The organism is Actinomadura verrucosospora (genome assembly GCF_039540335.1).
Lineage (GTDB): Bacteria > Actinomycetota > Actinomycetes > Streptosporangiales > Streptosporangiaceae > Spirillospora > Spirillospora verrucosospora.
In genome coordinates, this window is sequence record NZ_BAABEV010000010.1 from 1 (window position 1) to 216926 (window position 216926).

Genomic DNA, 216926 nt, shown 5'->3' on the forward strand with positions numbered 1-216926 from the left:
CCCTGTCGGAGAAGATCCTCTACAACGAGCTCAAGCCCGGCCAGATCGTCATCGTCGGCACCGAGGGCTTCGACCCCGACAACACCGACACCGCCGAGAACGCCAAGTTCACCTTCAAGGGCGTGCCCAAGTCCACGTCAGTGCCCGACGCGCCGTCCCCGGGCACGGTCGCGCGTTAGCCGCACGGTGCAGGCACGGGAAGCAGACCCGCGGCGCGCGCTCGTGATCGGAGGGCTGGGCGCGATCGGCGGCGCCGTGGCCCGGCGGTTGGGGGGCGCCGGGTGGGAGTGCCTGGTGGCGTCGCGGTCGCCGCGGGCCGACATCGGCCTCGACATCGAAGACGAGGCCTCGGTCGTCGCGGCGGCGGCGGCGTGCCCGCCGCTGGACGCGCTCGTCGTCGCCACGAACCTGGAGCCGAGCGCCTCGCTCGCCGAGCTGACCGGGCGGCACGCGACGGCGATGTTCGCCACGCATGTCACCGGTCCGCTCCTGTTCATCAGGAGCGCGCGTCATCTGCTGGCGAAGGGGTCGAGCATCGTCTTCCTCTCGTCCCCGGCCGCCTACCGCGGAAGCTACGACCCGTGTTACGCGGCGGCGAAAGGGGCCACGATCGCCCTGGTCCGGACGCTGGCGAAGGAACTCGCGCCGGACGTCCGGGTCAACGCCCTGTCCCCCAGCATCGTCGAGGACTCCCCCGTGGCCCGACGCATGACACCCGACTTCCGGGCCCGCCATCGCGAGGCCTCCCTGCTGGAGCGGACCCTGTCGATGGACGAGTGCGCGGACGCCGTCGTCTTCCTGGTCTCCCATCCGCACGTGACGGGGGCGACCCTGCATCTGAACGGCGGCGAGTTCCTCGGGGCCTGACGGGCTACTTGTCCTCGAACTCGGCTTCCAGCGCGTCCAGATGCTGGGTCCAGAACCCGCGGAAGCGCTCCAGCCACGTGTCGATCTCCCGCAGGGTCGCGGAGTCGACGGCGTAGAGGCGGTGGGCGCCCCGCGCCCGGACCGTCGCGAGCCCGCTCTCCCGCAGCACGCGCAGGTGCTGGGACACCCCCGGCTGCGAGATCCCGAACTCGGCCTGGATGACCGCGGCGATGGCGCCGGAGGTCTGCTCGCCGTCGGCGAGCAGCTCCAGGATCCGGCGCCTCACCGGGTCTCCCAGGACATCGAACACGTGCATCACGCTATTATTTCGACGCGACTTATATAAGTCAATGGCTAAACAATGCGGCGGGTCCCGGCACCGGGCCGGAGCCGAGGCCGGTTGCGGCCAGGGCCGCCGGCGCGGGACGCCGCGGCCGGGGCACCGGTCCACTACCACGGCACGCCCGTCGCAGCTATATTTTTTTGTAGCGCACCCGCTGACCGCGCTCATTCCAGCGCGACGCCTCCGGCGCACCGGCCGGGGCGTTCGCCCGCCGTGGATGGAGAGGTGGCCCGATGGAGCTCAGCGCCTCCGCGCACGTCGACACGTTCTGCCGCGACAACCTGCCTCCCCGCGACGAATGGCCCGACCTCGACTTCACGATCCCGGAGGTCGCCTACCCCGACCGGCTCAACTGCGCGCACGTCCTGCTGGACGAGACGGTGAGGGCGGTGGGCGCCGACCGGCCCTGCCTGCGCACCCCCGGCGGCCTCCTGTGGACCTACGGCGACGTGCTGCGGCGGGCGAACCAGGTGGCCCGCGTGCTGGTCGACGACCTCGGGCTGGTGCCCGGCAACCGCGTGCTGCTGCGCGGGCCGAACAACCCGTGGCTCGCCGCGGCCTGGCTCGGCGTGCTCAAGGCGGGCGGCGTGGTGATCACGACCATGCCGATGCTGCGCGCGCGGGAGCTGACGACCATCGCCGAGCTGGCCGGGCCGAGCCTGGCGCTGTGCGACCACCGCTTCCTGGACGACCTGGCCGCGGCGCGGACTCCCGGGATGCGGACCGTGCCCTACGGCTCGGACGACGCCGGCGACCTGGTGTCCCGGGCGGCGACCAAGGACGGCGTCTTCGAGGACGTCGACACCGCGGCCGACGACGTCGCGCTGCTGGCGTTCACCTCGGGCACCACCGGACGCCCCAAGGCCACGATGCACTTCCACCGCGACGTGCTGGCGATCGCCGACACCTTCTCCCGGCACCTCCTCAAGCCCGTTCCGGACGACGTCTTCGCCGCGTCGCCGCCGCTGGGGTTCACCTACGGGCTGGGCGGGCTGCTGGTGTTCCCGCTCCGGGCGGGCGCCTCGGCCCTGCTGGTCGAGAAGGCGGCCCCGGCCGAGCTCGCCGAGATCACGGCCGGGCACGGCGTGACGGTGCTGTTCACCGCGCCGACGACCTACCGCGCCATCCTGGCCGCCGGGCTGGCCGGGCGGCTGGCCGGGGTGCGGCGCTGCGTCTCGGCGGGCGAGCACCTCCCGGCGGCGGTGTGGAGGGCGTTCCACGAGGAGACGGGCGTGCGGATCATCGACGGGATCGGCTCGACGGAGATGCTGCACATCTTCGTCGCGGCCGCCGACGACGACATCAGGCCCGGCGCGACGGGCGTCCCGGTCCCCGGCTACCGGGCGGCCGTGGTCGACGCCGCCGGCCGGCCGGTGCCGGACGGGACCCCCGGGCAGCTCGCGGTGCGCGGCCCGACCGGCTGCCGCTACCTCGCCGACACCCGGCAGAAGGCCTACGTCCAGGACGGGTGGAACATCACCGGCGACACCTACGTCCGCGACGCCGACGGCTACTTCTGGTACCAGGCCCGCAGCGACGACATGATCATCTCGTCCGGCTACAACATCGCCGGACCCGAGGTCGAGCAGGCGCTGATCGAGCATCCGGACGTGCTCGAATGCGGAGTGGTCGGCGCCCCCGATCCCGACCGCGGCGCCGTGGTGACGGCGTTCGTGGTGCTGCGCGACGGGGTCGAGGGGGACGCGGACAAGGCCGCCGAGCTGCAGGACTTCACCAAGCGGACGATCGCCCCGTACAAGTACCCGAGGTCGGTCCGGTTCGTCGGCGAACTCCCCCGCACCACCACCGGCAAGCTCCAGCGCTTCCCCCTGCGGGAGATCGTCGGAGGCGCCCGATAGGGCCGGAGCGGCGGCGCCGGTGCCCGCATCCGGCGGGCGCGGTCGCGGCGGCGGGTCACGCCTCCGGGCCGGGCTCGGCGCGCCCGGCCCGGAGGGCGTCTACAGGCCCCGGCCGCGCCGGTAGTCGGCGACGACCAGGTCGGTCAGCTCCTGCAGGGACGTCTCGGACGTCGGCCTGTCGAAGGAGATCCGGCCGTGCTGCAGCAGGTTGACCCGGTCGCACACGTCGAGGACCTGCGCGTAGTTGTGCGCGATGATGATGATCGACACCTCGCCGCGCTCCTTGAGGTCGCGGACGAGGTCGAGGATCATCGTGCCCTCCTTGGCGCCCATCGCGGCCAGCGGCTCGTCGAGCAGCAGGATGCGGGCGTCGGAGTAGACCGAGCGGGCGACCGCGATCGCCTGCCGCTGGCCGCCGGACAGCTTGGCGACCTCGACGTCCACCGACGGGATCCGCACCCCCATGTCGGCCAGCTGGCGGGCGGCCCGCCGGCGCATCGCGCGGTTGCTGAGCAGCGGCCAGCGCACCAGCTCCCGGTTGAGGAACATGTTGTGGTAGACGCTGAGCTCGTTGACCAGAGCGAGGTCCTGGTAGACGGTGTCGACGCCGAGAGAGCGGGCGTGGTCCACCGAGCGCGGGCTCACCTCCGTCCCGTCGATGAGGATGCGTCCGGAGTCCGGCCGCTGGAAACCGCTGATGATCTTGATGAGGGTGGACTTCCCGGCGCCGTTGTCGCCGATGAGGCCGAGCACCTCGCCCTTGCCGAGGCGCAGCGTGACGTCGGCGAGGGCCTCCACGCCGCCGAAGCGCTTGCTGATGCCCTCCACCCGCAGAGCGTCGCTCATGAGCGCCCCGCCCTTCGCAACCGGGCCAGGTGGACGTTCAGCACCATCGAGATGATGATCGCCGACCCGAGGATGATGTTGAACGGGTTGGCGCTGATCCCGATGAGGTTGAAGCCGTTCTGCATCTCGGCCAGCACCAGCGCGCCGAGCAGCGCGCCGACCACGGTCCCCGAGCCGCCGGCCAGGGCGGTGCCGCCGATGACCGCCGCCGAGACCGCGATGAACATCGCGTTCGACCCGCCCGAGCTCGGATCGATGGAGCCGACCCGGAAGGCCTCCAGGATGCCGGCGAACGCGCCGAGCGCCCCGGTGAGCATGAAGTTGCCGATCTTGATACGGCCGGTGCGGATGCCCGCCTCCGCGGCGCCGAGCGGGTTGCCGCCGGTCGCGACCGTGTGCAGTCCCCACCGGGTGCGGGTGAGCACCAGGTGGAAGAAGACCACGATCACCAGGCACCAGGTCAGCTCCGCCCAGGGGGCGCGCCCGAACCAGCCCGCCAGGCCGTCGGCCGCTTCGGGGATCTGCGCCGGGTAGGCGTGGGAGGTGGTGAGCATGATGCCCTGCACCAGGAACATCGAGCCGAGGGTGGCGACGAACGACGGCACCCTCAGCACAACTGTCACCAGCCCGTTGCCGAGCCCGATGAGCGCCCCGGCGAGGACCGCGAGCACGATCGCGATGATCGGGTAGACGCCGGAGAAGTCGACCATGTAGTGCATGAGGAAGGGCGCCAGCGCGAAGACCATGCCGACCGACAGATCGATCTCGCCGCTGACGAGCAGGAACACCTCGCCGACCGCGATGATGGCGTAGGGCGCGGTGCCCTGGGAGACGTTGACCAGGTTGTCGTGGCTCAGGAAGACCGACTTGGCGGTCTGGAAGTAGATCAGCAGTCCGAGCGCCACCAGGAGGATGGTCGCCTCCCGGCGGCGCAGGAACGCGTCGGTGGCGAGGCCGGGCAGCCCCCGGGCACGCCGCCGCGGTGGCGTGCCCGGGGCCGCTGCCTGGTCCCGTACGGTGCTCTCGCTCACTCCGTCCTCCTCGTGTCAGACGTGAGCGATGGCGCCGGACCGCGGCACCAGCTGCTGGGCCGGGCTGGACCCCTCGTACCGTGTCTTGGTCGACAGGTACGGGCCGACGGTCTGCTTGTTGACGAAGGTCAGGCCGGTGTTGGTCATCGGGGGGAAGACCAGCCCGCCGGACAGCTTGTAGAACCAGAGGGCCATCACCGGCAGGAATCCCTGCAGGTACGGCTGCTGGTCGATGGTGAAGTCCAGGTCCCCGGACTTGACGGCGGCCAGCGTGCCCGGGGTGAGGTCGAACCCGCCCGCGACCACGCCCTTGCCCTTGAGGCCGTACTTCTGCATGACCTTGCCGATGGCCTCGGTCGAGCCGGCGTCCACCGCGAACATGCCCTTGATGTCCTTGTGGCCCTGGGCGTAGGCGTCGACGGTCGACAGTTCCTTGGGCACCTCGGCGCCGGTGGCCACCGAGGTGAACTTGATCGGCTTGCCGGACGCCTTGATGGCGTCCTGGGCGCCGTCGATGCGCGGCTGGATGTTGAGCGAGCCCGGGGTGGCGATGAAGCCGACCGCGTCTCCCCCGGACATCAGCCCCGCGATCTTGGCGCCGAGCTGGTAGCCGGAGGTGTACAGGTCCTGGCCGATGTAGGAGAGCCGGCTGCTGCCGGGGTCGTCCTTGGCGCCGTCGGCGTTGTAGGACACCACCGGGATCCCGGCCTTCAGCGCGTTGTCCACCGGCTGCCGGAAGGCGGCCTTGTCCACCACGGCGACCGCGAGCCCGTCGGCCTTGCCGGAGATGGCCGCGTTGGTGGCGCTGACCATCTCCGGCACCGCCGAGTTCTGCGAGCCCGTCCATTGGAACGAGCAGCCCAGCAGGGCGCAGGCGTCCTGCGCGCCGTACTGCGTCGGCGTGAAGAACGGGTTCGTGGTGACGTGGTTGACGAACACGAACTTCCAGTTCGGCGTCTTCGGGAAGTGCCCGGGCCCGCCCGCTGCCGAGGACGAGCTCTTGTTGTCCGAGGAGCAGGCGGCCAGCAGCGCCGAAGCGGCCGCCGTCGCGCTGACCAGGCCGGCGCCGCTGAGCAGCCGGCGCCGGGTGGGCTCGCTCAGGCCGAGAGTGTCGACGGCCTCCTCGACCGCCGGATCGATGCGCTCCATGTCAGGCTCCGAACTGGTAGACGGTCGTGGAGTGGTAGGTCTGGCCGGGGTCGAGCTCCGTCGAGGGGAAGCCCGCCTGGTTCGGCGAGTCGGGGAAGTGCTGGGTCTCCAGCGCGAACCCGTCGCCCTGCCGGTAGACGCGGCCGCCGGTGCCGACCAGCGTGCCGTCGAGGAAGTTGCCCGAGTAGAACTGGAGCCCGGGCTGGTCGGTGGAGATGGCCAGGGTGCGGCCGCTGGCGGGATCCTGGACGCGCGCCGCGACCTTCCAGCCGGAGCCGTCGAGGGCGAAGTTGTGGTCGTAGCCCTGGCCGTGGAGGAGCTGGTCGAAGCCGGTCCGGATGCGGGCGCCGATCGCGGTGGGCCGGGTGAAGTCCAGCGGGGTGCCGTGCACCGGGGCGATCCGGCCGGTCGGGATGAGCTCCGCCGAGCCGACGGGGGTGTACCGGGAACCGTTGATCTGGAGCCGGTGGTCGTAGACCGTGCCGCTGCCCTCTCCCGACAGGTTGAAGTAGGAGTGGTTGGTGAGGTTGACGACGGTCGGCTTGTCGGTGGTGGCGCGGTAGTCGAACCGGATGGCGTTGTGCCGCGTGACGGAGATGGTGACGTCGGTCTTGAGGGTGCCGGGGAATCCCTGGTCGCCGTCAGGGCTGGTGTGGGACAGCCGGAGCGCGACGCCGCCGCCGGTCGTGACCGGGATCGCGGACCAGACGCGCTGGTCGAAGCCGGTCGTGCCGCCGTGCAGCGTGTTCCCGTTGTTGTTGGTGGTCAGCTGGTACGCGTGCCCGTCGAGCGTGAACCGGCCCTTGGCGATGCGGTTGCCGTACCGGCCGATGAGCGCCCCGAAGTAGGTGCTGTTCTTGGTGAGGTAGTCGGAGAGGGTCGGGAAGCCCAGGGTGACGTTGGCGAGCCTGCCGTGCCGGTCGGGCGTCTCGATGGTCTGGATGATGCCGCCGTAGGTGATCACCCGGATGCGCATCGAGCCGTTGGTCAGGGTGTAGCGCCAGACCTTGGTGCCGTCGGGCATCGTGCCGAACAGGTCCTTGCCGATCCCGGGCTTGAGGTGGCGGCCGGACGCCGTGGACGAGGGGGCGAATCCGCCGATCGCGGCGCCGGCGAGCACGGCCAGCGCGACCAGCCTTACCGCGAAGCGTGATCTGGTCATGGGACGGGTTTCCTCACAGATCTCGGGGGTGGGGGGTCCTGGCGGCTAGAAGCCTTGCGCCAGGCGGTGGTACGCCTGGTTCCAGCGCATCTCGCGGCGGAACCGGGCGACGTCGGTCTCGCCGTCGATGACGAGCAGTTCCACGCCCGTCATCTCGGCGAGGTCGGTCAGGATCTCGATGGTGACCGCCTGGGACAGCACCGTGTGGTGCGGTCCCCCGGCCGACAGCCACGCCTCGGTCGAGGTGCGGAAGTCCGGGCGGGGCGCCCACACGGCCCGGGCCACCGGCAGCCGGGGCAGCGGCTCGGGGGGGGTCACCAGGTCGATCTCGTTGGCGACCAGCCGGAACCGGTCGCCGAGGTCGGCCAGCCCGACGACGAGGCCCGGTCCCGGCGCCGCGTCGAACACGAGCCGGACCGGGTCCTGCCGTCCCCCGATGGACAGCGGGTGCACCTCGCAGGCGGGCACGCCGGCGGCGATGGAGGGGCAGACCTCCAGCATGTGGGCGCCCAGGACGAGCTCCCTGCCCGGCACGAGGTGGTAGGTGTAGTCCTCCATGAAGGAGGTGCCGCCGGGCAGTCCCGCGGCGGCGCTCTTGAGGGCCCGCAGCAGCAGGGCCGTCTTCCAGTCCCCCTCGGCGCCGAAGCCGTGGCCGTCGGCCATCAGGCGCTGCACGGCGATGCCCGGCAGCTGCGTCAGCCCGCCGAGGTCCTCGAAGTTGGTGGTGAACGCCTGGTAGGACCCGGCGGTGAGGAAGTCGCGCAGCCCGAGCTCGATGCGCGCGGCGTCGCGCAGCGCCGGGTGCCGTTCGCCGCCGGACCGCAGTTCCGGGACGACGGCGTACGCCTGCTCGTACTCCTCGGCGAGCTCGCCGACCCGGTGGTCCGGCACCGCGTCGACGGCCGCGACGAGGTCGTTCACGCCGAAGGCGCTGACCGAGGCGCCGAACCGGATCTGCGCCTCGACCTTGTCGCCCTCGGTGACGGCGACGTCCCGCATGTTGTCGCCGAAGCGGGCGAGCCGCAGCGTCCGCAGGTCGGCGCAGCCCCGGGCGGCCCGGACCCACGAGGCGATCCGCGCGCGCACCGCGGGGTCGGTGGTGTGCCCGGCCACCGTGGTGCGCGCCGTGCCGAGCCGGGTCTGGACGTGGGCGTGCTCCCGGTCGCCGTGCGCGGCCTGGTTGAGGTTCATGAAGTCCATGTCGATGCTCGCCCACGGCAGCGCCACGTTCGCCTGGGTGTGCAGGTGCAGCAGCGGCTTGAGCAGGGCGTTCAACCCGGCGATCCACATCTTGGCGGGCGAGAACGTGTGCATCCAGGTGATGACCCCGACGCAGTCGTCGTCCGCGCTCGCCTGGAGCATCGTCCGCCGGATGGCCTCCGCGCCGGTGAGCACCGGGCGCCACCGCACCGCCGCCGGGATGCCCGGATCCTCGTCCAGGGCCCGGGCGATCCGCTGCGACTGCTCGGCGACCTGGCGGAGCGTGTCCTCGCCGTACAAGGACTGGCTTCCGGTGAGGAACCAGATGGTCGGTGCCATCGCTGGGCTGCTCCCTTCGCGGGTCAAGGACGCTGTCCGTAGACGTTCTGGTAGCGGTGGTGCAGGCGGTCGATGTCCTCGGGCCGCAGCGGGACGGGGTCGCCGAGCTGGCGGGCGAGGTGCACCGCGCGCGCCGCGTCCTCGCACATCACCGCGGCCTTGACCGCGGCCCGCGCGTCCGCGCCGATGGTGAAGACGCCGTGGTTGCGCATGATCACCGCTGGGGAGCGGTGGCCCCGGAGCGTGCCGACGACGCCGCGCCCGATCGAGTCGTCGCCGATGGGCGCGAAGGGGCCGAGGGGGATCTCCGCGCCGAACTCGTCGGCCATGGCCGTGAGGACGCAGGGCACCGGCTCCCCGCGCGCGGCCCAGGCGCAGGCGTACGCGGAGTGCGTGTGCACCACCCCGCCGACCTCGGGCATGTGCCGGTAGACGTAGGCGTGCGCGGCGGTGTCGCTCGAAGGCCGCAGGTCGCCCTCGACGACCCCGCCTTCGAGGTCGCAGACCACCATCGCCTCCGGGGACAGGTCGTCGTACGAGACGCCGCTGGGTTTGATCACCATCAGGTCGCGGCCGGGCACCCGGGCGGAGACGTTGCCGGCCGTCCACACGACCAGTCCGTACCTGACGAGTTCGGCGTGCAGGTCGCTGACGGTCCGCCGCAGCGCGCGGACCGCCTCGTCGTGCGTGCCGGGCATCACAGGTCCCCTTCCGAGCCGAGCGCGTCGTTGCGCAGCCGGCGCAGCCGGTGCAGGATCTCGCTGCTCCCGCCGCCCCGGGCCGCGAAGTGGTCGTGCAGTTCGCGGTACTCCGCGTAGAGGAGGTCGTAGGCGCGGGACCGGACCGGATCCGGCGCGTAGGCCGCGGTGACCACCCGGCCCATCGCCGCCGAGGCCTCGGGCACGTCCCGGTAGGCGCCCGCCGCGACCGCGGCGTGGATGGCGGCGCCGAGCGCCGGCGCCTGGTCGGAGGCCGCGATGGAGACCGGCCGGCGCAGGACGTCGGCGTAGGTCTGCATCAGCGCCGCGTTGCGTTTCAGCCCGCCGGCGACGACGAACTCCTCGACCGGGACCCCGGCCGCCTCGAAGGCCTCGACGATGACCCGGGTGCCGTAGGCCGTCGCCTCCATGAGCGCGCGGTAGACCTCCTCCGGCCGGGTGGCCAGGGTCATTCCCGCGATCACGCCCGACAGGTGGTGGTCGACCAGGACCGAGCGGTTGCCGCCCATCCAGTCCAGGGCCACCAGCCCGTGCGAGCCGACGGGCGCGTCCGCGGACGCCGCCGCCAGTTCGGCGTGGTCCCGCCCGGTCATGCGGGTCCACCAGGCGAAGACGTCGCCGACCGCGCTCTGCCCGGCCTCGTAGCCGTAGGCCCCGGCGGTGATGCCGCCGTCCACGACGCCGCAGATCCCCGGCACCTCGGCGAGGACCGCGCTGTTGACCACGTGGCAGGTCGACGTCCCCATGATCGCCAGCAGCCTGCCGTCGCCGACCGCGCGGGCGGCCGGCGCGGTCACATGGGCGTCGACGTTCCCGGCGGCCACCGCGACGCCCTCCGGCAGGCCGGTCAGGCGGGCCGCCTCGGCGGTCAGCGTCCCCACCCGCGACCCCAGCGGGGAGAGCGGATGGGCCAGCCGCGTGGCCGCGAAGTCGGCGAAGCCGGGGTGCAGCGCGGCCAGGTAGCCGGCGGAAGGGTAGCCGCCGTCCTGGTAGAGGCCCTTGTAGCCGGCAGTGCAGGCGTTGCGCGTCTCGCGGCCGGCCAGCTGCCAGACGATCCAGTCCGCAGCCTCGATCCAGCGCTCCGTACGCTGGTAGGTGTCCGGGTCCTCCTCCAGGACCTGCAGCGCCTTGGCGAACTGCCACTCCGAGGAAACCCGCCCTCCGTACCGCGCGATCCACTTCTCCCCGCGCTCGTGCGCCAGCGCGGTGATGCGGTCGGCCTGCGGCTGCGCCGCATGGTGCTTCCACAGCTTCGGCCAGGCGTGCGGCCGGGCGGACGTCTCCGGGAGCTCGCACAGCGGGGTGCCGTCCGACCGGACGGGAAGCACCGTGCAGGACGTGAAGTCGGTGCCGATCCCGATGATGCGCGCCGGGTCCACCCCGGCCTCGGCGACGGCCGCGGGGACGGCGGTGCTCAGCACCGCCCGCCAGTCCGCGGGATTCTGCAGCGCCCAGTCGGGCGGGAGCGGCTCCCCCGTGCCGGGCAGGGCACTCTCGATCACCGCGTCGGCGTAGTCGTGGACGGCGCCGCCGAGCTCGGCGCCGTCGGCGACCCGGACGACGACCGCCCGGCCGGACAGCGTGCCGAAGTCGACGCCGACGACGCAGGCGGCCTGCTCGTTGTTAGCGCTCACAATTTCCTCATCGCTGGAGTACGGGGGCATCGGTCGGGTCAGGGGCGCGGGGCCGGCCGGGCGCTGGACCTCACCACCAGCTCCGGCGGGATCAGCACATTCCCCGGCGGCCCCGGGGAGCCGCCCAGGCGCTGCACCAGCAGCTCCAGCGAACGGCGGCCGAGCTCGCCGAAGTCCTGGCGCACCGTGGACAGCGGCGGGATGAAGTAGGCGGCCTCCGGGATGTCGTCGAAGCCGACCACGCCGACGTCCTCGGGAACCCGGCGGCCGGCCTCGTGCAAGGCGCGCAGGACGCCCAGGGCCATGTGGTCGTTGGCGCAGAACACGGCCGTGACCGCGGGGTCCTCCGCGAGCCGCCGGCCGGCCTCGTAGCCCGACCGGGCGCTCCAGTCACCGGTCAGCGTCTCCGGCACCGCCGCTCCGGCCTCGGTCAGGGTCGCGCGCCAGCCGTCGGCCCGGCCTACCGCGTCGAGCCAGGTCGCGGGGCCCGCGACGTGGTGGACGGTGCGGTGCCCGAGATCGAGCAGGTGGCGGGTGGCCGCCACGGCGCCGGCGCGCTGGTCGATGGCCGCCATCGGAACCCCCGCGGTCGGCCCGCACCCGGCCCCCACCAGCGGCACGAGCCGGCCGGCCTGCGCCAGCACATCGTTGGTCGAGATGTGCGGGGCGATCACCACGACGCCTTCGACGGCCTGCTCCGCCAGCCGTCCGACCGCGTCCAGCAGGGCGCGCTGCGTGATCGCCCGCAGGCTGACGATGCTGACGAAGAAGTCGGCGTTCCGGGCGGCCTGCTCGATGCCGTGCAGCATCGAGGCCGGGCCGTAGAGCGTGGACTCGAAGCTGACCACGCCGAGCGTCCTGGAGCGCCGGGTCACCAGGGTCCGGGCCGCCGAGTTCGGCCGGTAGCCGAGCTCGGCGATGGCCGCCAGCACCCGGGCGCGGGTCCGCGCCGAGACGTTCGGGTGGTCGTTGACCACCCGCGACACCGTCTGGTGCGACACCCCCGCCAGCTGGGCGACGTCGGCCATGATCGGTGGATTCGACGAGCCGTGGTCCGCCACCGTCTCCTCCTCCGCCCTCGCGCCGGCGCCCGGCATCTGATGCGTAGGGCCGATTGTGAGCGTGAACATTTCGTCCGTCAAGACCCAGAACGCAAGCTTTCACCGCCAGGCCCGCGAGGTCCGGGCCCTGGCGTCCGCGCCAGAAAAACGGACTAAAAGCACGAAACCGGGTACATCTCGGACGTACCCATTGTGGACACCCGTGACGTCCGAGGACGGGGGCGACGAGCACGGGCCGCCGTTCCGGGCGCCTGCGAGCCGACCCTCCACCTGGAAGGAGAGGACGTGGCTGACACCAATCGAGGCGTCGTGTACCAGGGGCCGGGCGAGGTCACGGTCGAGGACCTGGACTTCCCCAAGCTCGAACTGGCCGAACAGGGCGGGCGCAAGCTGCAGCACGGCGTCATCCTGAAGGTCCTGGCGACCAATATCTGCGGCTCCGACCAGCACATGGTGCGCGGCCGGACGACCGCGCCCGCCGGGCTGACGCTCGGCCACGAGATCACCGGCGAGGTGATCGAGACGGGCCGGGACGTCGAGTTCATCAAGGAGGGCGACCTCGTCAGCGTCCCGTTCAACATCGCGTGCGGCCGCTGCCGCAACTGCAAGGAACGCAACACCGGCGTGTGCGAGAACGTCAACCGGGAGCGCCCGGGCGCCGCCTACGGCTACGTCGACATGGGCGGCTGGCACGGCGGCCAGGCCGCGTACGCGGTCGTCCCGTACGCGGACTTCAACCTGCTCAAGTTCCCGGCCGACCGCGACACCGTGATGGAGAAGCTGCCCGACCTGGCGATGCTGTCGGACATCTTCCCCACCGGATACCACGGCGCCTACACCGCCGGCGTCACGACCGGTTCGACCGTGTACGTGGCGGGCGCGGGACCGGTCGGCCTCGCGAGCGCCACCGCCTGCCTGCTGCTCGGCGCCGCCGTCGTCATCGTCGGCGACATGAACGCGCAGCGGCTGGAGCAGGCCCGCGGCTTCGGCTGCGAGACGATCGACCTGTCGGAGCACGGCGACGTCGGCGCGCAGATCGAGCAGATCCTCGGCGTCCCCGAGGTGGACGCCTCCGTCGACTGCGTCGGGTTCGAGGCGCGCGGCCAGGGGCACGAGGGAGCGAGGACGGAGCAGCCGGCGACCGTCCTCAACACGCTCATGGAGGTCACCCGCACCGCCGGCGGGCTCGGCATCCCCGGCCTGTACGTCACCGGGGACCCGGGCGCGTCGGACGAGAACGCGAGGGTGGGCCAGCTCGGGCTGCGGATCGGCCTCGGCTGGGCCAAGTCGCAGTACATCGTCACGGGCCAGTGCCCGGTGATGAAGTACAACCGGCAGCTGATGATGGCGATCCTTCACGACCGGGTGCAGATCGCCCAGAACGTCAACGCGTCGGTCATCCCGCTCGAGCAGGCGCCGCAGGGCTACGCCGAGTTCGACCGGGGCGCGGCGCGCAAGTACATCCTCGACCCGCACGGCCTGGTGGGGGCCGCGGCCTAGCTCCGACGGCGATGCGCGGCACCGCCGCCATGGCGGCGGTGCCGCGGATTCACCGCAGAGCGACCCGGCGCCGGGCGACGACCGACCGACGGCCGTCGCCCGGCTCCCGGAGCCTGCCGTCCGCGGCGCGCGTCGGCTGGCAGGACTTTCACCTGCCCGGCCTCCAGGAGGTGCGGGTCAGTCCTGGCGCTCCCCAGCTAGGGCGGGAAGCGGCGGGACGGTTTCAGCGAGCCAACCGCCGGCGTCGGCGGTGAAGTGCGGGGCGGCGTCGGTCTCCCACCACGACCGGATCGCCGTGGTCGTCACCTGGTCCCCGGTCCGGCGGTCGGTGTAGGTCACCGGCCGCTCCCCCGTCCGCCGCACCGTGACCCGCCCGCGCTTGCAGCCTGCCGGATAGTCGTTCCAGTTCACCCCGGCCTCGCTCCACAGCAGCTCCTGCATCTCGCCGGTGCCGATCTTGTGGAGCCGCTTGTGGGAGAAGTGCGCCTGCGCCGCCATCGAGATGCTGTTCCGGACGGCGTCGCGCTGCCGCCACAGGAAGTAGTTCGCGACGTCCACCTGGCCCGGGATCGTGAACACCCGCGCGTCGAACGTCGCCCGGGACGCCGGCGACGCACCACTCGCGGGCGCGTACGCGTCGTTGAACGCGACCGTCGCCGTCGACGCCGCGACCGAGGCCATCTTCTGGATCACCCCGCCGAACCACGGCTCCGTGCCCGTCCCGGCGAAGTCGCTCAGCAGCACCGAGCACTCGTCGGACTGGGTGAAGGCGAACACCGCACCCGACATGTCCGCGCAGAGGGCCTCGGCGGCGGTGTTCATCGCGGCCATGACGGCGTCGTCGAACGGCCGGTCCGCGTGCCGGAGGAACGAGTGGAACGACCGGCCGTCGACCCGCACGACCGTGTAGGTGCGGCGCGGCAGGATCGTGCGGGTGGCCTGCTCGTACGCCTTCATCCGGTCACCGAGCGCCGTGGTGTCACTCACCGGCCACTCCAGCGGTGAGGCGGCGGGCCGCCGGGGTCGGTGTTGGACGGCGTGGCGGTGGAGGCGCCGGAATCTTCGGCCATTCTTTGTCCTTTGGCGGCGGCAGGGTCTCATGGGGGTTACGGCTTTTTATCAGCGTTTGCGCCCAGCCCCCAGTCATTCCTCCGGGCTCGATGGCTCGTCCACCGTGCGGGTGGTCGTCGTTTCGGGGCTCGGTTTCCGTTCCGGGGCGGTCGGCGGGGCGGTAACCGTTACTCGGCGGCTCTGCCCGGCCCGCCGCAGCGGCCTGGGAAGCGGTGCGAGTCCTCGTCTGGTTCGCCGACGGCGCAGGCCTGGTCGGCTCGCCGCGCGGGGCGTTCGAGGCGTTCTGGGACCCGGCAGACCGGACGCTTCCGGAGCGGGTGGATCAGGGGTAGTTCTTGGGGCCGTACATGCGCAGGACGAGCGCATGCAGGTTGGTGCGGAACTCTTCCAGCGTCTCGGGCGAGATGGCGGACTCGTCCGGGGCGGCCCGGGCCGGTGAGTGGTCGCTGTGCAGCATCCCGCCGGTGATGAAGCCCGCGACCGACCAGATGATCGTCCAGGTGACGAAGTCGGTCTGGACGTCCTCGGGCGCCATGGGGCCGACCGCGTCGGTGACCATGGTGATGATCGGTCCGCGGTATCGGACGTCGAGTTCGGCGGTGGCCGACGCGTCGCCCATCCAGCGGTGCATCCACAGCATCGAGGTGTGCGGGTTGCTGACGTGGAAGTCCAGGTAGGCGTCCGCCAGCTCGGTCAGCCCCGCCGGCGTGCGAGGAGTCGAGGCCAGCGCGGCCTGCACCATTTGCACCTCGGCCTCATGCACTCGCAGCATCACGGTCTTGTACAGCTCGGTCTTGCCGCCCGTGAGCGCGGTGAGCGTGGCGGTGTCCACCCCGGCGGCTTCGGCCACCAGCTCGACCGGGGTCCCGTCGAAGCCAAGCTCGGCGAAGAGCCTGGTGGCGACGTCGACGATCCGCTCCACGGCGAGGTTCTCCTCCACACACCCAACGTAACCGATGAGGTGCGGGGCTGTGGAGCCGGGAAGACGGCCGGGGCGCCTGGGCGTCTTCAAGCAGGGCGGCCCGGCCGTCTGTGCAGGTCGGCTGCTACCTGACGGGGAGGCCCGTGACGGTGCGGCCGATCACCAGGCGCTGGATCTCCGAGGTGCCCTCGAAGATGGTGAAGATCTTGGAGTCGCGGTGCATGCGCTCGACCGGGTACTCGCGGGTGTAGCCGTTGCCGCCGAGGATCTGGATGGCCTCCTCGGTGACGTGGACCGACATCTCGCTGGCCATCAGCTTGGCCATCGAACCCTCGGCGTTCTCGAAGTCCTTGCCGGTGCGGGCCATCCAGGCGGCCCGCCACACCATGAGGCGGGCGGCGTCCAGGCGGCACTTCATGTCGGCCAGCTTGAAGGCGACGGCCTGGAAGTCTCCGATCTTCCTGCCGAACTGCTCGCGCTCCCGCGCGTACTCGAGGGCGTAGTCGTAGGCGGCGCGGCCGACGCCGAGGGCCATGGCCCCGACGGCCGGGCGGGTCGTCTCGAAGGTCTTCATCGCGGCCTGGCCCTTGGAGCTCTTGCCCTCGCGGCTGCGCGCGATGCGCTCGTCGAACCGGTCCTTGCCGCCGACGATCAGGTGGGAGGGGATCCGGACGTCGTCCAGGATCACCTCGGCGGTGTGGGAGGCGCGGATGCCGTGCTTCTTGAACTTCTGGCCCTGCCGCAGGCCCGGGGTGTTCGGCGGGACGATGAAGCTGGCCTGGCCGCGGCTGCCGAGGTCGGGGTGCACCGAGGCGACGATCACGTGGACGTCGGCGATGCCGCCGTTGGTCGCCCAGGTCTTGGTGCCGTTCAGCACCCACTCGTCCTTGGCCTCGTCGAACACGGCGCGGGTGCGGATCGAACCGACGTCGCTGCCCGCGTCGGGCTCGGAGGCGCAGAACGCGCCGAGCTTGATGTCGTCGGCGCTGCCGAACATCTGCGGCACCCACTCGCTGACCTGCTCCGGGGTGCCCACGGCGGCGACGGACGCGGCGGCGAGGCCGGTTCCCACGATCGACAGGGCGATGCCCGCGTCGCCCCAGAACAGCTCCTCGAACGCCACCGGGATGCCGAGCCCGGTCGGCTCCAGCCACTGGGTGGCGAAGAAGTCGAGCGAGTAGATGCCGACCTTGGACGCCTCCTGGATCAGCGGCCAGGGGGTCTCCTCGCGCTCGTCCCACTCCTCCGCGGCGGGGCGGATGACGTCCTTGGCGAACTCGTGCACCCAGTCCCTGACCTCGCGAACGTCCTCGCTGGGCTCCAGCGAGAACGGCGTCTGCTCCGCGCTCGTCATGATTAATTGACCCTCTCTCCAATATCGCGTGTTACCAACGGTAGCACCATTCGGAGTTACCACGGGTAACACGCGGGCGGACGCCGCCGTCCGCGCCGGGCCACGGGTCAGGACACGCCCGTCACTCGGCGGCGTGCCGGTCCAGGAACTCGTAGACGTCGGCCTCGTCGACACCGGGGAACGCCCCCGGCGGGAGGACCGACAGGACGTGCGAGTGGGCGCGCGCCGACGGCCAGGCCATCCCCTCCCACCGGTCCGACAGCGCCTTCGGGGGACGCTGGCAGCAGTCGCCGTCCGGGCAGGCCGACCTGACCCGCCGGGTCGTCTCCCGGCCGCGGAACCAGCGGGAGTCCTCGAACCGGACGCCCAGCGTGATCGCGAAGTCGCGCTCGTGGCTGGGGTCGATGTGCGACAGGCACCAGTACGTCCCGTTCGGAGTGTCGGTGTACTGGTAGTAGACGGAGAAGCGGTCCGCGGCGCCGAACACGTGCCGCCCGGCCCACTCCCGGCACATCCGCTGGCCCTCGATCGCGCCGTCCTCGTCCTGGGGGAAGGCCAGGCCGTCGTTGGCGTACGCCTTGTAGATCGTGCCGTTCTCGTCGTTCTTGGTGAAGTGCAGCTGGAGGTCGAGGTGGTGGGTCGCGACGTTGGTGAAGCGGTGCGCGGCCATCTCGTAGGAGACGGAGAAGACGTCCGCCAGGTCCTCCACCGACAGCTCCCGGGCGGCCTTGGCCTCCTGCAGGAACGGGACGACGCTGCGCTCGGGCATCAGGATCGCGGCGCCGAAGTAGTTGGCCTCGACGCGCTGGCGCAGGAAGTCGGCGAAGTCGCGCGGCTGGTCGTGGTCGAGGGCGATGTGCCCGAGGGTCTGCAGCAGGATCGTCCGCGGCGTGTGCATGCCGAGCTGCTCGCGCTCCAGGTAGATCCGCCGGTTGCGCAGGTCGGTGATCGACCGGACCGAGCGCGGCAGGTCCTGGACGTACTGGAGGCTGAAGCCGAAGTGCCCGACCAGCGTCATCAGCAGCCCCTGCGAGACCGCGCCGCGCCGGTACCCGACCGCGTCGAGGGTCTGGGACGCGACGTGCTCGATGTCGGCGAAGTGGTTGCCGCGCTCGTGCATCTGGCGGCGCAGCTCGGCGTTGGCCTTGCGGGCCTCCTCGGGGCTCGCGGTGGGCTTGGTGCGGCTGCGCCGGAGCTCGCCGTACAGCGCGAGGATGTGCTCGATGACCTCGTTCGGCATGCGCTTGCCGACCTTCAGGTGCGACAGGCCGAGCGTCCGGTACAGCGGGTCCCGCTGCGCCTCCTCGAGCTGGATCTCCAGCTGGGCGCGCCGGCTGGGGGGCTGGCGGCGCAGGAGCTCCTCCACCGGGCATTCCAGCGCGGCGGCGAGGGCCTGCAGCAGCGACAGCTTGGGCTCGCGCCGCCCGTTCTCCAGCAGGGAGAGCTGGGACGGGGCGCGGCCCACGCGCTCGCCGAGCTCCGACAGCGTCAGGCCGCGGGCGCGCCGCAGATGGCGGAGCCGCTGCCCGAACGTGACGAGATCAACGTCGCTCGTCAAGTTGAGAGGTTCTTCTGTCCGCAAGGTCGTCACAGCTTCATCATAGCGGAAATATCGCACTTCTTTCGTTACTCGCGAGTTCATAACGGGCTTGCACCGGGGGCATAGTCGTGAGCAAGCACCCAGGGGACGACACGGAAGGGCGAGAAGATGAGCGACAGTCGCCTCAAGGGCGCAGCCGAGGAGCTGCAGCGGCAGTGGGAGTCCGACCCGCGTTGGAAGGGCGTCGAGCGGACCTACACGGCCGAGGACGTCGTCCGGATCCGCGGATCGGTCCAGGAGGAGCACACTCTCGCGCGTCTCGGCGCCGAGCGGCTCTGGACCCTCCTGCATGAGGAGGACTACGTCCACTCCCTCGGCGCGCTGACCGGGCTGCAGGCCGTCCAGCAGGTCAAGGCCGGCCTGAAGGCCATCTACCTGTCCGGCTGGCAGGTCGCGGCGGACGCCAACCTGGCGGGCCAGACCTACCCGGACCAGAGCATCTACCCGGCGAACTCGGTTCCGGCCGTCGTGCGCCGCATCAACAACGCGCTGCTGCGCGCCGACCAGGTGCAGTGGGCCGAGGGTGAGGGCGACACGCACTTCCTCGCCCCGATCGTGGCCGACGCCGAGGCCGGCTTCGGCGGCGTGCTGAACGCCTTCGAGCTGATGAAGGGCATGATCGCCGCGGGCGCCGCGGGCGTGCACTGGGAGGACCAGCTGGCCTCCGAGAAGAAGTGCGGCCACCTCGGCGGCAAGGTCCTCATCCCGACCTCGCAGCACGTCAAGACCCTCAACACGGCCCGCCTCGCGGCGGACATCTCCAACGTGCCGTCTCTGATCATCGCGCGGACCGACGCCGAGGCCGCGACCCTGATCACGACGGACGTGGACGAGCGCGACCGCGAGTTCACCACCGGAGAGCGCACCGCCGAGGGCTTCTACCGCGTCCGCAACGGCATCGAGCCCTGCATCGCCCGCGCCAAGGCCTACGCGCCGTACTCCGACCTCATCTGGATGGAGACCGGCACCCCGGACCTGGAGCAGGCGCGCCGGTTCGCCGAGGCCGTGAAGGCCGAGTACCCGGACCAGATGCTGGCCTACAACTGCTCGCCCTCCTTCAACTGGAAGGCGCACCTGGACGACGCGACCATCGCCAAGTTCCAGCGCGAGCTCGGCCACATGGGCTTCAAGTTCCAGTTCATCACCCTGGCCGGGTTCCACGCGCTCAACTACGGCATGTTCGACCTGGCGCACGGCTACGCCCGCGAGGGCATGACCGCCTACGTCGACCTCCAGGAGCGCGAGTTCGCGGCGGCCGAGAAGGGCTTCACCGCGGTCAAGCACCAGCGCGAGGCCGGCACCGGCTACTTCGACATGGTCAGCACCGCGATCAACCCGGACTCCTCCACCACCGCGCTGAAGGGCTCGACGGAAGAGGGCCAGTTCCACTGACCCACGCCGGCCGGCGCCGCCGGCCCCGCTCTCCGGCCTGATCCCCAGGACCCCTAAGGCCCCCGCGTTCCTACACCCGCGGGGGCCTTACGGCGTCCCGGCACACCCCCGCGCCGTCCCTCTCACCACCCTCGTGCGCCCCTCACGTTCCGGCCACATTCGGCAACGGATCTCGACAAAGGCCGCCGGGCGGGCGCATCGTGAGCCCCGCTAGTCGATCTCCCTGAGAGAGGACCCCTGATGGCGCGTGACCCCCGGTTCATCCGGTCCCGGGCGATCCCCGGCCGGATGCTTCCGCTCGCCGTCGCCGCGGTGAGCGTCGTCGCGCTCGCGCCCGCCGCCTCCGCGGACGGGCAGGGCCAGTACGGGCGCTTCACCCCCGGCGCCCCCGGCGTCGGCGACTCCTACTTCCCGCTGGAGGGCAACGGCGGCTACGACGTCCGCCACTACTCGCTGGACCTGCGCTACGACCCCGACTACGACCAGCTCGACGGCACCGTGACCGTGACCGCGCGCGCCACCCAGAACCTGTCGCGGTTCGACCTCGACCTGTCCGGGATGGACGTCGACAAGGTCTGGGTCGACCACGGCCAGGCCCGCTACCAGCGGCGCGGCCAGGAGCTGGTCATCACGCCCCGGCACGGGCTGCGCAAGGGCCGGACCTTCACCGCGGTCATCAGGTACGGCGGCGTGCCGCAGACCATCGTGGGCTCGCCGATCGTCTTCGGGTCCCCCTACGGCTTCCTGCACACCCCCGACGGCGCGTTCGTCGGCGGCGAGCCGAACGGCGCCAGCACCTGGTTCCCCGTCAACGACCACCCGAGCGACAAGGCCACCTACGACTACACGATCACGGTGCCGAAGGGCCTGACGGCCGTCGCCAACGGCCGCCCGGCGGGGCACCGCTCCGCCGTCGCGGGCTTCAGCCGCCGCGCGTCCAAGACCCCCGCCGAGGTCTTCAAGTGGCGCGAGGACAGCCCGATGGCCAGCTACCTCACCACGATCGACATCGGCAGGTGGGACGTGAGGCAGGGCCGGACGCCGCGCGGCGTCCCCAACTACACGGCCGTCGACCCCGAGCTGCTCGCCGCCCAGCCGGACGCGGTGAGCTTCTTCTACGACACCACCAGCGAGGTCACCGACCTCTGGTCCAAGACGTTCGGGGAGTACGCGTTCGGCAGCACCGGCGCGATCGCCGACGACGCCCGCTTCAACGGCCAGCCGCTCGGGTTCTCCCTGGAGACGCAGAGCAAGCCCGTGTACTCGGCCGTGCGGAGCACCGGCACGATCGCGCACGAGCTGGCGCACCAGTGGTACGGCGACGCGGTCTCGCCCGCGCGGTGGAAGGACGTCTGGCTGAACGAGAGCTTCGCCACCTGGGCCGCGTGGTACTACACCGAGGTGCGCGGCGGCCGCTCCGTGCACGACGCGGCCCGCGCCACCTACGCCGCCCGCCCGTTCCCCGACGCGGCGGGACGCCCGTACTGGTCGGTGCTGACCGCCGACCCGCAGCGCGACACCATGTTCAACGACCGCGTGTACAGCGGCGGCGGCATGATGCTGCAGTTCCTCCGGGAGAAGATCGGTGACGACAGGTTCTTCACCCTGCTCCGGACGTGGTACGCGCAGCACAAGTACGGCAACGCCAGGACCGAGCAGTTCACGGCGCTGGCGCAGCGGGTCGCCGGGCAGGACCTGAGCGGGTTCTTCAAGGACTGGCTCTACTCCCCCGTCAAGCCCGAGATCCCGCAGGGCTGAGCACGTCCCGCACGTGGACCGGCCCCCGGCGCGACCCGCCGGGGGCCCGTCTATGTGCGAAAGTACGTGGTCGCGGGTGGGGCGCCCGTCTAGGCTTCCGGCAAGTGGGCGTCCTTCCGTGGGTGTGGTGGTACGGGTTCCGCCGTCACACCGCCTATCCGCTCGGGTCCCTGACCGAGTCGCTCACCAACATGATGTTCGGCTTCCTGCGCGCCTACGTTCTGCTGGCGCTGTGGGAGGTCCGGCCGTCGCTCGGCGGGTACACGGCCGCCGACGCCGTGACCTTCTGCTTCGTCACCCAGGCGCTGATCGGGCCGGTGCAGATCTTCGGCGGGATGGAGCTGACCGAGCGCATCCGCAACGGCGACGTCGCGATCGACCTGCACCGCCCCGCCGGGCTGCAGAGCTGGTGGCTGGCCCACGACCTCGGCCGCGCCGCGAGCTCGCTGGTGCTGCGCTCGGGACCGCCGCTGCTGGCGGGCGCCCTGGCGTTCCCGTTCCGCTGGCCGGGTCCGGCGCACCTGGCCGCGTTCGCGGTGGCGCTGGTCCTGGCGACGTTGGTGAGCTTCGGGCTGCGCTACCTGGTGGCGATGGGGATGTTCTGGCTGCACGACGACCGGGGTTTGAGCGCCGTCACGCTCGTGATGTCGCTGTTCTTCTCCGGGATGATCCTGCCGCTCGTCGTGTTCCCCGGGCGGCTCGGCCGGACCGCCGAGCTCCTGCCGTGGGCGGCGCAGATCCAGGTGCCGGCGGACGTGTTCCTCGGCCGGTACGGCGGCGCCGGCCTGGCCGGCGCGCTGGCGTTCCAGGCGGGGTGGGCGGCCGTCCTGCTCGGGGCGGGCGCGCTGGCGACGCGGGCGGCGCGGCGCAGGCTGGTGGTCCACGGTGGCTGACCCCGCGGCGCCCGGCGCGCTGCGCGTGTACGGGCTGCTCGCCTGGACGTGGATCCGGGCGGCGGCGCAGTACCCGGTGTCGATGGTGCTGCTGGGCCTGGCCACGGCGGTCGTCTCCGTCCTGGACGCGGTCGCCATCATGGTGCTGTTCTCGCGGGCGCCGCGCATCGCCGGGTTCGGCGTGTCCGAGGTCCTGTTCCTGTACGGCACGTCGGCCCTGTCCTTCGCGCTCTCCGACATCGTCCTCGGGTCGACCGAGCGGCTCGGGGCGCACGTGCGGGAGGGGACGCTGGACGCGATGCTGGTGCGCCCGGTGAGCCCGCTGGTCCAGATCGCGACGGAGGGGTTCACGCCGCGGCGGCTCGGCAAGCTCGTCCCGGCCGTGCTGGTGCTCGGGTACGCGCTCGGCCGCCTGGACGTCCACTGGACGCCGGGCCGGCTCGCGATGGTCCCGGTCATGGTGCTGTCCGGGGCGGCGATCTTCGGCGGGCTGTGGGTGCTGACGGCCGCGGTCCAGTTCGTGCTCGTCGACAGCCACGGGGCGAGCAAGTCGCTCACCTACGGCGGCGCGTTCCTCACCCAGTACCCGATGACCGTGTTCGCCCGCGACCTGGTCCGCGGGGTGACGTTCGTCGTGCCGCTGGCGTTCGTGAACTGGCAGCCCGCGCTGTACGTCCTGGACCGTCCGGACCCGCTCGGGCTGCCGGGCGCGGCGCGGTTCGCCTCCCCGGCGGTCGCCGCGGCGCTGTGCGCGGCGGCGGCGGCCGCGTGGCGGGCCGGCCTGCGCCACTACCGATCGACAGGGAGCTGATTGCCGGTGCCGATGATCGAGGCCGAGGACGTGGCCAAGGCCTTCACCGTGCGGACACGCTCGGGCGTCCTGCGGCGGGGGCGCAGGACGGTGCGCGCGGTGGACGGGGTGTCGTTCACGGTGGAGCGGGGCGAGTTCGTCGGCTACCTCGGCCCGAACGGGGCGGGGAAGTCGACGACGATCAAGATGCTGACCGGGATCCTCACCGCGTCGTCGGGCACCCTGCGGGTGTGCGGGCTGGACCCGTCGCGGCGCCGCACGACGCTCGCGCGCCGCATCGGGGTGGTGTTCGGGCAGCGGACGACGCTGTGGTGGGACCTGCCGCTGCGCGCCAGCCTGGCGCTCGTCCGCCGGCTCTACCGGGTCGAGGCGGCCGCGCACCGGGAGCGCCTGGCGGAGCTGACCGCGCTGCTGGAGCTGGAGCCGTTCCTGGACACCCCGGTCCGGCAGCTCAGCCTCGGCCAGCGGATGCGGGGCGACCTCGCGGCGGCGCTGCTGCACGACCCGGAACTGCTCGTCCTGGACGAGCCGACGATCGGCCTGGACGTGGTGAGCAAGGCGACCGTCCGCGGATTCCTGGAACGCGTCAACGCCGAGCGCGGCACCACGGTCCTGCTGACCACGCACGATCTCGGCGACATCGAGCGGCTCTGCCGCCGCGTCCTGATCATCGACCACGGCCGGCTCGCCTACGACGGCGGGCTGGAGGAGCTGCGCCGCACCGTGGACGCCGACCGGCTGCTGGTCGTGGAGCTCGCGCGGCCGGCCCCGCCGATCACGCTGGACGGGATCGAGGCGGAGCGGGTCGAGGGGCCGCGGCAGTGGCTCCGGCTGCCGAACGCGGCGAACGCGGCGGCCGTGGTCGCCGCGCTGGCCCGCGACCACGACATCCGCGACATCTCCCTGCGGGAGGCGGGCATCGAGGACGTCCTCGCCGGCCTCTACCGGGGCGACCACGCGTACTGGTGCTCCGGCCGGCCCGTGGCGCCGTAGCGCAGCGTCACCACGACCCGCCCGGCCTCGGCGAGCGCCGCGAGGTAGCGCTGGGCGGTGGCGCGGGAGATGCCGACCTCGTCGGCGATCTCGGCCGCGGACCGCGGCTCCTCCGCCCGCCGCAACGCGTCGCAGACCAGCCGCGTCGTCACCGGCGACCGGCCCTTGGGCGCGGGCGCGCGGGCGTGCAGCGGCGCGTACAGGGCGCGGACCGCGCCGTCGAGGTCCTCCTGGGACAGCTCGCTCCCGCCCGCGAGGGCGTCCCGGTACCGGGCGTAGGCGGTGAGGCGGTCGTTCAGCGCGGCGGCGGTGAACGGCTTGATCAGGTAGTGCAGGGCGCCGTGCCGGAAGGCCTCGCGCACGGCGCGGGGGTCGGCGGCGGCCGTCGCCATGATGACGTCGGCGTCCAGGTCGGGCAGCAGGGTGAGGCCCGAGGCGTCCGGCAGGTAGACGTCCAGCAGGACGAGGGCGGGCCGCAGCTCGGCGGCCATGGACCTGGCCTGGGCGGCGGAGTGCGCGAGCCCGGCGACGGCGAACCCCCGCAGCGCCGCCACGAACCCGGCGTGGACCTGCGCCACGCGGAAGTCGTCGTCCACCACGAGCACGTCGATCATCGCACCGCCTCCGCGCCCAGCACCCCGGGGAGGCGGGCGACCGCCACGGCCCCGCAGCCGCCGGGACCGCCCGTTCCCGCGTCCACGAACGTCACGTCGCCGCCGCGGGCGCGGGCGGTGCGGCGCGCCAGGCCGAGCCCGAGCCCGCGCGAGCGGCCCGCCGCGGCGTCGCGGGTGGAGACGCCGTCGTCGAACACGGCGTCGCGCAGGCCGTCCGGCAGCCCGTCGCCGGAGTCGGTGACGGTGGCGTGCAGGTCGCGGCCGTCGCCGAGCAGCTCGACCTCGACGCGGGCGGGCCGCCGCGGCCCGAGCCGCGCGGCCTCGACGGCGTTGTCGACGAGGTTGCCGACGACGGTCGTCACGTCGAGAGGGTCCGCGACCCGGCCCGGCACGTAGCTGCCGGCGCCGATGTCGAGCCGGACGCCCTTCTCGGCGGCGACGGCGGACTTGGCCGACAGGAACGCCCGCAGGTAGGGGTCCGAGACGGGGTCGGGCAGGTTGTCGGGCGCCGGGGCGCGGCGCGCGGCGTCCTCCATCAGGGTGCCGACGTAGTCGGCGGCCTCCTCGCTGTGGCCGAGCTGGAGCAGGCCCGCGAGGGTGTGCAGCCGGTTGGCGTACTCGTGGCGCTGCGCGCGGAGGGCGTCGAAGAGGGTGCTGACCGAGTCCAGCTCGCGGGCGAGGGTCTCCAGGTCGGTGCGGTCGCGCAGGGTGATGACGGCGCCGAGGTCGCGGCGGTGCCTGCGGACCTCCCGCCGGTTGACGACCAGGACGCGCTCCCCCGCGGTGACGAACAGGTTCGCGGCGTCGCGGCGTCCCGTGAGGACGTCGCGCAGCGTCCCCTCCGCGGCGAGATCCCCGGCGGGGGCGCCGCGCTTGAGGGCGACGCCGAGCAGCCGGGACGCCTCGTCGTTGCAGACCGCGATCCGGCCCGCGGTGTCGACGGCCACGACGCCCTCGCCGACGCCGTGCAGCACCGCCTCCCGCTCGTGGACGAGCTCCACCAGCTCGTAGGGTTCGAGGCCGAGCGTCTGCCGCTTCAGCCGGCGGCCGATCGCGACCGAGGCGACCACGCCGAGCAGGACGGCGCCCGCGACGAACAGCGACATCTCGCGCAGCACGTGGCCGAGCTCCCGGTCGATGGCGCGGGCGTCGAACCCGACGCTGACCTCGCCGAGGATCCGCCCGTCCGGGCCGTACAGCGGCACCTTGCCGCGCGCGGACAGTCCGAGCGTGCCGCGCTCGACGCGGACGACCTCCCGCCCGGCCAGGGCGTCGGAGGGGTCGGTGCTCACGTGCCTGCCGAGCTCCAGCGGGTTCGGGTGGGACATCCGCAGGCCGCGGTTGTCGGTCACCACGACGAACAGCGCCCCCGTCCGGGCCCGGACGCGTTCGGCGCGGTCCTGCACGAGCCCGGCGCGGTCGCCGGCGGCGACCGCCGACGCGATCCGCGGGTCGGCGGCGACGCTGCGCGCCACCGTGAGGGCCCGCTGGCCGTACTGGTCGCGGAGCCGGCCGTCGAGCATCCAGGCGACCAGCCCGTACCCGAGGACCGCCACCACCACGACCACTCCGACCTGCAGGATCAGCACCTGGCGGGCGAAGGTGATGCGGGGCCGGACGGACATGACGTGCACCGTAGACCATGCCGGCCCGGCCGCCCAGCCCCCGGGCGAGCAGAACGAGCAAAACCCTGCGTATCGCGCTTAACGAGGGGATTCGCGGCTTGCGAGCACATCGCGGGCAAGGGTTCCGGTGACGCGCGCCACATCCGTACGGTGCCGCCGTGTCCACATCAGCATCATCCAAGCGAGACGGGGCCGGGCGACCGGCCGGGCCCGTGATCGAACTGCACGGCGCCACCAAGCGCTTCCGGTCGGCGGGCGGCGTCCACACGGCGGTCAGGGACCTGCACATGGCCGTGGGGCCGGGCGAGTTCGTCGCCGTGGTCGGCCCGACCGGCTGCGGGAAGTCGACCACCCTGTCCCTGGTCTCCGGACTGGAGCCGGCGTCCGCCGGCCGGGTCCTGGTCCACGGCAGGCCCGTGGACGGGATCCCCGACGGGGTCGGCTACATGTTCCAGAACGACGCCGTCCTCCCGTGGCGGTCCGTCCTGGACAACGTCGCGGCGGGGCCCCGCTACCGGGGCGCCTCCAAGCGGGAGGCGCGCGACCGCGCCCGGGACTGGGTCGCGCGGGTCGGCCTCGCCGGCTTCGAGGGCTATTACCCCCACCAGCTGTCGGGCGGGATGCGCAAGCGCGTCGCGCTGGCGCAGACCCTCGTCAACGAGCCGTCCGTGCTGCTCATGGACGAGCCCTTCTCCGCCCTGGACGTCCAGACCCGCGGCCTCATGCAGGACGAGCTGCTGCGCCTGTGGTCGGGGTCCGGCGCCGCCGTCGTGTTCGTCACGCACGACCTGGAGGAGGCGCTCGTGCTGTCCGACCGGGTCGTGGTCATGACCGCGGGCCCCGCGACGATCAAGAGCGTGTTCGAGGTGCCGCTGGAGCGGCCGCGCGACGCCGAGGAGGTCCGGCTCACCGGCGGTTTCCTCGACATCTACCGCGAGGTGTGGGACTCGCTGCGCGAAGAGGTCCAGATCACCCGCGAGAGAGGGGCCGGCCATGCGGCGTGAGACGAGGACGCGCGAGGCGGAGACCGCCCCGGCGGCGGAGACCGCCGACCGGCCCGTGCCCGCTCCGGACGACGCCGTTCCGGAGGACCGGAGCGAGCACGGCGACGTGGCCGCGATCGCGCGGCTGCGCACGGCCGGGCTGCGCCGCACCCTCGGCATCACCGCCGTCCGGGTCGCGCTCGTGGTGGTCTGGCTCGGGTCGTGGGAGCTGGCCGCGCGCAACTGGATCGACCCGTTCTACTACTCGATGCCGTCGAAGATCTGGGAGCGGCTCGTCGACTGGTTCACCGAGGGCACCTCGCAGGGGTCGATCTGGGAGCAGATCTCGGTCACGCTCCAGGAGGCGGTCGCGGGCTTCGCGCTCGGCGCCGCGGGCGGCGTCGTGCTCGGCATCGTGCTCGGCCGGAGCCGGTTCCTGTCGGACGTGTGCGCCCCGTTCATCAAGGCCGTCAACGCGATCCCGCGCATCATCCTGGCCTCGCTGTTCATCATCTGGTTCGGCCTCGGCATGCAGTCCAAGATCGCCACGGCGTTCGTGCTGGTGTTCTTCGCGGTCTTCTTCAACGCCTTCCAGGGCGCCCGCGAGGTCGACCGGAACCTCGTCAACAACGCGCGGATCCTCGGCGCGGGGCGGACGCAGGTGCTGTGGACGATCGTGGTGCCGAGCGCCACCTCGTGGATCCTCGCCTCGCTGCACTCGGCGTTCGGATTCGCCATCATCGGCGCGGTCGTCGGCGAGTACACCGGCGCCGACCGGGGCCTCGGCCTGCTCATCAACCACTCCCAGGGCACCTTCGACGCCGCCGGGATCTACGCCGGAATGATCATCATCACGGTGCTGGCGCTGCTCGCCGAGTACCTGCTCACGCTGCTGGAGGGCCGGCTGCTGCGCTGGCGCCCCGCCGCGTCCGGGCACGACGTCCAGATCTGACCCCGCCCGGCCCCGCCCCCGGGCCTTCCCACCCCCATCGCACGACCAGGAGAACCGCCATGCCCACCACCTCCGTCCGGGCCGGCGCAGCCGCGCTCGCCGCCCTCACCGCCCTGTCGTCCCTGTCCGCCTGCCGCGACTCCCGCGCCGGTTCCGGCTCGGACGGCGGCTCCGGCGGCACGGTCAAAATCATGATCGGCGGCATCGACAAGGTCATCTACCTGCCCGCCAAGCTGACCGAGCAGCTCGGCTACTTCAAGGAGCAGGGCCTGGACGTCCAGCTGCTCACCGAGCCCGCCGGGGCGCAGGCCGAGAACGTGCTCATCTCCGGGGACGTCCAGGGCGTCGTCGGCTTCTACGACCACGCCATCCATCTCCAGACCAAGGGCAAGTGCGTGCAGAGCGTCGTGCAGATGGCGGACGTGCCCGGCGAGGCGGAGATGGTCTCGGCGTCCAAGGCGGGCTCCCTGACCTCCCCGGCCGGGTTCAAGGGCAAGAAGCTCGGCGTGACCAGCCCGGGCTCGTCCACCGACTTCATCACCCGCGCGCTGGCCGTGCGCAACGGCGTCAAGACCTCCGACTACACGACGGTGAAGGCGGGCGCGGGCCAGACCTTCATCGCCACGATGGAGAACGGCGGCATCGACGCCGGCATGACGACCGACCCGACCATCGCCAAGCTCGTCAGCACCGGCAAGGCCAAGGTCATGGTCGAGATGCGCACCGAGGAGGGCACCCGCCGGGCGCTCGGCGGCCTGTACCCGTCCAGCTCGCTCTACATGGACTGCGCGTACGTGAAGTCGCACGGCGAGACCGTGCAGAAGCTCGCCAACGCCTTCGTCAAGACGCTCGGCTGGATCAAGCAGCACAAGCCCGCGGAGATCGCGGCGAAGATGCCGAAGGACTACGCGGGCGGCGATCCGGCGCTGTACGAGAAGGCGATCGGCGACTCGATCAGCATGTTCAACGGGGACGGCGTGATGAAGCCGGACGCCGCCGAGAACGTCCTGAAGGTGCTGGCGCAGTTCTCCCCCGAGGTCGCGGAGAAGAAGGGGCAGATCGACCTGGCCGAGACCTACACCACGCGTTTCGTCAGCAACGCGAAGCAGGGCTGATCGTGCCCGTCTGACCCGAACGGACGCGGTGACGCGGGCCGGGCCTCGCGCGGAGGCCCGGCCCGTCAGCGTCCCATGGCGGAGGAGAAGTCCGCGTCGGCGGGATCCTCCCGTCGCCCCGACCCCCAGCGCCGCGGCGCCCAGGCGGGCATCAGCAGCGCGAATCCCATCATCCCGTACACGCCGGACCCGAGCAGCATGCGCAGGCCGAAGTCCATGTCGCCGGCGGGCGGCACCCTTCCGGGCAGGTCGAGGGCGTGGCCGGGGTCGACCAGGAAGTAGGCGGACGCGCCGAGCAGCGCCAGCGCCGGCACCAGCGAGACCAGCGGCGACGCCCACCGCGCGACGATGACGACGCCCGTCACCAGGCCCACGGCGGCGAGCAGGGCGAACGCGCCGTAGATGCGCGTCCGGTCGGTGATCTCCTGCCCGGTGCCGTCGAAGGACTGCCCGGCCTGGACGTACCCCCAGGCCGCCCCGTACACCAGCGCGGGGGTGAGCAGGACGCCGAGGACGAGGCCGAACGCGTGGCGCACCGCGCATCACATCCATTCGAACGCGCCCGCCGCGGGGCGCGGGGTTCCGGTAGCGCCCCAATCACAACACGCGCGCCGGTGACGCCGCAGGAAATCCGTACCGTTTTATGGTGGTTCGTTTTGAACGCCTTTGGCTGGGCATCGCCGTCTCATTCGATCCGACAGCACGTTGGAGGAAACAATGTCGACCGCGATTTGGGTCGTCGTCGCCCTGGTGGTCGTCGCCGTTCTCGCCGCGGCCGGGTACCTCGCCACGACCCGGTCACGCACGGCGCGGCTCAGGCGGCGGTTCGGTCCCGAGTACGACCGGGTCCTGGAGCGCGAGGGCGGCCGCGCGGCCGCCGAGCGGGAGCTGCGCTCCCGCGAGCAGCGCCACCAGGAGCTGGAGCTGCGCGACCTCGACCCCCGGCGCCGCGAGGAGTACCGCGAGCAGTGGGTCCGCGTCCAGGAACGCTTCGTCGACGCCCCCGAGGCGGCGGTCGAGCAGGCCGACCAGCTCGTCACGGTGGTGATGGGCGAGCGCGGCTACCCCACGCACGGCTTCGAGGAGAAGGTCGCCCACCTGTCGGTCGAGCACGGCCGCACGCTGGACCACTACCGGCGGGCCCACACCATCAGCGGGAAGGCCGCGACCAAGGAGGCCTCCACCGAGGACCTGCGCCAGGCGATGGTCCACTACCGCGCCCTGTTCGAGGAGCTGCTCGCCCCGCACGGCGAGGGCCACCACGGCAAGGGCGAGGAGCACACCCCGGGGAACCCCGCGAAGCACGCCGCTCCGCACGCCGAGCAGCACGCCGCGGAGCGCACCGACGACCACGCCGGCAAGCACGCCGCCGCCCCCGCCGGCCCTGCCGCCGGGCAGCGCGGCGACGACCGAACCATGAGGAGCTGACCCGATGGAGCACAGGCGACCCGAGACCGGAACGCCCGCGGCCGCCGGGCCGCTCACCGGCGAGCGCGCAGGCGCCGCGGGAACGGCGGAACCCGGGACGACCGACGACCGGCACGTCGCCGGACCCGCACCGACCGCCCCCGGCGGGCAGGCGCCCGAGACCGTGCCGGACACGGTCCCGGACCAGGTGCCGGCCCACCGCGGCACGGACCGCGCCAGGACCCCCGTCAGGGACGCGGGCGCGATCAAGACCCCGAGCCAGGAGGCCAACCAGGTCAAGGCGTCCAGCCGGGACACCGACCCGATCGGGACCCCCGTCCAGAACGGCGAGCCCAAGCACGCCGCTCCCCAGCGGCCGGGCGCCGTCCCCGGCGCCCCGGGCACCGCGTCCGGCGGCGTTCAGGAGAAGCTGATCGACCCGGCCGAGGCCGAGCGGTTCCGGGAGCGGTGGCACGAGGTCCAGGCCGCCTTCGTCGACGACCCGGGCGAGTCGGTGCGCAAGGCGGACGGCCTGGCCTCCGAGGCCGTCGACGCCCTCGGGCGCGCGCTGGCCGCGCACCGGCGCTCGCTCACCGCGGCGCTGGACGGCGGCGAGGCCGCCGACACCGAGCGCCTCCGGCTGGCGCTGCGCGGCTACCGCGACCTCATGGACCGCATCTTCGCCGCCTGACGCGGCGAAAAGGGCGCCCCCGCGGAATCGCGGGGGCGCCCTTTTCGCCTTTCGGGATCAGCCGTTCAGGAACCGGTAGACCGCCTCGCGGCCCTGGGTCCCGCGCTCGCGGTTCTGGATGGAGTGGGAGGCGCCCTTCACCACGACGAGCGTGCCGCGCGGGGCGTAGCGCAGTTCTTCGCGCGCCCACTCCAGCGGCGTGGACAGGTCGCGGTCGCCGTTCACCAGCAGGACCGGGACCGACAGCCCGGCGCGGCGCGGTTCGGCCGTGTGCCGCGCCCACGGCCAGTGCAGGCACTCCTGGACGAACCCGCCGCCGACCGCCGTGTCCGCGGTGAACGGCCAGGTCGCCCGGGCCGGCAGGTGCCTGCGCGCCCGCTCCAGCGCGGCCTTCCGCACGCCCGGCGGCGTCTCGGACGTCCCCCACGGGAACCGGCCGTCCCCGCAGATCGTCGCGATGTGCAGGCCCGAGCTGTACTCGGCCGGGTCCTCGCCGCCGGAGTCGAGCGCCCGGAGCAGGCGGTCCAGGTGCGCGGCGTCGCCGTGGCGGGCGTCGTGGACCGCCGAGACGACGTCCCCCAGCCCGCCGAGGGCGCCGGCGTCCCGGTAGGTGGGGTCGAGGAACTCGTAGGTCACCAGCATGTCCCAGATCCGCACGGCGTCCTGGCGGTGCCGTGCGAGCCAGGCCAGGTCGCGGGCGGGGTCGAAGCCGCAGGCGGGCGCGGCGGCGCAGGCGTCGCGCAGGACGCGCGCGGTGGCCCGCAGCCCGGTGAGGTAGAGCATGTCGTCGCCCTGCGGGTCGACGAACGGGAGCACCGAGTCGAGGACGAGCTTTCTGACGCCGGCCGGATGGGACGCGGCGTAGGCGGCGCCGGTCATGGTCCCGTAGGACACGCCGTCCACGGTCCAGCTCCGCACGCCGAGCGCGCGGCGCAGCAGGTCGAGGTCGCCGACCGTCTGCTCGGTGGTGAAGTAGTGCCGCCGGTCGCCGAGGACGCCGGCGCACTCCCTCACCGCGCCGGGCGTGGGCGGCTCGATGTCACTGCCGCCCACCTGCGCCTGGAGCCGCGGGCAGTCGACGGCGCCGAACTCCCCCGTGCCGCGCTGGTCGATCATGACGAACCGGTAGTTCCTCGCCAGCTCCGGCAGGCGCTTGGAGATGCCGGAGACGAAGGGGACGCCGGGCTGCCCTGGGCCACCGGTCAGGAACATCAGGACGCCCTTGGGCGCGCGCGCCTCGTCCGCCGCCGCGACCTGGAGCCTCAGGGTCCGGCCGCCCGCGGGGTGGCGGTGGTCGAGGGGCACGGTCAGGAACGAGCAGGTGAAGCCGGGCTGCCCGGCGCAGGGCCTGGAGTCGGTCAGCCGGGGCGCGGCCGGCCGGGCGGGGGGCGCTTGGGGTGCCGCGGACGCCGTCGCCCCGCCCGCTCCGAGGAGCGCGAGGGTGAGGGCTAACACCGCTGAGCAACGTGGTCGCATGGGGGGATCCTCCCTCCGGACTCCCGCGCTCGCCGGGATGTCGCCGGATCCGGTCATGTCGCCGCCCGCCACCCGGCGCCGCGCCCCGGCGGCTCTCGTCAGGACGGCGGCGAGGGTGAATACTGAATCCCGTTCGGTAAATCCGTGAGCGGAGGACCCAGGTGTCCGAGAACTTCTCGATGACCATCGACGGCCGGGCCGTGACGGCGCCCAGCGCCTTCGGCGTGATCGATCCGGCGACCGGCGAGGTCGCCGAGCAGGCCCCCGACGCGTCCCGGGAGCAGCTCGACGCGGCGATGGCCGCGGCGCAGGCCGCCTACGCCGGGTGGCGCCGCGACGAGGCCGCGCGCCGCAAGGCGCTGCTCGCCGCGGCCGAGGTCATGTTCGCCAGGTCCGAGGAGATCGGCCGGATCCTCACGCTGGAGCAGGGCAAGCCCCTGGCCGACGCGACCATGGAGGTCGTCGGCGCGGGCGTGTGGCTGAAGTACTTCGCCGGCCTGGAGATGCCCCGCGAGGTCATCCAGGACGACGCCGGCGCGCGGGTGGAGGTCGTGCGCCGCCCGATGGGCGTGGTCGCCGCGATCACCCCGTGGAACTACCCGCTGCTCCTGGCCGTCTGGAAGCTCGCCCCGGCGCTGCTCGCGGGCAACACGATGGTCCTCAAGCCGTCCCCCTTCACGCCGCTGTCGAGCCTGAAGCTCGGCGAGGTGCTGCGCGACGTCCTGCCGCCCGGCGTGCTGAACGTCGTCACCGGCGGCGACGAGCTCGGCGCCTGGATGACCGGCCACGAGGTGCCCCGCAAGATCAGTTTCACCGGCAGCGTCGCGACCGGCAAGCGCGTCGCGGCCGCGGCGGCGCCCGACCTGAAGCGCGTCACGCTGGAGCTCGGCGGCAACGACCCGGCGATCCTGCTCGACGACGCCGACCCGGCCGTGGTCGCCGACCGGCTGTTCGGCGCCGCGTTCCAGAACAACGGCCAGGTCTGCTCGGCGATCAAGCGCGTGTACGTCCCGGAGGCCCTCTACGGGGACGTGGTGGACGCGCTCGCCGAGCGGGCGAAGGCCGCACGGGTCGGCAACGGGATGGACGAGGGCGTCCAGTACGGGCCGATCAACAACCGGCCGCAGTACGAGCGGGTCGGCGAGCTGGTCGCCGACGCGCTCGCGGGCGGCGCCCGCGCGGCGGCGGGCGGCGGGCCGATCGACGGGCCCGGCTACTTCTTCGAGCCGACGATCCTCGCCGACGTCTCCGACGGCGCCCGGATCGTGGACGAGGAGCAGTTCGGCCCCGCACTGCCGGTCATCAAGTACACCGACCTGGAGGACGCCGTCGCGCGCGCCAACGGCACCCACTTCGGGCTGTCCGGATCGGTGTGGGGAACCGACGCCGACCGGGCCGCCGAGGTCGCCGGGCGGCTGGAGTGCGGCACCGCGTGGGTCAACACCCACCTGGCCCTCGCCCCCCACCAGCCGTTCGGCGGCTTCAAGTGGAGCGGCGTCGGCGTGGAGAACGGCCCGTGGGGCCTGTACGGGTTCACCGAGCTCCAGGTGATCCACCGCTCGAAGGGCTGAGCGCCCCGGGCGGGGCCCGGCGGCCGGGCCCCGCCCGGCGTGGCACACTTTCCGGACGGGGAGCGTGGATCACCGCACCGACCCTGGAGGACCCGGATGCACACCTGGGACGTCATGCGGCAGGACGACCTCGGCAACGTCTTCCGCGTCGCGGCGCACGACTCCCGCATCTCCGCGCTGGCCCAGGCCATGGTCCTGGAGAGCGGCGTCCGGCACCGGCAGATGTACTGGGTGGACGGCCCGCCCGGCCCCGCCGTGCGCACCAACCGCGACCTGTACCTGGTGTTCCTCCATCTCGGGCAGGAGGCGAGGGCGGCCTCGTGGTCGCTGTCGGCGTTCCTGCGCTCGCTGTGGAAGGTCGGCGCCGTGCTCGCCGACCAGGCGCGGCTGGAGCCCGACGACGTGGCGGCGATGTTCGCGGCGGCCGCCGTCACGCCGCCCGCCTCCTTCGACCCCGCCTGGAGCGGCAAGGACCTGTCGCTGCCCGGAGACGAGCCGGAGGGGTACGCCGACTGGGAGCGCGTCCTGCTCTCCCAGATCGCCGATCTGGAGGACTTCCTGGCCGCTCCTCCGGGCCCGCAGGCCCGGTTCGGCGTGGAGGCCCCCCGCCCTCCGGGTTCTGGGGCCCGCGCCACCCCGGCCCGCTGGTACAACTTCGACCCGGCGACCTACCTCGAGTGCGCCGTGGCGGGCAGCCTCGGCGGATGGGACGCGGCCGACGGCGCCCGCGTGCCGCTGCCGGCCGGCCCCGGCGAGCCGCCGGCGCGCTCCTACGTCCGCGCGCTCACCACGATGAGCTGGAGCGATCTGGCCCGCATCGCGGTCTGCGGGCAGATGTACGAGTAGCCCGCCCTGTCGCCCCCGCGTGGTAGGACTGGCCTCATGAGCGAGCGGCCGGTCGAGTTCGGCGACCGGGGCGGCTGGTGCCTGGCGAGGGGCCGCCCCCACCCGGCGCTGCGCCCGTTCCTGCGCTCCTACGACGGCTACTGGGAGACGGAGTCCGTGCCGTCCCGGACGCGGACCCTGCCCACCCGCACCACCGTGGTGATCCTCAACCTGGGCCCGCCGCTCCACCTGGAGGTCCCCGACCCGGGGGTGCGCGAGCGCGCGTACGGGTCGTTCGTCGCGGGGATGCACGACGGCCACGGCATGTACCTCAGCCCAGGCGGGCAGCGCGGCATCCAGCTCGACGTGACCCCGCTCGGCGCCTACACGCTGCTCGGCGTCCCGATGGCGCGGCTCACCAACGCCGCCGCCGAGCTGCCCGACCTGCTGGGCCGGGAGGCGCGGACGCTGGTCGAGCGGCTCGCCGACGCGCGCACCTGGGGCGCCCGGTTCGCCGTCCTGGACGCCTTCCTGCTGCGCCGCCTCGACGCCGGTCCCGTCCCCGACCGGGAGGTGGCCCGGGCGTGGCGGCTGCTGGACGGGGACCCCTCCCTGCCGGTCGCCGACCTCGCCGCCGACGTCGGCTGGAGCCGCAAGCACCTCACCCACCGGTTCCGGGAGCAGGCCGGGCTGCCGCCCAAGGTGATGGCGCGGGTGCTGCGCTTCCAGCGCGCCGTCGGGCTGCTCCGAGGCGGCGCCGGGCCCGCCGAGGCCGCGTTCGCGTGCGGCTACTACGACCAGGCCCATCTCAACCGCGACTTTCGCGCCCTGGCGGGCTGCACGCCCACCGAACTGGTCGGCGGCCCGCCGGAGCCGCGGAGCGTCTCCGCGCCGGCCGGGGCCTCCGCCTGAGCCGGCCGGGGTCAGCTCTGGTGGACGCCGCCGCCCAGGTTCATCACGATGACGCCGAGCACGATGATGACGGCGCCGGCGATGGTCAGCGGTCTGACCGGCTCGTCGAACAGCACGACGCCGCCCGCGAACGCGCCGATCGTGCCGAGCGCGGACCAGATGGCGTAGACGGGCCCGACGTTCAGCGACGTCAGCGCCCTGGCCATGAGGACGAAGGAGATCAGGTACCCGGCCACCACGATCAGCGAGGGCCCCAGCCGGGTGAAGCCTTCGGAGGCGCGCATCGCCAGCGTCGCCGTGACCTCGAAGGCGATCGCGAGGCCGAGCAGGACGAAGGGCATCAGCGGGCCTCGCCGTGCTCGGCGGCGATCGCCTCGAAGACCTTCATGTCCGCCGCGAACGGCGAGCCGGGGCGGGGCCAGTGCAGCGCGATCTCGGTGATGCCGAGTTCGGCGTAGCGGCCGGCCAGGTCGGCGAACGCGCCGGTCGACTCCAGCCAGGGCTCCTCGTTGAAGCCGGTCAGCAGGACGAGGTCGTCGAGGCGGCGGCCCTCGGCGTCGCACGCGGCGCGCAGGGCCTCCAGCCGGGAGCGGACGATGCCGTACGGCTCGTCCCCCTCGCCGTGGGCGCTGGTCACCCAGCCCGTGCCGTACCGGGCGGCGAGCCGCATCCCGCGCGGCCCGTCCCCCGCGATGACGAACGGCACGCGGGGGCGCTGGACGCAGCCGGGCTCCTGCACGACCTCGCGCGCGGTGTAGTACTCCCCGGCGAACGAGGTCTCGGGGCCGGTCAGCAGGCGGTCCAGCAGTTCCACCCACTCGGCGAAGCGGGAGGCGCGCTCGCCCGGGCTCCAGTCGTCGCCGAGGATCCCGGCGTCGGACGCGCGGCGCGTGCCGCCCGCCCCGACGCCGACGGTCAGGCGCCCGCCGCTCACGTGGTCGATCGTCTTGATCGCGTGCGCGGTCGGCACGGGATGCCGGAAGTTCGGCGAGGTCACCAGCGTGCCGATCCGGACGCGGGAGGTGACCGCCGCGGCGGCGGCGAGCGTGGTGTAGGCGTCGTACCAGGGCGTCGTGCCGCGCCAGGCGATGTGGTCGTACACCCACGCGTGCCGGAACCCGAGGTCCTCGGCACGCCGCCACGGCTCCCCGGCCTCCGGCCAGGACAGCATGGGCCACATCACGGCGCCGATCCTCGGTGCGGTCACCGGCTCCTCCGTTCTCTCCGGCGCCCCCCGCGGAACGCCAACACCAATAGATACATGCCATCGCCGCGGTTCACGCACCGGACCGCGCAAGCCACCGGTGCAGGGCCCACCACCAGTTCGCGGTCCGGGAGACCGCCGCGCCCGCACCGGGGTCGAGCAGGGGCCGCCCGGCCAGCTCCTGGAAGCGGCGGATCCGGTACTTCACGGTGTTCCCGTGGACGTGCAGCGCCGCGGCCGTCGGCTCGATCCGGCCGCCGTGGTCGAGGTAGGCCAGCGCGGTCTCGGCCAGTTCCCGGTGGAACGGCTCGGCGGGGTCGAGGCCCGGCAGCAGCGCGCCGGCGAGCAGGCCGCCGAGTTCCGGCTCGGCCTCGGTGGCGGTGAGCAGCGCGAGGTCGGCCAGCTCCCGCATCCCGGTGAGCCCGGCGGCGGCGCCCGCGCGCAGCGCCCGCCGTCCGAGCGCGTACATCGGCGCGACCTCGCCGGGACGGGCGGGCGGGGCGGCCACCAGCAGCGGGCCGGAAGGCCCGGCGACCGGGTCCCGCGGTCCGGGCAGCCGGGCGACGAGGGCCGCGAGCCGCCCGTCGACGAGCCCGCACAGGCTCGGCCCGCCGGCGGTGAGCGCCGCCTCCAGCCGTCCCGCCACGGCGGGGTCGCTGACGTCGGAGACCACGCAGTGGTAGGCGGCGCGGGCGTCGAGCGGGGCGAGCACGGGGACGGACTCGCCGTGCAGCAGCTGCCGGAGCATCTGGAGGCGCCCCTCGCGGACGGTCCGCGCCATCTCCAGCTCGGCGACCCGGTGCGCGTGGACCATCCGCTGCACCAGCGCGGTGGTGATCTCGTCGATGCGGGTCACGCCGTCCAGCAGCGCCGCGTCCGGGACGCCCCTGCGGCGGCCGTCGGCGACGAGGGCCCGGACGAGGTGGGCGCGGCCCGCCTGGAAGCCGTCCAGGAACGCCGCGACGGGCACGCCCTGCCGGGCCCGGTCCGAGCCGAGCCGCTCCGCCGCCGCGAGCGCCTCCTCGCTCGGCTCGCCGTCCTCCAGCGCGGTGAGCACGCCGTGCACCAGGGCGCGGGTGTGCCGCCTGGTCTCCTCCTCCGGCAGCGCCGCCACCAGCTCCGACCGGCCGCGGGCGGCGCGGACCGTCGCCTCCAGCAGCACCGGATCGTCGGTGTGCTCGATCAGCAACCGCAGGAACCGGTCGCCTGCGCTGGGCTCCATCCCTCCATTGTGCGGCCCGGTTGTCCGTTCCGGACAACCGGGCGTGCGGGCGTTGGGCGCCGCCGGTCTAGCCGGGAGGGCCGGCCATGGTGTTCGGTGGTCGGGAGACGAGCCAAGGAGTGCGCGATGTCCGACGAGGAAGAGTTCCTGGAGAAGCTGCCGACCGACCTGATCTTCCGGCTGCCGCCCACCTTCGACGACGTCGCGGACGAGCGCCGGCACCGCAAGGAGAGGCTCGCCGCCGCGCTGCGCGTCTTCGGCAAGTTCGGCTTCGAGGAGGGCGTGGCCGGGCACATCACCGCCCGCGACCCGGAGCGCACCGACCATTTCTGGGTGAACCCGTTCGGCATGTCGTTCAAGCACATCCGGGTCAGCGACCTGATCCTGGTGAACCACGAGGGCAAGGTCGTCGAGGGGCGCTACCCGGTCAACGAGGCGGCGTTCGCGATCCACTCGCAGGTGCACCAGGCGCGCCCGGACGTGGTGGCGGCCGCGCACAGCCACTCCACCCACGGGCGGGCGATCTCCGCTCTCGGGCAGAAGCTGGAGCCCATCACGCAGGACGTGTGCGCGTTCTACCAGGACCACGGCCTGTTCGACGACTACACCGGCGTCGTCACCGACCTGGAGGAGGGCAAGCGCATCGCCGCCGCCCTCGGCGGCCACAAGGCCGTCATCCTGCGCAACCACGGCCTGCTCACCGTCGGCGACACCGTGGACGCCGCCGCGTGGTGGTTCATCACGATGGAGCGCTCCTGCCAGGTGCAGCTGCTGGCCAAGGCGGCGGGGCAGGTCGTCCCGATCGAGCACGACAACGCCGTCCTGACCCACGAGCAGATCGGCAACGACCTGGTCGGCTGGATCAACTACCAGCCCCTCTACGACCAGATCACCCGCGAGCAGCCCGACCTGTTCGAGTAGGCGGCCCCTCCCCCGGCCCCGGCCCCGGCGCGCTCGGCGGCGCCGGGGCCTTCGCGTCCGCCGGCCGCGCCCGCGGGTCGTGGTGGGCGAGCAGGACGCGGGCGATGCGCTCCAGGGCGGCCCGGTCGTCCGGGGTGAGCGGCGCCAGCAGCTCGTCGTCCAGCCCGGCCGCGCGGCGGGTGACCTCGTCCAGCTCGGCGCGGCCCTCGGCGGTCGGCTCGACCACGTAGCGGCGGCGGTCGGCCGGGTCGCGCTCGCGGCGGACGAGCCCGGCCTCCTCCAGCCGGCCCACGACCTCGACGAGGTCGCTCGGGTCGATGCGCAGCCGGACGGCCAGGTCGCGCTGCGAGGCGGGCGCGGCGTCGTCCAGCGCGGACAGGACGGCGAAGTGCCAGAGGCCGAGGCCGTGCTCGTCCAACATGCGGCCCATCCGCGCCCGTCCGGCCCGCCCGACCTGGGCGAGCACGAACGCGGTGATCCCGAGCAGGCGGGGCGGCAGGGGCCCGGCGGTCTCGTCCATCCGCCTATTGTAGGGTTTCCCCAATCATTGGTGAGCACCCACGATTGGGGACGGCATGGACGCGCTGTATCCGCGCCTTCTGGTGGACGACTTCCGAGCCTGCGCGGCCTTCTACGAGGCGGCGCTGCGCGCGCTGCTCGGGATCGAGCCGGTCAAGCTGATCCCGGAGGCCGAGTACGCGAACTGGGACCTGCGGGGCGAGGCCGCGCTGGTCGTGATGGGGCGCGCGCGGATGGCCGAGGCCGTCGGCACCGCGGACCTGCCCGCGCCGTCCGGGCAGGACGGCTCGATGCTGGTGCTGCGCGTGGACGACGTCGGCGCGGCGGCCGGGACGCTCCGCGGGCTCGGCGCCGTCCAGGTCGCCGGGCCGCGGGACCGCCCCGAGTGGGGGCCGGGGCTGCGCACCGCCCATCTGCGCGACCCCGGCGGGAACCTGCTGGAGCTCCAGTCCTACTGAGCGGGCTCCTCGGCGGGCTCGGTGAGCGGGAGCAGGACCTGGAACCGGGTGTCGCCGGGCAGCGACTCCACCCGGATGTCGCCGCCGTGCCGGCCCGCGACGATGCGCCAGGAGATGTCGAGGCCGAGCCCCGTGCCCTGCCCCACCGGCTTGGTGGTGAAGAACGGCGTGAAGATGCGGTCGAGGTCCTCCTCGGGGATGCCGATCCCCGTGTCGGCGATCTCCACCAGCGCGTAGTCGTCCTCGCGGGCGGTGCGGATCGTCAGCGTGCCGCTGCCCTGCATCGCCTGCAGCGCGTTGACGATCAGGTTGGTCCACACCTGGTTCAGCTCGGCCGCGTAGACCGGGACGGGCGGCAAGGTCTCGTCGTAGACGGTCTTGACCGTCACGCCGTCGCCGAACTTGCGCTTGAGCATGGTGAGCGTGCTGTCCAGCAGCTCGCGCAGGTCGGTGCGCCGGTAGGGCGCGCGGTCGAGCTGGGAGTACTGCCGGGCCGAGTCCAGCAGCGCGGTGATGCGGCCCATCGCCTCGGAGATCTCCGCCTGGAGCTGGGTCACCTCCATCACCTCGGCCAGCCAGCGGATCGCGGCGGGCAGGTGGCCGCCCGCCGCCCGCTCGACCTCCTCGGCCTGCTCGATGCCGATCCCGGCGGCCACCAGGCCCGGCGCGAGGTCCCAGGCGTCCTCGACGCCGTGCTCCTCCAGCCAGTCGCCGAGCTCGTCCTCGGCGTCGCTGACCTCCAGCGGGCTGCGTCGCCCGCCGGGCGCGGCCGGCAGCGCCGGGCGCAGCGACACCAGCGCGCTCAGATGGGTGCAGTCGACGCCCTGCGCGGCGAGGTCGGCGAGGCTCTTCTGCGCGCCGATCAGCCGGTCGCCGAGCTCGGCGCTGGCCCGCGCCGCGGCGGCGGCCGGGTTGTTCAGCTCGTGGGTGAGGCCCGCGGTGATGGTGCCGAGCGCGGTGAGGCGCTCGCGCTGGTCGACGACCCGCCGCGCGTTGGTCATCCCGAAGAAGACGCCCTCCAGCAGGTGCGTGGCCATCGGGAACCACTTGCGGACCATCTTGGCGAACTTGTACGCCGGCAGCACGAAGACCCGTGTGGGGCGCGTCGCGCGCAGCGAGTGCTGGTACCTCTGCTCGATCTTGTCGCCCAGGTACGCCTGCACCGCCCCGCCGTAGGTGCCGGGCCGGTCGGTCCGGCTGACCTGCGCCACGTGGCCCCGGACGTTCTGGGTCATCACCATCTCGCCGTCGAGCAGCACGTAGAGGAACTCCGCGGCGTCGCCCTGGGCGCAGATGATCCCGTCCCGCGGGTAGTCCGCGACCGTCCCGCAGGCCGACAGCCAGCCGAGCTTCTCGTCGTCGAGGTCCTCGAAGAGGAACAGCTCCCGCAGCTGCTCCGGTGACGCGGTGTTCATGCCTGCTCCAGGTAACGGTGGACCAACGCGACGGCCATCGCGCCGTCGCCGACCGCGGACGCCACCCGCTTCATCGACTCCGCGCGGACGTCGCCCGCCGCGAACACCCCGGGGACGCTGGTCTCCAGGTGGTAGGGCTGGCGGGCGAGCGGCCACCCGGCGGGGCGGCGGCCCCCGCCGACGAGGTCGGGCCCGGTCAGGACGTATCCGCGCGCGTCGCGCTCGACGAAGCCGTCCAGCCACTGCGTGCCCGGCTCCGCGCCGATGAACACGAACAGCCAGTGCGCGTCGATGGTCTTCTTCCCGCCCGGCCACGCGAACGTGAGGCGTTCCAGCCGGTCGGCGCCCTCCGCCGCGCACACCGTCTTGCCGGTGTGCACCTCGATGTTGGGCGTCGCCGCGATCTGCTCGACCAGGTAGTGCGACATCGACTTCTCCAGGCCCTCGGCCCGGACGATGATGTGCACCTTCCTGGCGTACTTGGCCAGGTGCACGGCCGCCTGGCCCGCGGAGTTGGCGCCGCCGACGACGGCGACCTCCTCGTCCGCGCAGGACGGCGCCTCGGTGAGCGCGGCGCCGTAGTACACGCCGCGCCCGACGAAGTCGTCCACGCCCTGCGCGTTGAGGCGCCGGTAGGAGACGCCGGTGGCGAGGATGACGGCGTGCGCGGCGATCTCCGTCCCGTCCGACAGCCGCGCCACCCGGGCCGTGCCCCGCGCCTCCAGGGAGGTGACCTCGCCGGCCTGCAGCAGCTCGGCGCCGAACCGGTCGGCCTGGCGGCGGGCCCGGTCGGCGAGCTGCGCGCCGCTCACCCCGTCGGGGAAGCCGAGGTAGTTCTCGATGCGGGAGCTCTGCCCGGCCTGGCCGCCGAGGGCGCGGCGCTCCACGACCACCGTCCTCAGGCCCTCGGACGCCCCGTACACGGCCGCGCCGAGGCCGGACGGGCCGCCGCCGACGACGATCAGGTCGTAGAAGCCGGTGGACGGGGTGCTCGGCAGGCCGACCGCGGCGGCCAGCTCGGCGTCGGACGGGGCCGACAGCGTCTTTCCGTCCGCGGTGACGATCAGCGGCAGCTCCGGGCACGCCGCCGCCGTGACCAGCTGGGCGCCCTCGGGGTCGCCGTCCATCAGCCAGGTGTAGGGCACCTGGTGGCGGGCCAGGAAGTCGCGGACCTCGTAGCAGCGGGACGACCAGCGGTGCCCCACCACCCGCAGCTCGCCCGGCGGGCGCCGGTCGACGCGCGCCCAGGCGTCGAGCTGCTCGTCGATCACCGGGTAGAACTTCTCCTCCGGCGGGTTCCACGGCTTCAGCATGTAGTGGTCGAGGTCGACGTCGTTGATAGCGCGGATCGCCGCGTCGGTGTCGGCGTAGGCGGTGAGCAGGATCCGGCGCGCGAACGGGAACAGGTCCATGGCGCGTTCCAGGAACTCCACGCCGTCCATCCCGGGCATCCGGTAGTCGGCGAGCAGCACGGCCGTGTCGTCGCCGCGCAGCCGCAGTTCGCCCAGCGCCTCCAGCGCCTGCCCGCCCGACTCGGCGCGCACGATCCGGTACCCCTCGGCGTACCGGCGGCGCAGGTCCCGCGCCACGGCCCGGGACACGCCCGGGTCGTCGTCGACCGTCAGCAGCACTGGTTTGGACAACATGTCCCCCTCGTTCCGACACAACCCCGTACGAAAGCCTACGTGGATCCGGCGCCTGGCGCGCGGGCCCCGCACCGCCGATCGGGGCCCCGCCGCCCCGCCGCCGCCGCGGCATCGGTCATGATCGGCACATGGACCTGCGCGTTGCTCTGATCGGATACGGCACCGGCGGCTCGGTGTTCCACGCCCCGCTGATCTCGTCCGTCCCGGGGATGCGGCTGGCCGCGGTCGTCACCGGCGCCCCGGAGCGGCAGCGGGCCGTGCGCGAGCGGTACCCGGAGGCCGAGGTCCTCGACAGCGTGGACCGGCTGTGGGGGGCCTCGGGCGCCTGCGACCTGGTGGTGGTCACCGCCCCCAACCGGCAGCACGTGCCGCTGGCCCGGACGGCGCTGACCTCGGGCCTGCCCGTCGTCGTGGACAAGCCCGTCGCGGCCACCTCGGCCGACGCCCGCTCCCTCGCCGCGCTGAGCGCCGTCCGGGGCCTGCCGGTCTTCCCCTTCCACAACCGCCGCTGGGACGGCGACTTCCAGACGGTGCGGCGGCTGGCCTCCTCCGGCGCCCTCGGCGACGTCCGGCGCCTGGAGTCCCGCTTCGAGCGCTGGCGGCCGCAGGTCAGGGAGAGCTGGAAGGAGAGCGCCGACCCCCGCGACGCGGGCGGCATCCTGTTCGACCTCGGCTCCCACCTCGTCGACCAGGCCATCGCGCTGCTCGGCCCCCCGGACCGGGTCTACGCCGAGATCGACACCCGCCGCCCCGGAGCCACGGCCGCCGACGACGTGTTCGTGGCCCTGACCCACCCGGGCGGCGCCCGGTCGCACCTCTGGATGAGCGCCACCGCGGCCAGCCCCGGGCCGCGCTTCCGGGTCCTCGGCAGCGACGCGGCGTACGCGGTCTCGGGCATGGACGTCCAGGAGGAGCAGCTCCGCGCGGGCCTCACCCCCAAGGACCCCGGCTACGGCATCGCTCCGCCCGGGTCCAGCGGCATGCTCGGCGTCCCCGGGCACGAGGCGCCGGAGCCCACGGCCGCCGGGGCCTACCACGACTTCTACGCCGGCGTCCTGCGCACCCTGCGGGACGGCGCGCCGCCCCCGGTCACGCTCGCCGAGGCGATCACCGGGCTGGAGGTCATCGAGGCCGCCGCCCGCTCCGCCCGCGAGTCCGCCGTCGTCGAACCCGGCGACCGGTGAGAAGCCGGGGAGGGGCGCGGACCCGTCAGAGCACGGAGACGTGGACGTGGTCGAAGTGGTTCTGGGTGACGCTGCCGCGGTCCTCCATCTGGCTCCAGCCGCCGCTGCCGCGCATGTCGTAGATGCGCTGCTTCCAGATGACGTACTTGATGCCGAGGCGGGACGCGTTGTCGATCACGTACTGGGCGACCCGGTCGCCGTGCGCCTGGGCGGACGCGCTCGGCATCCTGCCGCCGGTGCTCTCCATGAAGTCGCATGCCCGGCCCGAGCCGTGGTCCTGCGGGTCGCCAGGCCGCGCGCAGCCGATGGTGGGGAAGGCGCCGAACTTCCCGTCGATCTCCAGCAGCACGGTGCGCATCCGCGCGGTCATGGAGTTGCCGACGATCGGGGACTTCGCGCCGCTCGCCCCGTCCGGGCGGCCGCCGCCGGCGGGGGCGGTGGTGCGGGTCGTCTCCGGCTTGTACTTGGCGAGGAGCTTCTTGACGCGGGCGCGCTGGCCCTCCAGGTCGTCGATCTCCTTCTTGACCGCGTCCAGCTTCTTCCTGGCCGTCGCCTGCGACTGGACCGCCTTGGCGCTCAGCGTCTCCAGGTTCTGGATGCGGCGGCCGTTGTTGCGCGTGATGTGCTCGATCACGGCGGCGTCGCGGACGGCGGCGCCCGGCTCGGCCGAGGAGATCATCGGGATCACGTCGAGGCGGCCGGTCATGTAGGTGGTGGACGCCAGGCGGGCGATGTCGACGCGGGCGGCGTCGTACTCGCGGCCGGCCCGGGTCGCGTCCGCGCCCGCGCGCTCGGCGGCCTTCTTCGCCTCTTCGAGGGAGACCAGCTCGCCCCGGTACTCCTTGGAGAGCTTCTCCGAGCGCGCCTTGAGCTTGGCGTACTCCTTCTTCAGGTCCTTCGGCTGCTGCGGGAGAGCCGCCGCGCTGCCCGAAACCGGCGGCAGCGCCGCCGAGACGCCCGCCGCGAGCGCCAGCGCCGCCAGGCGCTTCGCCGTTCCTCGCCCGCGCGGGGGGCGGGGAGTCCTGCCGGGGGGATCGAGGGCCGCCACAGATCTCTCCTAGATAACAAAGCTCAAGATTGGCGGCACATTACCACAATCGCCCTATTTACCTCACAAGCTTCACAAAACACACACCGTCACGCGCGGACTACCGGACGGCGCCGCGCCGGGAGGCCGAGGGCCGGACCACCCGGTGCGGTCCGGCCCCTCCCCCGGGCACGCCGGGCGGACCCAGCGCCCCCCGTCACGGCCCGACGAGCTCCTCCCAGCGCGGCACCCGCGGCGACGACAGCAGCCGCAGCCCGGCCTCGGCGAGCGTCCGGTCGCCCTTGCGGTTGTTGCACCTGCCGCACGCCAGGACGGTGTTCTCCCAGGTGTCCGCGCCGCCGCGGGACTGCGGGTGGACGTGGTCGATCGTGTTGCCGCGCTTCCCGCAGTAGCAGCAGCGGCCCCCGTCGCGCAGATACACGCCGCGCTTGGTCCAGGGCGGGCGCCTGCCGTGCCTCCAGCGCATCGCGACGTAGCGGACGAGCCGCAGGACCCGCGGAACCGGGAAGCGGCCGAAGGTGCGGCCCTCCTCCGCCTCCTCGACCACGGCCACCTCGCGCACCAGCATGCGGATGGCGTGCCGCAGATCGACCCTCTGCATGGGTTCGTACGACGCGTTCAGGACGAGCACGTTCACCGCGTCACCTCCCTGGCCCGTGCCGCTCCCCCGCCAGGATTCGAACCTGGATATCCGCATTAACAGTGCGGCGTTCTGCCGTTGAACTACGAGGAAATGCTTCGGCAATTCTCCGCCTTCCGGGCATTTCCCGGAAGACCTCCCTGAGAATGCCCAGCGGCGGGCCGCGGGGGCAACGTGTTTTCCGGTCAGCGACCGGAGGCGGGGAGGTCGGACACGGCCGCCTGGTACTCCAGGGACTCGCGCTCCAGCCGGAAGCCGAGCTCCTCGTTCACGGCGAGCATGTGAGCGTTGTCGCCGGAATTGTCCGTTTCGATCTCCCGCACGCCGGGGCACTCCTCCCCCAGCCAGCGCAGCATCGCCGCCTTCACCCAGATGCCGAGCCGCCTGCCGCGGTGCTCGGGCAGCACCGCCGTGTCGTACTGCGCCGCGCGCCCGGCGCACCCGGCCGGCACCACGACCTCGGTGAACCCGGCGATGACGCCTCCCGACAGCGCCGCGACCGTGTAGAGGTCGTCGCCGCGCTTGGCGACGATCTCGGCCATCTCGCGGACGCGGTGCGCGTCCCAGGGCGTCCCCTCGTACTCGGCGAAGTCGGCCATGGCGTGCTTGGCGCGGGCGAGGGCGTCGGCGTGCTCGTCCGGCACCACGCCCCGCCAGCGCGCGAGCCGGTACCCGGCGGGCGCCGCGGCCAGCAGCCGCGCCACGCGCTCGGCGGGCACGTCGTCCAGCCGCAGCAGCATGCCGCGCAGGGTCAGCACGCACTCGAAGCCGTGCGACTCCAGGAACGGGACGGCCGGGGTGCCCGCGAGGACCTGCGCGATCACGCTGGAGCGGCCGTCGGCGCGCAGACCCTCCGCGGCCGCGGCGAGGAGCCGGGCGCCGAGGCCGCGGCGCCGGTACCCGGGGCGGACCTGGATGTCGACCTCGCCGGGACGGTCGGCGCCCGGCTCGCCGGGCAGCCGGAGCGCCGCCACCGCGGCCAGGGGCGCCTCCGCCCCGGGTCCGCCGGCGACCGCCGCCCACAGCCGCTGCCGCGCGGCGGTCTCCGCGCCGAGCAGCAGCCGCGCCGTGCGCTCCGGGTCGGGCGCGGGTTCGCCGTCCGGTTCGGCGGCGTGAACGGCGGCCAGCACCGAGTGCCACCCCCGGATCTGCGCGTCCGTCGGATCATCGAGCGCGATGACGTCCATCCGACTTTTGTACCTGATCCCCGCGCGCCGTGACCGGGACCTGGGACAACCCAAGGTTTCGGACATACGGGAACCCCGTTCAGCGGTCCCGCGAGAACGCCTCCAGGATGCGCTCGGCGGCCAGCGCGGGCGTCAGCGTCCCCTCCGCGACGTCCCGCTCCAGGCCGGGTGCGGCCTCCCGGACGCCGGGGTGCCCGCGCAGGTCGGACAGCAGCCGGTCGCGGACCAGGGCCCACGTCCAGCCCACCTGCTGGCGGCGCCGCCGGGTCTCCAGCTCGCCGGACTCGCGGAGCCGGTCCTGGTGCCGGACGATGGCGTCCCACACCTCGTCCAGCCCGGTCCCCTCCTTGGCGCTGCACGTCAGGACCGGGGTGGCGCGGACGCGCTCGTCGCTGCGCAGCAGCCGCAGCGCGCCCGCCAGTTCGCGGGCGGCGCGCTCGGCCTCTGTCCTGTGCTCGCCGTCGGCCTTGTTCACCGCGATGACGTCGGCCAGCTCCAGGACGCCCTTCTTGATCCCCTGGAGCTGGTCGCCGGTGCGGGCGAGGGTGAGGAACAGGAAGGAGTCGACCATCTCGGCGACGGCCGTCTCGGACTGCCCGACGCCGACCGTCTCGACCAGGACGACGTCGTACCCGGCGGCCTCCATGACCACCATCGCCTCGCGGGTGGCCTTCGCGACGCCCCCGAGCGTCCCGGCGGTGGGCGAGGGGCGGATGAACGCGGACGGGTCGGTGGCGAGGCGGTGCATGCGGGTCTTGTCGCCGAGGATGCTGCCGCCCGTCCGGGTGGAGGACGGGTCCACGGCGAGGACCGCGACCTTCCCGCCCTCCCCCGTCAGCCGGGTGCCGAGCGCGTCGATGAACGTGGACTTGCCGACCCCGGGCACGCCGGTGATCCCGACGCGGCGGGCGCCCCCGGCGTGCGGGGTCAGCTCGACCAGCAGTTTCTGCGCCAGCTCCCGGTGGTCCGGGCGGGCCGACTCCACGAGCGTGATCGCCCGCGCGATCCACGCCCGCGACCCGTCCAGCACCCCGGCCGCGTAGTCGTCGAGGCCCGGCGCGCTCACGGCGCGCCCCCTTCTCCCGTCACTTCCGCGCCGCCCCTCAGGCGCGCTCGGGCGCGGCGTGCCCGAGCGCGGCGGTGAGCTGCTCCAGCAGGCCGATCGCCGCGTCCGCCAGGACGGTGCCGGGCCCGAAGATCGCCGAGGCGCCGGCCGCGCGCAGCTCCTCGAAGTCGCCGGGCGGGATGACGCCGCCGACGACGATCATGATGTCGTCGCGGCCCAGCGCGGCGAGCTCCTCGCGCAGCGCGGGGACCAGCGTCAGGTGGCCCGCGGCGAGCGAGTTGACCCCGACGATGTGCACGTCGGCCTCGACGGCCTGCAGCGCCACCTCGGCGGGGGTCTGGAACAGCGGGCCCACGTCGACGTCGAAGCCGAGGTCGGCGAACCCGGTCGCGATCACCTTCTGCCCGCGGTCGTGGCCGTCCTGCCCCATCTTGGCCACGAGGATGCGGGGGCGGCGGCCCTCGGCCTCCTCGAACGCGGCCGTCGCGGCCCGTGCCCGCTCGATGCCCGTCACCTGGCCCGCCTCCTCCCGGTACACACCGGAGATCGTACGGATCTGCGCCGCGTGCCGCCCGTAGGCCCGCTCCAGGGCGTCGGAGATCTCGCCGACGGTCGCCTTGGCCCGGGCGGCGTCGATGGCGAGCGCGAGCAGGTTGTGCTCCAGGCCCCGCGGGCGGGTGCCCTCCTCGGCGGCCTCGGCGGCGCGGGTGAGGGCCTCCAGCGCGGCCCGCGCCGCGGTCTCGTCGCGCTCCTCGCGCAGCCGGCGCAGCTTGTCGATCTGCTGCGCGCGCACGGAGGCGTTGTCGACCTTCAGGACCTCGATCTCCTGCTCGACGTCGGGCCGGTACTTGTTGACGCCGATGACGGGCTGCCGGCCCGAGTCGATGCGGGCCTGGGTGCGGGCGGCGGCCTCCTCGATGCGCAGCTTGGGCAGCCCCTCGTCGATCGCCTTGGCCATTCCGCCGGCCTGCTCGACCTCGGTGATGTGTCCCCAGGCGCGGCGGGCGAGGTCGTAGGTGAGGCGCTCCACGTAGGCGCTGCCGCCCCAGGGGTCGATGGTCCGGGTGGTCCCGGACTCCTGCTGCAGGACGAGCTGGGTGTTGCGGGCGATCCGGGCCGAGAAGTCGGTCGGCAGCGCGAGGGCCTCGTCCAGCGCGTTGGTGTGCAGGGACTGGGTGTGGCCCTGGGTGGCGGCCATGGCCTCGATGCAGGTGCGGGCGACGTTGTTGAACACGTCCTGCGCGGTCAGCGACCACCCGGACGTCTGCGAGTGCGTCCGGAGCGACAGCGACTTGGGGTTGCGCGGCTCGAACGTCTTCACCAGCCGCGACCACAGCAGCCGCGCGGCGCGCAGCTTGGCGACCTCCATGAAGAAGTTCATCCCGATCGCCCAGAAGAACGACAGGCGCGGCGCGAACGCGTCGATGTCGAGGCCCGCCTCGCGCCCGGCGCGGATGTACTCGACGCCGTCGGCGAGCGTGTAGGCGAGCTCCAGGTCGGCGGTCGCCCCGGCCTCCTGGATGTGGTAGCCGGAGATCGAGATGGAGTTGTACTTCGGCATCCGCCGCGAGGTGTACTCGAAGATGTCGGAGATGATCCGCATGGACGGCTGCGGCGGGTAGATGTAGGTGTTGCGGACCATGAACTCCTTGAGGATGTCGTTCTGGATGGTCCCCGCGAGCGCCTCCGGCTCCACCCCCTGCTCCTGTGCGGCGGCGATGTAGAGCGCGAGGACGGGCAGGACGGCGCCGTTCATGGTCATCGACACGCTCATCCGGTCCAGCGGGATGCCGTCGAAGAGCTGCCGCATGTCGTAGATGGAGTCGATCGCCACCCCGGCCATGCCGACGTCGCCGGCCACGCGCGGGTGGTCGGAGTCGTAGCCGCGGTGCGTGGCCAGGTCGAAGGCCACCGACAGGCCCTTCTGCCCGGCCGCGAGGTTGCGGCGGTAGAAGGCGTTGGACTCCTCGGCGGTGGAGAAGCCGGCGTACTGCCGGATCGTCCACGGCTGGGTCGCGTACATCGCCGGGTAGGGGCCGCGCAGGAACGGCGCGATGCCCGGGTAGGTGCCGAGGAAGTCGAGCCCGGCCAGGTCGTCGCCGGTGTAGAGGGGCTTGACGCCGATGCCCTCCGGCGTGTCCCAGGTCTGGGCCTCGGGGTCGGCTCCGGTGGCGTCGGCGACCGCGGCGCGCCACCGCTTGGCGGCCTCGTCGGCGGGGGGCGCCGTCCCGAGGTCGACCTCGGTGAAGTCGGGGATCATTCGTTCACTCCCAGATCGTGGAGGGTGGTCTCCAGCACCTCGACCGCGTCGCATCCCGCGTGCACGCGGGCGTCGACCCCCTCGTAGGTTCCCTTACCCGCCAGCCAGACCTTCACAGCACCCGCGTCGCGCAGGATCCGGGCCGCCTCCACGGCCCTCTCCTCGTAGAGGGCGTCGCTGGAGCAGATGCAGGCGACCGCGGCGCCGGACGCCCCGAACTCCTCGGGGGCGCCGGTGACCGTCTCGATCCCGCCCGCCTGGAAGAGGTTGGCGGCGAACGACGCGCGCGCCGTGTGGACGGCGATCGGCCCGAGCGTCGCGAGGAAGACCTTCGGACGGGCGCCGGTCGCCTCCGCGTGGGCGTCGGAGCGGTCGCGAAGGGCCTCGAAGTCCTGCGCGTACGCGACGACCGGGAGGCCGCCGCCGGGCGCCCGGGGCGCGGGGTCGCGCCGGGGCGGCGTCTCGGCGAGGTCGGGGAACTCGCTGACGCCGGTGATCGGCGCCTTGCGGCGGGCGATGTCCTCGCGGCGCCGCTCCCAGGTGGCGGCGAGGCGGCGGGCGACGAGGCCCGAGTCGAGGGCGGCGGCCAGGCCCCCGGCCTTCTCGATCTCGGTGAACCAGGCCCAGGCCGCCTGGGCGAGGCCCTCGGTGAGGCTCTCGGCGTACCAGGAGCCGCCCGCCGGGTCGACGACGCGGGCGAGGCTCGACTCCTCCAGCAGCAGCGTCTGGGTGTTGCGGGCGATGCGGCGGGCGAAGCCGTCGGGCAGGCCGAGGCGGGCGTCGAACGGCTGGACGGTGACCGCGTCCGCGCCGCCGACCCCGGCGGCGAACGTCGCGATGGTGGTGCGCAGCATGTTCACCCACGGGTCGCGGCGCGTCATCATCGCCGAGGAGGTGACCGCGTGGACGCGCGCGGCGGTGCCCTCGGCGGCGCCGCTGACCTCCGCCACCCGCGCCCACAGGCGGCGCGCGGCGCGGAGCTTGGCGATCGAGGAGAACTGGTCGGCGCTGACGGCGAGGCGGAACTCGATCTGCCCGAACGCCTCGTCCACGCTCAGCCCGGCGCCGGTCAGGGCGCGCAGGTACGCGACGCCGGCGGCGACGGCGGCGCCCAGTTCCTCGGCGTCGCCGCCGCCCGCGTCGTGGTACGGGGTCCCGTCGGCGACGACCGCGCGCAGCCGGGGGAACTCGCGGGCGCAGCGGACGGCGAGCGCGGCGGCCTCGTCCAGCGACCCAGGCGCGCCGGTGCGCGCCGCGAGGCCGAGCGGGTCGGCGCCGAGGTTGCCGGACGCCTCGGCCGCGTTCCCGCGCTCGGCGACCAGGGCCAGGAACGCCCGCGCGGCCTCGCCCGCCGACGCTCCCGCGTCCAGCACCACCGGGGCCAGGTCGAGCAGAACGCCGCGCAGCGCCTCGGGCAGCGCGGCCACCGGCAGGCCGTCCTCGCCGAGCCGCAGCCAGACGGAGGTGGCGCCGTTCTCCAGGTCGGCGAGGATCGCCTCGCGGGTGACGGCCGGGTCGGGGTGGGCGTGCCGCTGCCGGACGTCCCACCCGGCGATGCCCTCGCCGTCGGGGCGCACCTCGCGCACGTAGGGGGCCAGCCCGGGACGTCCCGGCGGCGCGTCGTCGCGCGTGTAGAGCGCGGCGATCGGCACCCCGTCGTAGGAGTCGCGGGTCAGCAGGCCCTCGATCTCGTCGAGGGGGGTGTCCTCGCTCGCCGCGCCGGACCTGCGCAGCACCCCCTTCACCATCTCCCGCCACCGGTCGCGGTCGGCCGCGGGGAAGGCGGCGGCCAGTTCGAGTTCTTCAGGCGGCACCGTCATGTCCTGGATGGTAGGTGAGCGGCCGAATCCGGCTCGGGACCGGGTCCCGCTGACCAGTACGCGGCGCGCGCCGCGGGCCCGGGTTAGCGGTGCGCCGTCCGGGAAGAGGGGTGGTCATGACCCTGGAGACACTCCCCGGCGACCTGTACCACATGCAGGAACTCCTCGACGGACGGGAGAAGGAGATCCTCGGGATGGTGCGCGGCTTCCTGGAGGCGAAGGTCGCGCCGATCGCGAACGACTGCTGGGCGCGGGCGGAGTTCCCCTTCGACCTGATCCCGCAGTACGGGGAGCTCGGCATCGCGGGCCTGGCCTACGACGAGTGCCCGGGCGACAAGCCGAGCAGCCTGCTCACCGGGTTCCTCGCGATGGACATGGCCCGGGTGGACCCGTCCATGGCGACGTTCTTCGGGGTGCACGCCGGGCTCGCGATGGGCAGCATCGGGCGGTGCGGCTCCCCGGAGCAGCGCGAGCGGTGGCTGCCCGCGATGGGGCGGATGGAGAGGATCGGCGCGTTCGCGCTCACCGAGCCGGACGGCGGCTCGGACGTCGCGCTGGGCCTGCGGACCACCGCGCGGCGCGACGGCGACCACTGGGTCCTGAACGGCGCGAAGCGCTGGATCGGCAACGCCACCTTCGCCGACCACACCGTCGTGTGGGCCAGGGACGAGGCCGACGACCAGGTGAAGGGGTTCGTCGTCGCGAAGGGCACGCCCGGGTTCACCGCGACCCGGATCGAGAACAAGATCGCTCTGCGGACCGTGCAGAACGCCGACATCCTCCTGGAGGACTGCCGGGTCCCCGAGTCCGACCGGCTGGCCGGGGCGAACGGCTTCCGGGACACCGCCGCGATCCTGCGCCAGACCCGCAGCGGCGTCGCCTGGCAGGCCGTCGGGGTGATGCTCGCCGCGTACGAGATCGCCCGCGACTACGCGGTGGGACGCGAGCAGTTCGGGCGGCCGATCGCCAAGTTCCAGCTCGTCCAGGACCTTCTGGTCGGGATGCTCGGCAACGCCACCGCCTCGCTCGGCATGGTGGTGCGGCTCGCCCAGCTCCAGGACGAGGGCCTCTACCGCGACGAGCACTCCGCGCTCGCCAAGGCGTACTGCACCAGCCGCATGCGCGAGGCGGTCGGCTGGGCGCGCGAGCTGATGGCGGGCAACGGGATCGTGCTGGACTACGGCATCGGCCGGTTCGTCGCCGACGCCGAGGCGCTCTACTCCTACGAGGGCACCCGGGAGATCAACACTCTGATCGTCGGCCGCGCGGCGACCGGTCTGGGGGCGTTCGTCTGATCCGTCCGTCCCGGCGGCGGCCCCTCCCCGGCCACGGCTGATCTTCAGGTACCCCCGAAGGCCCCGTGGCTAGGGGCGTTGCTAGAGTTCGGCGTCGTAAGCCCCAGCCCCCGAACCGTGCAAGGGAAGACGAACGCATGTCGACTGGCAGCCACGCCGGGCGTCCCAAGTCCTGGGTCGCCGTGGCCATCATCTTCACCGGTTTCGCCGTCGGCGGCGTCGGCGTCACCCTGGGCCCCGACTGGGTCGTGTTCGGGGTGGGCGCCGCGCTCGTCGCGATCGGCGGCGTCATCGCCCTGGCCGTCGACATCATGACCGACGTCGTCGTCGACGAGCCCCGGGCGTAGCAGTGTTCGGCCGGCCTCCGATCGAGGAGCGGATCGCCGCGCGGCAGCGCGAGCGCGGGCCGCTCAAGCCGGGGACCGTCTTCCCGCACGGCCCCGCCAAGATGCTGTTCTTCTTCGGCATCGGCGTGGTCGTCGTCACGCACCTCATCGCGCTGTCGATGTACTTCGTGGACCCCGGCCCCTGAGGGGCGGACAGGGTCCGCGCGCGGCACGCGCCGACGGCCCGTCTCAGCGGCCCCGATCCGAGCCGTTGGGCGGGCCGTTGCGCTTGTCGCCTAGGTAGAACAGTCCCGCCAGGACGAACACGGCGACGGCCACCAGGATGACGAGCATGCCGATCGGAGTCGAGCCAGGCACCGGATCTCACCTCTTCCCTTCCGCTGCGTCTCCCCGGACGGTGCCCGCTGAGCGGCGGGTCAAAAGAGGGTCAAGAAGATCCCTTACTACCCATTCGGGCCGTCCGGCAGGTGCGCGAGGCGCGGCGGCGACGTAGCTTCGAAGGCCCGAGCCAGAGGTGGTGGGATGGCCCTGCGATTCGGAATCGAGGAAGAGTACTTCGTCGTCGATCCCGTCTCCCGGAAGCTCGTCCCCCGTGCCGCCGCGGTGGTGCGCCGGGCGGGCGCGGCGCTGGGCGAGCGCGCCTCCACCGAACTCGTCGCCTACCTCGCCGAGGCCAAGACCTCGCCGTGCGACGACCTGGACAAGCTCGGCGAGCAGATCCGCTCGATGCGGGCGGTGATGGCCGCCGCCGCGGCGGCCGAGGGCGTCCGCCTCGCCGCGACCGGGACGCCCGTGCTGGGGGAGCTCGTGCCCGCCCCGATCACGCGCGGCGCCCGCTACGCCGAGAGCCTCGCCTTCTACCGCGGCCTGGACGACGAGCAGAGCATCTGCTCGTGCCACGTCCACGTGGAGATGCCGGACCGCGAGCGCGCCGTCCAGGTCAGCAACCATCTGCGCCCCTGGCTGCCGACGCTGCTGGCCCTCGCGGCGAACTCGCCGTACTGGGCCGGACGCGACACCGGCCACGCCTGCTGGCGGGCGCTGGCCTGGGCGCGGTGGCCGGTGGCGGGGCCGCCGCCCTACTTCGCGTCCGCGGGCCACTACGACGACCTCGTCGGGGCGCTGCTCGAATGCGGGGCCCTGATGGACTCCGGGACGATCTTCTGGGACGTCCGGCCGTCGGCCCGGCTGCCCACGATCGAGGTCCGGCTCGCGGACGTCGCCCCGACGGCCGGGGAGGCGGCGGTGTTCGCCGCGCTGGTCCGGGCGCTGGTGCAGGTGTCGTCCGACCTGGTGGACGCCGGCGAGCGGGCGCCCGACCCGCCCCCGGAGACGCTGCGCGCCGCCTACTGGCTGGCGGCGCGGCACGGTCCGGCCGGGCGGGGGCTGGACGTGCGCACGGGCCGGCCCGCGACGTTCGGCGAGCAGGCCGGGGACCTGCTCGCGCACGTGCGGCCCGCGCTGCGCGGCGCCGGCGACCTCGACGCCGTCGCCCGCGGGGTGCGGCGCCTGGTGGCCGGCGGGACGGGCGCGGAGTTGCAGCGCGGCGCCCACCGCAGGCGCGGGCGGCTGACCGACGTCGTCGACGCGGTCATGCTGCCCGGTCCATGACCCCCCGGTCATGAGGCGGCCGCGGGCCTCGGTCGTCATTGGTCCGGATATTGTCTGTTTTCGGAGGGCGCCTCGCGGGTACCGCTGGATCGGAACATCAGATCGGCTGACCTCGGGGGATGTCCGCATGGCCCTGCTCGTACGGCTTCCCTCCTGCGCGTATTCTCGATCGAATGCACGAGACAGCGGCACCGGACGGAGCGACCGAACGATGAGCCTCAGCCCCGGCGGAACGGGCGTGGCACGCGAGGACGCGTTCATCCACCCCGCGCTCTTCTACCGCGGCGACGAGGAGTACCTCGCCGGCACCGTGCCGTTCATCCGCGCCGGGCTCGATGCGGGAGAGCCGGTGGCAGTGGCGGTGCCCGCCGTCCGCATGGCGCAGCTGGGCGACGCCCTGGGCGCGGCCGCCGACCGGGTGAGCTGGATCGACATGGCGAAGGCGGGCCGCAATCCCGGCCGCATCATCCCGGGAGTGCTGCGGCACTTCGCCGACCGGCACGCCGGTGGCCGGGTGCGGATCATCGGCGAGCCGATCTGGCCCGGCCGCTCGGCGACCGAGTACCCCGCCTGCGCGCAGCACGAGGCCCTGATCAACCTTGCTTTCGCGGGGCGCGAGGCCACCATCCTGTGCCCCTACGACGAGGCCCGGCTGGACCCGGTGGCGCTCACCGACGCCCGCGCCACCCATCCGGTCGTGATCGACCGGTCCGGGACGCACCCGAGCGCCGACTACGCGCCGCACCGCGTCATCGGCGACTACAACCTGCCGCTGCCCGAGCCGGCCGAGGCCGCCGAGGCGGTCGCGATGAGCTTCGACATCGACGCGCTCCCCCTCGTCCGCGAGTTCGCCTGCCGCTGGGGGGCGAAGTTCGGCCTCGGCGCCGGCGCGGTCGGCGACCTGGAGCTCGCCGTGAACGAGCTGGCCGCCAACTCCTGCCTGCACGGCGGGGGCACGGGCACGGCGCGCCTCTGGGTCGAGGACGAGCACGTGGTCTGCGAGGTCAGCGACGCCGGGACGATCAGCGACCCGCTCGCGGGCCGCCGCCCGGCGGACATGAGCCCGAACGGCGGCCGCGGCATCCTCATGGTCAATCACCTCGCCGACCTGGTCCGCGTCCACACCGGACCGGAGGGCACCACGATCCGCGTCTACATGCGCACCGTGAGCCCCGGCCTCAGCTGAGCGCCCGGCCGATCCCCGCGAGCGTCTCGGCGAGCAGCGCGTCCCGCCCGGTGGACGCCGCGTACTCGGCCAGCGTCGCCGTGAGGTTCAGCGCCAAGGCGCGCGCGGCGGTTTCCTGCTCCGGCGGCACCGTCCCGTACTCCGCGAGGAGCGCCTCCCGCGCGGCGCCGCCGAACCCCGCGTAGGCCAGCGACAGGTCCACGGCGGGCGCGCCGAGGCAGACGTCCCCCCAGTCGATCACTCCCGCCGCACGGCCTGCGGGGGTGAGCAGGAGGTGCCGGACGTGCAGGTCCCCGTGGACGACCACCGGGTCGCCGCCCGGCGCGTCCCAGCCCTCGGCCGCGGCCAGGAACTCCTCGACGGCCGGATCCGGCCTCCACCTCCCTCGGGCGGCGATCGCGTCGAGGCGGCCGCGGGTCCGCGCCGCGCGCCCGGCGGGGTCGGCGCGTCCCATCGGGTCGACCGGCAGCCCCTCCCCCGCCTCTCGGACCAGGGCCGGGTCGTGCAGGGCCCGCAGGAAGGCGCCGGTCTCGGCGGCGAGGGCGACCCGGTCCTCGTCCGGCGGCCTCACCTCGGCGAGTTCGCGCCCGGGGATGCGCCGCGCGCCCCAGAACGGCCAGGGGAAGTCGTCCGACGGCTCCCCGAGGAAGCGCGGCACGGGCACCGGCAGCGGCAGCCGGGGCGCGAGGACGGGCAGCACGGCGGTCTCGCGCTCGACCCCCGCCAGGGCCATCCGCCGGCGCGGGAAGCGGAACACCCAGTCGCCGCCGACGAGCAGGACGGTGTTGTCCCAGCCCGTGGCGAGGCGCTCCACCGGGGCGCCGCGGAGCTCAGGGAACCTCCGCCCGATCAGCGTGCTCGCCAGTTCGGGCGTCACCTCGTGCTCGGGAGCCCACTCCGGAGTCGTCACGCGGAGGAACGCTACCCCTGCCGGCCAGCCAGAGCGCGGCGACGACGAGGCCGCAGCCGGCGAGCTGCGCGGGACCGGGCCGCTCGCCGAGGACCATCGCGCCGAGGGCGACCGCCAGCACCGGCTGGAGCAGCAGGAGGGCCCCGGCGACGTCGGCGCCCAGCCGGGGCAGCGCCGCGCCGATCAGCACCCACCCGCACACCTGCCCCGTCATCGACAGCGCGGCGAGCCAGCCGAGGGCGGGCCATCCCGGCGCGAGGTCGATCCCCTGCCAGGGGCCTCCGATAGCGGCGGAGGCCGCCCCCGCGCCCAGCGTCGACAGCAGGACCGGCTGCGCCCGGTGCTCCTGGCCGCGACCGGCGAGACGGGTGAGGAAGAGGTAGCCGCCGTAGGCGAGCCCGGCGCCCGCGCCGAACAGCGACCCGAGCACCGGGTCCGTCCCGTCCGTGCCGTGCCCCGCGATGCCGGCGGCCAGCGCGACGCCGCCCATCAGCGCCGGCACGGCCGCCGCGAAGGCCCGCGAGGGCCGCTCTCCGAACACCGCGAACGCCAGCAGCGGGACCACGACGACCTGGACGTTCACCAGCACGGTCGCGATGCCCGCGCCGACGCCGTCGATCGACGCGCCCCACAGCACGAAGTCGGCGCCGAGCACCAGCCCCGCGAGGACGTCGAGCCCGGCGCGGCGCCGCGGCCCCGCCCCGCGCCTCTCCCAGCGCGCCAGGAGCGCCAGCACCGGCAGCGCGAGCGCGCACCGGAAGAACGCCGCCGTCCCGGGCGAGACGCCGGACAGCCGGAACAGGATCGCCGACGCCGAGATGAACGCGGCGCCGGAGATCAGAAGCAGCCGCGGATCGATCCGTCGCATGCGCACCACGCTGCCGTCCAGCGACTGATTAGCACAAGCGAATATTGCTTAGCGAAAAACAGTAGTATCGCTACCGTGACGCTGAATGTGGAACGCCTGCGCGCCCTGCACGCCGTGGCCGTGCACGGTTCGATCGCGGCCGCCGCCGCGGCCATGCACGTAACGCCCTCGGGGGTGTCCCAGCAGCTCTCCAAGCTGGAGCGCGAGACGGGCCACACCCTGCTCGAACCGCGGGGCCGGGGCGTCCGGCTCACCCGGGCCGGGCACGTCCTGGCCGGGCACGCCGAGCGGGTGATGGCCCAGCTGGCCGCCGCCGCGGCCGAGCTCGACGGGCTCCGCGAGGCCGCCGTCGGGCCGCTGCGGCTCGGGGCGTTCGTGACCGCGGCGCGCTCGGTGCTGCCCGCCGCGCTCACCGCCCTGCGCGAGCGGCATCCCGACCTCGTCCCGACCCTGCTGGAGGCGAACACCGACGAGATCCTGCCCGCGCTCACCCGCGGCGACGTCGACGTCGCCGTCGTCGAGAGCTGGGACACCCTGGTCACGCCGTTCCCCGCGTCGGTGGCCCACGTCCTGCTGTCCTCCGACGTCATCGACCTCGCGCTGCCGGCCGGGCACCCGCTGGCCCGGCGCCGCGCGGTCGCCCTGAGCGAGCTGCGCGGGATGCGCTGGGCCTCGTGGACGGCGGGCGGCAGCTGCGACCAGCAGCTCGTGCAGACGCTCCGCGAGCACAATGTGGAGCCCGACATCGCCTGCAACGTCGCCGACTACCCCACCCAGCTGGCCTTCGTGGCGGCCGACCTCGCCGCCGCGCTCATCCCCCGGCTCGGCCGCGACCCGATCCCGCGCGGGGTCCGCGTCGTCGCGACCAGGCCCGCCGTGCACCGCAAGATCTACGCGGCGTGGCGGGCCGGGGCGGACCGGCCGGCGGTCCGGGCGTGCGTGGAGGCGCTGCAGGCCGTCGCCGAGCGCCTGCCGGACGGCCGGCCCGGCTCATGACCGGGCGCGCCGCCGCCCGACGCGGCCGCGGGGCTTGAACACCGAGAGGGCGGTGGCGGAGAGCAGCATCGCCAGCTGGCAGGAGACCACCGCCACCTGCTCCCACTGCCGCCCGGCGGCGGGGGCCGCCCCGCCGGCGGTCGCGTCCGCCATCGCCTCGGGCGTGAACAGCAGCATCCCGGCGAGGATCACCAGGACCAGCAGCACCAGCTTGGCGAGCACCCAGTAGTGCCGTGCCAGCCCCCACGGGCTGCCGGTGGCGAGCGCGACGCCGCTGGCCAGGGCGGTGAGGCTGAGCGGAATGCCTCCGCCGAACACCAGCACGCTCATCAGGCGGTAGGCGGAGTTCGCGAGCACGGGGTCCGCGGTCAGCGCGGCGGTGAGGTTGAGCAGCACGAGGCCCCACACCTCCCCCAGCAGCGCGACGGAGGCGACGACGTGCACGACGGTGACGGTCTTGCGGACCGACGGTCCCGGCCGCCACCACTGCCCGGCGGCCTCCGGCCGCGACTGGAAGGTCGACATCCGAGCGCTCCCGGTTCTCTCGACGACGCTCCGATCGTGCGACGGCGGCACCGGAGGCGTCGTCGGCCGTGCGGAGGCTTCCGCCCTGCCACGCCCGGGGCAGTCGCCCGCGGGGGCCTGCTCCACGCGCGGTATCCCCCTCGGCGCCCCATCCCTCTCGGAGCCCCATCCCGCGCCGGAAGGCCGAGACTTGACCCGGCGATCAGTTGCGGAGGCGAATCGGCGGGAATGATGCCCTTCGCCCGACTTCCGATCGCTTTGGGGACACGATGCGTCTTCTTGCTCGCGCTCACCAGATGCCCGTCCGGCTGGCCGTCGGCGCGTTCGTCCTGAACTCGGGCCTGTCGAAGCTCCAGGGACTGGACGCGGCGGCCGACGAGATCCACGGGACGGCGAAGACCGCCTACCCGTTCCTGGAGTCGCAGGACCCGCGGGACTTCACCCGCGCGCTCGGCAGGGCGGAGGTCGCCCTCGGCGCAGCGCTGCTCGTGCCGCTGGTGCCCTCGCTCGTCGCGGGCGCGGCGCTCACCGCGTTCTCGGCCGGGTTGACCGGCCTGTACCTGCGGCTGCCCGGCATGCGCCAGGAGGGCGGGCTGCGCCCCTCTCCGCAGGGGATCCCGCTCGCCAAGGACACCTGGCTGGTCGGGGTCGGCGCCTCGCTCGTCCTGGAGGAGCTGGTGAGGCCGCGCTCCGAGCGCCGCCGCCGCCGATGACCCTCCTTGACGCGGGGACGCGCCCGCGGTGAGGATCGGCGCGTCCCCCCGAGGAGGCCGCGCCATGACGTCCGAGCCCCGCCCGTCCCCTCTCGTCCGCGTGGCGGACGGCACCGACGCCGCACCGATCGCGGCCGTCCTCGGGCGCGCCTTCGACGACGACCCGGTCTGGCGCTGGCTCCTGCCCGACGACGCCTCCCGCGTGCGGCGGATGACCGCGCTGTTCGGCATCCTGCTGCGGCAGGTGCACCTCCCCCACGGGGCGACCGAGACCACCGGGCGCGGGGACGGGGCCGAGGCCGCCGCCCTGTGGGACCCACCCGGCCTGTGGAGCGTGCCTCTGCGTCTGCAGGCGGCCTACGCCGTGCCGCTGCTGCGCATCCTGGGCGCCAGGACGCCCGCCACCCTCCGCGCGCTCAGCGCGATCGAGAAGCACCACCCGCGCGAGCCGCACTGGTATCTGGCGGTGCTCGGCACCGACCCCCCGGCGCAGGGCAACGGCCTGGGCGCGGCCCTGCTGCGATCACGGCTCGACCGCTGCGACGCCGAGGGCCTGCCCGCCTACCTGGAGTCCTCGAAAGAGCGGAACGTGCCCTACTACGAGCGGTTCGGCTTCCAGGTGACGCGCGAGCTGCCGCTGCCGGGCAAGGGGTGCCCGCCGGTCTGGCTCATGTGGCGCGTCCCCGGGGGGTGACTCCGCAGGGTCCTCCACCGCGAATCGACATCTTCGGTTAAGTGCCTGTCATGGCCGGAAAAGGCCAGTCGCGCGACCGCGCCCGCGCCCGGACGCGCCCGCGCGCCGATCGTTCGCCGCAGCACCGGACGATGATGCGCCAAACCCCGCTGACCCGATGCGGCCACGTGCCCGGCGGGTTTCGGACGGTCCATCGGATGCGGCCGCCTCCGGACCCGCCGCGGCCGCCTACCGTCGTAAGCGAGCCATTGCACCGATCCCCTCTGGTGAAGGCGACAGGTGAAGCACCATGCCCATGGCCGGCACGAGGGCGCCGGAGAACACCCCTCTCGCCCTGCACAGGCCGGGTCCGGCGCGCGTCCAGGACTACCTCCTCGGCGGCAAGGACAACTACGCGTCCGACCGCGACCTCGCCCAGCGGATCCTGCGGGTCCTGCCGCAGGCCGCGGCGGCCGCCCGCGCCGCCCGCCGCTTCCTCGCCGGCTCCGTCGCGCAGCTCGCCGGACGCGGCGTGCGGCAGTTCGTCGACCTCGGCTGCGGCCTGCCGAGGACGGACAACCTGCACCAGATGGCCGCGGGCCGCGCCGGCGGCGCCCGCGTCGTCTACGTCGACCACGACCCGCTCGTCATCGCCCACGCCCGCGCGCTGCTCATCGACGGCGGCAACGTCGCGGCGCTGCGGGCCGACATCCGCGACCCGGCCGCCGTCATGGGCAGCCCCGAGGTGCGGCGGCTCATCGACCCGGCCGAACCGGTCGCGCTGGTGTTCTCCAGCGTCCTGCACTTCGTGGACGGCGCCGCCGACCTCGTCGCCGACCTCGCGGCGTCCACGGCCCCCGGCAGCGCGCTGGTCGTCTCGCACGCCACCGCCGACTTCGCCCCCGGCGCCGTCACGGAGGCCGCGCGGCTCTACGGCGAGGCGACGTCGGTCCCGGTGCGTCCGCGCGGCGGCGCGGAGATCGCGCGGCTGCTCGGGCCGTTCCGCCCGCTGCCCCCCGGGCTGACGCCGCTCACCCCCGAGGGACCCACCGGCCCCCGCGACGAACCGGTCCTCTACGGCGCCGTCGGCGTCCGCTGACAGCGATGTGGTGTTGATCACATTTTTCGGATAAGCCCGGCGCGGACGGCGCGCTCCGGCTGGCCGCGACCGCCCTGCTCTCGCCGCGCCTCCGGCGTCCGCGCCCCGTGACACAGCGTCAGCCGACGGATGCCCGATTAAGAGAAATCTCATTTGCCCGTTAGAAACGGTAACGGTTCGGCCCCTATCGTGGCCCGGATGCCGACGAACACCCTGACTCCGCATGACACGACGATCGGCGCTCCCCCCGCGAAGGCACCGCGCATGGGCTGGCTGGACGCGCTGCGCGGCCTCGCGGCCCTGGTGGTGGTGTTCGAGCACTCCCTGGACGTGCTCCTGCCCGAGGTCCGCCGGGCGACCGGCCCGTGGTTCGACTTCGGCCGGTACGGGGTCTTCGTGTTCTTCCTCGTCAGCGGCTACGTGGTGCCGTTCTCCCTGGAGCGGCGCGGCAGCGTCCGGCAGTTCTGGACCGGACGGCTCTTCCGCCTGTACCCGGCGTGGGGCGTGTCGGTGGTGCTGGCCCTGCTGCTCAGCGCGGCCGGCCTCTCCTACGGCCTGCCCGCGGCGATCGGCGACCGGCCCTGGGCGTCCGCGCTGGCGCACCTGACGATGCTGCAGGACCTCCTGGGCGTCCCGAACGTCGTCAACGTCTTCTGGACGCTGTCCTACGAGATGGTCTTCTACCTCCTCGTGACGGCGATGTTCGTCGCCGGCGTGCACCGCGCCAGCGCCCGGGTCGCCCTCGGCTTCGGCGTGGGCGCGGCCATCCTCGGCGTCGCGCTGCCGTCCGGGCTGCTGGCCTCCCGGTGGCCGGGCGGGACGGTCCTCGCCGCCGCGCTGATGCTCGCCGGCGGCCTGGCCGCCATGGTCAGCCGGCACCGCGGGCTGCGGCGGGCGGGCGTCGCGGTGGTGGCCGCGCTGGCCCTCGTCCTGCTCGTGCTGAACAGCCGCATCGGCGCCATCGAGAGCCTGTGCATCATCGCCACCATGTTCGCCGGGACCGCGATCCGCGGCATCCAGGACGGGCGGCTCCGGCTCGGGCCCGCCGCGGCGATGGTGGCGATCGTCCCAGCCCTGACGCTGGCGGCGGGCATGCGCACGCCGACCAGCTGGGCGCTGCACGCCAACCCGAACCCCCTCGGCCCGGACTGGTCCATCGCCGTGGGCGCCGCGTGGCTGACGTTCCTGGCCGGGCTCGCCCTGCGGAACCGCTCCATGCCGCGCGTGCTCGTGTGGCTGGGGCTGGTCAGCTACTCGGTCTACCTGCTGCACCCGCTGGTCATCCAGGCGGTCTGGCACGCCGCCGGACGCGACACCTGGGGGCTGTCGGCACCGGTCCGGGCGGTCTGGGGCGTGGTGCTGCTGGCGACCGTCCTCACCTCGGCGGCGCTGGCGCACCGCTACGTCGAGCGGCCCGCGCAGAACCTCGGCCGCCGCCTGACGGCACGGCGACGCTCCCCCGTGGCGCCCGCCGCCGCCTCCGCACCGCAGCCCGCCCACCCCTGACCGTCCCCTCCGGCGGGTGATGACAGCGTTCGCTTTCTTGCCTAGGGTGATTCGCCCGAGCCCACCCCGCCGATCGGACAACGGATGACCGAAGGGCCGATGCCCGCCGAGCTGCCCGACGTGCTGCGGCAGCATCTCCAGGCAGCCGTGGACGAGATGGAGCGGGAGATCCGCGACCAGGTCCCCGAGTACGCGGGCGCCGACGGCGGCGAGTACGCCCGGAAGGTCGAGCGGACGGTCAGCGACACCGTCGCGTTCTTCGTGGACTCCGTCGACCATCCCACCGCGGACGCACGCAAGATCACCGAGCTGTACATGCGGCTCGGCGAGGAGGAGGCGCGGCAGGGCAGGAGCCTGGCCGCGCTGCAGAACGCGATGCGGGTGAGCAGCCAGGTCGCCTGCCGCCGGTTCATCAAGGACGCCTACCGGCTCGGCTGGTCGCGCGAGACGCTCGGCCGGCTCACGGACTCGCTGTTCATGCTGCTGGCGCGGGCCGCGGACGCCGCCGCGCAGGGCTACGCCCGCGCGCAGGGCCAGCTGGCGACCGAGCGGGAGCGCCGCCGCGACCGGCTCCGCGACCTGCTGGTCGCCGAGCCCCCGCCCGGGCACGAGACGATCGCCGAGCTGGCGGTCGCGGCCCGCTGGGAGCTGCCGAAGAGCATCGCGCTGGTGGCGCTGCCGGCGGGCGCGCCCGCCGGCGCCCGGATCCTGCCGCCCGCGGTGCTGGCCGACTGGGAGGCGCCCGTCCCCTTCCTCGTGGTGCCCGACCCGGAGGGCCCCGGCCAGGACCGGCTGTGGCCGGCGCTGCGCAGGCTCGGCACCTCGGCGCTCGGCCCGACCGTCCCGATCGGGCAGGGCGCGCTCTCGCTGCGCTGGGCCCGGCACGCCCTGACCCTGGCGGAACGGGGGCTGCTGCCGGACGAGGGCCCCGTCCGGTGCGTCGACCACATCGCGTCGCTGGCCACGCTCGCGGCGGACGAACTGGTCGGCGCGACCGCCGAAGCCGCCCTCGGGCCGCTGCTGGAGCTGCCTCCGCCGCGCCGGCAGCCGCTCGCCGAGACCCTGCTGACCTACCTGCAGTGCGGCGACAACGCGGTGACCGCCGCGGAGCGGCTGCACATCCACGAGCAGACCGTCCGGTACCGGCTGCGGCGCATCACCGAGCTGACCGGCGGCCGCTTCACCGAGCCGGACGGACGGCTCGACCTCATGCTGATGCTGAGCTGGCTGGTGCGGACGGGCCGCGCCGACCGGACGGGCCGGGCCGAGCCGACGGCGTAGCCGCGGCTCACAGGAACGCGGCGACGCGGGCGGCGAGCTCCTCCGGCGTGACGATCTCGATGCCGAGCCGCTCGGCCTTGGCCCTCTTCGACCCCGCCTTCTCCCCCGCGACCACCAGGGACGTGCGGGCCGACACCGACGAGGACGCCGTGCCTCCGGCGCGCTCGACCAGCTCGTTCACCTGCTCGCGCGACAGGCCGCCGAGCGGCCCGGACATCGCGCCGGTGACGACGACCGACATCCCGGCGAGGGGCAGGTCCGGAGCGCCCGCCCCGGCCTCCCGCCCGGCCGGGCCCGCGGCGCCCGGCTCGCTCATGGTGACCCCGGCGGCGGCGAGCTTGTCGATCAGCGGGGCCAGCTCGGCGATCTCGGCCACCAGGACCGCGGCGCGCTCCGGCCCGACGCCCTCGACCTCCTGGAGGGCCTCGGCGTCCGCGGCGCGGATCGCGTCCATCGTGCCGAAGTGGCGGGCGATGCGGCGCGACATCGACCGGCCGGTGCCGCGCACGCCGAGCGCGCAGAACACCTTGCTCAGCGGCTTCGCCTTCGCGCCCTCGATCGCGGCGAGAAGGGCCGTGGTGCTGGTCTCGCCCATCCGCTCCAGGGCGATGACCTGGTCGTAGGTGAGGGTGAACAGGTCGGCGAAGTCGGTGATCAGCCCCTCGCGGATGAGCTGGTCGATGCGGCCCTCGCCGAGGCCCTCGATGTCGAACTGGTCGCGGGCCACCGCGTAGCGGACCGACACGACGGCGTGGCAGGCGCGGCCCCGCACGCACCGCCAGCGCTGCTGGGAGGCGTCGATCCCGTCGCCGCAGCGCGGGCAGGCCGCGGGGATCTCGACGGGCCGCTCCCGCCCGGTGCGCAGGTGGACGACGGGGGCCTCCACGCGCGGGATGACGTCGCCCGCCTTGTAGACGGTGACGTGATCGCCGATCATCAGTCCGCGCCGCTCGATGTCGGCGGCGTTGTGCAGGGTCGCGTAGGTGACGGTGGAGCCGTCCACCTCGACGGGCTCCAGGACGGCGCGGGGCGCGATGACCCCGGTGCGGCCGACGTTCCACTCCACGTCCAGCAGCCGGGTGATCTTCTCGACCGCGGGAAGCTTGTAGGCGATCGCCCAGCGCGGGGCGCGCGAGGACAGGCCGGCGTCGGCCTGGTCGGCCGCCGCGTCCGCCTTGACCACGATGCCGTCGATGCCGAAGTCGAGCTCGGCGCGCAGCGCGGCGATCTCCTCGATCCGCTCCAGCACCCGCTCGATCGACGTCGCGGTGATCCCCGGGGCGGACGTCGCGGCCGTGGTGTTCGCGCCGAGGCCGGCGACCAGCTCCATGACCCGGCTGTGCGGCAGGTCGCGCAGGCGCGCGGCCGTCTCGCCGTCGGTGCCGTCCGCCGGCAGCGCGCCGTAGGCGAAGAAGGTCATCTCGACCTCGTAGGGGTGGTCCCTGGTGCGCAGGGTTCCGGCGGCGGCGCTGCGCGGGTTGGCGAACGTCGTTCCCACGGCGGCGGTGCGGGCGGCGTTGGCGGCCTCGAACTGGGCCCGCGTCATCAGCACCTCGCCGCGCAGCTCGACGGTGAGCGGCCGCGCGAGGCGCCCCGGCAGGCCGAGGATCATGCCGGTGCAGTGGGAGACGTCGTCGCCCGCGGCGCCGTCGCCCCGCGTCACCAGCCGGACGAGCCGCCCGTCGCGGTACCGGGCGGAGATCGCCATGCCGTCCAGCTTCGGCTCGACGCTCCACGCCGCGACCTCGCGGCCGAGCCTGCGGGCCAGGCGCGCCGCCCACGTCCGCAGGCCCTCTTCGGAGAACACGTTGTCCAGGCTCAGCATCGGGACGGTGTGCGGGACGTCGCCGACCACCGCTCCCCCGGCGACCTTGCCCGTCGGGGACTCGGGCAGCACCTCGTCCGGATGCTCGGCCTCGTAGGCGGCGATGCCGCGCACCAGCCGGTCGAAGGCGTCGTCGTCGAGCGGCGAGTCGCCCTCGCCGTAGTAGGCGGCGGAGGCGGCGACGGCGGTCTGGACGGCGGCGGCGTAGGCCGCCCGGTCACCGATCTCGGTGCGGGCCGGGGTGTCGCTCATGACGCCATCATGCCCGGTCCCCCCGAGATCTCCAGGCGGTCAGCGGGGGCTCAGACGGTGCCCGAGAAACGCCAGTTCGCGGCGGAGCTGCCGACGCCAGAAGGCCGCGTCGTGGCATCCGCCCTCCAGCCCGCCCTCGGGGCGGACCCGGTCGCGGAAATCGCGCACCCGGTCGGCGAACGGGTCGCTGGTCCCGCAGTCGACGCGCAGCGGGACGCCCTTCAGCTCTTCGAGCGCGGCGAAGACGTCGTGGCGCTGGTAGTCCGCCGCGCCGTCGAACGAGCGGCGGTTCGTGGCGACCGCGTCCTCGTAGGAGGCGAACAGGGCCGGGGACGAGGCGACCACGGCGGCCGTGCGGCCGCGGCCGAGGCGGCGGGCCAGCACGAGGGCTCCGTAGCCGCCCATCGACCAGCCGATGGCGCCCACGCGGTCGGTGCGGGCGCCGCGGTCCCGCAGCCGCGGCAGCAGCTCGTCCACGATCATGCCGAGGGGGTCGTCGCCGGAGGCGCGCGGATGCCAGTAGGTGTCCCGGCCGCCGTCCACGCTCACGAGGGTGAACGGGGGGACGCCGCCGTTGGCGACCGCGTCGGGCAGGTAGTGGTCCAGGGCCAGGTTCCGCACGAGGGAGGAGCCGTCCTCGCCGGTGCCGTGCAGGGCGACGACCACCGGCAGGCCGCGCGGCGACCGGTTCGCGGCGGGCGGGACGACGGTCGCGGTGACGGTCGTGCGGCGGTGCGCGGAACGCCAGGTCATCGTCTCGGCCCGGACGGACGCGGGGGGCGGCGCCGGCACGTCCCCGCACCTGCCGAGCGCGCGGTCCAGCCGGACCTTGCCGGGCAGGGCCCCGCTCTCCACCAGCGCGTAGCCGGCGCCGCCCGTGGCCGCGGCGGCGCCGAGGCCGCCGAGCCCGCCGAGGACGAGGGCGCGTCGGGTGATCAAAGAGGGTCCTTTCAGGAGGCTCCGGGCACCGTATCGCCCTCGCGGGACGCGTGCGCCGACCGCGACAGCAGCGCGACTCCCCCGGTGAGCAGGAGCACGCTGAACGACAGGGCCGTGAGCGCCGCGGCCGTCCGGGGCGGCAGCGTCTGGAAGGCGAAGGCGGCCACGAGGTAGGACGCGATGGGGTTCGTCATCGTCATCGCGGTCATGGCGGCGGGCAGCGATCCGGCCGCGAACGCCCGCTGCTCGATGACCAGGCCGAGCAGCGTGCTGCCGGCCAGCGCGTAGCCGGGCCAGTCCACCGCGGTGGCCGCGACCCCGCGGTCGACCAGGTCGGCGGTGGTGAGTTTGATCAGCACGGCGGTCGCCGCGAAGCACAGGCCGGCGCAGACGCCGAGCAGCGCGGCCCGCACCGGCCCCCTGCGCAGCCATGCCGCCCGCGACAGGACGAGGATGACCGGCGCGGCGACGAGCCCGGCGAGCAGGATCCGCGGCCGGGACGGCTCGCCCTGGGGCGGGATCGCGCCCGGGACCGTGAACAGGACGGCGAGGCCCGCGGTGACGGCGATGCCTCCGAACAGGTCGAGCCGCGCGGGCCGGCGTCCCGTGCCGATCGTGCCGAGCACGATCGTGAAGACCAGCTGGGTGACCAGCAGCGGCTGGACGACGGCCGTCGAGCCGAAGTGCAGGGCGACGGCCTGCGCGCAGAACCCGCCGAGGTTGACCCCCCACCCGGTGAGCCACACGGGGTCGCGGACCAGCCGGCGGATCAGCCCGTGGGCGGCGGACGCGTCCGAGACGCCGTGCACGGCACGCCGCGCGGCCCGGTACTGCAGGGCCGCCGCCGCGGCGAACAGGAACGCCGCGAGCAGGCTGAAGCAGACCGACCAGGCCATCAGCCCGTCCCGCTCCGGCTCACAGTGCCCCTCCCGCCTCGCGCATCCCGCCACAGATCATCCTTCCCGCCGCCGGCCGGGACGACCACGGGGGCCCGTCCGCTCTTGACCTGGACGCAAAACGGATCTAAAACAAGAGAAACAAACTCAAACGGAAGGGAAGCCACATGGAGCCGGGAGCGGTCGGCGCATGATCGTGACGGTGACGCTCAACCCGAGCCTCGACCGCACGATCGAGGTGGACGTGCTGACCCGCGGCGCGGTCATCAGGGCCAGGTCCGCGCGGCTGGACCCGGGCGGCAAGGGCGTCAACGTGTCCCGGGCGCTGCTGGCCAACGACGTCGCGTCCGCCGCCGTGGTCGCGGTGGGCGGCGCCGACGGCGACCAGCTGCGCCGGCTGCTGGAGACCGAGGGCCTGCGCGTGCACGCCGTCCGCGCCCGGGGGCGGACCCGGTCCAACGTCACGATCGTCGAGCCCGGCGGCGTCGTCACCAAGCTGAACGAGCCCGGCGGCCCGCTGTCGCCCGGGGAGCTGGACGAGGTCGGCGCCGCGGTGGCCGCCGCGGCCGGCTCCGCCCGCTGGGTGGTCGGCTGCGGCAGCCTGCCGCCCGGCGTCCCTGACGGCACCTACGCGCGGATGTGCCGCCGGTTCTCGGCGGGCGGCGTCCGCGTCGCGGTCGACACCAGCGGCCCGGCGCTGCGCGCCGCCGTCGCCGCCGCGCCCGACCTCGTCAAACCGAACCGGGAGGAGCTCGCGGAGGCCGCGGGCGGCCCGGTCGACACCGTGGCCGACGCGGTCGAGGCGGCCGGGCGGCTGCGGGCGTGGGGGGCCCGCGCCGTCCTGGTCAGCCTGGGCGCGCAGGGCGCGGTGCTCGTCGACGACGACGGCGTCCTCACCGGCGAGGCGCCCGTCGCCCACCCGCGCAGCACCGTCGGGGCCGGCGACGCCCTGCTCGCCGGGTTCCTCGCCGCGGGCGCCCGCGGGCCCCGCGCGCTCGCCGAGGGCCTCGCCTGGGGCGCGGCGGCCGTGCGGCTGCCCGCCAGCCGGATGCCCGGCTCCGCCGACGTGCGGCGCGACATCGTCCGCATCCACCCGCACCCCGACCTCGCCCGCCCCCTCCTCGCCTGACCCCGCGAAACACCCACCCCCACCCCCGAACGACAGGAGGCCGAGATGGCCACCGCCTACACCCCGGAGCCCGCCGGGCGCGGGATCCGCGCGAACGTCCAGCGGCTCGGCGGCCGGATGGCCGCGATGGTGATGCCGAACATCGGCGCGTTCATCGCCTGGGGCCTGATCACCGCCCTGTTCATCCCGACCGGCTGGCTGCCGAACAAGGAGCTCGGCGAGCTGGTCGACCCGATGATCAAGTTTCTGCTGCCGCTGCTGATCGGCTACACCGGCGGCCGGATGGTGCACGGCCAGCGCGGCGCCGTCGTCGGCGCGGTCGCCACCGTGGGCATCGTCGTCGGCGCCGAGGTGCCGATGTTCCTCGGCGCGATGATCACCGGCCCGCTCGCCGCGTACCTGCTGCGGCTGTTCGACGGCCTCGTGCGGGACCGCGTCCGGACCGGGTTCGAGATGCTGGTCGACAACTTCTCCGCCGGGATCGTCGGCGCCGCGATGGCCGTCGCGGGCAACCGGCTCATCGGCCCGGTCATGAACACCTTCACCGAATGGGCCGGGGACGGCGTGGGGTGGCTGGTCGACCACGACCTGCTGCCGCTCACGTCCCTGCTCATCGAACCGGCGAAGGTGCTGTTCCTCAACAACGCCGTCAACCACGGGGTGCTCGGTCCGCTCGGCGTCCAGCAGGCCGCCGAGCACGGCAGGTCCGTGCTGTTCATGCTGGAGTCCAATCCGGGGCCGGGCCTCGGCGTCCTGCTCGCCTACTGGTTCTTCGGGCCGCGGCGGCTGCGCCCGAGCGTCCCGGCGGCCGCCGTCATCCACTTCTTCGGCGGCATCCACGAGATCTACTTCCCCTACGTCCTGATGAAGCCGCGGATGATCCTCGCCGCGATGGCGGGCGGCGTGACCGGAGTGGCGATCTTCGTGGCCACGGGCGCCGGGCTCGTGGCGACCCCCTCGCCCGGCAGCATCTTCGCCTACCTGGCGCAGACGCCCCGCGGCGCCGGCAACTGGATCGGCGTCTACTCCGGCCTGATCGCCTCCGCGGCCGTCTCCTTCGGCGTCGGCGCCGCGCTGCTCGGCTTCGGCAGGCTGGCCGAGTCCGACCCCGAGGGCGGGGACGCGGCCGGGGAGGCGGACGGCGCCACCGAAGCGGGCGCCGCCGAGGAGACCACCACCGAGCCGAGCACCGCCGGGCAGGCGCCCCCGAAGGAGCCCGCCGACGGCGCCGCCCGGGAAACGACCGCCCACTGACGGAAGGCGCACCAACGATGAACGGCAAGGACATCCGCAAACTCGTCATCGCCTGCGACGCGGGCATGGGCAGCAGCGTCATGCTCGCCGGGCAGCTCCGCAAGGCGCTGCGCAAGCAGGACGTCGCGGTCGAGCACACGCCCGTCGACGCGATCCCCGGCGACGCCGACGTGGTCGTCTGCCACACCGGGCTCGCGGCCCGCGCCCGGCGCGGCGCCGGCGGCGCACCGGTGATCCCGTTCGAGGTCTACCTCGGCGACCCGGCCGTCGACCGGCTGGTCAAGGCGATCAAGGACGGCGGTGAGGTCGGTGCCTGACGGCGCCGCCGGCCTGCTGGCCCCGGACGCGATCCGGCTGGACGCGCGGGCCCGCGACCGCGACGACGCCGTCCGGGTCTGCGGGCGGGTGCTCGTGGACGCGGGCGCCGTCGAGCCCGGCTACATCGACGCGATGCTGGAGCGGGAACGCTCCATCTCCACCTACCTCGGCGAGGGCGTGGCGATCCCGCACGGCACTTCCGGGGGCCGCGGCCTCATCCGCCGCGACGCCCTCGCCGTCGTCCGCTTCCCCGACGGGACGGACTGGAACGGCGAGACCGTCACCGTCTGCGTCGCGATCGCGGCGCGCGGCGACGGCCACATGGAGATCCTCGCCGAGCTGGCCCAGGTCCTCATGGACCCGGGCCGGGCCCGCGCGCTGCGCGAGGCCACCGCCGCCGAGCAGGTCCTCGCCCTGCTCGCCCCGCCGGCCGAGGACGAGCAACCGACACGACAGGAACACATCGCATGAAGGTCGCCCGCTTCTACGCCCCCGCCGACATCCGCCTGGAGGACGCCCCCGAACCCGAGCCCGGCCCGGGCGAGCTGAAGATCCGCGTCCGCGGCTGCTCGACCTGCGGCACCGACGTCAAGATCTCCCGGTTCGGGCACCACCACATCGTCCCGCCGCGGGTGATGGGCCACGAGATCGCCGGCGAGGTCGTGGAGGCCGGGGCCGGCGCCGGGGACTGGGCCCCGGGCGACCGCGTGCAGGTGATCGCGGCGATCCCGTGCGGGCGGTGCGCCGAGTGCCGCCGCGGCCGGATGACGGTCTGCGCCGCGCAGGAGTCGATGGGATACCACTACGACGGCGGGTTCGCCGAGTACACGATCGTCCCGGCGAAGGTGCTCGCGGTCGGCGGGGTGAACCGGATCCCCGACGGCGTCTCGTTCGCCGAGGCGTCGGTGGCCGAACCGCTCGCCTGCGTGCTGAACGGCCAGGAGCTCGCCCGGGTCGGCGAGGGCGACGACGTCGTGGTGTTCGGGTCGGGCCCGGTCGGCTGCCTGCACGTGCGGGTCGCGCGGGCCCGCGGCGCCGCCCGCGTGTTCCTCGTGGAGGTCAACGCCGAGCGGCTGCACCGGGCCGCCGCGCTCGTCAAGCCGGACGCCGCGCTCGACGCGGGCGCGGGCGACGTCGTCGAGGAGATCCTCGAACGCACCGGCGGGCGCGGCGCCGACGTGGCGATCACCGCCGCCGCGTCGGCCGCCGCGCAGGGCCTGGCGCAGCGGCTCGTCGCGCCCGGCGGCCGGGTCAGCCTGTTCGGCGGCCTGCCCAAGGACGACCCGGTCGTCCCCGTCGACGCGAACCGCGTCCACTACCGGGAGCTGTCCCTGGTCGGCGCGAACGGGTCGAGCCCCGCGCACAACGCCCGCGCGCTGCAGATGATCGGGTCCGGACGGGTCCCCGTCGAGGACCTCATCACCCACCGGCTCCCGCTGGACGCCCTGCACGACGCCCTCGACCTGGTCACCCGGGGCGCCGCGATCAAAGTCACCATCGAACCCTGAGGAGACGCCATGCCCGAACGGAGCGTCGTCGTCGCCGCGGCGCAGGGGCTGCACGCCCGCCCGGCGCAGTTGTTCGTCCAGGCGGCGGCGCGGCAGCCGGTGCCGGTGTCCATCCGGGTCGGGGACGGCGCGCCCGTCCCCGCGAGCAGCATCCTCGGCGTGCTGTCGCTCGGCGCGCGGCACGGTACGGAGGTGACGCTGTCCGCCGAGGGGGACGGGGCCGGGGGCGCGCTGGAGGAGCTCGCCGGCCTGCTCGCCCGCGACCTGGACGCCGAGCAGCCCGCCTGACCGGTCCCGCGGCCCCGGCGCGGCGGACCGGCGGGATCGGCACGGCTCGGCACGGCGGACTCGGCACAATGGGGACGCACCGCGACGCAGACGGAACGGGTGGGACGACGGTCATGTACGCCGAGGAACGGCAGCAGGCGATCCTTGCGCTGGCGCGCTCGAAGGGCCGGGTGGACGTGGTCGCGCTCGCCGAGGAGTTCTCGGTCACGACCGAGACGATCCGCCGCGACCTGACGGTGCTGGAGCGGGCCGGGACGGTCCGGCGCGTGCACGGCGGCGCGATGCCCGTCGAGCGGCTCGGTTTCGAGCCGGAGCTGGCGGCGCGGGACGCGGTGATGACGGAGGAGAAGCAGCGCATCGCCAAGGCGGCGCTGGAGGAGCTGCCCGCCGACGGGTCGGTCATCGTGGACGCCGGGACGACCACCGCGCGGTTCGTCCAGCTGCTGCCGACCGACCGCGAGCTGACCGTGATCGTGAACTCGCCGCCGCACGCGGCGGTGCTGGCGACCCGCCCGAACCTCACCGTGATCATCCTCGGCGGGCGGGTGCGCGGCCGCACGCTCGCCACGGTGGACGACTGGGTGCTGCGCCCGCTCGCCGACCTGTGGGTGGACGTGGCGTTCATGGCCACCAACGGCTGCTCGGTCGAGCGCGGGCTGACCACCTCCGACCAGGCCGAGGCCGCGGTGAAGCGGGCGATGATCGCCTCGTCCCGGCGGCGGGTGCTGCTCGCCGACCGCACCAAGATCGGGCACGACCACCTCGTGCGGTTCGGCGGCCTCTCCGACATCGACGTGCTGATCACCGACACCGGGCTGGACACCGACCTCGCCGCCGACCTCGCGGCCGCGGGCCCGGAGGTCGTCCGGGCCTGACGCCGCCCCGCGCCGCGACGCGCGGGGCGGCGGGGCCGGTCAGCCCGCGGCGGGGATGCCGTTGGCGGGCGCCTGCGGCTGCGGGGTCGTGTAGGGCTGGATCGGCCCGTCGCCGTCGTCGGTGGTCAGCGGCTGCCCCTGGGGCACGACGTTCTGCCCCTTGACCGTGCCGATGACCGCCCCGGTGTACCCGGCGTGCGAGTCCGCGCCGTAGGCGAACGGGACGACGCCCGGCCCGGTAAAGCGCGACTTCTCCAGCGCCTCCACGACGCCCTTGCGGGTCGGGTTCTTCCCGGCCGCCTGGAGCGCCTGCACGAAGGTGTAGGCGACCGACATCCCGTAGACGATGTTGCCGTTGAACGGCAGCTTCGGGATGTACCGGTCGTGGATCTTCTTGAACAGCGCCGTCCAGCTGTTGGAGGCGTCGCCCGGCGCGGCGAGGTAGCCGTCGGTCACCATGCCCTGGATGAGCGGGCTGCCCTCGACCTCGCTGCCGCCCTTCTTGGCGAAGCTCTCCAGCAGCCCCGTGAGGGTGATCGGGTCGGATCCGACGTTGCTGACGACGAACGTCGGCTTGTAGTTCAGCTTCAGCGCGGCGAGCCGGAACAGCGCCGTGTAGGTGGGGATGCTGAACAGCACGACGACGTCGGCCTTGGACTGCGCGATCGCCTGCGCCTGCGCGCCGATGTCGGTGCTGCCCGGCTGGTAGGACTGCCGGGACACGACCTGGTCCTTGGGGATGTACTTGTCGAGGCCCTTCACCCCGTCCTGCCCGAAGTCGTCGTTCTGGAAGAAGTAGGCGACCTTCTTGCCCGCGTAGGCCTTCTTGACGTGGTCGCCGAGGATCTTGCCTTCGCGGATGTAGTCGACCTGCCAGCCGAACGTCTGCGGGTGCTTGTCCGGCTGGTCCCAGCAGCCGCATCCGGACGCGACGAACAGGTCGGGGACGCGCTGGGCGTTCAGGTAGTCGACCACCTTGGAGTGCGTGGGCGTGCCGAGCCCGTTGAAGATCGCGAAGACCCTGTCCTGCAGGACGAGCTTCTGCGTCACGCTCACGGTCTGCGTCGGGTTGTAGGCGTCGTCCGCGTACTTGTAGACGATCTTGCGTCCGTGCACGCCGCCGTTCGCGTTCACGTAGTCGAAGAACGCCTTGGACGCCGCGGAGTTGGCGCTGTAGCCGGGCGCGGCCGGCCCGGTCAGCGGCTGGTGGCTGCCGATCGTGACGGTGGTGGCGGTCACTCCGGGCGCCGCCGACCCGCCGCCCCCTCCGTCACCGCCGCAGCCGCTCGCCGCGACCGCCAGCGTCGCCGCGGTCGTCAGGGCGAGCGCCCGCATCGTCCGGGGTCGCTTCATCTGCTCCTCCTGGGTGCGTTGTGGTGGGCCCCGATGTGTCGCTCGGCGCCGGACCGCGCGGCCCGGGAGCCCGGCCGCGCGTCCCGCGCACCCGGCGCCGGACGGCGCCGCCGATGCCGCGCAGCCCTCCCTGGACGCCGCGCGGGAAGGCCAGCGTCACCGCGATGAGGACGAGGCCGTACACGGCGAGGGGCAGGTTCGACGCGATGTTGTGCGAGAGGCCGGACGAGGACGACAGGTCCGCCGCCCAGGTCGGCACGTAGACCAGGATCAGCGCGCCCCACACCGCGCCCGGCAGGCTGCCGAGCCCGCCGATGACGATCGCGGCGATGAGCTGGAGGGACAGCGTGAGCGGGAACGCGCCCGGCGCGGCCAGCGTGGCGACCACGGCGAGCAGCCCGCCGGCGAGCCCGGCGCAGGCCGCCGAGACGACGGTGGCGGCGATCCGCAGCCGGGCGACCCGGACGCCGCTCAGCGCGGCGGCGATCTCGTCGTCGCGGCTGGCGCGCAGCGTCCGCCCGAACCGGCCGCGGGTCAGGTTGGCGAGCAGGAACAGGGTGACGACGGCGCCGAGGCAGCAGATCCACGCCTGCCAGCGCTCCAGCGGGAACGTCTCGCCGAGCGCGGCGGGCGGGACCGGCGGGACGATCGTCAGCCCGTTCTGGCCGCCGAGCGCTCCGGTGAGGGGCTCGTAGTTGGCGAGGCCGGGCAGCCCGACGGCGAAGGCGAGGGTGGCGCCGGCCAGGTAGGGGCCGTGCAGCCGGGCGGCGACGGCGCCGACCGCCGCCCCCGCGAGGGCGGTGGCCCCGGCCGCCGCCGGCAGGACCGCCGCGAGCGGCCAGCCCCAGTGCCCGATGACCAGCGCGGCCGTGTAGGCGCCGACCGCCATGAACGCGCCGTGCCCGAGGGAGATCTGCCCGCCGAGCCCGGTCAGCACCGTCAGGCCGGCGGCCGCGCAGGTGAGGTAGGCGGCCTGCGCGATCTGCAGGTCCCGGTAGGGGGCGGCGGCCGTGGTCAGGACGTACAGGGCGGCGAGCGCGAGGGCGGCGCCGGCCGCGTGCCGGGTCAGGGTGGAGCGGCTCAGGGCGCTTCGCACGGAGGCGGCCACGGGTCACACCCTCCGTCCGGGGCTCGTCGCGAACAGGCCGTTCGGTCTGATCATCAGGACGGTGATGAGGGCGGCGAGCGCCCCGAGGGCGACCAGCTCCGAGCCGAGGTAGCCGGACACGTAGCTGAGGGCGCAGCCGAGCAGCAGCCCGCCGATGACGGCGCCCGCCGGGCTGTCCAGCCCGCCGATCACGGCGGCGGTGAACCCGAAGACCAGCATCGCGTCGAACTGGGCGGGCCCGACGAACACCGACGGGGCGATCAGCACCCCGGCGAGGGACCCGACGAGCGCGGCGAGCGCCCAGCCGAGGGTCAGCATCCGGCCGACGCGGACGCCCTGGAGCCGGGCGATCTCGGGCGCGAACGCCGAGGCGCGCAGCCGCAGCCCGAGGTCGGTGCGGACGAACAGCAGCGTCAGCAGCACCATGACCGCGGCGACGGCGCCGATGACGAACAGGTCGAACGGCGACAGCAGCAGCCGCGTCCCGCCGGCGGACAGGCCCTTGATGGTGAAGGCGGGCGGATAGGAGTGCGGGGTGTCCCCCCAGATCATGCCCGCGGCCGCCTGCAGCAGAACCAGCAGCCCGAGGGTGACGATCACCGCGTTCAGCGGCGGCTTGTCCTCGACGGGCCGCACCACGACCCGCTCGACGACCGCGCCCAGCACCAGCCCGGACGCCAGAGCGGCGCCGAGCGCGAGCCAGTAGGAGCCGCCCGCGTCGATGACGCTCCAGGCGAGGAACGTCGTGAACATCAGCATGCCGCCCTGCGCGAAGTTCACGACGCGGGTGGAGCGCCAGATCAGCACCAGAGCGAGGGCGACCGCCGCGAACACCGCCCCGGAGGTGATCCCGGCGAGGGTGAGATTGACGAAGCGCACCATCAGAACCCCAGGTAGGCGTGGCGGAGACGGTCGTCGGCGGCGATGGCGGAGGCGGGCTCGTCCGCCACGACGGAGCCGAGGTCCAGGACGACGGCGCGGTCGGCGACCGACAGCGCGCTGCGCGCGTTCTGCTCGACGAGCAGCACGGTCCGGCCGTCCTCGTCGCACAGCCGCCGCAGCACGGCCATCAGCTGGGCGACCACCCGCGGCGCGAGGCCGAGGGACGGCTCGTCCACCAGCAGCAGCCGCGGCGCGCCGGTCAGCGCCCGGGCCAGCGCGAGCATCTGCCGCTCGCCGCCGGACAGGGTGGCGGCGGCGCGGAACCGGCGCTCGGCGAGCGCCGGGAACAGCGCGTACATGTCGGCGACGCGGCGCGCGAGGGCCGCGCGGTCGCGCCGCCACAGCCCGCCGAGCCGCAGGTTGTCCTGCACGGTCAGCTCGGTGATGACGCCGCCGCTCTGCGGGACGTGCGCGACGCCGAGCCGGACGATCTCCTCGACCGCCGTCCGGGTGATGTCCGCGCCGTCGAGCTCGACGCGTCCCGAGCGGGGGCGCAGGAGGCCGGAGACGGCGCGCAGCAGCGTGGTCTTCCCCGCGCCGTTCGCACCGAGCACGGCGGTCAGCGAGCCCTCGTCCACCCTGAGGCCGACGCCGTCGAGCGCCCGCACCGCGCCGTAGGAGACCGTGAGGTCCTTCACCTCAAGCACCGCCGACCTCCTCGCCGAGGTAGGCGTCGAGGACGGCCGGGTCGTCGCGCACGCGCTCCGGCGGGCCGCTCGCGATGACCCTGCCGAAGTCCAGCACGACGACCTGGTCGCAGACGCCCATGACGAGGTCCATGTGGTGCTCGACGAGGACGACGGCGGGCCCGCCGCGCAGCCCGCGGATCAGCCCGGCCAGCTCGTCCATCTCGGTCGCGGACAGTCCGGCGGCGGGCTCGTCCAGCAGCAGCAGGTCGGGCTCGGCAACGAGCGCGCGGGCCAGCGCGACCCGCTTCTGCACGCCGTAGGGCAGTTCCCCCGGCAGCCGTGCGGCCTCGCCGGCGACGCCCAGCTCCGCGAGCCGGGCCGTGGCCCGCTCGCGCAGCGCCGCCTCGTCGCGGTCGGCGCGCGGAAGCGCGAGGAGGCCGGACCAGAACCCGGCCCTGGCGTGCGGGTCGGCGCCGACCATCACGTTCTCCAGCACGGTCAGCCCCGGGAACAGCCCGAGGCCCTGGAGGGTGCGGGCGATGCCGAGCCGCGTCAGGTCGTGCGGCCGATGCCGGCCGAGGACCCGGCCCCGCCAGCGCACCTCGCCCGCTTCCGGCCGGACGAACCCGCACACGACGTTGAAGAGGGTCGTCTTGCCCGCGCCGTTCGGGCCGATCACCCCGGTGACCCGGCCCTGGGGCGCCGTGAGCGACACCCCGTCCAATGCGACCAGTCCGGCGAAGCGGACGGTCACCGTTCGAAGTTCCAGAGTCGCGGAGGAGCCGGACATGTCGCCTCACCTCGCCGATAATTCAGCGCGAATCCCCCGAGGCCCAAATGCACATACCGACTGGTCGGATTCACCGAAGATAGAATCAGCGGGCGCTCCGGTCAACAGCCGATTCGGGCGGTCCCGGCGCACGCCGCGGCGGATCCCCGCCGGGCGGTAGGCTGATCGGCGATCTGCGGGCGGCCGCGCCGGGGCGGCACGAGACCCCGGGGCGCTCCCGGACGGAGGTGGTGTCGATGGCGCAGGCGCCCGCGGGCCGGACCGCCGGCACCCTGCCGCTGCCCGACCGGCTGCTGGCCGTGGCGACCCGGATGTTCGCCGAGAAGGGCTTCGAGAACACCTCGGTCCAGGAGATCGTGAACGCCGCCGGGGTGACCAAGGGGGCCATGTACCACTACTTCGGCTCCAAGGACGACCTGCTCTACGAGATCTACCACCGGCTCCTCGGCCTGCAGACCTCCCGGCTGGAGCAGATCGCCAGCGGTCCCGGCACGGCCGCCGAGCGGCTCCGCGCCGCCGCCGTCGACGTCCTCAACACCTCGTTCCCCTACCTGGACGACTTCACCGTCTTCTTCCGCTCGACGCACCTGCTCTCCCGCGACCGCCGGGAGGCCGTGCGGGCCGAGCGGCGCCGCTACCACGAGCGCTTCCGCGCCCTGGTCGAGGAGGGCCAGCGCGAGGGCACGTTCCGCACCGAGACGCCCGCCGACATCGCCGTCCACTTCTTCTTCGGCACCGTCCACCAGATCGGCGCCTGGTACCGCCCGGGCGGCCGCCTCAAGACGGCCGCCATCAGCGAGCACTACGTGGACCTGTTCCTGCACGGCCTGGAGAAGTAGCGGACGGCCCGCCGGCCGTCAGCGCTCCACGTGCTCGATCTCGAGCGCCGCGTCCCGGTGCCGGGCGCGCAGGGGCTTCTTGTCGAACTTCCCGACCGTGGTCTTCGGGATCTCCTCCAGGAACGTCCAGTACTCGGGGACCTGCCAGCGGGCGACCTTGTCCGCGAGGAACGACGCCAGCTCACCGGGGGTGGCGGACGCGTCCGAGCGCAGGACGACGCAGGCGAGGGGGCGCTCGTCCCAGCGGGGGTCGGGGACGCCGATGACGGCGGCCTCCGCCACGGCGGGATGGGCCATGAGGTGGTTCTCCAGCTCCACCGAGGAGATCCACTCGCCGCCCGACTTGATGACGTCCTTCGCGCGGTCGGTGATCTGGTAGAAGCCTCGGTCGTCGATGGTGCCGATGTCGCCGGTGCGCAGCCAGCCGTCGTCGAACTTCTCCGGCGCGGGGTCGCGGTGGTAGGCGCCGGTGATCCACGGACCGCGCACCTCGATCTCGCCGACGGACTCGCCGTCCCACGGCAGCTCGGCGCCGGAGTCGTCCACGATGCGCATCTCGACGCCGGCGGCGACGCGGCCGGACTTCAGCCGCCAGTACATGTCCTCGTCGGTGCCGGGCTCGACGCCGGGCGGCGGGAACGCCATGCCGCCGAGCGGGCTCGTCTCGGTCATCCCCCAGCCCTGGATGATGCGCAGCCCGTACCTTCGCTCGAAGCGCTCCAGCAGGACGCGGGGCGCGGCGGCGCCGCCGGAGGTGCCCGCCCGCAGCGACGACAGGTCGATCTCCTCCCGCTCCCCGAGGGCCAGGATCCCGTTCCAGATCGTCGGGACGGCGGAGGCGAGCGTGCTGCGCTCGGCGGCGACGAACCTCACGAGGTGCTCCGGCTGCATGAACGGCCCCGGCATGTGCAGCGTCGCCCGGACAGGAACGCCCCGTACGGCAGGCCCCAGGCGTTGACGTGGAACATCGGCACGATCGTCAGGACGCGGTCGGCCTCGGTGATGCCCACCAGCGACGCCGACTGCACGGCCATCGCGTGCAGGAACGTGGAGCGGTGCGAGTACACCACGCCCTTCGGGTCGCCCGTGGTGCCGCTGGTGTAGCACATCGACGCGGCGGAGCGCTCGTCCACCTCCGGCCACGCGTACCCGGGCTCCTCCGCGGCGAGCAGCTCGTGGTAACGCAGGACGGGGGCCCCGTTGCCGTTGGCCTCCAGGGCCGACGCGTCGCCGTCCCCGACGACGACGAACGCCTCGACGGCGGGCAGCTCGCGCACGACGCGCGCCAGGAGCGGGACGAGGCTGTCGTCAACGATGACGACCTGGTCGTCGGCGTGGTTGATGATGTGCGAGAGCTGCTCGGGGAACAGCCGGATGTTCAGCGTGTGCAGGACCGCCCCCATGGCGGGCACCGCGAAGTACGCCTCCAGGTGCTCCTGGTTGTTCCAGCAGAACGTCGCCACCCGGTCGCCGGGACGGACGCCCAGCCTGGCCAGGGCGGACGCGAGCCGCTCGGCGTTGCCGGCGATCCGCGCGAAGGTGGCGCGCCGGGGCTCGCCGCCGCCCGTCCAGGTCACGCACTCGCTGCGCCCGTAGACGCGCGCCCCGTGCCGCAGGATCGCGGCGACCGACAGCGGAAAGTCCTGCATCGTGCTGAGGATCATGGCTTTTCTCCGAGAGGCCCGCGGCGGCGACAGGAACGGTCGACCGCACGCAATTTCGCACATACCGACCGGTCGGTTCACCATATTTTCGACAACGCCCCGCCGTCAACGATCCCTCGCGGGACGCCCCGCCCGGCGCCGCCTTCCGCGCGTGGACGGGCTCCCGCCGCCGCGGCCCGGCCCTGAACGCGGGAGGGCCGGGCGGTCCCGCGTGCGTCCGCCCCGGCGCCGCGGAACCGCCCGGCCCTCCGTCCTGCCACCGGTGAGTGCGGCTGACGCGCGGGCTCCCCTCCTCGCAGCCCGCCGGCACCGCCGTGCCCCGGTTCCCACCTCCCACAGCGCCCGCGTCCCACGGCATGTCACACATGTCAGCGCCGCGCTGGTCCACCTGGGACGACGCCGCACGACCTCCCTCGACGGACCAGTTCCAGCCGCCGCCGCGGCGTGACCCGCCCCGCGCGGGAGCTTCCGTGCGCGCCCGCCGCCAAAAAGGGCCGGACTTTTCTGCGCGCCGGTGCGTAGCCCGGCGGGGCGCGGCGGGCGTTAGATCACGCTATGAAGATCGCCGTGCGGGCGGCGATGATCGCGGCGCTCCTCGCGACGCTCATCGCCCACCCCCTGCCCGCCGGAGCGTCCGAGGACGCCCCGGGAACGTCGAAGCACACCATTCCCATGGGCGACTGGAACCGCCCCTACCTGCTGCACGTCCCGCCCGGAAGCGAGGCCCGGGGGCCGCTGCCGCTGATCGTCGCGCTGCACGGCGGTCTGAACGACGCCGAGTACGTCCGCAGGCAGAGCGGGCTCGACGGGGTCGCCGACCGCCACGGCTACGCCGTCGCCTACCCCGACGGGCTCCTCGGCACCTGGAACGCCGGGGCCTGCTGCTGGTTCGCCCGCTGGACCGGCGTCGACGACGTCGCGTTCCTCGACAAGCTGATCGACACGCTGGTGCGGCAGGGCGTCGCCGACCCCCGCCGCGTCTTCGTGACCGGTTTCTCCAACGGCGGCGGCATGGCGTACCGGTACGCGTGCGAACGGTCGGACAGGATCGCCGGGATCGCCGTGGTCTCCGGCGCGCTCGCGATCGGCTGCACGCCCGGAGAGCCGGTGTCGGTGCTGGCCTTCCACGGGACGTGGGACCCGTCCGTCCCCTATGACGGCGGCGGGAACATGGACGCGGACGTCCATTTCCCCTTCATCCCCGTCAGGTTCCTCATGGAGTTCTGGAGATGGGTGGACAAGCTGCCCGCGCTCTCGCGGCCGGTGCCGGACGGGCCGGACGACTGCGTCGGCACGGGCCCGGGCCCCGTCGTCGTCGCGCTGTGCACCAGGCAGCGCGGTGGCCACGAATGGCCGGATTACGCCAGCGAGCTCATGGCCAGGTTCTTCGCGGACAGGCCGTCCCTGCCGAAGGCGTGACCTCCGTTGAATTCCAGTCGTGCCGCTACTAAGCGCTAAACTCTCCCCACTTACGAGTAATGGGGAGCAATGCAGGAAATCGGCTTGGCAGAGGCAGTCAAAGCGATCCGCGACGACCTGGCGCGGGCTCAGCTTGAGGGCGCCGACGAGGAGATCCGCTTCAGCGTGGGGCCGGTCGAGGTCGAGTTCGAGGTCGCCGTGGTCCGGGAGGGCGGCGCGAACGGCAAGGTGAAGGTCTGGGTGGTCGAGGTCGGCGCCTCGGGCAAGCTCGCGCAGACCACCACGCACCGGGTGGCGGTCACGCTCAATCCGCACGTCGACGGCAAGCCGATCGAGGTGGGTGACCGGCTCCGCAAGCCCGGCCGGTGATCCCTGACGAACCACGCTGGCGCACCGTCGAGGTGCTCGTCGGGGAGGGCGAGGAGGGCTACGGCACCGGCTACCGGATCTCCTCCGGGCTGGTGCTCACCTGCCGGCACGTGGTGGCCGCCCCCGGGCCGGTGGCGGTCCGGCTCGCCACGCCGGACGAGTCGGTCTCCGTCGCCGCCGAGCGGATCTGGACCGCCGAGGGCGCCGAGGTCGACCTGGCGCTGCTGCGGGTGGCGGACGGCTCGCTGCCCGCGGTGGCCCCCGCGGTGCTGGCGGACGTCGACCCCTGGAGCACCGGGCGCGCCCGGTTCGTCTCGTGGGGCTTCCCCGCCTCCCACGACCGCGAGAGCGAGCTCGGCGGCGTCCGCGACGTCGACCAGGTGGACGGCGACGTCCTCCTGGGCGCCAACGTCAAGACGGGCCTGCTCGACCTGCACCGCGACGACGCCCCGCTGCGCGCCGGCCGCCGGTACCGGGGGCTGTCCGGAGGCCCCGTCCTGGTCGGCGGCAAGCTGGTCGGCGTCGTGCGCTGGGCCGAGCCCGACGGGCCGCTGACCGCCTCCCGCGTCTTCAGCGCCGCCGGACCGCACCGGCCGCGGACCGCCGGCGAGTTCGTCGAGCCCCAGCCGAGCCGGGAGAGGCTGAACGCGCTCCTCGACGGTGAGGGCGTGCGGCTGGACCCGGGGCCCGCGGGGCCGTCGGCGCCCCTGCGCCGGTCCCGGTACTGGTCGACCATCACCAAGCTCCGGGCCCGCTGCCCCGACCCCGCCGACCGGGACGCCGAGCTCGGCCGGCTCCAGGAGTTCGCCACGAGCGGCACGCCCTACCTGTGGCTGGTGGGCGAGCCCTGGGCCGGCAAGACGACGCTCGCCGCCGCCTTCGCCGGGGACCCCGCCCCCGACGTCGTCACGGTCGCGTTCTTCGTGTCCCGGTCGGCCGGCTCGCGGCTGGCCGACTACCGGGCCGCGCTCGCCGACCAGCTGGCCCCGCTGGTCGGCGAGACGCCCACACCCGGCGTCGTGCCGACCGCGTTCGACCTGGACGACCTGTGGCAGCGCGCGGTCGAGCGGGTCACCGCCGACGGCCGCCACCTCATGCTCATCGTGGACGGGCTCGACGAGGACGACCACGTGCGGCACCGCGAGAGCAGCGTCGCGGCCCAGCTCCCCGAGTACGTGCCGCCCGGCAGCCATGTGCTGGTGACCAGCAGGCACTTCCCCGAGGTGCCCGCCGACGTCCCGGACGGCCATCCGCTGCGCGGGTGCGAGCGCCGCACGCTCGCCGCCAACGAGGCCTCGCGGGCCTCGCGCAACGCCGCCGAGCGCGACCTGCAGCAGCACCTGCGCGACCGGACGAGCCGCGAGGTGCTCGGGCTGCTGGCGGCGTCCGGCGGCGGGCTGGCCGACGAGGACATCGCCCGGCTCACCGGCCTGGACCTCTACGACGTCCGGGAACTGGTCGAGCAGACCATCGCCCGCCTGGTCGAGCGCCGGGAGGACGACGGCGGGGGCCGCTACTCCTTCGCCCACGACCTGATCCGGGAGACCACCACCGAGCGCCTCGGCGCCGAGGCGATGGCGGGCTTCTGGGCGCGGGTGCTCGACTGGGCCGAGACCTACCGGGCCGGCGGCTGGCCCGCCGACACCCCTCTGTACCTCCTGGACCGGTTCCCGCAGGCGCTGGCCGACGACGGGGACCTGGAGCGCCTGCTGCGGCTCAACGAGCCCGACCGCTGGAGCCGCCTGCTGGAGCGGACGGGGACGGTGGAGCCGGCCGTGCTGACGCTGACCGACTCGATCCGGCTGCTCCTCGCGGCGGACTCGCCCGACCTCGCCGTGGTCTACGTGCTGGCCCTGTGGCGCGACCAGCTGCGCCTGCCCGTGCGCGTCCACCCCGAGGTCATCGCGGTGGCCTGGACCGAGCTCGGCGAGCTGGAGCGCGCCGAGCGGATGGCCCGCGACATCACCGTCGCCTCGATCAAGGCCAACATCCTGATCTCCATGGCGGAGGCGGCGGGACGGGCGGGCGCCGAGACCGAGGCGGCGCTGTGGCTCCAGGAGGCGGAGCTGCTGGCGGGCGGAATCCTGAGCGGGGTGCGCAGGGCCCGGACCCTGGCCCGGATCGCGCTGGCCCTCGGCCCCGGCTTCACCCGCGCCGAGACCCTCCTGGACGAGGCCACCCGGCTCTTCACCTCCGTGGTTCCGTCCCGGCACCGGCGCCGGGAGCTGATGACGGACATGGCCTGCGACGCCGCCCGCGCCGGGCTGTGCGACTCGGTGGAGCGGATCGCCCGCTCGTTCGCCGACCGCAAGTACCAGTGGCCGATCATCGCGGCCGCCGCCCGCGCCGCCGCCGAGCAGGGACTGCGGGAGGACGCCGAGCGCCTCGCGGGGCTCCTCGGGCCCGACGACCTGCGGTGGGACACGTTCGCCGAGCTCGTGCGGCTGCTGGCCGACCGGGGCGAGTTCACGGCGGCGCTGGAGCTGGTGGGGACGTCGGTCAACGGGGCGCGGGCGCTCGCCCGGGCGCTCGGCGGCATCGCGCGGGCGCGGGCGCTGCGCGGCGATCGGGCCGCCGCGCGGGCGGTGCTCGCGACCGCGATCGAGACGGTCGCGGCCAAGGGCGGCGCGTCCCGCCAGGCGGCGCCCGGCGAGCTGCCCGACTCCGCCGTGGAGGCGGGGCTGCTCGACGAGGCCGAGAGGCTCATGGCGCTGCTGGAAGGCCATCGCCGGGCACTCGGCGCGGCCCGCACCGCGATCGGCGCCCTCGACGCCGGCGACCCGGACACCGCGGTCCGGCTGATGAGGACGGCCGCCGACCTCGCCGGGCTCCAGCCGCGGCGCCAGTGGGCGCCCCTGGTCGAGGCGGCCCCCGGCGCCGCGGCGGAGGGCGACCTGGAATCGGCGCGCGGCCTGCTGACCCTCGCGCTGACCGTGGCCGAGGGGACGTCCCCCAAGGCGGCGCGGGCGGTCAACCTGCTGATCAAGTCGCATGTCGCCGAGCTCCAGGGAGCCTCCGGCGTGCTGGAGACGGGCATCGACGCGGCGCTGCGCCTCCCCTCCCAGCAGGACCTGCCGGCGGAGACGGCGAGGATCGCCGCGGAGCTCGGCCTCACGGAGGAGGCCGTCCGGGCGGCGCTCTTCGTCGTCGACGTGCACGAGCGCAACACCCTGCTCGGGACGGTCGCGGAGCGGGCCGCGCGGGACGGCCGCCTGGAGGTCGTCCACCGCGCGCTGGCGGGCATGAGCCGCACCCGCAAGCAGCTGTTCGCGAGCGTCAACGCCGCAGGGGAACTGGCCAAGGCGGGCCGGATCGGCGACGCCGAAGACCTGGTCGGACGGGTCCGGAACGGCTTCCGCCGGGCCACCGGCCTGGCCCGGCTCGCCCGGATCGTCGCGGCCCGGGGCGACCGCGACCAGGCCGTCTCCTACCTCCTGGCGGCCGAGCAGCTCGCGCCCGCGGGCTCGGTGCGGCACCTGACCCGGTTCGAGATCACGGCCGCCGCCGTGGCCGCGGCCCGGCGGGGCCGCTACGGGGAGGCGGAGCGGATCGCCGCCGTCGTCGACAGCCCCCGGCGGCAGGCCTCGGCGCTGGCCGAACTCGCCGAGACCGCCTACCGCGCGGGTGCCTACCCCCGCGTGGCGCGGTTCCTGAGCGCAGCCGAGGAGCTGCTCGGCGACATGGACGACGACTCCCGCGACGCCGTCGCGACGGAGCTGGCGGCGGCCGCGGCCCGGGTCACCGACCTCGACGCGGCGCGGCGGCTGGTCGCGCTCGTCTCGGATCCGGCCATGAGGCTGTCCGCGCTGACCGAGGTCGCGCGCGCCGCCCACGGCTTCGGGAACGCCGCCGAGGCGGGGCGGCTGCTGGCCGAGGCGGAGAAGCGGCTCGCCGGGTTCGACGCCGACTCCAGCGAGGGGGTGGCGACCGAGCTGGCGGCGGCGGCCGTGGAGATCGGCGACCTGGAGCTGGCGGAGCGGCTCGCGAGCGGCCTGGCCGACCCGCGGCTGCGGGTGGAGGTCCTGCTGGCGGTCTGCCGGGCGAGCGCCGAGCGGTTGCGGGCCCTGCGCCGCCGGGTCGTCCGCGAGGCGCGCGGGGTGCGCAACATGCGGATCCGCGGCGAGCTGATCGGCCGGCTGGCCGCCGCCGTCGCGGCGACGGGCAACGCGAACCTGGCGGGCAGGACGATGGACGACGCCGAGACGGCCGTCCGGACCATCGCGATCACCAATGCCGAGCCGCGGTGCCGCGGGCTCGTGGAGCTGGCCCTGCTCGCCGACGCGATCGGCGACGCCGAACGCGCGCGGCGCCTGCTGCGCGAGGCCGAGCAGCTCGCCGCCACCTACGTGGACGAGCAGCGCCACCAGCGGGCCCTGTCGCACATCGCCGGCGCCGCCGCGCAGCTCGGGCTGCTGGACGAGGCGGAGCGGGTGACGGAGATCATGCGGGCGTCGCGGCTGCCGTTCCCCGCGTGGCCCACCATGACGGCCGTCGCGGAGCGGGCCGCGGCCCTGGGCGACACCGCCCGCGCCGTCCGGCTCATCGAGGGGGCGCTGCGGATCGCCCGCAGCGTGCGCGACCCCAAGGTCCGCGGCGCGACCTTCGCCGGCGTCGCCGCCGCCGCGCTGCGGGCGGGACTGCCCGAGCAGGCCCGGGGCATCCTCGGCGAGGAGCCGCAGCACCACCACCGGCAGAGCCCGATCCTGCGGGACATCGCGCTGGCCACCGCGGCGGCGGGACGGCTGCCGGAGGCCGAGCTGATGGTCGCCCAGATCCGGTCGCCCGCCCGCCGCCGGGAGGCGTTCGAGGGCGTCATCGCCCACCTGGTGGAGCGCGGCGACCGCGCCGAGGCCGAGCGCCTCATCGTCCAGGGCATCCGGGAGGACGGCTGGCTGCCGCCCCCCGCCGTCATGATGGCGGCCCTGCCGGAGGTGGTCCCGCCGCTCGGCAACGTCCTGCCCCGCATGGCCGCGTTCGAGGAGGCGGCCAGGGCCGAGCGGGCGTGACCGCCGGCGGGCTCACGGCGTCTCGGCGGCCAGGCTCCGCGGGCGGATGTCCTTCCAGTTGTCCATGACGTACCCGATGCAGCCGGACCGGGACTCGGGGCCGTGGACCGTCGTCCAGCCGGCGGGGACGTCGGCGAACGCCGGCCACAGGGAGTGCTGGCCCTCGGCGTTGGCGAGGACCAGGAACGTGCCGTCGGGGTCGTCGAACGGGTTGGTCGTCATGCTCTTTCCTTCCTCTAGACGCCGGGGGTGACGCGGGCGGACCGCCGCGCCATGGACCGCACGATCTCCCCGGTGCGCACGGCGGTCATGGACAGCAGCGAGGAGGCGATCCCGTGGCTGTGCTCGGTCGCCCCCTGCAGGTAGACGCCCCATTCGGGGCCGGGCTCGGTGGCGATGCGGTAGTCGCGCTCGACGACCGGGCGCCCGTCCGGGCCGGTGCGGCAGTGCGCGCCCGCCTCGCCGAGCAGGTCGAACGGGTCGCGTTCGCGGTACCCGGTGGCGTAGACGACGGCGTCGGCCTCCAGGTCGGCGACCTCGCCGGTCGGCAGGAACGCGACCCGGACCCGCGTCCCGCCCGAGCCGCCGTCGGCGACGTCCAGGACGCGGGAGACGTTGAGGATGCGCAGCCGCTCGGCGCCCGCGACCTTCTCGGCGTAGGCGCGCCGGTACAGCTCGTCGATGAGGTCGAGGTCCACCACGGAGTAGTTGGTGTTGCGCGAGTACTCGAACAGCATGCGCTTCACGTCGCCGGGCGCGGCGTAGTAGTGGTCGACGGCCTCGGGGTCGAAGATGCGGTTGGCGAACGCGCTGTCGTCGGCGGGCGAGTACCCGTACCGCGCGAAGACCGCGCACACCTCGGCGCGGGTGAAGGTGCGGTGCAGGTACTCGACGGCCTCGGCGGCGCTCTGCCCGGCGCCGACCACGACGATGCGGCGCGGGTCCCAGTCGCCGCGCTCGGCGAGCCGGGTCAGCAGGTCCTCGGTGTGCCAGATCCGCTCCCCCGCCTGGACCCCCTGCGGCAGGACGGGTTCGAGCCCCGCGCCGATGACGACGTTGCGGGCGAGGTGCGTCTCCAGTTCGTCGCCGCGGCGCACGACGACCTCCAGGACCTCGTCGTCGTGCGGGCGGAGCGCGACGACCTCCGTCCCGTAGCGGACGCGGTCCTCGAACGCGGCGGCGGCCCATTCGAGGTAGTCGTGGAACTCCAGCCGCGTCGGGAACATCGTCTTGTGGTTGACGAAGTCGACCAGGCGGCCCCGGGCGTGCAGGTAGGCCAGGAACGAGTACGGGCTCGCGGGGTTCCGCAGCGACGCCAGGTCCTTGAGGAAGTGGACCTGCATGGTGGCGCCGTCGATCAGCATGCCGCGGTGCCAGCCGAACCCGGGCTGCTTCTCGAAGAACACCGCGTCCGCGCCGCCGTGCTCCTCCTCCAGCGCGACGGCGAGCGCCAGGTTGGACGGGCCGAACCCGATGCCGACGACGTCGCGGACGGGGGTGTGCATGCGCTCCTCCGGCATCAGGCGGGCCCGGCCGCGCTCGCGGCCTTGGCGATCTGCGGGACGACCTGGTCGATCACGTAGGGGACGGCGAGCGGGGTGGGGGTGCGCAGCGGCCAGAACGACTTCAGGTCCAGCGCCACGTAGGAGCCGCGCCTGACGGCGCCGAGCCCGGCGAACAGCTTGTTGCCCTCGATCTTCTTCTGCGTGGCGGGGTCGTCGTTGTAGTGGCTGAGCAGGACGTCCACGTCCAGGACGGAGACCTTCTCCATGCTCAGCTCGGCGGCGAACCCGTCGCCGGGCAGCTTCCCCAGCGACTCGGGGAGCGTCATGCCGAACTGCTGGAGCAGCTTCACGCTCGTGTCGTCGCCGGACTTCATCACGCCGATGTTGCCGTTGGGGAAGACGCTGGTGAACGCGAACTCCTTGCCGGCCAGCTCGGGGTGCTTCGCCTTCACTCCCGCGATCTTCGTCTCGACGTCGGCGACGAGCTTCCGGCCGTCCTCGGGGCGGCCGATCGCGGCGGCGACCTGCCGGGTGATCTGCTGCCAGGAGTCCTCGGCGGGGCCGTTCTGGTAGGCGAGCGTCGGCGCGAGCTTGGAGAGCTTGTCGTACTCCTTGTCGATGGCGAAGTCGCCGGCGGCGAGGATCAGGTCGGGCCGCAGTGCGGCGACCTCCTCCAGGTTGAAGCCCGCCTCGCCCTGCTTGAGCAGCTTCGGCCTGTCCCCGGTCAGCCTCGGCGCGCTCCAGGGGGTCAGGCCGTCGGGCTGGACGCCGGTGAGCTCGGCCATGCCGACGGGGGTGACGCCGAGGGCGAGCAGCGCGTCCTGGTCGACCTCGCCGAGCGCGACGATCCGCTTCGGGGCGGACTTCACCGTCGCGGAGCCGAGCTTGTGGGCGACGGTGACCGGGAACGCCCCGGCCGCGGCGCCGGAGCCGCCGGAGCCGCCGGCCGGCTCGTCGTCGCCGCAGGCGGCGGCCGCGGCGAGTCCCAGGACGAGCGCGGCGGCGGCGGTCAGGCGCCGCATCGTGGTGCGCATAGCGGACCTTCCATGTTCGGGGGCGGGAAGCCGGAGAGTGTTGATCAGGGATATTAGGTTAGCCTTACCTAACTAGGCAATGGCCGGACGGGTATGAGCCGCCTCACTCCCGCGGTGCCGTCCCGCCGGCGGGCGCGAGCCGGGCGAGCAGGCCCGCCACGGTGGGCGCGGCCATCAGGGTCGAGATCCTCAGGTCCGCGCAGCCGGGCTCCCGCCGCACGCGCCGCACCAGCCTCATCGCGAGCAGCGAGTGCCCGCCGAGGTCGAAGAAGTCGTCGTCCGGGCCGACCTCGGGGACCCCGAGCTCCGCGGCGAAGATCCGGCACAGGGACGCCTCCCGGTCGTCGTCCCGGCGCGCCGCCTCCGGGGGCGCCTCGGCGGTCACGGCGCGGGCGGTCAGGACCGCCGGCAGCGCGCCGACCCTGACGCCGGGATCGTCGGCGACGGCCGCGAGCAGCGCGATCAGGCCGTCCGCCAGCGCGGCGACCGTGGCGCGGTCGAACAGGTCGGCGGAGTAGTCGACGACGAGCCGGAGCCCGTCAGGGCCCTCCCGGAAGATGAAGTCCAGGTCGAACTTCGCGGCGCCCGGCCCGAACAGCGCCTCCCGCTGCTCCAGGCCGGGGAACCGCACGTCGCCGACCCCCTGGTTCTCGTAGCCGACCATCACCTGGAACAGCGGGTTGCGGCCCGGCACGCGGCGCGGGCGCAGCGCCTCCACGACCGCCTCGAACGGCAGGTCCTGGTGGGCGAGCCCGGCGAGGACGGCCTCCCGGACGCGGGCGAGCAGCTCCGCGAACGCCGGGTCGCCGGACACGTCGGCGCGCAGGACCAGCGTGTTCACGAAGAAGCCGACGAGGTCTCGCGCGGCCTCCTCGGTGCGTCCCGCGACGGGGCTGCCGAGGGGGATGTCGTCGCCCGCGCCCGTGCGGTGCAGCAGCGCCGCCACGGCGGCCTGGCAGACCATGAACATGCTGGCGTTCGCGTCCCGGGCGACACGCCCGAGCCGGCCGGTGAGGCCGGGCGGCAGGTCGGCGGTCAGGGTGCCGCCGCGCTGCCCGACGGTGCCGGGGCGCGGCCGGTCCACCGGCAGCGGGATCTCCTCGGGCAGGTCCGCCAGGGCCCGCGCCCAGTGGTCGAGCTGCCGGGCGTGGACGCTGCCGGGATCGGACGGGTCGCCGAGCAGCTCCCGCTGCCACAGGGCGTGGTCGGCGTACTGCACGGGCGGCGGCTCCCAAGACGGCTCCTTGCCCTCCAGCCGCGCCGCGTACGCCTCCGCCACGTCGCGGGCGAACGGCCCGAACGACCATTCGTCGAACGCGATGTGGTGGAAGACGGCGAGCAGCAGGTGCTCCCGCTCGCCCTCCGGGAAGACCGCGACCCGCAGGGGGATCTCCTTGGCGAGGTCGAACGGCCTGGCGATGACGTCCTCGGGGGCGCAGGTCGCCGTCTCCAGGACGGGCCGCGCCTCGTCCGGGGCGAGGATCCGCTGGTAGGGCACCCCGCCGTGCTCGGCGAAGACCGTCCGGAGGCTCTCGTGCCGGGCGGTGACGTCGCCGATCGCCGCCTCCAGGGCCGCGAGGTCGAGGTCGCCTCGCAGGCGGACCGCGAGCGGCAGATGGTAGGCGTCGCGGGGCCCGTCGTCCTCGCGGAGCATCTGGTCCAGCATCCACAGCCGCCGCTGTGCGGACGACAGCGGCACGCGCTCGGGCCGCTCCCGCGGTTCCAGGACGGGCCGGGCCCGCGCCTCGGCGCCGCGGTGAAGGCGTCCGGCCAGTTCCGCGACGGTCGGCGCCTCGAACAGGTCGCGGATGGCGAGCTCGGCGCCGAGCACCGCTCGCGCCCTGCCGACGAGCCTCGTCGCGAGCAGCGAGTGGCCGCCGAGGTCGAAGAAGTCGTCGTCGATCCCGGCGCCGGGCGCGTCCAGGACCTCGGCGAACAGCGTGCACAGCAGGCGCTCGACGGGCGTGCGCGGGGCCCGGCCCGCGCGGCGCGCGCCGTCCCGCCCGGGATCGGGCAGGGCGCGCCGGTCGAGCTTGCCGTTCACCGTGAGCGGCAGCGCGTCCAGCGTCATGATCGCGCTCGGCACCATGTATCCGGGCAGGCGCGCCTTGAGGCTCTCGCGGACCCGCGCGGCCAGCACGCCGTGGTCGCGCGCGGCGACCGGGTCGTTCGCGTACGAGGCGGGCGCGCGTCCGGGCTCGGCGGGCGGGCACGCCGCTCCCCCGCCGAACACGGCGTCATAGCGGCCGGGCCGGTCGGACGGCGTGAGCACGACGTCCGGGAACAGCGCGTGCAGCGTCTCGGGCTCGATCCCCTCCGGGGCCGAGGCCAGCGCCGCGCGCGCCTCGTCCGCCGGGGCCCCTTCGCGCAGCGCCCGCAGCGCCGCGACCTCGCCCGACGACCTCGGGTCGGGGACGCCCCGGACCCGCAGCGGCCCCGCGGGCCTGGCGCGGAGGTCGTCGAGGGTGGTCCAGTCGACGGCCGGGGTCGGCGGGGCCGGGGGCGCGTCCTTGTGCAGGACGACGTCGTAGCGGTGGCGGGTCAGTTCGTTGTGGTGGGCGCCGCGCTTGACGAGGACGTCCACGCGGGACGGGCCGTCCAGCGCGGTGAAGAAGGCGGGGTCGAGGAGGAGCTCCTTCTCCAGGCGGACGGCGCGCTCGATCGCGTCGAGGTCGCCGCCGCCGCGTCCGAGCTGGACCGCGGCGTGCAGGCAGCGGACCGTGCGCAGGTCGCGGACGTCCCCGACGAAGAGCGCGCCGCCCGGGGCGAGCAGGCGCATCGCCTTGGCGACGACGTCCTCCAGGTAGGCGGCGCCGGGGAAGTACTGCACCACCGAGTTGATCACGATGGTGTCGAAGTGGCCTTCGGGCAGGCCTCCGGTGTCGTGCGCGGGCCGGCAGCTGAGGCGGACGGGCGAACCTGGGCCGACGGCCTGCCAGTCCCGGGACGCGGGCTCCACGGGGCCGCCGAGGTCCGCGCGGAGCTTGGCGATGACCGGCTCGGAGAAGTCGGTGCCCCAGTACTCCTCGCTGCCGGGCGCGAGGCGGGTGAGGAGGAGGCCGGCGCCGACGCCGATCTCCAGGACGCGGCGCGGGCCGAGCGCGCGGATGCGCTCGACGGTGGTCGCGCGCCACTCGCGCATGTCGTCCAGCGGGATGGGGGCGCCGTCGTAGCTGCTGTCCCAGCCCGCGAACTCCTCGGCGTGCACGACCGTCCCGACCTCGGTGTACTCGGTGTCGTAGATCTGCCGCCACTCGGCGAGCTGCTCTTCGGCCGCGCCGTCGCGGGAGCCGTCCGGGACGACGTAGCCGACGAGGCGCTTCACCCCGGGGACGTCCGTCTCGACCGCGACGACGGCGGCCTGGCCGACGCCGGGCTCGGCGGCGAGGGCGGTCTCGATCTCCTCCAGCTCGACCCGGTATCCGCGGATCTTCACCTGGTCGTCGGTGCGGCCGAGGAAGTCGATGTCGCCGTCGGCGCGGACGCGCACGAGGTCGCCCGTCCGGTACATGCGGGATCCGGGCGGGCCGGAGGGGTCGGCGACGAAGCGCTCGGCGGTCAGGTCGGCGCGGCCGAGGTAGCCGCGCGCCAGCCCGGCGCCCGCGATGTACAGCTCGCCCGGCGCGCCCGGCGGGACGGGGCGCAGCCAGGCGTCCAGGACGTACCCGCGGGTGTTCCAGATCGGCTTGCCGACCGTCGGTGTCGCGCTGTCCCCCGTCCCGCCGCCGAGGGTGTTGATCGTGTACTCGGTCGGGCCGTAGAGGTTGTAGCCGAGGACGCCGTCGGCGCGCGCGAGCCGCTCCCACACCGACGTCGGGACGGCCTCGCCGCCGAGGAGGACGAGGGGCGGCCGGTGCCCGCCGTCGAGGAGCCCCTCCTCCAGGAGCTGCTGGGCGTAGGTCGGGGTCACGTTGATGACGTCGATCTCGTGCTGCCGCAGGTAGGCGGTGAGGGCCTGGGCGTCGCGGCGGAGGTCCTCGTCGCAGACGTGCACCTCGTGGCCTTCGATGAGCCAGAGCAGCTCCTCCCACGACATGTCGAAGGAGAAGGAGACGGTATGGGCGATGCGGAGGCGGCGCCCCGCCGACGCGACCACCGGGTCGAAGATGTTGGCGCGGTGGTTGAACTGCATGTTGGTGAGGCCCCGGTAGGGCGTCACCACGCCCTTGGGCCGCCCGGTGGAGCCCGACGTGTAGATGACGTAGGCGGGGTGGTCGAGCCTGCGGGGCGTGCCGGGCGCGAAGCCGGGGACCTCGTCCGGTTCCAGGTCGTGGCCGGGCTGCGCCGCGAGGGCCTGGTCGGTCGCCGGGTCGTCCAGCGCGAGGGTGGCCCCGGAGTGCGCGAGGCCGGCGGCGATGTCGCGGTGCGAGACCAGGCAGACGGGCGCCGCGTCCTTGAGCATGAAGTCGAGCCGGTCGGCCGGGTAGTCCAGTTCCAGCGGCAGGTAGGCGGCGCCCGTGCGCAGGACGGCGAACAGGGCGACGACCATCCGCGCCGAGCGCGGCAGGGCGAGCGCGACGACCTTCTCGGGACCGGCGCCGTTGGCCAGCAGGAGCCGCGCGAGCCGGTTCACCTCGGCGTTCAGCTCGCCGTAGGTGAGGCGGACGTCCGGGAGGGACACGAGCGCGGGGTCGCCGGGCCGCTCGGCCGCGCGCTCGGCGAGCAGCTCCGCGACCGTCAGCTCGGGCACGGGGTGCCGCGCCTCGTCCCAGTCGCGCCGGAGCCGGTCGTGCTCCGGCGGGAGGAGGAGGTCGAGCCGGTGGCACGAGGTCTCGGGCGCTTCGGCGAGGCGCCTCAGGACCCGCACGTAGCGGTCGGTGACGCGTTCGGCCTCGGCTTCGGTGAACGCGTCGCCCCGGTACATGACGCGCAGACCGGCGTCCGGCTCGACGACCATGGTGATCGGGTAGTGGGTGGCGTCGCGGACCTCGCGCCCGAGGACCCGCAGGTCGCCGTCCGGTCCGAAGGCGCGACCGGTCGGCATCCCCGGGAAGTTCTGGAAGACGAACAGCGTGTCGAAGAGGGTGCCGAGCCCGGTGGCGCGCTGGACGTCGGCGAGGGCGACGAAGGAGTGGTCGAACAGCTCGGACTGCGCGGCCTGGACCCGGTCGAGGACGGTGGCGAGGGCGTCCGCCGGGCCCGCCTGCACGCGGACGGGGACGGTGTTGAACAGCAGGCCGACCATCGACTCGACGCCGTCCACGTCGGGGTGGCGTCCGGAGACCGAGGCGCCGAAGACGACGTCGTCGCGCCCGGTCAGGCCCATGAGGACCAGGCCCCACGCGGTCTGGAAGAGGGTTCCGGGCGTGACGCCCCGCTCCCGTGCGACCTCGTCCAGGCGCTCGGCGAGGCCGGCGGGCAGCGCGCGGTGCACCTCTCCGGCGCCCGCGAGGTCGGCGGGCGCGTCGACCAGGCCCGGCCGGACGAGGGCGGGCTCGTCGAAGCCGTCGAGCGCGCGGCGCCAGGCGTCCGCCGCGGCGGTCCTGTCGCGGCCGTTCACCCAGTCGAGGAACGCGCGGAAGGGCGGGACGGGGCGGCGGGCCTCGGCGGCGGCGTCGGTGTAGGCGCCGAGCAGCGAGGTGACGAGCAGGCCGCCGGACCAGCCGTCCAGCAGGATCAGCTCGGAGGTGAGGACCAGCCGGTGGTCGTCCTCGGCCAGGCGGGCGATGGCGAAGCGGATCAGCGGCGGCGCGGCGGGGTCGAACGGCGCGGCGCGCTGGGCGTCGACGAACGCCTCCAGGTCCTGCGGGGCCACGTCGGCGTGCGTCCACGGGGTCTCGAAGTCGTCCGGGACGAACTGGACCGCGCGGTCGCCGTCGGTCCGGAAGCCGGCGCGGAGATTCGGGAACTTCTCCAGCGTGGCGCGCACCGCCCGCGCCATCCGCTCGGGGTCGACCGGGCCGGACAGCGTCACCACGGCCTGCTGGACGTAGATGTCGCGGTCCTCACCGGCCAGCATCAGGTGGTAGAGCAGGCCCTCCTGGAGCGGCGAGAGCGGAAGCCCACCGGCCGGGTCCCCCGTCCGGGCGGGCTTGGTCTCCTCGGAGGGCGCGGCGGTCCGGGCGAGGGCCTCGACGGTCCGCAGCCGGAAGACGTCCCGGACGGTGAACGACAGGCCGGCGCGGCGTGCGCGGGCGACGAGGAGCGCCGCGCTGATGCTGTCGCCCCCGGTGCGGAAGAAGTCGTCGTCGGCGCCCACGGAGTCGCGGCCGAGGACGGTCGCGGCGAGGCGGGCGAGGACGCGTTCGGGCCCGGTGGCCGGGGCCCGCCCGCCCGCCGGGCGTCCGGGCTCGGGCAGGGCGCGCCGGTCGACCTTCCCGTTCGGGTTGAGGGGAAGCTCGTCCAGGACGACCAGCTCGGCGGGGACGAGATAGTCGGGCAGCACCGCTCGCAGCGCGGTGTCGAGCGCCCCCAGTTCGACGTCGCCCGTGACGTAGCCGACGAGGCGGGATCCGTGCGCGGCGACGGCGGCGCGCCGCACCCCGGGCAGGGCGGCGAGCGCGGACTCCACCTCCCCCGGCTCGATCCGGAAGCCGCGGATCGTGAGCTGCTCGTCGGCGCGGCCGAGGAAGTCCAGCCCGCCGTCCGGGCGGCGCCGGACGCGGTCCCCGGTGCGGTAGAGGCGGGAGCCGGGCGGGCCGAACGGGTTCGCGACGAAGCGCTCGGCCGTGCGGGCGGGGTCGCCGAGGTATCCGCGCGCCAGGCCGTCGCCCGCGAGGTACAGCTCCCCGACGGGCACCTCGCGGAGCGCGGCGTCCAGCACGTGAGCGCGGGTGTTGGCGATGGGCCGCAGCCCGCCCGCCTCGGCGATGAGGCTGTCCCCGGCGGCCTCCGAGCATCCGTAGAGGTTGACCAGCCGTCCCGGGACCTGCTCGGCGAGCGCGCTGGGGAGCGCCTCGCCGCTGCTGATCCAGGTGGTGACCGAGGGCGGCAGGCCGTTGTCCGCGAGGACCGCCAAGAGGCTCGGGACGAGCGTGACGAGGCCGACGCCGTGGCGGTCGACGAAGTCGCCGAGCGCGACGGCGTCGGCGGCCGTCTCGGCGTCGGCGATGACGACCGTGTCGCCCGCGACCAGGCCGCCGAGCAGTTCGGTCGTCCCGTCGATGAACGCGGGCGAGCTCTTGGCGGCGCGGACGCCGGGCGCGGCGAGGCCGGCGCCCCAGGCGAGGCGGTTGGCGAGGGCGCGCTGGGTGCCGGCGACGGCCTTGGGCGTCCCGGTGGAGCCGGAGGTGAAGACGACGTAGGACGTGTGGTCGGGGCGGACGTCGGGGCGTTCGCGGCGGGGTGCGTCCCGCGGCGGCTCGTCGCGTCCGAGCACCAGCAGCGGCCGGACGGCGTCGAGCATCGCGGCGACGCGGGCGGGCGGGTACGACAGGTCGATCGGCAGGTAGGCGGCCCCCGTCTTCAGCACCGCGTACAGGGCGACGGCGAACTCGTCGGAGCGGGGCAGCGCGAGCGCGACGACCCGCTCGGGGCCCGCCCCGGCGGCGGCGAGGCGGTCGGCGAGCGCCTCGGCGCGGCGGTCGAGGTCGGCGTAGGTGAGGGCGGTGTCGCCGAAGACCACGGCGGTCCTGTGCGGGGTCCGCTCCACCTGCGCCTCGATGAGCCCGGCGGCCGTCCGGACGGGGAACTCCCGCGCGGTGTCGGGGTGCTCGACGGGCGCGCCGAGGGAGGACAGCCGCCGGCCGGGGTCCGCGGTGACCTGGGCGAGCAGTGCGCCGAGGTCGTCGGTCAACCGCTCGACGGTCGAAGCGTCGAACAGGTCGGCGGCGAACGCGGCGAACCCCTCGATCTCGTCGTCGCCCTCCGCGAAGTACAGGTCGAGGTCGAACTTCACGCCGCCGGTCTCCGGCAGGAACGGCTCGGCGCGCACGCCGGGCAGCGCGAGCCGCACGTCCTCCAGCCTCTGGTGGACGATCATCACCTGGAACAGGGGGCTGCGGGCGAGGGAGCGTTCGGGCGCGAGCCGCTCGACGACCCGCTCGAAGGGGACGTCGGCGCGGGAGAACGCGGCGAGGTCGGCGGTCCGGACGCGCCGGAGCAGCTCGGCGAAGGTCGGATCGCCGGACAGGTCGGTGCGCAGCACCAGCGGGTTGACGAAGACGCCGACCAGGTCGGCGAGGTCGTCGTCGGCGCGCCCGGCGATCGGGGAGCCGACGGCGACGTCGTCGCCCGCGCCGGACCGCTGGAGCAGCGCGGCGACGGCGGCGTGCAGCACCATGAACACGCTGGCGCCGGTGTCGCGCGCGAGGCGCCGCGCCCCCTCCGCCGGGAGCCGGAACGGCACCAGCCCGCCGCGGCGGCTCGCCTCGGCCGGGCGGGGCCGGTCGAACGGCAGGACCGTCTCCTCGGGAAGCCCGGAGAGCGCGTCCGCCCAGAAGTCGAGCTGCGGCACCGTGCCGGAGGACGTCTCGCGCTGCCAGGCCGCGTAGTCGGCGTACTGGACGGGCAGCGGCTCCCAGCCGGGGGCCCGTCCGTCCCGGCGGGCCTCGTAGGCGCGGGCCAGGTCGGCCAGCAACGGTGTGAACGACCATTCGTCGGCGGCGGCGTGGTGCAGGAGGAGGATCAGCGACCAGCCGGCGTCGCCCGTCCGGACGAGGGTGCCGCGGACGGGGAGGTCGCGCCCGATGTCGAAGACGTGCGCGGTGGCGGCCTTCTCGATGGCCGCGAGCCCTTCCGGCGTCTCGTCCCGCGCGTCGACGACGGCGAGGCCGGCGGGGACGTCCGGGTCGAGGACGCGCTGGACGGGCAGGCCGTCCGGTCCCTCGACGAGGAGCGTGCGCAGCGCCTCGTGGCGGGCCACGACATCGGCGAACGCCCGGTCGAGGGCGTCCTCGTCGACCGGGCCGTGCAGGCGGATCCCGAGCGGCAGCGAGTAGGACGCCGACGGGCCGCGGAGCCGCTCCTCCAGCCAGAGGCCGCGCTGCGCCGCCGACGCGGGGACGATCTCGGGCCGCGCGACGTCGCGGACGCGGACGGCGCCGGTCGCGACCAGGCGGGGCGCGAGCGCGGCGACGGTCGGCGCCTCGAACACGTCCGCGATCGACGGCTCGGCGCCGAGGACGGTCCGGGCCCTGGCGGCGAGGCGCGCCGCCAGCAGCGAGTGCCCGCCGAGCGCGAAGAAGTCGTCGTCGATGCCGACGCCCTCGACGCCGAGCAGCTCGGCGAAGATCGCGCACAGGGCGGCCTCGCGGGCGTCGCGCGGCGCCCGTCCCGACACCTCGGCCTCGGGCGCGGGCAGCGCGGCGCGGTCGAGCTTGCCGTTGACCGTGCGGGGCAGTTCCTCCAGGGCGATCAGGGCGGACGGCACCATGTACTCGGGCAGCGCGCCGGCGATCGCGTCGCGCAGGGCTGCTTCGTCCAGTCCCTCGGCGGGGACGTAGTAGCCGACCAGACGGGGATCGCCGGGGCGGTCCTCGCGGACGGCGACCGCGGCCTGCGCGACGCCCGGCTGCGCGGCGAGCACGGCCTGCGCCTCGGCGGGCTCGATCCGGAACCCGCGGATCTTCACCTGGTCGTCGGTGCGGCCGAGGTACTCGACGGACCCGTCGCGGGCGCGCCGCGCGAGGTCGCCCGTCCGGTACATCCGGGATCCGGGCGGGCCGGACGGGTCGGCGACGAAGCGCTCCGCGGTCAGGTCGGGGCGGCCGGCGTAGCCGCGGGCGAGCTGCGCGCCCGCCAGGTACAGCTCGCCGGGGACACCCGGCGGGACCGGGCGGAGGCCCGCGTCCAGGATGTGGGCGCGGGTGTTCCAGAAGGGCGTGCCGATGCCGTCCGCGGGAAGGTCCGCGGACGTCGCCCAGATCGTCGCCTCGGTCGGCCCGTACATGTTGGTAGCTAGCGGGGCCGACTCCGCGAGCGACGCCGCGAGGGCGGGCGGCAGCGCCTCACCGCCGACCAGGACGCGCAGCCCCTTCAACGCTTGCGGGTCGAGCGTGCCGAGCAGCGACGGGGTGCCCTGGACGATCGTCGCGTCCGCCAGGAGCCCGGCGAGGGCGGCCGGGTCGCGGACCGTGTCACGGCCCGCGAGGACGACCGTCGCGCCGCTGATCAGCGGGACGAACAGTTCCAGGGCGGCGATGTCGAAGGCGACGGTGGTGACGGCGACGAGCCGGTCGCCGGCGCCGAGGTCCAGCCGGGCACGGGTGGTGAGCAGGAAGTTCGTGAGCGCGCCGTGCGGGATCGCCACGCCCTTGGGGCGGCCGGTGGAGCCGGAGGTGTAGATGACGTAGGCGAGGTCGTCCGGACGCGGAGGTGTCGTGCGAGTGTTTCCGCCATCGCGGAGGTTGGTGCCGAGCACCAGGAGTTCGGTGGCTTCGGGGAGGAGCGGCGCGGTGTCGCGGGTGACGATCGCGCAGAGGGGCCCGGCGTCGTCCAGCATGTAGGCGAGCCGGTCGGCGGGATGGTCGAGGTCCAGCGGCAGGTAGGCGGCGCCCGCCTTCAGGACGCCGAGGAGGGCGACGACGAGATCGGGCGTGCGCGGCAGCGCGAGCGCGACGACGCTCTCCGGTCCGGCGCCCCGGGCGCGCAGCTCGGCGGCGAGCGCGGACGCCCGCTCGTCCAGCTCGGCGTAGGTGAGAGCCGCGCCGCCCGCCTCGATCGCCGTGGCCTCCGGAGTGCGGGCCGCCTGCTCCTCGAACAGGGCGACGACGTCGGTCGCGGGCAGGGCGCGGTCGGTGGCGTTCGCCGCGCCGATCAGGGCGCGCTCGTCCGCGCTCATGACCTCCAGCGCGCCGATGGGCCTGTCGGGGCCGGCCAGCGCGTCGCGGAGAAGCGTCTCCAGGTGGGCCAGCAGCGCGTCGATGCGCTCGTCCTCGAACAGCTCGCGCCGGAACGTCGCCTCGACCGTCATCCCCTGCGGCCGGACGAACGCCTCCAGCGACAGGTCGAAGTGCGTCGTGCCGTTGTGGACGTGCGTCCAGCTCGACGTGATGCCGGGCAGGTCCAGCTCGCCGATCTCCTGGGCGAGGAACAGCAGCATCGTGTCGAAGAACGCCGAGCGCCCCCGTCCGCGCGCCGGCCTCAGCTCCTGGACGAGCCTGTCGTACGGCGCCGCCTGGTGCGCGAAGGCCTCGGCGACCGTGCGGCCCACCCGGCGCAGCGCCTCCCGGAACGTCGGCGTCCCGCTCAGGTCGGCGCGCAGCACGAGCGTGTTGCCGAAGTTCCCGACGAGCCGCTCGACCTCGGCGTGCTCGCGGTTCATCACCGACGAACCGATCGCCACGTCCACCGAGCCGGTGTAGCGGTGCAGCAGGACCGCGTACGCGGCCGTCATCACCATGTACGGGGTGAGGTTCTCCTCCGCGGCGAGCTTGCGCATGCCCTCGGTCACGTCGTCCTCGAAGCGGCGCGCCCGCCGTCCACCGCGCTCGGACACGACCGCGCTCCGCGGACGGTCCGCGGGCAGGTCGAGCGGGGCCGGGGGCGGATCGAGGCGTTCCCGCCAGTACGCGAGATCGTCCTCGGCGACGGGCCGCCGCTGCTCCCACTCGGCGTAGTCGGCGTACTGGACGTCCAGCGAGGGCAGCCCGTCCGGGGCCCCGGTGACGGCCGCGCGGTAGAGCGCTGAGAGGTCGCGCGAGAGCGAACCCCAGGTCATGCCGTCCCAGGCGATGTGATGCACGACGAGCACCAGCGCGTGCTCGTGTTCACCCAGCCGAAGCAGTTCCAGCCGGATCGGCCGCTCGGCCCGCAGGTCGAAGGGCAGCGCCGCCAGCTCCGCCGCCCGCGCCCCGGCGTCCGCGCACCGGACCGGCGACAGGTCGAGCGAGTCGTCCTCCGTGACGATCTGCACCGCCCGCTGATCGGGGCCCTCCGCGTAGACGGTGCGGAGCACGGCGTGCCGCCGGACCAGCGCCCGCAGCGCCTCGCGGAGGGCCCCGGCGTCGAGCGGGCCGGACATGCGGATCAGCAGGCAGACGTTGTAGGCGGGGCTCTCCGGGAAGGCGCGGTGGTGCAGCCACATGCTCTGCTGCGCGTGGGACAGGGGGGCCGGTCCGTCCGAGCCCCGGGGGGCGAGCCGGGCGGTGTCCGTGCCCAGCCCGGCCTCGGCCATCATCCGCCGCATCAGTTCGCGCCGCCGCGCCGCCGTCGTCTGCTCCACGCTCAACTCTTCCGTCGTCGGGCTTCGCCACCGCGAGTTAGGTTAGCCTTGCCTATAAAAATCATGCAAGGTTAGCCTTACCTAAGTTTGACCTTCCGGCCGCGAAGAGGGAGCTGCCTTGTCCACTGGTCTGCGCACCGATGCGAACCCCGCCGAGCTGGTCGTCGAGCATCCCTCGGCGCCGCTCGCCCTCATGGCCCGCCTGGCCGGATCGGGCCTGTTCGGCGACTACGTCGTCTACGAGCGGCCCGGCTCCTGGACGTTCGCGGGAGGCATGCTCGCCGAGATCGTCCTCGACGCCGGCGCCGTCCACGCCCGCTGGCCGGGCCACGCTCCCCTCACCCGCCCCTGGACGGGCCGCCCCGCCGACGCCCTCCGCGACACGTTCGCCGCCGCGCCCCTGCCCGTCTGGAACGCCTACGGCTGGATCGCGTTCGAGTGCGCCGCCGCCCGCCCCTCCGGACGGCTCGCCCACCTGATCGTCCCCCGCACGGAGGTGCGGGCCGAGAACGGCCGCGTCACCGTCACCAGCACGGACGAAGCGGACATAGAGCAGGTCACCAAGCTCCTGGCCAGGCCGAACGGCCACCCGGTCGGCGAGCCTTCGCCCGTCGACGTCAGCGTCGGCGGATCCCCCTACCGCGATCGCGTCGCCGAGGCCGTGGCCGAGATCCACGCGGGCCGCTACCAGAAGGTCATCGTGTCGCGCCGCCTGGACGTCCCCCACCCGGTCGACGTCGTCTCGACCTACGTCCGCGGCCGGGAGGCCAACACCCCGGCTCGCTCCTTCCTGCTCGACCTGGGCGGATTCCAGGCCACCGGGTTCAGCCCCGAGGTGCTCGCGAGCGTCGACTCCGCAGGGCACGTCATGACCCAGCCCCTCGCAGGCACCCGCGCCTTCGGCCTCGGCGCCGACACCGACGCCCGCACCCGCCACGACCTGGAGACCGATCCCAAGGAGATCTACGAGCACGCCGTCTCCGTCAGGACGTCCCAGGAAGAGCTCTACCGGGTCTGCGACCCAGAGACCGTCCGCGTGACCGGCTTCATGACGGTGAAGGAGCGCGGCAGCGTCCAGCACCTGGGCTCCAGCGTCAGCGGCACCCTCTCCCCCGGCCGCACCGCATGGGACGCCCTGGACGCGCTCTTCCCCGGCGTCACCGCGTCCGGCATCCCGAAACCCGAGGCGATCGAGGCCATCACCCGCCTGGAGGAGCGCCGCGGCCTGTACTCGGGCGCCGTCGTCACCGTCTCCCACGACGGCGCGCTGGACTCCGCCCTCGTCCTCCGCGCCCTCTACGCCGAGAACGGCCAGGCGTGGCTGCGCGCCGGCGCGGGCATCGTCAGCGCCTCGACCCCCGACCGCGAATACGAGGAGACCTGCGAGAAGCTCTCCAGCATCGCGCCGCACGTCGTCCCGCAGACCTGACCCGCCAGCGGGTAGGGACCCGCCATGCCGGAACTTCCCGACGTCGAAGGCTTCCGCCGGGTGCTCGCCGAGCACACCGGCGAGCCGATCGCCTCAGTGTCGGTGCTCGACCCCGGCGTCCTGCGCGGAGTCACCGCCCGGCGCCTGAGCACCGCGCTGCGCGGCCACCGCTTCGAGGAACCGCACCGCCACGGCAAGTGGCTGCTGGCCCCGGCGCAGGGCCCGGTCGTCCTGCTCCACTTCGGCATGACGGGCTCGCTCACCTGGCACCACCCGGACGAGCCGCGCCATCGCCACGACCGCGTCATCTGGAGGCTTCCCGACGGCGAACTCCGCTTCCGCGACATGCGCAAACTCCAGGGCGTCCACCTGGCCGCCGACGACAGGCAGGCAGACGAGACCCTCGGAAACCTCGGCCCGGACGCCCTGGACCTCTCCCGCGACGACCTGGCCGCCACCCTCGGCGCCCACCGAGGCCGCCTCAAGACCACCCTCACGGACCAGACGGTCACCGCCGGCCTGGGCAACCTCCTGGCCGACGAGATCTGCTGGCGAGCCCGCATCAACCCCCTGCGCCCCGCCCGCGCCCTGACCGCCTCAGAAGTCACCACCCTCCACAGAGCGATGCGCCGCGTCCTCCGCGCCTCCATCAAGGCCGAACGGGTCCCACCCCGAAGAACCTGGCTGACCGGAGCCCGAGACACCCCGGCCTCCACCTGCCCCCGCTGCGGCACCCCTCTGGAGAGCCGCCGCCTCTCCGGCCGCAGAACCGTCTGGTGCCCCACCTGCCAACCCCGTGAACCGTGACAAGCCGATTGACGTCTCAACCGCGATGACGCTGGGCCTGACGCGGGATCATGTTCGAAGATGTCAAGGAGGTCGAGGATGGGCAAGTCTGAGGTGTACATCTCGGTTGACGTTGAGGCCGATGGGCCGATCCCTGGGCCTTACTCCATGCTGAGCTTTGGCATGAGCGCCTGCGGGACCTTTGACGGGCGCGCGTTCAAGCCGGCCGATCCTGCCGAGACCACGTTCTACGCGGAACTGAAACCGATCAGCGACGCCTACGTTTCTGAGGCGCTGGCCGTCAGCGGCCTGGACCGCGACCACCTCGCGATCGAGGGCCGTGATCCGGGTGAGGCGATGAACGCGGCGACCGCCTGGGTGACCGCGGTGGCGAGCGCGGCGGATGCCTCGCCGGTGTTCGTGGCCTATCCGCTCGGCTTCGACTGGATGTTCCTGTACTGGTACTGGACGCGGTTCACCGACGCGGGATCTCCGTTCGGCCACTCCCGGCACCTGGATCTCAAGAGCATGTACGCCGCCAAGGCCGGTACTCCGATCACCCGCTCGACCAAACGCCAGATGCCCGCCGAGCTGCTGTCCGACCGACCGCACACGCACAATGCGCTGGATGACGCCATCGAGCAGGCGGAGCTGTTCCACAATTTGGTCCGCTGGGCCGGGCCCCCGCGTCGGCCAAGCGAGGACCTTGCGGAGTGACGCGCGATCAGCGGGCGGCTACGCGCGGGGTGTCGGGTGCATGGCCTGGACCATGACCGCCTCACGGTCGGAACCGGGCGATATTCGGATGCGAGCCGTTTCGGAGCGGGCTACCTTTTGATCAGCGCGTCGGGTCCGGTGCGCGCACGGGTCGAAGACCGTCGGTTATCTCTTTCGAATAGACGCAATCCGGTGGTCGTTCCCACATCCGTGCGTGTACCCGGCCCTACGGGCCGAGCGACGCACAGGGGAAGGGCGGGTCGAAGCCCGTCGGTTATCGGATCCAACGGTCGCAGGTTCGAATCCTGCCCACCCGGCAATGCCGGGTGGTAGCTCAGCCAGGAAGAGCATTGGACTTAAAACCCCGGTGGACGCCACCACATCCGCCCTCCCCTGTGCGCTTGCTCCTCCCCCACATCCGCCCCTGAGGCGGGTCGAATTCCTTGGAGGCCCTTGATGGCCCGTGACCCTCTTGCTTCGGTTTCCACCGTGCAGACGCCGCAGAGCCGGCCGATTCCCGGCCGTGAGACCGAGCAGGTCCGCAACAACGCCGACGGCTACGGGTTCGCCAAGGACCTGTGGACGCGGCTGGAGGACTTCCTCATCCTCGGCACCACCGGCGGCACGTACTACGTCGGCGAAGACAGGCTCACTGCGGACAACGCGCAGGTCGTGTTCGACGCCATCGCCGCGGACGGCGTCCGGGTCGTCGGCCTCGCGACGGCGATCTCTACGGCGCGTCCGCCGCGTGCTCCGAAGAACCGTCCCGCGCTTTTCGTCATGGCCGCCGCCGCGGCGCGCGGCGACGCCGGCACCCGGCAGGCCGTGAAGGCGTCGCTGGCGCAGGTCGCGCGGACCACGGACCATCTCGCGTCGTTCTTCGGCTACTGGAAGAACCTCGGCGGCAAGGCCACCGGCAGCGGCACGGCGCCTGTGGTCGGGCGGGCGATGCGGACCGCGCTCGCGTCGTGGTTCCTCAACGGCGACGTCGACCAGGTCGCGTGGCGAGTGTGCAAGGCTCGGCAGCGCAGGACCCCGGCCGGGGAGGCGTTCGCGCTGCGGGACGCGCTCCGCATCGCGCACCCCAAGGCCGACTCGCCGGCGCGGCGTGCGCTGTTCGGATGGATCGCCGGGAACGTCTCCGACGATGACGTCCGCGCGCGGGTGCCCGCAGTGGACGCGTTCCTCGCCGCGCAGGCCGTCACCGGCCCGGTCGACGCGATGGACGTGGTGCGGTCCCGGGGCGTGCCGTGGGAGTTCCTCCCGGACGCGGTTCTCACCGAGCCGGGCGTGTGGGACGAGCTCGTCGACACGATCGGGATGACCGCGCTGCTTCGGAACCTGTCCCGGATGACTCGGATCGGGACGCTGACGCCGATGGGTGACGCGACCCGGCGCGCCGCGGACCGGCTCACCGACGCCGGCGCGCTCGCGAAGGCCCGGATCCACCCGATGGATCTGTTCCTCGCCCTGCGCGTGTACGGGAGCGGTCGCGCACAGCCGCACCCGCGCGCGGACGTGCAGCACTGGTCGCCGGTCCCGGCCATCGTCGACGCGCTCGAAGAGGCGTACGAGCTGTCGTTCGGGCACATGGAGCCGTCCGGTCGGCGCCTGCTGGTGGCGGTGGACTCCTCCGGGTCCATGAGCTTCCGCAACATCACCTCGGGTGGTGCGCCGCTCGGGTCCTGCTACGAGGTCGCGAACGCGATGGCGGTCATCCTGAACCGGATCGAGCGCGGCAACTGCCACGTCATCGACGTCGACACCCAGGTCCGCGCGTCCCAGGTGACGGCGCGCACGAACCTGCGGGAGATCTCCCGTTGGCGTCCGTCGGGCGGCGGCACGGATCTGTCGCAGCCGTTCCAGTGGGCGCAGCATCAGCGTCTTGAGGTGGACGGGATGGTGCTGTTCACCGACAACGAGACGTGGGCTGGACGGCAGCACGCGTCGCAGGCTCTGGACGCCTACCGCCAGACCGTGAACGGCGACGTTCGGGTCCTGCTCGCGGCGATGGCCGCGAACGGGCACACCATCGGCGACCCCCGCGACGAAGGCGTGCTGCACATGGCGGGCCTGGACGCGTCGCTGCCAATGGTCGTGAACGGCTACATCCGTTGAATATCCGGGGCAGACGGCGGTCTGCCCCGGATATGAATTCGAAGGCATGCGAGCACCATTCTCAATTCTCGGCTCGATATTCACCGTCTATCCGCGAATTCAGCTCTGATAGACTAACGTTGCGACCATAAAACTGAAGAGCCTTCCCGGCTCTTGAGTTGCTCCGCATAGCGGGCGCGACCAGGACCGGGAGAACGTCCCGAGATCCTCCTGGCGCGCCCCACAAACCAAAGGGGATCTCGTGAATTGCAAGAGAGAGCGCCGGCGAGGCTCGCTCGCGGCGTTCCGCAGGTGTTGGCGGTCGCTGACAAGCGATCTCCACGGCGCGGACAGAAAGGCGCTCACGATGGCGGTATTCGCCAATTCAGTGGGTGCTCTCAACGGCTGTCTCCTGGTGGCCATCGGCGTTACCAAGCATGTCGGACCGGTGACGGCGGCGCTTGTCTCCGTCATCTTCGGGACGGCGGTCTTCTGGTACTTCTTTCGGCCGTCGTTGTGGTGCCGTTGGGCCGTCTGGAAGCAGGCCCTTCTGCTGGGCGCCGCTCTGGGAGCGAACAACATGTCGTTCCAGTTCGTTCTTCGATGGGTTCGGCTGGAGGTCATGCAACCGCTGTCGTTCTTGTTCACCGTGGTCTTCACGCTCGGCGGCGATGTCTACCAGGACATCCGGCAGAAGACCTACTCGACCGCCTTGTGGCCGGTTCTCGCGGTACTGGGGACATGGGCCCTCACAAGGGATACCGTCGGCGGCTCGGGCGGGAACTTCTTTTCGGACGCCGCACCGGGGGTCCATGTCCTGGGCCAGCAGATTCCCAGCTGGATTCCGGGTATCGGCGTCCTGACCGCCACGGCGGCCACGTACGCCTACTCCCAGAAGCGGCTGGAGATGCTCGATGGGGAGATCAAGGCAAAGGCCAACACCCTTTGCGGATTTCCCGCCCTCGGCATCCTCGCGGTGGGCGCGTGGACTCTGGAAGGCGGCTGGGAGGGCATGACCGCCGGCCGTTGGCCGTACTTGCTGCTCTGTGCGGTCAGCGCGGTCTTCGGTGCGCTGTTCAGCGGCGTCGTTCTGGTGAAGGCCTATGAGCACGGTCTCCTGGCGTCCACCAACGCGATGCTCCTACCGCTGCGGAACCTTCTGGGAACCGCGGTGGGCATGCTCGTGGCACAAACCGTTCCCGGCCTCTTGGGGCTGGGGGCGATCGTCCTGATCCTCATCGCCTCCTGCGGGGCGACGAAGATCCAGATCCGGAAGTCCGGGTCTGCGTGATCTGACGGCGGGGAGGTCCACCTCCCCGCCGTTCGGCGAGACGGAGCCCTCGGCCTCCGCTGCGTTCGACGACGGCGAGACCTCCCACCACACCCGACGGGCGAGGAGGCGGCTCAGACCCCGCGGTCGGGGACGGTCATGTCGCCCGTCTCGGGCGTCCCGTCGGCCAGGCCGTAGCGCAGATACACGGTGCCGTTCGGGGCGGCTGCCGGCGGTTCGAGGAGGGTGACGTTCATGGGTACCGCCCCACCGTCGAAGACCTTCTTCCCGACGCCGAGCACGATCGGGTACACCCAGAGGTCGAGGCGGTCGAAGAGCTTCTCGCGCAGAAGGGTCTGCACCAGGTTCAGGCTCCCGACGACCTTCACGTGCTCGTGCCGGTCACGGATCTCGCGGACCGCGCCGGCCAGGTCCGAGCCGAGCTGCGTGGAGTCGGCCCAGGAGAGGTCCGGCCTGCCACGGGAGGCCACGTACTTCGGGACGCTGTTGAAGAGCGCGGCGATCTCGTTGTCCTCGCCTCTCTGGTGCGGCCAGTAGGCGGCGAAGATCTCGTACGTCCGCCGACCGAGCAGGAGGGCGTCCGTGCCCTCGTACGCGGCGACGACCTGTGCGCCGGCGGCCTCGTCCATCAAGGGCGCCTGCCACCCGCCGAACGGGAACCCCACCGGGTCCTCGTCGGGGCCGCCGGGTGACTGGGCAACGAGGTCGAGCGTTGCGAACAGCTCTATGTGGATGAGGCCCATGTTCCGCTCCCGTAGATCGGTTGGTTGTGGGGTCGGGAGGTAGACCTGCTTCAACTCCGTACCCGCACGTCCGGCTCCAGGAACAGCACATGCCGAACCGTCTTGAGGGGGACCGGCGATCAGGGGGCGGTGCAGCCACCGCCCCCTGATCATTTGGTCCTCAGTGGGGGCAGGTGGGGCGGTAGTCGAGGGTGGGGAGGGTTTGGTGCCATTCCTTTCGCGTCAAGCCGCCGCTGGTGTTCTGGCAGAGGGCCGCCCTGGTCAGGGCGGGGGCCAGGTCGTGGGTGAGGACGGTGCCGGCTTCGGCGGCGCTCGTGAGAGTCCTGCCGTCCGAGGAGAAGGCCAGGGCGCCGATCTCCGTCTGGTGGCCGGTCAGGGGCAGGGCGTAGGGGCGGCCGGATTCGATCTCCCACAAGCGGATCTGGCCCAGTTCGTCGCCGGTGGCGAGAAGGGTGCCGTCCGGGGAGATCGCGGCGGTCGTGACGTAGCTCTTGTGGCCGCGCAGGATCAGGCCGCGTGAACGGAGTGTCCTGCCGTCGGTGAGGAGGACTTTCTGGTCCGCCTCGGTTCCCTCGGCGCTCACGATCGTCCGGCCGTCGCGGCTCATGGTGAGAAGGGTGTTGAGGAAGGTGTCCTCGGTTCTGGCCAGGACGCGGCCGGACGGGTACTCGATCATGCCGGACTTGCCGTCCGTCATGAGGGCCTTGCCGTCCGGGCGGAAGACGATGCGTTTGACGAAGGTGTCGGCTGAGGACGGCAGCGCGCGGATCAGCCGGAACGTCTTCGCGTCCCAGAACTGGAGTTCTCCCGCAGTGCCGCGGCGGACCAGGAGGGCCAGGCCGCGGCCGTCCGGGGACATGGCCATGGCCTGGATCCTGTCGGCGGGCCGGGGCAGCGTCACATCGCCGAGCTTCGCGAACTTCTCGGCGTCGGTGACGGTGACCGTGCGGGCGTTCTTGTAGACGGCGAGTCGCCTCCCATCGGCGCTGAGGGCGAGGTCGTTGCCGTTCCCGGAGTACAGGTAGTCGGACGAGAGGTTGAACCCCCGGTCGACGGCACGCCTGCGCCGGACGTCCCAGAAGTGCACCGAGCCTCCGCCGCGGTACGCCATGGTCGAGGCGTCCGCGGAGATGGTCGCGTTCTGGACCAGACTGCCTCCCTGGACGACCTGGGTGCTCAGGAAGGTGCTGATGTCGAGGGACGAGACCTGGCCGGTCGCCGGTTCGATGCAGCGCAGCGCCCGCTTCTCCACGATCCGGACCAGGGCGCAGTCCGCGTTCGGCGCGTACCGGATCATGGGTGCGGACGGGGCGACGCCGCCGCCCTTGAGCCGCCACATGGTCCTGGCCTGCGCCAGGTATCCGCCGTCCTCGCTGAAGGCCAGGGAGGAGTAGGAGTTCGCGGGTCCGAGCCTCAGGTACTGCTCGTCCGCGCCCAGCTTCCAGAGCAGGATCTCTGCCTTCCTGCCCGTGGCCGGGGTGGCGGCGACGGCGAGCAGCGAGCCGTCCGGGCTCAGTCTGGCCGCGCTGGCGTATCTCCCCTTGAGCGCCTTGTTGAGGCGGGGCAGCGCGATCGTCGCCTTGGCCGCCAGCTGGTCGACGTGCACCGTGCCCTCGGGCGTGACGCCCGCGACGAGCTGGTCGCCCGCGTCGGCCGTGAGGATCTCGGCGCCGTCCTTCGGGCGCGTCCAGCTCAGCGGGACCTGCCGGAGGGTCCGCAGGTCCCAGACGGTGCGGGCGTCGCGGTTGCCGGCGAGCAGGAGGTGCCCGGACGGGCTCAGGTCGATCCCGTCGAAGATCTTCGCGTCGGCGCCGGCCCGGCCGACGGGGAGCCTGCCGCGTTCCTTGCCGGACGTGGTGTCCCAGACGCGGGCCGTCCCGTCGCCCGCCCAGGTGATCATGGTGCGCGCGTCGTCGGTGACGACGAGATCGAGGGTGTCGGCGCCGGTGATGGTGAAGGCGTGCAGTCTGGCGTGGGTGTCGATGTTCCAGACACTGGCCTTTCCGCCGTCCACGACGGCGAGGACGCGGCCGCCCGGCGACGGCTGGCGCCGGGTCGTGGCGCTCACGCCGGGCGGGATGAAGACGTCGCTCTCCCACTGGTAGCGAAGAGCGACCAGCGCCTCCCTGGTCTCCTTGGTGTTGGAGAGGGCGCCGGCGGCGATGGCCAGGCGGCGGGCGGTTCTCGGGGCGCTCTTGCGGGTGGCCATCGCCACGGCCGCGAGGCGGCGGGCCTCCGCGTCGTCGCGCTGCCGTGCGACGGTGCGGCTCTGCTGGAAGACGGCCACGCCCGCGACGAGCGTCGCCAGCAGCAGGACGGCGAGGACGCCGGAGACCGCCGTCCGCAGCGTGGAGCGGCGGCGGACGGACGCGCGCCCGGCGTCCAGGAAAGCCTGCTCCAGCGTGTTCGGGCGCAGGGCGCGGCCGCCGCCGACGGCCCAGGTCATCGCGCGTTCGAGCCGGGTCCCCTGGAGGACGTCGCCGGACTTGCGTCCGTGCGCGTCCCACAGCCGCGCTCCCTCGGCGAGTTCCCGGTGGACCTCCAGGCCCGGCCGTTCGGCGGCGGCCCAGTCGCGCAGCCGCGGCCATGCGCGCAGCAGCGCCGGGGAGGCGAGGGTGACGCGCTGCCCGTCCCAGGCGAGCAGCCCCGCCTGGGTGAACGCCGAAAGGACGGCGTCGATGACCGGCTCCGGCGTGCGGCCGTCGCTGAACTCGGCGCGGGCCGCCGGGCGGACGAGGTCGTCTTCGGCCGCCGCCATCCGCAGCAGGATCTGCGGGACGGCCTGCTGCGCCTCCGGGCCGAGGCTCCGCATCACCTCTTCGGCGCGCTCGCCCAGCGGCGGAGACGCGGCCTTGGGCATGCGGACGGCGCGGGCCTCCCGCTCGCCCTGCTCCAGGAGGTCCGCGTCGGGGCGCCCGCCGAGCAGGTCGAGCAGCAGGCCCGGGGCGTCGGGACGCCGTTCCGGGTCCTTGGCCAGCGCGGCCTCGACCATGGGCCTCAGCCGCTCGGGGACCGCCGCGGTGTCCGGTTCGGTGGTCAGCACGGAGTGCATCAGCTTGGGCAGGGACTCGCCGCTGAACGGGGTGCGGCCGGACGCCGCGAACAGGATCGTGGCGCCCCAGGCCCAGACGTCGACGGCGGGCCCGGGACTCTTCCCCTGGAACACCTCGGGCGCCATGTACCGGGGCGTCCCCTTCATTCCGGTCGCGCTCTGGGACATGTCCTCGGTGCGGGCGATGCCGAAGTCGATGACGCGGGGACCGTCCGGTCCCAGCAGCACGTTCGCGGGTTTCAGGTCGCGGTGGACGACGCCCGCCCGGTGCACGGTGGTCAGCGCGGTCGCGATCCCGACCGCCAGCCTGTAGAGGTCGTCGGGCTTGTAGGGGCCGTCCTCGTCGACCGCCTGCTGGAGGGTCGGGCCTGCGACGTACTCGCTGACGACGTAGGGGACGGCGTTGTCCAGGTCGACGGCGAGGACGCGCGCCGTACAGAACTGCGCGACGCGCCGCACTGCCTCGACCTCGCGGACGAACAGGTCGCGGTGCCGTGCGGAGTAGTCGCCGTGGAGCGTCTTGACCGCGACCCGCGCGCCGTCCGGCCCGTACGCCTCGTACACGACGCCCTGGCCGCCGGCGCCGAGACGCCCCGCGAGGAGGTAGTCGCCGAGCCTCGTCGGATCACCGGGTCCCAGCGGGTCGGGTGCCACAGACGTCTCCCAAGTCTAATAGACATAATTGTCTATTAGGATGCCGAGACCTCCGGCGGTGTTCGCGGGAAACGGTGAACGCCGGGCGGCGAACCGGTGGCGGTCTCATCGGAGGCGGGCGGCGAGCGCCTTCTTGCTGATCTTGCCGACCGGCGTCCGGGGGAACACGGCGGCCGTCTCCAGGCGGTCGGGGTGCTTGTAGGCGGCGACGCCCCGCACGCGGAGGAAGTCCTTCACCTCGCGCAGGCCGGGCGCCCTCTCCCCCTCCCTGATGATCAGGAAGGCGCAGGTGCGCTCTCCCATGACCGGGTCGGGGACGCCGACCACGGCCGCGTCGTGGACCGCCGGGTGGGCCAGGAGGTGGCTCTCCAGCTCCTCGGCGGAGACCTTGTCGCCGCCCCGGTTGATCTGGTCCTTCTCACGGCCTTCGACGATGAGGTGCCCGGAGGGCAGCTCTCTGACCAGGTCGCCCGTGCGGTAGAAGCCGTCCGGGGTGAAGGAGCGGGCGTTGTGCTCGGGGGCGCGGTAGTAGCCGCGCAGGGTGTACGGGCCCCGGGTGAGGAGTTCGCCCACTTCGCCCGGAGCCACCCGCTTGCCGTCCTCGTCCACGACGCGGATCTCGTCGGCCGGGGAGAGGGGGCGGCCCTGCGTCCGTTCGACCAGGTCGCGCGGGTCGTCCAGGCGGGTGTAGTTGAGGAGGCCCTCGGCCATGCCGAAGACCTGCTGGACCTGGCAGCCCAGGGCGTCCGGGATCTCGGCGGCGCGCTCCGCGGCGAGCTTGGCGCCGCCCACCTGGAGCAGGCGCAGGGACGAGACGTCCTCGTCCGACCAGGTCACGGCGTCCAGCCAGAGGAGGGCGATCGGGGGGACGACCGCGCAGACGGTGGCGCGCTCGCGCTCGATGAGGGGGAACGCCTCGTCCGGGGACCCGGAGGGCGACAGGACGACCGTGCCGCCCGCGGCGAAGACGCCGAGGATTCCGGGGCAGGCCAGGGCGAAGTTGTGCGCGGCCGGGAGGACGACCAGGTAGACGGTGCCGCGGTCGAAGCCGCACAGGTCGGCGCTGGCCTCCAGGTTGTAGACGTAGTCGCGGTGCGTCCGGGGGATCAGTTTCGGGAGACCGGTGGTGCCGCCCGAAAGGAGGAAGACGCCCACGTCGGACGGATCGGGGACGGGGGCCGCCACCGGATCGGCGTCGACGGAGGCCAGAGGGGTGAACTCCTCGGCGTCGCCCTCGACGACGACGTGCTCCACGGGGAGCGTTCGCGCCAGCTCGCGGTAGTCGAAGTCGCCGTCGCGGTCGGCGCAGACGTAGGCGCGGGCCTCGGAGAGCTCGCAGAGGTAGCGGATCTCGCTCTCGCGGTGCGCGGGGAGCGCCAGCACGGGCGCGGCGCCGATGCGGACGAGGGCGAGGAACGCGACGACGAAGCCCGCGGTGTTCGGGAGCTGGACGACCACGCGGTCGCCGCGGCGGAGGCCGAGGGCGAGGAGGCCGGCGGCGGTGCGGGCGGCACGGGCGTCCAGGTCGGCGTAGGTGAGGCGGTCGTCGCCTGCGACGAGGGCGGTGGCGGACGGGTCGCCGCGCAGGACGTCGCCGAGGAGGCGGTCGGTCCAGTAGCCCTCGGCCTTGTAGCGGGCTTCGAGGTCGGCGGGCCAGGGGGTGAGGCCGTCCACGGTCACCGCCCGGCGAGCTGGGCGGGGGCGCCGGGGACCGGCTCGGACGGGTCGGAGCCGAGGGCGACGACGCGGTTCGCGGCGTCGACATGGACGACGCGGGGCTCGTGCCGGGAGGGGTCCTCCACGCCGGCGTAGGTGATGATGATCACCATGTCGCCGGGCTGGACGAGGCGGGCCGCCGCGCCGTTGACGCCGATGACCCCGCTGCCGGCCTCGCCGGTGATGGCGTAGGTGACCAGGCGGGCGCCGTTGTCGATGTCGACGAGGTGGACCTGCTCGCCCTCCACGATGTCGGCCGCGGCCATCAGGTCGGCGTCGATCGTCAGCGAGCCCACGTAGTGCAGGTCCGCCTGGGTGACGGTCGCCCGGTGGATCTTCCCGTTCATCAGCGTCCGCTGCACGGCTCCTCTTTCCTCACGATCAACTAAGGCTAGGCTAACCTTAGTCACTCGATCGGCAGAGGAGAAGCCCGAGGATGCTCCGGCGACTGGTCATCGACGTCGGGCCGCTGCGCGACAGCAGGCCGTTCCGCAACGTGTTCATCGCCCGCACCGTCTCGGTCTTCGGGATCGGCATGCTGGCCGTGGCCCTCCCGGTGCAGGTGTACGACCTCACCGGGTCCACCGTGCACGTGGGCGGGGTCTCGGCCGCCGAGGGGTTCGCGCTCCTCGCCGGGTTCCTGTGGGGCGGGGTCCTGGCCGACCGGCACGACCGGCGGCGCCTGATGCTGCGGGCGCGCGCGGCGGCCGGGATCGGGTTCGTCCTGCTGGCGCTCAACGCGTTCCTGCCCTCCCCCTCGCTGGCGGCCCTGTACGCGCTGGCGGCATGGGACGGACTGATGACCGGCGTCAGCATCACCGCGCTGCTGGCCGCGACGCCCGCGCTGGTCGCGCCCGACAAGCTCGTCGCGGCGGGGGCGCTCAACGCGCTGACCGTCCGGCTCGGGTCGATGGCGTCCCCCGCGCTCGGCGGGCTCGTGGTGTCGGCGTTCGGCGTGGGCTGGAACTACGCGGCCGCGGCCGCGGGGACGCTCGGCACGCTCGCGCTGCTGACCGGGCTGCCGCGCCTCCAGCCCGCCGCGCAGGAGCAGGCGGACGCCAATCCGCTGAAGGCCGTCTGGGACGGGTTCCGCTTCGTCGCCTCGCATCGGGTCGTCGGCTCGCTGATGCTCCTCGGCCTGCTGTTCATGGTCGCGGGCGGCGTCCCCGTCCTGATGCCGGCGTTCGCGACCCGGAGCCTGGACGGAGGCGCGACCACGGTCGGGCTGCTGTTCGCGGCGCCCGCGTGCGGCGCGGTGCTGGCGTCCCTGACGAGCGGCTGGGTCGGACAGGCCAGGGCACCCGGCCTGGCGCTGCTCGTCGCGTCCGTCTCCGGCTTCGCCGCGCTCGCGTGTCTCGGTCTGGCCCGTCACCCGGCGCTCGCCGTCGCGATCCTGTTCGGGTACGGGTTCGTCCAGTCGATCGAGGAGATCCTGCGGTACGGGCTGATCCAGTCCCACACGCCCGACTCGCACCTCGGACGGGTGAACGCGCTGTGGTCGGCGCAGGAGACGGGCGGCGGCGCGATCGGCTCGCTCGGCGCCGGGGCGCTCGGCCGCTACCTCGCCCCGGGCGCCGCCATCGTCCTGTACGGGACGGTCAGCGCCGTCCTCGCCCTGGCGCTGGCGCTGACCCTCACCGGGCTCCGGACCGCGACGCTGCGGCCGGAGCCCGAGCCCGGCTGACCCGCGGCTCACCCGAGGCGCGCGGTCAGCTCCTCCTCGGTCATGGCCTCGACCTCCAGCCAGATGGCGGCGACGGACTCCAGCCGTCCCGGCGTCTCCTCCAGCTCGGTGAACCGGCGGCAGATCCGCGCGACCGTCCGCTCGGCGAACAGGACGCGGACGGGCAGCGCCGTCGTGTCGAGCGCCTCCCGCAGCCGCGCGAGCACGGTGGTGGCGAGGACGGAGTCGCCGCCGAGGGCGAAGAAGTCGGCGTCCGCGCCGACGCGCTCCCTCCCCAGCACCTCGGCGACGATCCGGGCCAGCACCTTCTCCAGTGACGTCGCGGGCTCGGCGTAGGGCGCGGCCGCCTCACCGGCCTCGGCGGCGGCCAGGGCCGCGAGCGCCTTGCGGTCGACCTTGCCGTTCGCGGTGAGCGGCAGCTCGTCCACGCGCACGAGCAGTTCCGGGACCATGTGCGGGGGCAGCAGGTCGCGGGCGCGGGCGAGCACGGCGTCCCGGTCGGTCCCGCCGGGCGCCGCCACGGCGGCGGCGAGGCGGCCGCCGGCGAGGAGCGCGACGGCGCGCTCCACGGCGGGGTGGCCGCGCAGCGCGGCCTCGACCTCGCCGAGCTCGATCCGGAATCCGCGCACCTTGACCTGGTGGTCGCGGCGGCCGAGGAACTCGATGGTCCCGTCGGGGCGGTAGCGGGCCAGGTCGCCGGTCCGGTACCAGCGCGTGCCCTCCCAGAGGACGAACCGGTCGGCGGTCCGGGCCCGGTCGCCGACGTAGCCGTCCGCGACGCCGGCGCCGCCGATCCACAGCTCTCCGGTGGCCCAGTCGGGGCGGTCGCGGCCCCGCTCGTCCACCACCCGGCACGCGACCCCGCGCAGCGGCACCCCGTAGGGGACGGCGTGCCAGTCGGCGGGGACGTCGCCCGCGACCTCCTGCACCGTCGAGTGGATCGCCGTCTCGGTCGTGCCGCCGAGCGCCACGAAGCGGCAGCCGGGGGCGCGCTCCCGGAGCAGGCCGGGAAGGTGAGTCCCCACCCAGTCGCCGCCGAGCAGGACGAGCCGCAGGCTCTCCGCCCGCCCCGCGCGCAGCAGCATCTCCAGGACGGACGGGACGCAGTTCAGCACGGTCACCGACCAGCGCCGCACCAGTCCGCTCCACCGGGCGGCGTCGCGCCGCTCGTCCTCGTCCGGGACGACGACCGCGCCGCCCGCGTGCCAGGCGGCGAACAGGTCGAACACCGACAGGTCGAAGTCGAGCGCCGACACGGCGAACGTGACGTCGTCCCGCCCGATGGCGAACCGCTCGACGAGGTCGCCGATGGTGTTCATCGCCGCGCCGTGCGAGACCTCCACGCCCTTGGGCTCGCCCGTCGAACCGGAGGTGAACAGCACGTAGGCGGCCTGGTCGGGGCGCACCGCGACCGGTCCGGGCAGCGGGTCGGCCTCGGCGACACCGTCCGGCGTGAGCGAGGCGGCGACGCCGGCGCTCGCGCGGATCCTCGCCCGCCGCGCCTCCGGCTGCTCCGGGCCGATCGGGACGTAGGCGGCGCCGGCCGCGAGCACCCCGAGCGCGGCGGCGGCCTGGCCGGGTCCCTTCGGAAGCTCGATCGAGACGCGGTCGCCGGGGCGAACGCCTCCGGCCGCCAGCGCCGACGCGATCCGCAGGGCGCGGCCGGCGAGCTCGCCATAGGTCATCGTCCCGCCGTCGCCCCAGTGCAGGGCCGGGGCGTCCGGGCGGCGCGCGGCGTGCGCGAAGAAGCCCTCGGTCAGCGTGCGCGGCGGCGGCGCGGGCGTGGCGTTCAGCCCGTGCCGGACGCGGAGCCGGTCGGGCGCGGCGGCGACGGCGAGGGGCGCGTCCCAGTCGGCGCCGGGCGCGCCGAGCCGGGTGACCGCGGCGGTGTAGGCGTCGAACATCGCCTCCGCGACGCCGTCCGGGAACGCGGGCAGGCGCACGTCCCAGTTCAGCAGCAGGCCGCCGGACACCTCGGTCACCTGCGCGTCCAGCAGCACCTGCGGCCCCTGCGAGATGATCCATCCGGGTTCGCCGAACAGCTCGCGGACGCGGTCGCCGAACAGCTCGCCGAGGTTGAGGGCGCTGGTGTAGACGATCGGGGCGAGCACCTGCTCCCCGCGCAGCCGCGACAGGTCCCGCAGCACCTCCAGCCCCGAGTAGTCGCTGTGCGCGCCGGCCGTGTGCAGGTTCGCCTGGAGCGCGCGGGCCCGCCCGGCGAACGGGAGGTCCTCGGTGAGGTCGGCCTCCAGCATGATGGATCCGGTGAAGTCGCCGACGACCTTGTCGACGTCGGGGTGGACGGGCTCGCGGTGGAACAGCGGCAGGTTGAGCAGGAACCGCGGCGTCGCCGACCAGGCGCCGATCACCTCGGCGAACACCGCCGCGAGCGCCATGGCGGGGGTGACGCCCTCGGCGTGGGCGCGGGCGATGAAGCGGTCCTTGGCGTCCGGAGGCAGCCATTGGTGCCTGCGCTCGACGCGGTCCCCCGGCTCCGCGACGACCGGCAGCTCGGGCGGGCCGGGAAGGTCGGCGAGGCGGCCGGCCCACCAGCGGCGGTCGGCGGTGCGGGCCTGCGCGCGGGGGTCCTCGGCGAGGTAGCGGGCGTAGCCGTAGCGGATCGGCGCGAGGGTCTCGCCCTCGTACAGGGCGGCGAGGTCGGCCAGCATGACGCGGTAGCTCATCGCGTCGGCGGCGACCATGTCGACGTCCAGGTGGAGGCGCGCCGCGCCGCCCGGGAGGAGGCTGAGCCGGGCGTCGAAGACGCGGCCGTCCTCGATGGGGAGCCGCTGCCGCGACATCTCGTCCCGGACGCGCTCCAGCTCGGCGTCCGGGTCGTCCGACGAGCGCAGGTCGTGGACGGTGACGAGCGGACCGGGACGTTCGGGCAGGATCTGCTGCGTCCCGTCGTCGCGGACGGCCGCGCGCAGCATCGGATGGCGCCGCACCAGGGCGCCCACGGCCGACTCGAAGCGGGACGGGTCGATCGCGCGCCCGTCCAGTTCGACGTACAGGTGGGCCGCGACGGACCCGAGCTCCTGCCCGGAGTCGCGGCCGATCCAGTACGCGTGCTGCATCAGCGCCAGCGCGAAGGGCTCGTCGGGTTCGACGGCGGCCTCGACGGCGTCCGCGCCTGCTTCGAGGGCGGGCCCTGCCGACGCCTCCACCTGGCCCTTCTCGGCGAGCAGTTCCCACCAACCGGAGAGCGTCGGGCGTTCGGCCAGCTCGGCGAAGCGGATCTCGACGCCGCGGCGCCGGAGCCGGCCGGTGAGCTGCATGAGCCGGATCGAGTCCATGCCCAGCTCGATGAGGTTGTCGTCCGCCTCCGCGCGCTCGCCCAGCACCTCGGCCAGCGCGGCGTGGAGCTCATCCCAGGTCAGCACGGAACTCCTCTCAACTTAGGTAAGGCTAACCTAATTGTGATGATCGGCTCCGTCAACGCCGCCCGGACACCGACAGCAGCCATGCCAGGTACACGCCGCCGAGGACGCCGGTGACGACGCCGACCGGCACCGCGACCGGCAGGTGCAGCGCGATGAGGTCCGCGCTCGCCAGCAGCGCCGCGCCGGTCAGCACGGCGGGCAGCAGCAGCGCGCCGCGCCGCCGGGTCAGCCGCCGCGCGAGCTGCGGGGCGGCGAGCGCCACGAACGGGACGGGCCCGGCCGCCGCGGTCGCCGCCGCGACGAGGCCCACCCCGGCGACCGTCAGCAGCGCCCGCGTGCGCTGCACGGGCACGCCGAGCGCCCGTGCGGCGTCGTCGCCGAGCTCTCCCATGCCGAGGGGCCGGGCGAGCAGCAGCGCCGCGGGGACGAGCACGGCCAGCGCGAGCGCGAGCGGGACGGCCTGGTCCCAGTCCCGCCCGTTCAGGCTGCCGGTCAGCCAGAACGCGGCCTCGTAGGCGTCGCGCAGTTCGGCGCGGGTGATGAGGTAGGAGTTGAGCGCCTCCAGCATCGCGGCCGCCGCGACGCCGATCAGCACCAGCCGGACGCCGTGCACGCCCCCGCCCCGCCGGTAGGCGACCAGGTACACCGCGAGCGCCGTCAGCACCGCGCCCGCGACCGAGCTGGCGGTGATCGCGACGGCGCCGCCGCCGAGCACCAGGATCTGCAGCAGCGCGCCGGTCGCCGAGCCGGTGGTGAAGCCGATGAGGTCGGGGCTGCCGAGCGGGTTGCGGGAGATGCTCTGGAAGACGGCCCCGGAAAGGCCGAGCGCCAGACCGGCGAGCAGGCCGGTGACGGCGCGGGGCAGGCGCAGGGTCGTGACGATGAACTCGGTGGCGGGGTCGCCCCTGCCGAGCAGGACGCGCACCACGTCCGGCGGCGCGACGGGGAACTCCCCCGAGCCGACGACGAGGACGGCGGCGCACGCCGCGACCGCCGCCAGCGCTCCGCACACCGCCGCCGAGCGCGGCTCCCACCGCAGCGACGCCCCGGCCGCCCGGATGACTCTCATAGGTCGCGCGTCCTCCCCCTCCGGACCATCACCGCGAACAGCGGCGCCCCGAGGAACGCGGTGACGATGCCGGTCTCCAGCTCTCCGGGCGCGACGACGCGGCCGAGGATGTCCGCGCCGAGCAGCAGGACGGGCGCCAGCAGCAGCGAGTAGGGCAGGACGAGCCGCTGGTCCGGGCCCACCGCCGTCCGGACGATGAAGGGGACGGCCAGCCCGAGGAAGGTGATGGGCCCGGCCGCCGCCGTGGCCGCCCCGCACAGCAGCACCACCGCGAGCGCCCCGAGCGCCCTGGTCCTGCCGGGACGGGAGCCGAGGGCGCGGCCCGCGTCCTCGCCCAGGCCGAGGGCGTTCAGCGGGCGGGCGAGCGCCAGCGCGAGCAGCGTGCCGGCGACGATGAACGGCAGGACGCGCAGGAAGACCGGCACGTCGCGGCCGCCGAGCGTGCCGACCTGCCAGAACCGGAATCCGCCGAAGGTGCGCGGGGTGAACAGCATCACGCCGGCCGTCACCGCGCTGAAGACGGCGTTGACGGCCGCCCCGGCGAGCACCAGCCGCGCCGGGGAGGCGCCGCCGCGCCCCCGGGCGCCGATCAGGTGGACCAGGGCCGCCGCGCCCGCCGCTCCCAGGAAGGCCGCCCAGACGTAGACGAGCAGGTCGTCCACGCGGAACGCGCCGATCACGAGGACGACCGCGAGGGCCGCGCCGCCGTTCACGCCGAGCAGGCCCGGCTCGGCGAGCGGGTTGCGGGTGAGCGCCTGCATCACGGCGCCCGCCAGCCCGAGCGCCATGCCGACGACGACGCCGAGGAGCGTGCGGGGCAGCCGCAGCTCGTGGACGATCAGCTGCGCCCGGGAGCCGTCGTCCGGGGAGAGCACGCCGGGAAGCACGTCCGCGAGCGGGACGTCCCCGGCGCCGATCGCGAGGCTCGCCCCGGCCGTCAGCAGCAGCACCGCCGCCAGCAGGCCGAGCCACCACGGATGCGCGATGCGCGACGGCCCCCGCCGTTCGGGGGCTTTCGGCGGGCGTTCTCGCACGGGGGGAGGCACGCAGGTAAGGCTAGCCTAAGCTAACTCGCCCCCTCAATGTCCGGTTCCGCCGCTCGCTCCCATTGACAATACAGGCGTATAGTATACGTTCGTATTGGAAGTTGAACGTTCGTATTGGAGGCGGGGATGGCGAGATCCGGCCGGGCCGCGGGCCCGGCGCCCGAGGACCTGACGGCGCGGGCCAAGATCCGGGACGCGGCGCTGCTGCAGTTCGCCGAGCACGGCACGAAGGGCGCGACGTTCCGCGGCATCGCCGAGGCCGCCGGGGTGTCGGTGGGCCTCGTCCAGCACCACTTCGGATCGAAGGAGGAACTGCGCGAGGCGTGCGACGCCTACGCGCTCGACACGGTCCGCGAGCTGAGCTCGACGGTCTCCGGCGAGGCGATGGGCGACCCCGGCTTCCTGGCCGCGACCGTCCGGACCGACCTGCCCGTCCGGCGCTACCTGGCCCGCGCGCTCGTCGACGGCTCGGCGGCGGCGGCGCGCATGTTCGACGACCTGGTCGCGGTCACCGAGCGGTACATGACCGACCCGCCGCCCGGAACCGCGCCGCCCACCACGCGCGACGCGCGGGCCTACGCCGCCGCGATCGTCGCGATGACGACGGGGATCGAGGTGCTGCACCAGCACCTCAGCCGGGTCCTCGGCACCGACACCTTCACCCCCGGGGGATCGCTGCGGCTGCGCCGCGCGGTCCTGGAGATCTTCGACGACCGGTTGCTCGACCGGGAGACCGTCGCGCGCGCCCACGCGGCGATGGACCGGTACGAGGCCGGCCTCAAGGGAGACGACGATGACTGACGTGGTCCGGGCCGCGGGCCTGGTCAAGACGTTCGGCCCGACGCGCGCGCTCGACGGCCTCGACCTGCGCGTGGCGCCCGGCGAGGTGCACGGCTTCCTCGGCCCGAACGGCGCCGGGAAGTCCACGGCCATCCGCGTCCTGCTCGGGCTGATGCGCGCCGACTCCGGCACCGCGAGCCTGCTCGGCGGCGACCCGTGGCGCGACGCCACCGCTCTGCATCGCCGCATCGCCTACGTCCCGGGCGACGTCACGCTGTGGCCGAACCTGTCCGGCGGCGAGGTCATCGACCTGCTCGGACGGCTGCGCGGCGGGCTCGACGGGAACCGGCGCGACGAGCTGCTCGGCCGCTTCGAGCTCGACCCGAAGAAGAAGGGCCGCGCCTACTCCAAGGGGAACCGGCAGAAGGTCGCCCTCGTCGCCGCGTTCGCGTCCGACGCGGAGCTGCTCATCCTGGACGAGCCCACCTCCGGCCTCGACCCGCTCATGGAGGAGGTCTTCCAGGAGTGCGTCCGCGAGGAGAGGCGCGCCGGGCGCACCGTCCTGCTGTCGAGCCACATCCTCAGCGAGGTCGAGGCGCTCTGCGACCGCGTCACCATCATCCGCAAGGGCCGGACGGTCGAGACCGGCACCCTCGACGAGCTGCGGCACCTGACCCGCACGTCGATCCACGCCGAGCTCGCCGCCGCCCCGGACGGCGTCCCGCTGCCGGGGGCGCACGACGTCCGCATCGACGGCACCACCATCGCGTTCGAGGTCGACACCCCCGAGCTGGACGCCGCGCTCAAGGAGCTCACCCGGATCGGCGTGCGCACCCTGACGAGCCGGCCGCCCACGCTCGAAGAGCTGTTCCTGCGCCACTACGAGGACGACCTCGCCGGAGGGACCGCGTCATGACCGCCACGACCCTGCACGCCCCGGCGCGGGCCGCCAGCCGCGACGGCGGCCTCGCGGGCACCGGCATGCTGATGAAGATCTGGCTGCGCCGCGACCGCGTCATGGCGCCCGCCTGGATCTACGGGCTGACCGCGCTCGTCTCCGGCACCGTCTACAGCTTCAAGCACGAGTACGACACGCCCGCGGCGCTCGCGAGCTTCGCGCGCGGCATCAACGACAACCCCTCCACGCGGGCGCTCTACGGGCCCGTCCTGAACGACGGCGGCTTCGCGGGGCTCAGCGCGTGGCGGATCGGCGCCACCGGCGCCGCGCTCACCTGCGTCATGTGCGTCCTGCTGGTCGTCCGGCACACCCGCGCCGAGGAGGAGGCCGGGCGGCTGGAGCTGGTCGGCGCGGCGGCGGTCGGGCGCCGCGCGCCGCTCACCGCGGCGCTGCTGACCGCCGTGACCGCCGCCGGCGCGCTGGCGGCGGTGGCCGCGCTCGTCATGATCCTCTTCGGGATGCCGGCGGCCGGATCGGTCGCGTTCGGCCTGTCGTGGTTCGGCGCGGGCCTCGTGTTCTCCGGCGTCGCGGCGCTCACCGCCCAGCTCGCCGAGACCTCCCGGCTGGCCAACGGCCTGGCGTTCGCCGTCCTCGGCGCGTCCTACCTGCTGCGCGGCGTGGCCGACGCGGGCTCGGCGCACTGGCTGTCGTGGCTGTCGCCGATCGGCTGGGCGCAGCGCGTCCGGCCGTGCGCGGACGAGCAGTGGGCCGTCCTGCTGCTTCCCCTCGCCGCGTTCGCGCTGCTGACCACCGCCGCCTACGTGCTGACCGAGCGGCGCGACCTCGGCGCCGGGGTCCTCGCCCCCTCCCTCGGCCCCGCGCACGCCCCGCCGTCCCTGCGCGGCCCCTTCACCCTGTGGTGGCGGCTGCAGCGCGGCACGCTGCTCGGCTGGACCGCCGGGTTCCTGGTGTACGGCCTGGCCATCGGCGGCGTCGCGGACGGCGTCGGCGACCTGGTCAACGGCAGTGACGCCGTGCTGGACGACATCCGCAAGATGGGCGGCCAGCAGGACATCGCGGACGCGTTCCTCGCCACGGCCATGGGACTCATGGCGCTGTTCACCGCGGCCTACGCGGTGCAGAGCGTCCTGCGGCTGCGCGCCGAGGAGAGCGGCGGGCGCCTGGAGCCGGTGCTCGCGACCGCCGTCGGCCGCACCCGCTGGGCCGTGGCCGGCCTGGCGAACACCGTCGCGGGGACGGTGGTCATGCTCGCCGCCACCGGCCTGTCCGTGGGACTGGTCCACGGCGCCCGCTCCGGCGACCTGACCGGTCAGATCCCGCGCCAGCTCGGCGCGGCGCTGGCCCAGCTCCCGGCGGTCTGGGTCGTCGCCGCCACCGCGATGCTGCTGTTCGGCGCCCTCCCGCGCGCGGCGTCCGCAGGATGGGGGATCCTCGCCGTCTTCCTGCTCCTCGGCCAGGTGGGACCGCTGCTGGGACTCCCGCAGGCGGTGATGGACCTGTCCCCCTTCACCCACACCCCGAAGCTGCCCGGCGGTGACGCCGACCTGCTCCCCCTCCTCGCGCTCACCGCGGCGGCGGCCGCCCTGACCGCGGCCGGACTGGCCGCCTTCCGCCGCCGCGACGTCGCCTGAGGCCCGCCCGGCCGGGGTTCCCGGGCGGGCGCCGGCAGGCCCGCCCGGGAATCGGCATGACCTCCCCTTTCACGGGTACTCCGCAACCTTGCGACTACGGGAGGTGATCGTCATGTCCATCGGAGCCGGCCAGACGCCGGAGGGGACCCCCATCGATCCGCTGCGGCTCCGCAGCGACGTCCGCGGCCCCTGCCTGCTCGTCGAGGCGGAGGGGGAGCTCACGATCCTCACGGCCGACGCGCTGCGCGAGCACGTCCTGGCCGACATGCGGGCCCTGGGCGGGCCGCCGCTGATCGTCCTGGACGTCGGCGAGGTGACCTTCTGCGACTCCTCGGGACTGAACGCGATGATCACTCTCTGGAAGGCCGCCCACGCGGCCGGGGGCGAGTTCGTCCTCGCCCGCCCGGAGCGCCGGTTCCGCACGATCATCGAACGCAGCGGCCTGGACCGGCACCTCATCGCCCACCCGACCACCGAGCAGGCCCTCGACGCGCTGTCCGCACGCTGAACCCGCGGGCGGCTCGCCCACGCCGCGACCCCACCCCCGCTGCTCTTCTCCCCCTCGCCGCCCGCGCCCTCCGCTCGGACGGGCGGAGGCGCGGCGGCTAGAGTCGGCCGCACGATGACGAGCGACGACGAACTCCTGCGGAGCCTGCTCACCGGCGGCCCCGAGAGCGAGCCGCAGACCGACCGCATCCTCGACGCCGCCCTGCGGTCCTTCGAGACCTACGGGCCGCGCCGCACCACCATGGACGACGTCGCGCGCGAGTCCGGCCTCGGCCGCGCCACGATCTACCGCCGCTTCCCCACCAAGAACGACCTCGTCACCGGCGTCCTGCTCCGGGAGGCGCGGCGCTTCTTCGCCGAGCTGGACGAGGCCGTCGCGGCGCTGCCCACCCTGGAGGAGCGCCTCGTCGAGGGCTTCGCCGTCACCCTGCGCATCAGCCGGGAGCAGCGGCTCATGACGCGCCTCATGGTCGTCGAACCCGAACTGTTCCTGCCGCACTCCACGATCAAGGCCGGGCCCCTGCTCGCCGCCGCCCGCGGCTACCTCGCCGGCCGGCTGCGCACCGCGCAGCGCCTCGGCGCCGCCCCGGCGGACGTCGACCCCGAGGTCGTCGCGGAGATCCTGGTCCGCCTCACGCACTCCCTCGTCCTCACCCCGGACGGCCACATCCCCCTCGACGACGCGGGCGCCCGCGACTTCGCCCGCCGCTACCTCCTGCCGATCGTCCGCAACACCCCCTCCTGACCGGCGCCGGGCCACGGCGGGGTCAGGCGCCCTCTCCGGACTGCAGGACGATGCGGACCGCGGTGCCCCCACCGGGCGGGCTCTCGACGGTGACGCTCCCCCGCAGCGCGCGGACGCGGTCGGTGAGGCCCGCCAGGCCGCCGCCCGGGTCCGGGGCGGCGCCGCCGACACCGTCGTCGCGGACCTCGGCGGCGATCCCGTCCGGCCCCGGGCGGACCGTCAGGTGGATCGCGTCGGCCCGGGCGTGCTTGACGGCGTTGGTGAGGGCCTCGCAGAGCGCGAAGTAGAGCGTCGACTCGATCTCGGGCGGGAACCGGCCCGCGGGCATGTCGAGATGGACGGGCACGGGCGTGCGGGTGGCGACCAGCTCCATCGCCGGGGCCAGCCCGGCGTCGGCGAGGATCGCCGGGTGCATGCCGCGGGCCAGGGCCTCCAGCTCGGCGACCGCCTCGGCCAGCTCGCCGCGGCAGGTCCGGGCCTGCTCGCGGGCCCGCGGGTCGGCCGCCGCGGCCTCCAGCCGGGCGAGCATCTCCTCCAGGGCGTGGAGCCGCTGCTGCGCGCTGTACTTCAGGTCGGCGGCGAGCCGCTCGCGCTCGGCCGCCTGGATCCGCACCAGACGCTCGCGCGCCTCGCGCGCCCGCTCCAGGTTGGCCTGCGCGGCGGCCTGGAGACGGACGGTCTCCAGCGCGCGGCCACCCGCGACCAGCGCCGCCTCGACGAGCGGCTCGTGGTCGCGGAGCGCGGCGGCGAGGTCGACGGTGGCGAGGGGCTCGCCGCCGGACGTGCGGACCCGGTGCCGCCAGCGCCCCGCCGCGCCTCCGGGCGCGTCGCGCATGCGGCGGCCGTCCACGTCGACGTAGCCGCCGTCCGCCCACATCCACAGGTCCAGGGTGCCGTCGCCCAGGACGGCGCGGAGCGCGTCGCGGACGCGCGCCACCGACACGGGGCCTGCGAGCAGGCGCTGCATCCGCTCGGCGACGGTCAGCTCGGCCAGCCGGGCGCGCAGCGCGGTGCCGAGGAACGCCAGCGGCAGCACCGTCGCGAAGACGCCCTGGAAGAGGTAGACGTCCAGCACGTCCGCGAGGTCGGCGTCGCTGCCGATGAGCGTGCTCTGGACCACCAGGGCGCCGCTGACGCCGAACGTCACGGCGACCGCGACGGGAACGGTGAGCGCGCGGTCCAGCCGCCCCGTGCGCGGCAGGCGGGCCACCAGGATCACCACGAGCGCGCCGGCCAGCACCGTCATCGCGCCCGCCATGGCCTGCTGGACGCCGTGGAACACCCCGTGCTCGGGACGCAGCGCCGGCCAGGTCGCCGAGGCCGCGAAGCCGTTCCAGGCCGGACGGGAGACGGCGCACAGCAGCGCCTGCCCGCCGATCATGATCACGACGGCGGCGGCGGTCCAGAGCCTCGCGGCGGCGCCCTCCAGCCGCCCGGCCGGGTACAGCAGCACGCCGATGCCGACGGCCAGGAAGAACACCGACTGGGCGAACACCGACACCAGCGGAGCCGCGCCCGTGTTCCAGGCCGCCGCCCAGGTGACGGCCCACGAGGCGGCCGCGACGACGAACGCCGCGCCGGTGCGCCGGGCGGTCCGCCCCGCCGCGAACAGCCCGCCCGCGACGGCGAACCCGCCGCAGCAGACCAGGGTGACGGCGGCGGCGACGGGCTGGGCCCACCAGTGCGGCCAGCCGAAGGCCAGCGCCGCGGCCGCGACCGCCGCGCCCGAGGCCAGGGCGCGGCGCACCCGCGCGCCGAGCCACGGCGGCCACCGGGAGACGCGCCTCACCGCGATCCTTCCGTGTCGTCCCGGGAAACCACCGTCCGGGACGGGGGTTTTCCCGGATGCGCGCCCAGAGCGGCGCCGGGATTATGGGAGCGTGCCGGGAACGGCCGCGTCACGCGCCCGCTTTCGGGGGCGTGGCGCCTCGCGGTGGCGTGCGGGGGCCACCACCGGGGTCACCTGACGCGACCGGACTCGCACGGACAGTTTTCCCCACCGCCGCCGTGCGGCGCGAGGGGCCGTTACCCGATCGATGCGCGGGCGCGGGTGCACGCGACGACCGTCGCCCCCGGGTGCCGGGTCGCGGTCAGCGGATCTCGGCGGCGCGCAGCCAGGTCAGGACGGCGAGCACCCGCTTGTTGCTGTCCTGGGGGCCGGGCGCCCCGCCGGGCGTGGTGATCTTGAGCTTGGCGAAGATGGCCCGCACGTGGTCCTCGACCGTCCGGGCGGACAGGTGCAGCCGCTTGCCGATGCCGGCGTTCGAGTGCCCCTCCGCCATCAGCGCCAGGACCTCCCGCTCGCGTCCCGACAGCCGGGACAGCTCCTGCTCGCGGTGCCGCGCCTCGACCAGCCGGGTCACCACGTCGGGGTCGATGACGACCTCGCCGCGGCCGACCCGCTCCAGCGCCGAACGCAGGTTCTCCACGTCCGTGACGTGGTCCTTCAGCAGGTATCCGACGCCGCGCGGCCGGCCGCGGAACAGCTCCATCGCCTGCGGGGTCTCGTTGAAGGCCGACAGGACCAGGACGCCGAGACCGGGGTGGCGCTCCAGGAGCCGGCGCGCCGCGACGACGCCCTCGTCGGTGAACGTGGGCGGCATGTGCAGGTCGAGGATGGCGACGTCGGGCGGGTCGTCCGCGACGCGGGCCAGCAGCTCCTCGCCCGACCCGGCGGACGCCACCACGTCGATCCCGACGGTGGTGAGGAGGGTGACCAGAGCCTGCCGGAAGATCCCGCTGTCCTCCGCCACGGCTACTCGCATGGGAGGTCCATCCTTACCGTCAGGCCCGCGCGGGGGCCGCCGCCGATTTCCATCTCACCGCGCAGCGCCCTGATCCGGCCGGACGTACCGGCCAGGTCGGCGACGGGATCGGCGGCGGGGCCTCCGGGGCGGGCGCCGTCGAGCCCGACCTCGGCGACCACACGTCCGCCCTCCTCGCCGACCCGCACGAGGACCCGGGTGGCACGCGCGCCCTCGACAGCGTACGACAGCGTCTCGCACAGCGCGGAGTAAAGCGTGGACTCGATCTCGCGGGAGAACCGGCGCGGGGTGACGTCGAGCGCGACCCGGGTGCCGAGCCGCTCGGCGACGACCTCCAGCGCCGGGCCGAGACCGTCCTGGACGAGCAGCGCCGGCTGCACCTCCCGGGCCAGCGCCCGCAGCTGGGCGAGGGCCTCCTTCAGCTCGGCGCGGCAGGCGCGGGCGTGCTCCTTGACGGCCGGGTCGCCGGTGACGGCCTCCAGCGTGCCGAGCATCGCGCCGAGCGCGAGCAGCCGCTGCTGCGCGCCGTCGTGCAGGTCGCGGGCGAGCCGCTCGCGCTCGGCGGCCTCGGCCCGCACGAGGCGCCGGTAGGCCGCCCTGACCTGTTCGAGGCCCGCCTGGACGCCGGCCTGCAGCCGCGCGGTCTCCAGCGCCCGGCCGCCCGCGGCGAGCGCGGCCTCGACGAGGGAGCCGTGGTCGCGCAGCGCGCCGCCGAGCTCGACGACGGCGAGCGGCTCCCCGGACGCGCCGCGCACGCGGTGCCGCCAGCGCCCTCCCTCCCCGGCGGGATCGCCCCGCGCCTCGTCGGCCGCGCCGTCCGTCTCCGGGCCCAGGTCGACGGGGCGCCCGGCGGTGTCGACGTAGCCGCCCTCGGTCGGCGCCCAGAACCACAGCTCCAGGGTCGGGTCGTGCAGGACGTCGCGCAGCGCGTCGCGGATCCTCTCCACCGACACCGGAGCGGTCAGCCGGAGCATGCGGCCCGCGACGGCCAGCTCCGCGATGCGGACCCGCAGCCCGGACGCCAGCAGCGTCAGCGGGACGAGCACGACGACCGCGCCCTGCACCACGTAGACGTGCAGCAGGTCGTCCAGCGGGATCGACGCCTCCATGATCGGCTTCTGGGTGAACGCGGCCGAGACGCCGACGAACCCGATCGCGACCGTCACGGGCAGGGCGACCAGGCGCCGCAGCCGGCCCATCCGCGGCAGCCGCAGCAGGAGGACGACGGCGAACGACAGGGCGAGCAGGAGGTACAGCGCGGCGGACACCTGGAGGACGACCTTGAAGACCTCCAGGTCGGGGTAGAGGGCGGGCCACCACACCGACTCTCCCCGGAACGCCGCCCATTCCGGCTCGGAGGTGACCCACAGCGCCGTGGGACAGCCCCACAGGACGAGGCACGCCGCGCCCGTCCAGATCCGGTCCGCCAGGTACTCCAGGCGCCCGCCCGGGTAGAGCAGGACGCCGACGGCGAGCGCGAGGTAGAAGTCGGCCTGGGCGTAGGGCGACATGATGGGCCCGATGGTCGCGTCCCAGCTCGCGGCCCAGTTGACCGCCCAGCACACCGACGCGGCCGCGAACAGCAGCCCGGTGCGGCGGGTGCGGGGCCCGGTCGCGAGCAGCACGCCCACCAGCGCGATGGCGGCGCAGCTGGCCGCCGTGATCGCGGCGGCGGCCGGATGGCCGCGCCAGTACGGCCAGCCCGCGAGGAGCGCCAGCCCCGCGACCGCCGCCCCGGCGACGAGGGCGCGCCTCGTCTCCGTCCCGAACCACGGAGGCGACCTGCGCCTGCGTGGCGCGGAAATCACCACGACCATCCTTTCCATGCTGGGTCCTCGGGCCGCGTCCCGCCACCGCGAACCCACGGGACGCGGGCCCGTGCTTCCCCGGGGCCGTGCTTGTCCAGGACCGTGCTTCTCCAGGACCGCGGGCCCCGCCGGCGGGCGCACCGGCATCCTCCCCGACGCGGGGCCCGTCCCCGGGGCGGCGTTACCCGATCGATGCGCGAGGCGTGCCGGCGATCACCGGGGCGTCCGGCGGCGCGCGTCCGGACCGCCCCCCGCCGGTCCGGACGCGGCTCACCGCCCGCGGCTCACGGGCCTTCGGGGTCCACGACGTCGCGGTCCGCCCAGAAGGGCTCCATCAGGGCCCGCAGACGCTCCGCGCCGACGCGCTCGAGCACGTCCAGCGCCGCGATGTTGTCGGTCAGCTGCCGCATGCCGCTGGCGCCGAAGAGGACGGTCGCGGTCGCGGGATGCGTGAGCGTGAAGGCGATGCACAACTGCGCCGGCGTGGCGTCCAGCTCGGCGCCGAGCGCGGCGATGCCCCCGGCGGCCTCCTGGATGCGGGAGCGGATCCCGCCCGGGTCCCGTCCGATCTGCCGGGACGGCTCGATGTTCCCGGCGAGGATGCCGCCCTCCAGGACGTCCGACGCCTGCATGGCCACGCCCTCGGCGAAGACGGCGGCGAACGGCTCGCCGTCGGGGATGGCTCGCCGGCACGGGCTGTACTTCAGCTGAGCGAGCTGCGGGCCCGGGGAGCCCGCGGCGAGGGCGTGCCCGCGGATCGTCCGGATGGCCGTGGCGGACCAGTTGTTGACGCCCCAGCAGCCGATTAGCCCCTCCTTCTCCAGCGCGGCGAGGTCCTCGGCGAGCCGCCGCAGGTCGATGTCGTCGCGGCGGATGTCGCCGAGGACGGCCACGTCCGCGTGGTCGGCGCCGACGCGGAACAGCGCCCCCGTGAGCTGGTCGCGCAGCGTCCGCCCGGGGTACCCCTCCAGCCACAGCTTGGTGGACAGCAGGTAGTCGTCACGGGCGATCCCGGCGGCGCGCACGATCGCGGAGAACAGCACGTCGGTGAACACCGGCGGGTGGCCGGGCATCCCGTAGACGGCGACGTCGAAGAGGTCGAGGCCGGAGTCGACGGCGTGGCGGACCATGGCGACGGAGTCGGCGAAGTCCATCCGGTCGTAGGTGTGCCAGGAGCCGAGGGACAGCACGGACGCCTCGGGCCCGGCGGCGCCGAGCCGGCGGCGGGGAATCTGCGTGGGCACGGGGTTTCCTATCGGTTGGGATTGATGACGGCCTTGACCTGCTCCTGCCGCGCCATCGCCGCGAGCGCGCCGGACGCGTCGCCGAGGCCGCCCGGGGCGCCGAACAGGTCGTCCCAGGCGAAGCGGTCCTGGAACCTGCGCAGGAACTCGACGGAGCGGTGCAGGTCGCCGACGTCGCCGTTCAGCGAGCCGAGCACGTCCAGCTCCTTACCCATGATCGCGCCGAGGGCGAGCGGCTCGGGCCGCGGGCCGGTGCTGCCGACGACGACGAACCGGCCGCCGAACGCGGCCATGCCGACCGCCTCGGCGCCGACGCCGGGCGCCCCGGCGAGGTCGAGGACCAGCTCGGCGCCGCGGCCCTGGGTGGCCTCCATGACGGCCGCGACGCGGGAGTCGGCGTCGCCGTCCAGCCCGACGGTCAGGTCGGCCCCGAAGCGGCGGGCCAGCTCCAGGCGCGCGTCGGGCGCGCCGATCGTGATGACCCGGCCGGCGCCGGACACGCTCGCCACGGCCGTGGCGACGATCCCGAGCGCGCCCGCGCCCTGGACGGCGACGGTCGATCCGGGCCGCACTCCCCCGGCGCGGTCGAAGGCGTGCAGGACGGTCTTGACCGCGCAGCCGGCCGAGGCCGCCCAGGTGTCCTTCACGTCGTCGGGCAGGACGAGCTTGAGCGCTCCGGGCGTCACGTAGTTGTGGCCCGCGAGCCCGCCGGTGGCGTAGGGGAACCGGTCGGCGCGCAGGAGGAAGCCGTAGCCGCGCTCGGCGCAGGCGACGGGGTTGCGCAGCACGGTGCAGCCGTAGCAGTGGCCGCAGACCGACTCCGACCAGCCGATGCGGTCGCCGACCCTGACGTCGCGGCCGAGGGCGTCGCGGGTGCCGGGCCCGACGGCGCAGACGGTGCCCGTCATCTCGTGGCCGAGGACGATCGGCAGCATCTCCGGGAACGTCATGGCGCCGGACCACAGGTGCACGTCCGTCGCGCACAGGGTGGCGCAGTCGACCCGGACGACCGCGGCGCCGGGCTCGCACTCGGCGGGCAGCGGCAGTTCCTCGAGGCTCAGTTCGGCGCCGTGCTCGCGGAGCACGGCGGCCCGGGTGGAGGCCGGTTGTGGCATCTTCGCTCGTTTCTCTATCGGCTGTGCGCGGTGTCCCAGACCTCGCGGCGGCTGCGCCACCACAGGAGCACGAGGATCACCAGGAAGGGCACGACGCCCTGGTACTTCTGGATGGAGCTGAGGGAGGACGACAGGCCCTCCAGGCAGCCCAGGACGAGACCGCCGACGAGCGTCAGCGGCAGGCTGCGGAACGCGCCGACCATCGCGACGGCCAGCGCCGTGCTGATCAGCCCGGCCAGGGTGGCGTAGTCGCCGCCGAGCCGGGGCGCGACGAGCACGATGACCAGCATCGTGATCGCCCCGACGCCGGACCAGACCCCCACGGCGAGCAGCGGGGCGGGGATGCCGACGACCTCGGCGGTGCTCGGCCGCTCGGACAGGGCCTGCAGCTTCAGCCCGAGCCGCGTGCGGGTCAGCATGAGCCCGACGGCGAGCGTGATGAGCAGCGCGAACCCCAGCGACACCAGCACCGACTGCGGGACGACCACGCCGCCGACCGTGAAGACCGGGTCGGCGAACGGGGACGGGAAGCGGTGCGCGCCGGTGCTGTTGCCGCCGAACAGGCGCAGCCCGATCGCGGTGAGCGCCACGTAGAGCGCGACGGTGACGGCGGCCTTGGTTCGCTCGCGGTGCCCGGCGAACCAGCGGACGAGCGCGGCGCCGAGCAGCCCGGACAGCAGCGCGGCGGTGACGGCGCCGGCGAGCAGGGCCGGCCAGACGTTCAGGCCCTTGTCGGTGAGCGACACCATCACGAAGGCGCCCATGGCGCCGACCGCCGTCATCGCGAAGTTGACCACCGCGACGAGCCGGTAGGTCAGCACGACGCACAGGCCGAGCAGGGCGTAACCGCCGCCGCTGGTCAGCCCGGCGATCACAGAGTTCACCATCGGATACCTCCGGGTGGGGCCGGGCGCGCGCGGGGGTGCCGCGCGCGCCCGGCGGCGGGACGGCTACTTCTTGGTCGGGACGGTGAAGCCGCCGGGCAGCACCTTCCAGCCGCCCTTGTCCGCCTTGACGAACTGGCTGCCCTTGATGGGGCTGTGCTCGCCGCCTGGCCCGAACACCCACGGGCTCCCGGCCATCGGGTAGTCGATCGGCTTCATCTCCTTGAACGCCTTGGTGACCGACTCGCGGGTGATGTCGCCCTTGATGCCCTTGAGGACCTGCACGAACACGTCCGCGGCCATGACGGCGCCCTGGCTGAACGCCGTCTTCTGGATGCCGTTCCGGTCGACGAGCCTGGACCAGCGCTCGTTGCCCGGCAGGGTCGGGTCGGTGTAGGGCTGCCACTCGGTGCCCGCGTAGGCGTTCATGTCCGCCGGGATCACCTTGGCGTTGGCGTCGGTGTAGCTGTTGGCCGCGAGGATGAAGTCGACGTTCTGCATGCCCTGGGTCCTGGCCTGCGCGAACCAGGGCCCGACGGTCGCGTTGTAGAGGACCGCCTGGCAGCCGGCGTTCTTGTCCGCCACGAGGTAGCGGGTCGGGTCGCCCTGCCCGACGGCGAGGTTCTTGTGGGCGAGGGACTTGCCGGTGAGGTCGCTCCACGCCTTGATGGCGTTCTCGATGCCGCCGCCGCTTCCGGGCAGGACGGTGTAGTCGATGCAGACCTTGTCGTGCTTGAGCGTCTCGGACGCGTAGTACAGCATCGCCGTGGTCAGCGCGTAGGGGCCGGGGTTCACGGGGGCGATGTTGGGGCTGGTGAAGCAGGACGGGTCGACGCCGACCGCGGGGATCGAGACGATCTTCTCCTTGCTGTAGGTGGCGCGGTTGAGGCCGCAGTCCACGGCGCTGGACGAGCCGGCCAGGGCGACCACGCCCTCGGACTTGATCAGCTCGCGGGCGGCCTGGCCGGCGCGCGCCGGGTCCATCGCGTCGTCCTTGGCGACCAGCCGCAGCTTGCGGCCGTTGATGCCACCCGCGGCGTTGACCTCGTCGAACACCGCCTTGACGGCCTTGGGGACCTCCGGGGTCTGGAACAGCCCGGTGATGCCGTTGATCGAACCGACCTTGATCGGGCCGTCGGACCCGCCGGAGGACCGGCATCCGGCGGCGGTGAGTGAGAGGGCGAGCGCGGCCGCGGCCGCCGTCGTGAAAGTGCGCTTCATCGCTGAGGCCCTTGCTTCGCGGGGAGGGGTGGGTGAGGGGTACGGGACGGTCAGGACGCCGGGACGTCGGCGGCGCCGAGGTAGGCGGCCCGGACGGCGGGGTCCTCCAGGACCTCGCCGGTGGGGCCGGAGGCGATGACGTGGCCGAAGTCCAGGACCGTGACCTGCTCGCAGGTGGCCTGGACGAGCTCCATGTCGTGCTCGACGAGCAGGACCGAGACCCCGAACGCCGCGGGCACGGCCGCCAGGCGCCTGGCGAGGCGCAGCGACTCGGCGGCGGACTGGCCGGCGGCGGGCTCGTCCAGCAGCGCGACCTTCGGCCGCGCCGCGACCGCGGCGGCGACGTCCAGGAGGCGCCGGGTGCCGGCGTCGACGATCGACACCGGGACCTGGCCGGGCGGGCAGCCGAAGAACTCCAGCAGCTCGTCGGCCTCGGCCCGCGGCAGCCGCCGGCCGGCGCCGATCGTCAGGTAGTCGTACAGGCTGAGCTCGGGCGCGATCGCGGTGGTCTGGAAGGTGCGGCGAAGGCCGAGCACCGCGCGGCGGCTCGGCCCGAGTCCGTCCAGCCGCCGCCCGGCCAGCTCGACCGCGCCCCCGTAGCCCGCGACGAAACCGCTGACCGCCGCGATGAACGTCGACTTTCCGGCGCCGTTCGGGCCGATGAGCCCGACGACCGCGCCCTCGGGGACGGTCAGGTCGACGGCGTCCAGCGCCACGACCTCGCCGAACTTGACGGTGAGCCCCTGAACCGCCAGCACCGGTGCGCGGTCGCCGGTGGGCGCGGGCGCGGGCGCCGGGAGGGATCCGGCCTCCTTGGCGGCGGGCGCGTCCTCGGGGGCGGGCGCGTCCTCGGCCTCCTTGAGGATCTTCCGGGCGTCGCGCTCCCGCCTGCGCATCCGGGTCAGGTCGGTCTGGCTGAGCCCGCTGCGCAGCGCGAGCAGGGCGCCGGCGCCGAACAGCACGCCGCCGAAGTCTTGCGGCAGCGAGACCTTCTCCATGATCGTCGCCATCACCGCGCCGAAGATCCCGCCGAGCACGGCGCCCTCCGGGTGGTGCGGGCCGATCATGATGGCGACGGCGAACAGCGCGAGGGACTGGCCCATCGCGAAGTTCTGCGGGACCACCAGGCTCAGCTGGCCGACCAGCAGCCCGCCGCCGATCCCGGCGACGAACGCGCTGATCGCGAACGCGGCGAGCTTGCCGCGCGCCACCGAGACGCCGTGCGCCGCGGCGGACCGCTCGGAGTGCCGCAGCTCGTACCAGGACAGCCCGAGCCGGGTCCGGCCGATGATCCCGAGGGCGACGGCCAGCACGGTGAACACGATCACCGTGAAGACGAAGTAGCCGCCGTCGGTGTCGAAGGGGGCGGGCCGCTCCAGCATCGTCAGGTCGGCCGCGCCGGGGAACGGGTTGACGTTCAGCACGATGTCGGTGCTGACCGCGAACCCGAAGGTGACGACGGCGAGGTTGACGCCGCGGATGCGCAGCGCGGGCAGTCCGATGGCGACGCCGACGGGGACGGCGGCCAGGCCGCCGAGGAGCAGCCACAGGTAGAAGCCGCCCGGCGCGTCCGCCACGTTCAGCCGCAGCACCACCCAGGCGCCGATCGCGGCGAACGACATCTGGCACAGCGACATGACGCCGGCCCGTCCGACGATCACCCCGAAGCTCTGCATGATCACCGCGCTGATCACGGCGCTGATCGCCAGGTAGATCCAGTACGGCGGCAGGACCAGCGGGAGCAGCGCGCAGGCGAGCACCGCGATGCCGAGACCGGTGCCGAGGCCGCGCTTGTCGACCAGGTTCATCGAGGCCCGCCCTCCGCCGCCCCGGCGCCCGCGCCGGCGGCGCCGACCGGCGGCCCGCCGAAGTAGAGCCGGTGCAGGCGCCGCTCGTCGCCGCGCAGCTCGCCGCACGGCCCGGAGAAGACCACGCGTCCCTTGCGCAGGACGTGGGCGTGGGTGCCGACGTCCAGCGCGAGGTTCGCGAACTGCTCGATCAGCACGACCGCGATGCCCATCCCGGCCAGCTCGCCGACCGTGGACATCAGCCGGCGCACCACCAGCGGGGCGAGGCCGAGCGACATCTCGTCGATCAGCACGACCTTGGGAGCCGAGACCAGGGCCCGGCCGAGCACGACCATCTGCTGCTCGCCGCCGGACAGGTACCCGGCCTGCAGGCTCCGCCTCTTCTCCAGCTCCGGGAAGAGCCGGTAGACGGTGCCGAGGTCGCCGTCGCCCCGCTGGGAGACGATGAGGTTCTGCTCGACGGTGAGCGTGCGGAACGTGGTGCGGGCCTGCTCGACATAGCCGAGGCCGGCGCGGGCCCGCTTGTAGGGGGCGAGTCTCTCGATGGCGGCGCCGTCCAGCCGGATGGTGCCTGACCTGACGGGGGCCAGGCCGGCGATGCCGTCCATCAGCGTCGTCTTGCCGGCGCCGTTCGCGCCGAGGATCACGGTGACCGCGCCCGGCGCGGCGTCGAGCGTGACCTCGTGCACGACCGGGACCTCGGCCCGGTCCACGCCGACGCCGTCGAGGGCGAGAGCCGGAGCGGTCATCACTCGCCGTCCGTGCCGAAGGCCGAGCGCAGGGCGGCGGCCGTCCGGGCCTGGGCGTCCTTCGCCACCGACAGCTCGGTGGCGAGCGGGCCGAAGAACGCGTGGATCATGCCGTCGTAGCGGACGAGGTCGGTCTGGACGCCCGCGTCCTTGAGCCGCACCGCGTACTCCTCGCCCTCGTCGCGGAGCACGTCGCACTCGGCTTCGAGGACGAGCGCCCGGCACAGCCCGGCGAAGCTCTTGGCCCGCAGGGGCAGCAGGTAGGGGTCCTCCAGGTCGCGCTCGTCCTTGGGATAGGTGGTGAAGAACCAGTCCATGCTGGCCTTGGAGAGGAAGTAGCCCTCGGCGTACTCGCGGTAGGAGGCGCGCCCCTCGTCGGGGTGGCCGAGGACCGGGGAGACGAGCACCTGCAGAGCCAGCTCCGGCCCGCCGAGGTCGCGCGCCTTGAGCGCGACGACGGCGGCGAGGTTGCCGCCCGCGCTCTCGCCGCCCACGGCGACGCGGGAGGGGTCGGCGCCGATGCGCTCGCCGTGCTCGGCGACCCAGCGGACGGCGGCGTAGGCGTCGTCGGCCGCGGCCGGGAACGGGTTCTCGGGGGCCAACCGGTAGTCGACGGACATCACCACGGCGCCCGCGGCGGCGCAGACGGCGCGGCAGGAGTACTCGTTCTCGTCGAGGCCGCCGATCGTCCACCCGCCCCCGTGGAACCAGACGAACGCCGGGAAGGGGCCCTCCCCCTCGGGGGTGTAGACCCGGACGGGGATGTCTCCGGCCGGGCCGGGGATCGCGGTGTCGGCCACGGAGCCCACGGGCGGGAGGTCGTCCGGCACCGCCCACATCCGGCGGAACCCCTCCCGCATGGCCGCCGCGTCCAGCGGGGCGCCGCCGCTCGGGTCCTCGGCGGGGGTGCGGTCGATGATCCGCTGCGCCTCGGGATCCAGGGGCATCGTTTACCTCCGAAGGCCCGGTGTGCCCGCGCCTCCCGGCCGGGCACTCCAAAATCGTATCTGATTCCGTGTACGTTAATTGCAGCCCATCGACGGTGTCCAGAGTTGGAGCAGGATATGCCGGATGTTTCCGCCGCCGACCTCGTCCTGACCGGTGGCCGGGTCCACACGGTCGACGCCCGCGACCGCATCGCGCAGGCGGTCGCCGTGCGCGGCGGCCGCATCGCCCGCGTGGGCACGGCGGGCGAGGTCGCGCCCCTGATCGGCCCCCGGACCCGCGTCGTCCGGCTGGACGGCCGCTCGGTGCTGCCGGGCATCAACGACTCGCACCTGCACGGAGTGTGGCTCGGCGCCATGTGGCCGAACCTGCTGATGGACCAGCTGGCCGCCTCCGGCGGGCACGCGCACGAGGCGCCGTCCCGGCTGGAGACCGCCGGGGACCGGCGCCGCGCGATCCTGCGCACCGCCGACCTGCTGGCCTCGCTCGGGATCACCAGCTACACCGAGCCCGGCCTCGGCCCGGGCGAGGACGGCGGCCCGAGCGGCTGCTTCGGCTCGGACGCCCTGCACGACTACGCCGACCTGGCCGCCGAGGGCCGGCTGAAGGCCCGCGTCACCGCGCTGATGCTGTTCGGGGAGCTGGACGGCCGCAGCACGGCGGAGGATCTGCTGGGGGGCCTGCGCGACTTCAGGCCGCCCGCCGGCGTCCCGGGCCGGTTCCGGGTCGCGGGCGTGAAGATCTTCGCCGACGGCATCCCCCCGATGCGCAGCGCCTGGACCGACCGCCCCTACACCGACGGCTCGCACGGCGCCCTGCTGGTCGACGGCGGCTCCGACGCCGAGCGGGAGGCGGCCCTGCGGACGATGATCGACGCGGCGCACGACGCCGGGCACCAGATCGGCGTGCACGCCACGGGCGACCGCGCGACGCGCGTCGTGGCGGACGCGCTCGCGGCGGCCCTGGCCCGGGACGGCCGGGACGCCCGGCACTACGTCATCCACGGCGACCTGCTCTCCCCCGCGACGCTGACCGTCCTCGCCTCGAACCGGATCGGGCTGAACACCCAGGCGGGCATCCCGGTGGCCACCGAGCCGATGCTCGCGGCGGCGCTCGGGCAGGACGCCCTGCGGGACGCCTGGCCGCTGCGGGACGCGCTCGACGCGGGCGTCCCGCTGTGCCTCAGCTCCGACGCCCCCGTCCTCACCCCGGACTGGCGCGCTGGGATGGCCGCGGCGGTCACCCGCCGCGGCCTGGACGGCTCCGTGCGGGGCGCGGCGCAGCGGCTCGCGGTGGCCGAGGCGCTGCGGGCGTACACCGCCGCGCCCGCCCGGCAGGACGGGGAGGAGGACGTCAAGGGCTCCGTCGAGCCGGGCAAGGCCGCCGACCTGTGCGTGCTCGGCGGCGACCTGTTCGGCGTGGAGCCCCGGGACCTGCCCTCGCTGCCAGTGACGATGACCGTCCTCGACGGCGAGGTCGTCTACGAGGCCTAGGGCGCGCGGCGTCAGGCGCGAACGGGAGCGTCGGCGCCCCACGACGCCGCCGGGTCGACCACGTCCTTGTCCAGCCACAGCCCGGCGAGGGCGGCGCGCAGCTCGTCGCCGCGCCGGGCGCACAGGGCCAGGGCGGCGAGGTTGTCCTCCAGCTGCGCCGCCCTCGTGACCCCGACCAGGACGTTCGCCACCGCGGGGTTGGCCAGGCAGTAGGCGATGGAGAGCTGCGCGGGCGTGGCGCCGAACCGGTCGGCGATCCTCCGGACCTCGGGCACGACGGCGCGGATCCGGTCGCGGATCCCTCCCGGGTCGGCGCCGATCTTGCGCTCGGGGTGCAGCTTCCCGGCGAGGATGCCGCCCTCCAGGACGTCCGACGCCTGCAGGGCGAGGCCCTCGCCGGTGAACAGCCCGCCGAAGGGCACCCCCTCGGGCACCGAGCGGCGGACCAGGCTGTACTTCAGCTGGGCGAACGAGGGCGGCACGAGGCCCTCGGAGGCGGCGAAACGGCAGGCGAACAGCACGTCACCGGCAGACCAGTTGTTGACGCCCCAGTGCGCGAACCTGCCCGCGCGGACCTGCTCCGCCACGTCCGTCACCACGGCGCGCAGGTCGGGGCGCTCCGCGAAGTCGCCGACCACGACCATGTCGGCGCGGTCGACGCCGATCCGGCCGAGGGAGACCTGCATCTGTTCGGCGAACGAGGACGCGGGGTACTCCCAGAGCCAGAGCTTGCCGCACAGCAGATAGTCCTCGCGCGTGAGCCCGGCGTCGCGGACGGCCTGCCCGAACAGCACGTCCGTCTGGGCGTTCTCCGCGTGCGGGCCGAAGTCGTAGTGGGCGACGTCGAACAGGTCGACGCCGCGGTCGACGGCGAGGCGCAGCAGCTCGGCCGCGTCGTCGCGGTCCATGCGGTCCCAGGTGTTCCAGGAGCCGAGCGCCAGGAGCGGGACCTCCGGGCCGCCCACGCCGAGGCGCCTGCGCGGCGCCCGTTCTGCGAACTCCATCATGACCTCCGATGAGGAAGATCGGCCGTGGGCCGGGCCCCCTGGCCGCTGACGCAACGATCGTATAGCATCTGGCATATTCTTACCGCGAAGGAGACCACTTCCATGGCGCATTCCTCACCGGATCCCTCGGGCATCCTCGGCGTCGCCACCGGCTACATGGCCGCCAAGCAGCTGTTCGCGGCGAGCGAGGCGGGCGTGTTCGCCGCGCTCGCGGGCGGGCCGGCCACCGCGGCCGAGCTGGCCGGCCGGGCGGGGATGCCGGAGCGCACCGCCCGGATCCTCGGCGACGCGCTCGCCGGCCTCGGACTGCTGGCGCGGGAGAGCGGCCGCTACGCCAACTCCCCCGCCGCCGCGGCCTACCTGTCCGGCGAGGGCGACGGCGTCGACCTGCGCCCCTTCCTGGCCTTCCTGGACGCGATCAGCTACCCGCACTGGCTCGGCTTCGGCGCCACCGCGGCCAGCGCCGAGCCGCGGCCCCTGGACCTCGCCGGCGACCGGATGCAGACGTTCATGAACGGCGTGATGACCTACAACGCGCTGCACGCCAGGATGCTCGCGGAGAACTTCGACTTCACCCGGTACTCCCGGATCCTGGACTACGGCGGCCTGTCCGCCGCGTTCCTCGTCGAGGCGCTCCGCTCGGCCCGGCAGGCGCACGGGACGTTCCTCGCGCCCGGCCAGTTCACCGAGTTCGCCCGCAAGGCGCTGCTCGACGCCGGGCTCGGCGGGCGCAGCGAGGTCGTGGAAGCCGACCCGCTCACCGGCGACGTCCCCGAGGGGTTCGACCTCGTCCTGCTGGAGCACGTCGTCCACCGCTTCGACGCCGAGCGGAACCAGGAGATGATCCGGCGGGCCCGGCGCGCCGCGGCCCCCGGCGGCACGCTCGTCCTGCTCGACTTCTTCCTGGACGACGACCCCGACCAGCGGGTCATCGACGCGTTGCACGCGGGCGAGTACCTCGTCATCGACGGCACCGTCGTCTATCCCGAGGCCGAGGTGCGCGGCTGGCTGACCGCCGCGGGCTGGGAGCCGGTCGAGACCCGCGCCCTGCCCGCCAGCCCCCGGGTCATCATCGCGGAGGCCCGGTGAGCGCCGGGCGCGCCGTCCTCGTCACCGGCGGCGCCAGCGGCATCGGCCGCGCCGTCGCCGCCGCGTTCGCCGCGGCCGGCGACCGGGTGGCGATCGCCGACCGGGACGCCGGAGCCGCCGCGCGCGCCGCCGGGGAACTGGGCGTCCGCGCCGTCGCCATGGACGTCACCGACGCCGGCTCCGTCTCCGCCGGGGTCGCCGAGGCGACCGGGGCGCTCGGCCCGATCGAGGTGCTGGTCAACAACGCCGGCGTGGTGGCGGGCGGCGGCCCGCTGACCTCCCTGCCCCTGGAGGTGTTCGACACGGTCGTCGCGGTCAACCTGCGCGGCACGTTCACCGTCACCCAGGCGGTCGCCGGCCAGATGATCGAGAACGGCACGCGCGGCCGCATCGTCAACATCAGCTCGATCGGCGCCCGCCAGCCCACCGCGGGCCTCGGCCACTACGAGGCCACCAAGGCGGCCGTGGACGCCCTCACCCGCACCGCCGCCCTGGAGCTCGCCGGCCACGGCATCCGGGTCAACGGCGTCGCGCCGGGGCCCGTCCACACGCCGATGACGGCCGGGCTGATGGACGACCCGCAGGCCCGCGCCGCGTGGGAGTCCCGCATCCCGCTCGGCAGGATCGCCACGACCGGCGACATCGCCCCGCTGGTGCTGTTCCTCGCCTCCGGCCAGGCCGACCACATCACCGGCGCGGTGATCCAGGTGGACGGCGGCCAGTTGCTCGTGTAGCCGCGCGGAGCACGCCGGCCCGCGCCGGCGTCCGGGACCCGAACGCGCCGTTCCCCATCACTCGCCCGGTGGGAACGGCGCGTTCGGCTCTCAGGTCACTTGTGCGGGACGGGGTGCGCGCTGTGGAGGGCGTCGGCGGTGGCGTTCTTGTGCGCGCAGGCGATGCGCTCGATCTCGGCCGGGTCGCCGCCGCCGGCGATGAGGTCGAGGATCTGCCCGTGCTCGACCACGGAGCGGCGGGCGCGGCCGGGGACGTAGCTGAAGGTCGAGCGGCGCATGTGGTCCAGCCGCGTCCACTCGGCCTCGAGCAGGGAGCGCAGGTGCGCGTCCGGGCAGTGCTCGTAGATCGAGAAGTGGAACTCGCGGTTGAGCGCGGTGAACGCGGTCGGGTCGAACTCCTCCAGCGCCTCCACCATCCGGTCGTTGATCTTGCGGGAGGCGTCGATGTGCGCGGCCGTCATGAGCGGCGCGGAGATCGCGGTGGCGTAGCCCTCCAGCCGGGCGAGGATCTGCAGCGTGTGCTCGACCTGCTCGGCGTCGAAGACCGCGACGCGGGCGCCGACGTTGCGCACCACCTCCACGAGCCCGTCGGACTGCAGCCGGCGCAGCGCCTCGCGCAGCGGGATCGTGCTGACCCCGGTCTCCTGGGCGAGCTGGTTGATCACCAGCCGGTATCCGGGCACGTAGGTGCCTTCGAGGATGCGCGACCGCAGCAGCTCGTAGCAGAACTCGGCCTTGCTCTCCTTGGTCTGGTCCTGCTTCTTCGCGGCACTCACCCGGTTCTCCTCATCCTCGGCCCGCGCCCCCCGGACGTGTTCGCCGGCCCGGTCACCGCGACAGCGCGTCCAGGACGGCCACACGCCAGTGCGGCCCGCCCAGCACCTCGTGGTGGGCGCCGGGCACGGTGACCAGTTCCGCCTCGCCGAGCTCCTCGGCGAGGCGGCCGATTCCTCGTGTCAGCTCATCATTCTCTCCGACGACGAAGACGGGAAGAACCTTCGCGTTCCACGGACCGCCCTCGAACGGCGTCGCGCGCAGGCCCTCGACGCAGAGCGCGAGCCCGGCGGCGCGGTCGCCCTGCGCCCTGACCATGGCCGCGATGGCGCCGGTGAACGGGTCGTCGCACTCCGCGCCCTCCCGGACGGCGCGGCGGAACGCGTCGATGTCGACGGCGCTGAAGGGCTCGACAGGGCTCAACCCGCCGAGGACAGAGCGTTCCACCCGTCCCGGGGCGGCCGACGGCAGCTCCCACGCGATCCTGGCGCCCAGGGAGTAGCCGACCACGTCGAACGTCCCGGCCCCCGCCCGGTCCACGGCGGACACCAGGGCGGCGGCGACCGCGGGCGCGGCGGCCTCGTCCGGCGAGGCCGGCGCCGGGCTCTCGCCGTGGCCGGGCAGGTCCGGGACGAGGACGGTCCGCCCGACGGCGGTCAGGGCGCCGACCATCCCGGTCTCGATCCAGTCGGCCCGCCCGTCGGAGCCGAAGCCGTGGACGAGCAGCACGGGCGGGGCGTCCGCCGGGCTGTCCGGCGTGAACGTGCGAACGGCGAGGTCGCGCATCCGTCAAGCACCTCCTAGAGGATTTCGCATACGATTTTCGATCATACTGCACGGGGCTTCGTCCCCCGTCGCGTCCGGCCCCCGATTGGAACGATCGAAGTCGGGACGCCCCTGCTCTCGTCATCGTGCATGACTTCATATACGATTTCCTTGTGACCTCGTCCGCGGGGTCCGGCCCCGTCCCGTCACAGGAGAGAGCCCCGTGCCGCACCCCCTGGGCAACCGGCCCTCGAAGATCATCGCCGTGCACCTCAACTTCCCCTCCCGGGCGAAGGAGCGCGGCCGGATCCCCGCCGAGCCGTCCTACTTCCTCAAGCCGCCGTCCTCGCTCGCCGGGACGGGCGACCCGCTGAACCGCCCCGCGGGATGCGAGCTGATGACCTTCGAGGGCGAGATCGCCCTGGTCGTCGGGCGGCGCGCGCACCGCGTGGCGCCGGCGGACGCCTGGGAGCACGTCGGCTGGGTGACGGCCGCCAACGACGCCGGCGTCCACGACCTGCGCTACGCCGACCGGGGCTCCAACCTGCGCTCCAAGGGCTCGGACGGCTTCACCCCCATCGGCCCGCGGCTCCTCGACGCGCGGGACCTGGACCCGCGCGCGCTGCGCGTCCGCACCTGGGTGAACGGAGAGGTCGTCCAGGACGACACCAGCGACACCCTTCTGTTCCCCTTCGCCGACCTGGTCGCCGACCTCTCCCGGCTCGTCACCCTCGAAGCCGGGGACGTCATCCTCACCGGCACGCCCGCCGGCGCCTCGGTCGCCTCCCCCGGCGACGTCGTCGAGGTCGAGGTGACCGCAGGATCCGCCACCACCGGACGCCTGTCCAACCCGGTCGTGGACGCGGATCCGCTCCCCCAGTGGGGCGCCATGCCGAAGGTGGACGACGCCGTCCGGGCCGACGCCTGGGGCCCGGCCTACGTGCGCGAGCCCGTCCTGGACGAGGCGACCGCGGCCGCGCTGCGGAGCCTGTCGACCGCCACGCTCAGTGCCCAGATGCGCAAGCGCGGCCTGCAGCACATGTCCGTCGACGGCGTCCACCCGGCCGGCGGGGACGCGGTGAAGATGGTCGGGATCGCGCACACGCTGCGCTACCTGCCGCTCCGCGAGGACCTGTTCGAGCGGTACGGCGGCGGCATGAACGCCCAGAAGCGGGCCGTGGAGGAACTGCGTCCGGGCCAGGTGCTGGTCATGGACGCGCGCCGCGACGCCTCCTCCGGGACGATCGGCGACATCCTCGCGCTGCGGGCCCTGCGGCGCGGCGCGGCCGGGGTCGTCACCGACGGCGGGCTCCGCGACAGCGCCGCCGTGGCCGGACTGGACCTGCCGGTCTTCCACGCGGGCGCGCACCCGGCCGTGCTCGGGCGGCGCCACGTCCCCTGGGACACCGGGCTGCCGATCGCCTGCGGCGGCGCGCTCGTCCAGCCGGGCGACGTCCTGGTCGGCGACGCCGACGGCGTCGTCGTCATCCCGCCGGACCTCGTGCGCGGGCTCGCCGAGGACGCCGCCGAGCAGGAGGCGCAGGAGCGCTTCATCGCCGAGCGCGTCGCCGCCGGCGAGCCCGTCGAGGGCCTGTACCCGCTCGGTCCGCGCTGGCGGGAGGCCTACCTGGCCTGGCGCCGCGACGGGCGCTGACCCCGCCCCCACAGCAGTACCCAACTCACAGCCGTACCCGACTCACAGCAGTACCCGACTCACAGCCGAACCGCCCGCCAACCGAGGAGCGATGAGTTGAAGTTCCGCACCGATCCGGCCGCGATCCGCGGGTCGATCGCGCCCGTCGTCACACCGTTCACCGCGGAGGGCGGCGTCGACCACGACGCGCTGCGCGGGCTGATCCGCTGGCAGCTGGAGTCCGGCTCGCACGGGATCTCGCTGGGCGGCTCCACCGGGGAGCCGAGCAGCCAGACCGCCGCCGAGCGGATCGCGGCGATCCGCACCGCCGCCGGCGAGGTCGCGGACCGCGTCCCGTTCCTGCCCGGCACCGGCTCGGCCAGGCTGGAGGAGACGCTGGAGATCACCGCCGCGGCCCGCGACGCCGGCGCCGACGCCGCCCTGGTGATCACCCCGTACTACGCGCGGCCCACCCAGCAGGCCCTGTACGACTGGTACGCGGCCGTGGCGCGGGAGTTCCCCGACCTGCCACTGGTGATCTACAACGTGCCGTCCCGGACGGCCGTGGACATCGCGCCCGAGACCGTCCGGCGGCTGTTCGCCGACTTCGACAACGTCGTCGGGATCAAGGAGACGACCAAGGACTTCGAGCACTTCTCCCGCGTCCTGCACGCCTGCGGGCCCGAGCTGCTCGTCTGGTCCGGCATCGAGCTGCTGTGCCTGCCGCTGCTCGCCCTCGGCGGCGCCGGGTTCGTCAGCGCCGTCGCCAACCTCGCGCCCGCCGCGGTCGCCCGCATGTACGAGCTGTGGACGGCCGGCGACCACGCCGCCGCCCGCGACCTGCACTACCGGCTGCACCCCCTCGTGGACCTGCTGTTCGTCGAGACGAACCCGGCCCCCGCCAAGTGGGTGCTGGAGCGGCGGGGCCGCCTCCCCTCCGGGCACGTCCGGCTGCCGCTCGCCCCGCCCTCCGACGAGGCGCAGGCGCGCATCCGCGCGCTGCTCGACCAGGGCGGCGACCTCACCGCGGGGATCTGACCCCGCCGCCCAGCCTCCCGCACCGAACCGGAAGAGAGCACGATGCCCCTCCCCTCCTCCCCCGCCCGCCCGGCCGGGCTGCCGGACCGCATCCGGCACTGGATCGGCGGCGCCTTCGCCGACAGCGCCGACGGCGCGGTCTTCGACGTCGCCGACCCCGTGACCAACACCCCCTACGCCACCGCCGCGGCGGGCGGGGCCGCCGACGTCGACCGGGCCGTGGCCGCGGCCCGCGCGGCGTTCCCCGGCTGGGCCGCGCTCGGCAACCGCGAGCGCGCCTCGATCCTCGTCCGCGTCGCCGACGCCGTCGAGGCGCGCGAGGACCGGCTCGCCGAGCTGGAGTCCTTCGACTCCGGACTGCCGATCACCCAGGCCCGCGGCCAGGCCCGGCGCGCCGCCGAGAACTTCCGCTACTTCGCCGACGTGATCGTCGCGCTCGGCGAGGAGGCCTACCGGGTCGGCGACACCCAGCTCAACTACGTCGTCCGGACGCCCGCGGGCGTCGCCGGGCTGATCACCCCGTGGAACACCCCGTTCATGCTGGAGAGCTGGAAACTCGCCCCGGCGCTGGCGTCCGGCTGCACGCTCGTGCTGAAGCCCGCCGAGTGGACGCCGCTGTCGGCGGGCCTGTGGCCGGAGATCCTCACCGAGGCGGGCGTGCCCGCCGGGGTGGTCAACATCGTGCACGGCGTCGGCGAGGCCGCCGGGCAGGCCCTCGTCGACCACCCGGACGTGCCGCTGCTGTCGTTCACCGGCTCCACCGAGACCGGACGGCACATCATGCGGTGCTCCGCCGACGGCCTGAAAGCGCTGTCCATGGAGCTCGGCGGCAAGTCCCCCGTCGTCGTGTTCGCCGACGCCGACCTGGACGCCGCGCTCGACTCGGTCGTGTTCGGCGTCTTCTCGCTCAACGGGGAGCGCTGCACGGCCGGGTCCCGCGTGCTCGTGGAACGCCCCGTCTACGAGGAGTTCACCCGGCGGCTCGCCGAGCGCGCCGAGAAGGTGCGGGTCGGGCCGCCGTCCGACCCCGCCACCGAGGTCGGCGCCCTCGTCCACCCCGAGCACTACGCGCGGGTGCTGGAGTACGTCGAGGTCGGCCGGCGGGAGGGCCGGCTGATCGCGGGCGGCGGCCGCCCGGGGCACCTGCCGGAGGGCAACTACCTGCAGCCCGCCGTGTTCGCCGACGTCCCGCGGGACGCCCGGATCTTCCAGGAGGAGATCTTCGGCCCGGTCGTGGCCGTCGCGCCCTTCGACGACGAGGCCGAGGCGGTGGAGCTGGCCAACGCCACCCGCTACGGGCTCGCCGCCTACGTGTGGACCGACGACCTGCGCCGCGGCCACCGCATCGCCCACGGGGTCGCCTCGGGTATGGTCTGGATCAACTCGCACAACGTCCGTGACCTGCGCACTCCCTTCGGAGGGGTGAAGGACTCCGGGCTCGGCCGCGAGGGCGGCGCGCACAGCATCGACTTCTTCTCCGAATCCAAGATCGTGCACGTCATGCTCGGCGAGGTGCACACGCCCCGCTTCGGCGCCCAGGAGCCACGATGAACACACCCCCCGACGTGATCCGCTCCGCGTACGCGCAACTGGCCGTCACGGACCTGGCCGCCGCCCGCTGGTTCTGGGTCGACATGCTGGGCCTGCACGTCCAGCACGAGGACGCCGGCGCGCTGTACCTGCGCGGCACCGACGAGCTGACCCACCACTCCCTCGTCCTGCGCTCCGGGCCCGTCGCCGCCCTGGACCACATCGCCTACCGGGTCCGGACCCCCGAGGACGTCGACCGGGCCGAGCGGTTCTTCGCCTCCCTCGGCCGGCCCGTCCGGCGGGTCCCCGCCGGGGCCGGGACCCACGGGGTCGGGGACGCCGTCCGCGTCGTCGACCCGCTCGGCTTCACCGTGGAGTTCTTCCACGACATCGCCCGCGGGGAGCGCCTCATCCAGCGCTACGACCTGCACCGGGGCGCGCAGATCGCGCGCCTGGACCACTTCAACATCTGCACGCCCGACATCCCCGCCGCCTACGAGCACTACACGTCCCTCGGCTTCGGCTGCTCGGAGACGATCGAGGGCGACGAGCACGAGCTCTACGCGGCGTGGATGTACCGCAAGCAGACCGTGCACGACGTCGCGTTCACCGGCGGCGCCGGCCCCCGGCTGCACCACGTCGGGATGGCGACGCACGAGTCCCACCAGGTGCTGCGCACCGCCGACGTGTTCGGCTCGCTGCGCAAGGAGCACCACATCGAGCGCGGCCCCGGGCGGCACGGCGTGTCCAACGCCTTCTACGTGTACCTCCGCGACCCCGACGGGCACCGGGTCGAGATCTACACCTCGGACTACTACACGGGCGACCCGGACCACGAGACGTTCCGGTGGAACGTGCACGACGACCGCCGCCGCGACTTCTGGGGCAACGCGGTGATCGAGTCCTGGTACAAGGAGGCCAGCCCCGTCCTCGACCTGGACGGCCGCCTCCAGCCGATCGCGGAGTCGGCGCTGGACGAGTCCGCCGTCCAGGTCGGCGCGGACGGCCTCGGGATCGTCGAGCCGTCCTGACCGCGGGGGCGCGCCGTCTCAGTCGGGAAGCAGCGGCACCGGGTCGCCCTGGTCCCGGCCGAGGAGCACGGCGCGGGTGATGGCGGACTGGCCGAACCGGTCGCGGACGCCGTCGACCGCGCCGTCCACCGCCATCGCCTGGTCGAACGGCAGGGTGAGCTGGACGGCGCCGTCGTCGTGCAGGTTGCCCAGTGAGAGGCCGATCAGCGTCAGGCCGCGCTCGTCGATCATCGGGCGGGCGGCGGCGAGCAGGCCCCGCGCCGCCGCCAGGAGCACGGGGGTCTCGGCGGTGGCCTGGGCCAGCGTGTGCGAGCGCGTGGCCCGGGCGTAGTCGCCGAACCGCAGCCGGAGGGTGACCGTCCGGCAGACGCGGCGGGCCTTGCGCAGCCGCCCGCCGAGCCGGTCGGCCAGCCCGACGAGCATCGCGTCCAGCTCCGCCGCCGACCGGGCACGGCGGCCGAGCGCCCGCTGCGCCCCCATCGACCGCCGCCGCACGCCCGTCCGCACGGGGCGCGGGTCGCGGTTGTGCGCCAGCGCGTACAGGTGGCGGCCCGCCCCCGGGCCGAGCATCGACACCAGCGTGGACTCCGGCATCGCGGCCACGTCCCCGACCGTCGTCACGCCGAACCCGGCGAGCTTGGCCGCCGTCGCGGGCCCCACGCCCCACAGCCGCCGCACCGGCAGCGGGCGCAGGAACTCCAGTTCGCCGTCCGGCGGCACCACCAGCAGCCCGTCGGGCTTGGCGACGCCGCTGGCGACCTTGGCGAGGAACTTGGTGCGCGCGACCCCGACCGTGATCGGCAGCCCGACCTCCTCGGCGATCTCGCGCCGCAGCCGGACGGCCACCTCCGGCGGGGGGCGGCGCAGCCCGTCGGCGTCGAGGAACGCCTCGTCGATCGACAGGCCCTCCACCAGCGGCGTCGTGGCCCGAAACACCGCGAAGACCGCCTTGCTCGCCGCGCTGTAGGCGCTCATGCGCGGCCGGACGACGACCGCCCGCGGGCACAGCCGGCGGGCCTGCCCGCCGCTCATCGCCGTCCGCACGCCGCACGCCCTGGCCTCGTAGCTCGCCGCCAGCACCACGCCCGTCCCGACGATCACCGGCCGCCCCCGCAGGGCGGGATCGTCCCGCTGCTCGACCGACGCGTAGAACGCGTCCAGGTCGGCATGCAGGATCGTCGCACCGGCGGACACGAACATATGTTCGCATACACGGGCGTCGCGCCTGGTGGCGGGCCCCTTGGACGAGCGGAGAGCCCGTCGCGACAGGCGTCGCGACGGGCCCTCGCGCGTTGGTCACCCGAGGAGGCGGCCGTAGTCGGCCATGGCCAGGGCTATGTCCGCCTGGGCCCAGAAGCGGTGGTAGGTGAACACCGGCGGCGTGGAACTCTGGCCGCTGGCGTACGCCCACACGCGCGCGTAGTCGGGGTCGCTCTTGTAGAAGGAACGGATGGACATGAAGGTCGAGCTGGAGTTGATCGGGTCGCCGTTCGGCATCTTGCCGCTCCAGCCGGAGGGGACGTAGACCGGGTCGGCGAGGCGCTTGTAGTCGGACCTGGTCTCCTGGACGGAGACGCCCTTGGCGTCGGTGTGCTTCCAGATGGCGTCGAGCAGGTCCTTGGCGGCCTGCTTGGCGGCGGCGTCACCGGACTTGGCGGCGTAGTACGTCAGCGTCTTGGCGTACGCGGCGGCCACGCCGACGTCGTCGGTGTAGTCCTGCACCGAGACGTGCAGCCCGGTGTTGGCGGGCGGCGTCCCGGTGGCGGTCGACCAGTTCGCGTCCGGCTGCCCCGTCCACTTGAGGGTGGAAGGGATCTTGATCCCGCCCGTGGACGGGTCGACCGTCGTCTGCGACAGCGCCCAGGCGACCCACTTGTCGAGAACCGCCTTGGCGGACGCGTCGCCGGAGACCTGGTAGTACTCGGCCACGCGCTCCATCGACCACGCCTGGAAGCCGAACCACTGGTTGCTCGGCGGGTCGTGGTAGACGGGCTGCCAGTCGTAGGCCATGCCGAAGAACTCGGTCAGTCCGGTCGGCGGCGTGCTGTAGCTGCCCTCCCAGCTGTTGGTGACGCCTCCGGCGATCGCGCCCTCGGCGGACTGGAGCCACTTGTAGAGCTGGAGCTGCCGGGTGAGGCTCTTGCTCCAGTCGGCCTTGGCCGTCGCGCCCTTGGGCGCGAGCGCGGCGTCGTTCACCAGCGCGTAGGCGGCCAGGGGGTTCTGGTAGCCGAAGTGCGAGGCGCCGTCGCCGATGCGCCAGGCCCAGCCGGCGTTCGTGTCGTTCGCGCCGCCCCACGCGTAGTACCAGGACAGCAGGTAGTGCTCGCTGTCCTTGCCCGACCCGGCCGGGCAGGACGAGGGCGAGTGGCAGTCGCCGATCTTCTTGAAGTACTTGTCGAAGAACGAGTAGCGCAGGTAGTCGCCCATCTTGCCCGCCTTGGCCACGGTGGCCGAGACGTCGCCCGACTTGCCCTGGTCCTTGGCCCAGGCGTTCGCCCAGTACGCGGCCTGAATGGCGCGCGCGTCGGCGTCCGGCGCGTCGGTGAACTTCCACTGCTTGGCGTAGGAGGAGTCCTTGATGAACAGGTCGAGGTACCCGTTGGGGCCGCCGAAGGCGAACTTGTCGCACGTCGGCTGCGGAACGGTCTCGAACACCGACTCCTGCGAACCGCGCTGGTAGGTGTTGATGTAGGAGGGGCCGTCCGCGCTCGGGCCCTGCTCGCAGCCGCCGCCGGGGGTGTTGCCGTACCCGTAGACGTTGTCCACGTCCTGCAGCCAGTGCATGCCGTAGATGTCGTCGGTGCCGTAGGCGGACTTCAGCTCGCTCGCGATCGGGTCCTGGCCGACCGGGACGTTGCCGTCGATCAGCGACGGGTAGTCGCTCACCGCGGGATGCTCGGCGGCGTAGGTGGCGGGCTTGGAGGCGTTGTAGAAGGAGTTCGTCGGCTGGTCCGCGTGCGTCGGGATCATGTACTTCTCCATCAGCGCCCAGGAGGCGTTGAAGGGGGCCCAGTTCTGCGTGACCTTGCCGTACATGGCCTCCAGCCAGATGAGGTAGCTGTAGGCCTCCGACGTCGTCTCGTGACCGTGGTCGGGGGCCTCGACCATGAACGTCTCCACCGAGTGGTACGGGATGCCCTCGGGGCTGAAGTAGCCGTTCGCCGGGTCCTTGATCTTGTTGTACTGGTCGAGGAACCGCTGGGTGTAGGCGTCGCCGGAGGTCGACACCTCGGTGGCGGTGACCTTGGCGGCCGTGTAGCCGGACGCGGCGGAGGTGAACGTCGCCTGGCCCGTCCCGGAGGCGTCCGCGGTGATCGTCACGTTCTGGGCGGTGGACCAGTTCTGCGGCGTGAAGGTCAGCGTCCCGCCGCCGGTCACCGACAGGCCGGAGTTGCCCGCCGTCCGGGTCGTCGTCACGGTGACCGAGCCGGAGGGGGCCTCCGACAGCTTCACCGCGTAGGCGGCCTTCGCGCCCTGCGCGACGGTCAGCGCGGTGGGGCTCGCCACGACGCTCGCCGCCGCCGTCACCGTGACGCCCACCGGCGCGGACTCGGCCGTCGCGCCGGTGCTGTCGGTGACCCTGGCGTAGAGCGAGTACGAGCCGGCCGCCGCGGGCGTCCAGTTCAGCCCGTACGGGGCCGTGGTGTCGGCCGCGCCGAGGGACCCGTCCTGGTCGAAGAACTCGACCTTGGAGACGGTCGCGCCGGAGCCGGCCGCCGCGGTGGCGGCGATCGGCACCGAGGCGCCCACCGAGTACGTCGCGCCGGCGGACGGGCTCGTCAGCGCCACCGTCGGGGCGGACGAGCTCTGGTTGCACGGCGTGCCGTTGAGGCTGAACGCGGTGGGGTCGGTGTTCGTCCCGCTGTAGGTGAACTGCGCGCCGACGTTCACCGAGGCGCCGGAGGCGAGCGCCCTGTTCCAGCTCTCGTTCTCGGCGGTGACCTGCTGGCCCGACTGCGACCACTTCGCCGACCAGCCGCTCGCCAGCTTCTGGTTCCCCGAGTAGGAGTAGGTCAGCTTCCAACCGTCCAGCGCGTCACCCTGGTTGGTGATGTCGATGCTCGCGGTGAAGCCGCTCCCCCAGTCGTTCTTCTTGTAGACGACCTTGCACGCGACCGCGGCGGCGTGGGCCGGGGCCATCACGCCCAGTCCGCCGCAGAGCAGGGCAAGCACCGCGCCCACGGCCGTTAACCCGCGCCATCTTTGCTGTCTTCTCACCTGTGTTCCTTCCTGTCGCGCCCGGTGTCCGGGCATGGCGGTCTCCACCGCCGGCGGAGCACGGCGGTGGTGGTGCCGGGGAGGGCGGGGGCCGCGCCGGCCCCGGTCCGTCAGCCGGACTCCCGGATGATCAACTTGGTGCGCAGCACGACGCCGCGCTCGGTGTTCGGCCGGCCTCCGGTGCAGGCGCGCAGTTCGCGCGCCAGGCGGGCGCCGAGGTCCTCGGCCGGCTGCCGGACGGTCGTCAGCCGGGGGCGGACCTGCTGGGCCACCGGAGCGTCGTCGAACCCGACGACCGCGACGTCGTCGGGGACGCGGCGGCCCGCCCGGCGCAGCGCGCTCAGCGCGCCGACCGCCATCTGGTCGGACGCGGCGAGCACGGCGTCGACGTCCGGCCGGCGCTCCAGCAGGCGGCGCATCGCCCGCTCGCCGGACAGCCGGCCGAAGTCGCCCTGGCAGACCAGCCCGTTGACGCCGATCCCGGCCTCGCGCGCCGCGAGCCGGTAGCCGGCCAGGCGGTCCACGGCGGCGCCCATGTCGGCCGGCCCGGCGATGGTGCCGATCCGGCGGCGGCCCGAGGCGAGGAGGTGCCGGACGGCGGCGTGCGCGCCGCCCTGGTTGTCGACGTCGACGTACGGCAGCGCCACCTCGTCGAGCGGGCGCCCGGCGAGCACCACGGGAGCGCCGGCGGCGGCCTGCACGAGGGGGGCGACCTGGTCGCGGCGGGCGCCGACGAGCAGCACGCCCTCGGCCCGGCCGCCGCGCAGGTAGCCGGTGGTCGCCCGCCACTCGTCGGCCCGGCCGGCCATGAGGACGACGAGCGGCGCGCGGCCGCCGAGCTCGCGGCGCACGCCCCACAGCAGGCGCGCGAAGAACGGGTCGCCGAGGACGCGGCAGCCGTCCTCGCAGACGACGGCGGCGACGGTGCCGGAGGACTCCCGGTCGGGAGGGCCGCTGCGGCGCCGGACGTAGCCGAGCCGCTCGACCGCCGCCTCGACCTGGAGGCGGGCCGCCCTGCTGACGCGCGCGGACCCGTTCAGCACGCGGGACGCGGTGGCCGGCGACACGCCGGCGAGCTGCGCGACGTGGGCGAGGGTGGGCGGTCGGTCGGGGAGGGCGGGATCGTGCGGGGGGTGGGTGACGGTCACGCTTTCGGCACTCCCTTCGGGGGTTCCCGGCCTTTCGAGGGGGTGGACCGGGTCGGGAGTAGTGGGAGCGCTCCCAAGAATCTGATCGGACGCGCATCGTGTCAAGGGTCGCGAGGAAACCGAATTCGGGGCCGCCCGCACCCGCCGCTCACCGCGCGCGCAAGGCGCCGTGAAAGTTCGTGAAAGGAATGGAACAAGGCTTCCCTCCCGCGTCCGGGGCGTTCTACGTTCACCGCAGTCCAGGAGTGGGAGCGCTCCCAAGCTCAATCGTCCGACGTGAAGGCGGAGATCCATGAGATCGCTTTCCCCGCGCACCGCGGCGGTGGCCGCGCTGACCGGCGCGATCTGCGCGGCGGGCTCGCTCGTCGCGGGAACCGGGACCGTGCTCGGCGCGCGGCCGGCCCGCGCCGCGGTCGCCTGCGAGGTCGGCTACACCACCAACGACTGGGGCACCGGATTCACCGCCGCCGTCACGATCACCAACCGGGGCCCGGCCGTGACCGGCTGGACGCTGACCTACTCCTACACCGGGAACCAGCGCCTCACCGGCGGCTGGAACGGCCGGTGGACGCAGTCGGGCACGACCGTCACCGTCGCCAACGAGAGCTGGAACGCGGCCCTCGCCACGGGCGCGACCGTGCAGGCCGGGGCGCAGTTCTCCTACAGCGGCGCGAACGCCGCGCCGACCGCCTTCGCGCTCAACGGGACGGCCTGCAACGGCGACGGCGAGCCCACCACCGAACCCCCGACGACTCCCCCGCCCGGCGGTCCCGCGCCCAAGCTGAAGGTCTCCGGCAACACGTTCGTGAACGCCGCCGGCGCCGCGGTTCGCCTCCGCGGGGTGAACCGGTCCGGCGGCGAGTTCGCCTGCGTCCAGGGCAACGGGATATGGGACGGCCCGATGGACGCGGCCTCCGTCGCCGCGATCAGGAAGTGGAATGTCAACGCGGTCCGGGTGCCGCTCAACTCCGACTGCTGGCTGGGCTTGGACAACGTCGAGCCCGCCTACCGCGGAACCGCCTACCAGAACGCCGTCAGGAATTACGTGGGGCTGCTCGAAGAGAACGGCATCACGCCCATCCTGGAACTGCACTGGAGCCGCGGATTGTGGACGGGCTATGACAGCCATTGCCAGACCGCGGCCGCGGAATGCCAGAAACCGATGCCGGACGCCCAGTACGCACCGGAATTCTGGAAGCAACTCGCCACCGCCTACAAGGGCGACACGGCGGTCGTGTTCGACCTGTTCAACGAGCCGTACCCGAACAACCTCCAGGTCATGGACTACGCCCAGTCATGGAGGTGCTGGCGCGACGGCGGCTCGGCCTGCACGGGCCTGACCTACGAGGCGGCCGGGATGCAGGACCTCCTCGACGCCGTCCGCTCCACCGGCGCGCAGAACGTCGTCATGGTCGCGGGCAGCAGCTACTCCAACGACCTCGGCCAGTGGCTCGCGCAGAAGCCGTCCGACCCCACCGGGAACCTGGCGGCCGCGTGGCACTCCTACAACTTCAACTACTGCAAGGACGCGTCCTGCTGGGACCAGCAGATCGCGCCCGTCGCCGCGCAGGTCCCGCTCGTCGCCGGCGAGATCGGCGAGAACACCTGCGGCCACTCCTACGTCGACGCGCTCATGTCCTGGCTGGACGCGCGCGGAGCGTCCTACCTCGGCTGGACGTGGAACACCTGGGACTGCTCCGGCGGCCCGTCGCTGATCAGCTCCTACGACGGCACCCCGACCGCGTACGGCGCCGGACTGCGCGACCGCCTGCGCTCCGCCCCCTGACCCACTGCAAGAGAGCCCACCCCAACCAGATGGAGGAATCCGGATGAAACACCCCTCCGCGCGCGGCGGCCGCGGCGCCCTGCGCCGCGGCACGGCGGCCGCCTCGGCGGCCCTGCTGCTCGCCTCAGGCACGGTCGCGCTGGCCCAGGCCCAGGCCAGCGCGGCCGCCGGCTGCAAGGTCGACTACACGACGAACGACTGGGGCACGGGCTTCACCGCCTCCGTGACGGTCACCAACCTCGGCGACCCGATCAGCGGCGGCTGGACGCTGGAGTGGGACTTCGCCGGCAACCAGCAGGTGACCTCGGGCTGGAACGGGACGTTCGCCCAGTCCGGCAAGCACGTCACCGTGAAGAGCCCGAGCTGGGCCCAGACGCTGGCGACCAACGCGACGGCCAACCCCGGCTTCCAGGGCACCTACTCCGGCGCCAACCAGGCGCCCGCCCAGTTCAAGCTGAACGGGACCGTCTGCACCGGGTCGGCGGGACCGACCGACCCGCCCACGGACCCGCCCACCGATCCGCCTCCGGGCAACCGCGTCGACAACCCCTACGCCGGGGTGAAGGCGTACGTGAACCCCGAGTGGTCGGCCAAGGCCGCGGCCGAGCCGGGCGGCAGCGCGGTCTCCGGCCAGCCGACCGGCGTGTGGCTGGACAGGATCGCCGCGATCCAGGGGGCGAACGGCTCCATGGGCCTGCGCGCCCACCTCGACAAGGCCCTCGACCAGGGCGCCGGTGTGGTCCAGCTCGTCGTCTACGACCTGCCCGGGCGTGACTGCTCCGCGCTGGCCTCCAACGGCGAACTCGGGCCGAACGACCTCGACAAGTACAAGACGCAGTTCATCGACCCGATCGCGCAGATCCTCGGCGACGCGAAGTACGCGGGCCTGCGGATCGTCACGGTCGTGGAGATCGACTCGCTGCCGAACCTCATCACCAACGCCGGTGGCCGGCCGACGGCCACCCCCGCCTGCGACACGATGAAGGCCAACGGCAACTACGAGAAGGGCATCGCCTACGCGCTGCAGAAGCTCGGCGCCATCTCCAACGTCTACAACTACCTCGACGTGGGCCACCACGGCTGGATCGGCTGGGACGACAACTTCGGCCCGACCGCGCAGCTGCTCGCGACCGTCGCGCAGGCGTCCGGCTCCAAGAACAACGTCGCCGGGTTCATCACCAACACCGCCAACTACGGGGCCCTGCAGGAGCCCTACTTCACCATCAACGACACTGTGAACGGCACGTCCGTCCGGCAGTCCAAGTGGGTCGACTGGAACCGGTACGTCGACGAGCTCTCCTACGCGCAGGCGTTCCGGCAGGAACTCGTCAAGGACGGGTTCGACTCGGGCATCGGCATGCTCATCGACACGAGCCGCAACGGCTGGGGCGGCGCGAACCGCCCGACCGGTCCCGGCCCGAAGACCAGCGTGGACGCCTACGTGGACGGCAGCCGGACCGACCGGCGCATCCACCTCGGCAACTGGTGCAACCAGGCGGGCGCGGGCCTCGGCGAGCGGCCCAAGGCGGCCCCCGCCGCGGGCATCGACGCCTACGTGTGGATGAAGCCCCCGGGTGAGTCGGACGGCGCCAGCAAGGAGATCCCGAACGACGAGGGCAAGGGCTTCGACCGGATGTGCGACCCCACGTACACCGGCAACCCGCGCAACAACAACAACATGAGCGGCGCGCTGGCGGACGCCCCGCTGTCCGGGCACTGGTTCTCCGCCCAGTTCCAGGAGCTGCTCAAGAACGCCAACCCGCCCGTCCGGTAACCGGCCACCACGGAAACGGCCCCGTGACCCGCTCCGGTCACGGGGCCTCTCCCCGTCCTGGAGGCGGGCCCCGAAAGGGAAGGGCCCGCGGCGTCCCCTGTCGGACGCCGCGGGCCGCGTTCTGCCCGGGCCTCAGGAAGTCATGCAGTGCGGTTCGAGCGCGGTCGGTGAGCCCGGCGCCTTCACCGTGAACCCGAACGTGGTCGACGCCCCCACGGCGAGAGCGCCGTTGTAGTTCGCGTTCTTGACCGTGACGTCTGGACCGGACTGCGTGAAGCCGCCGTTCCAGAGGCTGTCGACGGTCTCGCCGTTGGCGAAGGTGAAGTGGGCCATCCAGCCGCCCAGTGGGAGCGTGCCGGTGTTGGTGACGGTGATCTCGCCCTGGTAGCCGCCGTTCCAGCTGCCGACGGAGCGGTACCCGGCCTTGCAGACCTTGCCCGGGTCGCCGGGCGGGTCGGTCGGCGGGTCGGTCGGGCCGCCGCCGTCCTCGCCGACGCCCGTCACCTCGCCGTTGCCTCCGTCGAAGACCACGTCGGAGCAGCCGTAGAACGTCTCGTTGCTGTCCGAGCGCTGCCACACGGTGTACAGGAGGTGGCGGCCGCTCTTGCCGGACGGCAGCCTCGCGTTCCAGTGGTAGTAGGCGTCCTCGCTGCCGGGCGAGCCGACGCTCGGCGGGTCGGTGACGCTGTAGAACGGCTGGTCCTCCAGGTCGTCCCAGCTGAGGGGCCTGGTCGGGCTCCAGCTGTCCTTCGTGACGTAGGTGCGGAACGTTCCGGGATGGGCCGCCCACTTGTTGTACCGGAACTCGATGTCGGCGCCGGAGGTCAGGTGCGTGACCGGCCAGTCGTCGCGGGCGAGGTCGTAGCCGCCGAAGTCGTAGACGACCGCGCCCCCGCTGCACAGCTTCCCGTCGGGGATGAAGCCGCGGGTGCGGCCCGCCCCGTCCGAGCGCAGGACGGCGAACCAGTTGTAGAGCGAGTTGGGGCCGCTCTGCGCGACCGCCGCCGCGCAGGCCGGGTTGTGCGGGACGATCTGCCCGGTCGGGCTCAGGCCGTCCTTCCAGCACAGGTAGGTGCGGCTGCCGGGCACCATCATCGCGCCGTGCGCGGACGCCGGCGCGGCCGTCAGCAGCGCGCCGGCGATCATCGCGGGGCCGAGCACCGCCCCCGCGGCCAGTGCCCTTCGTCTTCGCTTGCCCATGTTCCTCCCGTCACCGGGCCAGAGAGTGCTGTCCAGCGGACGCTAACTCCGCCTCGCAGGGCTCGTGAACGGGCCTTTCAGGCTTTCATCGGCCGCCGGGGGCGCGGGCGCGGAGGCGGGGCTCAGCCCTTCGTCGCGCCCGCGGTGAGCCCTCCGATCAGCTGGCGCTCGGCCACCGCGTAGAAGGCGATGGCGGGCGCCATCGCCAGCACGATGTAGGCGATGACGAGCGCGTAGTTCGTCGAGTACTGCCCCTGGAACTGCTGGATGCCCACGGGGATCGTCTGCCATTTCGGATCGGCCAGCACCAGCAGCGGGAGGAAGAAGTTGTTCCAGCTCGTCACGATGGCCAGGACCGACACGGTGCCGAGGGCGGGCCTCGCCATCGGCAGCAGGATGCGCCAGAAGAACCCGAACCGGGTGCAGCCGTCCATGATCGCCGCCTCCTCCAGCTCCGCCGGGATCGTCCGGAAGAACGAGCGCAGGATGATGATCGTGATGGGCAGCGCGAACGCGGCCTGCGGCAGGATGACGCCGAGCGGGTTGTCCAGCAGCCCGAACGAGCGCAGCAGGACGAACAGCGGCAGCACCGCCACCGCCGGCGGGAACATCAGGCCGGCCGCGAACAGCGTGAAGAAGAACTCGCGGCCCCGGAAGGCGTAGCGGGCGAACGCGAAGGCCGCGAGCGCCGCCGCCGCGACCGTGAGCAGCGTGGTGGCGACGGCGATCATCACGCTGTTGCCGAGCTGCCGCCAGAAGTCGCCGGACGACAGGATGCCGGTGTAGTTCGACGTCTTCCAGGGCGAGGGCAGCCCGACCGGATCCGTGGTGAGGTCGCCCGTGGTCTTGAAGCCGGAGACGACCGCGTACAGCAGCGGCACGACGATGAAGGAGCCGAGCACCCACACCAGGGTGTGCCGGGACGCGCTGCGCGCGAGGCCCGCCCTCATGGGCGGCCTCCCGCGGAGGTGACGGCGCCCTGCAGGTCGCGGCGCAGCGCGTAGCGCTGGTAGAGCAGGGAGAAGACCATGCTGATGAGGAACATGGCCACGCTGATCGCGCTCGCGTAGCCCATCTGGTACCGCTTGAACCCGAACTGGAACATGGTGACGGCCATCGTCTCCGTGGAATGCGTCGGCCCGCCGGTCGTGATGACCCACACGAGGTCGAACAACTGGATCGAGCCGATGACGGACAGGAACACGCTGATCCGCAGCGTCGGCGCGAGCAGCGGCAGCGTGACGCCGCGGAACCGCCGCCACGGCCCGGCCCCGTCGATCGAGGCCGCCTCCAGCACCTCGGCGGGGACGCCCTGCAGCCCGGCGAGGTAGATCATCATGTGGAAGCCGAAGTACTTCCAGGTCATGACGGCGAACAGGGTGGGCAGCGCGGTGTCCGGGTCGGAGAACCACCGGCCGGCGAGGCCGCCGACGAGGGGCAGGTCCCCGACGAGCGTGTCGGCGAGCCCGGTGCCCGGCAGGAAGATGATGCCGAACAGCACTCCGGCGATCACCTCGGACAGGATGTAGGGCGCGAAGAAGACCGCCCGGTAGACCGCGCGGCCGCGCATCCGCTGGTTGAGCAGGACGGCCGTGCCGAGCGCGATCGGCAGCTGGACGGCGATCGACAGGATGACCATGACCAGGCCGCGCCACAGGTCGCCGCGGAAGACGGGGTCGCCGGCCAGCTTCCGGTAGTTGTCCAGGCCGGCGAAGTCCTCCGGCCGGCCGAAGCCGCCCCAGGTGAAGAAGCTCGTGTAGAACGCGACGAAGATCGGGATCAGCACGAAGAAGAGGAACAGCAGCAGCGCCGGGAGGAGGAACCAGGTGGCGGACATCCAGCCGCGCAGCCGCCGCCCCGTCGGCGCGCCGCGGGCCCGCCCCCGCGGGGCCCGCACGGCGGGCCGCGGCCGGTCGCCGGTCGTGGCGGAGCCCCGGATCGTGTGGGTCATTGGCTCTTGGCCGCCTTGGTCACCTGCTGGGCGACCTCTTCCGGGGTCCCCTTGCCGCCGACGAGGGCCGCGACGCTGTCGTTGACCTGCTGCCCGACGGCGGGCGGGAAGGCCTGGTCCAGGTAGAGCTGGAACCCGCTGGAGCCGTCCAGCGCCTGCGCGACCTGCTTGCGGTTCGGGTCGTCCAGCGCGCTCTCGGCTCCCTTGACGACCGGCATGAAGGCGCCCGAGGAGACGAGCTTGCGCTCGTTCTCGCCGTTCATCAGGAACGTCAGGAAGTCCAGCGCCTCCTTGGGGGCGTCCTTGCTGAGCGCGTGGCCGTTGCCGCCGCCGAACACGTCGGTGACGGCTCCCTGGCCTCCGTCGACGGTCGGGAAGGGGAACCAGCCGAGGTCGTCGCCGATGCCCTTGCCGGAGGCGTCCTTCTCCACCGAGGGCGCCCACTGCCCCATCAGCTCCATGCCGGCCCTCCCCGCGCCCATGGTGGCGGCCTGGCCGCCCGGCGCGTCATAGCCGGCGTTCTGGAAGCCGCTCTGGAAGGGCTGGAGGTCGACCAGTTCCTTGAGGTGCTGCCCGGCCTGGACGAACGCCGGGCCGGTGAAGTCGTTCGACTTGGCGGCCTGCTCCAGCGCGGTCATGCCGCCGACGCGCATCGCGAGGTAGGCCCAGTAGTAGTGGCCGGGCCACTTGTCCTTCCCGGCCAGCGCGATGGGGGCGACACCGGCGCCCTTGAGCTTGCGGACGGCGTCCAGGAGCTCCGCCCAGGTCTTGGGGGTGCCCTTGATCCCGGCCTTGGCGAAGTGCCGCTTGTTGTACCAGAAGCCCACCATGCCCATGTCGTACGGGACGGCGTAGGTCTTGCCGTCGAACTGGTACGCCTTCTGCGACACCGGGGTGATGGTGCCGAGCAGGCTCGCCCCGTCCGAGGTGAGGTCCTTCACCAGCCCCGCGTCGATCTGCTGCTTGAGCACGCCGCCGCCCCAGGTCACGAAGACGTCCGGCAGCTTCCCCGAGGCGACCAGCGCGGTCATCTTCGACTTGTAGGCCTCGTTCTCCAGGTTGGTGAGCTTGATCCTGACGTTCGGGTGCGACGCCTCGTAGGCCTTGGCGATCTGCGGATAGAGCGACTTGGACGGTTCGGTGGTCGCGATGTCCATCCACTCGACGGTCACCTTCCCTCCCGACTCGGAACCGCCGTCGCCGCAGGCGGCGACCAGGGGCGCGGCGGCGGCCAGCACGGCGCCCGCGGAGACTGCGGTGAGGAGGGAACGGCGCGACAGCGGTGGGATGCCCATGATGGCCTCCTGGATCGGGGGTGGCTCGGCCTGGAGCGGCGGGGCGGGACCGCTCTTCGAAACATTTCGAAAATCTTCGGGCTTGCCGTTGCCGTGGAACTCTAAGAAAGGGCCCCCTCACGGTCAAGGCTTCTGCGGCGAGTGACCGAAATCGAACGTCCGAGAAGGCGTGGACGGGGGCTAGGAGAGCGCGAAACATTGCGATACTGTTCGCAATCGTTTCCTCGGGGAGGAGAGAAGCGTGCCCGTGCGCACCACCGACGAGATGCCGGACCCCCCGTCCCGGCCGACCCTGGCGCTGATCGCCTCCGAGGCGGGGGTGTCCCCCGCCACGGTCTCCAAGGTCCTCAACGGCCGCACCGACGTGGCCGCCGCGACCCGCGAGCGCGTGGAGGCGCTGCTGCGCACCCACAACTATCCGGGGCCCGGCGGGTCCCGGCGCGCCCGCAGGTCCGGGCTGATCGACCTGGTCCTGGCCGGTCTGGACAGCCCGTGGGCGGTGGAGATCCTGCGCGGGGTGGAGGCCGAGTGCGCCGAGCACGGCACCGGCGTCGTCGTCTCGCTGGTGCGCGAGGACGACGCCCGCCCGCCGAGCTGGCAGAACCTGCCCGCGCTGCACCACAGCGACGGGGTGATCCTGGTGACGTCCCGGATGACGCGGCGCCAGCGCGAGCAGCTGGAGCGGGCCGGCGTCGGGCTCGTCCTGGTCGACCCGGTGAACCTGCCGGACACCGAGATCGCCAGCGTCGGCGCCACCAACTGGGCCGGCGGGCTCGCCGCGACCGAGCACCTGATCGGGCTCGGCCACCGCCGCATCGCGATGATCGGCGGGCCCGCCGACATGCTCTGCACGCAGGCCCGGGTCGACGGCTACCGGACGGCCCTGGAGCGGGCCGGGATCGAGGTCGACCGGGAGCTCGTCCGGTACGGCGACTTCCACCACCAGGGCGGGTACGCCCGCACCCGCGAGCTGCTCGCGCTGCCCGAGCCGCCCACCGCGGTCTTCGCGGGCAGCGACGAGCAGGCCATGGGCGCCTACCAGGCGGCCCGGCTCGCCGGGCTGCGCATCCCCGAGGACCTGAGCGTCGTCGGCTTCGACGACCTGCCGACCTGCGAGTGGCTGTCTCCGCCGCTGACGACCGTCCGTCAGCCGCTGGAGGAGATGGGCCGCGTCGCGGCCCGCACCCTGCTCCAGCTGCTGGACGGGCGGCCGCCGCTGACCCCCCGCGTGGAGCTGGCCACCGACCTGCGCGTGCGCGCCTCCACCGCGCCGCCGCCCTCCGCCCCGCCGTCCCGCACACCGCCGTCCCCCACGGAGGAGCGATGACCGAAGCCGTCCCGGCCCCGAGCGCGATCCGCGGGCCCTGGCAGGATCCCGGGCTGCCGGTCGCCGAGCGGGTCGCCGGCCTGCTGGCCCGGATGACCCCCGAGGAGAAGGCGGGGCAGCTCGCCGGCTTCTGGGCGATGCCGGCCGAGCCGGGCGAGCCGGTGGCGCCGATGGAGGACGACTCCCACGAGACCGCCCCGCGCCTGGAGGAGATCCTGGACTGCGGTCTCGGCCAGCTCACCCGCGTGTTCGGCACCCTCCCGGTCGCGGCCGCCGAGGGCGCCGCCCGGCTCCGCGAGCTGCAGGGCCGGGTGGCCGCCGCCAACCGGTTCGGCCTCCCGGCGATCGCGCACGAGGAGTGCCTCAACGGCTTCATGACGTGGGGCGCCACCGTGTTCCCCAGCCCGCCCGCGTGGGGCGCCACCTTCGACCCCGACCTGGTCGGCGAGATGGCCGCGGCGATCGGCGCGAGCCTGCGGGCGGCGGGCGTCCACCAGGGCCTCGCGCCGGTGCTCGACGTCGTCCGCGACGCCCGCTGGGGCCGCACGGAGGAGTGCATCGGCGAGGACCCGTACCTCGTCGGGGTCCTCGGCACGGCCTACGTGAGGGCCTTGGAACGATCCGGCATCGTCACCACGCTCAAGCACTTCGCCGGCTACTCCGCCTCCCGCGCCGGCCGGAACATGGCGCCGACGCCGATCGGCCCGCGCGAGTTCGCCGACGTCGTGCTGGAGCCGTTCGTGATGGCGCTGCGCGACGGCGGCGCCCGCTCGGTCATGCACTCCTACACCGACGTGGACGGGATGCCCGCCGCGGCCGACGAGCGCCTGCTGACCGGCCTGCTGCGCGAGCGGCTGGGTTTCGCGGGCGTCGTCGTCGCCGACTACTTCGGCATCTCGTTCCTGGAGAGCCGGCACCGGGTGGCCGGATCGCGGGGCGAGGCCGCCGCGCTGGCGCTGCGCGCCGGGATCGACATGGAGCTGCCGACCGTCCGCTGCTACGGCGCACCGCTGATCGAGATGGTCCGGCGGGGCGACGTGCCCGAGGAACTGCTCGACCGCGCCGCCGGTCGCGTCCTGGCGCTGAAGGCCGAACTCGGCCTGCTGGACGGCGCGCCCGTCCCGGACGAGGGAGCGGAGCTCGACTTCGACCCTCCGGAGCACAGGGCGCTGGCGCGGCGGCTGGCCGAGGAGTCGGTCGTCCTGCTGGCGAACGACGGCGTGCTTCCGCTGCGCTCCGGCGAGGGGGTGGTGCTGGCGGGGCCGCTGGCGGACGACCCGTTCGCGATGCTGGGCTGCTACACGTTCCCGAGCCACGTCGGCCGCCGGCATCCGGAGATGCCGCTCGGCGTGCGGATCCCGACGCTGGCGGACGCGCTGCGCGCCGAGCTGCCCGGCGTGCGGGTCGCGGGCTCGGGCGACGTGTTCGTCGCCGAGGACGCCGACATCGAGGCCGCGGTCGCGGCGGCGCGCGAGGCCGAGGTGTGCGTGCTCGCCCTCGGCGACCGGGCGGGGCTCTTCGGCCGCGGCACGTCCGGCGAGGGCTGCGACGCCGAGACGCTCGCGCTGCCGGGACGGCAGGCCGAGCTGGCCGCCGCCGTCCTGGACACCGGCACGCCCACGGTCATCGTGATGCTGACCGGGCGCCCCTACGCGATCGAGGCCCTCGCCGACCGGGCCGCCGCCGTCGTGCAGGCGTTCTTCCCCGGCGAGGAGGGCGGCGGGGCCGTCGCGGGGATCCTGTCGGGCCGCGTCGAGCCGTCGGGGCGGATGCCGATCAGCGTGCCCCGGCGCGCGTCCGGCCCGCCGGTCACCTACCTGCGGTCGCTGATGGACGGCGGGCACGACTGGAGCGCGGTCGACCCCGTCCCCCTCTACCCGTTCGGCCACGGCCTGACCTGGACGTCGTTCGAGTACGAGGACCTGCGCGTGGACGAACGGGCGGCGACCGACGGGACGGTGACGGTCAGCGCGGTCGTCCGGAACACCGGGGGGCGCGCCGGGACGGAGGTGGCGCAGCTGTACCTGTCCGACCCGGTGGCCTCGGTGGTGCGGCCCGCCCGCTGGCTCGCCGGATGGGCCAGGGTCCGGCTGGAGCCGGGCGAGGCCGCGCGGGTCGCGTTCCGGGTGCACGCCGACCGGACCTCCTTCACCGGCCCGGACCTGCGGCGCATCGTCGAGCCCGGCGTCGTCGAGGTCTGCGTGGGACGGTCGAGCGCCGACCTGCCGCTGCGCGGCGCGTTCACGCTCGACGGGCCCGTCCGCGAGCTCGGCCCGGACCGGGTCCTCACCGTCCCGGTGGAGGTGACGCCGCTGTGATCGCTTTCGACAACCCGATCCTGCCAGGCTGCCATCCCGACCCGACGGTCTGCCGCGTGGGCGACGACTTCTACCTCGTGACGTCCACCTTCGAGTGGTTCCCCGGACTGCCGGTCTTCCACAGCCGCGATCTCGTGCACTGGCGTCAGATCGGGCACGCGCTGGACCGGGCCGGGCAGCTGCCGCTGGACGGCGTCCCGGCGTCGGGCGGCCTGTACGCGCCGACGCTGCGCCATCACAACGGCACCTTCTACCTGGTCTGCACGCTGGTGGACGGGACGCGCTGGTCCGGGCACTTCGTGATGACGGCGTCCGATCCCGCCGGGCCGTGGTCGGACGCGCACCGCCTGGACGGCGACGGCATCGACCCGTCCCTGTTCTTCGACGACGACGGCCGCGCGTGGTGCACCGGCACCCGGCCGACCGGACGCTACGAGGGCCACACCGAGATCTGGCTGCGCGAGTTCGACCCGTCCGCCCTCGCCCTGACCGGCGAGGAGCACGTGATCTGGGACGGCGCGGTGAAGGGGGCGATCTGGTCCGAGGGCTCCCACCTCTACAAGATCGGCGGCCGGTACGTGCTGCTCACGGCCGAGGGCGGCACCGCCCGCGACCACGCCGTGATGGTCGCCCGCGCCGACGACGTCACGGGCCCCTACGAGGGGAACCCGCGCAACCCGGTGCTGACGCACCGCGACCTCGGCGCCGGGCATCCGATCGTCGGGGCCGGGCACGCCGACCTCGTGGACACGCCCGACGGCGAATGGTGGATGGTGCTGCTCGCGATGCGCCCGCACCACCGCGACCGGTGCGCCCTCGGCCGGGAGACGTTCCTGACCCGGGTCACCTGGGAGGACGGCTGGCCGGTCACCGGCGGGCGCATCGAGCCGCGCCACGCCGCCCCGATGCTGGCGCCGCAGCCGTGGCCGGCCGCCCCGGCGTGCGACCACTTCGACGAGCCCGAACTGGGCCCTGCCTGGAACATGCTGCGGACGCCCCGGGAACGCTGGTGGAGCCTGACGGAGCGCCCCGGGCACCTGCGGTTGCGCGCCCGTCCGGAGACCCTCGCGGACGCGGCCAACCCGTCGTTCCTCGGACGCCGCCAGCAGCACCACGCCTTCGCCGCGTTCACCTCGCTCGACTTCGCCCCGGCCGGTGAGGAGCGGGCCGGGCTCGCCCTCGTGCAGAACAGCGACTTCCACGTCCTGCTCGTGTCCACGAGCCAGGGGCTGCGCCTGGTCGGACGAGAGCGCGGGAACGAGACCGTGCTCGCCGCGGGTCCTCGCGTCTCGGGGCCCGTCCGGCTGGGCTTCGAGGCGCACGGACGCTGGTACCAGGCGTACTACGGCGCGGCGCCGGGCGAGTGGACTCCGTTCGGTCCCCTGGTGGACGGCGACGACCTCAGCAGCCAGGTCGCAGGCGGTTTCACCGGCGCCTACATCGGCCTCTACGCCACGTCCAACGGCCGGACGGGCGGCGGCCACGCCGACTTCGCCTGGTTCGAGTACCGCCCGCTCTAGAGGAGCAGCGCGGGGTCGGCGATCACGCGTTCCACGACGAGGCCCGCGGCGCCGAGGACCGCGGCGCCCTCCGCCAGGCCGGACACCTCGACCGGAGGCACGCCGCGCCGCAGCGAGCCCGGCCCCTCCGCGAGGACGCCCTCCAGCGGGGGCCGGATCCAGGCGGCCAGCGGGGAGAACACCCCGCCGAGCACGATGGTGTCCGGGTCGATCAGGTTGACGGCCGAGGCCAGCGCGCCACCGAGCGCGCGGCCCGCCCGGGCCACCGCGTCGAGCGCCGCCGCGTCGCCGCCGCTCAGCCGGTCGACCAGCCGGCCCACCGAGCCCTCGGGCCCGGCGGCCGGCCGCGTCACCGGCAGGCCCGCCGCGCGCAGCATCGCCTCCTGCCCGGCGATCTGCTCCAGGCAGCCGCGCCCGCCGCAGGAGCAGGCGGGGCCGGACGGGTCGGCGACCAGATGCCCGAGCTCGCCCGCGAAGCCGTGCGCGCCGCGGAAGACCCGCCCGTCCACGACGATGCCGGCGCCGATCCCGATCTCGCCCGAGACGTGCACGAAGTCGCCGAACCGGGCGCCGCCGCCGAACCACAGCTCGCCCAGGGCGGCGAGGTTGGCCTCGTTGTCGTACTCGGCGGGCAGCGCCGTGGCGAGGCCGGGGGCGCCGGTGACGGGGACGTCCGTCCAGCCGAGGTTCGGGGCGTGCCGCACCACCCCGTTCTCGCGGTCGAGCAGGCCGGGCAGGGCGACCGCGGCGCCGGCGACGGTCAGGCCCTGCCCGGCGGCCGCGGCGACCGCCTCGCCCGCCAGCGCGGACAGCGCGGCGAGCACGGCGCCGGGCTCGCGCCCGCGGTTGTCGGAGCTGACGACGTGCCGGTAGCGGACCTGCTTGGCGAGGTCGAGGACGCAGGCGGCGAGGTAGTCGACGTTGACCTCCAGGCCGAGCCCGGCCGCGCCGTCGCCGTGGACGGACACGCCCACGCCGGGACGTCCGCGCTCCCCCTCGCGCACCGGCGCGCCGTCCCGCACCAGGCCCGCGCCCTCCAGCAGGGAGACGAGGTTGGACACCGTCGTCTTGGTGAAGCCGGTGAGCTCGGCCAGGCGCGCCCGCGTCACCGGCTGGTGGCGGGCCACGTGCTCCAGGACGACGGCGAGGTTCCGCTCCCGCATCGTCGCGTGCCGGACGGGGGCGTTGGCGGACTTCGTCATGGAAGAACCCTAAATGAAGCACGTGTATAGGCAGGGCAGAGGCCCTCTGCTAGGTTATTTAGTCCAAGCTCTTTACGAAAGGCGGGACCCGGATGCCCGAGAGCCTGGTCGCGGGCGTCGACTCCTCGACGCAGTCGACGAAGGCCGTGCTGTGCCGCGCCGCGGACGGCGCCGTGGTCGCGGCCGCCTCCGCCCCGCATCCGGACGGCACCGAATGCCACCCCGACCACTGGTGGCGCGCGCTGGGCCAGGTCAGGGAACTGCTCGAACGCGCCGACGCGGTGGCGGTCGCCGCGCAGCAGCACGGCATGGTCGCGCTCGACGGCGCCGGCGAGCCCGTCCGGCCCGCCCTGCTCTGGAACGACACGCGCTCGGCGCCGCAGGCCCGCGCCCTCGTCGAGGAGCTCGGCGGCGCGAAGGCCTGGGCGGAGCGGACCGGCAGCGTGCCGCTCGCGTCGTTCACGGTGACCAAGCTGCGCTGGATGGCCGAGCACGAGCCCGGCCACGCGCGCCGCACCGAGCAGGTCATGCTCCCGCACGACTGGCTGACGCTGCGGCTCGGCGCGTCCGAGCCGGTGACCGACCGGGGGGACGCGTCCGGGACCGGCTACTGGTCCCCCGCGACCGGCGCGTACCTGCCGGACCTGCTGCGCGCGGCGCTCGGGCACGAGGCCCGGACGCCCCGCGTCGCCGCTCCCGGCGAGCGCGTCGGCGAGACGGCCTGGGGCGCGGCGCTCGGCCCCGGCACCGGCGACAACATGGGCGCCGCGCTCGGGCTCGGGCTGGAGCCCGGCGACGTCGTCGTGTCGATCGGCACCTCCGGCACGGCGTTCGCGGTCGCCTCGGAGCCCGCGGCCGACGCCTCCGGGCTGGTCGCCGGGTTCGCCGACGCCACCGGCCGGTACCTGCCCCTGGTCTGCACGCTGAACGCCGCGCGGATCCTGTCGGCCGCCGCCGCGATGACCGGGGCCTCGCTGGAGGAGCTGTCCGCGCTGGCCCTCGCCGCCGAGCCCGGCGCGGGCGGCCTGACGCTGCTCCCCTACCTGGACGGCGAGCGCACCCCCGACCGGCCGGACGCCAGCGGCGTGCTCGCGGGGCTCACCACCGCCAACGCCACGCGGGAGAACCTCGCGCGGGCCGCCGTGGAGGCGCTGCTGTGCTCGCTCGCCGACGCCGTCGACCACCTCGCCGCGCAGGGCGTCCGGCCGCGCCGCGTCCTGCTGATCGGGGGCGGCGCCCGCGCCGAGGCCGTCCGCGCCCTCGCCCCCGCGATCTTCGGGACGCCGGTGACCGTCCCCGAGCCCGCCGAGTACGTCGCGCTCGGCGCCGCACGCCAGGCGGCCTGGGCCCTGGCCGGGACGCCCCGGCCGCCCGCCTGGCCGGCGCCGCCCGCGACCGAGCACACCGCCGACCGCACCGACGCCGGGGTCCGCGCACGCTACGCGGCGCTGCGCGACACCGCCCCGCAGATCTGAGGGAGAGAACCCCATGAGCGACTACACGCCCACGCCCGAGGACCGCTTCTCGTTCGGCGTCTGGACCGTCGGCTGGCAGGGCGTCGACGTGTTCGGCCCCGGCACCCGGCCGCCGATGCCCGCCGACCGCGCCGTCCGCGAGCTGGCCGCGATCGGCGCCTACGGCGTGAACTTCCACGACAACGACGTGTTCGACTTCGACGCCTCGCCCGCCGAGCGGCAGGGCGCGATCGACGCGTTCCGCAAGGCCCTCGACGAGACCGGCCTGGTCGTCACCACCGCCACCACGAACCTGTTCGGCCACCCGATCTTCAAGGACGGCGCGTTCACCGCCAACGACCGCGACGTCCGCCGCTTCGCGCTGCGCAAGGTCATGGACAACCTGGACCTGGCCGCCGAGCTGGGCGCCCGGACCTATGTCTGCTGGGGCGGGCGGGAGGGCGCCGAGTCCGGGGCCGCCAAGGACGTCCGGGCCGCGCTGGACCGCTACAAGGAGGCGTTCGACGTCCTCGGCGCCTACGTCGCCGACCAGGGCTACGACCTGCGCTTCGCGATCGAGCCGAAGCCGAACGAGCCGCGCGGCGACATCCTGCTCCCCACGATCGGCCACGCGCTCGCGTTCATCCAGACCCTGGAGCGCCCCGACACCGTCGGCCTGAACCCCGAGGTCGGGCACGAGGAGATGGCCGGGCTGAACTACGCGCACGGCCTGGCCCAGGCGCTGTGGCAGGGCAAGCTGTTCCACATCGACCTCAACGGGCAGCACGGCCCCCGCTACGACCAGGACCTGCGGTTCGGCGCCGGGAACGCGCGCGGCGCGTTCTGGGTCGTCGACCTGATCGACCAGAGCGACTACGACGGCCCGGTCCACTTCGACTTCAAGCCGCCGCGCACCGAGGACGACCGGGGCGTGTGGGAGTCGGCGGCCGCGTGCATGCGCAACTGGCTGATCCTGCGCGAGAAGGTCCGCGCGTTCCGCGCCGACCCCGACGTCCAGGACGCCCTGCGCGAGGCCAAGCTGGACGAGCTCGCCCAGCCCACGCTGGCCGACGGCGAGGACTGGCGCTCCGTCCGCGACGCCACCGCCGACGCCGAGGCCCTCGGCGCCCGCCGCACCGCCTTCGAGCACCTCGACCAGCTCGCCCTGGAGCACCTCTACGGCGTGCGCTGATTTCTCAGGGGCAGCGGCCCCGTGGCACGTCGTGGTCACGGGGCCGCCAGTGCTTCCGTGGGGGCCAGGCGGGCTGCGCGTAGTGCGGGGTAGAGACCCGCGACGCCACCGATGACGAGGGTGGCGAAGATGCCGCCGGCCATCGCCCACACCGGGACGACGGTCGGCCAGCCCTGCGTCACGGCGAAGACGGCGGTGACCACGATGCCCGCGGCCACGCCCCCCACGCCGCCCAGCACGGCCAGCATCTGCGACTCGGCGAGGAACTGGAGCCGGATCTGGCCCCGGGTCGCGCCGAGGCTGCGGCGCAGGCCGATCTCGGCGCGGCGCTCCAGCACGGAGATCACCATCGTGTTGGCGACGCCGACGCCGCCGACCAGCAGCGCGACGCCGCCGAGGCCGAGGAGCAGCCCGGTGAACGCCCGGTCGCCGGCCTGCTGCGCGGCCAGCGCGTCCGAGGGCCGGCTGACCTCGACCTCGTTCGGGGCCTGCGGGTTCGCGGTCGCCGCGAGCAGGTCCCGCACCTTCTCCACGGCGTCCTTGCGGGCCCGCGTGTAGACGGTGGTCGGGTGGCCGTCGAAGCCGAGGCGGGACGCGGCGGCGTCCCAGCCGACGAGCGCGGCCGAGTCCAGCTCCGGCGCCAGCCCGTTCGGCTCCAGGACGCCGACGACGGTGAACCACTGGGAGCCGAGCCACACCTGCGTGTTCGGCGTCGAGACGCCGAGCCGGTCGGCCGCCGCCGACCCGAGGACGACGGCGGGGTACTGCGCCGTGCCCGCGTTGAGCCAGGTGCCGGCGGCCATGGTGAGGCCGACGGTCCGCGGCAGGTCGAGGCGGGCCGCCAGGACGCTGATGCCGCCGCTCTCCCCCTCCGGGATGTGGTCGTTGCGGTAGACGGAGGTGTCCTCCAGCTTCGCCGTCGCCGACGCCGACCGCACGTCCGGCATCCGCGCCACCATGCCGACCGACTCCTCGGGCAGCGCGGCGTCCCCGCCGAACAGGTCGCGGCCCGGGCCGACCGTGAGCAGGTTCGTGCCGAGCCGGTCGAGGGTGGCCTGCAGCTGCGCCCGGCTGGACGTCGAGATGCCGACCACGCCGATCATCGCGGCGATGCCGATCGCGATGCCGAGGGCGGACAGGAACACCCGCGTCGGCCGGGACCTGAGACCGGCGGCGCCGACGCGCAGCACGTCGCCGGGGCCGAGCCTCGCCGGGGCGTCCCCGGAGGCGGTCCTCCCGCTCACGGCGCCCCCACCCGTGCGTCGTCGTGCACGATCCTGCCGTCGCGCATCCGCACCTGCCGGGGCAGCAGCGCCGCGATGTCCCGGTCGTGCGTGATCAGGACGACGGTGGTCCCGCCGCCGGACAGCTCGCGCAGCAGGTCCAGGACGCCCGCGCCCGACGCCGAGTCCAGCGCGCCGGTCGGCTCGTCGGCCAGCAGCAGCGCGGGCTCCCCCACCACGGCGCGGGCGATCGCGACCCGCTGCCTCTCGCCGCCCGACAGCTGGTGCGGCCGGTGGCCGAGCCGGTGGCCGAGCCCGACGCGCTCCAGCGCGTGGCGGGCCCGGCGGCGCCGCTGCGGCTGCGGAACGCCCGCGTACAGGAGCCCGTCGGCGACGTTGTCGAGCGCGCTCACGCCGGCGGCGAGGTGGAACTGCTGGAACACGAAGCCGATCCGCCGGGCGCGCAGCGCGGACAGGCGCCGGTCCGTGAGCCGCGACACGTCCCCGCCCTCGACGAGGACGGTGCCGGCGCTCGGCCGGTCGAGCGTGCCGAGCAGGTGCAGCATCGTCGACTTCCCCGATCCGGACGGCCCGACGATCGCGAGGAGCTCGCGCTCCGCGACGGTCAGCGACACCGCGTCGAGCGCGGTGACCCCGCCCGGATAGGTCTTGGTGACCTCCCTGAGCTCCACGACCGGGCTCATGCCGGCACCCCGACCTTCATGGCCTCCGCGAGGCCCGGTCCGGAGATCTCGACCCGGCCCCCGGCGAACACCCCGGTCTCGACGGGCACCGTGCGGACCCGCCCGTCCTGGACGACCTGGACGGCGTAGCCGCCGTCGCCCCGGGCGATCAGCGCGCCGACCGGCACGGCGAGGACGCCGGGATGCCGGTTCGCGGTGAGGTGCACCTCGACGGGCGCCTTGTCGTAGGAGCCGAGCTTCGCGCGGCCGGCGACCGCGATCTCGACCTCCACGGTGGTCGGCTGGTCCTGCGCCCCCTCCTTGGCGACCTTCCCGACCGAGGAGATCCGCCCCGTGACGGTGTCTCCGGACGGCAGTTCGATCTCCACTTCCGCGCCCTTCCTCGCGAGCCGCTGGTACTCGACGTCCAGGTCGACGGACACGACCCGGGTCGTGCCGGTGTAGGTGAGGACGGGCCCGCCGACGCGGTCGCCGACGTTCGCCTTGCGCTCGGCGATCCGGATCCGGCCGGACGCGACGACGGCCGCGCCGGGGGCGACCCGGCCGGTCTCGCCGACGCCGAGGGCGTCCTGCCAGCGCCGCACGGCCGCCGCGGTGGCGGCGTCGTAGGTCCTGTCGACGGTGAACCCTGTGTAGCCGAGTGCCCGCAGGTTCCGTTCGAGCTGCAGGACGTCGGAGCCCTTCGTCCCCTCGGCGAGCGTCCTGTACAGCGGCAGCCTGCCGTACAGCAGCGGCACCGGCCTGTCGTCGACCCGGTACACCGCCCTGCCCCTGGAGACGACCGAGCCGGGACCCGCCAGCCACGTGAGGGTCCCGCGCCCGGCGCCGGCGACGGTGCGGGTCCCGCCGTAGCCGAGCGTGCCGTCCACGTCCTGCGTCTCGGTGAGCGTGGTGCGCTCGATCGCCGCCGTCGCGGGCGGGAGGGCGCTGCGGGCGGCGGCGGTGTCGCCGCCGCCGCCGAGGCCGACCGTCGCGAGCCCCGCGCCGCCGGCCACGACCGCCCCGGCCGCGCCGAGGACGATGGTGCGCGTCCTGGCCACTAGTCGCCGCCCCGGCTCGTCACGGGTCCCTTGCCGCCGTCGGGCGAGAACTTGGCGCAGACCTTCTGCGCGTTCTTGAACTTCTGGCTCTCGGGGTTCACCCCCGTGCCCTTCCCGGCCTGGATCTTGATGCCGCCGTCCGGCTCGGGGTCGGGGAACGCGCCGACGCCGTTGTCGCGCATGCACTTGGCGAACGCGCGCATCTTCGCCAGTTCCTCGGGCTTCGGCTTGGGCGGCTTGCCGCCGTTCGGCATCAGGTGCGCGCACTTCTTCTGCGCCGCCTGGATCCTGCCGTCGGTCTCCGGCCCGCCGCCCTTGCGGGGGCCGCCCGGCCTGGCGGACGCCCGGATCTCGATCCGCCCGTTCTTCGGGTCGGGCATGTCCACCCCGTTGGCGCGCATGCACCGGGCGAACTCGCGCATCTTCTGGTCGTCGCTTGCGGCCTTGGCGGTGCCGCCCCCGCCGTCCCCGCCCCCGCAGCCCTGCGCGCCGATGGCCAGGGCGGGGGCGAGCGCCAGCGCGGCGAGCATACGTCGTCGCATCGGGTCGTCTCCTCGTCGTCTCCGCCGGGCGGTGCGCCGGCGGCGACCGCAAGTCCAGCCTCCGGCCGGTAACCCCGGCGTAACCGGATCGCGTTATGCCGGCGTTACGCCCGCTGCCCGAAGCTGGGGCGGCGGGACGCGCCGGGGGGCGGGTCCGAAGGAGCGGCAGGGGTGGCGGACGTGCGGGTACTGATCGCCGAGGACGAGCGGATGCTCGCCGACTCGATCGCCGAGGGGTTGCGGGCGGAGGCCCTCGCCGTGGACGTGGTCTACGACGGGGACGCCGCGCTGGAGCGGCTCGGCGTGCACGACTACGACGTGCTCGTCCTCGACCGGGACCTGCCGGTCGTGCACGGCGACGACGTGTGCCGCGCGGTGGTGGAGTCCGGCGCGCTCGTGCGGGTGCTGATGCTCACCGCCGCCGTCACCGTCCCGGCCCGGGTCGACGGGCTGCGCATCGGCGCCGACGACTACCTCACCAAGCCGTTCGCGTTCGAGGAGCTGGTGGCGCGGATCCTCGCGCTCGGCCGGCGGGCCCGCCCGGCGGCCCCGCCGGCGCTGGAGCGCGCCGGGATCCGGGTCGACCCGTCCCGCCAGGAGGTGTACCGCGACGGCCGGTACGTCCACCTGGCGCGCAAGGAGTTCGGGCTGCTGGCCGAGCTGCTGCGCGCCGACGGGACGATCGTGTCCGCCGAGCGGCTGCTGGAGAAGGTGTGGGACGAGCACACCGACCCGTTCACCAACACCGTCCGGGTGACGCTGATGAAGCTGCGCCGCAAGCTCGGCGATCCCCCGGTCATCGAGACCGTCCCGGGAGTGGGGTACCGGATCCCATGAGCGCCGCGAGCACCGCGGGGTTCGCCGGCCGGCTGCGGCCGACGATCCGCCTGCGGCTGACCATCCTCTACACGGGCCTGTTCCTCGGCGCGGGCATCGTGCTGCTCGGCCTGACCTACCTTCTCGTCCAGAACAGTCTCCAGAGGCAGGGGGAACCCGCGCAGGACCGCGTCTTCACGGCCGCGGGACCCGCGGCCGTGAAGGAGGCCGCTCCGATGCCCGGGAAGGAGTCGGACCTCACCGTGCGGCGCGTGCAGGGCGCCCTGATCAAGGGGCGTGCGGACTACCAGCGGGAAACTCTCAACGCGCTGCTCACCCAGGGCGGGATCGCGCTCGGCCTGGTGGGCGCGGCGGGGCTCGGCTTCGGCTGGCTTCTCGCCGACCGGGCCCTGCGCCCCGTGCACGCGATCACCGAGACGGCCCGCCGCGTCGCGCGCAGCCACGACCTCACCGAGCGGATCGCCTACGAGGGCCCGCGCGACGACGTCAAGGAGCTGGCCGACACCTTCGACACCATGCTCGGCCGGCTGGCGCGGGCGTTCGACGGGCAGCGCCGGTTCGTCGCGAACGCCTCCCACGAGCTGCGCACCCCCCTCGCCATCAACCGGACGCTGGTCGACGTGGCGGTGCGGCGCCCGGACGCCACCGACGACGTCAAGCGGCTCGGCGAGTCGCTGCTGGTCGTCAACGGCAGGCACGAGCGGCTCATCGACGGGCTGCTCACCCTCGCCGGGACCGAGAACGTCGTGGTCGACGCCGGGCCGCTCGACCTCGCGGACGTCGCCGGGCACGTCCTGCGGCAGGCCGCCGCCGAGGCGGAGGGCCGCGGCGTGACCGCGGACCGCCTGCTCGGCCCGGCTCCCGCCTCCGGCGATCCGGTGCTGGTGGAGCGGCTCGTGCAGAACCTGGTGGAGAACGCGATCCGGCACAACCGCGACGGCGGCGAGGTGCACGTCGCCACCCGGGTCCGGGACGGCTGGGCCGAGCTCACGGTCGCCAACACCGGCCCGACGGTCCCCGCCTACGAGATCGAGACGATCTTCGAGCCGTTCCGGAGGCTCGGCAACGACCGGGTGCGCTCCGACCGCGGCTCGGGCCTCGGGCTGTCGATCGTCCGGGCGACCGCGACGGCCCACGGCGGCACGGTGACCGCGTCGCCGCGCCCCGGGGGCGGCCTCGTCGTGACCGTCCGGCTGCCGGCGTCAAGCCCTCCGGGCTGAGGCGACCCCCTCGGCCGGGGCGGTCGTCCGCGGGCGCAGCGCGGACACGGCCAGGGCGACGACCGCCCCGGCGAGCGCCCACCCTGCCAGCACCCAAAGCGCGTGCGCCGTGGCGTTGCCGGAGAAGTAGACGGTGTTGCGGACGGCGGTGGTGGCCGCGCCGGTAGGAAGCCACCCGCCGATCGAGCGCCAGAACGGCGGCAGGAGCGCGACCGGGTAGGCGCCGCCGGCGCTGGGGTTGCCGAGGACGACGAACAGCAGGATCGCCAGGCCGATCCCGACGAGCCCGAACAGCGTCTGGAGCGCGGCGGTGGCGGCCGCCGCGGCGAAGACCACGAGCGCCCCGATCCCCCAGAGCGGGAAGAAGTGGCCCGGAAGGGCACCGAGGAGCGGACCGGCGATGAGGGCGCCGCCGAGCCCCGACACGACCGCGTACGGGGCGAGCGCCCCCATCCGGATGACCGTGCGGCGCGCGTTGGCCGGGCGGGCGCCGCCCGCGACCGCGAGGATCGCCGCCGCCAGGTAGCCGCCCACGACCCAGCCGATGACGAGGTAGAAGGAGGACAGGCCCCGGCCGTCCTTGGGGCCGGGCGGCCGGATGTCGACGACCGTCACCTGCCGGCCCTGGGCGGTCTCCAGCCGGTGCGCCACGTCGGTCGCGGTGCCGGCGAGCGCCGGGCCGGCGGCGGAGGCGACCAGGAGCGTGTCGGTGCCGCCGCGCGGGTTCACGATGATCGCCGCGTCGACGTCCCGGTGCAGGATGTCGCGGCGGGCCTGCTGCGCGCCGGGCGCCGTGCGGGCCTTCAGCGGTGCGCCCTCCAGCGCGTTCACCCGCGCGACGACCTGGCCCGCCACGGCCGGCGGCGCGACCACCGCGACGGGGACGCGGTGCGGAGCCGGCGAATGGAACGCGCCGATGTAGGACAGGATGAACCCGAACTGCAGCAGCAGGACCCCGCTGATCAGGGCGAACGCGCGGAGCGTCACCGCGTCGCGCAGTTCTGCCGCGAACCCGCGGTCGGGCGGGCGCCGGTCGGGCGCGGGAGTGCTCATGCCGGTCGCCTACCCATTCGGTGGCCCGCCAACTGCGCGGACGCCCGGCTCAGGCACCGGGACCCGGGTCAGGCACCGGCGCCGCCGCAGGTGTCGGTGTCGGTGTCGCGCAGGGTCGGGGTGTGCAGCCGGACCGTGGTGCCGCTCGGCCCGGACCGCACGTCGAGGTGGTCGCAGATCTGCCGGGCGAGCCAGATGCCGTCGCCCGGCCGCGGATCGAGCGTCGGCGGGTGGAGGCCGATGAAGGGATCGAGGGACGCGGTGGCGGGCAGGTCGACGTCGCAGACGACCTCCCCGGGCCGGCCCCACAGCGCGACGCTCGGGCGGCGGCCCCCGGCGCCGGGCACGCCGGTGAGCATCTCGCCGACCGCCGCCGCGAAGATCATTAAGCGCTCACCGGACAGCCCGAGCAGCGCCGTCTCCAGCACGACGGTGTGCCGCATCCGGGCCAGGTCGCCGGTGAACGGCACGGTGACGGCGTCGTCCGGGCGGGCGGCCAGTGGCGCCGCCCGGTCGCGGACGAAGGCGACCGGCTCGGTGTACCCCGGGCTCGCGGCCACGTCGGTGCCGTCCACCATGTGCGGGTGGGTGCGCAGGGCGTTGCCGACGATCTCCGGTTCGAGGGTGCGGGCGTCGTAGGGGCAGACCATGTGGATGCCGGTGCCGGCCAGGACCGCGTTGAGGGCGGAGTCCATGCACTCCCACGCCTCGACCTGCCGGGCCGACCGTCCGGCCCACACGGGCTCGGCGAGGATGCGGACGCGCGCGGCGCCGGGATGCCGGTGCCGGTAGCCGGTGAACGCGGCGACGCGCTGCGGCGGGCGGCGGCCGAAGGACGCGGACTCGGCGTAGTCGACGTTGCGGGCGTGCCGGCCGAGGGCGGTCCGCACCAGGCCGAGATTGACGGGCGTGGTGGTCACCAGCACCGGCTCCTCCCGCCGGAGCCCCTCGTCGATGAACGGGACCGCCATCCGTAAGAACTCGTCGTCGCTGGAGTAGACGCAGCCTTGGTGCACGAACGCGGAGCCGTTCACCCCCGGTCCCCCTTCCAACGGCACGGGTGCGCGCCGTCACGCCGTGGTCCGCGGGCGCGCCCCGGTGGGCGGGTCGTCGCCGCGGCGGATGACCTCCCGATCGACTACAGTCAGGATCGTATCGATCACAAGGAGTATCAAGCGGAACGCCGAAATCCCGCTCCCGACGCGTCCGGATGCGGGGGCCGGAGCCTGGAGGCCTGGCCGGGCCACGGTAGCGTCGGACCAATGACCAGTGCTGAACTGCTCACCGACGCGTTCGACCGGATCCGGCAGGTCGTCCACGGGGCGGTCGGAGGCCTCAGCGGGCCGCAGCTCGCCCGCCGCCCCGCCGAGGACGCCAACTCGATCGCGTGGCTCGTCTGGCACCTCACCCGTATCCAGGACGACCACGTCGCCGGGGTCGCCGGCACCGGCCAGGTGTGGACGCGGGACGGCTGGGCCGACCGTTTCGCCCTTCCGTTCGACGCCTCCGACACCGGATACGGCCACACTCCGGACGACGTCGCCGCCGTCCGGGTGGAGGCCGACCTGCTCACGGGCTATCACGACGCCGTCCACGCCCGGACCGTCCGATACGTGTCCGCGCTGACCGACGCCGACCTCCCCCGGATCGTCGACCGGGCGTGGGATCCGCCGGTCACGCTGGCGGTCCGGCTGGTCAGCGTGGTCTCCGACGACCTCCAGCACGCGGGCCAGGCCGCCTACGTGCGCGGCCTGCTCAGGGGCTGACGCCGGCCCGCCGGGCCCGCCGCGGGGGCGGGGCGGCGGGGACGAGCTCGCGGATCAGGCGGGACCACCGGGGGCCGATCCGGTCCAGGTGGTGGGCCCGCGCGGACCGCAGGGCCGCCTCGCCCAGGCGGTCCCGCAGGCCGGAGTCCGTGATCACCGCGCGGAGCGCCGCGGTCAGGGCGTCCACGTCCCCCGCGGGGACGAGCAGCCCGTCCCGGCCGTGGACGATCATCTCGGCCGGCCCGGTCGGGCAGTCGAACGCCACGACCGCCAGCCCCATCCCCATGGCCTCGATGACGACCATGGGCATGCCCTCGCGGCGCGACGACAGCGCGTAGACCGCCGCCCGCCCCATCTCCCCGTGCAGGTCCCGGGTGCGGGGGCACAGCTCGGCCCGCCCGCCGAGGCCGAGGTCGTCGATCAGCGCGCGGAGCCGGTCGCGCCGGGGCCCGCCCCCGAAGACCCGCAGGGTCCAGTCCGGGTGCTCGGCGGCGATCGGCACGAACGCGCGCAGGAGCACGTCGAAACCCTTGGCGTGGACGAGCCTCCCGGCCGCCACGACGACCTTGTGCACGCGCTGCGACGGCCGCTCCGGCAGCGCGGGCGCGGCGTTCGGGATGCGGACGACGCGCACGGGGGACCCCGCGAGCGCCGCCTCGTACTCGGCGCGGTCGGCCTCGGTGAGCGTGGTGACGACGTCGAGCCGGCGGTAGGCGCGGACGATCTGCCGCCGGAGGACGGGCCGGTAGGCGCCGAGGTGCATGTGGTCCTGGCCGATCGTCGCCACCCCGGCCGGCGCCAGCTCGGCCGCCAGGAGGTTGAGGGACGGCCTGGTCCCGATGAGCACGTCGGGCGGGGCCGCGCGCCAGACGGCGCGGCGCAGCAGGCACACGTCCGTCCAGAGGCTCATGTGGCGGAACGACGCCTCGTCCGCCGGCGTCAGGAGGCTCGGCAGCCTGGACAGCAGGCGGGCCGAACGCCCCTTGGGCCCCAGGAGGTCGTCGGCGTAGGTGACCGTGACCCCGGCGGGGAGCGGGAAGAAGGGCCTCCGGCTCCGCTTCAGCACGCTGACGATCTCGACGTCGTGGTCGCGGGCCAGGTGGCCGCACAGGTTCAGCACCGTGCGGATCGTCCCGCCCGTCCCGTGGGCGTTCTGCAGCAGGACGCGGACGCGGAGCCGGTCACCGGGCGGCGGCTGGCGCCTTCGCCGCAGCGGGCGCAGCGTCCAGAGCGCCGCGCGGCGCAGGACGCGGTGCGCCCTGCGCCGGAGGCGGCGCCGCAGTCGCAGCGGGTGCGCTGGCTCCTTCACCGGGTCCCCGATCGCCGACGGCCGTGTCCGGGCCGTTCCCGGGGCGGGGCCCGGCCATGGTCAGCCGGTGGTCACGGTTCGGTCGAGGGCGCTGCCCTTCACCCACCGGTCCCACGACATCTGGTAGTAGCTCCAGCCGTTCATCGGGTCCAGCTTGCGCTTGGTGCCGGTGATGATCACCGGGTCGCCGCGGTAGGACCACTGGTAGTACCAGCGGGCGGCGGCGGGCGGGGAGTTGAGGCAGCCATGGCTGACGTTCTGGCGGCCCTGCGCCCAGGTCGTGGCGGCCATCGAGTGGATGTACTCGCCGCTGTTGGAGATCCGCACCGCGTGCGGGATGACCTCCTTGTAGCCGCCGTTGGCCTTGTCGTCGGGCTTGACCCCCATCCACTCCGACGTCATGATCGCCGGATTCTCCTTGCCCATGGTCAGGTGGATGCCGCTGGTGGTGAGGTAGGTGTCGACGCCGTTGACGACGCGGCCGCCGCGGCCGGCGCTGATCCCCCAGCTGCGGATCTTCTTGCCGTTCTTGGTGGCGACGAGCTTGTGCGTCTTGGTGCTGACCTTGACCATGTGCTCGTCGCCGATGCGGAACCCGCGGGTGTAGTCCGTCAAGCCGTAGGTCCTCTTGCCCGACCTCACCCCGGCCAGCTTGGCGGTGAAGGTCACCTGCTGGTTGGGCGCCCACCAGGTCCCGTTCTTCGTACGGAAGATCACCGTGGTGTCGTTCAGCCAGTACCAGGCGCCGGTGGCGGGCGTGGTCGACTTGACCTCGAGAGCGCTCTCGACGGCCTTCTTGTCGGCCACCGGCCGGTTGAAGACCACCTGGATCGGCATGCCGACGCCGACCTTCTCGTTCTTGCTCGGCGTGATGTCGACGATGCTGAGCTCGCCGGCGGCCCTGAGCGTGGCGAACACGGCGTTGACGGTGGCCGTCTTGCCCTTGGGGCTCTTGGCGACCGCGGTGACCTGGTACTTGGCACCGGGGCGCAGCGTGCGCGACTTCCAGTTGGTCTTGTCGGCGGCCATCGTGCCGTCCACGGGCTTGCCCTTGAGCGTGACCGAGACCTGTTCGAGCGTCCCGCCCGCGGCGGTGACGACGACGCCGTCCTCGGGCCTGGCCTTGGTGTTGCCGTTGCCCGGGTTGATCGTCACCTGCGGGACGCTCGCGTCGCCCTTCTCTCCGACGGTGACGCCGGAGTCCTTCTCTCCTCCGCTGCAGGCCGTCGTGAAGAGGAGGACGACCCCCGCCATTCCCGCGCCAGCCCGAACCCCTGCGGAAAGCCTCCGCTGCACCGTTGACCTCCAGAACCCCGCCGTCTACCAGAGCGACATTAGCGACAAAAGTCGACGATCATGCCATGTCCCAGGGTTTTTGCGGGTGGCTGAGATCAAAGCGTTGCAAGACGGAGGTTTCGTCGCCCCTCCCCCGCCCCCGGCAGCCGACTCAGCGGAGCGCGCTGCCCTCCCGCCACTTGTCGAAGGAGAGCTGCCAGACGCTCCAGCCGTTGTCCCACTCGACCTCGCGGTCGGTCCCGGTCAGCTTGATCACATCGCCGCGCTGCATGACGTCGTAGAACCACTTGGCGTTGGCGGGGCTGACGTTCAGGCAGCCGTGGCTGACGTTCGCCGAGCCCTGGGAGCCGACCGACCACGGCGCGGAGTGCACGTACTCGCCGCTGTTGGAGAAGCGGACCGCGTAGTTCACGACGGTCTTGTAGTAGCCCGCGTCCCCCTCCTTGCGTCCGGGGGACGTCATCGTGACCGGGTTGCCCTTCTCCATCAGGAGGTGGACGCCGCTGGTGGTGGTGAACTCCCGCGTCTGGCCGTTGCCGGCGCTGAACGGCACGGTGCGCAGCTTCTCGCCGTCCCGCGTCACCGTCATGTGGTGGTCGCCGATGTCGCCGGTGGTGATCTGCGCGGCGCCGATGGTGATGGTCGCCCGCGCGTCCTTGGCCCCGTACACGCCGCCGCCCGCGTTGACCCCGGCGAGGTCGGCCTGGAAGCGGACCGTCTGGTGCGGCTGCCAGTACGTCTTGGTCCGGTAGATGACCTGGTCGGAGCCGACCCAGCGCCAGGCGCCCTCGACCGGCTTCTCCGGGCTGACGCGCAGCGTCCGCTCCACCGCGGCCTTGTCGGCGACCGGCCGGTTGAACCGGACGAAGATCGGCATGCCGACGCCGACCTTCTCCCCGGCGAGGTTCGGGGTGATGTCCGCGATCGACAGCGTCTGGGCGGGCTTCAGCGTCGTGAACGAGCTGGTGACCGTGCGGGCCTTGCCGCCCTCGCCGGCCTGGGCCGTGACCGTGTAGGACGTCCCGGGGGTCAGGGTGCGGGTGGAACGCCACGTCTTGCGGCCGTCCCCGTAGCTCCCCGAGATCGCGGCGCCCCCGCCCTGGACGGTGACGTTGCTCAGCTTCGAGCCCGAGGCCTTGACCTCGATCGTGCCGTCCGGCTTGACCTGGGCGGTCCCGTTCGCCGGCGTGATCGTCACGGTCGTGTCCGACCCGCCCGAGGCGAGCTTGCCCTCGCCCCCGATCGAGCAGCCGGTCACGAGCAGCGCCAGCGCTCCCGTCCCGCCGGCCACCACAGGCCCCAACCGACCCTTTGTCACCACTGACTCCCCCAACCTCAAACATTCACCCCGTGTAGGTGAAATCTATCTAAGGATGGAGACGCCCCGAATCACGCCCAGGTTCGGACATCAGCGGAGATTCGCTGCTCAGAGAGGGTCAGAGCACGGTCAGAGCAGGGTGAGAGGAGGACAGAGGGGACGAACGGGGGCCGAAGACGGCGCGGTCAGGCGCCGGCCGCGGGGGCGATCGCGGGGGCGGCCGCCGCAGCGGGCTCGCGGTTGACGTGGCGCACCACGCGCTTGAAGCCCCAGACCGAGATCGCGATGCCGACCGCTCCCAGGCCCGCGACGATGCCGGTGCGGAACCACAGGTACATGCTGATCGACTCGTTGAAGAGCATCCAGAGGCTGACGCCCACGTTCGTGAGCAGCACCGCCGACCACAGCAGCGAGATCCGCAGGAAGAACTGGTGGACCCGGGCGTTCTTGTAGAACGCGTCGGGGATCGGCGCCATGTCCTTGGCGAGTTTCATCGCGAGCGGCCGCCGGAGCGGCACCGAGGCGAGGAAGGCCATGCTGACGGCGAGCGTGCCGAGGGTCGGCTGGAGGAAGTAGACGACGGCGCTGTGCGTCGCGGCGGCGAGGGCGGCGCGGACGGTCACGCCGACCGCGGCGAGCATGAGCATCCCCGACACCGGGTGCCCGCGCACGTACCGGTAGACGATCCCGCCGTACACCCAGGCGACGGCGGCGACGAGCGCGCCGTTCAGGCCGAGGACCACGAGGGCGGCGTAGAAGACCGCGACGGGGGCGATGACCCCCTCGACGAAGCGCGGGAGCGCGTGCATCAGCAGCGCGGTCACCCGCGGCAGTTCGAAGATGTGGTGGCCACCCGCGGCCCCCTGGCCGTCCTGCGGCTTCGGTGCCCGCACCAGGCCTGGTGGTTCTTCCGCTGTCATGGTCGCCGGTCGTTCCATCGAGCGCTGCGCTCCCCGATCGGTGTACATGGTCTCGGATGTGCTCACGATTCGCCCCACCGTACGTGATGATCCGCGCGCGTCCGTCCGGTTTCGACGGATCCGTCCCCGCGCAGCCGTTTCCCCTGTTAGTTCGGCCTCGACGCCCCCTTGGTGCGAATCAAGGCCGGATGCGGCCAGGCCCGAACCCGCCTCTCCGGCTTATTTCCGCGTTCCGGCAGAGGTCACGAGGGACTTCTTCCGGGTATCCCCAAACCCTTTTCAGGACTCGGGCGCGGTGATCTGGACCTCTTTCGCGGCCGCGTAGATCGCGCGCAGGGTGACCGCCACGGACGGCCTGCGCACGCTGGCGGTGCGGGTCACGGCGTAGACCTCTCGGGCCAGCCTGCATTCGGGGATGCGCCGGACCGCCACGCCCTGGTCGCCGGCGGCGAGCGCCAGCGCCGGCACCGCGGTGATACCGATGCCGCGGGCCACGAGGCTCAGGATCGTGTGGAGGCCTTCGAACTCCCACGGTACAGGGCGGGCGCCGCCGACCGTGTCCAGAAGCCGCTCGACGGCCTGCCGCGACGGCTCCCCGGCCGGCGCCGCCATCCACGGCTCGTCCCGCAGCCGCTGCAGTTCGACCGGCCGGTCCGGACGGGCCATGGGATGGGTGTCCGGGACGACCAGGACGAGGGGGTCGCGGCGCAGGTGGAAGAACTCCAGCGCCGCGGGCGACTGGTCGGGGACCTTCCCCGTCCAGTCGTCGATCAGCGCGATGTCGACCTCGCCGTTCTGCACCTGGCGGATGCCGGTGCCGGGCGCGGTCTGCCGGAGCACGAACGTGAGCCCGGGATGGTCGCCGAGGCTCTGCGCCAGTGCGGGGGCGAACGCGACGGCCGCGGTCGGGAAGGCGGTGACCACGACCCGGCCCATGGGCGCGTCGGCCTGGGCGGACAGCTCCGCCTCGGCCGTCTCCACGAGGCCGAGGATCTCCTCGGCGCGCTCGGCGAGGCGGCGGCCGGCGTCGGTCAGCTCCGCGCTGCGCGCCGTCCGGTCGAGCAGCGGGACGCGGGCCTCCCGTTCGAGGGCGGCCAGCTGCTGGGAGACCGCCGAGGGCGTGTAGCCCAGGGCGGCGGCGGTGGCGGCGATGCTGCCGCGGCGGGAGAACTCGGCGAGAAGCCGCAGGCGGCGCAGCTCTAGCATCAGCCCATCTTACGGTCAGCATCGGCGAGACTCGCTTGTAATGATGCTCGTTGAGGGCAAGAGTTAGTCGAACCCGGCCGGGTCGCAACACACGGGGATTCCACGATTACCCTCCGTGAATCTGTCATGCCCTAATGGAGTGCTCATGCCCCAGAACCTGCCCTCAGCCGTCCGGCCGCTGTCGTTCGAGCCGCGCCCGGTCCCCCTGTCCGCCACGCTCGCGGTCAACGAGGCGCTCGCCAGCAAGCGCAGGAGGGGGGAGCGCGTGCTTCCCCTCGGCTTCGGAGAAGCCGGGATACCGATACATCCGGCCCTGACCCGCGAGCTCGGCGCCGCCGCGGGCCAGGGGGGTTACGGCCCGGTGGCCGGGAGTGCCGCGCTGCGCGCCGCCGCGGCCGGATACTGGGCCCGCCGCGGGCTGCCCACCGACCCCGCCGCGGTCGTCGCGGGCCCCGGCAGCAAGCCGCTGCTGTTCGCCCTGCTGACCGCGCTGGGCGGCGACGTCGTCGTGGCGGCCCCGAGCTGGGTGAGCTACGCGGCGCAGGCGTCGCTGGCGGGCGTGGAGCCGATCCGGGTGGCGACGCCTCCCGGCGAGGGCGGCGTCCCGAGCCCGGCGCTTCTGGCCGACGCGGTGGTGCGGGCCCGCGCCCGGGGCCGCGACGTGCGGGCCGTCGTGGTGACGCTCCCGGACAACCCGACCGGGACCATCGCCTCCGAGGCCACCGTGCGGCGGCTGTGCGCGGTCGCGCGCGAACAGGACCTGGTCGTCATCTCCGACGAGATCTACCGCGACCTGGTGCACGTGCCCGGCACGACGGTGCCGAGCCCGGCGCGGTACGCCCCCGAGCGGACCGTCGTGACGACCGCGCTGAGCAAGAGCCTGGCGGCCGGCGGATGGCGGATCGGGGTGGCGCGGCTGCCGGACGGGCCGTTCGGCCGGGCGCTGCGCGACAGCCTGCTCGGGGTGGCCAGCGAGATCTGGTCCAGCGCTCCGGCCCCGATGCAGCACGCCGCCGCGTTCGCGTTCGCCGAGCCGCCGGAGCTGGTCGAGCACGTCGACCGCAGCAGGCGCCTGCACGGCGCCGTCGCCGGCGCGGTCGCCGACCGGTTCGCCGCGGCCGGCGCGCGGGTCGTGCGTCCGGAAGCGGCCTTCTACCTCTATCCCGACTTCGGCCCGATGCGGGACAAGCTGGAGGCCGACCACGGCATCCGGACGGGCGCGGACCTCACGCACCTTCTCCTGGAACGGTACGGAATGGGCGTCCTGCCCGGCAGCTCGTTCGGGGACGCCCCGGCGGCGCTGCGCATGCGGGTGGCGCCGAGCCTGCTCTACGGAGAGGACGACGAGCAGCGCCTCGCGGCCCTGGCCTCGCCCGCCCCGGCGTCCCTGCCGTGGATCGCGGCGGCCCTGGACCGTCTGAGCGAGGTGCTCGACGACCTGTCGGCGAGCGTCACGGTGGGTGAGCCGGCGCTCGTCTGAGGGGGAGCACGGTCCGCGGGCCGCCCGGTCGCCGGGCGGCCCGCGGACCGCTGCGTGAGGCCCCGGGCGCGCACCGTCACGGCGCCGCGAGCAGGGCGGGAGAAGGATCAGCGCCCGGCCCGACCGGCGCGTATAAGCGTGGTGTAAGGTCCAACGACGCACGGGGCGAACGTCGCGAATCGACCGGCGACAGACCATCGGGGGTCCTGTCCGCCCCGCCCGTGGTAAACCCAGGACGAGCGCGAAGTCACGCGGTGATGGAAGAAGGCGAGGGGGCCCGCCATGAGGCATGCACGGGACGGGGCTGCCGCGGCGATGAGCGCCGCTTCCAGGATTCTGGTCGCGCGAGGCAAGAACGAGCCCCAGGAGATGGAGAACCCCGACGTCGCCTGGGGACAGCGCGCCCGTGACGGAGTGTGGGTGCCAACCCGGGACGGGCAGCGGATCCACCTCGGGATCGACGTCGCCGCGGCCGACACCGTCGCCCAGGTGCTGCGCCCGAGCCTGCGGGTCTTCGTCGGAGTGGACGTCGACACCGACATCGTCGCGCAGACGACGGCCGGCGGGGTGCGCCTGCTCACGGTGATCCACGGCCCCGACGCGCCCACGGAGTTCCGGTTCGCGATCTCCCTCGCCGACGGGCTCGCGCTGGAGTCGATGCCGTCCGGCGGCTACGACGTCGTGCACCTGCGGTACGGCGCCACGGTGGGGCGGCTCTACAACCCGTGGGCGAGCGACTCGATGTTCCGCCAGGTGAAGGCCGACTACGCCCTGGACGGCTCGGCCGTCACGATGCGCATCCAGCACACCGACGCCTACTACCCCGTCGTCGCCGACCCCCACTACGAGCGCTGACGCCCCGGCCACGGCGGCGGGACCGGGTTCAGGAGGGCGGCCGCCTCACCGCCACGGGGTCCTCGAAGTCGAGCTCCCGCCCGATCTCGCGGAGCGTCTCGGCGCCGATCCGGCCCTTGCGGTAGAGCGCCTGGAGCCTGGCGCGCTGCGCCATGACCAGCTCGGTGCGGACGCGGCTGCTGTCCGGCGGGCGTGGCCCCTCGGCGCCCTCCCGGTCCAGGAAGTACCGGACGCGTTCGAGGCGCAGTTCGAGCATCTGCCGGAAGGCCTCGGCCGTCTGGTCGTCGACCTCGCCCTCCTCGGCGAGCTCGTCCAGCCGGGCCGGGGCCGCCTGGAGCCCCGCCTTGCGGGCGAGCATCGACTCCGTGCGCCGCCGTTCCGGCTCGATCAGCCCGAGCCGGCGCAGCAGGAGCGGCAGGAGCGGCGCCTGCCCGACCAGCGTGACCAGCACGACGAGCGCGGCGAGCAGGACCAGCAGCCCGCGCTCGCCGCCGAGGCCGATGGGCAGCGACAGCGCGATGGCCAGTGAGATCGCTCCGCGCATGCCGCCGAGGCCGATGACGAGCCGCTCCCGCAGGCCGAGGTCGGCCTGGCTGCGCCGGCCGCCGGGCACCAGCCGGGCGAGCGGCCCGTTGCCGAGCTGCCAGAGCAGCCGGACGCCGATGGCCACGGCCGACACCGCGAGCGCGACCGCCACCACCGTCCCCCAGGTCCGGCCGCCCGGGGCGCGCACGATCTCGCGGATCTCCAGGCCGAGCAGGACGAACAGCGCCGACTCCAGCAGGAAGGTGAGGATCCGCCAGAAGGTGGTGCCGGCCAGGCGCGAGGCGGGCTGCAGGAAACCCTCCCCGTGCGTGCCGATGGAGAACCCCGCGACGACCGTCGCGAGCACTCCGGACGCGCCGAACCGGTCCGCGGGGATGAAGGCGACGTAGGGCGTGACGAGGGAGACGATGATCTGGCTGACGGGATCGCTGATCCAGCGCCGGATCCGGCGGATGACGACGCCGACGACCAGCCCGTAGGCCACGCCGCCGAGCACGATCTGGGCCACCCGGGCCGCACCGTGCGCCACGGTGAAGTCGGTGCCGAGCGCCTCGACCGCCAGCCCGAAGATCGTTAGCGCGGCGCCGTCGTTGATCAGGCTCTCGCCCTCCAGGATGGTGACCATCCGCGGTGGCGCGCCCAGCCGCTGCATCACCGCCGTCGCCGCCACCGGGTCGGTGGGCGACACCGCGGCGCCGAACGCCAGCGCGGCGGTCCAGCCGACGTCCGGCAGCAGGACGTGCAGCGTCGCGGCCACCGCGACGGTCGTGACGGTGGTCAGGCCGAAGGCCAGCGCGAAGATGGGCACGGCATCGGCGCGGGCCTCGCGCGGGGCGGTGAAGAACGCCGCGTGGTAGAGCAGCGGCGGCAGGAACCCGAGCAGCACCACCTCGGGCGGGACGACGACCGCGGGCAGCGCCGGCACGAACCCGGCCGCCAGGCCGAGCAGGACGAGCACGATGGCGTCCGGCACGCGCAGCCGCCCGGCCAGCCCGCGGGCCAGCAGGACCACGACGGCGACGGCCAGGAAGACGACGAAGAGCCGGTCCTCCTCCACGGCGATGGTCCTTGCCGGAAAGCGGCGGGGTAGTCGCGGAGGCGAGCCACGGGATGGAACGTTCCGTTCGGATCCGGCGCCGTGGGCGCCAGCGTGTCCTGGCGGGGTGGGCGCCGACGTGCGCGGTTCCCGTCATAGGGTGGGGGCCACGGGCCGCGTCCCGGCCCCGGCGACGACGCCGGGCGCCCGACCGCCCGGGTCCCCCGAGACTGGAGTCATCGTGATCTTCACTCATGACACCGAGCACGCGCTCGCCGTCGTCGTCGACCTGATCAACACGAGCGCGGCGGCGTCCGGTGCGGAGGAGCTCGGCGGGCTGCCCGGGCTGCGGGAGTTCGTGGACCGCAACGCCTTCAGCGACGTGGGCGAGCTCACCGCCGCCGACCTGGCCCGCGTACTGGAGCTGCGAAGCCGCTTCCACGCGGTGTTCCGCTCCGGGGACGTCCCCTCCGCCGTCCGGCGGATCAACGAGATCGTCGGCGAGGTCCGCACCACGCCGCATCTGACCGACCACGACGGCTACCACTGGCACGTGCACTTCTTCGCGCCGGGCGCGCCTCTCGGCGAGCACCTGGCCGCCGACTGCGGCATGGCGCTCGCCTACGTGGTCGCCGCGGGCGAACTGGACCGGCTGCGCACCTGCGAGGCCCCGGACTGCTCGCGCGTCCTGGTGGACCTGTCCCGCAACCGCTGCCGCCGGTACTGCGACAGCCGCACCTGCGGCAACCGCATGCACGTCGCCGCCTACCGCGCCCGCCAGCGCGCGGTCTGATCGCAGTGTTCTGGCGCCGGGCGCCTGGGGGCGCCCGACGCCAGAACACTGCGGGCGAAATCTGCATCGCTCCGGCTCGCCCAGAGGCTCCCTGCGCGATCAGTTTCTCGCAGGCTCGAAACTGCCTTCGGACGCGATCGCAACCGTCCAGACGGGGCCGCGGTGGCGGGTCCGGGCTTGTCCGCGGGGTGGCCTAGAGTCTGCCGACGGCGTCCTTGTTGGACGCTGTGACCAGTACCGGGCGGCCGGGGGCGGGCGAACCAGAAGGGAATTCGGTTCAAACGGTGCCCTCCCTCGTCATGGACGTGGCCTGGTCGGTAACCTCATAAATCACGCTCGCGGCGGGTTTGGGCCCGCGGCGGGCCCGCGTCGGACCTATTTCAGCCATGGAGGATCCGCTGTCCAGGCGAGCACTCATCACCGGCATCACCGGACAGGACGGCTCGTATCTGGCCGAGCATCTGCTTGAGCTGGGATACGAGGTCTGGGGCCTGGTGCGGGGGCAGGCGAACCCCCATGTGTCGCGGCTCCGCAAGCACATCGGCGACGTGCAGATCACCACCGGGGACCTGCTGGACCAGGGCAGCCTGATCTCGGCGGTGGAGCGGGTGCGGCCCGACGAGGTCTACAACCTGGGCGCGATCTCCTACGTGCCGATGTCGTGGCAGCAGGCGGAGCTGACCGCCGAGGTCACCGGGATGGGCGTGCTGCGCATGCTGGAGGCCATCCGGGTGGTGTCGGGGATCAGCCCGTCCCGCACGCCGGGCGACGGGCAGATCCGCTTCTACCAGGCGTCGTCCTCGGAGATGTTCGGGATGGTGCGCGAGACGCCGCAGAACGAGAAGACCCCGTTCCACCCGCGCAGCCCCTACGGGGTGGCGAAGAGCTACGGCCACTACATCACGCAGAACTACCGCGAGTCCTACGGCATGTTCGCGGTGAGCGGGATCCTGTTCAATCACGAGTCGCCGCGCCGGGGCGCGGAGTTCGTCACGCGGAAGGTGTCGCTGGGCGCCGCCCGCATCAAGCTGGGCCTGGCGACCGAGCTGCGTCTCGGCAACCTGGAGGCCCGCCGCGACTGGGGCTACGCGGGCGACTACGCCCGGGCGATGCGGATGATGCTGGCGCAGGACTCCCCGGAGGACTACGTCATCGGGACGGGCCAGACCCAGTCGGTGCGCGAGCTGGTGGAGTTCGCCTTCCGCACCGCGGGCCTGGACTGGCAGGACCACGTCGTCCTGGACGCCAAGTACACGCGTCCGGCCGAGGTCGACCTGCTGTGCGCCGACCCGAAGAAGGCCCGCGAGCAGCTCGGCTGGGAGCCCGAGGTGACCTTCGAGGGGCTGGTGACCATGATGGTCGAGTCGGACCTGCGGCTGCTGTCGCGGTCCGCGCGCCCCGAGGACGAGCCGTTCAGCCCCGACCATTGGTAATCCGGTTACCACGGCCGTGGCACGATTCAGGTATGGCCACCTGTGAGCACGTGCAGTCCCTTCCGATCGAGGATCCGTCCCCGAACACACCCCAGGGATGCGAGGACTGCCTCAGAGAGGGAACACGCTGGGTCCACCTGCGGCTCTGCCTGAGCTGCGGCCATGTCGGATGCTGCGATTCCTCGCCCATGCGGCACGCCAGCGGGCACTTCCACAAGGAGGGGCACCCGATCGTCCGCTCGTTCGAGCCGGGCGAGGACTGGCGCTGGTGCTTCGTCGACGAACTGATCGTCTGATGCCGGACGTCCGGCTGGGCACCGGGCCGGGACGCTGGATCCTGCTGGCGACGGTGCTCGGATCGAGCGTGGCGTTCCTCGACTCCACCGTCGTGAACGTGGCGCTGCCCAGGCTGGCCCGCGACCTGAACGCCGACATGGCCGGGCTCCAGTGGACGGTGAACGCCTACACGCTCACGCTCGCGGGCTTCATCCTGCTGGGCGGCTCCCTCGGGGACCGGTTCGGACGCCGCCGGATCTTCCTCATCGGCACGGTGTGGTTCGCGGTCGCCTCGGTGCTGTGCGGCGTGGCGCCGAACGTCGAGACGCTGGTCATGGCGCGGGCGCTGCAGGGCGTGGGCGGAGCGCTGCTCACCCCGGGCTCGCTGGCGATCATCCAGGCGTCGTTCACGGCCGACGACCGCCCCCGCGCGGTCGGCGCCTGGTCGGGCCTCGGCGGCGTCGCCGGCGCGATCGGCCCGTTCCTGGGCGGCTGGCTCGTGGAGGCGGCCGGATGGCGGTGGGTGTTCCTGCTGAACGTTCCGCTCGCCGCCGTCGTGGTGCTGGTCGCGGTCCGGCACGTCCCCGAGAGCGTCGACCCGCAGGCCCACGGGCGCTTCGACGTGCTCGGCGCGGCCCTGGCGGCGCTGGCCCTGGCGGGGACGACGTACGCGCTGACGGAGGCGCCCGGCGGGGGCGCGTCCCCGCCGGTCATCGCCGCCGCCGCGATCGCCGGGCTGGCGGCGGCCGTCGCGTTCGTGCTGCTCGAACGTCTCCGCGGGCGGCCGCGCAGACGGGCGGACCGCGAGGCGCCACAGCCGATGCTGCCGCTGGACGTGTTCTCCTCGCGGCAGTTCTCAGCCGTCAACGTCGTCACGTTCATCATGTACGGCGGGATGGGCGTGATGTTCTTCCTGTTCGTCCTGAACCTCCAGGTCGTCACCGGGTTCTCGCCCATCGCGGCCGGGACGGCGCTGCTGCCGGTCACCGTGCTGATGCTGCTGCTGTCGGCCCGAGCGGGCGCGCTCGCGCAGAAGATCGGCCCTCGGCTGCCGATGACCGTCGGCCTGGTCGTGGCGGCCCTCGGGATGCTCCTGGTGGGCCGGATCGGCGCGGACGCCTCCTACGTCCGGGACGTCCTGCCGGCCGTGGTGGTGTTCGGGCTGGGGCTGGCGGCGGTGGTCGCGCCGCTGACCGCCACGGTCCTGGCGACCGCCGACGTCCGCCACGCGGGGGTGGCCAGCGGCGTCAACAACGCGGTGGCGCGGGCCGCCGGCCTGCTGGCGGTGGCGGCGATCCCGCCCCTGGCGGGGCTGACGGGCGACGCCTTCAAGAACCCGGTGGACTTCTCGCACGGGTACCGGCTGGCGATGATCACATGCGCCGGTCTCCTGGCGGCGGGGGCCGTGCTGTCCTTCCTCACCGTCGGCGACGACGCGCTGCGGACGCCGTCCGGGGAACCGGTCCAGCCGGAATGCCGGCGCCAGTGCGGGGTGGGCGCGCCGCAGCTGCAGCCCGAGCCGGAGACCGTCCCGGCCGGGCGCGCCGGGAGCACCCCGCCCGGACCCGGGGGCTGATCGCCGGACCGGTCCGCTGATTCCCGGTCCTAATCCGGCTATGTCCAGGACCGGAGCGGTTCGTTGGCATACGGTCAGTGCATGAATCTGCGGCAGCTGCGCTATGTCGTGGCGACCGCCGACCATGGCACGATGACGTCGGCGGCCCAAGCCCTCTACGTGGCCCAGCCCGCGCTGTCGCGGGCGGTACGCGAACTGGAGCGCGAGCTCGGCCTGGAGCTGTTCGCGCGGTCCGGGCGCGGGGTCGTCCTCACGCCCGCCGGGGAGCAGGTCGTCCGGCAGGCCCGGGTCGCCCTGGACGCCGTCGACGCGATCGAGGGACTGGCGGTCACGCGCGCCGACGGGCGCGGCGCGGAGCTGCGCATCGCGGTCACCGCGTCGCTGGAGCCGGAGCTGACCGGCGGCCTCATCCCCCGCTTCGCGCGCGACCAGCCCGCCGTGCGGGTCCGGGTGGTGCGCTGCGCGGACCGCGACCAGATCGCGGCGGTGCTGCGCGGGGGCCGCGCCGACCTGGCGCTGACCGACCTCCCCGTCCCCGGCGACATGACCGCGCACCCGTTCGAGCAGCGCGAGGTGGTGCTGATCTCCCCGCGCGCGCTGAAGGTCCGCGAACCGGTGCCGCCCGCCGCGCTGGACGGCATGCGGCTCGTCCTGCCCGCCCGCGGCGGCGCCCGCCGCGCGGAGATCGACACGATGCTGCGGCGGATCGGCGCGCGGCCGGTCGCCGCGGTGGAGTCCGACGAGCGCGGCGCGTGGCTCGGCTGGGTCCGCGCCGGGCGGGGCTCCTTACTCTGGTACCGCAACCAGATCGACGACACCGAAGGGGTGACGGTCCGCTCCTTCATGCCGCCGCTCACCCGCATGATCGGCCTCGTGCACGCGCACCGCCGGCTGCCGCCCGCCGCCCGCGACTTCCTGACCTTCGCCAAGCAGGCGCCGCACCGCGACGACCAGGCCCGCTGACCGCGCCCCGGCCCGGTTCCTCCCGGTCCGGCCGGGCCGCCCGCGCGACGCCGGTACCACCCGGTCATGCCATGATTCGGCGGTGGGAACGACGCACGCACTCTGGCTGCTGGCCGTACCGGTCGGCGCCCTGATGGTGGCCGCGGCCGCGCGGCGCCTCGGCCTGTCGGCGCCGCTGGTCCTGGTGATCGCGGGGCTCGCCTTCTCCTTCGTCCCGGGGGTCCCGGAATTCGAGCTCGAACCCGAGTTCGTGCTGTTCGTGTTCCTGCCGCCGCTGCTGTTCTCCGCGGCGTGGAACAGCTCGTTCACCAACCTTCGGCAGAACGTCTGGTCCATCGGCCTGCTGTCGGTGGGGCTGGTGCTGTTCACGACCTTCGCCGTGGGCTACGTGGCGCATCTGATCGTTCCCGACCTGCCGCTGGCGGCGGCGTTCGTGCTCGGCGCGATCGTGGCGCCGCCGGACGCGGTGGCCGCGGTGAGCATCGCGCAGCGCCTCGGCCTGCCCCGCCGGACGGTCACGGTCCTCGTCGGGGAGAGCCTGTTCAACGACGCGACGGCCCTGACCGCGTTCCGGGTGGCGCTGATCGCGGCGACGGGCGCCGGGTTCACCCTCCTGGACGGCGTCGGACGCTTCCTGTTCGCCGCCGTCGTGGGCGCGGCGGTCGGGCTGATGCTCGGGCCGCCGCTGCACTGGCTGCGGACCCGGCTGAACGATCCGCTGGTCGAGAACGGCGTCGCGCTGGTGGCCCCCTTCGCCGCCTACCTCCTCGCCGAGACCGCGCACGCCTCCGGAGTGATCGCCGTGGTGGTCAGCGGCCTGTACCTGGGCAACCGGGAGACCCAGTCCGCGGCGGTGACCCGCCTGATCGGGCACTCCTTCTGGAAGGTCATGGTCTTCCTCCTGGAGTCGGTGGTCTTCCTGCTCATCGGCCTGCAGCTGCCCCCGATCGTCCACGAGATGTCGGGACGGAGCTGGCAGGAGCTGGCCTGGTGGTCGACCGCGGTGTTCGCCGTCACGGTCGCGGCCCGGTTCGTGTGGGTGTTCCCCGCCTCGCAGGTCCCGCGGCTGCTGTCGCGGCGGGAGCGGGCGGTGCCGAGCGTGGGCTGGCGCGGCCTGGTCGTGGTGTCGTGGGCCGGGATGCGCGGGGTGGTCTCGCTCGCCGCCGCGTTCGCGATCCCGTTCGTCGCCTCGGGCGGCACGCCGTTCCCGGGGCGCGACCTGATCCTGTTCCTGACGTTCACCACCGTCCTCGGGACGCTGCTGGTGCAGGGGCTGACGTTCCCCGCGCTGATCCGCGCGCTCGGCATCGGCGGGGACCGGGAGCGCTACGCCGACACCGTCGCTCTGGCGGGCGCGCAGCACGCCGCCGCGCAGGCCGCGCTGGAGCGGCTGGAGGAGCTGAACGCCGAGGAGCGGCTCGACGCGTCGGTCGTGGAGCGGCTGCGGCAGCTCGCCGAGCACCGGCAGCTGCGCGCCTGGGAGCGGCTCGGGGGCGGGACGGGCCCGGAGGGCGAGGAGGTGCCGACGGCGACGTACCGGCGCCTGCGGCGGGAGATGCTGATGGCCGAGCGCCGGGTGTTCGTGCGGATGCGGGACGAGCGCCGCATCGACGACGAGGTCCTGGCCCGCGTCATGCACGAGCTGGACCTGGAGGAGGTCGCCCTCAGCCGCGACTAGCGGGGGCCCTCGGCCCGGCCACGGTCGCGCCGTGGCCGGGCCGAGGGCCGCGCTCAGACCGCCCCGTTGAGGGGCTGCTCGGGCAGTTGGACGGCGTAGGACTCCTTCACCACGTCGAGGTGGTGCCAGGACTCCCGTACCGTCACCCCGGACACCGACCGGATGGCGTCGAACACGGCCACCAGCTCGGCGCGCGAGGCCGCTTCGACCTGCCCGACGATGTCGTAGCGGCCGAATCCGGTCGCCAGGTAGCGGACGCCGTCCTGGGCGGCGACCGCGTCGGCGACCTTGCGGAGCCCGCCCGTCACCACCAGCCCGAACCCGCCGAGCTCCGCGGCGCCGAGCGCCAGGGGGTCGGCGAGGCCGGTCACCTGGATGACGCCGGTGCGCATGAGCCTGACCACCCGGGCCCGGGTGGCGGCCTGCGAGAGGCCGATGACGTGCGCGAGCCGGGTGTAGGGGGCGCGGCCGTCGCGCTGCAGCTCGTGCAGCAGCCGCCAGTCGATGTCGTCGAGGGTGACCTCGCCGAGCTCGCGCACCACCGCGTGCGTGTCGCGCACGGTGGACACCGACCGGAACACCTCGGCCGCGCGGACGCCGGCGACGGACCTGATGTGGTCCACCTCGGCCGCGAGCGCGGCGTCGTCGCGGGTGCGCACCTGGGCGACCAGGTCGTACGGGCCCGCGGTCAGCGCGGTGAAGCTGACCGCGGCGCGCTCGGCGACGGTCTCGGCCACCTCCCTCGCCGAGCCGGCCACGGTGACCGACACGTGCCCGATCGCCTCCGCGCCGACGACGGCGGCGTGCACGATGCCGACGACGCGGACGACCTGGGTTTCGAGAAGGTGCTGCACCCGTGCCCGCACCGCCGTGCGGGAAAGCCCGACGCGATCGGCCAGCGCCTGGAACGTCGCCCTGCCATCCCGCTGGAGCTCGCGGACGAGCACGGCGTCGACCGCATCCAGCACGGCTCTCCTCCTCGACATGTGATGAATCGTTTTGCCAGCAACTGCAAGATCATTCCATTTCAGGACGGTATGACGTCAAATATTGATCTTGCTCGTGTTCGCCCTGCCCGATGGCCGTCGAAGCGTCGGTGACCGGTTCCGGGCGGCGACGTTTTAAATGCCGCAGAAACCGGTACGAAAGCGCAACGCTGCCGAGCCCGCGCCGCTCGCACGGCGCGACGCCGCCCGGGCGGTGGACGCGCCGGACGGCCGTGGCCGCTCCGGCGATCGCGGCCCGGTCGGGGCGGCCGGCGGCGCGGGCGGGCATGGCCGACCGGGACGACGTGCGTGACCTGCATGCGCTTCTCCCGGTGTTCTTCTGACCCACCCCCTACGGCGGATCCGCCGTCCGCGCGAGGCACATGTAAGAAAAGTGCATCGGGGGCGCAGTTACGTCAAGAGGTAACTTTACAGAGAGCCAAGCCTCACGTTGCACCGTTTTGCATCAGGGGCACGGGCCCACTTTCGTTATCCCTGCAAGGAGGGGGGAAGACGGGCTGAGACGACACTCGACGCCCTCCCGGGACACAGTGTCATCACCCCTGGTCACGGGCTTTGCCCGCGGTCCGGGGCGGTCCGGGGCGTCCGGCCGCCGGCCTCGGCGGGAGCACGGCCGGGTATCGCCGAGAATGTACGGTGGCCCAGCCACTGCGAACGCGATTGGTGTGTAGTACTGCCGTGCGCCTGCTGAACGATGAGCGTTCCGCTCACGATCTCACCTACAACGACGTCTTCATGGTCCCCCGCCGCTCCTCCGTCGGGTCGCGCCTGGAGGTCGACCTGGCCACCTCGGACGGCAGCGGGACCACCATCCCGCTCGTGGTGGCCAACATGACGGCCGTGTCCGGCCGCCGGATGGCCGAGACCGCCGCCCGGCGCGGCGGCGTCGCGGTCCTCCCGCAGGACATCCCGGTCGACGTCGTCGCCGAGGTCATCGAGTGGGTCAAGGGTCGCGACCTGGTGGTGGACACCGCGATCCGGCTGGACCCCTCCAGCACGGCCGGCGACGCGCTGGCGCTGCTGCCGAAACGGGCGCACAACGCCGTGATCGTCGTCGAGGACGACCGTCCGGTGGGCGTCGTCACCGAGGCCGACTGCATGGGCGTGGACCGGTTCGCCCAGCTCCGCGACATCATGTCCCGCGACCTGGTCACGCTGCCCGCCGGCGTCGACCCGCGGGAGGCGTTCAACCGGCTGCACGAGCGCGGCCACCGGCTCGCCCCCGTCGTGGACGCCGAGGGCCGCCTCGCCGGCGTCCTCACCCGCACCGGCGCGCTGCGCGCCACGCTCTACCGGCCGGCCGTGGACGCCGCCGGCCGGCTGCGCGTCGCCGCGGCGGTGGGCGTGAACGGCGACGTCGCCGGCAAGGCCAAGGCGCTGCTGGAGGCGGGCGCCGACCTGATCGTCGTCGACACCGCGCACGGCCACCAGGACAAGATGATCAGCGCGCTCGCCGCGGTCCGGGCGCTGGACCCCGCCGTCCCGGTCGTCGCCGGGAACGTGGTGACCGCCGAGGGCACCCGCGAGCTGATCGAGGCGGGCGCCGACATCGTCAAGGTCGGCGTCGGCCCCGGCGCGATGTGCACCACCCGGATGATGACGGGCGTCGGCCGCCCGCAGTTCTCCGCGGTGCTGGAGTGCGCCGCCGAGGCGCGCCGGCTCGGCCGCCACGTGTGGGCGGACGGCGGCGTCCGGCACCCGCGCGACGTCGCGCTGGCGCTCGCCGCGGGCGCCGCGAACGTGATGGTGGGCTCGTGGTTCGCCGGCACCTACGAGTCGCCGGGCGACCTGCAGCGGGCCGCCGACGGGCGGCTCTACAAGGAGAGCTTCGGCATGGCCTCCGCCCGGGCGGTGCGGCTGCGCACCGCCGAGGACTCCCCCTTCGACCGGGCCCGCAAGGCCCTGTTCGAGGAGGGCATCTCCACCTCCCGGATGTTCCTGGACCCGCAGCGGCCCGGCGTCGAGGACCTGATCGACTCGATCGTGGCGGGGCTGCGCAGCTCGTGCACCTACGCGGGCGCGCGGACCCTGGAGGAGTTCCACGAGCGCGCCGTGGTCGGGATCCAGAGCCCGTCCGGCTACGCCGAGGGCAAGCCGCTGTCCAGCAGCTGGTAAAGGGCGCCCCCGCGGATCGCCGGGCGTCCCCGCATTTCGCGACACGCCGTCGCCTTCGTGCCCCGATCAGCTCGCTGACCTGCACTCTCTTACGTCAGGAACGGAGAGGGGTCTCCGTCCCTGGAGGGGGCGCAGCATGGTCGACGGCGGGTCGGTCGGAGCCGGGGCGCGGCCGCTGCCGCAGGAGGGGCCGGGCCCGGCGGCCCGGGACCGCGAGCGGGGGCGCCGGGCGCGGGAGGCGGCGCTGCGGGAGCTGGCCGAGGCGCTGGTGATCGCCGCGGTCTCCCCCGCCCTGCCGGGCATCGCGCAGCTGCGGGCCGGGCGCGTCCGGCTCGGCGCGGCGCTGCTGACCGTCCAGGCGCTGGCGCTGACCGCGGCGGCCCTCGCCGCCGGGCACGGCCGCCCGCTCCTGCTGCACGCGGCGGCGAGGCCCGCGTGGCTGGCGGCGCTGACGGCCGGCTGCGTGGTCGTCGCGGCCCTGTGGGCGGGGCTGATCGTCCACTCCTACGCGGTGCTGCTCCCGGCCGGGCTGTCGCCGCTGTGGCGGCTCGCGGGCGGCACGACGGTGGCGGTCCTGTGCCTGCTGGTGATCGTCCCGCCGCTGACGGCCGCCCACGCGCTGGCGCCCTGCCCACTACGTGATCATCCGTACGGGTCCCCGAACGGCGGCGGATTCACTATCCTGACGATCTGCACCAAAGGCCACACCCGCTCGCATGCGATCGACTCTTACGCAACCTTTGCCCGGTTCGACGCGTCCATAATGTGAGCCGAGGCTTAATTCACTGTGGGTGGGAATCGGAGCGTACATGGGTCGGTCGCCAAGTGGGCGTGCCCGGAACAGGGACGATGAGGGTGCCTCCGGCGGAGCCGGGGGCCTCCCCCGCGCGCTGGCACTGACGCTCGCGTCCGCCCTGGTCTGGGGCGTCGCGCATTTCGTCACGGGCCGCCGGATCGCCGGCGGGATTCTGCTCGCGCTGTACGTGGCGATCGTCGCCGCCCTCGCGGGCGCCGCCACGTTCTACCGCTCCGATCTGGTGCACTACGCCGTCCAGCCCGCGGTGCTGCAGCGGACCTCCGCCGCGATCATCGCGCTCGGCGTGCTGTGGATCCTCGTCGTCGTCCGCTCCTACCTGCTGCTGCGCCCGACCCGCCTCGCCGCGGGCGCCCGGACGCTCGGCGCGGCCGCCGTCGCGGTGATGTGCGCCGCCGTCGCGGTGCCGGTGGCGTGGTCGGCGCACAGCACCTACGTGTACCGCGACGCGCTGACCAGCATCTTCCGCACCGGAAGCGAGAACGGCAAGCCGGTCGACACCGCGGACCCGTTCAACGGCCAGCCGCGCGTCAACATCCTGCTGCTCGGCGGCGACTCCGCCGCCGACCGCACCGGCGTGCGCACCGACAGCGTGACCCTCGCCAGCGTCGACACCAAGACGGGCGACACGGTGCTGCTGAGCCTGCCGCGGAACCTGGAGCGGTTCCCGATGCCGCCCGGCCCGGCCCGCGACCGGTTCCCCTACGGCTTCACCGGCGACGGCCCGCAGAACCCGGGCCTGCTCAACGAGGTCTACGAGTACGCCGAGAACCACCCCGACGTGGTGCCCGGCGTCGCCAAGAAGCGCCGCGGCCCCGAGCTGCTGAAGGCCACCGTCGCCGGAGTCCTCGGCCTGCGCGTGGACTACTACATCCTCGTCGACATGTTCGGCTTCGCCGACATCGTCGACGCCATGGGCGGCGTCAAGCTCAAGATCACCGAGCCGATCCCGTACGGCCTGCAGGGGGGCGTCCTGCAGCCCGGCTACCGGACGCTGAAGGGCAAGGAGGCCCTCTGGTACGGGCGGTCCCGCACCAACAGCAGCGACTACGTGCGGATGAGCCGGCAGAAGTGCCTGATGCGGGCGATCGCCGAGCAGGCCGACCCGCAGACCGTGCTCACCAGCTTCGACAAGCTCGCCGCGGCGGCCAAGCGGACGCTGTCGACCGACATCCCGCAGGAACTGCTGCCCGCGCTGATGAAGCTGTCGAACCGGGTCAAGAACGGCGCGCAGATCAGGAGCCTGCAGTTCGTCCCGCCGCTGATCTACACGGGGAACCCGGACTTCGAGAAGATCCGCACCCTGGCGGCCGACGCCGTCAACAGCGAGCCGCGCCAGGTCAGCGCCAAGCCGAGCGGCACGCCCACGGCCTCGCCGACGGCTTCGCCCACCGCCTCGCCCGACGGGCAGGACGGCGGCGAGCCGGCCAAGCCGAGCTCCAAGCCGGTGTCGCTGGAGAGCAGCTGCCCCTGACCGGACGGCCCGGCCCGCGGCCGGCGCCCGTCCCGCCGCGGCGGTCCTGACCCGCGTGGATTGTCCTTCCTGGTCCGGGGAGGAGGGATCATTGAGGAACGACCCCTACTTCGAAGGGCTGGTGCGGTGCCTCGGATCCACGGCTGCGACGCCTTCCGCGTGGCGATGCCGCGCGGGCGGCGGCCGGAGAGCGTCCTCGTCCGCCTGGCAGGCGACGACGCCGTCGGCTGGGGCGAGATGGCCGTCCCGGACGGAGCCGGGGACCCCGGCGCGGCATGGGCGGACATCGAGACGCGCATGGGGCCGGCCCTGATCGGGCTCGACTGGGACCGCCCCGAGGACGTGTCCGCCGCCGCCGACCTCGGCGCGCGGGAGGCCGCGGCGGCCGTCGACACGGCCTGCTGGGACCTGTGGTGCCGGACCCGCGGGCTGCCGCTCGCGCACGCGCTCGGCGGCACCCGCACCTCGATCGTCACGGGCGCGCGGATCACCCCCGAGCCGACGATCGACACCGTCACGGCCCGGGTCAACAGGGCCGTTGGAGCGGGCCACACCCGCGTCACGCTGGACGTCAGGCCGGGGTGGGACATCGAGCCCGTCCGCGCGATCCGGCAGGCGTACCCGGCCCTGGCGCTCGTCGCCGACGCGGGCCACGCCTACACCGAGTCGCCGGAGCACCTGGCGGCGCTGGAGGCGCTGGACGCCTACGGCCTGGCGGCGATCGAGCGCCCCTTCGCCGGCGGCGACCTCGCCGCGCACGCCCGGCTCCAGGCGCGGGTGGGCACCGCCGTGGCCCCGGACGTGGGCGATCTGGAGACGCTGGACGCGGCCCTGTCGCTGGAGGCGGGCCGTGCGCTGCACCTGCGCCTCGACCGGCTCGGCGGGCTGACCGCGGCCCGCAGCGCCCACGACCTCGCCTACGCGGCGGGATGGGACGTGTGGTGCAGCGGCTGCGGCGCGTTCGGCATCGGGCAGGCCGCCGCGGTGGCGCTCGCGGCCCTGCCGGGGTGCACGCTGCCGAGCGACGTGTCCGACCCGGCAGGCGGCCCGGTGTTCGTGACGCCGCCGGTGCGCTCGTCCGGCGGCGTCGTCGGCGTCCCGCTCACGCAGCCGGGCCTCGGCCACGAGATCGACGAGGCGCGCATCGAGCGGCTGGCGACCCGCCGGCTGCGCCTGTCGACGTGACGCCCGCCCCGGCCTGGGTGGTGGCGGGGCCGCCCGGCTCCGGCAAGACCACGGTCTCAGACCTGCTGCTGCGGCGGCTGCGCCCCGTCCCGGCGCTGCTGGACAAGGACACGATGTTCGGGCCGTTCGTGGAAGCGACCCTCGCGGCGTTCTCCCGCGATCCGGGCGAGCGCGAGGGCCCCTGGTACGACGAGCACGTCAAGCCGCACGAGTACGCGGGGATGACCGGCACCGCGCGGGAGATCCGGTCGCACGGCTGCCCGGTGCTGCTGAGCGGCCCGTTCACCGGCCACATCCGGGACGCGGCGCGCTGGAGCGCGTGGGTGGCGTCCCTCGGCGGGCCGCCGGTGAGGCTGGTCTGGATCCGGACGAACGCCGCGACCCTCCGGCACCGGCTGGAGCGGCGGGGCTCGCCCCGCGACGCCGGCAAGCTGGCGGCGTTCGACGCGTTCGTCGCCCGGATGCTGCCGGGGACGCCGCCTCCGGTGCCCCACACGGCCGTGGACAACCGCCTCGGCGCGCCCGTGCCGCTGGAGGCGCAACTGGACGCCCTGGCGGAGTGAAGCGGCGGAGTGACGATCTGGCGGAGACCGTGCGGTCTCCGCCAGATGGCCGCCCGCCGGAAGGACCGCCGGGCGGGAACGGCCGTCGCGTCAGCCGTTGATGTTGATGTTGATGTTCTTGTTGACGTTGTGCTCACAGCAGCAGTGGTGGTCGTGGCCCTTCATCGGCTCGCCGGACGCCGTGGCGGCCGACGCCGTCGCGGACAGGCCGGTCATCCCGGCCATCGTCGTCCCGGCGGCGAGAACCAGAACCGCAAGACACCTCTTCATGATCATCCCTTTCGCTCCGGCATCCGGTACTTGCGTCGCGATCGTCCCCGACACCTGCTCTATGTAACGTAATGACTACTAAGAGTAAGCAAAGGTCGAGGTGGGGTGATTCAGTAGGACTTCGACGGTTCCGAATCCCGGGCGACTACTGCTGGGGCGGCGGCATGTACTGCTGCGGCGGCTCGTGCTGCCCCGGCTGGCCGTACCCCGGCTGGCCGTACCCGGGCTGCGCGTAGGGGCCGGGCTGCGCGTAGGGGCCGGGCTGCGCGTAGGGGTCGTAGTGGGGCGCGGGCGGCGGGAGGGCGGGCTGCTCCTGCTGCGGGGGCAGCGGCTGCCGCCGGGCGGACCGGCGATCCTGGTAGGCGTTCCGGAGCCGGCCCCCGACGCGCTTGCCCGCTTGGCCGACCTGCTGCGCCCGTTCGCTCTGCACCGCGTCCTGCATCCGGGCGGCGGACCTCCGGCCCAGATCCTGCATCTGCCGGGCGCGCTCGGACTGCAGGGCGCGCTGCATCGATTCGGCCTGCGCGAGGCGGGCGGCGTTCTCACGAACGGCCTGCCCCGCGACCTGGCCCGCCGCCTGCGTGCCGTCCCAGGCGATGACGGCGCCCTGCCGCGCGGCCTGGGCCGCGCGGCGGTAGCCGTCCGCGCGGACGAGGGACGTCCCCGCCAGCAGGTCGGCGAGGCCCCGGCGGCGGGCGCCGACGAGGGTCGGCGCGCTGTTGGCCAGGAACACCGCGACGGCGACCAGCCAGGTGACGAGGGACAGGAAGAAGAGCCCGTGCAGGAGGAGGATCCACGCGGTGCAGTACAGGCCGGTGCCGCCCGCCGTGGTCACCAGGGACCGGCGCAGCGCCCGGGACTTGGCGGACCTGGCGTTCTCCACGCGCAGGTCGAGCACGGCCTTGCCTACGGTCCGGCCGGCGAAGGCCTGCCCCGCGAACTGGTGCAGGAACTCGATCAGGATGAGCAGGAGCAGCGCCTGCTCGACGGCGCTGACGGCCGTGTTCCAGATGCTCGTCCCGAAGTTCTCGGCGGCCTGCCGGACGTCGCCGCCGGACAGCAGGAGCCCGCCCGCCGCGGACAGGGCGTCGCCCCAGAGCCCGTCCCCGAGGAGCCCGTTCAGCCGTCCCCACGTCATCGTGCCGAGGAGGCCCGCGGCGCAGGCGAGCAGGGCGGTGTCGATGCTCCAGGCCGCCAGGCGGCGGCCGCGCGGGGCCGCGGCGGGAGGCGGCGGCGCGTGCGGGACGGGCTCGGCGGCGGGCGGCGGAACGGGTGGCGGACCGTACACGTGAGTCCCTCAGGTCGCGATCTTCATTTTTGATCAAAGCGCGGGAACGGCAGGAGTCTAGGCCGCCCGGCCCCGCCGCCGCCACCGAAGCGGTCAGTAGGACTTGGGCAGCCCCAGGGAGTGCTGTGCGACGTAGTTGAGGATCATCTCGCGGCTGACCGGGGCGATGCGCATGAGCCGGACGACGCCGGCGAGCATCCCGACGCCGTACTCGGTGGTGAGGCCGTTGCCGCCGTGGGTCTGGATGGCCTGGTCGACGCAGTGGATCGCGGCCTCGGCGGTGGCGTACTTGGCCATGTTCGCCGCCTCGCCGGCGCCGGCGTCGTCGCCCTCGTCGTAGAGCCACGCGGCCTTCTGCCCCATCAGCCGGGCCAGCTCCAGCTCGATCTTGGCGGCGGCGAGCGGGTGCGCGATGCCCTGGTGCGCGCCGATCGGCGTTCTGAACACCTGCCGCGACGCGGCGTAGGCGGTCGCCTTGCCGAGCGCGAGGCGGCCGATCCCGGCGCCCATCGCGGCGGCCATGATGCGCTCGGGGTTGAGGCCGGCGAACAGCTGCAGCAGGCCGCCGTCCTCGTCGCCGACGAGCGCGTCGTAGGGCAGCCGGACGTCGTCGAGGTGGCAGACGAACTGCTTCTCCGGCGACACGATCTCCATGTCGATCGGGGTGAAGGTGAACCCGGGCGCGGTGGTCGGGACGATGAACAGCGACGGCCGCAGGTTGCCCTTCTGGTCCTGCGTGCGGGAGACGAACAGCACGGCGTCCGACTCGTCCACGCCGGAGATGAACGTCTTCTGCCCGTTCAGCACCCACCCGTCGCCGTCGCGGCGCGCCGTGGTGGTGATGCGGTGCGCGTTGGAGCCGGCGTCGGGCTCGGTGATCGCGAACGCCATCTTCACCGAACCGTCGGCGAAGCGCGGCAGCCAGTGCTTCCTCTGGTCCTCGGTGCCGGACCGGGCGATGATCGTCGCGCAGATCGCCGGGGAGACGACCATGAGCAGCAGCGGGCAGCCCGCGGCCGCCAGCTCCTCGCACACGGCGGCGAGGTCGCCGATGCCTCCGCCTCCGCCGCCGTACTCCTCCGGCACGTTGACGCCGAGGTAGCCGAGGCGCCCGGCCTCGGCCCACAGCTCGTCGGTCTTCTGTCCGGATCTGGCCTTCTCCACGTAGTAGGAGGAGCCGTACTCGCCGCCCAGTTCGGCGACCGCGGCGCGCAGGGCCCGCCGCTCCTCGGTCTCGACGAAGCTCATTCGGGGGTCCCTTCGATGACGGCGAGGACGGCGCCGGACTCGACCTGCTGCCCCGCGGTGACGTTCAGTTCGGCGACCGTCCCGGCGGACGGCGCGGCGATGCGGTGCTCCATCTTCATCGCCTCCAGGACGACGAGGGTCTGCCCTTCGGCGACGTCCGCGCCCGGTTCGGTCTCGACGCGGACGACGGTGCCGGGCATGGGGGCCAGGAGGGAGCCCGGGGCGATCCGGCCGCTCGGGTCGGCGAACCGCGGAACGGCGACGAGGGCGACCGGGCCGAGGCGCGAGTCGACGTGCACCGCGTCCCCGGCGGCGGTCACGGCGAAGGTCTCGCGGAGGCCGTCGCGGTCGAGGACGACGCGGTCCGGAGCGGCGGACACCAGCGACGTGCCCGGGCACAGCTCGGAGGTCAGACCGTCCCTGTCCAGCCGGTAGTCGACGTCCACCGGGCCGCCGGGCCCCTGGAACGTCCTGCGCTGCGGCTGGGACCGCACGTTGCGCCAGCCCGACGGGAGGCCGCCGAGCACCGCGGCGCCCTCCCGGCTCGCGGCCGCCTGGGCGAGCGCGGCGGCCAGCGCGCACATCCGGACCGCGGCCTCGTCCGCGAGGGGCGCGGCCAGGGTGTCCAGGCCGACGCGGTCGAGGTAGCCGGTGTCGGTGGCGCCGTCCAGGAACCCCGGCTCCTCCAGGATCCGGACGAGCAGGTCGCGGTTGGTGGTGAGGCCGTGGATGCGGGCGCCGCGCAGCGCCGCCGCCAGCCGGCGCGCGGCGGCGGCCCGGGACGGCGCCCACGCGATCACCTTGGCGAGCATCGGGTCGTAGTGGACGCCGACCTCGGCGCCGCTCTCCACGCCGCTGTCGAGCCGCAGCCCGTACGCCGCCGGCACGGCGAACTCGGCGTCCGCCCCCGGCACCTCGAAGGTGTGCAGCGTGCCGCTGGCGGGCCGCCAGTCGTGCGCGGGGTCCTCGGCGTAGAGGCGCACCTCGATGGCGTGACCGCGCGCCTCCGGCGGCGCGGCCGGAAGGCGGGCGCCCTCGGCGACCTCGATCTGCAGCCGGACGAGGTCCACCCCGTACACGCACTCGGTGACCGGGTGCTCGACCTGGAGCCGGGTGTTGACCTCCAGGAAGGAGAAGCCTCCGTCGCGCGCCAGCATGAACTCGACCGTGCCCGCGCCGGTGTACCCGATGGCGCGCGTCGCGCTCGCCGCCGCCCCGCACAGCCGCGCGCGCAGCTCGGGACCGACCGCCGGGGACGGCGCCTCCTCGATGATCTTCTGGTGGCGGCGCTGGATGGAGCACTCGCGCTCGCCGAGCGTCCAGACCGTCCCGTGCGCGTCGGCGAGGATCTGCACCTCGATGTGGCGGGCGTCCTCCAGCAGCGGCTCGCAGAACACGGTCGGGTCGCCGAACGCCGACTCCGCCTCCCTGCGCGCCCCCGCGACGGCGCTCTCCAGCTCCTCGAGCGTCCTGACGACGCGCATGCCGCGCCCGCCGCCGCCCGCGGACGCCTTGACCAGCAGCGGCAGGTCCGCGTCGCCGACCCGGACGGGGTCGAGCTCGGGCAGCACCGGGACGCCCGCCGCGGCCATCAGCTTCTTGGCCTCGATCTTGGAGCCCATCGCGGCGATCGCCTCGGGAGGCGGGCCGATCCAGGTCAGGCCGGCGTCGACGACCGCCCGCGCGAAGTCCGCGTTCTCCGACAGGAACCCGTAGCCCGGGTGGACGGCGTCGGCCCCGGCGCGCTCCGCCACGGCGAGGAGCCGCTCCACCGACAGGTAGGTCTCCGACGGGGACGCGCCGGGCAGCCGCCCGGCCACGTCCGCCTCCCGGACGTGCGGCGCGGCGGCGTCGGGGTCGGAGTGGACGGCGACCGTCCCGACGCCGAGGTCCCGGCAGGCGCGCAGGACGCGGCGGGCGATCTCGCCGCGGTTGGCGACCAGCACTCTTTTGATCATTGTTCGACACTCACATCCGGAAGACGCCGAAGCCCTCGGCGCCGCGCACGGGGGCGTTGTGGACGACGGACAGGCACAGGCCGAGGACGGTCCGGGTGTCGCGGGGATCGATCACCCCGTCGTCGTAGAGCCGCCCGGACAGGAAGAACGGCAGCGACTCGGCCTCGATCTGCGCCTCGACCATCTCCCGCATCGCGCGGTCCTGGTCCTCGTCGTAGGCCTGCCCGCGCGCCTGCGCCGCCTGGCGCGCCACGATGGACAGGACGCCCGCGAGCTGCTGCGGCCCCATCACCGCCGACTTGGCGCTCGGCCAGGCGAACAGGAACCGCGGGTCGTACGCGCGGCCGCACATGCCGTAGTTGCCCGCCCCGTACGAGGCGCCCATGATGATCGAGATGTGCGGGACCCTGCTGTTGGCCACCGCGTTGATCATCAGGGCGCCGTGCTTGATGATCCCGGCCTGCTCGTACTCCCTGCCGACCATGTAGCCGGTCGTGTTGTGCAAGAACAGCAGCGGGGTGTCGCGCTGGTTCGCGAGCTGGATGAACTGCGCCGCCTTCTGCGCCTCGTCCCCGAACAGCACGCCCTGCGCGTTCGCGAGGATCCCGATCGGGTAGCCGTGGACGCGCGTCCAGCCGGTGACCAGGCTCGTCCCGTACAGCGGCTTGAACTCGTCGAACCGCGACCCGTCGGCGATCCGCGCGATGACCTCGCGCGGATCGAAGGGGACCTTCAGGTCCTCGGGGACGATCCCGGCCAGTTCCTCGGCGTCGTAGAGCGGCTCCTCGACCGGGCCCGGCGCGGGTCCGAGCTTGCGGTGGTTGAGGTTCGCGACGATCCGGCGTCCGAGGCGCAGCGCGTCCTCCTCGTCCGCCGCCATGTAGTCGGCGAGCCCGGAGGCGCGCGCGTGCATCTCGGCGCCGCCGAGCTCCTCGTCGTCGGCCTCCTCGCCGGTCGCCATCTTCACCAGCGGCGGCCCGCCGAGGAACACCTTCGCGCGCTCCCTGACCATGACGACGTGGTCGCACATGCCCGGGATGTAGGCGCCGCCCGCCGTGGAGTTGCCGAACACGAGCGCGATCGTGGGGATCCCCGCGGCCGACAGCCGGGTGAGGTCGCGGAACATGCGGCCGCCCGGGATGAAGATCTCCTTCTGCGTCGGCAGGTCCGCGCCGCCCGACTCGACCAGGTTGATGACGGGCAGCCGGTTCTCCAGCGCGATGTCGGACGCCCGGAAGCTCTTCTTCACCGTCCACGGGTTGCTGGCCCCGCCCCGCACCGTCGGGTCGTTCGCCACGATCATGCACTCGACGCCCTCGACGACGCCGATGCCGGTGACGACGCTCGCGCCGACCGGGAAGTCGCTCCCCCACGCGGCGAGGGGGCTCAGTTCGAGGAACGGCGAGTCGGGGTCGAGCAGCAGCTCGATGCGCTCGCGGGCGAGGAGCTTGCCGCGCCCGCGGTGCCGCTCGACGTACTTGCGGCCGCCTCCTTCCAGGGCCTTGGCGTGCTCGGCGTCCAGGGCCGCCAGCTTCTCCAACATGGCCGCGCGGCGCTCCCGGAACTCCGGGCTCCGCGCGTCCAGGGTGCTCTTGAGGGTCACAGAACTGCCTCCGGGATGTCGACGAGGCGGGACCGCAGCCACTCCCCCAGGGCCTTGCCCTGGGGGTCGAACCGGGTCGAGGCGGACACGCCCTCCTGCAGCAGCCCTTCGATCACGAAGTTCACCGCACGCAGGTTGGGCAGCACATGCCGCCGGACGGTGTGCTCGCGGGTTTCCGGCAGCAGCTCGCGGAGCCTTTCCGTGGTCAGGAAGGGCTCCAGCCAGCGCCACTGCGCGTCGGTGCGGGCCCACACGCCGATGTTGGCGTCCCCGCCCTTGTCTCCGCTCCGCGCCCCGGCGACACGGCCGAGCGGCGCCCGGACGGCGGCTCCCGGTGGGACGCCTCCGGCGGGCGGGGCCTCGGCGGGGGCTTCGAGGTCGCGCACGTGCGGAGCCGCGGCGATGGCGATGCGCTCGCCCTCGTGGGTCACCGCGACATGCTCGACGGCCTCGTTCGGGACGTAGGCGGGCGTGTAGACGCCGTAAGGGCCGCCCTTTCCCGGCGGGGAGGTCATGGTGAAGCCCGGATAGCCGGCGAGGGCGAGTTCCACGACGGCGCCGCTGAACGCGCGGCCGACCTTCTCCGGGTCCGGGTCGAGGACGGCGCAGCGGAGCAGGGCGGTGGCCTCCCCCTGCGTGGCCGGGTCCGGCCCGGGGGCGCCGATGAGCGTCCATTCGACGCGGGACGGCCGGCCCTCCGTGAAGGTGGCCTCCAGTTGCGCCTTCACGAGCTCGGCCTTGGCCTCGATGTCCAGGCCGGTGAGGACGAAGGTCATCTCGTTGCGGTGCCCGCCCAGGTGGTTCAGGCACACCTTGGTGGTCGGCGGCGGTGGAAGGCCCCGGACGCCGCTGATCCGCACCCGGTCGGGCCCGTCCTGCGCCGGGGCGATCGTGTCGAACCGCGTCGTCACGTCCGGGCCGGCGTAGGCGGGCGCGCCGATCTCGTACAGGAGCTGGGCCGTGACGGTCTCGACCGTGACGGCGCCGCCCGTCCCGTCGTGCTTGGTGATCACGCTGGACCCGTCGGGATGGATCTCGGCGATCGGAAAGCCCGGTGCCTTTACGTTGTAGATTTCTTGGAAGAAGGCGTAGTTGCCGCCGGTCGCCTGCGCGCCGCACTCCAGGACGTGCCCGGCGACCGTCGCGCCCGCGAGCGCGTCCCAGTCGTCGCGCGCCCAGCCGAAGTGCGCGGCGGCCGGGCCCACGACCAGGGACGCGTCGGTGACGCGTCCGGTCACCACCACGTCCGCGCCGGCCCGCAGGCACTCGGCGATCCCCCAGGCGCCCAGGTAGGCGTTGGCGGTGAGCGGCCGCCCGCGGCGGGCGTCCGCCAGGCCGAGCTCCTCCGCCCGGGGCAGCAGGTCGTCGCCCTCCACATGAGCGATCCGCACGTCGATCCCGAGCCGGGCGGCCAGCTCGCGCAGCCGGGCCGCCAGCCCCTGCGGATTGAGCCCGCCGGCGTTCGCGACGATCGTGGTGCCGCGCTCCGCGGCCAGGCCGAGGGACTCCTCCATCTGCCGCAGGAACGTCGCGGCGTACCCGGCCTCCGGGTCCTTCATCTTCCCGCGCCCGAGGATCAGCATCGTCAGCTCGGCCAGGTAGTCGCCGGTGAGGACGTCCAGCGGCCCGCCCTCCAGCATCTCCCGCACCGCGGAGAAGCGGTCGCCGTAGAAGCCCGAGGCGTTCCCGACCCGCAGCGGTTGGCTCATGGCCAGAACCCTGCCAGCCCGCCTCTAAAAAATCAATCACGCATGATTGTTTCTCTGCCTGATCGTTTGATTGACTGGAGGGCCACCGACTTCGAGGACTCCATGACCGCCCAGGCACTCCCCCGCGAACCGCAGCAGGACCGCAGCCGCGCCACGCGGCGGCGCCTCCTGGAGGCCGCCATCGGCTGCCTCGCCTCCGTGGGCTGGGCGGGCACGACGGTGGCGGTGGTCGCCGAGCGCGCGGGCGTCTCCCGCGGCGCCGCCCAGCACCACTTCCCCACCCGCGAGGAACTGGTGACGGCGGCGGTCGAGTACGGCTCGGACGTGCGGATGGCGCAGATGCGCGAGCGCCTCGACGCGCTCGCCGACCGCCGTCCCTCCACGCTGGACGTCGTCACGCTCCTCGGCGAGATGTACACGACCCCGCTCTTCCGCGCCGCGCTCCAGCTGTGGGTCGCGGCCAGTTCGGACGAGCAGCTCCGCGCGCAGGTCGTCCCCCTGGAGGCGCGGGTCGGGCGCGAGGCGCACCGCCTCACCGTGGAGGCGCTGGGCGCGGACGAGTCGGTCCCCGGCGTCCGGGAGACCGTCCAGGCGACCCTCGACCTGGTCCGCGGCCTCGGCTTGGCCGACCTGCTCACCGACGACTCGGCACGCCGCACCCGCCTGCTGCACCAGTGGGCCACCACGCTCGACCAGGCACTCGGCCGCTGATCCCCGGACAGCGCACGGTCCAAGGGAGACTGCCCACAGCGGGTCTCGCCGCCGACTGGGGCCCACCGAGGTGAGGACCGCCGCGATGCGCGGAAGGTCCTCGTACGGGGGTTCAGCGGGGTCGCTGGTCGGGCGGAGGCGGCGGGCCCGAGGGTCTGGGCGCCGGCCCTCCACGCCTCAAAGCCCGCATCGATCTGGTCGAAGGCGTCGCTGGTTCTGCCGGTGCCAGTCAAGCCTGGCTGACGAACCGCTCAGTCCAGGCGATCGCCAAACGCGCAGCCTAACGGTGGCAGACGATCTCCAAAGTGACGCCGTCGTGACCTTCCCAGAAGGTGGCGTAGTAGGTGGGGCCGTACTGCGGGAACTCCTGGGGCTCATAGAGCACGTTCGCGCCCCGCTTGACCGCCCACTCATGCAGACGGTCGACCTCCTCCCGAGTCTTCACCATGAAAGCGAGGTGCTGGAGACCCGGACGGTGGCGCGAGTAGTCACCGTCCTCCAATGCCGGGTAGAAGAACAGGTACGTGCCTGGCTTGCCGCCCGCCGGGCGGTAGGAGAACTCCTCCTCGGTGGCGAAGAAGGTTTCGAAGCCGACCAGGGGCATCAACTCGTCGTAGTACGCCCTGGCTTGGCCAAGGTCGCGGACATTTACGCCAAGGTGGCCTAGGGGCATCTGCCGATCATAGGCGCCGCACCAGGCTCGCCCACACGATCGCCGATACCGCATCGACGAACGACCGGTGACCGTGCCGCCCACTGGCAGACTTGTCCGGAGATCGGACAACCATCGGGGAGCATACGATGCTGCATCTGCTGCGCCTGGAGTACACGAGGTCGGAGGAGGACGCCGAACCCCATGTCGCCGCCCATGTGGCGTTTCTCGAACGGCATCATGGCGCGGGCACGTTCCTGCTGTCCGGCCAGACTGTTCCCTCGTCGGAGGGCGGCCTCATCATCGTCGCCGGCGTCGACCGGCAGGAGGCGGAGAAGATCGCCGCCGAAGACCCCTTCGTGAAGGCCGGCGTCGCGCTCTACGACATCACCACCATCGCGCCTGGACGCGCCCACCCGGCGCTCGCCGCCCTCACCGGCGGACGGAGTGTCCCTCCGGCATAGCGGCCGGGCAATGCGAAAAAGGCCCTGGGAAGCAGGCACGAAATGAGAAAGGCCCCTCCGGTAACGGCGGGGCCTTTCTACAATATGTGTCCGGCGGCGTCCTACTCTCCCACACGGTCTCCCATGCAGTACCATCGGCGCTGAAGGGCTTAACTTCCGGGTTCGGGATGGGACCGGGTGTTTCCCCCTCGCCAAAACCACCGAACGT

The 216926-nt window shown here is 73.8% G+C and carries 179 protein-coding genes, 1 tRNA gene, 1 rRNA gene and 1 pseudogene; 85 read left to right on the forward strand and 97 right to left on the reverse strand.

The features are described 5' to 3' along the window. The first annotated feature begins 222 nt into the window (after nucleotides 1-222). A complete protein-coding gene (locus tag ABD944_RS13665) occupies nucleotides 223-867 on the forward strand; it encodes an SDR family NAD(P)-dependent oxidoreductase (RefSeq protein WP_345175965.1) in 645 nt (214 codons plus the stop codon). Nucleotides 868-871: 4 nt separating this feature from the next. Here ABD944_RS13665 and ABD944_RS13670 read toward each other — a convergent pair whose 3' ends face one another. Next, complete coding sequence (locus tag ABD944_RS13670; protein WP_345175967.1) at nucleotides 872-1183, reverse strand: ArsR/SmtB family transcription factor; 312 nt, start codon at nucleotides 1181-1183, stop codon at nucleotides 872-874. A 260-nt stretch (nucleotides 1184-1443) separates the two neighbouring features. On the opposite strand from ABD944_RS13670, the gene ABD944_RS13675 reads away from it, so the two are divergent. Further along, a complete protein-coding gene (locus tag ABD944_RS13675) occupies nucleotides 1444-3069 on the forward strand; it encodes an AMP-binding protein (protein ID WP_345175969.1) in 1626 nt (541 codons plus the stop codon). Nucleotides 3070-3168: 99 nt separating this feature from the next. Here ABD944_RS13675 and ABD944_RS13680 read toward each other — a convergent pair whose 3' ends face one another. From ABD944_RS13680 to ABD944_RS13715, 8 genes are read right to left on the reverse strand one after another with little or no spacing between them, the layout of a single operon-like run. Continuing rightward, nucleotides 3169-3915, reverse strand: coding sequence for an ATP-binding cassette domain-containing protein (locus ABD944_RS13680; protein WP_179848675.1), 747 nt, complete (start codon nucleotides 3913-3915; stop codon nucleotides 3169-3171). Continuing rightward, nucleotides 3912-4946, reverse strand: a complete 1035-nt coding sequence (locus tag ABD944_RS13685) for an ABC transporter permease (RefSeq protein ID WP_345175971.1) — start codon at nucleotides 4944-4946, stop codon at nucleotides 3912-3914. Before ABD944_RS13685 ends, ABD944_RS13680 begins: the two co-directional genes overlap by 4 nt. Before the next feature lie 15 nt (nucleotides 4947-4961). After that, nucleotides 4962-6095 carry a sugar ABC transporter substrate-binding protein gene (locus ABD944_RS13690; protein WP_345175973.1) on the reverse strand — a complete coding sequence of 378 codons (1134 nt, stop codon included), beginning with the start codon at nucleotides 6093-6095 and terminating at the stop codon, nucleotides 4962-4964. 1 nt (nucleotide 6096) lies between these two features. After that, nucleotides 6097-7257, reverse strand: a complete 1161-nt coding sequence (locus tag ABD944_RS13695) for an aldose epimerase family protein (RefSeq protein WP_345175975.1) — start codon at nucleotides 7255-7257, stop codon at nucleotides 6097-6099. 45 nt (nucleotides 7258-7302) lie between these two features. After that, nucleotides 7303-8796 carry an L-arabinose isomerase gene (araA, locus tag ABD944_RS13700; protein ID WP_345175977.1) on the reverse strand — a complete coding sequence of 498 codons (1494 nt, stop codon included), beginning with the start codon at nucleotides 8794-8796 and terminating at the stop codon, nucleotides 7303-7305. 23 nt (nucleotides 8797-8819) lie between these two features. Beyond that, on the reverse strand, nucleotides 8820-9494 hold the full coding sequence (locus ABD944_RS13705) for an L-ribulose-5-phosphate 4-epimerase (protein WP_345175979.1): 675 nt from the start codon (nucleotides 9492-9494) through the stop codon (nucleotides 8820-8822). Next, a complete protein-coding gene (locus tag ABD944_RS13710) occupies nucleotides 9494-11149 on the reverse strand; it encodes a ribulokinase (protein ID WP_378188698.1) in 1656 nt (551 codons plus the stop codon). The genes ABD944_RS13705 and ABD944_RS13710 overlap by 1 nt, the downstream gene beginning before the upstream one ends. 38 nt (nucleotides 11150-11187) lie before the next feature. Further along, complete coding sequence (locus ABD944_RS13715) at nucleotides 11188-12177, reverse strand: LacI family DNA-binding transcriptional regulator (protein ID WP_378188713.1); 990 nt, start codon at nucleotides 12175-12177, stop codon at nucleotides 11188-11190. Between the two features lie 318 nt (nucleotides 12178-12495). Here ABD944_RS13715 and fdhA point away from each other — a divergent pair, with 318 nt between their 5' ends. Beyond that, a complete protein-coding gene (gene fdhA, locus ABD944_RS13720; protein ID WP_345175982.1) occupies nucleotides 12496-13710 on the forward strand; it encodes a formaldehyde dehydrogenase, glutathione-independent in 1215 nt (404 codons plus the stop codon). A 177-nt stretch (nucleotides 13711-13887) separates the two neighbouring features. On the opposite strand, the gene ABD944_RS13725 is transcribed toward fdhA, so the two are convergent. The 4 genes from ABD944_RS13725 to ABD944_RS13740 form a co-directional block, all read right to left on the reverse strand. Beyond that, nucleotides 13888-14697 (reverse strand): tRNA(His) guanylyltransferase Thg1 family protein, encoded by an 810-nt coding sequence (locus ABD944_RS13725; RefSeq protein WP_345175985.1) that lies wholly within the window; start codon nucleotides 14695-14697, stop codon nucleotides 13888-13890. 406 nt (nucleotides 14698-15103) lie between these two features. Continuing rightward, the gene (locus ABD944_RS13730) at nucleotides 15104-15721 is read right to left on the reverse strand and encodes a TetR/AcrR family transcriptional regulator (RefSeq protein WP_345175987.1); all 618 of its coding nucleotides are present in this window, start codon (nucleotides 15719-15721) and stop codon (nucleotides 15104-15106) included. A gap of 106 nt (nucleotides 15722-15827) precedes the next feature. Beyond that, the gene (locus ABD944_RS13735) at nucleotides 15828-17057 is read right to left on the reverse strand and encodes an acyl-CoA dehydrogenase family protein (RefSeq protein WP_345175988.1); all 1230 of its coding nucleotides are present in this window, start codon (nucleotides 17055-17057) and stop codon (nucleotides 15828-15830) included. Between the two features lie 121 nt (nucleotides 17058-17178). Then, entirely contained in the window at nucleotides 17179-18615 is a 1437-nt protein-coding gene (locus ABD944_RS13740) for a helix-turn-helix domain-containing protein (protein WP_345175990.1), read from the reverse strand. 150 nt (nucleotides 18616-18765) lie between these two features. Between ABD944_RS13740 and aceA the strand changes: the two genes are divergently transcribed. From aceA to ABD944_RS13765, 5 genes are all read left to right on the forward strand, one after another. Further along, a complete protein-coding gene (gene aceA, locus ABD944_RS13745) occupies nucleotides 18766-20049 on the forward strand; it encodes an isocitrate lyase (protein WP_345175993.1) in 1284 nt (427 codons plus the stop codon). Between the two features lie 240 nt (nucleotides 20050-20289). Further along, nucleotides 20290-21807 (forward strand): M1 family metallopeptidase, encoded by a 1518-nt coding sequence (locus tag ABD944_RS13750; protein ID WP_345175995.1) that lies wholly within the window; start codon nucleotides 20290-20292, stop codon nucleotides 21805-21807. A 104-nt stretch (nucleotides 21808-21911) separates the two neighbouring features. After that, nucleotides 21912-22700, forward strand: a complete 789-nt coding sequence (locus tag ABD944_RS13755) for an ABC transporter permease (protein ID WP_345175996.1) — start codon at nucleotides 21912-21914, stop codon at nucleotides 22698-22700. Beyond that, nucleotides 22693-23511, forward strand: a complete 819-nt coding sequence (locus ABD944_RS13760) for an ABC transporter permease (RefSeq protein WP_345175999.1) — start codon at nucleotides 22693-22695, stop codon at nucleotides 23509-23511. The genes ABD944_RS13755 and ABD944_RS13760 overlap by 8 nt, the downstream gene beginning before the upstream one ends. A gap of 12 nt (nucleotides 23512-23523) precedes the next feature. Continuing rightward, entirely contained in the window at nucleotides 23524-24504 is a 981-nt protein-coding gene (locus tag ABD944_RS13765) for an ABC transporter ATP-binding protein (RefSeq protein ID WP_345176355.1), read from the forward strand. On the opposite strand, the gene ABD944_RS13770 is transcribed toward ABD944_RS13765, so the two are convergent. Beyond that, nucleotides 24453-25118 carry a response regulator gene (locus ABD944_RS13770; RefSeq protein WP_345176001.1) on the reverse strand — a complete coding sequence of 222 codons (666 nt, stop codon included), beginning with the start codon at nucleotides 25116-25118 and terminating at the stop codon, nucleotides 24453-24455. The genes ABD944_RS13765 and ABD944_RS13770 overlap by 52 nt on opposite strands. Then, nucleotides 25115-26743, reverse strand: coding sequence for a sensor histidine kinase (locus tag ABD944_RS13775; RefSeq protein ID WP_345176004.1), 1629 nt, complete (start codon nucleotides 26741-26743; stop codon nucleotides 25115-25117). The genes ABD944_RS13770 and ABD944_RS13775 overlap by 4 nt, the downstream gene beginning before the upstream one ends. A 212-nt stretch (nucleotides 26744-26955) precedes the next feature. Here ABD944_RS13775 and ABD944_RS13780 point away from each other — a divergent pair, with 212 nt between their 5' ends. Genes ABD944_RS13780 through ABD944_RS13790 form a run of 3 tightly spaced genes read left to right on the forward strand, consistent with a single transcriptional unit; the run spans nucleotide 26956 to nucleotide 29793 of the window. Beyond that, nucleotides 26956-27747 (forward strand): ABC transporter ATP-binding protein, encoded by a 792-nt coding sequence (locus ABD944_RS13780; RefSeq protein WP_345176006.1) that lies wholly within the window; start codon nucleotides 26956-26958, stop codon nucleotides 27745-27747. Further along, entirely contained in the window at nucleotides 27737-28678 is a 942-nt protein-coding gene (locus tag ABD944_RS13785; protein ID WP_345176009.1) for an ABC transporter permease, read from the forward strand. Before ABD944_RS13780 ends, ABD944_RS13785 begins: the two co-directional genes overlap by 11 nt. 59 nt (nucleotides 28679-28737) lie before the next feature. Further along, a complete protein-coding gene (locus ABD944_RS13790; protein ID WP_345176010.1) occupies nucleotides 28738-29793 on the forward strand; it encodes an ABC transporter substrate-binding protein in 1056 nt (351 codons plus the stop codon). A 65-nt stretch (nucleotides 29794-29858) separates the two neighbouring features. On the opposite strand, the gene ABD944_RS13795 is transcribed toward ABD944_RS13790, so the two are convergent. Beyond that, on the reverse strand, nucleotides 29859-30329 hold the full coding sequence (locus ABD944_RS13795) for a hypothetical protein (RefSeq protein ID WP_345176012.1): 471 nt from the start codon (nucleotides 30327-30329) through the stop codon (nucleotides 29859-29861). Nucleotides 30330-30510: 181 nt separating this feature from the next. Here ABD944_RS13795 and ABD944_RS13800 point away from each other — a divergent pair, with 181 nt between their 5' ends. Both ABD944_RS13800 and ABD944_RS13805 read left to right on the forward strand, forming a co-directional pair. Further along, nucleotides 30511-31221, forward strand: coding sequence for a hypothetical protein (locus ABD944_RS13800; RefSeq protein WP_345176014.1), 711 nt, complete (start codon nucleotides 30511-30513; stop codon nucleotides 31219-31221). A 4-nt stretch (nucleotides 31222-31225) separates the two neighbouring features. Further along, a complete protein-coding gene (locus tag ABD944_RS13805) occupies nucleotides 31226-31891 on the forward strand; it encodes a hypothetical protein (protein WP_345176015.1) in 666 nt (221 codons plus the stop codon). A 57-nt stretch (nucleotides 31892-31948) separates the two neighbouring features. On the opposite strand, the gene ABD944_RS13810 is transcribed toward ABD944_RS13805, so the two are convergent. Beyond that, nucleotides 31949-33346: an alpha/beta fold hydrolase gene (locus tag ABD944_RS13810; RefSeq protein WP_345176018.1), complete on the reverse strand. Its 1398-nt coding sequence runs from the start codon at nucleotides 33344-33346 to the stop codon at nucleotides 31949-31951. A gap of 182 nt (nucleotides 33347-33528) precedes the next feature. Here ABD944_RS13810 and ABD944_RS13815 point away from each other — a divergent pair, with 182 nt between their 5' ends. The 3 genes from ABD944_RS13815 to ABD944_RS13825 all read left to right on the forward strand — a co-directional run bounded on the left by ABD944_RS13815 (nucleotide 33529) and on the right by ABD944_RS13825 (nucleotide 36675). After that, nucleotides 33529-34938 carry an aldehyde dehydrogenase family protein gene (locus ABD944_RS13815; protein ID WP_345176020.1) on the forward strand — a complete coding sequence of 470 codons (1410 nt, stop codon included), beginning with the start codon at nucleotides 33529-33531 and terminating at the stop codon, nucleotides 34936-34938. A 96-nt stretch (nucleotides 34939-35034) separates the two neighbouring features. Then, nucleotides 35035-35784 (forward strand): hypothetical protein, encoded by a 750-nt coding sequence (locus tag ABD944_RS13820; RefSeq protein ID WP_345176023.1) that lies wholly within the window; start codon nucleotides 35035-35037, stop codon nucleotides 35782-35784. Nucleotides 35785-35820: 36 nt separating this feature from the next. Next, nucleotides 35821-36675, forward strand: a complete 855-nt coding sequence (locus tag ABD944_RS13825) for a helix-turn-helix domain-containing protein (RefSeq protein ID WP_345176026.1) — start codon at nucleotides 35821-35823, stop codon at nucleotides 36673-36675. A gap of 11 nt (nucleotides 36676-36686) precedes the next feature. Here the strand turns inward: ABD944_RS13825 and ABD944_RS13830 are convergent, their stop codons facing one another. From ABD944_RS13830 to ABD944_RS13840, 3 genes are all read right to left on the reverse strand, one after another. After that, nucleotides 36687-37016, reverse strand: a complete 330-nt coding sequence (locus tag ABD944_RS13830; RefSeq protein WP_345176028.1) for a DMT family transporter — start codon at nucleotides 37014-37016, stop codon at nucleotides 36687-36689. Next, nucleotides 37016-37882, reverse strand: coding sequence for an LLM class flavin-dependent oxidoreductase (locus ABD944_RS13835; protein WP_345176031.1), 867 nt, complete (start codon nucleotides 37880-37882; stop codon nucleotides 37016-37018). The genes ABD944_RS13830 and ABD944_RS13835 overlap by 1 nt, the downstream gene beginning before the upstream one ends. A gap of 70 nt (nucleotides 37883-37952) precedes the next feature. Then, complete coding sequence (locus ABD944_RS13840; protein WP_345176032.1) at nucleotides 37953-39101, reverse strand: helix-turn-helix domain-containing protein; 1149 nt, start codon at nucleotides 39099-39101, stop codon at nucleotides 37953-37955. A 126-nt stretch (nucleotides 39102-39227) separates the two neighbouring features. Here ABD944_RS13840 and ABD944_RS13845 point away from each other — a divergent pair, with 126 nt between their 5' ends. Continuing rightward, nucleotides 39228-40022, forward strand: a complete 795-nt coding sequence (locus ABD944_RS13845; protein ID WP_345176034.1) for a class II aldolase/adducin family protein — start codon at nucleotides 39228-39230, stop codon at nucleotides 40020-40022. Here ABD944_RS13845 and ABD944_RS13850 read toward each other — a convergent pair. Then, complete coding sequence (locus ABD944_RS13850; protein WP_345176037.1) at nucleotides 39991-40542, reverse strand: MarR family winged helix-turn-helix transcriptional regulator; 552 nt, start codon at nucleotides 40540-40542, stop codon at nucleotides 39991-39993. The two genes, ABD944_RS13845 and ABD944_RS13850, sit on opposite strands and share 32 nt — an antisense overlap. A gap of 55 nt (nucleotides 40543-40597) precedes the next feature. On the opposite strand from ABD944_RS13850, the gene ABD944_RS13855 reads away from it, so the two are divergent. Continuing rightward, nucleotides 40598-40999, forward strand: a complete 402-nt coding sequence (locus tag ABD944_RS13855; RefSeq protein ID WP_345176041.1) for a VOC family protein — start codon at nucleotides 40598-40600, stop codon at nucleotides 40997-40999. On the opposite strand, the gene ABD944_RS13860 is transcribed toward ABD944_RS13855, so the two are convergent. Together ABD944_RS13860 and ABD944_RS13865 are read right to left on the reverse strand one after the other, a co-directional pair. After that, on the reverse strand, nucleotides 40993-42414 hold the full coding sequence (locus tag ABD944_RS13860; protein WP_345176043.1) for an ATP-binding protein: 1422 nt from the start codon (nucleotides 42412-42414) through the stop codon (nucleotides 40993-40995). The genes ABD944_RS13855 and ABD944_RS13860 overlap by 7 nt on opposite strands. Continuing rightward, a complete protein-coding gene (locus ABD944_RS13865; RefSeq protein ID WP_345176045.1) occupies nucleotides 42411-44060 on the reverse strand; it encodes an NAD(P)/FAD-dependent oxidoreductase in 1650 nt (549 codons plus the stop codon). Before ABD944_RS13865 ends, ABD944_RS13860 begins: the two co-directional genes overlap by 4 nt. 128 nt (nucleotides 44061-44188) lie before the next feature. Between ABD944_RS13865 and ABD944_RS13870 the strand changes: the two genes are divergently transcribed. After that, entirely contained in the window at nucleotides 44189-45244 is a 1056-nt protein-coding gene (locus ABD944_RS13870; protein WP_345176048.1) for a Gfo/Idh/MocA family protein, read from the forward strand. A gap of 25 nt (nucleotides 45245-45269) precedes the next feature. Here ABD944_RS13870 and ABD944_RS13875 read toward each other — a convergent pair whose 3' ends face one another. The 7 genes from ABD944_RS13875 to ABD944_RS13905 all read right to left on the reverse strand — a co-directional run bounded on the left by ABD944_RS13875 (nucleotide 45270) and on the right by ABD944_RS13905 (nucleotide 53265). Then, nucleotides 45270-46292, reverse strand: coding sequence for a coiled-coil domain-containing protein (locus ABD944_RS13875; RefSeq protein WP_345176050.1), 1023 nt, complete (start codon nucleotides 46290-46292; stop codon nucleotides 45270-45272). Nucleotides 46293-46488: 196 nt separating this feature from the next. Further along, complete coding sequence (locus tag ABD944_RS13880) at nucleotides 46489-46929, reverse strand: HNH endonuclease (protein WP_345176053.1); 441 nt, start codon at nucleotides 46927-46929, stop codon at nucleotides 46489-46491. Between the two features lie 25 nt (nucleotides 46930-46954). Next, nucleotides 46955-47025: transfer RNA gene (locus ABD944_RS13885), tRNA-Asn, on the reverse strand. A gap of 92 nt (nucleotides 47026-47117) precedes the next feature. Next, nucleotides 47118-48119: a GNAT family N-acetyltransferase gene (locus tag ABD944_RS13890; protein ID WP_345176056.1), complete on the reverse strand. Its 1002-nt coding sequence runs from the start codon at nucleotides 48117-48119 to the stop codon at nucleotides 47118-47120. A 79-nt stretch (nucleotides 48120-48198) separates the two neighbouring features. Further along, nucleotides 48199-49185 (reverse strand): methylmalonyl Co-A mutase-associated GTPase MeaB, encoded by a 987-nt coding sequence (meaB, locus tag ABD944_RS13895; protein ID WP_345176058.1) that lies wholly within the window; start codon nucleotides 49183-49185, stop codon nucleotides 48199-48201. A gap of 37 nt (nucleotides 49186-49222) precedes the next feature. Further along, nucleotides 49223-51445 carry a methylmalonyl-CoA mutase gene (gene scpA / locus ABD944_RS13900; protein ID WP_345176060.1) on the reverse strand — a complete coding sequence of 741 codons (2223 nt, stop codon included), beginning with the start codon at nucleotides 51443-51445 and terminating at the stop codon, nucleotides 49223-49225. Next, a complete protein-coding gene (locus ABD944_RS13905) occupies nucleotides 51442-53265 on the reverse strand; it encodes a methylmalonyl-CoA mutase family protein (protein WP_345176063.1) in 1824 nt (607 codons plus the stop codon). The genes scpA and ABD944_RS13905 overlap by 4 nt, the downstream gene beginning before the upstream one ends. 116 nt (nucleotides 53266-53381) lie before the next feature. Here ABD944_RS13905 and ABD944_RS13910 point away from each other — a divergent pair, with 116 nt between their 5' ends. From ABD944_RS13910 to ABD944_RS13920, 3 genes are all read left to right on the forward strand, one after another. Further along, the gene (locus ABD944_RS13910; RefSeq protein ID WP_345176066.1) at nucleotides 53382-54560 is read left to right on the forward strand and encodes an acyl-CoA dehydrogenase family protein; all 1179 of its coding nucleotides are present in this window, start codon (nucleotides 53382-53384) and stop codon (nucleotides 54558-54560) included. Nucleotides 54561-54697: 137 nt separating this feature from the next. Further along, nucleotides 54698-54907, forward strand: coding sequence for an HGxxPAAW family protein (locus ABD944_RS13915; RefSeq protein WP_345176068.1), 210 nt, complete (start codon nucleotides 54698-54700; stop codon nucleotides 54905-54907). Between the two features lie 2 nt (nucleotides 54908-54909). Beyond that, nucleotides 54910-55092 (forward strand): hypothetical protein, encoded by a 183-nt coding sequence (locus tag ABD944_RS13920; protein WP_021600299.1) that lies wholly within the window; start codon nucleotides 54910-54912, stop codon nucleotides 55090-55092. Nucleotides 55093-55135: 43 nt separating this feature from the next. Here the strand turns inward: ABD944_RS13920 and ABD944_RS13925 are convergent, their stop codons facing one another. Then, complete coding sequence (locus ABD944_RS13925; RefSeq protein WP_345176077.1) at nucleotides 55136-55264, reverse strand: hypothetical protein; 129 nt, start codon at nucleotides 55262-55264, stop codon at nucleotides 55136-55138. 165 nt (nucleotides 55265-55429) lie between these two features. On the opposite strand from ABD944_RS13925, the gene ABD944_RS13930 reads away from it, so the two are divergent. Both ABD944_RS13930 and ABD944_RS13935 read left to right on the forward strand, forming a co-directional pair. After that, complete coding sequence (locus tag ABD944_RS13930) at nucleotides 55430-56518, forward strand: carboxylate-amine ligase (protein ID WP_345176080.1); 1089 nt, start codon at nucleotides 55430-55432, stop codon at nucleotides 56516-56518. Between the two features lie 211 nt (nucleotides 56519-56729). Then, nucleotides 56730-57704 (forward strand): anti-sigma factor RsbA family regulatory protein, encoded by a 975-nt coding sequence (locus tag ABD944_RS13935; RefSeq protein WP_345176081.1) that lies wholly within the window; start codon nucleotides 56730-56732, stop codon nucleotides 57702-57704. On the opposite strand, the gene ABD944_RS13940 is transcribed toward ABD944_RS13935, so the two are convergent. Further along, entirely contained in the window at nucleotides 57697-58614 is a 918-nt protein-coding gene (locus ABD944_RS13940) for a phosphotransferase (protein WP_345176084.1), read from the reverse strand. The two genes, ABD944_RS13935 and ABD944_RS13940, sit on opposite strands and share 8 nt — an antisense overlap. Then, on the reverse strand, nucleotides 58535-59482 hold the full coding sequence (locus tag ABD944_RS13945; RefSeq protein ID WP_345176087.1) for a DMT family transporter: 948 nt from the start codon (nucleotides 59480-59482) through the stop codon (nucleotides 58535-58537). The genes ABD944_RS13940 and ABD944_RS13945 overlap by 80 nt, the downstream gene beginning before the upstream one ends. Before the next feature lie 75 nt (nucleotides 59483-59557). Here ABD944_RS13945 and ABD944_RS13950 point away from each other — a divergent pair, with 75 nt between their 5' ends. After that, entirely contained in the window at nucleotides 59558-60478 is a 921-nt protein-coding gene (locus ABD944_RS13950) for a LysR family transcriptional regulator (protein WP_345176088.1), read from the forward strand. On the opposite strand, the gene ABD944_RS13955 is transcribed toward ABD944_RS13950, so the two are convergent. Then, entirely contained in the window at nucleotides 60473-61003 is a 531-nt protein-coding gene (locus ABD944_RS13955; RefSeq protein WP_345176091.1) for a DUF2269 family protein, read from the reverse strand. The genes ABD944_RS13950 and ABD944_RS13955 overlap by 6 nt on opposite strands. A 269-nt stretch (nucleotides 61004-61272) precedes the next feature. On the opposite strand from ABD944_RS13955, the gene ABD944_RS13960 reads away from it, so the two are divergent. From ABD944_RS13960 to ABD944_RS13980, 5 genes are all read left to right on the forward strand, one after another. Next, nucleotides 61273-61716, forward strand: coding sequence for a hypothetical protein (locus ABD944_RS13960; protein ID WP_345176092.1), 444 nt, complete (start codon nucleotides 61273-61275; stop codon nucleotides 61714-61716). A gap of 64 nt (nucleotides 61717-61780) precedes the next feature. Beyond that, entirely contained in the window at nucleotides 61781-62410 is a 630-nt protein-coding gene (locus tag ABD944_RS13965) for a GNAT family N-acetyltransferase (protein ID WP_345176093.1), read from the forward strand. Between the two features lie 295 nt (nucleotides 62411-62705). Further along, nucleotides 62706-63488 (forward strand): SAM-dependent methyltransferase, encoded by a 783-nt coding sequence (locus ABD944_RS13970; RefSeq protein WP_345176095.1) that lies wholly within the window; start codon nucleotides 62706-62708, stop codon nucleotides 63486-63488. Nucleotides 63489-63686: 198 nt separating this feature from the next. Continuing rightward, a complete protein-coding gene (locus tag ABD944_RS13975) occupies nucleotides 63687-64994 on the forward strand; it encodes an acyltransferase family protein (RefSeq protein ID WP_345176098.1) in 1308 nt (435 codons plus the stop codon). An 84-nt stretch (nucleotides 64995-65078) separates the two neighbouring features. Beyond that, entirely contained in the window at nucleotides 65079-66275 is a 1197-nt protein-coding gene (locus ABD944_RS13980) for a PucR-like N-terminal domain-containing protein (RefSeq protein ID WP_345176100.1), read from the forward strand. Nucleotides 66276-66282: 7 nt separating this feature from the next. On the opposite strand, the gene ligA is transcribed toward ABD944_RS13980, so the two are convergent. The 3 genes from ligA to ABD944_RS13995 are packed head-to-tail and all read right to left on the reverse strand — an operon-like array spanning nucleotide 66283 to nucleotide 70241. After that, the gene (gene ligA / locus ABD944_RS13985) at nucleotides 66283-68352 is read right to left on the reverse strand and encodes an NAD-dependent DNA ligase LigA (RefSeq protein ID WP_345176102.1); all 2070 of its coding nucleotides are present in this window, start codon (nucleotides 68350-68352) and stop codon (nucleotides 66283-66285) included. Nucleotides 68353-68391: 39 nt separating this feature from the next. After that, a complete protein-coding gene (locus ABD944_RS13990; RefSeq protein WP_345176105.1) occupies nucleotides 68392-69291 on the reverse strand; it encodes an alpha/beta hydrolase in 900 nt (299 codons plus the stop codon). An 11-nt stretch (nucleotides 69292-69302) separates the two neighbouring features. Then, nucleotides 69303-70241 (reverse strand): DMT family transporter, encoded by a 939-nt coding sequence (locus ABD944_RS13995; protein ID WP_345176109.1) that lies wholly within the window; start codon nucleotides 70239-70241, stop codon nucleotides 69303-69305. Nucleotides 70242-70377: 136 nt separating this feature from the next. On the opposite strand from ABD944_RS13995, the gene pfkB reads away from it, so the two are divergent. The 7 genes from pfkB (at nucleotide 70378) to ABD944_RS14030 (ending at nucleotide 75559) form a co-directional block, all read left to right on the forward strand. Beyond that, nucleotides 70378-71316: a 1-phosphofructokinase gene (pfkB, locus tag ABD944_RS14000; RefSeq protein WP_345176111.1), complete on the forward strand. Its 939-nt coding sequence runs from the start codon at nucleotides 70378-70380 to the stop codon at nucleotides 71314-71316. Nucleotides 71317-71361: 45 nt separating this feature from the next. Beyond that, nucleotides 71362-72570: a mannitol-specific PTS transporter subunit IIC gene (gene mtlA / locus ABD944_RS14005; RefSeq protein WP_345176114.1), complete on the forward strand. Its 1209-nt coding sequence runs from the start codon at nucleotides 71362-71364 to the stop codon at nucleotides 72568-72570. Between the two features lie 17 nt (nucleotides 72571-72587). Next, the gene (locus tag ABD944_RS14010) at nucleotides 72588-72887 is read left to right on the forward strand and encodes a PTS lactose transporter subunit IIB (protein ID WP_345176116.1); all 300 of its coding nucleotides are present in this window, start codon (nucleotides 72588-72590) and stop codon (nucleotides 72885-72887) included. Then, nucleotides 72871-73359, forward strand: a complete 489-nt coding sequence (locus ABD944_RS14015; protein WP_345176120.1) for a PTS mannitol transporter subunit IIA — start codon at nucleotides 72871-72873, stop codon at nucleotides 73357-73359. The genes ABD944_RS14010 and ABD944_RS14015 overlap by 17 nt, the downstream gene beginning before the upstream one ends. After that, a complete protein-coding gene (locus tag ABD944_RS14020) occupies nucleotides 73356-74396 on the forward strand; it encodes a zinc-dependent dehydrogenase (protein ID WP_345176123.1) in 1041 nt (346 codons plus the stop codon). Before ABD944_RS14015 ends, ABD944_RS14020 begins: the two co-directional genes overlap by 4 nt. 9 nt (nucleotides 74397-74405) lie before the next feature. Further along, on the forward strand, nucleotides 74406-74684 hold the full coding sequence (locus tag ABD944_RS14025; protein WP_345176127.1) for an HPr family phosphocarrier protein: 279 nt from the start codon (nucleotides 74406-74408) through the stop codon (nucleotides 74682-74684). Nucleotides 74685-74797: 113 nt separating this feature from the next. Next, a complete protein-coding gene (locus ABD944_RS14030) occupies nucleotides 74798-75559 on the forward strand; it encodes a DeoR/GlpR family DNA-binding transcription regulator (protein WP_345176129.1) in 762 nt (253 codons plus the stop codon). A gap of 39 nt (nucleotides 75560-75598) precedes the next feature. Here the strand turns inward: ABD944_RS14030 and ABD944_RS14035 are convergent, their stop codons facing one another. From ABD944_RS14035 to ABD944_RS14055, 5 genes are read right to left on the reverse strand one after another with little or no spacing between them, the layout of a single operon-like run. Continuing rightward, entirely contained in the window at nucleotides 75599-76912 is a 1314-nt protein-coding gene (locus ABD944_RS14035) for an ABC transporter substrate-binding protein (protein ID WP_345176131.1), read from the reverse strand. Beyond that, entirely contained in the window at nucleotides 76830-78020 is a 1191-nt protein-coding gene (locus ABD944_RS14040; protein ID WP_345176134.1) for a branched-chain amino acid ABC transporter permease, read from the reverse strand. Before ABD944_RS14040 ends, ABD944_RS14035 begins: the two co-directional genes overlap by 83 nt. Nucleotides 78021-78023: 3 nt before the next feature. Continuing rightward, a complete protein-coding gene (locus ABD944_RS14045; protein WP_345176136.1) occupies nucleotides 78024-78902 on the reverse strand; it encodes a branched-chain amino acid ABC transporter permease in 879 nt (292 codons plus the stop codon). Then, nucleotides 78902-79609, reverse strand: coding sequence for an ABC transporter ATP-binding protein (locus tag ABD944_RS14050; RefSeq protein WP_345176140.1), 708 nt, complete (start codon nucleotides 79607-79609; stop codon nucleotides 78902-78904). Before ABD944_RS14050 ends, ABD944_RS14045 begins: the two co-directional genes overlap by 1 nt. Next, nucleotides 79602-80381 (reverse strand): ABC transporter ATP-binding protein, encoded by a 780-nt coding sequence (locus tag ABD944_RS14055; protein ID WP_345176143.1) that lies wholly within the window; start codon nucleotides 80379-80381, stop codon nucleotides 79602-79604. The genes ABD944_RS14050 and ABD944_RS14055 overlap by 8 nt, the downstream gene beginning before the upstream one ends. 236 nt (nucleotides 80382-80617) lie before the next feature. Here ABD944_RS14055 and ABD944_RS14060 point away from each other — a divergent pair, with 236 nt between their 5' ends. Further along, nucleotides 80618-81220: a TetR/AcrR family transcriptional regulator gene (locus ABD944_RS14060; RefSeq protein WP_345176146.1), complete on the forward strand. Its 603-nt coding sequence runs from the start codon at nucleotides 80618-80620 to the stop codon at nucleotides 81218-81220. 18 nt (nucleotides 81221-81238) lie between these two features. Here the strand turns inward: ABD944_RS14060 and ABD944_RS42420 are convergent, their stop codons facing one another. Together ABD944_RS42420 and ABD944_RS42425 are read right to left on the reverse strand one after the other, a co-directional pair. Continuing rightward, nucleotides 81239-81517, reverse strand: a complete 279-nt coding sequence (locus tag ABD944_RS42420) for an AMP-binding enzyme (protein WP_378188710.1) — start codon at nucleotides 81515-81517, stop codon at nucleotides 81239-81241. A 222-nt stretch (nucleotides 81518-81739) separates the two neighbouring features. Next, nucleotides 81740-82968 (reverse strand): annotated as a pseudogene (locus ABD944_RS42425) (AMP-binding protein); the annotation flags it as partial. A gap of 471 nt (nucleotides 82969-83439) precedes the next feature. Between ABD944_RS42425 and ABD944_RS14075 the strand changes: the two are divergent. From ABD944_RS14075 to ABD944_RS14085, 3 genes are all read left to right on the forward strand, one after another. Next, complete coding sequence (locus ABD944_RS14075) at nucleotides 83440-84303, forward strand: CE1 family esterase (protein WP_345176150.1); 864 nt, start codon at nucleotides 83440-83442, stop codon at nucleotides 84301-84303. 69 nt (nucleotides 84304-84372) lie between these two features. Further along, nucleotides 84373-84672, forward strand: a complete 300-nt coding sequence (locus ABD944_RS14080; protein ID WP_345176152.1) for a trypco2 family protein — start codon at nucleotides 84373-84375, stop codon at nucleotides 84670-84672. Next, a complete protein-coding gene (locus ABD944_RS14085; RefSeq protein WP_345176154.1) occupies nucleotides 84669-89678 on the forward strand; it encodes a trypsin-like peptidase domain-containing protein in 5010 nt (1669 codons plus the stop codon). Before ABD944_RS14080 ends, ABD944_RS14085 begins: the two co-directional genes overlap by 4 nt. A gap of 12 nt (nucleotides 89679-89690) precedes the next feature. Here the strand turns inward: ABD944_RS14085 and ABD944_RS14090 are convergent, their stop codons facing one another. The 4 genes from ABD944_RS14090 to ABD944_RS14105 form a co-directional block, all read right to left on the reverse strand. Next, entirely contained in the window at nucleotides 89691-89900 is a 210-nt protein-coding gene (locus ABD944_RS14090; RefSeq protein WP_345176156.1) for an MbtH family protein, read from the reverse strand. A gap of 14 nt (nucleotides 89901-89914) precedes the next feature. After that, on the reverse strand, nucleotides 89915-91183 hold the full coding sequence (locus ABD944_RS14095) for a lysine N(6)-hydroxylase/L-ornithine N(5)-oxygenase family protein (RefSeq protein WP_345176159.1): 1269 nt from the start codon (nucleotides 91181-91183) through the stop codon (nucleotides 89915-89917). 14 nt (nucleotides 91184-91197) lie between these two features. Next, a complete protein-coding gene (locus ABD944_RS14100; RefSeq protein ID WP_345176162.1) occupies nucleotides 91198-92217 on the reverse strand; it encodes an iron-siderophore ABC transporter substrate-binding protein in 1020 nt (339 codons plus the stop codon). A gap of 103 nt (nucleotides 92218-92320) precedes the next feature. Then, entirely contained in the window at nucleotides 92321-104320 is a 12000-nt protein-coding gene (locus tag ABD944_RS14105) for an amino acid adenylation domain-containing protein (protein ID WP_345176166.1), read from the reverse strand. Nucleotides 104321-104438: 118 nt separating this feature from the next. Between ABD944_RS14105 and ABD944_RS14110 the strand changes: the two genes are divergently transcribed. The 5 genes from ABD944_RS14110 to ABD944_RS14130 all read left to right on the forward strand — a co-directional run bounded on the left by ABD944_RS14110 (nucleotide 104439) and on the right by ABD944_RS14130 (nucleotide 110640). After that, nucleotides 104439-105749, forward strand: coding sequence for a salicylate synthase (locus ABD944_RS14110; protein ID WP_345176168.1), 1311 nt, complete (start codon nucleotides 104439-104441; stop codon nucleotides 105747-105749). A 24-nt stretch (nucleotides 105750-105773) separates the two neighbouring features. After that, nucleotides 105774-106556 (forward strand): Fpg/Nei family DNA glycosylase, encoded by a 783-nt coding sequence (locus tag ABD944_RS14115; RefSeq protein WP_345176171.1) that lies wholly within the window; start codon nucleotides 105774-105776, stop codon nucleotides 106554-106556. A 78-nt stretch (nucleotides 106557-106634) separates the two neighbouring features. Next, the gene (locus ABD944_RS14120; protein ID WP_345176172.1) at nucleotides 106635-107252 is read left to right on the forward strand and encodes an exonuclease; all 618 of its coding nucleotides are present in this window, start codon (nucleotides 106635-106637) and stop codon (nucleotides 107250-107252) included. Nucleotides 107253-107741: 489 nt separating this feature from the next. Then, nucleotides 107742-109370, forward strand: a complete 1629-nt coding sequence (locus tag ABD944_RS14125; protein ID WP_345176174.1) for a TROVE domain-containing protein — start codon at nucleotides 107742-107744, stop codon at nucleotides 109368-109370. A gap of 346 nt (nucleotides 109371-109716) precedes the next feature. Then, nucleotides 109717-110640 carry a hypothetical protein gene (locus ABD944_RS14130; RefSeq protein ID WP_345176176.1) on the forward strand — a complete coding sequence of 308 codons (924 nt, stop codon included), beginning with the start codon at nucleotides 109717-109719 and terminating at the stop codon, nucleotides 110638-110640. Between the two features lie 113 nt (nucleotides 110641-110753). Here the strand turns inward: ABD944_RS14130 and ABD944_RS14135 are convergent, their stop codons facing one another. From ABD944_RS14135 to panD, 4 genes are all read right to left on the reverse strand, one after another. Then, nucleotides 110754-111383, reverse strand: a complete 630-nt coding sequence (locus tag ABD944_RS14135; protein WP_345176179.1) for a dihydrofolate reductase family protein — start codon at nucleotides 111381-111383, stop codon at nucleotides 110754-110756. 160 nt (nucleotides 111384-111543) lie between these two features. Then, the gene (locus ABD944_RS14140) at nucleotides 111544-115089 is read right to left on the reverse strand and encodes a WD40 repeat domain-containing serine/threonine protein kinase (RefSeq protein WP_345176181.1); all 3546 of its coding nucleotides are present in this window, start codon (nucleotides 115087-115089) and stop codon (nucleotides 111544-111546) included. A 105-nt stretch (nucleotides 115090-115194) separates the two neighbouring features. Beyond that, a complete protein-coding gene (locus ABD944_RS14145) occupies nucleotides 115195-116763 on the reverse strand; it encodes a (2,3-dihydroxybenzoyl)adenylate synthase (RefSeq protein WP_345176358.1) in 1569 nt (522 codons plus the stop codon). Between the two features lie 2 nt (nucleotides 116764-116765). Further along, complete coding sequence (gene panD / locus ABD944_RS14150) at nucleotides 116766-117167, reverse strand: aspartate 1-decarboxylase (protein ID WP_345176184.1); 402 nt, start codon at nucleotides 117165-117167, stop codon at nucleotides 116766-116768. A gap of 74 nt (nucleotides 117168-117241) precedes the next feature. On the opposite strand from panD, the gene entS reads away from it, so the two are divergent. Next, nucleotides 117242-118489: an enterobactin transporter EntS gene (gene entS, locus ABD944_RS14155; protein ID WP_345176186.1), complete on the forward strand. Its 1248-nt coding sequence runs from the start codon at nucleotides 117242-117244 to the stop codon at nucleotides 118487-118489. An 8-nt stretch (nucleotides 118490-118497) separates the two neighbouring features. Here the strand turns inward: entS and ABD944_RS14160 are convergent, their stop codons facing one another. The 3 genes from ABD944_RS14160 to ABD944_RS14170 are packed head-to-tail and all read right to left on the reverse strand — an operon-like array spanning nucleotide 118498 to nucleotide 123987. Further along, nucleotides 118498-121872 (reverse strand): non-ribosomal peptide synthetase, encoded by a 3375-nt coding sequence (locus ABD944_RS14160; RefSeq protein ID WP_345176188.1) that lies wholly within the window; start codon nucleotides 121870-121872, stop codon nucleotides 118498-118500. A 52-nt stretch (nucleotides 121873-121924) separates the two neighbouring features. Continuing rightward, nucleotides 121925-122941, reverse strand: coding sequence for a FecCD family ABC transporter permease (locus ABD944_RS14165; RefSeq protein WP_345176190.1), 1017 nt, complete (start codon nucleotides 122939-122941; stop codon nucleotides 121925-121927). Beyond that, a complete protein-coding gene (locus tag ABD944_RS14170) occupies nucleotides 122938-123987 on the reverse strand; it encodes a FecCD family ABC transporter permease (RefSeq protein ID WP_345176193.1) in 1050 nt (349 codons plus the stop codon). The genes ABD944_RS14165 and ABD944_RS14170 overlap by 4 nt, the downstream gene beginning before the upstream one ends. A gap of 126 nt (nucleotides 123988-124113) precedes the next feature. Between ABD944_RS14170 and ABD944_RS14175 the strand changes: the two genes are divergently transcribed. From ABD944_RS14175 to ABD944_RS14195, 5 genes are all read left to right on the forward strand, one after another. Continuing rightward, nucleotides 124114-124788 (forward strand): TetR family transcriptional regulator, encoded by a 675-nt coding sequence (locus tag ABD944_RS14175; RefSeq protein ID WP_345176195.1) that lies wholly within the window; start codon nucleotides 124114-124116, stop codon nucleotides 124786-124788. Further along, nucleotides 124781-125683 carry an ABC transporter ATP-binding protein gene (locus tag ABD944_RS14180; RefSeq protein ID WP_345176197.1) on the forward strand — a complete coding sequence of 301 codons (903 nt, stop codon included), beginning with the start codon at nucleotides 124781-124783 and terminating at the stop codon, nucleotides 125681-125683. Before ABD944_RS14175 ends, ABD944_RS14180 begins: the two co-directional genes overlap by 8 nt. Beyond that, nucleotides 125680-127317 carry an ABC transporter permease gene (locus tag ABD944_RS14185; RefSeq protein WP_345176199.1) on the forward strand — a complete coding sequence of 546 codons (1638 nt, stop codon included), beginning with the start codon at nucleotides 125680-125682 and terminating at the stop codon, nucleotides 127315-127317. The genes ABD944_RS14180 and ABD944_RS14185 overlap by 4 nt, the downstream gene beginning before the upstream one ends. Nucleotides 127318-127429: 112 nt before the next feature. Further along, nucleotides 127430-127825, forward strand: coding sequence for an STAS domain-containing protein (locus tag ABD944_RS14190; protein WP_345176202.1), 396 nt, complete (start codon nucleotides 127430-127432; stop codon nucleotides 127823-127825). 114 nt (nucleotides 127826-127939) lie between these two features. Then, a complete protein-coding gene (locus ABD944_RS14195) occupies nucleotides 127940-128569 on the forward strand; it encodes a TetR/AcrR family transcriptional regulator (RefSeq protein ID WP_345176204.1) in 630 nt (209 codons plus the stop codon). A gap of 22 nt (nucleotides 128570-128591) precedes the next feature. Here ABD944_RS14195 and ABD944_RS14200 read toward each other — a convergent pair whose 3' ends face one another. The 10 genes from ABD944_RS14200 to ABD944_RS14245 form a co-directional block, all read right to left on the reverse strand. Continuing rightward, complete coding sequence (locus tag ABD944_RS14200; RefSeq protein WP_345176206.1) at nucleotides 128592-130358, reverse strand: ATP-binding protein; 1767 nt, start codon at nucleotides 130356-130358, stop codon at nucleotides 128592-128594. A gap of 301 nt (nucleotides 130359-130659) precedes the next feature. Continuing rightward, complete coding sequence (locus tag ABD944_RS14205; RefSeq protein ID WP_345176208.1) at nucleotides 130660-131334, reverse strand: response regulator transcription factor; 675 nt, start codon at nucleotides 131332-131334, stop codon at nucleotides 130660-130662. Continuing rightward, nucleotides 131325-133142, reverse strand: a complete 1818-nt coding sequence (locus ABD944_RS14210) for a sensor histidine kinase (protein WP_345176209.1) — start codon at nucleotides 133140-133142, stop codon at nucleotides 131325-131327. The genes ABD944_RS14205 and ABD944_RS14210 overlap by 10 nt, the downstream gene beginning before the upstream one ends. Nucleotides 133143-133426: 284 nt before the next feature. Further along, nucleotides 133427-134386, reverse strand: coding sequence for an aldo/keto reductase (locus ABD944_RS14215; RefSeq protein ID WP_345176212.1), 960 nt, complete (start codon nucleotides 134384-134386; stop codon nucleotides 133427-133429). A gap of 8 nt (nucleotides 134387-134394) precedes the next feature. Next, entirely contained in the window at nucleotides 134395-135501 is a 1107-nt protein-coding gene (locus tag ABD944_RS14220) for a zinc-binding dehydrogenase (protein WP_345176214.1), read from the reverse strand. A gap of 14 nt (nucleotides 135502-135515) precedes the next feature. Then, nucleotides 135516-136388 carry a branched-chain amino acid ABC transporter permease gene (locus tag ABD944_RS14225; RefSeq protein WP_345176217.1) on the reverse strand — a complete coding sequence of 291 codons (873 nt, stop codon included), beginning with the start codon at nucleotides 136386-136388 and terminating at the stop codon, nucleotides 135516-135518. A 63-nt stretch (nucleotides 136389-136451) separates the two neighbouring features. After that, nucleotides 136452-137606, reverse strand: coding sequence for an ABC transporter substrate-binding protein (locus ABD944_RS14230; RefSeq protein WP_345176219.1), 1155 nt, complete (start codon nucleotides 137604-137606; stop codon nucleotides 136452-136454). Nucleotides 137607-137656: 50 nt separating this feature from the next. Beyond that, nucleotides 137657-139414, reverse strand: a complete 1758-nt coding sequence (locus tag ABD944_RS14235; RefSeq protein ID WP_345176222.1) for a branched-chain amino acid ABC transporter ATP-binding protein/permease — start codon at nucleotides 139412-139414, stop codon at nucleotides 137657-137659. Next, entirely contained in the window at nucleotides 139411-140163 is a 753-nt protein-coding gene (locus ABD944_RS14240) for an ABC transporter ATP-binding protein (RefSeq protein WP_345176224.1), read from the reverse strand. The genes ABD944_RS14235 and ABD944_RS14240 overlap by 4 nt, the downstream gene beginning before the upstream one ends. Next, nucleotides 140163-141110, reverse strand: coding sequence for an alpha/beta hydrolase (locus tag ABD944_RS14245; RefSeq protein WP_345176227.1), 948 nt, complete (start codon nucleotides 141108-141110; stop codon nucleotides 140163-140165). The genes ABD944_RS14240 and ABD944_RS14245 overlap by 1 nt, the downstream gene beginning before the upstream one ends. Nucleotides 141111-141227: 117 nt before the next feature. On the opposite strand from ABD944_RS14245, the gene ABD944_RS14250 reads away from it, so the two are divergent. Then, on the forward strand, nucleotides 141228-142601 hold the full coding sequence (locus ABD944_RS14250; protein WP_345176229.1) for an amidohydrolase: 1374 nt from the start codon (nucleotides 141228-141230) through the stop codon (nucleotides 142599-142601). Between the two features lie 11 nt (nucleotides 142602-142612). Here the strand turns inward: ABD944_RS14250 and ABD944_RS14255 are convergent, their stop codons facing one another. Beyond that, complete coding sequence (locus ABD944_RS14255) at nucleotides 142613-143608, reverse strand: aldo/keto reductase (RefSeq protein WP_345176231.1); 996 nt, start codon at nucleotides 143606-143608, stop codon at nucleotides 142613-142615. Between the two features lie 102 nt (nucleotides 143609-143710). Between ABD944_RS14255 and ABD944_RS14260 the strand changes: the two genes are divergently transcribed. Continuing rightward, on the forward strand, nucleotides 143711-144697 hold the full coding sequence (locus ABD944_RS14260) for a methyltransferase (protein WP_345176234.1): 987 nt from the start codon (nucleotides 143711-143713) through the stop codon (nucleotides 144695-144697). Then, nucleotides 144694-145431, forward strand: coding sequence for an SDR family NAD(P)-dependent oxidoreductase (locus ABD944_RS14265; RefSeq protein WP_345176235.1), 738 nt, complete (start codon nucleotides 144694-144696; stop codon nucleotides 145429-145431). Before ABD944_RS14260 ends, ABD944_RS14265 begins: the two co-directional genes overlap by 4 nt. Before the next feature lie 95 nt (nucleotides 145432-145526). Here ABD944_RS14265 and ABD944_RS14270 read toward each other — a convergent pair whose 3' ends face one another. Then, the gene (locus tag ABD944_RS14270; RefSeq protein WP_345176238.1) at nucleotides 145527-146207 is read right to left on the reverse strand and encodes a GntR family transcriptional regulator; all 681 of its coding nucleotides are present in this window, start codon (nucleotides 146205-146207) and stop codon (nucleotides 145527-145529) included. A gap of 52 nt (nucleotides 146208-146259) precedes the next feature. Next, on the reverse strand, nucleotides 146260-146991 hold the full coding sequence (locus tag ABD944_RS14275) for an alpha/beta fold hydrolase (protein ID WP_345176240.1): 732 nt from the start codon (nucleotides 146989-146991) through the stop codon (nucleotides 146260-146262). Between the two features lie 202 nt (nucleotides 146992-147193). Here ABD944_RS14275 and ABD944_RS14280 point away from each other — a divergent pair, with 202 nt between their 5' ends. The 4 genes from ABD944_RS14280 (at nucleotide 147194) to hpaD (ending at nucleotide 152202) form a co-directional block, all read left to right on the forward strand. Continuing rightward, nucleotides 147194-148624, forward strand: coding sequence for a fumarylacetoacetate hydrolase family protein (locus ABD944_RS14280; protein WP_345176243.1), 1431 nt, complete (start codon nucleotides 147194-147196; stop codon nucleotides 148622-148624). Between the two features lie 96 nt (nucleotides 148625-148720). Continuing rightward, complete coding sequence (gene dapA, locus ABD944_RS14285) at nucleotides 148721-149641, forward strand: 4-hydroxy-tetrahydrodipicolinate synthase (RefSeq protein ID WP_345176244.1); 921 nt, start codon at nucleotides 148721-148723, stop codon at nucleotides 149639-149641. 42 nt (nucleotides 149642-149683) lie between these two features. Then, complete coding sequence (hpaE, locus tag ABD944_RS14290) at nucleotides 149684-151192, forward strand: 5-carboxymethyl-2-hydroxymuconate semialdehyde dehydrogenase (RefSeq protein WP_345176247.1); 1509 nt, start codon at nucleotides 149684-149686, stop codon at nucleotides 151190-151192. Further along, nucleotides 151189-152202, forward strand: a complete 1014-nt coding sequence (gene hpaD / locus ABD944_RS14295; protein WP_345176249.1) for a 3,4-dihydroxyphenylacetate 2,3-dioxygenase — start codon at nucleotides 151189-151191, stop codon at nucleotides 152200-152202. Before hpaE ends, hpaD begins: the two co-directional genes overlap by 4 nt. Nucleotides 152203-152220: 18 nt before the next feature. Here hpaD and dinB read toward each other — a convergent pair whose 3' ends face one another. The 3 genes from dinB to ABD944_RS14310 form a co-directional block, all read right to left on the reverse strand. Beyond that, entirely contained in the window at nucleotides 152221-153396 is a 1176-nt protein-coding gene (gene dinB / locus ABD944_RS14300; protein ID WP_345176252.1) for a DNA polymerase IV, read from the reverse strand. A 102-nt stretch (nucleotides 153397-153498) separates the two neighbouring features. Further along, the gene (locus ABD944_RS14305) at nucleotides 153499-156384 is read right to left on the reverse strand and encodes a glycoside hydrolase family 48 protein (RefSeq protein WP_345176255.1); all 2886 of its coding nucleotides are present in this window, start codon (nucleotides 156382-156384) and stop codon (nucleotides 153499-153501) included. Between the two features lie 146 nt (nucleotides 156385-156530). Next, nucleotides 156531-157568: a LacI family DNA-binding transcriptional regulator gene (locus ABD944_RS14310; RefSeq protein WP_345176258.1), complete on the reverse strand. Its 1038-nt coding sequence runs from the start codon at nucleotides 157566-157568 to the stop codon at nucleotides 156531-156533. Nucleotides 157569-157860: 292 nt separating this feature from the next. Here ABD944_RS14310 and ABD944_RS14315 point away from each other — a divergent pair, with 292 nt between their 5' ends. Further along, the gene (locus ABD944_RS14315) at nucleotides 157861-159354 is read left to right on the forward strand and encodes a cellulase family glycosylhydrolase (protein WP_345176259.1); all 1494 of its coding nucleotides are present in this window, start codon (nucleotides 157861-157863) and stop codon (nucleotides 159352-159354) included. Between the two features lie 43 nt (nucleotides 159355-159397). Beyond that, nucleotides 159398-161128 carry a glycoside hydrolase family 6 protein gene (locus ABD944_RS14320; RefSeq protein ID WP_345176261.1) on the forward strand — a complete coding sequence of 577 codons (1731 nt, stop codon included), beginning with the start codon at nucleotides 159398-159400 and terminating at the stop codon, nucleotides 161126-161128. A gap of 132 nt (nucleotides 161129-161260) precedes the next feature. On the opposite strand, the gene ABD944_RS14325 is transcribed toward ABD944_RS14320, so the two are convergent. The 4 genes from ABD944_RS14325 to ABD944_RS14340 form a co-directional block, all read right to left on the reverse strand. Then, complete coding sequence (locus tag ABD944_RS14325; RefSeq protein WP_345176263.1) at nucleotides 161261-162328, reverse strand: lytic polysaccharide monooxygenase; 1068 nt, start codon at nucleotides 162326-162328, stop codon at nucleotides 161261-161263. Nucleotides 162329-162450: 122 nt separating this feature from the next. Continuing rightward, the gene (locus ABD944_RS14330; protein WP_345176264.1) at nucleotides 162451-163278 is read right to left on the reverse strand and encodes a carbohydrate ABC transporter permease; all 828 of its coding nucleotides are present in this window, start codon (nucleotides 163276-163278) and stop codon (nucleotides 162451-162453) included. Continuing rightward, nucleotides 163275-164279, reverse strand: a complete 1005-nt coding sequence (locus tag ABD944_RS14335) for a carbohydrate ABC transporter permease (RefSeq protein ID WP_345176267.1) — start codon at nucleotides 164277-164279, stop codon at nucleotides 163275-163277. Before ABD944_RS14335 ends, ABD944_RS14330 begins: the two co-directional genes overlap by 4 nt. Further along, a complete protein-coding gene (locus tag ABD944_RS14340) occupies nucleotides 164276-165574 on the reverse strand; it encodes an extracellular solute-binding protein (protein ID WP_345176269.1) in 1299 nt (432 codons plus the stop codon). Before ABD944_RS14340 ends, ABD944_RS14335 begins: the two co-directional genes overlap by 4 nt. A gap of 265 nt (nucleotides 165575-165839) precedes the next feature. Between ABD944_RS14340 and ABD944_RS14345 the strand changes: the two genes are divergently transcribed. From ABD944_RS14345 to ABD944_RS14355, 3 genes are read left to right on the forward strand one after another with little or no spacing between them, the layout of a single operon-like run. Then, nucleotides 165840-166901: a LacI family DNA-binding transcriptional regulator gene (locus ABD944_RS14345; RefSeq protein ID WP_345176360.1), complete on the forward strand. Its 1062-nt coding sequence runs from the start codon at nucleotides 165840-165842 to the stop codon at nucleotides 166899-166901. Continuing rightward, nucleotides 166898-169219: a beta-xylosidase/alpha-l-arabinosidase gene (locus ABD944_RS14350; RefSeq protein WP_345176272.1), complete on the forward strand. Its 2322-nt coding sequence runs from the start codon at nucleotides 166898-166900 to the stop codon at nucleotides 169217-169219. The genes ABD944_RS14345 and ABD944_RS14350 overlap by 4 nt, the downstream gene beginning before the upstream one ends. Then, nucleotides 169216-170739: a glycoside hydrolase family 43 protein gene (locus tag ABD944_RS14355; protein ID WP_345176274.1), complete on the forward strand. Its 1524-nt coding sequence runs from the start codon at nucleotides 169216-169218 to the stop codon at nucleotides 170737-170739. The genes ABD944_RS14350 and ABD944_RS14355 overlap by 4 nt, the downstream gene beginning before the upstream one ends. Here the strand turns inward: ABD944_RS14355 and ABD944_RS14360 are convergent. Next, nucleotides 170736-171941 (reverse strand): ROK family protein, encoded by a 1206-nt coding sequence (locus ABD944_RS14360; protein WP_345176276.1) that lies wholly within the window; start codon nucleotides 171939-171941, stop codon nucleotides 170736-170738. The genes ABD944_RS14355 and ABD944_RS14360 overlap by 4 nt on opposite strands. Nucleotides 171942-172033: 92 nt before the next feature. Here ABD944_RS14360 and xylB point away from each other — a divergent pair, with 92 nt between their 5' ends. Further along, entirely contained in the window at nucleotides 172034-173416 is a 1383-nt protein-coding gene (xylB, locus tag ABD944_RS14365) for a xylulokinase (RefSeq protein ID WP_345176279.1), read from the forward strand. A gap of 13 nt (nucleotides 173417-173429) precedes the next feature. Further along, nucleotides 173430-174587, forward strand: a complete 1158-nt coding sequence (gene xylA, locus ABD944_RS14370) for a xylose isomerase (RefSeq protein WP_345176281.1) — start codon at nucleotides 173430-173432, stop codon at nucleotides 174585-174587. A 35-nt stretch (nucleotides 174588-174622) separates the two neighbouring features. Here the strand turns inward: xylA and ABD944_RS14375 are convergent, their stop codons facing one another. Genes ABD944_RS14375 through ABD944_RS14390 form a run of 4 tightly spaced genes read right to left on the reverse strand, consistent with a single transcriptional unit; the run spans nucleotide 174623 to nucleotide 178096 of the window. Further along, complete coding sequence (locus ABD944_RS14375; protein WP_345176284.1) at nucleotides 174623-175831, reverse strand: ABC transporter permease; 1209 nt, start codon at nucleotides 175829-175831, stop codon at nucleotides 174623-174625. Beyond that, nucleotides 175828-176514: an ABC transporter ATP-binding protein gene (locus ABD944_RS14380; protein ID WP_345176286.1), complete on the reverse strand. Its 687-nt coding sequence runs from the start codon at nucleotides 176512-176514 to the stop codon at nucleotides 175828-175830. Before ABD944_RS14380 ends, ABD944_RS14375 begins: the two co-directional genes overlap by 4 nt. Beyond that, on the reverse strand, nucleotides 176511-177554 hold the full coding sequence (locus ABD944_RS14385) for a peptidoglycan-binding protein (protein ID WP_345176288.1): 1044 nt from the start codon (nucleotides 177552-177554) through the stop codon (nucleotides 176511-176513). The genes ABD944_RS14380 and ABD944_RS14385 overlap by 4 nt, the downstream gene beginning before the upstream one ends. Beyond that, nucleotides 177554-178096: a hypothetical protein gene (locus tag ABD944_RS14390; protein ID WP_345176290.1), complete on the reverse strand. Its 543-nt coding sequence runs from the start codon at nucleotides 178094-178096 to the stop codon at nucleotides 177554-177556. Before ABD944_RS14390 ends, ABD944_RS14385 begins: the two co-directional genes overlap by 1 nt. Before the next feature lie 180 nt (nucleotides 178097-178276). Here ABD944_RS14390 and ABD944_RS14395 point away from each other — a divergent pair, with 180 nt between their 5' ends. Together ABD944_RS14395 and ABD944_RS14400 are read left to right on the forward strand one after the other, a co-directional pair. Then, nucleotides 178277-178933 carry a response regulator transcription factor gene (locus tag ABD944_RS14395; RefSeq protein ID WP_179834554.1) on the forward strand — a complete coding sequence of 219 codons (657 nt, stop codon included), beginning with the start codon at nucleotides 178277-178279 and terminating at the stop codon, nucleotides 178931-178933. Then, complete coding sequence (locus ABD944_RS14400) at nucleotides 178930-180153, forward strand: sensor histidine kinase (RefSeq protein ID WP_345176293.1); 1224 nt, start codon at nucleotides 178930-178932, stop codon at nucleotides 180151-180153. Before ABD944_RS14395 ends, ABD944_RS14400 begins: the two co-directional genes overlap by 4 nt. On the opposite strand, the gene ABD944_RS14405 is transcribed toward ABD944_RS14400, so the two are convergent. Both ABD944_RS14405 and ABD944_RS14410 read right to left on the reverse strand, forming a co-directional pair. After that, a complete protein-coding gene (locus tag ABD944_RS14405) occupies nucleotides 180136-181206 on the reverse strand; it encodes an ABC-2 transporter permease (RefSeq protein WP_345176295.1) in 1071 nt (356 codons plus the stop codon). The genes ABD944_RS14400 and ABD944_RS14405 overlap by 18 nt on opposite strands. A 68-nt stretch (nucleotides 181207-181274) precedes the next feature. Continuing rightward, nucleotides 181275-182240: an anti-sigma factor RsbA family regulatory protein gene (locus ABD944_RS14410; RefSeq protein WP_345176297.1), complete on the reverse strand. Its 966-nt coding sequence runs from the start codon at nucleotides 182238-182240 to the stop codon at nucleotides 181275-181277. Between the two features lie 228 nt (nucleotides 182241-182468). Between ABD944_RS14410 and ABD944_RS14415 the strand changes: the two genes are divergently transcribed. Beyond that, entirely contained in the window at nucleotides 182469-182972 is a 504-nt protein-coding gene (locus ABD944_RS14415; protein WP_345176298.1) for a mycothiol transferase, read from the forward strand. On the opposite strand, the gene ABD944_RS14420 is transcribed toward ABD944_RS14415, so the two are convergent. The 5 genes from ABD944_RS14420 to ABD944_RS14440 form a co-directional block, all read right to left on the reverse strand. Further along, complete coding sequence (locus ABD944_RS14420; protein WP_345176300.1) at nucleotides 182962-184281, reverse strand: glycosyltransferase family 4 protein; 1320 nt, start codon at nucleotides 184279-184281, stop codon at nucleotides 182962-182964. The two genes, ABD944_RS14415 and ABD944_RS14420, sit on opposite strands and share 11 nt — an antisense overlap. 60 nt (nucleotides 184282-184341) lie before the next feature. After that, nucleotides 184342-185535: a L,D-transpeptidase gene (locus ABD944_RS14425; protein ID WP_345176301.1), complete on the reverse strand. Its 1194-nt coding sequence runs from the start codon at nucleotides 185533-185535 to the stop codon at nucleotides 184342-184344. Nucleotides 185536-185728: 193 nt separating this feature from the next. After that, complete coding sequence (locus ABD944_RS14430; protein WP_345176363.1) at nucleotides 185729-186871, reverse strand: L,D-transpeptidase; 1143 nt, start codon at nucleotides 186869-186871, stop codon at nucleotides 185729-185731. Nucleotides 186872-187080: 209 nt separating this feature from the next. Continuing rightward, nucleotides 187081-187815: a VC0807 family protein gene (locus ABD944_RS14435; protein WP_345176302.1), complete on the reverse strand. Its 735-nt coding sequence runs from the start codon at nucleotides 187813-187815 to the stop codon at nucleotides 187081-187083. Between the two features lie 279 nt (nucleotides 187816-188094). Then, nucleotides 188095-189021 (reverse strand): LysR family transcriptional regulator, encoded by a 927-nt coding sequence (locus tag ABD944_RS14440; RefSeq protein WP_345176304.1) that lies wholly within the window; start codon nucleotides 189019-189021, stop codon nucleotides 188095-188097. Nucleotides 189022-189166: 145 nt separating this feature from the next. Between ABD944_RS14440 and ABD944_RS14445 the strand changes: the two genes are divergently transcribed. Together ABD944_RS14445 and ABD944_RS14450 are read left to right on the forward strand one after the other, a co-directional pair. Next, a complete protein-coding gene (locus ABD944_RS14445) occupies nucleotides 189167-190501 on the forward strand; it encodes a pyridoxal phosphate-dependent aminotransferase (protein WP_345176307.1) in 1335 nt (444 codons plus the stop codon). Between the two features lie 282 nt (nucleotides 190502-190783). Continuing rightward, a complete protein-coding gene (locus tag ABD944_RS14450) occupies nucleotides 190784-191356 on the forward strand; it encodes a hypothetical protein (RefSeq protein WP_345176309.1) in 573 nt (190 codons plus the stop codon). 28 nt (nucleotides 191357-191384) lie between these two features. Here ABD944_RS14450 and ABD944_RS14455 read toward each other — a convergent pair whose 3' ends face one another. Continuing rightward, nucleotides 191385-192959 carry a Na+/H+ antiporter gene (locus ABD944_RS14455; RefSeq protein WP_345176311.1) on the reverse strand — a complete coding sequence of 525 codons (1575 nt, stop codon included), beginning with the start codon at nucleotides 192957-192959 and terminating at the stop codon, nucleotides 191385-191387. Between the two features lie 220 nt (nucleotides 192960-193179). Here ABD944_RS14455 and ABD944_RS14460 point away from each other — a divergent pair, with 220 nt between their 5' ends. The 6 genes from ABD944_RS14460 (at nucleotide 193180) to ABD944_RS14485 (ending at nucleotide 199657) form a co-directional block, all read left to right on the forward strand. Beyond that, a complete protein-coding gene (locus ABD944_RS14460) occupies nucleotides 193180-193731 on the forward strand; it encodes a CGNR zinc finger domain-containing protein (RefSeq protein ID WP_345176313.1) in 552 nt (183 codons plus the stop codon). A gap of 398 nt (nucleotides 193732-194129) precedes the next feature. Continuing rightward, the gene (locus ABD944_RS14465; protein WP_345176365.1) at nucleotides 194130-195164 is read left to right on the forward strand and encodes a GDP-mannose 4,6-dehydratase; all 1035 of its coding nucleotides are present in this window, start codon (nucleotides 194130-194132) and stop codon (nucleotides 195162-195164) included. Nucleotides 195165-195196: 32 nt separating this feature from the next. Then, nucleotides 195197-195460 carry a ubiquitin carboxyl-terminal hydrolase 14 gene (locus tag ABD944_RS14470; RefSeq protein ID WP_345176315.1) on the forward strand — a complete coding sequence of 88 codons (264 nt, stop codon included), beginning with the start codon at nucleotides 195197-195199 and terminating at the stop codon, nucleotides 195458-195460. Next, nucleotides 195460-197016 carry an MFS transporter gene (locus ABD944_RS14475; protein ID WP_345176317.1) on the forward strand — a complete coding sequence of 519 codons (1557 nt, stop codon included), beginning with the start codon at nucleotides 195460-195462 and terminating at the stop codon, nucleotides 197014-197016. The genes ABD944_RS14470 and ABD944_RS14475 overlap by 1 nt, the downstream gene beginning before the upstream one ends. 81 nt (nucleotides 197017-197097) lie before the next feature. After that, on the forward strand, nucleotides 197098-197979 hold the full coding sequence (locus tag ABD944_RS14480; RefSeq protein ID WP_345176319.1) for a LysR family transcriptional regulator: 882 nt from the start codon (nucleotides 197098-197100) through the stop codon (nucleotides 197977-197979). Nucleotides 197980-198061: 82 nt separating this feature from the next. Next, a complete protein-coding gene (locus ABD944_RS14485; protein ID WP_345176321.1) occupies nucleotides 198062-199657 on the forward strand; it encodes a Na+/H+ antiporter in 1596 nt (531 codons plus the stop codon). 53 nt (nucleotides 199658-199710) lie between these two features. Here ABD944_RS14485 and ABD944_RS14490 read toward each other — a convergent pair whose 3' ends face one another. Then, nucleotides 199711-200625, reverse strand: coding sequence for an Lrp/AsnC family transcriptional regulator (locus tag ABD944_RS14490; protein WP_185024146.1), 915 nt, complete (start codon nucleotides 200623-200625; stop codon nucleotides 199711-199713). 110 nt (nucleotides 200626-200735) lie between these two features. Between ABD944_RS14490 and ABD944_RS14495 the strand changes: the two genes are divergently transcribed. From ABD944_RS14495 to ABD944_RS14520, 6 genes are all read left to right on the forward strand, one after another. Next, complete coding sequence (locus ABD944_RS14495; protein ID WP_345176325.1) at nucleotides 200736-200987, forward strand: hypothetical protein; 252 nt, start codon at nucleotides 200736-200738, stop codon at nucleotides 200985-200987. A 355-nt stretch (nucleotides 200988-201342) separates the two neighbouring features. After that, the gene (locus ABD944_RS14500; protein WP_345176327.1) at nucleotides 201343-202779 is read left to right on the forward strand and encodes a GuaB1 family IMP dehydrogenase-related protein; all 1437 of its coding nucleotides are present in this window, start codon (nucleotides 201343-201345) and stop codon (nucleotides 202777-202779) included. A gap of 136 nt (nucleotides 202780-202915) precedes the next feature. Continuing rightward, a complete protein-coding gene (locus ABD944_RS14505) occupies nucleotides 202916-203548 on the forward strand; it encodes a hypothetical protein (protein ID WP_345176330.1) in 633 nt (210 codons plus the stop codon). A 40-nt stretch (nucleotides 203549-203588) separates the two neighbouring features. Then, complete coding sequence (locus ABD944_RS14510) at nucleotides 203589-205067, forward strand: LCP family glycopolymer transferase (protein WP_345176333.1); 1479 nt, start codon at nucleotides 203589-203591, stop codon at nucleotides 205065-205067. Nucleotides 205068-205193: 126 nt separating this feature from the next. Next, complete coding sequence (locus ABD944_RS14515) at nucleotides 205194-206252, forward strand: enolase C-terminal domain-like protein (RefSeq protein WP_345176335.1); 1059 nt, start codon at nucleotides 205194-205196, stop codon at nucleotides 206250-206252. After that, complete coding sequence (locus ABD944_RS14520; protein ID WP_345176338.1) at nucleotides 206249-206815, forward strand: P-loop nucleotide/nucleoside kinase family protein; 567 nt, start codon at nucleotides 206249-206251, stop codon at nucleotides 206813-206815. The genes ABD944_RS14515 and ABD944_RS14520 overlap by 4 nt, the downstream gene beginning before the upstream one ends. A gap of 90 nt (nucleotides 206816-206905) precedes the next feature. Here ABD944_RS14520 and ABD944_RS14525 read toward each other — a convergent pair whose 3' ends face one another. The 6 genes from ABD944_RS14525 to ABD944_RS14550 all read right to left on the reverse strand — a co-directional run bounded on the left by ABD944_RS14525 (nucleotide 206906) and on the right by ABD944_RS14550 (nucleotide 214891). Continuing rightward, nucleotides 206906-207085, reverse strand: a complete 180-nt coding sequence (locus ABD944_RS14525; protein WP_345176340.1) for a hypothetical protein — start codon at nucleotides 207083-207085, stop codon at nucleotides 206906-206908. Nucleotides 207086-207230: 145 nt separating this feature from the next. After that, a complete protein-coding gene (locus tag ABD944_RS14530; protein ID WP_345176343.1) occupies nucleotides 207231-208373 on the reverse strand; it encodes an RDD family protein in 1143 nt (380 codons plus the stop codon). Between the two features lie 93 nt (nucleotides 208374-208466). Continuing rightward, nucleotides 208467-209621 carry an acyl-CoA dehydrogenase family protein gene (locus tag ABD944_RS14535; protein WP_345176345.1) on the reverse strand — a complete coding sequence of 385 codons (1155 nt, stop codon included), beginning with the start codon at nucleotides 209619-209621 and terminating at the stop codon, nucleotides 208467-208469. Continuing rightward, complete coding sequence (locus ABD944_RS14540; protein WP_345176347.1) at nucleotides 209618-211579, reverse strand: acetyl/propionyl/methylcrotonyl-CoA carboxylase subunit alpha; 1962 nt, start codon at nucleotides 211577-211579, stop codon at nucleotides 209618-209620. Before ABD944_RS14540 ends, ABD944_RS14535 begins: the two co-directional genes overlap by 4 nt. A gap of 10 nt (nucleotides 211580-211589) precedes the next feature. Beyond that, on the reverse strand, nucleotides 211590-213182 hold the full coding sequence (locus ABD944_RS14545) for an acyl-CoA carboxylase subunit beta (RefSeq protein ID WP_378188640.1): 1593 nt from the start codon (nucleotides 213180-213182) through the stop codon (nucleotides 211590-211592). Beyond that, nucleotides 213179-214891: an acyclic terpene utilization AtuA family protein gene (locus tag ABD944_RS14550; protein ID WP_345176349.1), complete on the reverse strand. Its 1713-nt coding sequence runs from the start codon at nucleotides 214889-214891 to the stop codon at nucleotides 213179-213181. The genes ABD944_RS14545 and ABD944_RS14550 overlap by 4 nt, the downstream gene beginning before the upstream one ends. Nucleotides 214892-214993: 102 nt before the next feature. Here ABD944_RS14550 and ABD944_RS14555 point away from each other — a divergent pair, with 102 nt between their 5' ends. After that, nucleotides 214994-215602 (forward strand): TetR/AcrR family transcriptional regulator, encoded by a 609-nt coding sequence (locus tag ABD944_RS14555; RefSeq protein WP_345176371.1) that lies wholly within the window; start codon nucleotides 214994-214996, stop codon nucleotides 215600-215602. Between the two features lie 280 nt (nucleotides 215603-215882). Here ABD944_RS14555 and ABD944_RS14560 read toward each other — a convergent pair whose 3' ends face one another. Next, the gene (locus ABD944_RS14560) at nucleotides 215883-216275 is read right to left on the reverse strand and encodes a VOC family protein (protein ID WP_345176352.1); all 393 of its coding nucleotides are present in this window, start codon (nucleotides 216273-216275) and stop codon (nucleotides 215883-215885) included. Between the two features lie 128 nt (nucleotides 216276-216403). Here ABD944_RS14560 and ABD944_RS14565 point away from each other — a divergent pair, with 128 nt between their 5' ends. Further along, nucleotides 216404-216718, forward strand: a complete 315-nt coding sequence (locus ABD944_RS14565; protein ID WP_345176353.1) for a YciI family protein — start codon at nucleotides 216404-216406, stop codon at nucleotides 216716-216718. A gap of 88 nt (nucleotides 216719-216806) precedes the next feature. On the opposite strand, the gene rrf is transcribed toward ABD944_RS14565, so the two are convergent. Beyond that, nucleotides 216807-216923 (reverse strand): 5S ribosomal RNA (rrf, locus tag ABD944_RS14570). Between the last annotated feature and the right edge of the window lie 3 nt (nucleotides 216924-216926).

Bases quoted from the DNA above. Each gene is read 5' to 3' on its own strand.
- ABD944_RS13670 (WP_345175967.1), bottom strand. From the start codon at position 1,183: ATGCACGTGTTCGATGTCCTGGGAGACCCGGTGAGGCGCCGGATCCTG.
- ABD944_RS13675 (WP_345175969.1), top strand. From the start codon at position 1,444: ATGGAGCTCAGCGCCTCCGCGCACGTCGACACGTTCTGCCGCGACAAC.
- ABD944_RS13680 (WP_179848675.1), bottom strand. From the start codon at position 3,915: ATGAGCGACGCTCTGCGGGTGGAGGGCATCAGCAAGCGCTTCGGCGGC.
- ABD944_RS13690 (WP_345175973.1), bottom strand. From the start codon at position 6,095: ATGGAGCGCATCGATCCGGCGGTCGAGGAGGCCGTCGACACTCTCGGC.
- ABD944_RS13695 (WP_345175975.1), bottom strand. From the start codon at position 7,257: ATGACCAGATCACGCTTCGCGGTAAGGCTGGTCGCGCTGGCCGTGCTC.
- araA (WP_345175977.1), bottom strand. From the start codon at position 8,796: ATGGCACCGACCATCTGGTTCCTCACCGGAAGCCAGTCCTTGTACGGC.
- ABD944_RS13705 (WP_345175979.1), bottom strand. From the start codon at position 9,494: ATGCCCGGCACGCACGACGAGGCGGTCCGCGCGCTGCGGCGGACCGTC.
- ABD944_RS13715 (WP_378188713.1), bottom strand. From the start codon at position 12,177: ATGGCCGACGTCGCCCAGCTGGCGGGGGTGTCGCACCAGACGGTGTCG.
- ABD944_RS13735 (WP_345175988.1), bottom strand. From the start codon at position 17,057: ATGACGAGCGCGGAGCAGACGCCGTTCTCGCTGGAGCCCAGCGAGGAC.
- aceA (WP_345175993.1), top strand. From the start codon at position 18,766: ATGAGCGACAGTCGCCTCAAGGGCGCAGCCGAGGAGCTGCAGCGGCAG.
- ABD944_RS13750 (WP_345175995.1), top strand. From the start codon at position 20,290: ATGGCGCGTGACCCCCGGTTCATCCGGTCCCGGGCGATCCCCGGCCGG.
- ABD944_RS13765 (WP_345176355.1), top strand. From the start codon at position 23,524: ATGATCGAGGCCGAGGACGTGGCCAAGGCCTTCACCGTGCGGACACGC.
- ABD944_RS13770 (WP_345176001.1), bottom strand. From the start codon at position 25,118: ATGATCGACGTGCTCGTGGTGGACGACGACTTCCGCGTGGCGCAGGTC.
- ABD944_RS13775 (WP_345176004.1), bottom strand. From the start codon at position 26,743: ATGTCCGTCCGGCCCCGCATCACCTTCGCCCGCCAGGTGCTGATCCTG.
- ABD944_RS13785 (WP_345176009.1), top strand. From the start codon at position 27,737: ATGCGGCGTGAGACGAGGACGCGCGAGGCGGAGACCGCCCCGGCGGCG.
- ABD944_RS13790 (WP_345176010.1), top strand. From the start codon at position 28,738: ATGCCCACCACCTCCGTCCGGGCCGGCGCAGCCGCGCTCGCCGCCCTC.
- ABD944_RS13800 (WP_345176014.1), top strand. From the start codon at position 30,511: ATGTCGACCGCGATTTGGGTCGTCGTCGCCCTGGTGGTCGTCGCCGTT.
- ABD944_RS13805 (WP_345176015.1), top strand. From the start codon at position 31,226: ATGGAGCACAGGCGACCCGAGACCGGAACGCCCGCGGCCGCCGGGCCG.
- ABD944_RS13820 (WP_345176023.1), top strand. From the start codon at position 35,035: ATGCACACCTGGGACGTCATGCGGCAGGACGACCTCGGCAACGTCTTC.
- ABD944_RS13825 (WP_345176026.1), top strand. From the start codon at position 35,821: ATGAGCGAGCGGCCGGTCGAGTTCGGCGACCGGGGCGGCTGGTGCCTG.
- ABD944_RS13830 (WP_345176028.1), bottom strand. From the start codon at position 37,016: ATGCCCTTCGTCCTGCTCGGCCTCGCGATCGCCTTCGAGGTCACGGCG.
- ABD944_RS13840 (WP_345176032.1), bottom strand. From the start codon at position 39,101: ATGGAGCCCAGCGCAGGCGACCGGTTCCTGCGGTTGCTGATCGAGCAC.
- ABD944_RS13845 (WP_345176034.1), top strand. From the start codon at position 39,228: ATGTCCGACGAGGAAGAGTTCCTGGAGAAGCTGCCGACCGACCTGATC.
- ABD944_RS13850 (WP_345176037.1), bottom strand. From the start codon at position 40,542: ATGGACGAGACCGCCGGGCCCCTGCCGCCCCGCCTGCTCGGGATCACC.
- ABD944_RS13855 (WP_345176041.1), top strand. From the start codon at position 40,598: ATGGACGCGCTGTATCCGCGCCTTCTGGTGGACGACTTCCGAGCCTGC.
- ABD944_RS13860 (WP_345176043.1), bottom strand. From the start codon at position 42,414: ATGAACACCGCGTCACCGGAGCAGCTGCGGGAGCTGTTCCTCTTCGAG.
- ABD944_RS13865 (WP_345176045.1), bottom strand. From the start codon at position 44,060: ATGTTGTCCAAACCAGTGCTGCTGACGGTCGACGACGACCCGGGCGTG.
- ABD944_RS13870 (WP_345176048.1), top strand. From the start codon at position 44,189: ATGGACCTGCGCGTTGCTCTGATCGGATACGGCACCGGCGGCTCGGTG.
- ABD944_RS13890 (WP_345176056.1), bottom strand. From the start codon at position 48,119: ATGGACGTCATCGCGCTCGATGATCCGACGGACGCGCAGATCCGGGGG.
- scpA (WP_345176060.1), bottom strand. From the start codon at position 51,445: ATGATCCCCGACTTCACCGAGGTCGACCTCGGGACGGCGCCCCCCGCC.
- ABD944_RS13905 (WP_345176063.1), bottom strand. From the start codon at position 53,265: ATGACGGTGCCGCCTGAAGAACTCGAACTGGCCGCCGCCTTCCCCGCG.
- ABD944_RS13910 (WP_345176066.1), top strand. From the start codon at position 53,382: ATGACCCTGGAGACACTCCCCGGCGACCTGTACCACATGCAGGAACTC.
- ABD944_RS13915 (WP_345176068.1), top strand. From the start codon at position 54,698: ATGTCGACTGGCAGCCACGCCGGGCGTCCCAAGTCCTGGGTCGCCGTG.
- ABD944_RS13930 (WP_345176080.1), top strand. From the start codon at position 55,430: ATGGCCCTGCGATTCGGAATCGAGGAAGAGTACTTCGTCGTCGATCCC.
- ABD944_RS13935 (WP_345176081.1), top strand. From the start codon at position 56,730: ATGAGCCTCAGCCCCGGCGGAACGGGCGTGGCACGCGAGGACGCGTTC.
- ABD944_RS13945 (WP_345176087.1), bottom strand. From the start codon at position 59,482: ATGCGACGGATCGATCCGCGGCTGCTTCTGATCTCCGGCGCCGCGTTC.
- ABD944_RS13955 (WP_345176091.1), bottom strand. From the start codon at position 61,003: ATGTCGACCTTCCAGTCGCGGCCGGAGGCCGCCGGGCAGTGGTGGCGG.
- ABD944_RS13960 (WP_345176092.1), top strand. From the start codon at position 61,273: ATGCGTCTTCTTGCTCGCGCTCACCAGATGCCCGTCCGGCTGGCCGTC.
- ABD944_RS13965 (WP_345176093.1), top strand. From the start codon at position 61,781: ATGACGTCCGAGCCCCGCCCGTCCCCTCTCGTCCGCGTGGCGGACGGC.
- ABD944_RS13970 (WP_345176095.1), top strand. From the start codon at position 62,706: ATGGCCGGCACGAGGGCGCCGGAGAACACCCCTCTCGCCCTGCACAGG.
- ABD944_RS13975 (WP_345176098.1), top strand. From the start codon at position 63,687: ATGCCGACGAACACCCTGACTCCGCATGACACGACGATCGGCGCTCCC.
- ABD944_RS13980 (WP_345176100.1), top strand. From the start codon at position 65,079: ATGACCGAAGGGCCGATGCCCGCCGAGCTGCCCGACGTGCTGCGGCAG.
- ligA (WP_345176102.1), bottom strand. From the start codon at position 68,352: ATGAGCGACACCCCGGCCCGCACCGAGATCGGTGACCGGGCGGCCTAC.
- pfkB (WP_345176111.1), top strand. From the start codon at position 70,378: ATGATCGTGACGGTGACGCTCAACCCGAGCCTCGACCGCACGATCGAG.
- mtlA (WP_345176114.1), top strand. From the start codon at position 71,362: ATGGCCACCGCCTACACCCCGGAGCCCGCCGGGCGCGGGATCCGCGCG.
- ABD944_RS14010 (WP_345176116.1), top strand. From the start codon at position 72,588: ATGAACGGCAAGGACATCCGCAAACTCGTCATCGCCTGCGACGCGGGC.
- ABD944_RS14020 (WP_345176123.1), top strand. From the start codon at position 73,356: ATGAAGGTCGCCCGCTTCTACGCCCCCGCCGACATCCGCCTGGAGGAC.
- ABD944_RS14025 (WP_345176127.1), top strand. From the start codon at position 74,406: ATGCCCGAACGGAGCGTCGTCGTCGCCGCGGCGCAGGGGCTGCACGCC.
- ABD944_RS14030 (WP_345176129.1), top strand. From the start codon at position 74,798: ATGTACGCCGAGGAACGGCAGCAGGCGATCCTTGCGCTGGCGCGCTCG.
- ABD944_RS14035 (WP_345176131.1), bottom strand. From the start codon at position 76,912: ATGAAGCGACCCCGGACGATGCGGGCGCTCGCCCTGACGACCGCGGCG.
- ABD944_RS14045 (WP_345176136.1), bottom strand. From the start codon at position 78,902: ATGGTGCGCTTCGTCAATCTCACCCTCGCCGGGATCACCTCCGGGGCG.
- ABD944_RS14055 (WP_345176143.1), bottom strand. From the start codon at position 80,381: ATGTCCGGCTCCTCCGCGACTCTGGAACTTCGAACGGTGACCGTCCGC.
- ABD944_RS14060 (WP_345176146.1), top strand. From the start codon at position 80,618: ATGGCGCAGGCGCCCGCGGGCCGGACCGCCGGCACCCTGCCGCTGCCC.
- ABD944_RS42420 (WP_378188710.1), bottom strand. From the start codon at position 81,517: ATGGCCCATCCCGCCGTGGCGGAGGCCGCCGTCATCGGCGTCCCCGAC.
- ABD944_RS14075 (WP_345176150.1), top strand. From the start codon at position 83,440: ATGAAGATCGCCGTGCGGGCGGCGATGATCGCGGCGCTCCTCGCGACG.
- ABD944_RS14080 (WP_345176152.1), top strand. From the start codon at position 84,373: ATGCAGGAAATCGGCTTGGCAGAGGCAGTCAAAGCGATCCGCGACGAC.
- ABD944_RS14090 (WP_345176156.1), bottom strand. From the start codon at position 89,900: ATGACGACCAACCCGTTCGACGACCCCGACGGCACGTTCCTGGTCCTC.
- ABD944_RS14095 (WP_345176159.1), bottom strand. From the start codon at position 91,183: ATGCACACCCCCGTCCGCGACGTCGTCGGCATCGGGTTCGGCCCGTCC.
- ABD944_RS14100 (WP_345176162.1), bottom strand. From the start codon at position 92,217: ATGCGCACCACGATGCGGCGCCTGACCGCCGCCGCCGCGCTCGTCCTG.
- ABD944_RS14115 (WP_345176171.1), top strand. From the start codon at position 105,774: ATGCCGGAACTTCCCGACGTCGAAGGCTTCCGCCGGGTGCTCGCCGAG.
- ABD944_RS14120 (WP_345176172.1), top strand. From the start codon at position 106,635: ATGGGCAAGTCTGAGGTGTACATCTCGGTTGACGTTGAGGCCGATGGG.
- ABD944_RS14130 (WP_345176176.1), top strand. From the start codon at position 109,717: ATGGCGGTATTCGCCAATTCAGTGGGTGCTCTCAACGGCTGTCTCCTG.
- ABD944_RS14135 (WP_345176179.1), bottom strand. From the start codon at position 111,383: ATGGGCCTCATCCACATAGAGCTGTTCGCAACGCTCGACCTCGTTGCC.
- entS (WP_345176186.1), top strand. From the start codon at position 117,242: ATGCTCCGGCGACTGGTCATCGACGTCGGGCCGCTGCGCGACAGCAGG.
- ABD944_RS14165 (WP_345176190.1), bottom strand. From the start codon at position 122,941: ATGAGAGTCATCCGGGCGGCCGGGGCGTCGCTGCGGTGGGAGCCGCGC.
- ABD944_RS14175 (WP_345176195.1), top strand. From the start codon at position 124,114: ATGGCGAGATCCGGCCGGGCCGCGGGCCCGGCGCCCGAGGACCTGACG.
- ABD944_RS14180 (WP_345176197.1), top strand. From the start codon at position 124,781: ATGACTGACGTGGTCCGGGCCGCGGGCCTGGTCAAGACGTTCGGCCCG.
- ABD944_RS14185 (WP_345176199.1), top strand. From the start codon at position 125,680: ATGACCGCCACGACCCTGCACGCCCCGGCGCGGGCCGCCAGCCGCGAC.
- ABD944_RS14190 (WP_345176202.1), top strand. From the start codon at position 127,430: ATGTCCATCGGAGCCGGCCAGACGCCGGAGGGGACCCCCATCGATCCG.
- ABD944_RS14195 (WP_345176204.1), top strand. From the start codon at position 127,940: ATGACGAGCGACGACGAACTCCTGCGGAGCCTGCTCACCGGCGGCCCC.
- ABD944_RS14205 (WP_345176208.1), bottom strand. From the start codon at position 131,334: ATGCGAGTAGCCGTGGCGGAGGACAGCGGGATCTTCCGGCAGGCTCTG.
- ABD944_RS14220 (WP_345176214.1), bottom strand. From the start codon at position 135,501: ATGCCACAACCGGCCTCCACCCGGGCCGCCGTGCTCCGCGAGCACGGC.
- ABD944_RS14225 (WP_345176217.1), bottom strand. From the start codon at position 136,388: ATGGTGAACTCTGTGATCGCCGGGCTGACCAGCGGCGGCGGTTACGCC.
- ABD944_RS14230 (WP_345176219.1), bottom strand. From the start codon at position 137,606: ATGAAGCGCACTTTCACGACGGCGGCCGCGGCCGCGCTCGCCCTCTCA.
- ABD944_RS14235 (WP_345176222.1), bottom strand. From the start codon at position 139,414: ATGAACCTGGTCGACAAGCGCGGCCTCGGCACCGGTCTCGGCATCGCG.
- ABD944_RS14240 (WP_345176224.1), bottom strand. From the start codon at position 140,163: ATGACCGCTCCGGCTCTCGCCCTCGACGGCGTCGGCGTGGACCGGGCC.
- ABD944_RS14245 (WP_345176227.1), bottom strand. From the start codon at position 141,110: ATGCCCCTGGATCCCGAGGCGCAGCGGATCATCGACCGCACCCCCGCC.
- ABD944_RS14250 (WP_345176229.1), top strand. From the start codon at position 141,228: ATGCCGGATGTTTCCGCCGCCGACCTCGTCCTGACCGGTGGCCGGGTC.
- ABD944_RS14255 (WP_345176231.1), bottom strand. From the start codon at position 143,608: ATGATGGAGTTCGCAGAACGGGCGCCGCGCAGGCGCCTCGGCGTGGGC.
- ABD944_RS14260 (WP_345176234.1), top strand. From the start codon at position 143,711: ATGGCGCATTCCTCACCGGATCCCTCGGGCATCCTCGGCGTCGCCACC.
- ABD944_RS14275 (WP_345176240.1), bottom strand. From the start codon at position 146,991: ATGCGCGACCTCGCCGTTCGCACGTTCACGCCGGACAGCCCGGCGGAC.
- hpaE (WP_345176247.1), top strand. From the start codon at position 149,684: ATGCCCCTCCCCTCCTCCCCCGCCCGCCCGGCCGGGCTGCCGGACCGC.
- hpaD (WP_345176249.1), top strand. From the start codon at position 151,189: ATGAACACACCCCCCGACGTGATCCGCTCCGCGTACGCGCAACTGGCC.
- ABD944_RS14315 (WP_345176259.1), top strand. From the start codon at position 157,861: ATGAGATCGCTTTCCCCGCGCACCGCGGCGGTGGCCGCGCTGACCGGC.
- ABD944_RS14320 (WP_345176261.1), top strand. From the start codon at position 159,398: ATGAAACACCCCTCCGCGCGCGGCGGCCGCGGCGCCCTGCGCCGCGGC.
- ABD944_RS14325 (WP_345176263.1), bottom strand. From the start codon at position 162,328: ATGGGCAAGCGAAGACGAAGGGCACTGGCCGCGGGGGCGGTGCTCGGC.
- ABD944_RS14330 (WP_345176264.1), bottom strand. From the start codon at position 163,278: ATGAGGGCGGGCCTCGCGCGCAGCGCGTCCCGGCACACCCTGGTGTGG.
- ABD944_RS14335 (WP_345176267.1), bottom strand. From the start codon at position 164,279: ATGACCCACACGATCCGGGGCTCCGCCACGACCGGCGACCGGCCGCGG.
- ABD944_RS14340 (WP_345176269.1), bottom strand. From the start codon at position 165,574: ATGGGCATCCCACCGCTGTCGCGCCGTTCCCTCCTCACCGCAGTCTCC.
- ABD944_RS14345 (WP_345176360.1), top strand. From the start codon at position 165,840: ATGCCGGACCCCCCGTCCCGGCCGACCCTGGCGCTGATCGCCTCCGAG.
- ABD944_RS14350 (WP_345176272.1), top strand. From the start codon at position 166,898: ATGACCGAAGCCGTCCCGGCCCCGAGCGCGATCCGCGGGCCCTGGCAG.
- ABD944_RS14360 (WP_345176276.1), bottom strand. From the start codon at position 171,941: ATGACGAAGTCCGCCAACGCCCCCGTCCGGCACGCGACGATGCGGGAG.
- xylB (WP_345176279.1), top strand. From the start codon at position 172,034: ATGCCCGAGAGCCTGGTCGCGGGCGTCGACTCCTCGACGCAGTCGACG.
- xylA (WP_345176281.1), top strand. From the start codon at position 173,430: ATGAGCGACTACACGCCCACGCCCGAGGACCGCTTCTCGTTCGGCGTC.
- ABD944_RS14380 (WP_345176286.1), bottom strand. From the start codon at position 176,514: ATGAGCCCGGTCGTGGAGCTCAGGGAGGTCACCAAGACCTATCCGGGC.
- ABD944_RS14390 (WP_345176290.1), bottom strand. From the start codon at position 178,096: ATGCGACGACGTATGCTCGCCGCGCTGGCGCTCGCCCCCGCCCTGGCC.
- ABD944_RS14400 (WP_345176293.1), top strand. From the start codon at position 178,930: ATGAGCGCCGCGAGCACCGCGGGGTTCGCCGGCCGGCTGCGGCCGACG.
- ABD944_RS14405 (WP_345176295.1), bottom strand. From the start codon at position 181,206: ATGAGCACTCCCGCGCCCGACCGGCGCCCGCCCGACCGCGGGTTCGCG.
- ABD944_RS14415 (WP_345176298.1), top strand. From the start codon at position 182,469: ATGACCAGTGCTGAACTGCTCACCGACGCGTTCGACCGGATCCGGCAG.
- ABD944_RS14425 (WP_345176301.1), bottom strand. From the start codon at position 185,535: ATGGCGGGGGTCGTCCTCCTCTTCACGACGGCCTGCAGCGGAGGAGAG.
- ABD944_RS14435 (WP_345176302.1), bottom strand. From the start codon at position 187,815: ATGACAGCGGAAGAACCACCAGGCCTGGTGCGGGCACCGAAGCCGCAG.
- ABD944_RS14440 (WP_345176304.1), bottom strand. From the start codon at position 189,021: ATGCTAGAGCTGCGCCGCCTGCGGCTTCTCGCCGAGTTCTCCCGCCGC.
- ABD944_RS14445 (WP_345176307.1), top strand. From the start codon at position 189,167: ATGCCCCAGAACCTGCCCTCAGCCGTCCGGCCGCTGTCGTTCGAGCCG.
- ABD944_RS14450 (WP_345176309.1), top strand. From the start codon at position 190,784: ATGAGGCATGCACGGGACGGGGCTGCCGCGGCGATGAGCGCCGCTTCC.
- ABD944_RS14470 (WP_345176315.1), top strand. From the start codon at position 195,197: ATGGCCACCTGTGAGCACGTGCAGTCCCTTCCGATCGAGGATCCGTCC.
- ABD944_RS14475 (WP_345176317.1), top strand. From the start codon at position 195,460: ATGCCGGACGTCCGGCTGGGCACCGGGCCGGGACGCTGGATCCTGCTG.
- ABD944_RS14480 (WP_345176319.1), top strand. From the start codon at position 197,098: ATGAATCTGCGGCAGCTGCGCTATGTCGTGGCGACCGCCGACCATGGC.
- ABD944_RS14495 (WP_345176325.1), top strand. From the start codon at position 200,736: ATGGCCGTCGAAGCGTCGGTGACCGGTTCCGGGCGGCGACGTTTTAAA.
- ABD944_RS14505 (WP_345176330.1), top strand. From the start codon at position 202,916: ATGGTCGACGGCGGGTCGGTCGGAGCCGGGGCGCGGCCGCTGCCGCAG.
- ABD944_RS14510 (WP_345176333.1), top strand. From the start codon at position 203,589: ATGGGTCGGTCGCCAAGTGGGCGTGCCCGGAACAGGGACGATGAGGGT.
- ABD944_RS14525 (WP_345176340.1), bottom strand. From the start codon at position 207,085: ATGAAGAGGTGTCTTGCGGTTCTGGTTCTCGCCGCCGGGACGACGATG.
- ABD944_RS14535 (WP_345176345.1), bottom strand. From the start codon at position 209,621: ATGAGCTTCGTCGAGACCGAGGAGCGGCGGGCCCTGCGCGCCGCGGTC.
- ABD944_RS14540 (WP_345176347.1), bottom strand. From the start codon at position 211,579: ATGATCAAAAGAGTGCTGGTCGCCAACCGCGGCGAGATCGCCCGCCGC.
- ABD944_RS14550 (WP_345176349.1), bottom strand. From the start codon at position 214,891: ATGAGCCAACCGCTGCGGGTCGGGAACGCCTCGGGCTTCTACGGCGAC.
- ABD944_RS14555 (WP_345176371.1), top strand. From the start codon at position 214,994: ATGACCGCCCAGGCACTCCCCCGCGAACCGCAGCAGGACCGCAGCCGC.
- ABD944_RS14560 (WP_345176352.1), bottom strand. From the start codon at position 216,275: ATGCCCCTAGGCCACCTTGGCGTAAATGTCCGCGACCTTGGCCAAGCC.
- ABD944_RS14565 (WP_345176353.1), top strand. From the start codon at position 216,404: ATGCTGCATCTGCTGCGCCTGGAGTACACGAGGTCGGAGGAGGACGCC.